Source organism: Actinoplanes sandaracinus (genome assembly GCF_030009775.1).
In the GTDB taxonomy this organism is placed as follows: domain Bacteria; phylum Actinomycetota; class Actinomycetes; order Mycobacteriales; family Micromonosporaceae; genus Actinoplanes; species Actinoplanes sandaracinus.
The window spans coordinates 1-198,245 of sequence record NZ_JASCTH010000021.1 but is presented as its reverse complement, the minus strand read 5'-3'; the positions used below and the strand labels follow the sequence as shown (position 1 = coordinate 198,245).

At 70.7% G+C, this 198,245-nt stretch carries 189 protein-coding genes, 8 pseudogenes and 2 riboswitches; of the genes and pseudogenes, 110 read left to right on the top strand and 87 right to left on the bottom strand.

The window, feature by feature from the left end; translation table 11 throughout:
- The 4 genes from QLQ12_RS29730 to QLQ12_RS29715 form a co-directional block, all read left to right on the top strand.
- Nucleotides 1–217, top strand: a 217-nt coding sequence (locus QLQ12_RS29730; protein ID WP_282763888.1) for a hypothetical protein, incomplete at its 5' end; no start/stop codon positions are given.
- A gap of 404 nt (nucleotides 218–621) precedes the next feature.
- Nucleotides 622–1,683 carry a M14 family zinc carboxypeptidase gene (locus QLQ12_RS29725; RefSeq protein WP_282763887.1) on the top strand — a complete coding sequence of 354 codons (1,062 nt, stop codon included), beginning with the start codon at nucleotides 622–624 and terminating at the stop codon, nucleotides 1,681–1,683.
- Between the two features lie 473 nt (nucleotides 1,684–2,156).
- A complete protein-coding gene (locus tag QLQ12_RS29720) occupies nucleotides 2,157–2,873 on the top strand; it encodes a TetR/AcrR family transcriptional regulator (RefSeq protein ID WP_282763886.1) in 717 nt (238 codons plus the stop codon).
- Between the two features lie 5 nt (nucleotides 2,874–2,878).
- Nucleotides 2,879–3,856, top strand: coding sequence for a VOC family protein (locus tag QLQ12_RS29715; protein ID WP_282763884.1), 978 nt, complete (start codon nucleotides 2,879–2,881; stop codon nucleotides 3,854–3,856).
- A gap of 389 nt (nucleotides 3,857–4,245) precedes the next feature.
- On the opposite strand, the gene QLQ12_RS29710 is transcribed toward QLQ12_RS29715, so the two are convergent.
- The 3 genes and pseudogenes from QLQ12_RS29710 to QLQ12_RS47160 all read right to left on the bottom strand — a co-directional run bounded on the left by QLQ12_RS29710 (nucleotide 4,246) and on the right by QLQ12_RS47160 (nucleotide 5,105).
- Nucleotides 4,246–4,416, bottom strand: coding sequence for a hypothetical protein (locus tag QLQ12_RS29710; RefSeq protein ID WP_282763895.1), 171 nt, complete (start codon nucleotides 4,414–4,416; stop codon nucleotides 4,246–4,248).
- Between the two features lie 159 nt (nucleotides 4,417–4,575).
- Nucleotides 4,576–4,743: pseudogene (locus tag QLQ12_RS47165) on the bottom strand (hypothetical protein); the annotation flags it as partial.
- On the bottom strand, nucleotides 4,704–5,105 hold the full coding sequence (locus tag QLQ12_RS47160; protein ID WP_407651620.1) for a DM9 repeat-containing protein: 402 nt from the start codon (nucleotides 5,103–5,105) through the stop codon (nucleotides 4,704–4,706). The pseudogene QLQ12_RS47165 and the gene QLQ12_RS47160, both read right to left, overlap by 40 nt.
- Between QLQ12_RS47160 and QLQ12_RS29705 the strand changes: the two genes are divergently transcribed.
- The 3 genes from QLQ12_RS29705 (at nucleotide 5,104) to QLQ12_RS29695 (ending at nucleotide 10,451) form a co-directional block, all read left to right on the top strand.
- Nucleotides 5,104–5,451, top strand: a complete 348-nt coding sequence (locus QLQ12_RS29705; RefSeq protein WP_282763883.1) for a hypothetical protein — start codon at nucleotides 5,104–5,106, stop codon at nucleotides 5,449–5,451. The genes QLQ12_RS47160 and QLQ12_RS29705 overlap by 2 nt on opposite strands.
- 241 nt (nucleotides 5,452–5,692) lie before the next feature.
- Nucleotides 5,693–8,737 (top strand): glycoside hydrolase family 9 protein, encoded by a 3,045-nt coding sequence (locus tag QLQ12_RS29700; protein ID WP_282763882.1) that lies wholly within the window; start codon nucleotides 5,693–5,695, stop codon nucleotides 8,735–8,737.
- A gap of 226 nt (nucleotides 8,738–8,963) precedes the next feature.
- Complete coding sequence (locus tag QLQ12_RS29695) at nucleotides 8,964–10,451, top strand: endo-1,4-beta-xylanase (protein ID WP_282763881.1); 1,488 nt, start codon at nucleotides 8,964–8,966, stop codon at nucleotides 10,449–10,451.
- 276 nt (nucleotides 10,452–10,727) lie between these two features.
- On the opposite strand, the gene QLQ12_RS29690 is transcribed toward QLQ12_RS29695, so the two are convergent.
- Nucleotides 10,728–11,990 carry a M20 metallopeptidase family protein gene (locus QLQ12_RS29690; protein ID WP_282763880.1) on the bottom strand — a complete coding sequence of 421 codons (1,263 nt, stop codon included), beginning with the start codon at nucleotides 11,988–11,990 and terminating at the stop codon, nucleotides 10,728–10,730.
- Nucleotides 11,991–12,268: 278 nt separating this feature from the next.
- On the opposite strand from QLQ12_RS29690, the gene QLQ12_RS29685 reads away from it, so the two are divergent.
- From QLQ12_RS29685 to QLQ12_RS29675, 3 genes are all read left to right on the top strand, one after another.
- Nucleotides 12,269–12,844, top strand: coding sequence for a TetR/AcrR family transcriptional regulator (locus QLQ12_RS29685; protein ID WP_282763879.1), 576 nt, complete (start codon nucleotides 12,269–12,271; stop codon nucleotides 12,842–12,844).
- The gene (locus QLQ12_RS29680) at nucleotides 12,828–14,363 is read left to right on the top strand and encodes a nitrilase-related carbon-nitrogen hydrolase (protein WP_282763878.1); all 1,536 of its coding nucleotides are present in this window, start codon (nucleotides 12,828–12,830) and stop codon (nucleotides 14,361–14,363) included. Before QLQ12_RS29685 ends, QLQ12_RS29680 begins: the two co-directional genes overlap by 17 nt.
- Nucleotides 14,364–14,538: 175 nt before the next feature.
- Nucleotides 14,539–15,486 (top strand): hypothetical protein, encoded by a 948-nt coding sequence (locus QLQ12_RS29675; protein ID WP_282763877.1) that lies wholly within the window; start codon nucleotides 14,539–14,541, stop codon nucleotides 15,484–15,486.
- 179 nt (nucleotides 15,487–15,665) lie between these two features.
- Here the strand turns inward: QLQ12_RS29675 and QLQ12_RS29670 are convergent, their stop codons facing one another.
- A complete protein-coding gene (locus tag QLQ12_RS29670) occupies nucleotides 15,666–16,571 on the bottom strand; it encodes a LysR family transcriptional regulator (protein ID WP_282763875.1) in 906 nt (301 codons plus the stop codon).
- A 77-nt stretch (nucleotides 16,572–16,648) separates the two neighbouring features.
- On the opposite strand from QLQ12_RS29670, the gene QLQ12_RS29665 reads away from it, so the two are divergent.
- From QLQ12_RS29665 to QLQ12_RS47155, 3 genes are all read left to right on the top strand, one after another.
- Nucleotides 16,649–17,521 (top strand): NAD-dependent epimerase/dehydratase family protein, encoded by an 873-nt coding sequence (locus QLQ12_RS29665; RefSeq protein ID WP_282763874.1) that lies wholly within the window; start codon nucleotides 16,649–16,651, stop codon nucleotides 17,519–17,521.
- Complete coding sequence (locus QLQ12_RS29660) at nucleotides 17,521–18,456, top strand: aldo/keto reductase (protein WP_282763873.1); 936 nt, start codon at nucleotides 17,521–17,523, stop codon at nucleotides 18,454–18,456. The genes QLQ12_RS29665 and QLQ12_RS29660 overlap by 1 nt, the downstream gene beginning before the upstream one ends.
- 71 nt (nucleotides 18,457–18,527) lie before the next feature.
- Nucleotides 18,528–18,953 carry a phosphotransferase-like protein gene (locus QLQ12_RS47155; RefSeq protein WP_407651619.1) on the top strand — a complete coding sequence of 142 codons (426 nt, stop codon included), beginning with the start codon at nucleotides 18,528–18,530 and terminating at the stop codon, nucleotides 18,951–18,953.
- Between the two features lie 202 nt (nucleotides 18,954–19,155).
- Here the strand turns inward: QLQ12_RS47155 and QLQ12_RS29650 are convergent, their stop codons facing one another.
- Complete coding sequence (locus QLQ12_RS29650) at nucleotides 19,156–20,139, bottom strand: alpha/beta hydrolase (protein ID WP_282763871.1); 984 nt, start codon at nucleotides 20,137–20,139, stop codon at nucleotides 19,156–19,158.
- A gap of 62 nt (nucleotides 20,140–20,201) precedes the next feature.
- Between QLQ12_RS29650 and QLQ12_RS29645 the strand changes: the two genes are divergently transcribed.
- The 4 genes from QLQ12_RS29645 to QLQ12_RS29630 all read left to right on the top strand — a co-directional run bounded on the left by QLQ12_RS29645 (nucleotide 20,202) and on the right by QLQ12_RS29630 (nucleotide 25,056).
- The gene (locus QLQ12_RS29645; RefSeq protein ID WP_282763870.1) at nucleotides 20,202–20,756 is read left to right on the top strand and encodes a TetR/AcrR family transcriptional regulator; all 555 of its coding nucleotides are present in this window, start codon (nucleotides 20,202–20,204) and stop codon (nucleotides 20,754–20,756) included.
- Between the two features lie 1,290 nt (nucleotides 20,757–22,046).
- Nucleotides 22,047–23,030 (top strand): methyltransferase, encoded by a 984-nt coding sequence (locus tag QLQ12_RS29640; RefSeq protein WP_282763869.1) that lies wholly within the window; start codon nucleotides 22,047–22,049, stop codon nucleotides 23,028–23,030.
- A gap of 38 nt (nucleotides 23,031–23,068) precedes the next feature.
- Nucleotides 23,069–23,557 carry a MarR family winged helix-turn-helix transcriptional regulator gene (locus QLQ12_RS29635; protein WP_282763868.1) on the top strand — a complete coding sequence of 163 codons (489 nt, stop codon included), beginning with the start codon at nucleotides 23,069–23,071 and terminating at the stop codon, nucleotides 23,555–23,557.
- Nucleotides 23,558–23,628: 71 nt separating this feature from the next.
- A complete protein-coding gene (locus QLQ12_RS29630; RefSeq protein WP_282763867.1) occupies nucleotides 23,629–25,056 on the top strand; it encodes an MFS transporter in 1,428 nt (475 codons plus the stop codon).
- Between the two features lie 60 nt (nucleotides 25,057–25,116).
- Here QLQ12_RS29630 and QLQ12_RS29625 read toward each other — a convergent pair whose 3' ends face one another.
- A complete protein-coding gene (locus QLQ12_RS29625) occupies nucleotides 25,117–25,650 on the bottom strand; it encodes a LysM peptidoglycan-binding domain-containing protein (protein ID WP_282763866.1) in 534 nt (177 codons plus the stop codon).
- 45 nt (nucleotides 25,651–25,695) lie between these two features.
- A riboswitch (cyclic di-AMP (ydaO/yuaA leader) is annotated at nucleotides 25,696–25,837 on the bottom strand.
- A gap of 223 nt (nucleotides 25,838–26,060) precedes the next feature.
- Nucleotides 26,061–26,996, bottom strand: a complete 936-nt coding sequence (locus tag QLQ12_RS29620) for a CPBP family intramembrane glutamic endopeptidase (protein ID WP_282763865.1) — start codon at nucleotides 26,994–26,996, stop codon at nucleotides 26,061–26,063.
- 108 nt (nucleotides 26,997–27,104) lie between these two features.
- On the opposite strand from QLQ12_RS29620, the gene QLQ12_RS29615 reads away from it, so the two are divergent.
- Nucleotides 27,105–27,608: a GNAT family N-acetyltransferase gene (locus tag QLQ12_RS29615; protein WP_282763864.1), complete on the top strand. Its 504-nt coding sequence runs from the start codon at nucleotides 27,105–27,107 to the stop codon at nucleotides 27,606–27,608.
- A gap of 12 nt (nucleotides 27,609–27,620) precedes the next feature.
- On the opposite strand, the gene QLQ12_RS29610 is transcribed toward QLQ12_RS29615, so the two are convergent.
- Nucleotides 27,621–27,854: a hypothetical protein gene (locus tag QLQ12_RS29610; protein WP_282763863.1), complete on the bottom strand. Its 234-nt coding sequence runs from the start codon at nucleotides 27,852–27,854 to the stop codon at nucleotides 27,621–27,623.
- A gap of 216 nt (nucleotides 27,855–28,070) precedes the next feature.
- Between QLQ12_RS29610 and QLQ12_RS29605 the strand changes: the two genes are divergently transcribed.
- Nucleotides 28,071–28,310, top strand: a complete 240-nt coding sequence (locus QLQ12_RS29605) for a hypothetical protein (RefSeq protein WP_282763861.1) — start codon at nucleotides 28,071–28,073, stop codon at nucleotides 28,308–28,310.
- A 28-nt stretch (nucleotides 28,311–28,338) separates the two neighbouring features.
- The gene (locus QLQ12_RS29600) at nucleotides 28,339–29,220 is read left to right on the top strand and encodes a helix-turn-helix domain-containing protein (RefSeq protein ID WP_282763860.1); all 882 of its coding nucleotides are present in this window, start codon (nucleotides 28,339–28,341) and stop codon (nucleotides 29,218–29,220) included.
- Nucleotides 29,221–29,282: 62 nt separating this feature from the next.
- Here the strand turns inward: QLQ12_RS29600 and QLQ12_RS29595 are convergent, their stop codons facing one another.
- The gene (locus QLQ12_RS29595) at nucleotides 29,283–30,191 is read right to left on the bottom strand and encodes an NADP-dependent oxidoreductase (RefSeq protein WP_282763859.1); all 909 of its coding nucleotides are present in this window, start codon (nucleotides 30,189–30,191) and stop codon (nucleotides 29,283–29,285) included.
- A gap of 130 nt (nucleotides 30,192–30,321) precedes the next feature.
- On the opposite strand from QLQ12_RS29595, the gene QLQ12_RS29590 reads away from it, so the two are divergent.
- From QLQ12_RS29590 to QLQ12_RS29575, 4 genes are all read left to right on the top strand, one after another.
- On the top strand, nucleotides 30,322–31,170 hold the full coding sequence (locus QLQ12_RS29590; RefSeq protein ID WP_282763858.1) for a helix-turn-helix transcriptional regulator: 849 nt from the start codon (nucleotides 30,322–30,324) through the stop codon (nucleotides 31,168–31,170).
- 313 nt (nucleotides 31,171–31,483) lie between these two features.
- A riboswitch (glycine riboswitch) is annotated at nucleotides 31,484–31,581 on the top strand.
- Nucleotides 31,582–31,605: 24 nt separating this feature from the next.
- Nucleotides 31,606–32,652: a glycine cleavage system aminomethyltransferase GcvT gene (gene gcvT, locus QLQ12_RS29585; protein WP_282763857.1), complete on the top strand. Its 1,047-nt coding sequence runs from the start codon at nucleotides 31,606–31,608 to the stop codon at nucleotides 32,650–32,652.
- Between the two features lie 3 nt (nucleotides 32,653–32,655).
- The gene (locus QLQ12_RS29580) at nucleotides 32,656–33,990 is read left to right on the top strand and encodes an L-serine ammonia-lyase (protein WP_282763856.1); all 1,335 of its coding nucleotides are present in this window, start codon (nucleotides 32,656–32,658) and stop codon (nucleotides 33,988–33,990) included.
- A 53-nt stretch (nucleotides 33,991–34,043) separates the two neighbouring features.
- A complete protein-coding gene (locus tag QLQ12_RS29575) occupies nucleotides 34,044–34,268 on the top strand; it encodes a hypothetical protein (RefSeq protein ID WP_282763855.1) in 225 nt (74 codons plus the stop codon).
- Between the two features lie 2 nt (nucleotides 34,269–34,270).
- Here QLQ12_RS29575 and QLQ12_RS29570 read toward each other — a convergent pair whose 3' ends face one another.
- The 3 genes from QLQ12_RS29570 to QLQ12_RS29560 are packed head-to-tail and all read right to left on the bottom strand — an operon-like array spanning nucleotide 34,271 to nucleotide 37,052.
- Entirely contained in the window at nucleotides 34,271–35,377 is a 1,107-nt protein-coding gene (locus QLQ12_RS29570; RefSeq protein ID WP_282763854.1) for a sensor histidine kinase, read from the bottom strand.
- Nucleotides 35,374–36,033, bottom strand: a complete 660-nt coding sequence (locus QLQ12_RS29565) for a response regulator (protein WP_282763894.1) — start codon at nucleotides 36,031–36,033, stop codon at nucleotides 35,374–35,376. Before QLQ12_RS29565 ends, QLQ12_RS29570 begins: the two co-directional genes overlap by 4 nt.
- 47 nt (nucleotides 36,034–36,080) lie before the next feature.
- Complete coding sequence (locus QLQ12_RS29560; protein ID WP_282763853.1) at nucleotides 36,081–37,052, bottom strand: LysR substrate-binding domain-containing protein; 972 nt, start codon at nucleotides 37,050–37,052, stop codon at nucleotides 36,081–36,083.
- A 78-nt stretch (nucleotides 37,053–37,130) separates the two neighbouring features.
- Here QLQ12_RS29560 and QLQ12_RS29555 point away from each other — a divergent pair, with 78 nt between their 5' ends.
- The 5 genes from QLQ12_RS29555 to QLQ12_RS29535 are packed head-to-tail and all read left to right on the top strand — an operon-like array spanning nucleotide 37,131 to nucleotide 40,635.
- Nucleotides 37,131–38,303 carry a thiolase family protein gene (locus QLQ12_RS29555; RefSeq protein WP_282763852.1) on the top strand — a complete coding sequence of 391 codons (1,173 nt, stop codon included), beginning with the start codon at nucleotides 37,131–37,133 and terminating at the stop codon, nucleotides 38,301–38,303.
- Complete coding sequence (locus tag QLQ12_RS29550; RefSeq protein WP_282763851.1) at nucleotides 38,300–38,962, top strand: 3-oxoacid CoA-transferase subunit A; 663 nt, start codon at nucleotides 38,300–38,302, stop codon at nucleotides 38,960–38,962. Before QLQ12_RS29555 ends, QLQ12_RS29550 begins: the two co-directional genes overlap by 4 nt.
- Entirely contained in the window at nucleotides 38,959–39,600 is a 642-nt protein-coding gene (locus QLQ12_RS29545; protein WP_282763850.1) for a 3-oxoacid CoA-transferase subunit B, read from the top strand. Before QLQ12_RS29550 ends, QLQ12_RS29545 begins: the two co-directional genes overlap by 4 nt.
- A 58-nt stretch (nucleotides 39,601–39,658) precedes the next feature.
- The gene (locus QLQ12_RS29540) at nucleotides 39,659–40,186 is read left to right on the top strand and encodes a GNAT family N-acetyltransferase (protein WP_282763848.1); all 528 of its coding nucleotides are present in this window, start codon (nucleotides 39,659–39,661) and stop codon (nucleotides 40,184–40,186) included.
- On the top strand, nucleotides 40,186–40,635 hold the full coding sequence (locus tag QLQ12_RS29535) for a hypothetical protein (protein WP_282763847.1): 450 nt from the start codon (nucleotides 40,186–40,188) through the stop codon (nucleotides 40,633–40,635). Before QLQ12_RS29540 ends, QLQ12_RS29535 begins: the two co-directional genes overlap by 1 nt.
- Here QLQ12_RS29535 and QLQ12_RS29530 read toward each other — a convergent pair.
- From QLQ12_RS29530 to QLQ12_RS29505, 6 genes are all read right to left on the bottom strand, one after another.
- Nucleotides 40,538–41,317, bottom strand: a complete 780-nt coding sequence (locus QLQ12_RS29530) for an ABC transporter ATP-binding protein (protein WP_282763845.1) — start codon at nucleotides 41,315–41,317, stop codon at nucleotides 40,538–40,540. The genes QLQ12_RS29535 and QLQ12_RS29530 overlap by 98 nt on opposite strands.
- Nucleotides 41,314–42,348, bottom strand: coding sequence for a FecCD family ABC transporter permease (locus QLQ12_RS29525; RefSeq protein WP_282763844.1), 1,035 nt, complete (start codon nucleotides 42,346–42,348; stop codon nucleotides 41,314–41,316). Before QLQ12_RS29525 ends, QLQ12_RS29530 begins: the two co-directional genes overlap by 4 nt.
- Nucleotides 42,349–42,350: 2 nt before the next feature.
- Nucleotides 42,351–43,379, bottom strand: a complete 1,029-nt coding sequence (locus QLQ12_RS29520; protein ID WP_282763842.1) for a FecCD family ABC transporter permease — start codon at nucleotides 43,377–43,379, stop codon at nucleotides 42,351–42,353.
- An 8-nt stretch (nucleotides 43,380–43,387) separates the two neighbouring features.
- A complete protein-coding gene (locus QLQ12_RS29515) occupies nucleotides 43,388–44,404 on the bottom strand; it encodes an ABC transporter substrate-binding protein (RefSeq protein WP_282763841.1) in 1,017 nt (338 codons plus the stop codon).
- A 122-nt stretch (nucleotides 44,405–44,526) separates the two neighbouring features.
- Entirely contained in the window at nucleotides 44,527–45,936 is a 1,410-nt protein-coding gene (locus tag QLQ12_RS29510; RefSeq protein WP_282763839.1) for a hypothetical protein, read from the bottom strand.
- A complete protein-coding gene (locus tag QLQ12_RS29505; protein ID WP_282763838.1) occupies nucleotides 45,933–46,283 on the bottom strand; it encodes a PadR family transcriptional regulator in 351 nt (116 codons plus the stop codon). Before QLQ12_RS29505 ends, QLQ12_RS29510 begins: the two co-directional genes overlap by 4 nt.
- Nucleotides 46,284–46,440: 157 nt before the next feature.
- On the opposite strand from QLQ12_RS29505, the gene QLQ12_RS29500 reads away from it, so the two are divergent.
- Nucleotides 46,441–47,523: a glycoside hydrolase family 5 protein gene (locus QLQ12_RS29500; RefSeq protein ID WP_282763837.1), complete on the top strand. Its 1,083-nt coding sequence runs from the start codon at nucleotides 46,441–46,443 to the stop codon at nucleotides 47,521–47,523.
- A 191-nt stretch (nucleotides 47,524–47,714) separates the two neighbouring features.
- On the opposite strand, the gene QLQ12_RS29495 is transcribed toward QLQ12_RS29500, so the two are convergent.
- Nucleotides 47,715–48,263 carry a hypothetical protein gene (locus tag QLQ12_RS29495; RefSeq protein WP_282763836.1) on the bottom strand — a complete coding sequence of 183 codons (549 nt, stop codon included), beginning with the start codon at nucleotides 48,261–48,263 and terminating at the stop codon, nucleotides 47,715–47,717.
- Nucleotides 48,264–48,414: 151 nt separating this feature from the next.
- On the opposite strand from QLQ12_RS29495, the gene QLQ12_RS29490 reads away from it, so the two are divergent.
- Nucleotides 48,415–49,110, top strand: coding sequence for an MBL fold metallo-hydrolase (locus tag QLQ12_RS29490; protein WP_282763835.1), 696 nt, complete (start codon nucleotides 48,415–48,417; stop codon nucleotides 49,108–49,110).
- Nucleotides 49,089–49,985: a MerR family transcriptional regulator gene (locus QLQ12_RS29485; RefSeq protein WP_282763833.1), complete on the top strand. Its 897-nt coding sequence runs from the start codon at nucleotides 49,089–49,091 to the stop codon at nucleotides 49,983–49,985. The genes QLQ12_RS29490 and QLQ12_RS29485 overlap by 22 nt, the downstream gene beginning before the upstream one ends.
- Here the strand turns inward: QLQ12_RS29485 and QLQ12_RS29480 are convergent.
- Nucleotides 49,978–50,280: a GNAT family N-acetyltransferase gene (locus QLQ12_RS29480; RefSeq protein ID WP_282763832.1), complete on the bottom strand. Its 303-nt coding sequence runs from the start codon at nucleotides 50,278–50,280 to the stop codon at nucleotides 49,978–49,980. The two genes, QLQ12_RS29485 and QLQ12_RS29480, sit on opposite strands and share 8 nt — an antisense overlap.
- A gap of 517 nt (nucleotides 50,281–50,797) precedes the next feature.
- On the opposite strand from QLQ12_RS29480, the gene QLQ12_RS29475 reads away from it, so the two are divergent.
- Nucleotides 50,798–51,097 (top strand): hypothetical protein, encoded by a 300-nt coding sequence (locus tag QLQ12_RS29475; RefSeq protein WP_282763831.1) that lies wholly within the window; start codon nucleotides 50,798–50,800, stop codon nucleotides 51,095–51,097.
- An 851-nt stretch (nucleotides 51,098–51,948) separates the two neighbouring features.
- Here the strand turns inward: QLQ12_RS29475 and QLQ12_RS29470 are convergent.
- From QLQ12_RS29470 to QLQ12_RS29440, 7 genes are all read right to left on the bottom strand, one after another.
- Entirely contained in the window at nucleotides 51,949–52,581 is a 633-nt protein-coding gene (locus tag QLQ12_RS29470; protein WP_282763830.1) for an SGNH/GDSL hydrolase family protein, read from the bottom strand.
- A gap of 368 nt (nucleotides 52,582–52,949) precedes the next feature.
- Nucleotides 52,950–53,462 (bottom strand): DUF3455 domain-containing protein, encoded by a 513-nt coding sequence (locus QLQ12_RS29465; protein WP_282763829.1) that lies wholly within the window; start codon nucleotides 53,460–53,462, stop codon nucleotides 52,950–52,952.
- A gap of 308 nt (nucleotides 53,463–53,770) precedes the next feature.
- Nucleotides 53,771–54,553, bottom strand: a complete 783-nt coding sequence (locus QLQ12_RS29460; RefSeq protein ID WP_282763828.1) for an ABC transporter permease — start codon at nucleotides 54,551–54,553, stop codon at nucleotides 53,771–53,773.
- The gene (locus QLQ12_RS29455; protein WP_282763827.1) at nucleotides 54,550–55,560 is read right to left on the bottom strand and encodes an ATP-binding cassette domain-containing protein; all 1,011 of its coding nucleotides are present in this window, start codon (nucleotides 55,558–55,560) and stop codon (nucleotides 54,550–54,552) included. Before QLQ12_RS29455 ends, QLQ12_RS29460 begins: the two co-directional genes overlap by 4 nt.
- A gap of 128 nt (nucleotides 55,561–55,688) precedes the next feature.
- Entirely contained in the window at nucleotides 55,689–55,835 is a 147-nt protein-coding gene (locus tag QLQ12_RS29450; protein ID WP_282763826.1) for a hypothetical protein, read from the bottom strand.
- A gap of 51 nt (nucleotides 55,836–55,886) precedes the next feature.
- A complete protein-coding gene (locus QLQ12_RS29445; RefSeq protein WP_282763825.1) occupies nucleotides 55,887–56,732 on the bottom strand; it encodes a DUF4097 family beta strand repeat-containing protein in 846 nt (281 codons plus the stop codon).
- Between the two features lie 23 nt (nucleotides 56,733–56,755).
- A complete protein-coding gene (locus QLQ12_RS29440) occupies nucleotides 56,756–57,253 on the bottom strand; it encodes a hypothetical protein (protein WP_282763824.1) in 498 nt (165 codons plus the stop codon).
- 79 nt (nucleotides 57,254–57,332) lie between these two features.
- Between QLQ12_RS29440 and QLQ12_RS29435 the strand changes: the two genes are divergently transcribed.
- A complete protein-coding gene (locus QLQ12_RS29435) occupies nucleotides 57,333–60,470 on the top strand; it encodes a BTAD domain-containing putative transcriptional regulator (RefSeq protein ID WP_282763823.1) in 3,138 nt (1,045 codons plus the stop codon).
- Here QLQ12_RS29435 and QLQ12_RS29430 read toward each other — a convergent pair.
- The 3 genes from QLQ12_RS29430 to QLQ12_RS29420 form a co-directional block, all read right to left on the bottom strand.
- Nucleotides 60,454–61,200, bottom strand: a complete 747-nt coding sequence (locus tag QLQ12_RS29430) for an ABC transporter permease (protein ID WP_282763821.1) — start codon at nucleotides 61,198–61,200, stop codon at nucleotides 60,454–60,456. The two genes, QLQ12_RS29435 and QLQ12_RS29430, sit on opposite strands and share 17 nt — an antisense overlap.
- On the bottom strand, nucleotides 61,197–62,132 hold the full coding sequence (locus tag QLQ12_RS29425) for an ATP-binding cassette domain-containing protein (protein WP_282763819.1): 936 nt from the start codon (nucleotides 62,130–62,132) through the stop codon (nucleotides 61,197–61,199). Before QLQ12_RS29425 ends, QLQ12_RS29430 begins: the two co-directional genes overlap by 4 nt.
- Before the next feature lie 89 nt (nucleotides 62,133–62,221).
- On the bottom strand, nucleotides 62,222–62,641 hold the full coding sequence (locus QLQ12_RS29420) for a MarR family winged helix-turn-helix transcriptional regulator (RefSeq protein ID WP_282763817.1): 420 nt from the start codon (nucleotides 62,639–62,641) through the stop codon (nucleotides 62,222–62,224).
- A 52-nt stretch (nucleotides 62,642–62,693) separates the two neighbouring features.
- Between QLQ12_RS29420 and QLQ12_RS29415 the strand changes: the two genes are divergently transcribed.
- Complete coding sequence (locus QLQ12_RS29415; RefSeq protein WP_282763815.1) at nucleotides 62,694–63,287, top strand: TIGR03086 family metal-binding protein; 594 nt, start codon at nucleotides 62,694–62,696, stop codon at nucleotides 63,285–63,287.
- 37 nt (nucleotides 63,288–63,324) lie between these two features.
- Here the strand turns inward: QLQ12_RS29415 and QLQ12_RS29410 are convergent, their stop codons facing one another.
- The gene (locus tag QLQ12_RS29410; RefSeq protein ID WP_282763813.1) at nucleotides 63,325–63,678 is read right to left on the bottom strand and encodes an STAS domain-containing protein; all 354 of its coding nucleotides are present in this window, start codon (nucleotides 63,676–63,678) and stop codon (nucleotides 63,325–63,327) included.
- 106 nt (nucleotides 63,679–63,784) lie between these two features.
- Here QLQ12_RS29410 and QLQ12_RS29405 point away from each other — a divergent pair, with 106 nt between their 5' ends.
- From QLQ12_RS29405 to QLQ12_RS29395, 3 genes are all read left to right on the top strand, one after another.
- Complete coding sequence (locus QLQ12_RS29405) at nucleotides 63,785–65,317, top strand: GGDEF domain-containing protein (RefSeq protein WP_282763811.1); 1,533 nt, start codon at nucleotides 63,785–63,787, stop codon at nucleotides 65,315–65,317.
- A gap of 99 nt (nucleotides 65,318–65,416) precedes the next feature.
- Complete coding sequence (locus QLQ12_RS29400) at nucleotides 65,417–66,379, top strand: diacylglycerol/lipid kinase family protein (RefSeq protein WP_407651621.1); 963 nt, start codon at nucleotides 65,417–65,419, stop codon at nucleotides 66,377–66,379.
- Nucleotides 66,380–66,519: 140 nt separating this feature from the next.
- Nucleotides 66,520–68,574, top strand: a complete 2,055-nt coding sequence (locus tag QLQ12_RS29395) for a cellulose binding domain-containing protein (RefSeq protein ID WP_407651616.1) — start codon at nucleotides 66,520–66,522, stop codon at nucleotides 68,572–68,574.
- 4 nt (nucleotides 68,575–68,578) lie between these two features.
- On the opposite strand, the gene QLQ12_RS29390 is transcribed toward QLQ12_RS29395, so the two are convergent.
- Nucleotides 68,579–69,544: a saccharopine dehydrogenase NADP-binding domain-containing protein gene (locus tag QLQ12_RS29390; protein WP_282763808.1), complete on the bottom strand. Its 966-nt coding sequence runs from the start codon at nucleotides 69,542–69,544 to the stop codon at nucleotides 68,579–68,581.
- A 41-nt stretch (nucleotides 69,545–69,585) separates the two neighbouring features.
- Here QLQ12_RS29390 and QLQ12_RS29385 point away from each other — a divergent pair, with 41 nt between their 5' ends.
- Nucleotides 69,586–70,200, top strand: a complete 615-nt coding sequence (locus QLQ12_RS29385) for a TetR family transcriptional regulator (protein WP_282763807.1) — start codon at nucleotides 69,586–69,588, stop codon at nucleotides 70,198–70,200.
- Between the two features lie 80 nt (nucleotides 70,201–70,280).
- Nucleotides 70,281–70,661, top strand: coding sequence for an HPF/RaiA family ribosome-associated protein (locus QLQ12_RS29380; RefSeq protein WP_282763806.1), 381 nt, complete (start codon nucleotides 70,281–70,283; stop codon nucleotides 70,659–70,661).
- Nucleotides 70,662–70,721: 60 nt separating this feature from the next.
- Here the strand turns inward: QLQ12_RS29380 and QLQ12_RS29375 are convergent, their stop codons facing one another.
- Nucleotides 70,722–71,360 (bottom strand): TetR/AcrR family transcriptional regulator, encoded by a 639-nt coding sequence (locus tag QLQ12_RS29375; protein WP_282763805.1) that lies wholly within the window; start codon nucleotides 71,358–71,360, stop codon nucleotides 70,722–70,724.
- Between the two features lie 109 nt (nucleotides 71,361–71,469).
- Between QLQ12_RS29375 and QLQ12_RS29370 the strand changes: the two genes are divergently transcribed.
- From QLQ12_RS29370 to QLQ12_RS29330, 9 genes are all read left to right on the top strand, one after another.
- The gene (locus tag QLQ12_RS29370; protein ID WP_282763804.1) at nucleotides 71,470–72,816 is read left to right on the top strand and encodes a cytochrome P450; all 1,347 of its coding nucleotides are present in this window, start codon (nucleotides 71,470–71,472) and stop codon (nucleotides 72,814–72,816) included.
- A gap of 74 nt (nucleotides 72,817–72,890) precedes the next feature.
- Complete coding sequence (locus QLQ12_RS29365) at nucleotides 72,891–73,703, top strand: SDR family NAD(P)-dependent oxidoreductase (RefSeq protein WP_282763892.1); 813 nt, start codon at nucleotides 72,891–72,893, stop codon at nucleotides 73,701–73,703.
- Nucleotides 73,700–75,190 carry a flavin-containing monooxygenase gene (locus QLQ12_RS29360; protein ID WP_282763803.1) on the top strand — a complete coding sequence of 497 codons (1,491 nt, stop codon included), beginning with the start codon at nucleotides 73,700–73,702 and terminating at the stop codon, nucleotides 75,188–75,190. The genes QLQ12_RS29365 and QLQ12_RS29360 overlap by 4 nt, the downstream gene beginning before the upstream one ends.
- Before the next feature lie 20 nt (nucleotides 75,191–75,210).
- The gene (locus QLQ12_RS29355) at nucleotides 75,211–75,813 is read left to right on the top strand and encodes a hypothetical protein (protein WP_282763802.1); all 603 of its coding nucleotides are present in this window, start codon (nucleotides 75,211–75,213) and stop codon (nucleotides 75,811–75,813) included.
- A gap of 227 nt (nucleotides 75,814–76,040) precedes the next feature.
- Nucleotides 76,041–76,388 (top strand): hypothetical protein, encoded by a 348-nt coding sequence (locus QLQ12_RS29350; RefSeq protein ID WP_282763801.1) that lies wholly within the window; start codon nucleotides 76,041–76,043, stop codon nucleotides 76,386–76,388.
- The gene (locus QLQ12_RS29345; protein WP_282763800.1) at nucleotides 76,385–76,816 is read left to right on the top strand and encodes a rhodanese-like domain-containing protein; all 432 of its coding nucleotides are present in this window, start codon (nucleotides 76,385–76,387) and stop codon (nucleotides 76,814–76,816) included. Before QLQ12_RS29350 ends, QLQ12_RS29345 begins: the two co-directional genes overlap by 4 nt.
- Nucleotides 76,816–77,256: a MerR family transcriptional regulator gene (locus QLQ12_RS29340; RefSeq protein ID WP_282763799.1), complete on the top strand. Its 441-nt coding sequence runs from the start codon at nucleotides 76,816–76,818 to the stop codon at nucleotides 77,254–77,256. The genes QLQ12_RS29345 and QLQ12_RS29340 overlap by 1 nt, the downstream gene beginning before the upstream one ends.
- The gene (locus tag QLQ12_RS29335; protein WP_282763798.1) at nucleotides 77,253–77,582 is read left to right on the top strand and encodes a hypothetical protein; all 330 of its coding nucleotides are present in this window, start codon (nucleotides 77,253–77,255) and stop codon (nucleotides 77,580–77,582) included. The genes QLQ12_RS29340 and QLQ12_RS29335 overlap by 4 nt, the downstream gene beginning before the upstream one ends.
- A 357-nt stretch (nucleotides 77,583–77,939) precedes the next feature.
- Complete coding sequence (locus QLQ12_RS29330) at nucleotides 77,940–78,116, top strand: hypothetical protein (RefSeq protein ID WP_282763797.1); 177 nt, start codon at nucleotides 77,940–77,942, stop codon at nucleotides 78,114–78,116.
- A 33-nt stretch (nucleotides 78,117–78,149) separates the two neighbouring features.
- Here QLQ12_RS29330 and QLQ12_RS29325 read toward each other — a convergent pair whose 3' ends face one another.
- Nucleotides 78,150–78,431, bottom strand: a complete 282-nt coding sequence (locus QLQ12_RS29325; protein ID WP_282763796.1) for a hypothetical protein — start codon at nucleotides 78,429–78,431, stop codon at nucleotides 78,150–78,152.
- A gap of 326 nt (nucleotides 78,432–78,757) precedes the next feature.
- Here QLQ12_RS29325 and QLQ12_RS29320 point away from each other — a divergent pair, with 326 nt between their 5' ends.
- The 5 genes and pseudogenes from QLQ12_RS29320 (at nucleotide 78,758) to QLQ12_RS29305 (ending at nucleotide 82,277) form a co-directional block, all read left to right on the top strand.
- Nucleotides 78,758–79,567, top strand: coding sequence for a hypothetical protein (locus tag QLQ12_RS29320; protein WP_282763795.1), 810 nt, complete (start codon nucleotides 78,758–78,760; stop codon nucleotides 79,565–79,567).
- 5 nt (nucleotides 79,568–79,572) lie between these two features.
- Nucleotides 79,573–79,944: a GntR family transcriptional regulator gene (locus tag QLQ12_RS29315; RefSeq protein WP_282763794.1), complete on the top strand. Its 372-nt coding sequence runs from the start codon at nucleotides 79,573–79,575 to the stop codon at nucleotides 79,942–79,944.
- 23 nt (nucleotides 79,945–79,967) lie between these two features.
- Nucleotides 79,968–80,147 (top strand): annotated as a pseudogene (locus tag QLQ12_RS47410) (hypothetical protein); the annotation flags it as partial.
- A gap of 541 nt (nucleotides 80,148–80,688) precedes the next feature.
- Nucleotides 80,689–81,117 (top strand): hypothetical protein, encoded by a 429-nt coding sequence (locus QLQ12_RS29310; RefSeq protein WP_282763793.1) that lies wholly within the window; start codon nucleotides 80,689–80,691, stop codon nucleotides 81,115–81,117.
- 596 nt (nucleotides 81,118–81,713) lie between these two features.
- Nucleotides 81,714–82,277, top strand: coding sequence for a GNAT family N-acetyltransferase (locus QLQ12_RS29305; RefSeq protein WP_282763792.1), 564 nt, complete (start codon nucleotides 81,714–81,716; stop codon nucleotides 82,275–82,277).
- Nucleotides 82,278–82,357: 80 nt separating this feature from the next.
- On the opposite strand, the gene QLQ12_RS47150 is transcribed toward QLQ12_RS29305, so the two are convergent.
- Nucleotides 82,358–82,525 carry an SAM-dependent methyltransferase gene (locus QLQ12_RS47150; RefSeq protein ID WP_407651614.1) on the bottom strand — a complete coding sequence of 56 codons (168 nt, stop codon included), beginning with the start codon at nucleotides 82,523–82,525 and terminating at the stop codon, nucleotides 82,358–82,360.
- Between the two features lie 618 nt (nucleotides 82,526–83,143).
- On the opposite strand from QLQ12_RS47150, the gene QLQ12_RS29300 reads away from it, so the two are divergent.
- The 4 genes from QLQ12_RS29300 (at nucleotide 83,144) to QLQ12_RS29285 (ending at nucleotide 85,700) form a co-directional block, all read left to right on the top strand.
- Nucleotides 83,144–83,659: an SRPBCC family protein gene (locus QLQ12_RS29300; protein WP_282763791.1), complete on the top strand. Its 516-nt coding sequence runs from the start codon at nucleotides 83,144–83,146 to the stop codon at nucleotides 83,657–83,659.
- Nucleotides 83,660–84,041: 382 nt separating this feature from the next.
- On the top strand, nucleotides 84,042–84,236 hold the full coding sequence (locus tag QLQ12_RS29295) for a hypothetical protein (protein ID WP_282763790.1): 195 nt from the start codon (nucleotides 84,042–84,044) through the stop codon (nucleotides 84,234–84,236).
- Between the two features lie 414 nt (nucleotides 84,237–84,650).
- Nucleotides 84,651–85,175, top strand: coding sequence for a glyoxalase superfamily protein (locus tag QLQ12_RS29290; protein WP_282763789.1), 525 nt, complete (start codon nucleotides 84,651–84,653; stop codon nucleotides 85,173–85,175).
- Between the two features lie 9 nt (nucleotides 85,176–85,184).
- Nucleotides 85,185–85,700, top strand: a complete 516-nt coding sequence (locus QLQ12_RS29285; protein WP_282763788.1) for a GNAT family N-acetyltransferase — start codon at nucleotides 85,185–85,187, stop codon at nucleotides 85,698–85,700.
- On the opposite strand, the gene QLQ12_RS29280 is transcribed toward QLQ12_RS29285, so the two are convergent.
- Complete coding sequence (locus tag QLQ12_RS29280) at nucleotides 85,684–86,142, bottom strand: EVE domain-containing protein (RefSeq protein ID WP_282763787.1); 459 nt, start codon at nucleotides 86,140–86,142, stop codon at nucleotides 85,684–85,686. The genes QLQ12_RS29285 and QLQ12_RS29280 overlap by 17 nt on opposite strands.
- Nucleotides 86,139–86,330 (bottom strand): hypothetical protein, encoded by a 192-nt coding sequence (locus QLQ12_RS29275; protein ID WP_282763786.1) that lies wholly within the window; start codon nucleotides 86,328–86,330, stop codon nucleotides 86,139–86,141. The genes QLQ12_RS29280 and QLQ12_RS29275 overlap by 4 nt, the downstream gene beginning before the upstream one ends.
- A gap of 135 nt (nucleotides 86,331–86,465) precedes the next feature.
- Between QLQ12_RS29275 and QLQ12_RS29270 the strand changes: the two genes are divergently transcribed.
- Nucleotides 86,466–87,350, top strand: coding sequence for a serine hydrolase (locus tag QLQ12_RS29270; protein WP_282763785.1), 885 nt, complete (start codon nucleotides 86,466–86,468; stop codon nucleotides 87,348–87,350).
- 71 nt (nucleotides 87,351–87,421) lie between these two features.
- On the opposite strand, the gene QLQ12_RS29265 is transcribed toward QLQ12_RS29270, so the two are convergent.
- Together QLQ12_RS29265 and QLQ12_RS29260 are read right to left on the bottom strand one after the other, a co-directional pair.
- A complete protein-coding gene (locus tag QLQ12_RS29265; RefSeq protein ID WP_282763784.1) occupies nucleotides 87,422–88,090 on the bottom strand; it encodes an alpha/beta fold hydrolase in 669 nt (222 codons plus the stop codon).
- Nucleotides 88,091–88,196: 106 nt separating this feature from the next.
- Nucleotides 88,197–88,967, bottom strand: a complete 771-nt coding sequence (locus tag QLQ12_RS29260; protein ID WP_282763783.1) for a class I SAM-dependent methyltransferase — start codon at nucleotides 88,965–88,967, stop codon at nucleotides 88,197–88,199.
- 124 nt (nucleotides 88,968–89,091) lie between these two features.
- Between QLQ12_RS29260 and QLQ12_RS29255 the strand changes: the two genes are divergently transcribed.
- Both QLQ12_RS29255 and QLQ12_RS29250 read left to right on the top strand, forming a co-directional pair.
- Nucleotides 89,092–89,730, top strand: coding sequence for a DNA alkylation repair protein (locus QLQ12_RS29255; RefSeq protein WP_328518320.1), 639 nt, complete (start codon nucleotides 89,092–89,094; stop codon nucleotides 89,728–89,730).
- Between the two features lie 30 nt (nucleotides 89,731–89,760).
- Nucleotides 89,761–90,291 (top strand): RICIN domain-containing protein, encoded by a 531-nt coding sequence (locus QLQ12_RS29250; protein WP_282763891.1) that lies wholly within the window; start codon nucleotides 89,761–89,763, stop codon nucleotides 90,289–90,291.
- Between the two features lie 281 nt (nucleotides 90,292–90,572).
- Here the strand turns inward: QLQ12_RS29250 and QLQ12_RS29245 are convergent, their stop codons facing one another.
- From QLQ12_RS29245 to fdh, 4 genes are read right to left on the bottom strand one after another with little or no spacing between them, the layout of a single operon-like run.
- The gene (locus QLQ12_RS29245) at nucleotides 90,573–91,103 is read right to left on the bottom strand and encodes a hypothetical protein (protein WP_282763781.1); all 531 of its coding nucleotides are present in this window, start codon (nucleotides 91,101–91,103) and stop codon (nucleotides 90,573–90,575) included.
- Nucleotides 91,104–91,133: 30 nt separating this feature from the next.
- A complete protein-coding gene (gene nrfD, locus QLQ12_RS29240; RefSeq protein ID WP_407651613.1) occupies nucleotides 91,134–92,084 on the bottom strand; it encodes an NrfD/PsrC family molybdoenzyme membrane anchor subunit in 951 nt (316 codons plus the stop codon).
- A gap of 53 nt (nucleotides 92,085–92,137) precedes the next feature.
- Complete coding sequence (locus tag QLQ12_RS29235) at nucleotides 92,138–93,052, bottom strand: 4Fe-4S dicluster domain-containing protein (RefSeq protein WP_282763779.1); 915 nt, start codon at nucleotides 93,050–93,052, stop codon at nucleotides 92,138–92,140.
- Nucleotides 93,042–96,230: a formate dehydrogenase gene (gene fdh / locus QLQ12_RS29230; protein WP_282763778.1), complete on the bottom strand. Its 3,189-nt coding sequence runs from the start codon at nucleotides 96,228–96,230 to the stop codon at nucleotides 93,042–93,044. The genes QLQ12_RS29235 and fdh overlap by 11 nt, the downstream gene beginning before the upstream one ends.
- 149 nt (nucleotides 96,231–96,379) lie before the next feature.
- Here fdh and QLQ12_RS29225 point away from each other — a divergent pair, with 149 nt between their 5' ends.
- The 3 genes from QLQ12_RS29225 (at nucleotide 96,380) to QLQ12_RS29215 (ending at nucleotide 97,815) form a co-directional block, all read left to right on the top strand.
- Nucleotides 96,380–96,808, top strand: a complete 429-nt coding sequence (locus QLQ12_RS29225; RefSeq protein ID WP_282763777.1) for a phage holin family protein — start codon at nucleotides 96,380–96,382, stop codon at nucleotides 96,806–96,808.
- Nucleotides 96,805–97,284 (top strand): DUF3618 domain-containing protein, encoded by a 480-nt coding sequence (locus QLQ12_RS29220; RefSeq protein WP_282763776.1) that lies wholly within the window; start codon nucleotides 96,805–96,807, stop codon nucleotides 97,282–97,284. Before QLQ12_RS29225 ends, QLQ12_RS29220 begins: the two co-directional genes overlap by 4 nt.
- Before the next feature lie 201 nt (nucleotides 97,285–97,485).
- Nucleotides 97,486–97,815 (top strand): DUF6401 family natural product biosynthesis protein, encoded by a 330-nt coding sequence (locus tag QLQ12_RS29215; RefSeq protein ID WP_282763775.1) that lies wholly within the window; start codon nucleotides 97,486–97,488, stop codon nucleotides 97,813–97,815.
- A gap of 69 nt (nucleotides 97,816–97,884) precedes the next feature.
- On the opposite strand, the gene QLQ12_RS29210 is transcribed toward QLQ12_RS29215, so the two are convergent.
- Complete coding sequence (locus QLQ12_RS29210) at nucleotides 97,885–98,697, bottom strand: PRC and DUF2382 domain-containing protein (protein WP_282763774.1); 813 nt, start codon at nucleotides 98,695–98,697, stop codon at nucleotides 97,885–97,887.
- A gap of 291 nt (nucleotides 98,698–98,988) precedes the next feature.
- Between QLQ12_RS29210 and QLQ12_RS29205 the strand changes: the two genes are divergently transcribed.
- Nucleotides 98,989–102,687 carry an ATP-binding protein gene (locus tag QLQ12_RS29205; protein WP_282763773.1) on the top strand — a complete coding sequence of 1,233 codons (3,699 nt, stop codon included), beginning with the start codon at nucleotides 98,989–98,991 and terminating at the stop codon, nucleotides 102,685–102,687.
- Nucleotides 102,688–102,702: 15 nt separating this feature from the next.
- On the opposite strand, the gene QLQ12_RS29200 is transcribed toward QLQ12_RS29205, so the two are convergent.
- A complete protein-coding gene (locus QLQ12_RS29200) occupies nucleotides 102,703–104,547 on the bottom strand; it encodes a S8 family serine peptidase (protein WP_282763772.1) in 1,845 nt (614 codons plus the stop codon).
- A 268-nt stretch (nucleotides 104,548–104,815) separates the two neighbouring features.
- Between QLQ12_RS29200 and QLQ12_RS47145 the strand changes: the two are divergent.
- The 3 genes and pseudogenes from QLQ12_RS47145 to QLQ12_RS29180 all read left to right on the top strand — a co-directional run bounded on the left by QLQ12_RS47145 (nucleotide 104,816) and on the right by QLQ12_RS29180 (nucleotide 110,337).
- Nucleotides 104,816–105,459: pseudogene (locus tag QLQ12_RS47145) on the top strand (ThuA domain-containing protein).
- Between the two features lie 187 nt (nucleotides 105,460–105,646).
- Entirely contained in the window at nucleotides 105,647–107,113 is a 1,467-nt protein-coding gene (locus QLQ12_RS29185) for a cellulase family glycosylhydrolase (protein ID WP_282763770.1), read from the top strand.
- Nucleotides 107,114–107,235: 122 nt separating this feature from the next.
- Entirely contained in the window at nucleotides 107,236–110,337 is a 3,102-nt protein-coding gene (locus QLQ12_RS29180) for an ATP-binding protein (RefSeq protein ID WP_282763769.1), read from the top strand.
- A 449-nt stretch (nucleotides 110,338–110,786) separates the two neighbouring features.
- On the opposite strand, the gene QLQ12_RS29175 is transcribed toward QLQ12_RS29180, so the two are convergent.
- Nucleotides 110,787–111,032 (bottom strand): hypothetical protein, encoded by a 246-nt coding sequence (locus QLQ12_RS29175; RefSeq protein ID WP_282763768.1) that lies wholly within the window; start codon nucleotides 111,030–111,032, stop codon nucleotides 110,787–110,789.
- A 179-nt stretch (nucleotides 111,033–111,211) separates the two neighbouring features.
- Nucleotides 111,212–111,589, bottom strand: a pseudogene (locus tag QLQ12_RS47140) (MFS transporter); the annotation flags it as partial.
- A 348-nt stretch (nucleotides 111,590–111,937) separates the two neighbouring features.
- Here QLQ12_RS47140 and QLQ12_RS29170 point away from each other — a divergent pair.
- Together QLQ12_RS29170 and QLQ12_RS29165 are read left to right on the top strand one after the other, a co-directional pair.
- Nucleotides 111,938–114,331, top strand: a complete 2,394-nt coding sequence (locus QLQ12_RS29170) for an ATP-binding protein (protein ID WP_328518317.1) — start codon at nucleotides 111,938–111,940, stop codon at nucleotides 114,329–114,331.
- A gap of 218 nt (nucleotides 114,332–114,549) precedes the next feature.
- The gene (locus QLQ12_RS29165) at nucleotides 114,550–116,919 is read left to right on the top strand and encodes an ATP-binding protein (RefSeq protein ID WP_282763766.1); all 2,370 of its coding nucleotides are present in this window, start codon (nucleotides 114,550–114,552) and stop codon (nucleotides 116,917–116,919) included.
- 35 nt (nucleotides 116,920–116,954) lie between these two features.
- On the opposite strand, the gene QLQ12_RS29160 is transcribed toward QLQ12_RS29165, so the two are convergent.
- Genes QLQ12_RS29160 through QLQ12_RS29145 form a run of 4 tightly spaced genes read right to left on the bottom strand, consistent with a single transcriptional unit; the run spans nucleotide 116,955 to nucleotide 121,766 of the window.
- Complete coding sequence (locus QLQ12_RS29160) at nucleotides 116,955–118,703, bottom strand: ABC transporter permease subunit (protein ID WP_282763765.1); 1,749 nt, start codon at nucleotides 118,701–118,703, stop codon at nucleotides 116,955–116,957.
- Nucleotides 118,700–120,169 (bottom strand): ABC transporter substrate-binding protein, encoded by a 1,470-nt coding sequence (locus QLQ12_RS29155; RefSeq protein ID WP_282763764.1) that lies wholly within the window; start codon nucleotides 120,167–120,169, stop codon nucleotides 118,700–118,702. The genes QLQ12_RS29160 and QLQ12_RS29155 overlap by 4 nt, the downstream gene beginning before the upstream one ends.
- Before the next feature lie 56 nt (nucleotides 120,170–120,225).
- Nucleotides 120,226–121,020, bottom strand: a complete 795-nt coding sequence (locus QLQ12_RS29150) for an ABC transporter ATP-binding protein (RefSeq protein ID WP_282763763.1) — start codon at nucleotides 121,018–121,020, stop codon at nucleotides 120,226–120,228.
- Nucleotides 121,017–121,766: an ATP-binding cassette domain-containing protein gene (locus tag QLQ12_RS29145; RefSeq protein WP_282763762.1), complete on the bottom strand. Its 750-nt coding sequence runs from the start codon at nucleotides 121,764–121,766 to the stop codon at nucleotides 121,017–121,019. The genes QLQ12_RS29150 and QLQ12_RS29145 overlap by 4 nt, the downstream gene beginning before the upstream one ends.
- Nucleotides 121,767–122,232: 466 nt before the next feature.
- On the opposite strand from QLQ12_RS29145, the gene QLQ12_RS29140 reads away from it, so the two are divergent.
- Nucleotides 122,233–122,817 carry an STAS domain-containing protein gene (locus tag QLQ12_RS29140; RefSeq protein WP_282763761.1) on the top strand — a complete coding sequence of 195 codons (585 nt, stop codon included), beginning with the start codon at nucleotides 122,233–122,235 and terminating at the stop codon, nucleotides 122,815–122,817.
- 55 nt (nucleotides 122,818–122,872) lie between these two features.
- On the opposite strand, the gene QLQ12_RS29135 is transcribed toward QLQ12_RS29140, so the two are convergent.
- Nucleotides 122,873–123,502, bottom strand: coding sequence for a class I SAM-dependent methyltransferase (locus tag QLQ12_RS29135; protein ID WP_282763760.1), 630 nt, complete (start codon nucleotides 123,500–123,502; stop codon nucleotides 122,873–122,875).
- Nucleotides 123,503–123,706: 204 nt separating this feature from the next.
- On the opposite strand from QLQ12_RS29135, the gene QLQ12_RS29130 reads away from it, so the two are divergent.
- The gene (locus QLQ12_RS29130) at nucleotides 123,707–123,943 is read left to right on the top strand and encodes a hypothetical protein (RefSeq protein ID WP_282763759.1); all 237 of its coding nucleotides are present in this window, start codon (nucleotides 123,707–123,709) and stop codon (nucleotides 123,941–123,943) included.
- Between the two features lie 42 nt (nucleotides 123,944–123,985).
- On the opposite strand, the gene QLQ12_RS29125 is transcribed toward QLQ12_RS29130, so the two are convergent.
- Together QLQ12_RS29125 and QLQ12_RS29120 are read right to left on the bottom strand one after the other, a co-directional pair.
- Nucleotides 123,986–124,645 carry a response regulator gene (locus QLQ12_RS29125; protein ID WP_282763758.1) on the bottom strand — a complete coding sequence of 220 codons (660 nt, stop codon included), beginning with the start codon at nucleotides 124,643–124,645 and terminating at the stop codon, nucleotides 123,986–123,988.
- Nucleotides 124,642–125,778 carry a sensor histidine kinase gene (locus QLQ12_RS29120; RefSeq protein ID WP_282763757.1) on the bottom strand — a complete coding sequence of 379 codons (1,137 nt, stop codon included), beginning with the start codon at nucleotides 125,776–125,778 and terminating at the stop codon, nucleotides 124,642–124,644. Before QLQ12_RS29120 ends, QLQ12_RS29125 begins: the two co-directional genes overlap by 4 nt.
- Nucleotides 125,779–125,911: 133 nt before the next feature.
- Here QLQ12_RS29120 and QLQ12_RS29115 point away from each other — a divergent pair, with 133 nt between their 5' ends.
- Complete coding sequence (locus tag QLQ12_RS29115; RefSeq protein WP_282763756.1) at nucleotides 125,912–126,628, top strand: DUF2306 domain-containing protein; 717 nt, start codon at nucleotides 125,912–125,914, stop codon at nucleotides 126,626–126,628.
- Nucleotides 126,629–127,285: 657 nt separating this feature from the next.
- Here QLQ12_RS29115 and QLQ12_RS29110 read toward each other — a convergent pair.
- Complete coding sequence (locus QLQ12_RS29110; protein WP_282763755.1) at nucleotides 127,286–127,648, bottom strand: STAS domain-containing protein; 363 nt, start codon at nucleotides 127,646–127,648, stop codon at nucleotides 127,286–127,288.
- Complete coding sequence (locus tag QLQ12_RS29105; RefSeq protein WP_282763754.1) at nucleotides 127,648–128,892, bottom strand: PP2C family protein-serine/threonine phosphatase; 1,245 nt, start codon at nucleotides 128,890–128,892, stop codon at nucleotides 127,648–127,650. The genes QLQ12_RS29110 and QLQ12_RS29105 overlap by 1 nt, the downstream gene beginning before the upstream one ends.
- Nucleotides 128,893–129,062: 170 nt before the next feature.
- Between QLQ12_RS29105 and QLQ12_RS29100 the strand changes: the two genes are divergently transcribed.
- The 3 genes and pseudogenes from QLQ12_RS29100 (at nucleotide 129,063) to QLQ12_RS29095 (ending at nucleotide 130,849) form a co-directional block, all read left to right on the top strand.
- A complete protein-coding gene (locus QLQ12_RS29100; RefSeq protein WP_282763753.1) occupies nucleotides 129,063–130,127 on the top strand; it encodes a hypothetical protein in 1,065 nt (354 codons plus the stop codon).
- A gap of 28 nt (nucleotides 130,128–130,155) precedes the next feature.
- A pseudogene (locus QLQ12_RS47135) lies at nucleotides 130,156–130,656 on the top strand (hypothetical protein); the annotation flags it as partial.
- 43 nt (nucleotides 130,657–130,699) lie between these two features.
- Nucleotides 130,700–130,849: a hypothetical protein gene (locus tag QLQ12_RS29095; RefSeq protein ID WP_282763752.1), complete on the top strand. Its 150-nt coding sequence runs from the start codon at nucleotides 130,700–130,702 to the stop codon at nucleotides 130,847–130,849.
- A 23-nt stretch (nucleotides 130,850–130,872) separates the two neighbouring features.
- Here QLQ12_RS29095 and QLQ12_RS29090 read toward each other — a convergent pair whose 3' ends face one another.
- Complete coding sequence (locus QLQ12_RS29090; RefSeq protein WP_282763751.1) at nucleotides 130,873–131,196, bottom strand: ribbon-helix-helix domain-containing protein; 324 nt, start codon at nucleotides 131,194–131,196, stop codon at nucleotides 130,873–130,875.
- Nucleotides 131,193–131,462: a hypothetical protein gene (locus QLQ12_RS29085; RefSeq protein WP_282763750.1), complete on the bottom strand. Its 270-nt coding sequence runs from the start codon at nucleotides 131,460–131,462 to the stop codon at nucleotides 131,193–131,195. The genes QLQ12_RS29090 and QLQ12_RS29085 overlap by 4 nt, the downstream gene beginning before the upstream one ends.
- A 72-nt stretch (nucleotides 131,463–131,534) precedes the next feature.
- Here QLQ12_RS29085 and QLQ12_RS29080 point away from each other — a divergent pair, with 72 nt between their 5' ends.
- Genes QLQ12_RS29080 through QLQ12_RS29065 form a run of 4 tightly spaced genes read left to right on the top strand, consistent with a single transcriptional unit; the run spans nucleotide 131,535 to nucleotide 135,532 of the window.
- Nucleotides 131,535–132,347, top strand: coding sequence for a GNAT family N-acetyltransferase (locus tag QLQ12_RS29080; protein WP_282763749.1), 813 nt, complete (start codon nucleotides 131,535–131,537; stop codon nucleotides 132,345–132,347).
- Nucleotides 132,348–132,359: 12 nt separating this feature from the next.
- Entirely contained in the window at nucleotides 132,360–133,091 is a 732-nt protein-coding gene (locus QLQ12_RS29075; protein WP_282763748.1) for an RlpA-like double-psi beta-barrel domain-containing protein, read from the top strand.
- Nucleotides 133,092–133,101: 10 nt separating this feature from the next.
- Complete coding sequence (locus QLQ12_RS29070) at nucleotides 133,102–133,764, top strand: DUF402 domain-containing protein (protein WP_282763747.1); 663 nt, start codon at nucleotides 133,102–133,104, stop codon at nucleotides 133,762–133,764.
- Entirely contained in the window at nucleotides 133,757–135,532 is a 1,776-nt protein-coding gene (locus tag QLQ12_RS29065; protein WP_282763746.1) for a DUF6461 domain-containing protein, read from the top strand. Before QLQ12_RS29070 ends, QLQ12_RS29065 begins: the two co-directional genes overlap by 8 nt.
- Nucleotides 135,533–135,536: 4 nt before the next feature.
- Here the strand turns inward: QLQ12_RS29065 and QLQ12_RS29060 are convergent, their stop codons facing one another.
- On the bottom strand, nucleotides 135,537–136,427 hold the full coding sequence (locus QLQ12_RS29060) for a hypothetical protein (RefSeq protein WP_282763745.1): 891 nt from the start codon (nucleotides 136,425–136,427) through the stop codon (nucleotides 135,537–135,539).
- 152 nt (nucleotides 136,428–136,579) lie between these two features.
- Here QLQ12_RS29060 and QLQ12_RS29055 point away from each other — a divergent pair, with 152 nt between their 5' ends.
- The 3 genes from QLQ12_RS29055 (at nucleotide 136,580) to QLQ12_RS29045 (ending at nucleotide 140,210) form a co-directional block, all read left to right on the top strand.
- On the top strand, nucleotides 136,580–138,076 hold the full coding sequence (locus tag QLQ12_RS29055; protein ID WP_282763744.1) for an MFS transporter: 1,497 nt from the start codon (nucleotides 136,580–136,582) through the stop codon (nucleotides 138,074–138,076).
- Nucleotides 138,077–138,339: 263 nt separating this feature from the next.
- Nucleotides 138,340–138,891 (top strand): hypothetical protein, encoded by a 552-nt coding sequence (locus tag QLQ12_RS29050; RefSeq protein ID WP_282763743.1) that lies wholly within the window; start codon nucleotides 138,340–138,342, stop codon nucleotides 138,889–138,891.
- 323 nt (nucleotides 138,892–139,214) lie between these two features.
- Nucleotides 139,215–140,210: a rhamnogalacturonan acetylesterase gene (locus QLQ12_RS29045; protein WP_282763742.1), complete on the top strand. Its 996-nt coding sequence runs from the start codon at nucleotides 139,215–139,217 to the stop codon at nucleotides 140,208–140,210.
- Here QLQ12_RS29045 and QLQ12_RS29040 read toward each other — a convergent pair.
- The 5 genes from QLQ12_RS29040 to QLQ12_RS29020 are packed head-to-tail and all read right to left on the bottom strand — an operon-like array spanning nucleotide 140,124 to nucleotide 145,410.
- Nucleotides 140,124–142,664, bottom strand: coding sequence for a tetratricopeptide repeat protein (locus QLQ12_RS29040; protein WP_282763741.1), 2,541 nt, complete (start codon nucleotides 142,662–142,664; stop codon nucleotides 140,124–140,126). The two genes, QLQ12_RS29045 and QLQ12_RS29040, sit on opposite strands and share 87 nt — an antisense overlap.
- Nucleotides 142,661–143,134: a hypothetical protein gene (locus tag QLQ12_RS29035; RefSeq protein WP_282763739.1), complete on the bottom strand. Its 474-nt coding sequence runs from the start codon at nucleotides 143,132–143,134 to the stop codon at nucleotides 142,661–142,663. The genes QLQ12_RS29040 and QLQ12_RS29035 overlap by 4 nt, the downstream gene beginning before the upstream one ends.
- A 2-nt stretch (nucleotides 143,135–143,136) precedes the next feature.
- Nucleotides 143,137–143,601, bottom strand: a complete 465-nt coding sequence (locus QLQ12_RS29030) for a MaoC family dehydratase (protein ID WP_282763738.1) — start codon at nucleotides 143,599–143,601, stop codon at nucleotides 143,137–143,139.
- Nucleotides 143,601–144,434, bottom strand: coding sequence for a patatin-like phospholipase family protein (locus tag QLQ12_RS29025; protein WP_282763737.1), 834 nt, complete (start codon nucleotides 144,432–144,434; stop codon nucleotides 143,601–143,603). The genes QLQ12_RS29030 and QLQ12_RS29025 overlap by 1 nt, the downstream gene beginning before the upstream one ends.
- Before the next feature lie 13 nt (nucleotides 144,435–144,447).
- A complete protein-coding gene (locus QLQ12_RS29020) occupies nucleotides 144,448–145,410 on the bottom strand; it encodes a helix-turn-helix domain-containing protein (RefSeq protein WP_282763736.1) in 963 nt (320 codons plus the stop codon).
- Between the two features lie 70 nt (nucleotides 145,411–145,480).
- Between QLQ12_RS29020 and QLQ12_RS29015 the strand changes: the two genes are divergently transcribed.
- Nucleotides 145,481–146,473 carry a saccharopine dehydrogenase family protein gene (locus QLQ12_RS29015; protein WP_282763735.1) on the top strand — a complete coding sequence of 331 codons (993 nt, stop codon included), beginning with the start codon at nucleotides 145,481–145,483 and terminating at the stop codon, nucleotides 146,471–146,473.
- Nucleotides 146,474–146,569: 96 nt separating this feature from the next.
- Here QLQ12_RS29015 and QLQ12_RS29010 read toward each other — a convergent pair whose 3' ends face one another.
- Nucleotides 146,570–147,619, bottom strand: a complete 1,050-nt coding sequence (locus QLQ12_RS29010) for a LacI family DNA-binding transcriptional regulator (RefSeq protein WP_282763734.1) — start codon at nucleotides 147,617–147,619, stop codon at nucleotides 146,570–146,572.
- 148 nt (nucleotides 147,620–147,767) lie between these two features.
- On the opposite strand from QLQ12_RS29010, the gene QLQ12_RS29005 reads away from it, so the two are divergent.
- The 13 genes from QLQ12_RS29005 to QLQ12_RS28945 all read left to right on the top strand — a co-directional run bounded on the left by QLQ12_RS29005 (nucleotide 147,768) and on the right by QLQ12_RS28945 (nucleotide 166,262).
- The gene (locus QLQ12_RS29005) at nucleotides 147,768–150,032 is read left to right on the top strand and encodes a putative bifunctional diguanylate cyclase/phosphodiesterase (RefSeq protein ID WP_282763733.1); all 2,265 of its coding nucleotides are present in this window, start codon (nucleotides 147,768–147,770) and stop codon (nucleotides 150,030–150,032) included.
- 136 nt (nucleotides 150,033–150,168) lie between these two features.
- Nucleotides 150,169–151,926: an aa3-type cytochrome oxidase subunit I gene (gene ctaD, locus QLQ12_RS29000; protein ID WP_282763732.1), complete on the top strand. Its 1,758-nt coding sequence runs from the start codon at nucleotides 150,169–150,171 to the stop codon at nucleotides 151,924–151,926.
- A 179-nt stretch (nucleotides 151,927–152,105) separates the two neighbouring features.
- Nucleotides 152,106–153,011 carry an alpha/beta hydrolase family protein gene (locus tag QLQ12_RS28995; protein WP_282763731.1) on the top strand — a complete coding sequence of 302 codons (906 nt, stop codon included), beginning with the start codon at nucleotides 152,106–152,108 and terminating at the stop codon, nucleotides 153,009–153,011.
- Between the two features lie 16 nt (nucleotides 153,012–153,027).
- On the top strand, nucleotides 153,028–153,936 hold the full coding sequence (locus QLQ12_RS28990; protein ID WP_282763730.1) for a trypsin-like serine peptidase: 909 nt from the start codon (nucleotides 153,028–153,030) through the stop codon (nucleotides 153,934–153,936).
- Nucleotides 153,921–154,187: a carboxypeptidase-like regulatory domain-containing protein gene (locus tag QLQ12_RS28985; RefSeq protein ID WP_282763729.1), complete on the top strand. Its 267-nt coding sequence runs from the start codon at nucleotides 153,921–153,923 to the stop codon at nucleotides 154,185–154,187. The genes QLQ12_RS28990 and QLQ12_RS28985 overlap by 16 nt, the downstream gene beginning before the upstream one ends.
- Before the next feature lie 5 nt (nucleotides 154,188–154,192).
- Complete coding sequence (locus QLQ12_RS28980; RefSeq protein WP_282763728.1) at nucleotides 154,193–155,290, top strand: trypsin-like peptidase domain-containing protein; 1,098 nt, start codon at nucleotides 154,193–154,195, stop codon at nucleotides 155,288–155,290.
- A 3-nt stretch (nucleotides 155,291–155,293) separates the two neighbouring features.
- The gene (locus QLQ12_RS28975; RefSeq protein ID WP_282763727.1) at nucleotides 155,294–156,364 is read left to right on the top strand and encodes a hypothetical protein; all 1,071 of its coding nucleotides are present in this window, start codon (nucleotides 155,294–155,296) and stop codon (nucleotides 156,362–156,364) included.
- Entirely contained in the window at nucleotides 156,342–159,053 is a 2,712-nt protein-coding gene (locus QLQ12_RS28970) for a P-loop NTPase family protein (RefSeq protein WP_282763726.1), read from the top strand. Before QLQ12_RS28975 ends, QLQ12_RS28970 begins: the two co-directional genes overlap by 23 nt.
- Before the next feature lie 122 nt (nucleotides 159,054–159,175).
- The gene (locus tag QLQ12_RS28965; RefSeq protein WP_282763725.1) at nucleotides 159,176–160,330 is read left to right on the top strand and encodes an alpha/beta hydrolase family protein; all 1,155 of its coding nucleotides are present in this window, start codon (nucleotides 159,176–159,178) and stop codon (nucleotides 160,328–160,330) included.
- 217 nt (nucleotides 160,331–160,547) lie between these two features.
- On the top strand, nucleotides 160,548–161,819 hold the full coding sequence (locus QLQ12_RS28960) for an ABC transporter substrate-binding protein (protein ID WP_282763724.1): 1,272 nt from the start codon (nucleotides 160,548–160,550) through the stop codon (nucleotides 161,817–161,819).
- Entirely contained in the window at nucleotides 161,816–162,709 is an 894-nt protein-coding gene (locus tag QLQ12_RS28955; RefSeq protein WP_282763723.1) for a carbohydrate ABC transporter permease, read from the top strand. The genes QLQ12_RS28960 and QLQ12_RS28955 overlap by 4 nt, the downstream gene beginning before the upstream one ends.
- Nucleotides 162,706–163,542, top strand: coding sequence for a carbohydrate ABC transporter permease (locus tag QLQ12_RS28950; RefSeq protein ID WP_282763722.1), 837 nt, complete (start codon nucleotides 162,706–162,708; stop codon nucleotides 163,540–163,542). Before QLQ12_RS28955 ends, QLQ12_RS28950 begins: the two co-directional genes overlap by 4 nt.
- A gap of 5 nt (nucleotides 163,543–163,547) precedes the next feature.
- Nucleotides 163,548–166,262, top strand: coding sequence for an exo-rhamnogalacturonan lyase family protein (locus tag QLQ12_RS28945; protein ID WP_282763721.1), 2,715 nt, complete (start codon nucleotides 163,548–163,550; stop codon nucleotides 166,260–166,262).
- 204 nt (nucleotides 166,263–166,466) lie between these two features.
- Here the strand turns inward: QLQ12_RS28945 and QLQ12_RS28940 are convergent, their stop codons facing one another.
- Nucleotides 166,467–167,339 carry a hypothetical protein gene (locus QLQ12_RS28940; protein ID WP_282763720.1) on the bottom strand — a complete coding sequence of 291 codons (873 nt, stop codon included), beginning with the start codon at nucleotides 167,337–167,339 and terminating at the stop codon, nucleotides 166,467–166,469.
- A complete protein-coding gene (locus tag QLQ12_RS28935; RefSeq protein WP_282763719.1) occupies nucleotides 167,336–167,659 on the bottom strand; it encodes a PadR family transcriptional regulator in 324 nt (107 codons plus the stop codon). Before QLQ12_RS28935 ends, QLQ12_RS28940 begins: the two co-directional genes overlap by 4 nt.
- A gap of 55 nt (nucleotides 167,660–167,714) precedes the next feature.
- Between QLQ12_RS28935 and QLQ12_RS28930 the strand changes: the two genes are divergently transcribed.
- From QLQ12_RS28930 to QLQ12_RS28915, 4 genes and pseudogenes are all read left to right on the top strand, one after another.
- Nucleotides 167,715–168,443 (top strand): IS110 family transposase, encoded by a 729-nt coding sequence (locus QLQ12_RS28930; protein WP_328518319.1) that lies wholly within the window; start codon nucleotides 167,715–167,717, stop codon nucleotides 168,441–168,443.
- 523 nt (nucleotides 168,444–168,966) lie between these two features.
- Nucleotides 168,967–169,179, top strand: a complete 213-nt coding sequence (locus tag QLQ12_RS28925; RefSeq protein WP_282763718.1) for a hypothetical protein — start codon at nucleotides 168,967–168,969, stop codon at nucleotides 169,177–169,179.
- A 203-nt stretch (nucleotides 169,180–169,382) separates the two neighbouring features.
- Nucleotides 169,383–169,541 carry a hypothetical protein gene (locus QLQ12_RS28920; RefSeq protein WP_282763717.1) on the top strand — a complete coding sequence of 53 codons (159 nt, stop codon included), beginning with the start codon at nucleotides 169,383–169,385 and terminating at the stop codon, nucleotides 169,539–169,541.
- 439 nt (nucleotides 169,542–169,980) lie between these two features.
- A pseudogene (locus QLQ12_RS28915) lies at nucleotides 169,981–170,769 on the top strand (IS3 family transposase); the annotation flags it as partial.
- Between the two features lie 41 nt (nucleotides 170,770–170,810).
- Here the strand turns inward: QLQ12_RS28915 and QLQ12_RS28910 are convergent.
- The 7 genes from QLQ12_RS28910 to QLQ12_RS28880 all read right to left on the bottom strand — a co-directional run bounded on the left by QLQ12_RS28910 (nucleotide 170,811) and on the right by QLQ12_RS28880 (nucleotide 177,106).
- Nucleotides 170,811–171,422: a phosphatase PAP2 family protein gene (locus QLQ12_RS28910; protein WP_282763716.1), complete on the bottom strand. Its 612-nt coding sequence runs from the start codon at nucleotides 171,420–171,422 to the stop codon at nucleotides 170,811–170,813.
- A 2-nt stretch (nucleotides 171,423–171,424) separates the two neighbouring features.
- Complete coding sequence (locus QLQ12_RS28905) at nucleotides 171,425–172,651, bottom strand: MAB_1171c family putative transporter (RefSeq protein ID WP_282763715.1); 1,227 nt, start codon at nucleotides 172,649–172,651, stop codon at nucleotides 171,425–171,427.
- Nucleotides 172,644–173,180: a M48 family metalloprotease gene (locus QLQ12_RS28900; protein WP_328518316.1), complete on the bottom strand. Its 537-nt coding sequence runs from the start codon at nucleotides 173,178–173,180 to the stop codon at nucleotides 172,644–172,646. The genes QLQ12_RS28905 and QLQ12_RS28900 overlap by 8 nt, the downstream gene beginning before the upstream one ends.
- Nucleotides 173,181–173,233: 53 nt before the next feature.
- Nucleotides 173,234–173,767, bottom strand: coding sequence for a hypothetical protein (locus tag QLQ12_RS28895; protein ID WP_282763714.1), 534 nt, complete (start codon nucleotides 173,765–173,767; stop codon nucleotides 173,234–173,236).
- Between the two features lie 530 nt (nucleotides 173,768–174,297).
- Entirely contained in the window at nucleotides 174,298–174,750 is a 453-nt protein-coding gene (locus QLQ12_RS28890) for a hypothetical protein (protein WP_282763713.1), read from the bottom strand.
- Between the two features lie 925 nt (nucleotides 174,751–175,675).
- On the bottom strand, nucleotides 175,676–176,467 hold the full coding sequence (locus QLQ12_RS28885; RefSeq protein WP_282763712.1) for a class I SAM-dependent methyltransferase: 792 nt from the start codon (nucleotides 176,465–176,467) through the stop codon (nucleotides 175,676–175,678).
- A gap of 177 nt (nucleotides 176,468–176,644) precedes the next feature.
- A complete protein-coding gene (locus QLQ12_RS28880; protein WP_282763711.1) occupies nucleotides 176,645–177,106 on the bottom strand; it encodes a hypothetical protein in 462 nt (153 codons plus the stop codon).
- A 226-nt stretch (nucleotides 177,107–177,332) separates the two neighbouring features.
- Here QLQ12_RS28880 and QLQ12_RS28875 point away from each other — a divergent pair.
- The 7 genes and pseudogenes from QLQ12_RS28875 to QLQ12_RS28845 form a co-directional block, all read left to right on the top strand.
- Nucleotides 177,333–177,581, top strand: a pseudogene (locus QLQ12_RS28875) (transposase); the annotation flags it as partial.
- A gap of 167 nt (nucleotides 177,582–177,748) precedes the next feature.
- Nucleotides 177,749–178,825 (top strand): annotated as a pseudogene (locus QLQ12_RS28870) (IS110 family RNA-guided transposase); the annotation flags it as partial.
- Between the two features lie 187 nt (nucleotides 178,826–179,012).
- Nucleotides 179,013–179,234 (top strand): hypothetical protein, encoded by a 222-nt coding sequence (locus tag QLQ12_RS28865; protein WP_282763710.1) that lies wholly within the window; start codon nucleotides 179,013–179,015, stop codon nucleotides 179,232–179,234.
- A 91-nt stretch (nucleotides 179,235–179,325) separates the two neighbouring features.
- Nucleotides 179,326–179,940, top strand: a complete 615-nt coding sequence (locus QLQ12_RS28860; protein ID WP_282763709.1) for a TetR/AcrR family transcriptional regulator — start codon at nucleotides 179,326–179,328, stop codon at nucleotides 179,938–179,940.
- 15 nt (nucleotides 179,941–179,955) lie between these two features.
- Nucleotides 179,956–182,394, top strand: coding sequence for an MMPL family transporter (locus QLQ12_RS28855; protein ID WP_282763708.1), 2,439 nt, complete (start codon nucleotides 179,956–179,958; stop codon nucleotides 182,392–182,394).
- Between the two features lie 148 nt (nucleotides 182,395–182,542).
- Nucleotides 182,543–183,013: a DUF2306 domain-containing protein gene (locus QLQ12_RS28850; RefSeq protein ID WP_282763707.1), complete on the top strand. Its 471-nt coding sequence runs from the start codon at nucleotides 182,543–182,545 to the stop codon at nucleotides 183,011–183,013.
- A 54-nt stretch (nucleotides 183,014–183,067) separates the two neighbouring features.
- Entirely contained in the window at nucleotides 183,068–183,208 is a 141-nt protein-coding gene (locus QLQ12_RS28845; protein ID WP_282763706.1) for a hypothetical protein, read from the top strand.
- 343 nt (nucleotides 183,209–183,551) lie between these two features.
- Here QLQ12_RS28845 and QLQ12_RS28840 read toward each other — a convergent pair whose 3' ends face one another.
- From QLQ12_RS28840 to QLQ12_RS28780, 12 genes are all read right to left on the bottom strand, one after another.
- The gene (locus tag QLQ12_RS28840) at nucleotides 183,552–183,863 is read right to left on the bottom strand and encodes a hypothetical protein (RefSeq protein WP_282763705.1); all 312 of its coding nucleotides are present in this window, start codon (nucleotides 183,861–183,863) and stop codon (nucleotides 183,552–183,554) included.
- Between the two features lie 452 nt (nucleotides 183,864–184,315).
- Complete coding sequence (locus tag QLQ12_RS28830; protein ID WP_282763704.1) at nucleotides 184,316–184,729, bottom strand: hypothetical protein; 414 nt, start codon at nucleotides 184,727–184,729, stop codon at nucleotides 184,316–184,318.
- 288 nt (nucleotides 184,730–185,017) lie between these two features.
- Nucleotides 185,018–185,164, bottom strand: a complete 147-nt coding sequence (locus QLQ12_RS28825; RefSeq protein WP_282763703.1) for a hypothetical protein — start codon at nucleotides 185,162–185,164, stop codon at nucleotides 185,018–185,020.
- 535 nt (nucleotides 185,165–185,699) lie between these two features.
- Nucleotides 185,700–186,179 (bottom strand): hypothetical protein, encoded by a 480-nt coding sequence (locus QLQ12_RS28820; RefSeq protein ID WP_282763702.1) that lies wholly within the window; start codon nucleotides 186,177–186,179, stop codon nucleotides 185,700–185,702.
- Nucleotides 186,180–186,368: 189 nt separating this feature from the next.
- Nucleotides 186,369–187,127, bottom strand: a complete 759-nt coding sequence (locus QLQ12_RS28815; RefSeq protein WP_282763701.1) for an SDR family oxidoreductase — start codon at nucleotides 187,125–187,127, stop codon at nucleotides 186,369–186,371.
- Complete coding sequence (gene iolB / locus QLQ12_RS28810; protein WP_282763700.1) at nucleotides 187,127–187,951, bottom strand: 5-deoxy-glucuronate isomerase; 825 nt, start codon at nucleotides 187,949–187,951, stop codon at nucleotides 187,127–187,129. The genes QLQ12_RS28815 and iolB overlap by 1 nt, the downstream gene beginning before the upstream one ends.
- 11 nt (nucleotides 187,952–187,962) lie before the next feature.
- Nucleotides 187,963–189,105 (bottom strand): glycoside hydrolase family 88 protein, encoded by a 1,143-nt coding sequence (locus QLQ12_RS28805; protein ID WP_282763699.1) that lies wholly within the window; start codon nucleotides 189,103–189,105, stop codon nucleotides 187,963–187,965.
- Nucleotides 189,102–189,749, bottom strand: a complete 648-nt coding sequence (locus tag QLQ12_RS28800) for a hypothetical protein (RefSeq protein WP_282763698.1) — start codon at nucleotides 189,747–189,749, stop codon at nucleotides 189,102–189,104. The genes QLQ12_RS28805 and QLQ12_RS28800 overlap by 4 nt, the downstream gene beginning before the upstream one ends.
- Nucleotides 189,746–190,633, bottom strand: a complete 888-nt coding sequence (locus tag QLQ12_RS28795) for a carbohydrate ABC transporter permease (RefSeq protein ID WP_282763697.1) — start codon at nucleotides 190,631–190,633, stop codon at nucleotides 189,746–189,748. The genes QLQ12_RS28800 and QLQ12_RS28795 overlap by 4 nt, the downstream gene beginning before the upstream one ends.
- Complete coding sequence (locus QLQ12_RS28790) at nucleotides 190,633–191,523, bottom strand: carbohydrate ABC transporter permease (RefSeq protein WP_282763696.1); 891 nt, start codon at nucleotides 191,521–191,523, stop codon at nucleotides 190,633–190,635. Before QLQ12_RS28790 ends, QLQ12_RS28795 begins: the two co-directional genes overlap by 1 nt.
- A gap of 55 nt (nucleotides 191,524–191,578) precedes the next feature.
- On the bottom strand, nucleotides 191,579–192,865 hold the full coding sequence (locus tag QLQ12_RS28785) for an ABC transporter substrate-binding protein (protein ID WP_282763695.1): 1,287 nt from the start codon (nucleotides 192,863–192,865) through the stop codon (nucleotides 191,579–191,581).
- Nucleotides 192,866–192,867: 2 nt separating this feature from the next.
- Nucleotides 192,868–194,709 carry a DUF2264 domain-containing protein gene (locus QLQ12_RS28780; RefSeq protein ID WP_282763694.1) on the bottom strand — a complete coding sequence of 614 codons (1,842 nt, stop codon included), beginning with the start codon at nucleotides 194,707–194,709 and terminating at the stop codon, nucleotides 192,868–192,870.
- Nucleotides 194,710–194,948: 239 nt separating this feature from the next.
- Here QLQ12_RS28780 and QLQ12_RS28775 point away from each other — a divergent pair, with 239 nt between their 5' ends.
- Both QLQ12_RS28775 and QLQ12_RS28770 read left to right on the top strand, forming a co-directional pair.
- Nucleotides 194,949–196,694, top strand: a complete 1,746-nt coding sequence (locus QLQ12_RS28775) for a heparinase II/III domain-containing protein (protein ID WP_282763693.1) — start codon at nucleotides 194,949–194,951, stop codon at nucleotides 196,692–196,694.
- On the top strand, nucleotides 196,691–197,782 hold the full coding sequence (locus tag QLQ12_RS28770; RefSeq protein ID WP_282763692.1) for a substrate-binding domain-containing protein: 1,092 nt from the start codon (nucleotides 196,691–196,693) through the stop codon (nucleotides 197,780–197,782). The genes QLQ12_RS28775 and QLQ12_RS28770 overlap by 4 nt, the downstream gene beginning before the upstream one ends.
- The last annotated feature ends 463 nt before the right edge of the window (nucleotides 197,783–198,245 follow it).

Sequence of the window (198,245 nt, the reverse complement as noted above, 5' to 3'; positions counted from 1 at the left end):
GATCCCCGCGGATCCCGACCGCCTCCTGCTTCTGGTCGGCGCGCCGGGAGCACCACCGGCGGTGGAGGTGTGGCCGGCGGTGCGGCACCTGCTCGACGTGCTGCCCGCGGACCAGCTGGACCGGATCCAGCTGGTACTGCCCGCCGGCACGGCGCAGCCGCCCGGATTCCCGCCCGCCTGGAGCCTGTCCCCGGACGCGGACGTGCGGGCCCACTGACGCCAGGCAGCAGTGTTCCGGCGCTGCGGGCAAGGTCGACAACAGCCAGATCGGGCACATTCCCGCCCTACGCCTCACCACGCGGCCGGACGTTGTTCGACCCAGAGTCGCACCTGCCGATCGGCTTCGCCAGCCTCTGCATGGCCGGCGCCGGCACGGTGCTGCTGGCCACCGACCGTCGCTTCGCCCGGCCGCCGCGGTCTAGGCCGTACCCCCGCTGGTGGCACTCGCCGCCCTCACCACCACCATCTGACCGGGGCGTCGCCCCGGGCCCGGCGAGGCATGTCGCCGGCCGCGGCGGTGACGCCACCCAAGGGGAATGGGAGCCGGGGCGGTCCGGCCGGGGCGCCGAACGGCGCGGTACGGTGTCACAGACATCGATGTTCGACGATACGGGAGCCGCCGTGAGATCCACGCTCGCCGCCCTGGTCACCACCGCTCTGCTCGGCGCCGGCCTGCTCGCCCCGCCCGCCGCAGCGGCCACCCCACCGGCCGCCGCACCGCCTGTGACCCCCGAACAACTGGTCACGCTCGTGCCGTCGCGGCTCGTCCCGTCGCAGCCCAGCCCGGGCGACGTGCGTCGGGCACTGGCCCGCGTCGCCCGCGACAGCGCCGGCCGGGTGCGCCTCGGCGTCATCGGCCGCAGCAACGAGGGCCGGGCCCTACGCCTCGCCACCGTCGGCCACGGCCCCACCCGGCTGCTCTACGTGACCCAGCAGCACGGCGACGAGCCGCTCGGCACCCCGGCCGCGATCCGGGCGCTGTGGGCCCTCGGCGTGCCGGACAGTGCCTGGCACCGGGCGCTACGGAGCCGGGTCACGATCGACGTCGTGGTGCAGGCAAACCCCGACGGCGCCGTCCGTGACCAACGCTGGAACCACGACCCGAGCGCCTCCGGCGAGTACGCCGAACCGGGCGTCGGCTACGACATCAACCGCTACCACAATCCGCTGACGCCGACCGGGGACAATCCGGTGCCGGAGGCCCGAGCGGTCCTGCGGTGGTGGCACCGGACCGAACCGCGGATCGTGGTCGACTACCACATGCAGGGGCGTTACCAGCAGCCCGACGGCCGGGAGACCACCGCGTCGGTGCTGTGGCCGACCAGTGCGCTGGTCACGCCGGCCGCGGTGACCACAGGACGGCAGCTGGCGGTGCGCACCGACGAGGCGACGACCCGATTCCCGGGCGCGTACGTGACCCGGTACCCGGGGGGTGACTACGAGGGCATCGCCCGGAACGGGTACGGGATCCTGGGCAGCGCCTCCCTGTTGGTGGAGCTCTCCGCGCTGCCGCACGACCGGGTGGAGTTCCAGATCCGCACCGCGTTCGCCTCGATGATCGCCACCGCGCAGGGCGCCGCCGACGGTTCGTTGTGGCGCACCGACCCCGCGCGCGCCGACCGGATACCGGCTCGCGGGCCGGCCCTGCCCGGCCTCGCCGCGACGCTGCACGACGCGGCCTGACCGCCAGGTCGTGGCCGGAGACAACGGCTTGCTGTTACTCGAGCAGCGCTGACGTTTCCATCGGACGTGATCCGGCGGCGCCCTGTTCTACGTTGAGGACGTGAACCTCCTGGGCGAGTTCACGCTGCTGGCTGGTCGACGGGGCGCTGACCTTCATCGCCGGCGGGGACCGCGGTCCGCGGACGCCCGGTGCGGTTGCGCGAACCGGATGACGGTGTCACCCATTTGTTCGAGGAACCGGCCCCGCTGGGTGGCCTCGCGGGTGACCCAGCCGCCGCCGCGATTCCTGCTGATCGCTTCCGTCGCGGGCGGCGAACGCACTCAACTCGGTACGAACGCTCACCGGCTCGGGCACATGGCCGGGACGCTCCGTGACCCACGGCTGCGGCCGATGGAGGGGCGTTGGCCGGCGCCCCTCTATGGCGCGCGCCGTGACCAGAACACTATTCTGGTCATCAGTCAAAGGAGATGCGATGAGCGAGCCGCAACCCGGTCAGATCGACCGCGCTGACCGCATCCTCGACGCGGCGAAGGACTTGCTGCTGCGCTGGGGATATCGGCGGGTGGCCATCGACGAGATCGCCCGGCACGCGGGTGTCGGCAAGGGCACCGTCTATCTGCACTGGCGCAGCCGTGAGCAGTTGTTCTTCGCCGTGGGCGCACGTGAGGCGGTCTCGATGCTCAGCACGGTGGTGACCGGCATGCGGGGAGACCCGAAGGAGATCGCGCTCCACCGGTACATGCGCCGATTCTTCCTGGAGGCGATGTCGCGCCCGGTTCTGCGCGCGATCTTCACGCGCGACACCGACGTGCTGGGCCGGTTCCTGTCCAGCCCCGCCCGGCGGCCACTGCAGAGCGCCAAGCTGCTGGCCTCCCGCGAATACCTCGCCGTCCTGGCCGAGAACGGTCTGCTCCGAGCGGACCTGCGGCCGGAGGATCTGGATTACACCCTCCCCGCGGTCGTGTTCGGCTTCTTCGGCATCGACCCGCTCCTCTCCCCCGAGACGCACCTCGGCCTGCCGGACAAGGCCGACCAACTGGCCGGCACCCTGCGCCACGCGTTCGGACCAGCGAAGCCGCCGCCATCGGCACAGATCGCCGCCGCCGCGCCGCGGGTCATCGCCATCTTCGACCGGCACACCGAGGACTACCGCCGCGCCGCCTACGAGGCATCGACCGACGAGAGGTGACAAGCATGGGCAAGGACATCGGCGGCCTGCACCACGTAGGCCTCGTCGTGGCGGACATGACCGCCGCCATCGGCGCCTATCGACGGCTCGGGTTCACCCTGCCACCGCCTGCCTATCCAACGCTGCCGACCGCCCCGGGAGAGCCCGCCGGTCCGGTCGGCGCGGCGAATACCCACATTCACCTGCGCCGCAACTTCGTTGAGATCGTGGCCGTCGTCCAGGACGGCCAGCCGATCCCGGACGATGCCCACCTGATTCCCATCAAGGTTCCCGACGACGAACTGCCTGGGCTCCTGACCGCCGTTCGCGGCGCCGCCGCGAACCTCGCCGCCTGCCTGGGCCGGTTCCAAGGCATGCACATCCTCATCCTCGACTCGCCGGACATCGACCGCGCCGCGGCCCGGCTCGACACCGCAATGGTCGGCCATGGCGGCGTGCACGCGATACAGCGCCCGATCCAAACCTCCGGTGGCACCCGGATGGTTCCCGCCCGCTACATGGAGATCAACAGCGACGACCCGGGTACACCACCCGGCCGGCTGCCCGAGGGCAGGCTCGGCATCGCCGGGAACACCGCCGTCGACGAGCAGCAGCAGCGGCCTGAGCACGCCAACGGCGCCATCGAACTGATCGGATGCACGCTGTGCGTACCTGACGGCGCTCTGCCCGAGGTCGTGCGCCGATACGAGGCGTACCTCGGCGGCACCGCCCACCGCAACGGCCCCACCGCGACCTTCCACCTCGATGACGCGACCGTCACCCTGGTTGCCGCCTCCGCGCTGCCCGATCTCCTGCCCGACGAGCGTCCACCGGCCCTGCCCGCCTTCATCGGATACACGATCGCCGTACACGACATCGCCCGAACCGAGCATTACCTGCGGGCAGCCGCGGTGCCTCACACCAAGCCCCGCCCGAGAGAGATTCTCGTGCCGGCCAGCGAGGCTTTCGGCGCCGCGATCACCTTCCGCCCCTCCCCCGGCTGAGCTTGTCGTCAACCCGGTTCGGCGGGGCTCGGTGTCCTTCTTGTAATGGACCGGTCGCTGGTGGGTCGGGCCGGTAACCAGGATGATTCCCCCGCCGTAGCGGGTGGCGGTGGCGGGAGCCTGGCGGGCGGCCGAGGCCGGGCCGGCTCGGTTTAGACGTACGCCGGAATCAACCACCATCGTGATCTGCCACTCGGAGAAGGAATCAGCGACCCGCACCTGGAAGAAGACGTTCGGATACCACCCGCTGCTGTGCTTCCTGGACAACACCGGTGCAGCCCTCGCCGGCATCGCATTCATCGAACAGCGGCTATCGACTGAGGCTCGAGTGGAAGACCGAGGTTACCGACCACGCAAACCGAAGACCTCCCGGAGACCGGGTCAGGCGGTCAGATCAGGGCCGCGGTCACCACGGCGGCGGCGGCGACAGCGACGAGCATCAGCGTCGCGGCGCCGGCGCCGGCGACGAGGCGCCCGGCGACGGTCCAGAGGTCGAAGGGGGCCGAGAGTGCCGGGGTGTCCTGGACAGCGACAGCGTCCGAGTCGTCGAAGAAGATCACGCTGCGTAGGTTACGACATCGGAGCCCTGACGGAAAAACGCAGTTCAGGTGATGCCTAGCACTCCAAAGCGGGCCGTCACCGAGCATGCGCATAACGTACCGTGACCATTGTGGAATCGTCGGTCGCGACCCGGAGTCGTTCTGCGCCGGACGGCCGCGGTGACCGATGGGGCCCTCACCGGACCGCTGACGGGTTCCTAGGACTCCGCCGTCACCGAAGGCCACGGTGCCGTTGTCGCCTCGACCGTCACGCCAGCTCAACCTGGTGGCCGGACGACCGGGCAGACCTACCACGAGGAGCAGGTCCCCGCCGCGGTGCCACCCGCCGCGCCAGCCCTCCCGGTGACCTCGCCGGCCGTTCCAGCGCGAGGTCGCCGGCGGCTGAGTACCGCTCGACGGCGAGGATCGTCACGTTCCCGGTGCGCGACGGTTCGGCGCCGAGATCGGCGTAGGTGGGTTCCATCGGCACGCCGGACGGGCCGCGGTGCGGGAGACGACGGATGCAGCAGCACCTCGTACGAGAGAACGGGGTGCTCCTCATTGCCGTATCCGATGTTGGCGGTGCCGAAGGCAGGGCGGACCTTGGCCGGGTGCACTCCGCCGTGCATCCACACGCGGCACACGCAGAGCGGCTCGCCGTCGGCCTCGTACTCGAACGGCCCGGGGCCTGACGGCGTACACCTCGGCATGGCAGAGAACGTGTCCGCACCCCCGCATCTCCGCGCCCTGCCGGTGGTGGCTCCGGCGCTGCTGATCGTCTACCTGATGGCGGTCGCCGCGCTGGGCGTCGTCGTCGCTGTCGGCCGCGTCGAGCTGGAACTGATCACCGTGGCATACCTGCCGCTACCGGCGATCGCCTTCGCGGTTCCGGTCTGGACCGACCATCGTCGGCGGCGCGCCACCGATGCGAAGGTCCGCCACGAGCTTCTCCGGCGGGTCCTCGCCGAGCTCGTGATCAGCCTGGTCCTGCTGGGTAGTTCCCTCTACCAGGTCGCCACGGCGCCTCAGGCCTACTTCACCATCCTGTACGCATAGAGCCGCTGGAGACTGCCCTCGCCCCGCGGGCCGTGGAACCCGGGCGGCCGGCTGGACCGCCCGCTCGACATGGCCCTCCGATGACGGGTGGCCGGACCGGACGGTCCCGGTAACGGGCAGATCAGCCGGACCGCGGAGATCCGACGACCTCACGGCAATTGACAGTGATAAATAGCACCGCGAAAATCGGGATTCATGGGAGCGCTCCCGAACGGTCTGCTCCACCATCGGAAGGACCCCCGTGAATCCACGTCCACCTCGGCGGACCACCGCGCCGCTCGCGTCTCTGACCACCGTCGTCCTCGCGTCGACCCTTCTGGCGGCCGCCCCGGCCGCCGCCGAGCCGGTCCAGCACATCCCCAACGGATCCTTCACCACGGGCGCCACCGGCTGGTGGTCCACCGACAACGCACCCATGGCGGTCACCGACGGCCGACTGTGCGCCGAGATTCCCGGCGGGACGGCAAACGTCTGGGACGTCAGCCTCGGCCACAATGACGTGCCGCTGATCGACGGCGCCGGGTACGCCCTCAGCTTCCGCGCGTCGGCCAGCGAGGCGGTCAGCGTCCGAGCCAACGTCCAGCTCAACGAGGCGCCGTACACCACGGCGCTGTCACGTGCCGTCCCGCTCACCGACACGGCACAGACCTTCGAGTACGAGTTCACTGCCGACCTCGACTCGCCCAACGGCACGCTGACCTTCCAGCTCGGCGGCGGAGCCGAGGCCTTCACGTTCTGCCTCGACGACGTGAGCCTCACCAGCGACTCGGCCGCGCCGCCGGGGGGCCCGGAACAGATCGAGAACGGGGACTTCGCCGAGGGGACCTCGGGCTGGTACTCGTACGGCACCACGTCCACCGGGGCGGACGACGGGCGGCTGTGCTCGACGGTGCCGGGTGGGCTGGCCAACCCCTGGGATGCCGGGATCGGGCAGAACGGGGTCGCACTGGTGGCGGGCTCGACGTACACGTTCGCGTTCGACGCCTCCGCCACGCCGGGAGCAACCGTCCGCGCGAACGTGCAGTTGGGCGTGGAGCCGTACACCTCCTTCCTGTCCCGTGACGTGGCACTCACCACGAGCCCGCAGCGGTTCGAGTACACCTTCACCGCCTCCGCCGAGACGGCGGAGGGCCAGGTCGCCTTCCAACTGGGCGGCGGCGCGGCGGCGTACACGATTTGCCTGGACAACGTCTCCCTGGTCGGTGGCAAGGAGGAGCCGCCCTACGTGCCGGAGACCGGACCGCGGGTCCGCGTCAACCAGGTCGGCTATCTGCCCGCCGGACCGAAGAACGCGACGGTCGTCACCGCCGCCACCGAGGCGCTGGCCTGGCAGCTCAAGAATGCCGGCGGGGACGTGGTCGCCGACGGCACCAGCACGCCGCGCGGCGTGGACGCGGCGTCCGGGCAGAACGTGCACAGCATCGACTTCGGTTCGTTCCGCACCGCCGGCGCCGGTTACACACTGGTCGCCGACGGGCAGACCAGCCACCCGTTCGACATCTCCGGCACCGTCTACCAGCAGCTGCGCTCTGATGCCCTGCAGTTCTTCTACATCCAGCGCAGCGGCATAGAGATCGACGGTGACCTGGTCGGCGAACAGTACGCCCGCCCCGCCGGGCATCTCGGCGTCGCACCGAACCGCGGCGACACCGACGTGCCGTGCCGTGCCGGCTCCTGCGCCTACCGGTTGGACGTCCGCGGTGGCTGGTACGACGCGGGCGACCACGGCAAGTACGTGGTCAACGGCGGCATAGCCGTGCAGCAGCTGATGAGCACCTTCGAGCGCACGAAGACCGCGGCCACGGCCGGGCACGGCGCCACGCTGGCCGACAGCACACTGCGGGTGCCCGAGCGCGGCAACCGGGTGCCGGACATCCTCGACGAGGCCCGCTGGGAGCTGGAGTTCCTGATGCGGATGCAGGTGCTGGCCGGTAAGCAGTTCGCCGGGATGGCGCACCACAAGATGCACGACGCCAACTGGACCGGTATCCCGATGCAGCCCGAGGACGACCCGGAGCAGCGTGAACTGCACCCGGTGTCGACGGCGGCCACGCTCAACCTGGCGGCGACCGCGGCACAGTGCGCGCGGCTGTTCGCGCCGTACGACGCGGCGTTCGCCGGGCGCTGCCTGAACGCGGCGCGGACGGCGTACAGCGCGGCGAAGGCGAACCCGGCCAAGGTCGCCCAGGACCTCGGCGGCGGTGGCGGCGGGTACGGCGACAACGACGTCAGCGACGAGTTCTATTGGGCCGCGGCCGAGCTGTACCTGAGCACCGCCGAGCAGGCGTTCCTGAACGACTTCACGGCCAGCCCGCACCACACGGGCGACGTCTTCGCCGCCACCGGCTTCGGCTGGGGCAGCACCGCCGCTCTCGGCCGGCTCGACCTGGCCACGGTACCCAACCGGTTTCCCGCCGCCGATCGGCAGCGCGTCCGGCAGTCGGTCGCGGACGCCGCCGACCGCTACCTCGCGACCCTGAAGGCGCAGGCGTACGGACTGCCCATGCCGGGCAACGCGGGCGGCTACTTCTGGGGCGCCAACAGCAACATCCTCAACAACGTCCAGGTACTGGCCACCGCGTTCGACCTGACCGGCGACGTCAAGTACCGGGACGGGGCGCTGCAGGGCGTCGACTACGTCTTCGGACGCAACGCGCTGAACCAGTCGTACGTCACCGGCTGGGGCGAGAAGTCCTCGCAGAACCAGCACAGCCGGATCTTCGCCCACCAGGCGGACGCGAGCACGCCGCATCCCCCGGCGGGTTCACTGGCCGGCGGCGCCAACGCGAACCTCGACGACCCGTTCGCCAAGAATCTGCTGGAGGGCTGCGAGCCGATGTTCTGCTACGTCGACCACATCGAGTCGTACGCGACGAACGAGGTGGCGATCAACTGGAACTCGGCGCTCGCCTGGGTGGCCTCGTTCCTCGCGGATCAGGGCACGGGGCAACCGTCCGGCGGGGTGACCTGCGACGCGACTTACACCGACTACGGCCCGTGGCAGGGCAACGGCGGCTTCACCGCCCAGGTTACCGTGACCAACACCGGCACCGCGGCGATCGACGGATGGACCGCACGGTTCGCCTTCCTCGGCGGCCAGAAGGTTCGTGAGGCGTGGTCGGTGGCGGCGACGCAGGAGGGCGCGACGGTGGCCGCCACGAACCTCACCCCCAATCGGCGCATCCAGCCGGGGCAGACAGTGTATTTCGGATTCAACGCCACCACCCCGGGTGGTCCCAGCCCGGCGCCGGAGCTGATCACTCTCAACGGATCCGCCTGCCGCTGACAGTCGGCATCGCCGGGCCGGGCTTATCCCGGCCCGGCATGCCGTCGGCATAGCGCCGCCGAAAGTTTCGGAATCTGGCCGAGATTTCCAGTGCTTCGCATGTTAACGTCTCGGTCACAGACTCATGACAATCGATGTCGCCGAGGGCTCGGCGCGCCGCCGCGGAGAGCACCAGGCTCCAGGGACCGCGCTGTGCCGGCCTTCGCGGCCGGGGAAGGAGATCCTCGTGAACATCCCTTCTGGCCGCGCCAGGTATCGGCCGGTGATCGCGGCGCTGGCCGCCGCGGTACTGGCCGGTGCCGGCGCGGTGGCCGTGGGCAAGGCTCCCGCCCTGGCTGCCGAGACCACTCTGCGCGCCGCGGCGGCGAAGGCCGGGCTCTTCTTCGGTGTCGCCGCCTCGCCGGGGCGGCTCAGCTCCATCGTCAGCCAGGAGTTCGGCCAGCTCACCCCCGAGAACGACATGAAACCGGACACGATCGCCACCTCCAGTGGAGGGCTGCGCAACACCGGGAACGCCGACACTCTGGTCAACTACGCCCAGACCAACAACATGCTGGTACGGGGCCACACGCTGGTCTGGCATTCGCAGGCGGGCCAGTTGCAGGGTGCGAGCCAGGCGACGCTCAACACGTTCATCGGTAACGCGCTCACCAGATGGGGCAGCCGGATCGCCTACTGGGACGTCGTCAACGAGGCGCTCGACGACAACAACAACGGCAGGCGCCGTACCCAGTGGCCGCACAGTCTGAGCCGGGACGCCAACGGGGACGGTGACTACTTCGACGCCGGTGACACCGACGTGATCCGCGATTCCTTCCGGCGGGCCAAAGAGGTCGTGCGGCAGAACAATCTGAACACGAAACTCTGCATCAACGACTACGACGTCGAGGGCCTGACGGTCAGCGGCGGCGCCCGCAACAACAAGGCCCAGGCTCTGTACGACATCGTCCGGGCGTACACGCAGGGCACGGAGCGTCTGATCGACTGCGTCGGTTTCCAGGCGCATTTCAACGACAATCCGAACAGTGTCATCACCGCTGACCTCCAGGCCAACATCCAGCGTTTCGCCGACCTGGGCGTCGAGGTGCACATCACCGAGCTGGACATCGACGACGACCTCAGCAACAACGACATCGGGCAGGGACAGGCGAACAACTACCGCAAGGTCGTACGCGCCTGCCTGAACGTCGCCCGGTGCACCGGCATCACCGTGTGGGGCATCGCCGACAGCGAGTCGTGGCGCTCCTCCGAGCGTGGCCTGCTCTTCACCGGCGGCAGCGGCAACTACCAGAAGAAGGCCGCCTACAGCGCCGTGCTCGACGAGCTCAACCAGGGCCGCTCCGGCGGGAACCCGAGTTCCCCGCCGGTGTCGGCGTCGGTGTCACCGTCCGCCTCCTCCTCCCCCAGCACGCCCACGGATCCGTCCCCGTGCTCCGCGACCGTGTCGCTCAACTCCTGGAGCGGCGGGTTCGTCGCGACCGTGCGGGTCACCGCCGGATCCTCGGCGATCAACGGGTGGCGGGTCACCGCGGGCCTGCCCACCGGCGCCGCCGTCACCAACCACTGGAGCGCCGAGCGCACCGGGACGAGCGGAACCGCGCAGTTCGCCAACGTCGGCTACAACGGCCGGATCGCCGTCGGACAGTCCACCGAGTTCGGCTTCCAGGGCACCGGCGCCGCCACCGGCACGACCCTCACCTGCACCGCCACGTGAGGTGAGCACGCGCTTCATCACGACGCGGTGCGCCTGGCATGCCTGCGCCGCCAGGATCGCCTTGCAGCACACCTCCGCCGTTCCTGCGACATAACACCGCCGAGCGACTGGGGGTGCAGGCCCGGGTACCACCCGCTTCGCCGGCGAGGCGGGCAGTACCCGGGCCAGGTGCGTCTCCGGTGGCCACAGCAGACAGGCCGCTGGGTCGACAAACGAACGGCCCCGGCCCAGAAGCGGTGGTCGGCAACAGCGCCGGGAAGCCAGCCGGGTGATCTGTCAGGCGAGGGTGCGGGTGAGTAGCCAGCCGGACATGGCCCGGACGCCGTGGCCGATGGCGCTCTCGTCCGGCTGGAAGGTGGCGAGGTGGGGATAGCTGGTCTCGATGCCGGTGTTCGGGGCCCGGACGCCGAGGAACGTGTAGGTGCCGGGGATCCGGTCCAGGAAGTGCGCGTAGTCCTCCCCGCTGAACGGGATCGCGGCGTGCAGCGGCACCACCCGCTCGGTGCCCAGCGTGCGCCGCAGATGCCGCTGCAGGAGCTGGCCCTCACGCCGTGGCGCGTGCATCGCCGGGAACGGGTCGGCCGGGAAGTCCACGGTGGCCGGGCCCACCGCCCGGGCGCGGCGCCGGATCTCGGCCCGCACCTGCGTGTAGCGGGGCTCCGGCCAGCACCGGGACGACACCCGCACGGTCGCGCCGATGGCCTGGGCCTGCACGAAGACGAAGCGGGCCAGGGTTCCACCGGGGGTCTGCAGGTCGGCCAGCAACAGCTCCAGGTCGACGGGACCGGCCGGGCGCTTCACCGTACTCATGCCGTTGATGCTCTTGGCCAACCGCTGAGCGCGCGCCGGGGCGTCGGCGCCGGTGAGGATGATCTGTCCCTTGTCCTGGCCGGGCAGGCCGATGCCGGCGATCGTCGCGAACCGGCCAACCGGGAACGGACCGCAGTGAAGCGCGTGGATCTCGCTTGGCCGCGTGGCCGTGAGGACGCCGTCGGCGATCATCGCGGCGGCGCCGGTCAGGCTCTCCTCGGCCGGCTGGAACAGGAACACCACCCGGCCGGACAGCCGCTCCCGCAGCCGGGTCAGCACCTCGGCGATCCCCACCCCGATCGTGGTGTGGATGTCGTGACCGCACAGGTGGGACGGGCCGGTGGCGCCGCCGGCCCCGTCGTCCGGGCCGACCGCGTCCATGTCCGCCCGGTACGCCACCGTCCGGCCCGGACGGGCTCCGGTCAGGACACCGACAACACCGTGCCCGCCGACACCGGTCGTGACGTCCAGCCCCGCCGCCCGCAGGCGCGCCGCCACCACCCCGGCGGTCCGCCGCTCCTGACCGGAGAGCTCCGGATGGGCGTGCAGGTCGCGTCGCAGCGCGATGAGCGCGCCGTCCAGCCGGGCGGCCTCCCGCTCCACGGCCAGGGCCCCCCGGTCGGTCGCCGAGGCCGCCTCGGTCGACGTGAGCCACGCCCCCGCTGTCGCCGCGACCGCTCCACCGAGAATGGCGCGCCGGCTGATCACTTGACCCTCTGAGATTCGCACTGTTCCTCCCCCGCCTTGTTCGACGTGGTTCAGCCTTTCGCGATTCGCACCCGGGCACCATGGAACAGACTCCCGGCCGATGGTGGTGCCAGCCCCACCCAGCCGGCCCACCCCGGGAACGCCCGCCGCCGGCCGCGCCGGAAGCAGTTCGATGCCCCCATGGCGGGGCACGGTAGACACGGTCGAGGGCCTGGTGCTCGCCGGTCAGGCCCAGCACGACGTGTGTCATCAGAACCGGCGGGTCTACACCGTAGACATCGGCCGTCTACAGTGTAGACATGAGCGACACGGCGACGCGGTTGGCGGCGATAGCGCGCCACATCTTGGTCACTGAGGGTGCGGGCGCGGTGTCCATGCGACGGGTGGCCGCGGCAGCCGGACTGACCCCCATGTCGATCTACCGGCACTTCGAGAACCGAGACGCACTGTTGAAGCACGTAGCGGACGAATGCTTCGCCGAGATCGGGCGCCGCTGGGCACAGCGTCCGCGCTCCGGCGAATTGGAGCAGGGGATAGCGGAGCTGTTGGACGACCACCTCGACTTTGCCTTCGGTCAACCGCGTTTGTACGACTTCGTCTTCACGGAGCCACGCGACGGGGCCCGTCGATGGCCCGACGAGTTCCGCGACGGTGGTTCACCGTCGCTCAGCCTCGCGGCCGATGTCCTTCGCGGCGGCATCACCCGCGGCGAACTACGGGACGACGACGAATGGGAGTTGGCGTTGATGTTCGCCGCCATGCTTCACGGCCTGATCCAGATGTACCGCGGCGGACGAATCGGTCTGCCCGAAGATGATCTCCGATCGCTGTGCCACCGGCTGGTGGAGAGGATGCTCAATGGCTTTCGTGTCTGAGACAGCGGCGCCCTCGACGTTGTCGGAGGACGCCCCTCGCCGCAATGGCCCACTCCGCTGGGTGCTGGCCTGCGTGATCGCATCGGCGGTCCTGCTGTGGCTCGGCACCGGGCTGGCGCCCGTACCGTGGTTGACCTGGCTCGCGCCGCTGCCGGTGGTGGCCATGTCCAGCCACGTTCGCGCTCGTACCGCCGCGTCCGCGGCCTTCGTCGCGTGGCTTGCCGGGTCACTCAACATGTGGACGTACTTCCACAGTGACCTCCAGATGCCGGCCACCGTCGTGGCCGCGTTCCTTGTCACCCAGGCCCTCGTCTTCGTCGGCGTGGTGACGCTGTTCCGGGCGCTCGTCGTACGCGGACGGATCCTCACGGCGGTGTTGTGCGCGCCGGCGGCCTGGTCCGGCACGGAGTACCTCTTGTCGCTGGTGTCGCCGGGCGGCACGTTCGCCAGCCTCGCGTACACGCAGGCTGAGGTGCTGCCCGTGGTCCAGCTGACGGCGGTGACCGGCATCTGGGGAATCAGCTTCCTGCTGATGGCCGCCCCGATCCTGATGGCCGCACTGCTCGCGCCCGGAACCGCCCGCCAGGGCGGCCCACGGCTGCGCGTGGCCGCGGTGGCGGTGAGCCTGGCGGCGCTCACGCTCGGATACGGCACGTGGCACCTGTGGACCCCCGACGCCGGGCAGCCGCTGACGATCGGCCTGATCGACGTACGGCAGTCCGAAGATTCCTTGCCGGTGGCCTCGCCCGAGGCTCGCCGGGTGCTCGACATCTACCTGCGCGAACTGCCAGCCCTGGCGGCGGCCGGCGCCCAGATCGCTGTCCTGCCGGAGAAGGTACTGAAAGCGTCGCCGGCCGACCTGGTCGAGCTGGAGCGTCAGCTCACCCGGGCCGCCGCTGACAACCAGATGACCATCGTGGTCGGTGTCACCGTCAAGGACACCGCCAGCGTACGGAATGCGGCGTTGGCCTACGCCGCCGGCTCCGTCGTCCGGTACGAGAAGCAGCACCTCGTCTCCGGCTGGGAGGACCACATGACCCCGGGAGCGACGTTGACCCTCTTGCCCGCCACCACGGCGGGACTCGCGATCTGCAAGGACATGGACCATCCTCAGCTCGTGCGCAGCTACCACGGCCACGGCGCGGACCTCCTGCTCGTACCCGCGCTCGACGTCGACCGCGACGGTTGGCTGCACAGCCGGATCGCCGTCGTCCGCGGGATCGAGAACGGCGTGGTCGTGGCGCGCGCCGCGGGCCACGGCCGGCTCACCGCGTCCGACGCCTCGGGTCGGATCCTCACCGACATCGCGACCGGCGGGACCGATGTCACCGCCGCGACGGTGACAGTTCGACCGGATCGGGGCGCGACGCTGTACAGCCAGCTCGGCGACTGGTTCGCCTGGCTCTGCCTCGCGCTGACGGCCGTGGCGGTCTCGCTGCGATTCGGCACGAGGAGAAAGAACCGGCCGGCCGCACACCCGGAATCGGGTACGAACCTGTCGCAGTCTGCCGTCGGCTGACATCCCACCGTTCACGGTTGACCTGGAGCTGCATAGCGTCGATGATGCCGACCTGTCCAGCCCCGAACTCGCAGGGAATCGAGCTGGGTAGAATGACCGTCATGGCATACGGGAAGGGCTGTTCCAGCCCCATGCGGTGAAAGCGTCGATGGCGCCGGCGGCAGGTGTGGGTGCCGTGACGGCGGCACAGGCGGAGCAGGACGGCGCTGCACTCGCGCGGCGGCTTGCACTACTACGACTACCTGTCCTGCCGCTGCAGCAGGCAGGCGTGCTGCGTGCCACGGCCCCTGGTGATTGGTCACCTGATCCGGACGCGGTCGGCGTCGGGCCTGACGGTGATCTCTTGGCAGTCTGGAGCGCGTACGGCGAGCGGCGCCGATACGGCCGCCGGCTCGTTGCCACCGATAGCGGTGCACGGCAGACCGTGCTCGAAGCCGCGGTCCGGCCGACGCATGTGCAGCCGTTGCCCGGCGGGCGGATCCTGCTGGTCAACAGCCGGATGCGGGGCCGCTGGCCGAACGCGCAGATCTGGACCGCCAGCGGCGTGTTGGAGCGTAGCGGCCGCCTCGGCGACGCGATCCAGCATGTGCTGACGACGCCGGCGGGCCGGATCTGGGTCGGATACTTCGACGAGGCCCTGTTCGGGCCAGGCGAGCTGTCCCAGCACATGCTCGTCTGCTACGACGACCAGCTCGAAGCCACGTGGCGGTATCCGCGCACCGGAGAACTGCCGCTGATCTACGACTGCTACGCACTCAATGTGGACGGCGAAGACGCCGTCGTGTGCTTCCTCGGCACGGACATGGGCATCTTTCACCTGGTGTCAGTCCGTGCGGGTATCACGACCGACCATGGGACGTCTCCGGTCTCCGGAGTTCACGGTCTGCTGGTCAACGGCGTCAACGCGCTGCTCGTCGGTGGATACCCACCGGACTTCGACGTGCTCACCCCGGTCATGCTCGGAACGGGTGCGTCCGCGAGCGGCGGCGAGCTTCGCCGTCTCACCCGACCCGACGGCCGCGAAGTCTGGCATGCACGACGCTTCTGCCGCGGGCGCGTGCTGTACGTGTTCGAGCACACGACCTGCGCCATCACGACCATGGACACCCCGCCCACGCTGTGAGCCGCCTTCTGTCGCGAATATTCGCGGGCACAGTCCGTTGCTACCGGCAACATGCTCATCGGCCGGCACCCGCCGTAGTCGCCCTAAGCGGAATGAAGGGTTCGGTTCGACAGTGGACCCCACGGCTCCGGAGTTGCCGTGTCCGGCCGACGGCGCGCGTGGCGATCTCCGACGCCGCCTCACCGGGCTCGTCCGGGACCACGCTCGGTCAGCAACCTCAAGAGCAGGACGAGATGCGGTGCGGCGGCGGCACGACGGGTGGTGACCGCCGCGACATGCCGGACCAGACGGTGCGGGCCCAGCTCCACGACCGCCAGGTCCGCCGACTCGTCCAAGGCGACCCGTGGAATCAGCGACACCCCGACCCCGGCCCGTACCAGGGCCTGGGCGAAGAAGTAGTCGGTGGTGGCGGCGGCCACGTCCAGTTCCATACCGACGCGTGCGGCGTACCGTCGCAGGTGGTCCTCGGTCTTGAGACAACCCAGCACCCAGCGCTCATCGACGAGTTCGGACAGGTCCAGCCGATTCCGGCCGGACAGCGGGTGCGTGCGTGGCAGGACCGCGTACATCGGGTCCTCCTCCAGCGGAGCCCAGATCAGCCGCCGCTGATCCGCCGAGGTCAGTGGCTGCGGCTCGCCGAGGGTGTAGGTCAGCGCCACGTCGACCGAACCGTCGCGGACCAGCGGCAGGCTGTGTTCCGGTTCACGTTCCAGCACGGTGAGCTCCAGCTCCGGGTGCACGGCGACCAATCGGGTCAGCGCGGCCGGGAGCAACGCCCGTCCACCGCTGCCGAACGTGGCGATCCGCAACGGCGTGCGCCCGTGGGTGAGCCGGTCGATGCGCTGCCGGGTGGCGGTCAGCTCGGCGGCGACCACCTCGGCGGCTTCGACCAGCAGCCGGCCGGCCTGGGTCAGGGTCACTCCCCGCGCGGTACGGGTCACCACCACCGTGCCGATGCTGCGCTCCAGGGCGGCGATCTGTTGTGAGACGGCCGAGGGGGTGAGGCGCAGAGTGGCCGCGGCCCGGCTGAAACTCCCCTCCAGGGAGACCTGATGCAGGATCCGCAACCGGCCGGTGTCAATCATGAGCGTTAAGCCCTCCTTAAACCGTCACCAGTAGATCATTACTTCTGCTACAGGGCCCACGGCGGCATGCTCGGGTCGTGGAAGTTCTGATCATCGGGGGAAGCCGGTACTTCGGACGCCGGCTCGTTCAGTTGCTGCACACGGCCGGGGACCAGGTCACCGTCCTGAATCGGGGGTCGCACACTCCCCCGGCCGGGATCGGTCACCTGGTCGCCGACCGCGACGACGAGGCGGCCATGCGGGCCGCGCTCGCCGGGCGGGAGTTCGACGTGGTGCTCGACCAGGTCTGCTACACACCACGGCAGGCCGAGATCAGCCGCCGGGTCGTCTCCGGGCGGGTCGGCCGGTACGTGATGACCTCGACCGTCGAGGTCTACTTCCCGCTCCAGGGTGCCGAGCCCGCACTCGTGGAGACCCTGGCCGAGCCGTCCGCCCGACCGGTCGAACCGGATGCCACCGCCGGGGACTACGGGGAAGGCAAACGTCAGGCCGAGGCGGTGTTCAGCCGGGATCCCGACTTCGACTACGTGCCGGTACGTCTCGCCCACGTCCTCGGCGGCGGCCCGGCCGACTTCACCGGCCGCCTGGCGCACTATGTGTCACGCATCCGCGGTGCCGAGCCGGTGGCCGTACACCGGCAACCCACGCCGGCCTCCTTCATCCGTGACGTGGAGGCGGCCGAGGTACTGGCCTGGGCCGCCGGCGCCACGGTGACCGGCCCGCTCAACGCGGCCTCCGACGGAGCCTATGACGTGCTGACTCTGTGCGAGGCGATCGGTGCCCGCGTCGGCCGGGAGCCGCGTTTCCACACCGTCGCGGACGACGAGACAGCCTCGCCGTTCTCCTTCCCGGCGTCCCGGCCGATGGATACCACCCGGGCCGTGCGGCACGGGTTCACGTTCAGCGCGGTACGACAGTGGCTGCCCGACGTGATCGACGAGGTGAGCTGATGCGGCTGCGACAGGTGGGCCGCCGGTGGGTGAGCGCGGTAGGGCTGGGCGCGATGCCGCTGTCGATCGAGGGACGGCCCGACGAGGCACGCGCCATGGCGACGGTGCGGGCCGCCGTCGACGCCGGAGTGACCCTGATCGACACCGCTGACTCCTACCACTGGCACGCCGGCGAGGCCGGGCACAACGAACAGCTGGTCGCGAAAGCACTGACCGGCGTGACCGGCGTGCTGGTCGCCACCAAGGGCGGGCGGGGCCGGCCGGGCGACGGCTCGTGGACCGTAAACGGGCGACCCGACCATCTGATCCGCGCCTGTGAGGCATCCCTGCGCCGGCTCGGCACCGACCGTATCGGCCTCTACCAATTGCACAAACCGGACCCGGCGGTGCCGTGGGTCGACTCGGTCGGCGCGCTGCGTACCCTGCTCGACGCCGGAAAGGTCGAGGCGGTGGGCCTGTCGAACGTGACGTGCGCGCAGGTGGAAGAGGCGCGCGAAATCCTGGGCGCGGACCTCGTCTCGGTGCAGAACCGGTTCTCTCCCGCGGCCCGTGAGCATGCTCCGGTACTGGCCCTATGCACCCGGCTCGGGCTCGCGTTCCTGCCGTGGAGCCCGCTCGGCGGGCTGTCTCGGAGTTCCTTGGACGGCCACTCACCGCTGGACGAGGCGCACCCCCGGTTCGCCGCCGTGGCAGGGGCGCGTGGAGTGAGCCCGCAGCGGGTCGGCCTCGCCTGGCTGCTGGCCTTGTCGCCGGTGGTGGTGCCCATTCCGGGAGCGAGTCGCCCGGAGAGCATCCGGGATTCGGCCGCCGCGGCGGACCTGACACTTGACGTCTCCGAGCTGGAGTTTCTCTCGTACGGCAGGGACACTCCCGTCGGCGGCAGCGACGAGGGCGGGGCGGAGCCCCGGCTGGCTTCTTGTGGTAGGCCTCGGTAACGACGTGTCGGCTGCTAAGCCAGGGCCGGCTCGTCGCGGACGGTGAGGGTGACCTTCTGCCCGGTCACCGCATGCTCCCGCCCCGGAGCGACGACGGCGGCCCGTTCGACTGGTGGCATCAGGTACGTCCCCGCTTCTTCGCCGGCTTCCATCGGTGTCTGCCCGCTTTCGCGGTGACGGGCAATGACCTGATCGTTGAGCACGTTATCGAGTTCCGTAGCTGGCGAACCGATCTGGCCGTCCTGCTGGCAGACCTGGACGTGTTCCTGGTCGGGGTGCACTGCGCTTCCGACGAACTGGATCGCCGCGAACGCATCCGGGGTGACCGTCGTACCGGCGAGGGACGCGCGCACGTCGAGCTCAACGGTATCCATACCTTCGGCCCGTACGACTTCGAGATCGACACCACCGCCGGGGTCAACACCCAGGCGATCAACTCGTTCCTATCGGCGTGGCGGCGCCGAGCACATGTTGGTGTACTTGGGCGATCTACCTAAAGTCAGTGACAGACCAGGCGGATCACGGCAAATGAGGACGCCCCGTCAGCCCTGCGGCGAGCCATAGGCTGACCTCGTGGAACAGCCCGGCCCAAATTCGTCGCCGCCTTCATGCGTAGTGTCGCCGTGCTTGCCCTGGATCCCGACGCGCAGATTGCTTGGCTCGGGGAGAAGGGCTCCCCGCTGGTGGACGAGCTGGCGCTCAATGCTCTGCCGGCAGTGCCGAGCGCGTTTCGGAACCCAGGTGGCGGCGCATGAAGGTAAGGATCTCACGGCGTGCGGGGCGGGCGGCCGGGATCAGGCCGGGCAGACTGAGGAACGCGTGGATGGCTCTGGGGTAGCAGGTCAGATGCGCATCGGCGCCGTCCATGCGGAGCCGTTCGACATATCGCCGTCCATGATCTTCCAGGGGATCCAGGGCGCCCGCGACGACCAGTGTGGGCGGCAGATCCGTCAAGCTAGAGAACTTCAGCGGGGACACGGTTTCCGGGTGGAGGTGGGGTGGCATGCTCAGCCTGCGTCCTGCGCGTAACTGGGACAAGGAAAGCCCGGGGTTGCCGGCGTTCCTGGCGACCGAAGGATGGTCGGTCATGGTCTCGCTCCAGTCCGTGCACGGACAGGTCAGTACCTGGGCGCGAAGCGGCGGGCCCTCCTTGCGGGCGCGCAGCGCGACGAGTGTGGCGAGCGTGCCGCCCGCGCTCTCACCGAGGACCGCCACGGCCGCGGGATCGATGCCCCAGCCGAAAGGGTCGCCGACAAGTCGCAGGAGCGTGTCGTAGCCGTCCGCCACCGAATCGAGCAACGAGTGCTCCGGAGCAAGGCGGTACTCGACCGACACCACCACGGCCGGGCAGCGAGCCGCGAGGTGGCTGTTGAGCCAGTCATTCTGTGCAGCGGTGCCCACGATGAAGCTTCCGCCGTGGAACGACAGGATCAACGGCAGATTCGAGCTGGCGATCTTGGGGCGGTGCACCCGCAGCTTCAGGCGGCGCCCCGGGAGGTCGATCGGGTATTCCTCCAGGTCGGCACGCCCGTCGGGCAGGCCTGTGACGATCCGTGCGGCGCGAGACGATCGTATGCGATTGGCCCTCTCCCGCGCGGTGACCACCTGGTCGGCCGTGAGCGCTTCCCAGTCGAGGGTGTCCGTGAGCATGATGCGGGCGCGCAGCGAGGCTTGGGCTTTCATGGGGTCCTCCCGGGATGATTACGCTACTACTGGTAGCGTAATGGGTACGATAGCTTGTTCAGGTGCAGGCCTCCACCCCAACCACCGCCGGGCGTCCCCGCTCGGACGTGAATGTGACTGTCTTCGCGGCTACATTGCGCACAATTCACGAGTTGGGCTATACGGGCGCAACGATGGATCGGATCGCGGCGGCGGCGGGGGTCGCGAAAACGACGCTCTACCGGCGATGGCCGTCGAAGGGTGCGCTGATCACCGACTGTCTTCTTGACGCGTTCGGCCCGGTGCCGCTAAGCGGCTCTAACCGGAACGACGTCATATCGTCGGCCATCCGCTGGATCGCGGACAAGATCAGTGAACCCGGGGCAGGCGCGGCCTTCGCCGGCGTGTTCAGCGACGCCATCAACGATCCGGCCCTGCGTGGAATCCTGGCTACACGGTTCCAGGAGCCATACCGGCTGGCACTCCGGGACGCGCTGGGCGAGCCGGACGATCGAGTCCTGCTCCTCATCGATGTCGTCACCGGAACACTGCTCCATCGGATGGGCATGACCGGCGAGCCAATGGCCGAGGCGGACATCGCCACGCTGACCGACATGATCCTCAATGCGTTGCGCTGACTGCGCCGGCTGGGCCTGCATCTCCGCTCAAATCCATGAAGCCGCGGAACGCACTGCTTTCGACTGGTTTTGTCGGTGACAGCTGTCCTTTGCCATCGAACTATGCCCATGTCAATCACGGACGTTCGACGCGAGATTCTTGCCATTCAACTTTGTCCGCGTCAGTTCGATCTCGTTCGGATCGTCCTCTTCAGGTACGCTCCGAAGGGGGCTCTGCTTGGCGCTCGCACTCTGCGCGCCGCTCGGGCGTCATGCGTCGCTGGCCTTGCTGGGCTGTGATGGCGCCTTCCCCCAAGGCTTAGCCTTGACCGACCCAGCTGATCCACGGGGGCGCCGGGACGGGAAGTGGCCGAGCTGCGGCAGCGGACGATCGAGCACGACGCCACCGTCGAGCCGACGAGGTCGCGATGGCGCGGGCCGGCCGTCGGGCTGGTCCTCGTCGTGATCGTCCTGGCCACCGGCGTGCGAACGGTGGTCGTGGGAGCGGTGTGGCCACGGACGGCGATCACCTCCCGCAACGTCTCGGCCTGCCCGGCACTGGAGGCCCCGGGACCTGGAGCGCTACTGGCCGGAGAATACCCGCCAGCTGAGCAAGGACCAGGATTTCGGCTACGGCTCCTGGGAGCACGCTGGATGCATGTGGGTGCGGAAGGTCGTCCTCGACAAAGTGGGGCCATTCGAAACGATCGGACTGACCGCCAGGCGTTATGAACCGGACTCGGAGCAGAGCGCCGTCACCGCGGCGACCCATGAGATCGACGAGGAAGAGCAGCACTCGGACTACCCGTACGTTTTGGTGTCGGGAATCGGAGACGAGGCGTACTTCGTCTCCGCCCCCTCCCGTGTTCTCCTGGCGGCCCGCAAGGCCAACGTCATCATCTTCGTCCCGGTGCGGCCCAGCAAGCTGGACGGGCGCTCACGGCCGCGGCGGTCCCGCCGGTCACCGCGAGCGCCAGCCCGAGGGCGGCGGCTACGGCCCGGCGTTTGCGTTTGGCGATCACTCGAACTCCAAGGGGAACGGGCAGGATGAGGAACGGGACGCTGGGAGCGCTCCCATCGATAGTATTTAATCTTTCGGAAACGAGAACAACCCTTTGGCGGGCGCCGTCTTTTCACTCACCGCGCCACGGCGCTTCGCGGACTTCCGGGGTACGCGAGGACGGCACCCGCCGCCGGCGGGTCGAACGAGAGTGCCGCCTTACGGATTTCGCACGGTCTGACGCCGGGCTGACCGGCGGGCCCCACGGCGCTAGGTTGCCGGGTATGACAGCGAGTCCATATGAGACGGTCATGGGGTTCATCGTGGGGCCGTGGCTGGCCCAGGCCGTTCGCGCGGCCGTCGATCTGTCGCTGGCCGAGCACCTGGCGAACGGGCCACGGACGGCTTCCGAGATCGCCGAGGCCGAGGGCGCGGACCCGGAGGCGACGGCACGCTTTCTGCGTGCCTGCGCCTCGATGGGGCTGGTCGCGTACGCGGAGAAGGGATTCACCGGCACCGAGCTGCTGGCCGTGCTGCACCGCGACGCGCCGATGTCGCTGCGGGACCTGGCCGCGTCCCAGTCCAGCGCGTGCCTGTGGCTGACGTGGGCGCGCATCCCCGAGGCGGTCCGCAGCGGCGAGGCGCAGAGCACGCAGGCTCTCGGCATGCCGTTCTTCGACTACCTGGCCGCGCACCCCGATGAGGGCGCGCTCTTCGGCGCCGCGATGACCAGCATGTCCGCGCCGGTCATCCGGGACGCGGTCGAGGTGATCGACATCGGTGACGCCACCACGGTGGTCGACGTCGGCGGCGCGCACGGCTCCTTCGCCCTGGCCATGCTGGCGAAACATCCCGGCATCGAGGCGATCGTGCTCGATCTGCCGCACGCGCTGCCCGGCGCGCGGGCGGCTGCCGTGGAGCGCGGCCTCGACGACCGCTTCACCGCGGTGGCCGGCGACTTCTTCAAGGAGGTTCCGCAGGGCGACATCATGCTTCTGAAATTCATCCTGCACGACTGGTCCGACGACGACGGCGTGCGCATCCTGTCGAACTGCCGCGACGCCCTGCGCCCGGGCGGCCGCATCGTGATCACCGAGATCGTCATCGACGATCACGCCCCGGGCATCGCGCCGCTGATGGACATCTCCATGCTCGCCTGCACCGGCAGCCGCGAACGCACCCTGGCCGAATTCGACGACCTGCTGACCCGGGCCGGCCTGCGCCGCACCGCGAGCACTCCGGTGGAGCCGCCCTACGTCGTGATCGAGGCGACCGCCGCAGCGGTCGGAAAGTAGCGGATTATCCGGAGTGAAACGAAAGCTACGCTGGACCCATGACTGCGATGGCGCCCACCCGAACCGAGACGGACCTGTCGTTCCTGCTGGATCACACCAGCCACGTGCTGCGCACGCGAATGGCGGCGGCGCTGGCCGAGATCGGCCTGACGGCGCGGATGCACTGCGTCCTGGTGCACGCGCTGGAGGAGGAGCGGACGCAGATTCAGCTCGCCGAACTGGGTGACATGGACAAGACGACCATGGTGGTCACGGTCGACGCCCTGGAGAAGGCGGGCTACGCACAGCGGCGCCCGTCCAGCACGGACCGCCGGGCGCGGATCATCGCGGTGACCGCGGAGGGCGCCGAGGTGGCGAGACGCAGTCAGGCGATCGTCGACGGCGTGCACCGGGACGCGCTGGCGGCGATGCCCGCCGACGAGCGTGAGGTGCTGGTGAGAGCCCTGAACCGGCTCGCCACGGGGCACCTGGCGAAGCCCTTGGAGGGCGCGCAGCCGGCGCGGCGGCCCCGCGAGCGAGCAAAGTAGGTCGAACAAAGAACGTCTGCAACGGGACTATCTGCTAGGGTCCTTCCTATCGGCTTCGATGGGGAGGAACCATGCTGTACTCACGCTGGACCGCGCTCGGCGTACTGTCGGCTGCCGGGCTGATGACCATCCTGGACGGCAGCATCGTCACTGTGGCGATGCCGGCGATCCAGCAGGACGTCGGCTTCTCGCCGGCCGGGCTGAGCTGGATGGTGAACGCCTATCTGATCCCGTTCGGTGGCCTGCTGCTGCTCGCCGGGCGGCTCGGCGACCTCGTCGGCCGCCGCGCCATGTTCCTCGCCGGGACCGTCGTCTTCACCGGCGCGTCCCTGCTCGCCGGGTTGGCCACCGGCCCGGGCACCCTGATCGCCGCCCGGTTCCTCCAGGGGATCGGCAGCGCGATGGCGTCCGCCGTGGTGCTGGGCATCCTGGTGACGCTCTTCACCGACCCGGGCGAGCGTGGCCGGGCGATCGCGATCTTCAGCTTCACCGGGGCCGCCGGAGCGTCCATCGGGCAGGTGCTCGGCGGGGTGCTCACCGACGCCCTGAGCTGGCCCTGGATCTTCTTCATCAACGTGCCGATCGGGATCGCCACGGTCGCGCTGGCACTCCGGGCACTCCCCCGCGATCGCGGGGCGGGGCTGTCCGCCGGCGCGGACGTCATCGGGGCCGCTCTGGTCACCTCGGGGCTGATGCTGGGCATCTACACGGTCGTCAAAGTCGAGGAGCACGGGTGGACGGCGGCGCACACTCTCGGCCTGGGCGCGGTGTCGCTGGCCCTGCTCGCGGGATTCGTGACGCGGCAGGCGACCGCCGCCGCTCCGCTGATGCCGCTGCGGATCCTGCGGTCGCGCACCGTGGCCGGCGCCAACCTGGCGCAGATGCTGGCGCTGTCGGGGATGTTCGCCTTCCAGGTGCTGGTCGCGCTCTACATGCAGAAGGTGCTGGGGTACGGCGCACTCGAGACCGGGCTGGCGATGCTTCCGGCGGCGGTGGGCATCGGCGCGGTCTCGCTGTTCGTGTCGGCGCGGCTCAGCGCCCGGTTCGGCGCCCGGACCGTGCTGCTCGCCGGGCTGGCGATGCTGATCGCGGCGATGGGGCTGCTCAGCCGGATCCCGGTGCGGGCCGGCTACGTCATCGACCTCCTGCCGGTGATGTTGCTGATCTCCGGTGGCGGGCTGGTGCTGCCGGCGTTGGCCACACTCGCCATGTCGGGCGCGAAGGAGAGTGACGCCGGGCTCGCCTCCGGGCTGTTCAACACGACACAGCAGGTCGGGATGGCGATCGGGGTGGCGGTGCTCTCCACCTTGGCGGCGTCCCGCACCGGGGAGTCGCTCGCGGCGGGGCTGGCGGAAGCCGAGGCGCTGACCGGCGGGTACCGGCTGGCGTTCATGACCTCGGGCGGGTTGCTGGTCGCCGGGTTCCTGGTGGCGCTGTCGGTGCTCCGGCAGCCCGCCGCCGCGGACCGGGCCGCAGCGGCGGAGACCACCTCAGCGTGACCGGAATGGAGGGACCGCGTCCGGACGCGGTCCCTCCGTTCCACAGCAGAGGGGTACGGGTCAGAGCCGGATCCGCTGCCCCGTGAAGATCATGCTGGGGCTCTTCACCGTCTTCTTGTTGAGCGCGAAGAGCGTACGCCAACCGCCCTTGACGTGGTGTTTCTTGGCGATCGAAGCGAGCGTGTCGCCGGGGCGGACCACGTAGGTCTTACCGCTCGCCTTCTTGGCCACCGCCGACTTCTTAGCCGTCGCCTTCTTGGCCGCCTTCTTCGCCGTCGTCGCCTTGTAGACGCCGGCCTTCTTTCCGCAAGTCGGCCAGGGGCTCAGGCCGCGCTTGCTGTAGAGCTTGTTGGCGATCGCGATCTGCTCGGCCTTGCTGGCCTTGTCCGCGGTGGGGGCGTACTTCCCGCCGCCGTTCGCCTTCCACGTGCTGCGGCTGAACTGCAGGCCGCCGTGGTACCCGTTACCGGTGTTGATGTGCCAGCGGCCGCCGGATTCACACTTGGCGACCACATCCCAGTTGACCTGCTTGGCGGCCTGCGCCGGGCTCGCGGGGCCGAGCAGAACGCCGGCTCCGGTCACACCGGCGGTCACCAGACAGAGGGCAAGGCGCGTTCGTCTACCGATCCGAGACATGGATGATCCTCCACGCCTACGAGGTGAGCTGTCGGGTTCGGGCAGAGTGGCCCGGCCGTTTCATGCACGGCTTCACCCCGAGGCGCGCCGTCCGGCGCGCCGAAAAATTGGGTCCCCCGCTCCTGCCATGGATTCGTGTCCGAGAGCGGCGGCAGGACTCGGCGGTCCACCCTCGGTGCCCGCTTTGGCGGGACGGCCCGACGGTAACCACGTCGATGGGCCGAGGACCAAGCTCAGAGCCCCAGATAGTGACGTTCTTCTCAGTATTTGCCCTATTTGATCTTTATAACGTCAGGGAATTCCCGACTCTACGGTTATTACCCCTTTTAGACGATGATCGTCCCGACCGGACGCCCAAATCGGGTGTCTCATCGTGCGCCGGCCACGAGGTCGTAGGAGGCGATCGGCGTGGCGGACGGAAGGGCGCGGCGGCGCGCCAACCACACGATCACCAGACCGAAACCGATCAGTACGGGGGCGTCCGCCACGGCGAGCTGCCAGGGCATGTCCGCGGCCGTCTCCTCCACGGTCAACTGACCGTAGGCCGCGGCCACCACCATCGTCACCAGGTTGTTCACCACGTGCAGCGCGATCGCCGCCTCCAGCCCGCCGGTGCGCACCGTCACCCAGCCCGCGACCACACCGAACAACAGCAGGTCGGCGAACCCGAACGGGGTCCCCCAGCCGTGCAGCGCCGCGAACACCGCCGCCTGCGCCACGATCGGCAGCCACGGACCGCGGAACCAGACACCGAGACCCTGCAACAGCCAGCCCCGGCACAGGTACTCCTCGGCGGCGGCCTGGAACGGCACCACCAGGACCAGCACCGCGGCCGATGTCAGGAACGGGCCCCAGCCTGCCAGCGGATCGCCGAGACCCGCGTCCACCCCGGTCGCCTCGGACAGCAGCAGTCCGCCGCTGAGGAACAGCAGGATCGCCACCAGCGCGACCGGCAGACAGATCAGCAGCCAGCGCCACCGCAGCGCGCCGGTGACCGAGGAGATCGTTCCGACCGGGCGCCGCTGAATCCAGATGACCGCCACCAGGATCAGCGGCAGCACCAGGGCGATCGCCACGAAACCGAGCGCCGTGTCGGTCAGCGCGCCGAAGGTGGGAATACCGTCCGGGCCGTCGGGGCGGCCCGCCATCCAGGCGGCCCCGCTGCTCACACCCACCAGGCCGATCATCATGACGAGGGCCGCCACGACGAGGAACAGCGTGCCGAGGACGGGGCGCCACCAGCGGTGAACGGGGGTGCGGGCGAGACGGTGGTAAGGACTGCCGGGGGGCGGCGACATCAGCATGCCCTGAAGTCTGCTCGTCGACGGCCACCCGCGGATCTGGCCGCAGCCGGATCCGCATCCCTAACCTGCGATATAGACGGTCCGTCCTCCTCCTGCAGAATGGTGATCATGGAACCGCCCGAGATGATCAATGCCGGCGAGCTCGTGCTGAAGCGCTGGGAACCGGAGTGGGCCGGGGAACTCAGCGCCGCCGTCCACGAGTCGCTGGCCGAGTTGCAGCCGTGGATGCCGTGGGCCACCGACGACTACGGGCCGGCCGAGGCCCGTGCGTACGCCGAACAATCGGTGGAGAACTGGGCGCGGGGCACCGAGTTCAACTACGCCGTGTTCACCACCGTCGGCGAACTCATCGGAGCGATCGGCCTGATGACACGGATGGGACCGGGCATCCTGGAGATCGGCTACTGGACGCGTACGCCCTACGCGGGCCGGGGCCACATGACGGCCGCGGTGAAGGCGCTGACCCGCGTCGCGGTGACCCTGCCGGGTATCGACCGGATCACGATCCGGCACAAGCCCGCCAACGGCGCTTCCGCCGCGGTCGCCGCCAAGGCCGGCTTCACCGAAACCGCCCGCGACGGCGACCACGTCATCCGCGACTTCCGGCCCTGAGAGGCACCGGCCTCACTTCACGCCGACATAGTGGGCGATCGTCAGGGACAGTCCGACAGCCCCGGCGAACGCGGCGCCGCCGGTGAGAATGGCGTCGGGAATGTTGTTGCCGGCCGCGTGGGACAGCAATCCGGCGACGACGCTGATGACGCCGGCGGCAACCAGCGCTAGCAGGATCGCCATCCGATGGCGCGAGGAGGGAGGGACCGGCGTTCCCGGTCTCTCACCCAGGTCTTTTTCGATCATGGAAGCCACCACCAAAGGGCATCGGGAAGACTACCCACAGTGTCTATTCACGGCCGGTGAATTGCGACGTCTATTCACTTGGCGAGAAAGGATCTCATATCGATGACTGGCGGCTAGGTCGCAGTTAGGTAAGATGCAAGCTGCCAGGTAGCTGGCGGAGGCCTGCAATCCGGCGTTTCGACTTTACAAGCGGGAAGGCGTGAATATGCTCCCCCCATGAATCAATCTGAGGAGCAAGCCGAGCGGTCGCGGTTGACGCCACTACGCGTAGTAGCAAACCAGTGCACGTCGGGCGTCTGCCCCACGGTGTACGTGACTGGTTCGGGCACCGTGCTGGTGCAAGGCTTCACCGTTCCGGCAGAACGCGCCGGCGTGACCGTTGGTGACGGTGAGACCCTGGTGGAGGTTCCTATCGAGCTACTCGCCGAGGCGGTCCAGAACCTCTCCCCAGCCTGACCCCGCAGAGACGTCGAAGGGGGCCGACGTGGCACACACACCCGGCCCTCCCGACGACGAAGAGGAAGCGGTCGGCGCGACTCTGGCGCGGATGCGGCACGCCAGCGGACTCACCGGAGCGGAACTCGCCGAGCGGGTGGGTATGAGCCAGCCCAAGATCTCACGTATCGAACGCGGACTGGGCCGGCCTGATCCGAAAGACATCGGCATCATCGCCCGGGCGCTCGGCGCGGGCGCGGAGTTGGCGCTGCAACTGTCCGAACGCGCGGAACAAATGCAGGACCGCATGACCGACTGGCGGCCTCCCGTGACCGGTTTCGCCGGTCAGCAGCGGTCGCTGACCCATTGGGAATCCACCGCGACAATCTTGCGGGTCTTCGAGCCCGCCTTGGTGCCCGGACTACTGCAGACGAGCGGATACGCGAAAAGCGTCTTCCGGGAATTCCGGGGTCTCATCGATCCCACCACCGACGACCTCACGGAACAGGAGTTGCTGGCCGCGGTGTCAGCACGGGTCAAACGACAGGTAGCTCTCGCGGACCGAAGTAAATCTTTCCGGTTCGTCGTCGGCGAGTCCGTGCTCAGGCCCCGGAAGTATCCCTTGGTGGAGATGCTGACCCAGATCAGCCACCTTCGTGACGTCCTCGCTCGTCATGCCAATGTGAGCATCGCCCTGCTCCGCGACGACGCGCCGGTCATCCCGCCGTTGCACGGGTTCGAGTTGCTGGACGACCGGCTCGTCGTCGTCGATCTCTACAACACCGGGCTCATCTCTCGCAGCCGCAAGGACGTCGACACCTATCGACGATTGTTCGACACCTACGCGGCTCACGCCGTCGACATCGCGCCCGTCCTGGACGAGTATCAGAACGTCTACATCGACATGCTGCGGACTTCGCCCGCCTCATGAAGCGGCGAACTCAGACAGGTGATGTCCACTCACGGCTGATTCCTCGTGTTCCCGCCCTGCCGTCAGGGACGTAGGAGGAGTTTGCCGCGGGTGTGGCCGGAGGCGCTCCGGGAGTGGGCGTGCGCGGCGTCGGCCAAGGGGAACGTCTGGGCCACCTCGAGGCGCAGCATGCCGGCCGTGGCCAGGCGCGCGTGTTCGGCCAGCCCGTCCGGGGTGCGGTCGCCGTTGGCGGAGAAGTGGATGCCCAGCTCCTGGGCGGCCACCGCGTCGGCGATCGTGATGATGCGGTCGGTGGCGCCGCCGAGCAGCTCGACGGACGGCGGCAGCGCGCCCTGCCCGGCGGCGTCGAAGACCGCGTCGACGCCCTGCGGGGCTGCCGCCCGGACCCGGTCGGCGAGGCCTTCACCGTACGCGACCGGGACGACGCCCAGGGACCGCAGGTAGTCGTGGTTGGCGGGTGACGCCGTACCGATGACGGTCGCGCCGCGGGCGGTCGCGAGCTGGACGGCGACGCCGCCGACCGCCCCCGCCGCGGCGTGCACCAGGACGGTCTCGCCGTCCTTGACCCCGAGCAGGTCCAGGACACGCTGGGCGGTCTCGCCGGCCACCGGGAGTGAGGCCGCCTCCTCCCAGCTCAGCGCGGCGGGCTTGCGAGCGACGACGGTGGCCAGCGCAAACTCGGCGTAGGCGCCGGTGTCGGTGAACCCGAACACCTCGTCGCCGGGGGCCAGGGCGGTGACGTTCGCGCCGACCGCGTCGACGACTCCGGCGGCCTCCAGGCCGGGGATCGCGGGAAACGTGGTCGGGAACACTCGCTCCAGCCAGCCGTTGCGGATCTTGTAGTCGAGCGGGTTGACGCCGGCCGCCACCACCCGCAGCCGGATCTGATCGGGCCCGGGAGCCGGCGCCTCCACCTCGGTGTGCCGCAGCACCTCGGGACCGCCGAACCGTTCGAAGACGATCGCCTTCATGGTCGCCACCTTTCTCGTGGATCGTTCGGCGTCCAGACTGCGGCGGGCGGACGCGGTTGTGGAGCGGACCGGCCTGCCTAGGATCGGCGGTCCTTGGCTCTGCTCCGGCGAGTGCGCGACCATGGCGGTCATGGATCGACGGGAACTCGCCGACTTCGTGCGCCGGTGCCGGGAACGACTGCGGCCCAAGGACGTCGGGCTCACGGCGGGACCGCGGCGGCGGACCCCCGGGTTGCGCCGTGAGGAGGTGGCGCTGCTCGCCGGGATGTCCGCGGATTACCTGATGCGCCTGGAACAGGCGCGCAGCCCGCAGCCGTCCACACAGATCCTGCGCGCCCTGGGGCAGGCGCTGCGGCTCAGCGACGACGAACGCGACCATCTGTACCTGCTGGCCGGGCACCGCCCGCCGGCCGGGCGGCCGGCGGGCGGTCACGTGCGGCCCGGGTTGCTCTACCTCCTCGATCAGCTGACCGGGGTCCCGGCGCAGGTGATCAGCGACCTCGGGGATCTGCTGGCGCAGAACGCGCTGGCCGAGACGCTGTTCGGCGACGTCTGCCCGACGGTGCGGCACGACCACGAGCAGGACCACAACATCGTGTGGCGCTGGTTCAACGATCCACGGATCCGGGCCGCCTATCCGCTCGAGGAGCACGATTACTGCAGCCGGCTGCATGTGGCGGACCTGCGGGCGGCGGTCGCGCGGCGGGGCCCGGATCCGGTGGCGTCCCGGCTGGTCGAGCGGCTGCGGTCGGGGAGCGCGGAGTTCGCGACACTGTGGGACCGGCACGAGGTGGCGGTGCGCCGGCACAGCCGGCTGCGGGTGCAGCACCCGACCGTGGGGCTGCTCGAACTCGACTGCGAGACGCTGCTCACGCCGGCGGAGGACCAGCGGCTCGTGCTGCTCACCGCCCCGCCCGGCACCCCGACCGCGGGACACCTGGACCTGCTGCGGGTCGTCGGCCAGGAGTCCTTCGCCTGACCGGTCCGCTTCTCCCCCGCGCGGGCTGCCCGGTCAGGCGACCATCGGCTGGGTCTCGGACTCGGTGAGGTGAACGGTGCACAGGCCGCCCCGCTGGGCGGTGATCCCGGTGACCTCGAGAAGGCCTGGAGAGCCGCCGGCAGGAGACCGTCGGAGAAGGTGGGAATGCGGACCCCGACCAGGTAGGGTCCCAGCCACAAGTGAACATTTTCGCCGCGACAGCCGCCGCGGGAGAGTCCTCGCCGCCCGCGGCGAGGACGCCGAAGGAGCAACTTCTCCCTCAGAATCTCTCAGGCCCCCGTACCGCGATCGGTGAGGCGACTCTGGAAAGTCAGGACCACGCGTCCTGCGCCCAAGGTGCAAGCCGCCCCGGCGGTGAACCTCTCAGGCATCGATGACAGAGCGGGGGAGGCCCGACGACGAAGGAGCCTCCCTGTGCGAAACACCGCCCTGCACGACGTCCATGAGCGCCTCGGCGCCACCATGACCGGGTTCGCCGGGTGGTCGATGCCGCTGCGGTACGGCAGCGACATCGGCGAGCACCACGCCGTCCGCCGGTCCGCCGGCCTGTTCGATCTCGGTCACATGGGCCAGCTGGAGGTGACCGGCGGCGAGGCGGCCGCGTTCCTCGACCACGCGCTGGTGGGCCGGCTCTCCGCGGTGGCCGTGGGCCGGGCGAAATACACGATGCTCTGCCACAGCACCGGCGGCGTCCTCGACGACCTGGTCGTCTACCGTCTCGCCGAGCAGAGGTTCCTGGTGGTGGCGAACGCCGCGAACACGCCGATCGTGCGGGCGATGCTCGGTGAGCACTCCGGCGGCTACGCGGTCTCGATCGATGACGCGAACCGGGCGCTGATCGCGGTGCAGGGCCCGCACGCGGTCAAGATCGTCGGTGAGCATCCCGACCTGCGCTACTACGCCATCAAGCCGGAGCGGCTGGCCGGCTGTGACGTGCTGCTGGCCCGTACCGGCTACACGGGTGAGGACGGCTTCGAGATCTACTGCGCGAACACCGACGCGGAGACGGTCTGGGAGTGGGCGATCGCGGCCGGCGCGCTGCCCGCCGGCCTGGCCTGCCGCGACACGCTCCGGCTGGAGGCGGGCATGCCCCTGTACGGCCACGAGCTCACCGTGCACACCACCCCGTTCGACGCGGGGCTGGGCCGGGTCGTGGCCCTGGACAAGCGCGACTTCGTGGGCGCCGCCGCCCTGCGCGCCGCGCGGCCGGAGAAGGTGCTGGTGGGGATCGTGGCGAAGAGCCGGCGATCGCCGCGCGCCGGACACGCGGTGCTGGACCCGGCAACCGGCGAGCGGATCGGTGAGATCACCAGCGGAGCGCCGTCGCCGACGCTGGGCCACCCGATCGCCATGGCCTACGTCGCGAAGCAGCACAGCGAGGTGGGTACCGGCGTCGCCGTCGACATCCGCGGCAGACGCGAGGAAGCCGACATCGTCGCCCTCCCGTTCTACCGGCGGTAGACCATGGCCGTCTCCGTCTTCGACCTGTTCTCCATCGGTATCGGCCCGTCCAGCTCGCACACGGTCGGCCCGATGCGCGCCGCCCGGTTGTTCAGCGCCGCCCTCGCCGGCGCGCGGGTCGCCTCCGTCCGGGCCGAGTTGTTCGGCTCGCTCGGCGCGACCGGCCACGGCCACGGCACTCCCAAGGCGGTGCTGCTCGGGCTGGAGGGTGCGCAGCCGGAGACCGTCGACACCGCCACCGCCGACGAGCGGGCCGCCCGGATCAACGACGCCGGCCGGCTCACCCTGCCCGGCGGCCACCCCGCCGGGGTCGAGGTGGTGCTGCACCGGCGGCGCACCCTGCCCGGACATCCCAACGGCATGACCTTCACCGCGTTCGCCGCCGATGGCGCCGAACTGCTCCGTAAATCCTATTTCTCGGTCGGCGGCGGCTTCGTCGTGCCCGACGGCGATGTGGGGGTACGACCGGATCCGGCCCCCGTCGCACACCCCTTCTCGTCAGGCGCCGAACTGTTGTCGCTGACCGCGGCCACCGGCCTGCCGATCGCCCGCCTGATGCTCGCCAACGAGGCCGTGCGGCGGCCGGAGGCCGAGGTCCGTGCCGGGCTGCTGAACATCTGGCGGGTGATGCGTGACTGCATCGACGACGGCCTGGCCGCCGAGGGCCTGCTGCCGGGCGGGCTGAAGGTGCGCCGGCGGGCCGCTGCCACGGCCCGTCAGCTGCGTGCCGCCGGTGATCCGCTCGCGCACGCGATGGAGTGGCTGACCGTCTACGCGATGGCGGTGAACGAACAGAACGCCGCCGGCGGCCGGGTCGTCACCGCGCCGACGAACGGCGCGGCCGGGATCATTCCGGCCGTGCTGCGCTACTACCAGGACTTCGTGCCCGGCGCCGACGACGACGGGGTGGTCCGGTTCCTGCTCACGGCGGGCGCGATCGGGTGGCTGTTCAAGGAGAACGCCAGCATCTCCGGCGCCGAGGTGGGGTGTCAGGGCGAGGTGGGGTCGGCGTGCGCGATGGCGGCGGCCGGTCTGGCCGAGGTGCTGGGCGGCACGCCGGAGCAGGTGGAGAACGCCGCCGAGATCGGCATGGAGCACAACCTGGGCCTGACCTGTGATCCGGTCGGCGGGCTGGTGCAGATCCCGTGCATCGAGCGCAACGGCATGGGCGCGGTCAAGGCGGTCACCGCTGCCCGGATGGCGCTGCGCGGCGATGGCCGTCATCACGTCTCTCTCGACAAGGTCATCAAGACCATGAAGGAGACCGGCGCGGACATGAAGGACAAGTACAAGGAGACCTCTCGCGGTGGCCTCGCCGTCAACGTCATCGAATGCTGACCGAACGGCCGGGAGTCCTCAACTCCGTGAGCAGGCGGCCGACGGTCACGGACATGGCCCGATTCAAGCTTCTCAGCTTCCCGGCGGTCGCGCCCGGTGACCGGATCGCGGCGACGTCGCTGTCCCGCACCCGGGTGCTCCCGGCGGCCCCTGCCGAGGCGGACACCGCGGGCGGCTGCCCGGCCGAACCGCAAAGCCAGGCCGACTCGCACAGCCAGGCCGACTCGCACAGCCAGGCCGGCCCGCACAGCGTCTCGGACAGCGAGGGAACCGGCTGAGGTCAGCCGGTGTGGGCGGGAAGGCTCATCCGGAGGCGGTAACCGCCGTCGGCGGTGGGGCCCGTCTCCAGGCTGCCGTGCAGCAGTTCGGCGCGTTCGTGCAGCCCGATCAGGCCCTGATGGGCGCCGGGCAGCGGCAGGGACGGCCGGGCCGGGGGCGTGTTGGTGACGGTGACCCCGATGTGCGAGCCGTCGTGCCAGAGTTCGACGGTCGCGGCGGCGCCGGGAGCGTGCTTGCGCACGTTGGTGAGCGCCTCCTGGACCGTACGGTAGAGGGCTCGCTGTGTCGGTGTGCCGACCGCGACGGTGAGGTCGCCGGTGAGCCGGGCCTCGAGTCCGCTGCCGGCGACCAGCGTGCGCAGGTCGGCGAGGGTCGGTTGCGGGGTGAGCTGGGTGGTGTCGTCGCCGGAGCCGCGCAGCAGGGTGACCATGGTCCGCAGTTCGTCGAGGGTGCCGACGCTCAGCGAGCGGATGGTCCGGACGGCCTCGCGGATGTCCGGGTCTCCGACGGCGACCTGGAGCGCGCCGGCCTGCACGGCGATCAGGCTGACCTGGTGCGAGACGACGTCGTGCATCTCGCGGGCGAGCTGGGCCCGCTCCTGGGCGAGGATGGCCTGGGCGTGCAGGACCCGCTCATGCTCCTTGACCTCCTCGATCTCCTCCAGCCGCTGCGACAGGTCGGTGCGGGTCTGGACGAGCTGGCCGAGCAGGACCGGCAGAACCACCGCGGCCAGGGCGTAGGCCAGGTGGATCAGGCTGTCGCCGATCTTGACCGGTCCCTCCGCCAGCGGTGACGGCGCGGCGCCGGCGATCGCGGCCAGCACCACGCAGACGGCCAGCAGCCGGCGGTCACGCGATCGGGCGGCCAGCGTGTAGAGGGCGACGCACGGTGCGACGAGCGCGGCCTCCAGGAGCGCCCCGGGCAGCGTGAGCAACACGACGGCCAGCGGAAACCAGCGCCGCAGCACGAGGGCCGCGCAGGCGGCGACCCCGGACGCCACACTGAGCGGGTGGTCGCTCCACAGGTCGACCCAGATGTCGAGAGCGGCCGCGACGATCAGTGCGACGTCCACCACAGGTTTGGGGACACGCAGCAGAACGTCCTTCATCGGCTGTCCTCCAGCAGGCCGGCTCGTTGGGCGAGCAGGGCGGCCTGCACCCGGCCGGACACGCGCAGCTTGGTGAGCACGGCGCTGACGTGGTCCTTCACGGTGCCGGTGCCCAGGTGCAGGCGCACGCCGATCTCGGCGTTCGACAGGCCTTCGGCCAGCAGCACGAGGACATCACGTTCCCGGCCGGTCAGCCGCTCCAGGCGGGCGGTCACCTCCCGGTCGACGGCGAAGTCGTCGGTACGCGGCAGGCTGCGCAGCAGAGTCCGGGACGCCTTCGCCGACATCACCACCCCACCGGCGGCCAGCGTGCGTACGAGCTGCGCCAGGTGTTCGGGCTCGGTGTCCTTGAGCAGGAAACCGGCCGCGCCCGCATGCAGGGCGGTCAGGACGTACTCGTCGGCGTCGAACGTGGTCAGCATCGCCACGACCGGCGGCTCCGGCAGCGCACGCACCTGGCCGAGGACGGTGAGCCCGTCGACGTCCGGCATCCGGATGTCGAGCAGCACCACGTCCGGCCGGTTCTCACGGACGGCGTCGAGCGCGTCCGCGCCGTTCGTGGCCGCCACGACCTCGATGTCCGGCGCCGCGTTCAGAATCATCTTGAAGCCCGAACGCACCAGTGCCTCGTCGTCGACGACCACCACCCGGATCACGTGCACCCCGTCACCTGCTCTTGAGCACTACCAGTTGCGCCATCTTTCTAGCGGGGCGAGCGCCGAATGATCACCCCCCGACCGGCGGAAGCTTCCCCGCCGGTCAGCCGCTCCTGTGGCGGGCCGGATGTCAGGGGCGAGGCGGCCACCTGGAACAGCACTCGTGTCGCCTGCTCGATCACCGGGGACTCGTCGTCGGCGCGAACGGCGACGGCCAGGTCGATCCGGGCGCCGGCGCCGGCCAGCGGGCGGTAGATCGTGCCGGGCACGCCGAGCTGTGCCACCGGCTCGGGCACGATCGCCAGGCCCAGGCCCGCGGCGACGAACGTGACCAGGGTGGAGGTCTCCATGACCTCGTGACGGACGCGCGGCTCGAACCCCGCGCGGCCGCACAGGCGCCGGACCACGCCGTACATCGCGGAGTCCCGGGCGGCGTGCGCCACGAAGTCCTCGTCGCGCAGGTCGGTGACGCTCAGCCGCTTGCGCGCGGTGAGCCGGTGCCCGTCCGGGAGGGCGACGATCAGGGCGTCGCTGCGCAGCGTGCGCACCCGGATGCCCGGGTCGCCGACCGGCGGGCGCAGCAGGGCCAGGTCGATGTCGCGGCTCTGCAGCGCGGCCACCTGCTGGGCGCCGAGCATCTCGCCGCGGAAGGCGACCTCGACCCCGGGCAGTTCCTCGCGCAGGCGCCGGGCCATGGCGGGCAGGAGGCTATAGGTGGCCGAGCCCACGCAGCCGACCGAGAGCCGGCCCTGCAGACCGGCCGCCACCCGGCGGGCGACCTCGCCGGCGTCGTCGACGGCGGCCAGGACGGCACGCACCCGCTCCAGGTATGCCGCACCGGCCTCGGTCAGCTCGACCCGGCGGGTGCTGCGGGTCAGCAGGACCACGCCGAGCTCGGTCTCCAGGTGACGGATCTGCTGGGACAGCGGGGGCTGGGCCATGTGCAGGCGGGCGGCGGCACGGCCGAAGTGGCGCTCCTCGGCCACGGCCAGGAAGTAGCGCAGGTGACGCAGCTCCATGCGATTGATACTTGCAGAGTCCTGGTCGAGTCAGAAAGAGTATTTCTGAATATCAGAGCTGGTCACTAGCGTGGGGGCATGGCTCCGTCATATCTGTACGCCGCTGTCCGTACGCCGTTCGGCCGGTACTCGGGCGCGCTCGCCGAGATGCGCCCGGACGATCTGGCCGCCGCCGCGCTGTCCGGTCTGCTGGCCAAGGCCCCCGACCTGGATCCCGGCCGGATCGACGACGTGTACTGGGGCAACGCCAACGGCGCCGGTGAGGACAACCGCAACGTCGGCCGGATGGCGGTGCTGCTGGCCGGGCTGCCGACGTCGGTGCCCGCGGCGACGGTGAACCGGCTCTGCGGGTCGAGCCTGGACGCGGCGATCATCGGTTCCCGGGCGATCGCGGCCGGCGACGCCGACGTGGTCGTGGCCGGCGGGGTGGAGTCGATGACCCGGGCCCCGTGGGTGCTGCCGAAACCGTCACGCGCCTTTCCCGCTCAGAACATGGAGGCGGTGTCCACCACGCTCGGCTGGCGGCTGGTCAACCCGAAGATGCCCGCCGAGTGGACCGCTTCGCTCGGCGAGTGCAACGAGCAGCTTGGCGACAAGCACGGCATCTCCCGTGAGCGACAGGACGCGTTCGCCGCCCGCTCCCACCAGTTGGCCGCCCGAGCATGGGATGACGGCTTCTATCGCGACTTGACCATCGCCGTCGGCGATCTCGACCGTGACGAGAGCATCCGCGCCGACAGCACCGTCGACAAGCTCGCCACGCTGAAGCCGTCGTTCCGCAAGGACGGCACGATCACGGCCGGTAACGCCTCCCCGCTCAACGACGGCGCCGCCGCGGTGCTGCTCGGATCAGCCCACGCCGGGCGACGGATCGGACTCGACCCCCTCGCCCGCATCGCCGGGCGGGCCGCGCACGCGGTGGACCCGCAGGAGTTCGGGTTCGCTCCGGTCGAGGCCGCGCACAAGGCGCTGCGCCAGGCGGGCATCGGCTGGTCCGACGTCGACGCGGTCGAGCTGAACGAGGCCTTCGCCGTGCAGTCCCTCGCGTGCGTCGACGCGTGGGGGGTGGATCCGGAGATCGTCAACACCCGGGGTGGGGCGATCGCGATCGGTCACCCGCTCGGCGCCTCTGGCGCCCGCATCCTGGGCACTCTGGCTCACGTGCTGCGCGAACGCGGCCAGCGCTGGGGTGTCGCCGCGATCTGCATCGGTGTCGGCCAGGCCCTCGCCGTGGTCCTGGAGAACGCGTGAGGACCCGGGTGACCGACGCCCTGACCGCCGTGACGGAGGTCAGGGACGGCGACACCGTCCTGGTCGGCGGGTTCGGCATGGCCGGGATGCCCGTCGAGTTGATCGACGCCCTGATCGAGCACGGCGCCGGCGATCTGACGATCGTCAGCAACAACGCCGGCAACGGTGACACCGGCCTCGCCGCGCTGCTGGCGGCCGGGCGGGTCCGCAAGATGGTGTGCTCGTTCCCCCGGCAGGCCGACTCGTGGGTGTTCGACGGCCTCTACCGGGCCGGGAAGATCGAACTGGAGCTGGTCCCACAGGGCGATCTGGCCGAGCGGATGCGCGCCGCCGGCGCCGGAATCGGCGCGTTCTACTGCCCGACCGGAGTCGGCACCCCGATCGCCGAGGGCCGCGAGACCAGGGTCATCGACGGCCGGGAGTACGTGCTGGCGTACCCGATCCGCGGTGATGTCGCCCTGATCCGCGCGCACCGGGCCGACCGGCTCGGCAATCTCGTCTACCGCAAGACGGCCCGCAACTTCGGCCCGGTCATGGCCACCGCCGCGACCCTGACGATCGCCCAGGTGTCGGAGATCGTGGAGATCGGTGAGCTCGACCCGGAGAACATCGTGACACCCTCGATCTATGTGGACCGGCTCGTGGAGGCGCCCCGATGAACCAGCCACTGGGCAAGGACGACCTCGCGCGACTGATCGCCGCCGACATACCCGACGGCGCCTACGTCAACCTGGGCATCGGTCAGCCCACCTCGATCGCCCACTACCTGAACCCGGACAGCGGGGTCATCCTGCACACCGAGAACGGCATGCTCGGCATGGGCGAGATCGTCGCCGCCGACCAGGCCGACGGGGACCTCACCAACGCCGGCAAGCAGCCGGTCACCGAACTGCCCGGGGCGGCCTACTTCCACCACGCCGACAGCTTCGCGATGATGCGCGGCGGGCACCTCGACGTGTGTGTGATGGGCGCCTTCCAGGTCTCGGCGGACGGCGACCTGGCGAACTGGCACACCGGCGCCGCCGACGCGATCCCGGCGGTCGGCGGGGCGATGGATCTCGCGGTGGGCGCCAAGCAGGTGTGGGTGATGATGACCCTGTTCACCAAGGGCGGCGAGCCCAAGCTGGTGCCGTCCTGCAGCTATCCGCTCACCGGCAAGGCCTGTGTGACCAGGGTGTACACCGAAGTGGCGACATTCCACATCACACCCGGCGGGGTTCGGGTCGCCGACACGTACGGCATCACGTTCGAAGAATTGGCCGAACGGCTGGACGTTTCGCTCATCCGTACGCAATAGATGTGAACGAGCACGGAGGTCGGCGGGCCGACGGTGATCCGGGTTTACTCTTGCGGGCGTGCCGAGATCATCGTTGACCGCCGAAGTCCGTGAAGCCGTCGAGACAGACGTGGCCGCCATCGCCCGGATCTGCTCCACGTCCTATCGCGACGCCTACCGGGACCTGCTGCCCGAGGGCTACATCGAGCGCAGCGTCGTCGCGTTCTACAGCGAACCGAGGATCGCCCGCGACGTGGCGCCGTCGCCGCCCGAGTGGTTCGGTTACCAGGTCGTCGAAGAGGACGGGCGGCTGCTCGGCGCGGCCGGTGGCGGGATGAGCGGCCCGGCGTCCGGTGAGCTGTCGCTGATCTACCTGGACTCGGCCGAGCGCGGGCGTGGTCTGGGCACGCTCCTGCTGGAGCGGGTGACCGGGCAGATCCGGGCGGCGGGCGGCACCGAGATGTGGGTGTCGGTGTTCCTCGGCGACCGGGCGGGCATCGGCTTCTACCGGGCTCGGGGCTTCGAGCCGATCGAGACGGTACGGGCCACCCTGTCACGCACCGACGACCACATCAGCGCCCTGCGCATGCGGCGTTTCCTGCCCTGATGGACCGGGTCGAGATCACCGACGAGGGCGTCGTCGTGACACGCGCGTCCGAGGCGGAGTTCTCGGTGTTCGGCACGCAGACGCGCCCGGCCTCCACCCATGTGAGCAGCCTGCCGTGGGAGGAGATCTTCCGCGTCACGTTCCAGGTGAGCGAGATCCGCGGCCACTGGCGGTGGGTCAGCCTGGTGATCGATGTCGTCTGGGGCGAGTACTTCGAGGTGCACGACGACGCGGACGGGTTCGCCGAGACGGTGCGGGAGTTCTGCCGGTTGTCCGGCCTTCCCGTCCCCGACCCGGCGACCACACCGCCCGGCATCGTGACCATCTGGCCCGGACCGGACGACGACGGCGTCAGTCCTCCGCCGGCACCACCATCGGTGTTCCGGCGACCGGGTCCGGGACGACGACGCAAGTCAGGCCGAAGACCTTCTCGACCAAGGTGGCGGTGACCACCTCGGTGGGCGGGCCCTCGGCCACGATCGCGCCGTCCGCCATCGCGATGATGTGGTCGCAGAACCGGCAGGCCAGGTTGAGGTCGTGCAGCACCACCACGATCGTCTTGCCGGCATCGGCGTTCAGTTTCCGCAGCAGCCGCAGCAGATCGACCTGATGGGCGATGTCCAGGAAGGTCGTCGGCTCGTCGAGCAGAAGCAGATCGGTGTCCTGGGCGAGGGCCATCGCCACCCACACGCGCTGCCGCTGCCCGCCGGAGAGCTGCCGCAACGGGCGGTCCATCAGGTCGGCGGTGCCGGTGGCCTCGAGCGCACGGGCGACGGCGTCGTGGTCGCTCTCGGTCCAGCGGCGGAACCAGCCCTGGTGCGGGTAACGACCGCGGGAGACCAGGTCGGCGACGGTGATGCCGTCGGGGGCGACCGGGCTCTGCGGGAGCAGGCCGAGCACTTTGGCGACGTCGAGCGTACTCAGGTCGGAGACCGATTTCCCGTCCAGCAGGACGGTGCCGGCCCGGGGCGCCAGCAACCGGGCCAGGCCGCGCAGCAGGGTGGACTTGCCGCAGGCGTTGGCGCCGACGATCGCGGTCACCTTGCCGTCGAGCACGCTGACGTCGAGGTCTCGCACGATCGGTCGATCGTCGTAACCGAGGGTCAGCCCCTCGGCGCGCAGTCGGGTCATCCGCCCGCTCCTTGCCGGTTGGTGGTGGCCAGCAGCCACAGCAGATAGGGGGCGCCGACCGCGCCGGTCACCACTCCGGTGGGCAGGGGTGTCGGCATCAGGTGGACGGCGACGAGGTCGGCGGTGAGCATCAGGACGGCGCCGGCCAGCGCGGCGGCCGGGATGCCGCCGCCGGCGGGTCCGAGCAGCCGGTTGGCGATCGGCCCGGCCACCAGCGCGACGAAGACGATCGGGCCGGCCGCCGCGACGGCCAGGGCCACCAGCGTCACCGCCACGGCGAGCAGAGCGGCACGGCTGGCTTCGGTACGCGTGCCCAGCGCCCGGGCGGCGTCGTCGCCGAGCTCCAGCGCCCGCAACTGGCGTTGCAGCAGCATCGCCAGAGGCAGCAGCACGATCAGGGCGAGCACCAGCAGGCGCAGTTCGTCGCCGTTGGCCTGGCCGACCGAGCCGGTCATCCAGTGCATCGCCTGCCGCGCCTCGAACAGGTGGGCGCGGGTCAGCATGTATCCGATGAGACCCTCGAAGAACACGGCGACGCCGATGCCGATGAGGATGAACCGGTAACCGCTGACGCCGTCACGCCAGGCGAGCAGGTACATCAGGATGGCGGCGAGCAGCGCGCCACCGAGGGCGAGCCCGCTCACGGCGAGCCCGCCCACCTGCAGCACGACGATGCCGGTGACCGCGGCGAGGCTCGCGCCCCAGGTGATGCCGACGAAGTCCGGTGAGGCCAGCGGGTTGCGCAGCAACTGCTGGAAGATCGTGCCGGAGGCGCCCAGGGCGAGGCCGACGGCGCACGCGGTGGCCGCGGTCGGAAGCCGCAGCCCGCGGACGACGAAGTCGACGCTCGGATCGTCGCGCAGGTAGAGCACCGAGCCGATGACCTCGCCCGCGGTGAGCCGCATGCTGCCGGCCATCATGGTGAACACGAACAGGGCGAACGCCGCGGCGGCCAGGGCGGCGGTCACCGTGACCGAGCGCAGGGACCGGCTGCGGCGGGTGGCCCGGAGGGCGACGGCGGTGGTCGTCATGATCAGGCCTCCGACATCCGGCCGAAGCGGACGATGCCGACGAACACCGGCGCGCCGAGCAGCCCCAGGACGACGCCGACCTGCAGTTCGTCCGGCGTGACCACGAGCCGGCCGACCACGTCGGCGACCAGCAGGACGATCGGCGCGAGCAGCATCGAGTACGGCAGGATCCACCGGTAGTCGGGGCCGCACAGGAACCGTGCGACGTGCGGCACGACCAGGCCGACGAAGACGATCGGCCCGCACGCGGCGGTGGACGCGCCGGCCAGGACCGCGACCACACCGAACGCGGCGGCGCGGGTCAGGCCGACGCGCTGGCCCAGGCCCCGGGCCACGTCCTCGCCCAGGGCCAGGCCGTTGAGGGAGCGGCCGAACGCGAGCGAGGCGACCAGGCCCGCGATCAGGAACGGGGCGACTCCGGTGAGGATCGGCGCGTACCGGCCGGCGAGCGAGCCGACCTGCCAGAACCGCAGCTCGTTGAGGGCGTCCACGTTGGTCATCACGATGCCGGTGGTCATCGAGCCGAGCCCGGCGGTGACGGCGGCGCCGGCCAGGGCGAGCTTGATCGGGGTGGCGCCCTCCCGGCCGAGGGAGGCGACCGCGTAGACCAGCACCAGGGCGGCGATCGCCCCGGCGAAGGCGAACCACACGTACACCCCGGCGCCGCGGACGCCGAGCACGGTGATGGCGAAGACCACGAAGACGGCCGCGCCGGAGTTGACGCCCATGATGCCGGCGTCGGCGAGCGGGTTGCGGGTGACGCCCTGCAACACGGCGCCGGCTACGCCGAGCGCGGCTCCGACCAGGATGCCGAGGAGGGTACGGGGAACGCGCAGCTCCAGCGTCACCGTGCTGTTGGTGGAGCCGTCGTCGCCGAGGCCACCCAGGGCCCGCAGCACCTCGGACAGCCCGATGTCGCGCGAGCCCTGGGTGACGCTGAGGAAGGCGACCACGGCCAGGACCGCGCCCAGCACGGCGAGCCCCGGCACGAGGGCGGCGGCTCGCCGTGGGGCGATCGTCGTAACGGTCATCGGTGTGGCTAGGAGCCGATGTTCTCGTTCGCCGACTTCACGGCGGTGGTCAGCTTGTCGAGTTCGGTGGCGAAGTCACCGTAGGTGTGCATCCAGTACGCCGGCCAGGCCACGACCGCGTTCTCCTTGGCCGCCTTGATCTTGAACCAGGTGGGCTGCTTCTTGCCCCACTCGGCGTTGGAGTCCGGCTTGAAGGCGCGGCCGTCCCAGAGGATCAGGTCGGGCTGGTACTTGTCGGAGTTCTCCCAGCTCAGGTTCTCCCAGTACGGGAAGGCCTTGTCGGGGCTGTCCGGGTTCATCACCTTGAGGCCGAAGCTCTGCAGGTCGAGCAGCTCCGGCGCGTACTCCGGGTTGGCGACGTAGATCTTATCGTCGGCCGGGGACATCGCCAGCACGGTCAGGCCCGGCTTGGCGGCGACAGCCTGCTTGAACGTGGCGACCGACGCGTCGAACCGCGTCTTGTTCGCGGCGAACTTCGGGTCGTCCACCTTGGCGCCGAGGCTCTTCGCGAGGGTCTCGTAGCCGTTGGCCAGTTCCAGGATCGACTTGCCCTGGGTGGCGCCGGCCACCGGGGCCAGCTCGGCGAGCTTCTTGCTCTTCTCGTCGACGCCCTCCTCAAGGCCGCTGTGCGCCTTCTCGGCGGGCCACCAGTCGGCGACGATGAGGTCCGGCCGCAGCGACGCCGCCTTCTCCACGTCGATCTTGCCCCACTCCTCGCCGAGGATCTCGATGCCGGTGAGGTCGAGGTTCTTGAGGTTCGGGTCGGTCTTGACGGACTCGTCCGCGTAGATGCCGACCGGCTTGATGCCGAACGACATCAGCGCCGCCGCCTCGCCGGCGTGGGCGATGATCCGGGTGGGGGTCTTGTCGGCCTTGACCACCTGGCCGGAACCGTCGGTGAAGGTCCACGGCCCGGCCGGGGCGGCACTCTGTCCGGACGAGGTGCCGGGGGTGTCCCCGGAACCACAGCCGGCGAGCGCGACGCTCAGAACCGAGACGGCGACAGCCGTACGCCATGCACGCATATGTAGGTATTCCGATCCGTGACGAACCTGTGAAGTTAGGTAAGGCTAACCATAACCACAGGTGTTTGGCTATCGGGGGTCCGAAGGCCTCCCACCGGATCGGCGCTGAGACGGCCCGCGCCTCAGCGGTACTCCCGGCCGTGCCGGACCGCGACCACCCCGGGCATCGGCGCCACCTCGTCGACCAGCGCCGGGAACACCCCGGGACTGCTCATGCCGATCTCCCAGAAGTAGGGCATCCGCATGCCGGAGTCGCCGGCGAGCCGCCCGCCGTCGCAGTAGGCGTGCCGGTACTCCTCGTCGGTCGGGTCGTAGTGGAACGAGAAGGACGTGGCGCCCCAGACGCGGCCGATCGCCGCCTCGGCGTAGTTGCGCTGCTCGTCGGTGGTGTTCTGGGCGATGTAGACCCGGGCCACCCGGCTGTGGGCGACGTCGGCGGGCGGCGGGTCGGCGGGCGGGCCGGACGGCGTGCACGTGGCGAACGCCGCGGATTGCCATCCGGTCGCGGCGACCACCGCGACCAGCGCCACCACCGCGACGGGAAGCACCACGCGCAACCGGGCCGCCGCAAGCGCCGCCACGCCCAGGACCAGGATCATCACACCCATGCCATCGGAGAGCACCCGCAGACCCAGCCAGTACACCTCGTCACCGGGCCGGTCCGGCTGCCCCGACCACGTCCCGCCGACCAGGGCGGAGAGCGGCGTCACCAGGGCGACCGCCCACCCCAGGAAGGCCGCGACCGTGGTTCGCAACGGGTGGCCCTCGCTGCGGCGGCTCGCCCATCCGAAGAGCAGCCACCCGGCGACGGCGCCGAGGACTCCCCCGGCGACGGCCACCCCCGGCAGCCAGGACGGCGCGGACCGGGTGAGCATGAAACTGGCGGCGCCGTCCGAGTCGTACGAGGCCCGGTTTCCCCAGTGGACACCGGTGTAGGTGAGCACGAGCCCATCGTGGGTCGCCCAGAATCCGGCGGTGCTGATCGGCGTGTCGCTGGCCACCTCCGTCTCGTAGGTGACCTCGCCGCGCACGTCCCAGCCGGCGGCGGCCAGCCGGTCACGGGCGCCCTTGGCATAGGTGTGGACGTCGCGGCTCGTGTCGCTGTGTTTCACCCAGTAGTCGGCGAACCCGTAGATCGTCCGGTCGCCGTCCGCGCTCGGCACGAACGGCTCCGCGTCGCCGCCACCCCACACCCGCTGCCCGGGGAAGACGGTCGCCCCGAGCTCCTGCGACTGCGCGCCGGCCGGCAGCGACGGCGCGTACACCCAGCCGATGCGGGCGGCGGCGGCCGCACCGAGCAGCCCGGTGGCGAGCGTGACCAAGGTGGCCAGGACGACGACGGCGTTGCTCGCCGGGCGGCCGAGGCGGGCGCGGAGCCCGTACCCGACGAGGTTGACGATCTCCCTGGCGGTGGGCCGGACGCGTTCGGCCGGGGCGCATTCGAGGAGGGTGGCGAGCATCTCGGCCCGGCGCGGGCCGGGCGGGTAGAAGCGCAGCCAGCGTGCGTAGCGGCGGGCGAGGCGATCGCTCACGGGGCCACCGGTCCCAGGCCGAAGCGACGGCGGGCGGCCAACTGAGCGGTGGCCGCCTCCACACCGGCCCGCAGCCGCTCGGTCTCGGCATCGAGCGCGGCGGCGCCGTCGGTGGTGAGCCGGTAGTAGCGGCGGGGCCGCCCGTCGACGGTCTCCTCCCGGTCCGGTTCGACCTGCCCGGTGGCGACGAGCCGGTCCAGGGCGGCGTAGAGGGTGCCGGCCTGCAGAGTGACGCGGCCACCGGAGAGGCGGGTGACCTGCTGGATCACCCCGTACCCGTGGCGGGGCTCGGGGGCGAGCGCGGTGAGGATCCAGAAGGTGGGTTCACGCATCGGGGCGGGGGCCATGACCGCCAATATAAAGATGATCTGACTATGGAGTCAACGAATCCGATGTTCGCCTATGGCTGTTTCTGAACGAGTCAGCCCGAAGGATCGCGTGGCCGACCACCGTTGGCTACCAAGGTGGTGCGCCCGCAATCCCCCCGCGAGGAAGGACGAGGCATTGAGAACCCCAGCATCGGTGGAAGCCACCGGCCCCCGGCACGGCAAGGCGCCGGCCTCCCGGTGGCGATCGCTGCGTCGCGTCCTGCTCGGCGCCCTGAGCACGGTGACGCTGATTCCCGGCGTCGCCGTCGGCGGCGCGTCACCGGCCCACGCGGCCACCAACCAGTTCAGAGGCATGAACTGGGCGGTGCTCGGCGACAACTTCAGCACCGGTCCGCTCGTCGTGCAGGGCCTGAGCCAGTCCGACAGCAACGCGACCGTCCGGGCCAAGGCCAACGCCCTCTACGACGACATGGCAGCCATGGGGATCAACACCGTCCGGCTGCCGATCAACACCCACACCGTCGGTACGACCTGGTGGAACAACTACCGGGGCGCCATCGACGCCGCCACCGCCCGCGGTTTCAAGGTCATCCTCGCCTACTGGGAGGACGGTGCCGCCTCAGGCGGCCGGATCACCAACCTCGCCGCGTGGAACACGATGTGGTCCCGCGTGACCAACACCTACGGCGCCAACACCAACGTCTACTTCGAACCGATGAACGAGCCGCACGGCTACAGCTCGGCCGAGTGGCGCAACATCGCCGCGAACTGGATGAGCTACCACTACTCGGCGGTGCCCGGCCGGACCCTCATCGGTGGCACCGGCTACAGCCAGGACCTGCGCGACGTCTGCAACGACAGCCGCTTCAGCGCGACGCTGCTGTCCTTCCACCACTACGCATTCTTCTACAGCGCGATGACCTACGACGCCTTCCGCGGCCACATCCAGACCCGCCTCGGCAACTGCGCCTCCCGCGCCGTCGTGACCGAGTACGGCGCGCCGATGTCCACCGGCCTCAACTACGGCAACGCGAGCAGCACCGACAACTTCGTACGTCACATCCGCGCTGTCACTCAGGTCATGCGGGACAACCAGATGGGCGGCACCTACTGGCCCGCCGTCGGCGGCAAGCCCACCGGAACCTCCGGCTTCGACCACTACTCGATGTTCGCCCTCAGCGGCAGCGGCACCGATCTCAACCTCACCGTCCGCAACACCTCCGGCCGCGACCGCGTCCGGTACGGCTGGGGACTGTAGACCGGCGCCGGACCGCTGACCTGCCGATGACGACGACGAATGTGGAGCGCCGGGTCGGTGACCTGACCCGGCGGTCGGTTACACCCACGACGCCGGCCCGGAGACCGGAGCGCGGCGACCCACCTACCCTGACCCGACTCGACACCGAACGGTCGGCGCAGCGGGCGTTCGGGACGCGGAGCACGTACCCCTCAAGCGGGTCGCAGGATCTTGAGGGTCTCGTTGAGGGCAGTGGCCAGCGCGGGAGCATGGACGTTGGCGTCGGCGTCGGTCCTGACCGGGGTCAGGCCGTAGAGCTGGGCGTAGGCGATCGTGTTGCGCGAGACCGTCTCCGCGTGGACGGTGGTGTTCGGCTGGAGCTTGCCCGCCGGGTCGACGATGATCATCGCGCGGTCGCCGGTGCCGCTCAGCGGCAGCACCAGCATGCCGGCCTTGCGGGCGGCCTGGTCGCTGAGTTCGTGGTCGGCGGCGCTGTCCGTGGCGGTGCGATCGATCATGACGCTGATCACCAGGGTGACCTTGTCCGGGGTGCCGTAATGGCACGACAACCCGTACTTCTCGGCGGTGTCGACGGTCTTGGTGTCGGCTTTGGGGCCCTCGGTGATGCGCTGGTGACCGCCGACGGTGGGACAGCCGGGAATCGCGTGCCAGGGCGGGTCCGGTGACAGGCCCATGCCGGTCGAGCCGCAACCGCTGGTGAGGGCGAGAGCCGCCACCGTGAGAATCGCTCGCTGACGCATCCGCTCCCCCGTCTCTCCGGACCCGCCGCCGATCCTCCCATGGATGATCAAAAGGCGGTCGCGGCGATCCCCGAAGGCGGTGGACACCGACCGGCATGCCGGGCTCTTCGCCGCGCCACCGCACATGGCCGCCTGCCGGTAGCGTGCCGGCATGCGTATCAGGTTCGGCCGCCCCGGCCTCGGCGCCCACGCCGGCCGCTTCGACGTGCCGGCCGCGGAGAGCCCGTTCGCCGTCACCTTCCTCGGCGTCTCCGGCCTGCTGATCTCCGACGGCACGGACGCGGTGATGACCGACGGCTTCTTCTCCCGGCCGTCGCTGCTGCGCGTCGGCCTCGGTCGGATCGCCCCCGACGAGGCGCGCATCGACGCCGCGCTCACCCGGCTCGGTCTGGGCCACGGGAAGGGCGGGCCTCGCCTGCACGCGGTCGCGGCCGTGCACACCCACTTCGATCATGTGATGGACTCGTCGTCAGTGGCGTCGCGCACCGGCGCCGCCCTCGTCGGCGGCGCGTCGGCCGCGAACGTGGGGCGGGGCGCCGGGCTTCCGGAAGACCGCATCCACCTGGTCACACCTGACAACCCGATGCGGTACGGGCCATTCACGCTCACCTTCGTGGCGTCGCGACACTGCCCGCCGGACCGTTTCCCGGGTGAGATCACCGCCCCGGTGGCGCCGCCGGTCAGGGCCGCTGCCTACCGATGCGGTGAGGCCTGGTCCGGCGCTCGCCGGCCGCGACGGCGTCACGCTGCACCTGCCGACCCTGTGGCGCCGCGAGGACCCCTGGGCTTGACCTTCCAGCGGCTGGAACGTCCAGGATCTACGTCATGGACGAACACCTCCTCCTGACCATCGGCCAGCTCGCCCGCCGCACCGGCCTGCCCGCGCGCACCCTGCGTTTCTGGTCCGACGAGGGAGCCGTCCCGCCGGTGTCCCGTTCGGCCGCCGGCTACCGGCTCTACGACGCCACCTCCGTGGCGCGCGTCGAGCTGGTCCGCACCCTGCGCGACCTGGGTTTCGGGCTGGACGAGGTGTGCCGGGTCGCCGACGGCCGGGCGCCGGTCGCCGAGGTCGCCGGCGTGCACGTGGCCGCCCTCGACGCGCAGATCCGTGCGCTCAAGGTGCGGCGGGCCGTGTTGTCCACCGTTGCGAAACGTGACTCGACCGTGGAGGAGACCACTCTGATGAACCGGCTGGCACGGCTTTCCGCCGCCGAGCGCATGCAGATCATCGACGATTTCAAGGCCGACGTGTTCGGCGGGCTCGACCTGGAGCCGCGCCACCGCGACCGCTTGAACGAGTTGCGCATCGATCTGCCCGACGATCCCACCCCCGACCAGGTGGACGCCTGGATCGAACTGGCCGAGCTGGTGCAGGATCCCGGTTTCCGGGCCCGGATGCGAGCCTTCCTGGAACTGAGCACCCCGGCTCCGGGGCAGAGCGCGCCACCGGGGGCCGGCATCTGGTGGGCCAGGCAGGTGGTGAACATCGTCGCGGAGGCGAGAGCACACGGCATCGAACCCGGGAGCCCCGCCGCGGCCCGGGTGGTGTCCGAACTGTTCGGTGACGACGATCCGGCTGCCGTGCTGGCGTGCCTGGAAGCCGGGATCGCGGCGGAGTCCGACCGCTATCGCCGGCTCGTCGCGAGGGTGCGCGGGCAGCGTCACTCCCCCAACGCCACGGCGGAGCTGGCCTGGCTGGCGCGAACCCTCCGCGCTATTTGACCTTGCGGGTGGAGCGGGCCACCAGCTTCTCGTACTCGGGGTGCTTGTCCACCCAGCCACTCACGAACGGGCAGAGCGGCACCACCGTCCGGTTCTTACCGCGGGCGTCGTCCATCGCCGCGCGGGCGAGAGCCGAGCCGACACCCTGACCCTCGAAACCGGGATCGACCTTGGTGTGGGTGTAGGCGATGATGCCGCCGGTCAGCTGATAGGTAAGCACCCCGGCGAGCTCGCCCGCCTCGTCGCGCGCCTCGAATCGCTCCCGCTCGGGCACCTCGGTCACCGTGATCGTCACTCCACCATCCAATCATGTCGCGCTCCGATACGGCCGGACCGGGATGCCGCCCCAGGAGCGCACGTTGTCGCGGCGGCGGCGCGCCGCCGCGACAGATCCGACGCGGAAGACCCGCAGACACGTCCAAGCCGGGAGACCCGCAGACGCGTTCCCTGCAGAAGACCTTCAGACGCATTCCCGTCTTCAGACGCGCTCCCGGCAAGAGACCTTCAGCCGCATTTCTGCCTTCAGCCGCATTCCTATATGACTACGCGATGCCCCCAGACCAGGCAGCAGACCAGCGGGCGGGAGCCAGCAGAAGGAATGCCGGCGGCAGGAGTGCCGGCAGGCGGGAGACTGGCAGGCGGAGCGCCGACGGGCGAAGTGTCGACGGGCGAAGTGTCGACGGGCGAAGTGTCGACGGGCGGAGCGCTCGAATGGGCGGAGCGCTCGAATGGGCGACAAGTCGCGTAAAGGGCCTTTCCTCACGGGTAGGTCAGGTTCATCAGTAATAGACCAGCGACGTCGGGAGAGATCCATGACCACCGCATCCCCCACCCGTCCGGGAACAGCCGCCATCACCCGCCACCACGCACACGGCGAGGAGACGAAGCCGTCGTTCAAGACCACCGAACTGATCGTGTACGTGTTGTCCGTCATCGGCGTCCTCATCGCCTCCCAGGTGGTCGGCGACGGCGCACGCGAGAACGGCGCCGACTACTTCGCTGCGGACAAGGCGTGGTGGTACATCACGCTGCTCACCGTCGGCTACATGATCAGTCGCGGCCTGGCGAAGGCCGGCAGCCGCAGCACCGACAACGACCCGCGCACTCACTGAACACACGCGCCAACCCCGGCGCGACCGGCATCCAACAATCCGGTTTCGCCGGGCCCGCGCAGCGTCTACGGGCCTCCGCAGTGTCTACGGGCCCGCGCAGTGTCCAGAGGCACGAACTGCCTTCGCTAGTGGTTGATCTGCTGGCCGTGCGATCCGCGGTCGACCCGGACGTGAAACAGCGCTTACGCACGGCCAGCAGATCAACTCACCGAAAACCAACGGGGCGCGATGTGCTGACGCGTTCACACCGTTGCCGAGACGCTCCCGCCGGACGGTCAGCAGTCGACAACTGATGCTTGGCGGTCACGGCGATGCACCAGCCTGTCATCGCGACGGCACGGATGAGCTGAAGGCGACGGCACGGATGAGCTGAAGGCACAGGCGTTCAAGAAGTCGACACCCGTTGCGGGTGTGGGCTACACCCGCAACGGGTGTCGACTTTTTCGAGATGTGGTGTTCCGGCGGATCCAAGGTGCGGACGCTCGAAAGTAAGCACCGTTCGACCTGTCATTGCCAATCACGGCCACGCGGAGCATGGGGCCAAGCGCCGTCACCACGGTTCGCGAGCCGACTGCCGTCACGACGGCGCGTGGCGGAAGGCTTTAGGCGGAGCGCAGATCAAGGGTTTTCCCGAACGGGGCGTGGACGGAACACCTTCAGAGCGGCGCCCAGCCGAAACGCCTGCGGGACAAAACGTCGGCCAGGCGCCTGCAGGACAGAGCGTGAGCCAAGCCGCTTCAGGGCCGGAGGCGCGGGGACGGTGCAAGGTCACGCGGACGCGCGGACGCGCGGACGCGCGGACACGGTGGCAGGAGGGCGGAGGGCGGAGGGCGGAGGTGGAACTTGCGCCTTCAGACGGATTGCTGGCCGGAGGAGACGCGGTGTTCGTGGGCGGTCCGTGCCACGGCGCGGACGGTGGGGGCGAGAGCCGCGGCGATCACGGCGTAACCCGCGCTGGAGGGGTGAAACCGGTCAGCGCTGAACAAGCCCGGATCGTGAGCGAATCCGGCGGACGACGTCATGCCGATGTCGGCGACATGCCCTCCGGCTGCCAGGACAGCCCGGCTCTGCGCGTCATGCAACAACCGGCTGCCGGCCCGGACGGTGGCACGCATCTGCACCGGCACCCAGGGGACGACGCTCAGATCCGGCGCGGGCGCGACGACGACCTCGGCCGAGCCGGCACGCAGCGCCCGGACCGTGTCGCCGAGTTGGGCGGCGGCCTGCTGCGGGGGCACCAACCGGGTCAGGTCGTTGGCGCCGATGATGATCAGGGCAAGCGATGGCCGCCAGGCCAGTGCCCGGTCAGCCTGCGCGGCCAGGTTGCTAGTGCGGGAGCCGGGGACGGCGAACATGCGGACCTGGTTCGCCAGGCCATGGCGGGTCAGGTCTTCCGACAGCCGCGCGGCCACCGTGTCGGCCTGCGCGGAGGCGCCCTGACCGTAGGCGATGGAGTCACCGAGGATCGCGAACTTGAGTGTCACCCCGAATACAACAACACGCCCCTGTGCCTCGTTTCCCAACCCGGCGTGAGATGCGCCGCAGGAGCCCCGAGCGGCCAAGCCGGCAGCCCAGCGCGGACCCGACAGCCCAGCGCGGACCTGGCGGCCCGGCAAGCCGGCCAGGTGAGCCGGCCAGGTGAGCCGGCCAGGTGAGCCGGCCAGGTGAGCAGCCAAGCGAAGCGAGCTGGCCAAGCAGGGTGAGCCGAGCGGGCAGGCCGGGCGAGCGGGCCGGGCCGGCGGGCCGGGCGAGCACACCGGGGCGAGGTGCGGAAACGGGGCGATAGGACTGCGGCGGGTCACTTGGCCCCGGCACCAGACTTTGTTGCGGGCCGGGGCAGGCTGCGGGACGGTCAGGCCGTTGGCGTGGGCGCGTCCCAGAAGACGTAGATCGACTGGTAGGGCACGGCGACCGTCTGGCCGGCTGTGCAGGCTCCGGCAGGGGCCAGTCCTCCAGACGTGCGCAGTCGGTTGATGTAGTCGGCTCGGCTCAGGATTCCCTTGCCGGAGTGGGAGGTGACCTTCAGCAGCAGTTCCGGGATGGTTCCGGGGCGCGGTGAGGACGCCTCTCGGGCCGCGGTGACCAGGGAGCCGTCCCGGACGGACTGCCAACTGGGGCCGGCGAAGTGGTGGATTCGGCCGCCGGTGCCGGCGAGTTGGGCCTCCGGCACTGAAGGTCCGATGTAGGCCCCGGTCGTCGCACCGGCCGGGACCACACAGGTGTAGGTCTGGGTGCCGCTGGTGACGAGGTAGGCGCCGGCCAGCCGGGAGCCGGCCGGCGGCTTGATGGCATCCGGGATGAGCGGAACGGCGACCGGGCGGCTGTCGGCGGCGGCGACCTCGGCAGCCGAGGCGTCGAGGGTCACGGTGGCGATCGCCGTGGCGGGGGGGGGGGGGGCGCGCCCCCCCCCCCCCCCCCCGCGGCGTGGGGGCCCAGGGGGGCGCCCGCCGGGGCGGCCGCGGCGATACCGATCGCCGCGACCGCGCGGATGCGGGAACGGGTCGTGGTGAGCATGTCTCCCCCTGCGTCGTCGGGTGGGCGGGTTGCCCACCGTCGCGTGAGGACACGCGAACTCTCCGGTGGCGGATCGAGATCGTTGGTGTCACTGACCGTTCAGAGGTCGTCGCTGTGCGATCGTCTACCACGCAGGGGTGATCGGCCCGTCGGTTCCGGCTATCGGGCCGCGCGCTTGTTGTAGTTGCGCTTGGCCCACAGGTAGGACAGCAGCGTGATGCCGGCGCACCAGGCGAGCGCGACGATCGCGCTGTTGCCGATCCCGGTGCCGAGCAGCAGGCCGCGCAGAGTCTCGATGACCGGCGTGAACGGCTGGTTCTCGGCGAAGACGCGCAGTCCGGTGGGCATCGTCTCGGTGGGGACGAATCCGCTGCCCAGAAACGGCAGCAGGCTCAGGAACATGGGGGTGTTGCTGGCCGTCTCGACGCTGTCGGCCGCCATGCCGAGCGCCACGGCCAGCCAGGTCAGGGCGAACGAGATCGCGGCCAGCATCCCGGCCACGGCGAGCCATTCGAGGGCGGTGGCGTTGGGGCGGAAGCCGATGGCCAGGGCGACGCCGAGGACGGCGAGCACGGCCAGGAAACTCTGCACCATGCTGCCGAGCACGTGGCCGGTCAGCAGCGCGCCCCGGGCGATGGCCATGCTGCGGAACCGGTCGACGATGCCCTCGGTCATGTCCATCGCCACCGCGATGGCTGGGCCCGCGGCGGCGCCGGCCACAGTGAACAGCAGGATTCCAGGGGTCAGGTAGTCGAGGTAGGCGGACCGGTCGCCGCCGAGGCCGGCGCCGAGCGTGCCGCCGAAGACGTACACGAACAGCAGCAGGAAGATCACCGGCAGACCGATCAGCATTCCGGTCAGCGACGGGTAGCGGCGCAGGTGCAGCAGCTGCCGGCGCAGCATGGTTCCGGAGTCGGTGAGGGAGTGAGCCAGGGTCGTCATCGGATCTCCTTGGAGGCCGGCACGGAGGCGAGGGCGGAGGCCGCGGCCGGGGCGGAGTCGGAAGCGATGGCCGGGCCGCCGGTGAAGGCGAAGAACACGTCGTCCAGGTCGGGAGTGTGGATCGTCAGGTCAGCGGGCTGTACGCGTACCCCGTCGAGGGTTTCCAGCACGGCGCGCAGCGAGGCGACGTCGCCGTCGCTGGGCACCTGCAGGGTCAGCGCCTCGTCGTCGCGGTGTGCCGAGCCCAGCACGGAGGCCGCCGTCCGCAGCGAGTGCGGGTCGGTGAAGCGCAGCCGCAGGTGCCCCCCGGGGATCCGGCGTTTGAGCTCGTCGGGGGTGCCCTCCGCGACGATGCGTCCGTGGTCGAGCACGGCGATCCGGGCGGCGAGCTCATCGGCCTCGTCGAGGTACTGGGTGGTGAGGAAGACCGTGACGCCCTCGGCGACCAACTCCCGCACGATCCGCCACATTTCGTGCCGGCTGCGCGGGTCGAGGCCTGTGGTGGGCTCGTCCAGGAAGATGAGCCGGGGGTCGCCGACCAGGGTCATCGCCAGGTCGAGGCGGCGCTGCTGACCGCCGGAGAGCTGTGACACCGGCTTGCGGGCCGACTCGCCGAGGTCGAACCGTTCGATCAGCCGGGCCACCCGGCGGCCGCCCTCGCCGCGGCCGAGACGGTGCAGATCGGCCATCAGGCGCAGGTTCTCCTGCACGGTGAGCAGCCGGTCGACGGCCGAGAACTGGCCGGTGAGCCCGATCGCCGCGCGTACCCCGTCGGGGTCGCCGATCAGGTCGTGCCCAGCGACGCGGATCGAGCCGCCGTCCGGCGGCAGCAGGGTGGCGAGGATCCGGACCATGGTCGTCTTGCCGGCGCCGTTCGGGCCGAGCAGCGCGAAGACGGTGCCTTCGGTGACGGTCAGGTCGATGTCGTCGAGGACCACCTTCGTGCCGAAGGCCTTGCGCAGGCCGGCTGCCGAGATGGCGGGCCGGGTGGTGACTGTCGTTGTCATCAACGCCTCCTGGCGGATTTTCGGGCAGGGTCCATCGCCGGCCGGGCACGGTCGCCACGGCCGGGTACGGCGGGTGGTCTTCCCGGGGCGGCGCGCGGGGCCGCCGACGGGAGCGAAAGGTGGCTACGTCAGGCGCCACACGGCACCGCGAACGCCAAGGGGAACGCGAACGGGAACGGGAACGAACTCGCGAAGGCGAACGGGCTCGCGAAGGCGAACGGGAACGCGAGCGGGAAGGGGAACGCGACCACGAACCGGAATGCGAACCGGAACACGAAGGGGAACGGGAGCGAAAGGAGGCCGTCCCCGGGCGGGACGGCGGCGGATCAGGAGCGGCGGATCAGGATGTCGCCGAACGCGGTACGGGCGCGGACCTCGGCCCGCTCCTCGGTCTCCGCCGGAGCGTCGGTGGCCGTCATCTCGTTGCGGACCTTCCCGTAGTGGGTGTGCACGTCGAGGCGGGCCGCGGTGCCCTGCCGGATGCCGATCTCGATGCGCCCGGCGGCGGTACGCAGCGTGGTCTCGCCCCGCACCACCTCACGGACGCGGATGTCGCCGTTGGCGGTGTTGGCGGTGATCGAGGCGGCGGCGTGGTCGGCGATGATGTCGCCGTTGGCGGAGTTGATGCGCAGTTCGCTGCCGGCATGCCCGACCCAGACCTCGCCGTTGCCGTTCTTCAGCACGGCCGGCCCGGCGACCGAGTGCACCTGCAGTTTGCCCGAGCCGGTGGTCAGCTTGGCGTCGCCGGTGACGTTCTCCGCGGCGGCCAAGCCCATCCCGGTCGTCAGGGACAGGCTCTCGGCCCGCTCGACCTGGAGGTCGCCGGCGCCGCTGCGCAGCCGGCAGCCGCCCAGCACACCGGTGCTCCGGACGCCGCCGACGCCCAGTTTGGCCTCGAGGTCGGAGCCGGCCGGCATTTCGACGAGCACGTCGACGGCGCCGACCTTGCCGAACACGCCGAATCCGGGGTGGCGGGGGCCGCGCACGGTGAGGGTGCTGGACGCGAACTCGACGCGGGTCTGCTCGGCGGCGCGGACGTCGCGGCCCTCACTCTCGTCGCCGGGGCGCACGTGCACGACGGTGTCCGGCCGGTCGCTCGCGACGACGCGCAGCTCACCGGCGCTGAACTCGACGGATGCGGTGATGGGACCGGGGGTGTCGAAGGTGGGCATGGGGGTCTCCGTTCTCGTTGAGGTCAGCGGACCCAGCCGGTGTAGTGCTGGCCGCCGCTGGATGCGCCGTCGATCGCGGGACGCCCGGCGCCGGTGTCGGCTGCCGCGGCGGCGGCTCTGATCAGCCAGGTGTTGATGGAGACGCCGGCGCGGGCGGCGGCCTGCTCGACCCGGCCTTTCAGATGCTCGGGCAGGCGCAGACTGATCCGGACGGTCGCCTCGTCCTCACCGGGGGCCGGCGCGGGGGCCGGAGCCGGGTGGGGCGCGGGCGTGTCGGGAAAGGCCGGCGTCACGACGAAGCTGGGCTCACGGTTGCGCAGCCGCAGGTCGACCGAGCCGGGCGCGAGATCGCGGGTGATCTCGGCGGCCGCCTCGGACAGTGCGTCGAGCAGGGCGAGTCTGGCAGCGGACTCGAGCGGCGCGGTGAGCCGCTCGGCCAGTTCGCGGGCGTCATCGCCGCCGGCAGCGGCGGCGAGCGCGAGCTCGTGCCGCAGCGCGTCGATGTAGGGGCGCAGTTCCATGACGTCAATATGGCATCACTGTGATGCCAAGTGCAACCCCGATGGCATCAACTTGGTGTCCCGTGGCAAAATCTGCCGCGTGCAGATCGGGATGCTTGGATCGTTCGAGGTTCGCACGGACGACGGGACACCCGTCGACGTGCCGGGGGCGCGCCTGCGAGCCCTGTTGATCGCCCTCGCGCTCGACCCGGGCCGGGTGGCCGGCAAAGCGACGCTCGTCGACTGGATCTGGGGTGAGCAGCCGCCCGCCGACGCGACGAACGCCCTGCACCGCCTGATGTCCCGGCTGCGGAAAGCGCTGCCGGAGGGGTCGATCGAGGGACACCCCGACGGCTACCGGCTGAGGGTGGGGCCCGACGCCGTCGACGCCGTCCGGTTCGAACGCCTGGTCACCGCGGCTCAGGTCCGCACCGACGACCCCGCCCGGCGGGTCCGGCTGCTGCGCGACGCCCTCGCGTTGTGGCGAGGCGCCGCGATGCAGGACGTCGTCCTGCCGGACAGCGCGGCGTTCGGCGCGGCGGTCACCCGGCTGGAGGCGCTGCGCCTGACCGCGTCTGAGGACCGGTTCGAGGCGGAGGCCGGTCTGGGTGACGGCGCCGGGCTGGTCACCGAGCTGACCGGCCTGGTGGCCGCGCACCCGCTGCGCGAACGGCTGGTCGGAGCCCTGATGCGGGCCCTCGCGGCGGCCGGCCGCGGCAACGAGGCGCTGACGCTGTACCAGCGCACACGCGAGGCCCTGGCCGAGGAGCTGGGCGCCGACCCCTCCCCCGAGCTGTCCGCCCTGCACGTGGCGCTGCTGCGCGGCGACGGGGCACGGCGTGAGGAGCGCAGGACCAATCTGCGCGCCGAGTTGAGCAGCTATATCGGCAAGGAGTCCGACGTGGCCGCGGTCCGTGATCTCGTCGCCGGGCACCGGCTCACCACCCTCATCGGGCCGGGCGGGTCGGGCAAGACCCGGTTGGCCACGGAGACCGCGCGGACGCTGCTCGGCGACCTGCCCGACGGCGTCTGGCTGGTGGAGCTGGCGGCGATCGGCGCCGACGGTGACGTGGCGCAGGCGGCGCTGACCGGCCTGAGCCTTCGCGACTCCCTGCTCGGTGAGGCGCCGAGCGCGGACCTGACCGAACGCCTGATCACCGCGATCCGCGACCGGGAACTGATGCTGATCCTGGACAACTGCGAGCACGTCATCGAGGCGGCGGCGACGCTCGCCCACCGGTTGCTCGGCGAGTGCCGCCGGCTGCGGATCCTCGCGACGAGCCGGGAGCCGCTCGGCATCACCGGTGAGGCGCTGTGGCCGGTCGAGCCGCTGGGTCTGCCCGCGACCGACGCCGGCCCGGACGACGCCGCCGCCTCCCCCGCCGTCCGGCTGCTGCGGGAGCGGGCGGGCGCGGTCCGCAAGGACCTCACGATCAACACCGACACCCTGATGACGATGGTACGGGTGTGCCGCGCGCTCGACGGCATGCCGCTGGCGATCGAGCTGGCCGCCGCCCGGCTGCGCACGATGACTCTCGACCAGCTCGCGCACCGGCTCGACGACCGGTTCCGCCTGCTGACCGGCGGCAGCCGGACGGCGTTGCCCCGGCACCGGACGCTGCGCGCGATGGTCGACTGGAGCTGGGAGCTGCTCACCGACGCCGAGCGGGCGGTCCTGCGCCGGCTCGCGGTGTTCGCGGGCGGGGCGAGCCTGGAGGCGGCCGAGGGGGTCTGCGCCGGCGACGGGGTCGGCCGGGAGGACGTGCTGGAGCTGCTCACCTCGCTGGCGGAGAAGTCTCTGCTGGTCACCGCGGGCGGCGACGCGCCGCGGTACCGGATGCTCGGCACGATCAAGGAGTACGCCGCACAGCGGCTCACCGAGGCCGGGGAGGCCGGTCCGGCCCGTCAGGCGCATCTGGCCTGGTTCACCGAGCTCGCCGAGACCGCGGACCCGCATCTGCGCCGCGGCGAGCAGATGCGGTGGCTGGCCACGCTGGAGGCCGAGCACGACAACATCGGCTCGGCGATGCGGGGTGCGCTCGCGGCCGGGGACGCGCCCGGGGCGATGCGCCTGGCCGGGGCCGCCGGCTGGTACTGGTGGCTCAGCGGGCGCAAGGCCGAGGGCTTCGAGCTGATCCTCGCGGCCACCGGGACGCCCGGCGAGGTCGACGACGAGGTCCGGGCGCTGGCGTACGCGCTGGTCGTGCTGTTCGCGGGCTCGGGCCGGGCCGACGCGAACCAGGCGGCGGAGTGGATCCACAAGACGTACGAATTGCGTCAGCGCAGTGGTTCCCGCAATCCCGTTCTGGGTCTGATCGTGCCGCTGGAGCGGATGCTGCGGGAGCCGGACGCGTTCCTGCCGGCGTGGGAGCCGATGCTGGAGAACCCGGACCCGTGGGTACGCGCGCTGGCCCGGCTGCACCTGGGCAAGATGCGGATCATGCTCGGCCACGGCGGGCGGGAGGCCGACGCCTATCTGGAGACGGCCCTCGCCGAGTTCCGGGCGCTGGGTGAGAGGTTCGGCGTCTACTTCGCCCTGACCGAGCTGGCGGACCGCATCGCCACACGCGGCGAGTTCGCCCGAGCGTGCGAGTACTACGAGGAGGCGATCGTCGCGGTGACCGAGGTCGGTTCCATCGAGGACGTCATCCAGATGCGGGCGCGGCAGGTGCAGCTCTACCGGATGCTCGGCGACGAGAAGGCCGCCGCGTCCGCCCTCGCCGAGGCGGAGCGATGCGCGGAGCGGGTCACCTGGCCCGACGCGCTGGCGGAGCTGGCACTCGCGAAGGCGGAGATCGCCCGCCTGGACGGCGACGCCGGGGAGGCACGCCGGCAGCTCGCCGAGGCGGAGGCCCTGCTGGGCGAGCGGGCGGGGGCGAGCGTTCTCGGGTACACCCACGATCTGCGGGGCTACCTCGCCGAGGACCTGGCGGAGGCTCGGGCGCACCGGGTGGCGGCGTACCGGGCGGCCGTCGAGGCGGGGCACGCTCCCCTGCTCGCGCTGGTCCTCGTCGGGTTCGCGGACCTGGCCCTGCGCCAGGACGACCCCGGGCAGGCCGCGCGGCTGCTCGCGGCGGCCATCGCGATCCGCGGTCTGCGGGACCGGTCCAACCCGCAGGTGGCCCGGATCGAGCAGGCGGCGCGAAGCCGCCTCGGCGACACGGAGTTCGCCGAGGCGGTGCGGGAGGGAACGGTGGCCGACTGGCGTCAGCTGATCGAGGTCACGCTCGCTTCGTGAAGGTGGACGACGCCCACAGGTACCCGACCAGGGCGATCCCGGCGCACCAGGCGACGGCGGCGATCAGGTCGCCGGTCGCCGGGGCGCCGTTGAGGAACCCGCGCAGCGTCTCGATGATCGGTGTGAAGGGCTGGTATTCCGCGAACTGCCGGACACCCGGCCCCATCAGGTCCGCCGGAACGATCGCGCTGCTGAAGAACGGCAACATGACCAGCGGTACGGCGGCCATGCCGGCGGTCTCCGGGGACTTCGCCGCCAGGCCGAGGGCGACGGTGAACCAGGCGGCCGCGACACTGAGCAGCAGGACCATGCCGGCCAGGCCGAGCCAGTCGGTGAAGCTCGCCGCCGGGTCGAAGCCCAGCAGGAACGCCACCCCGGTGAGCGCCGCGATGGCGATCACGTTGGTCAGCACGCTGGCGACGACGTGCCCGGTCAGGACCGCGCCACGGGAGACGTCCATGACCTTGAACCGGTTGATGATGCCCTTGGTCATGTCGGAGTTCACCGACGTCGCGACGGCTCCGAGTCCGTAGCAGACGGCCAGCAGCATCAGCCCGGGCGTCGCGTAGTCGATGTAGTCGACGCCGACGTTGAAGGCGTCGCCGAACACGTACACGAACATCAGCATCATCACGATCGGCATCAGGACCGCGTTGAACACCGAGACCGGGTTGCGGGCGATGTGTTTGAGGTTGCGGCGCAACATCACCACCGCGTGGGACTTGGTCATTTCGCGTCCACCTCCGTGGCGTGGCCGGTCAGGGCCAGGAAGACGTCGTCGAGGTCGGGGGTGTGCACGGAGAACTCCTCGGCGCGCAGCGCGTTCTCGTCCAGCCGGTCCAGCAGGGCGCGCAGCGTCGTCGTCCCGCCGTCGCCGGGCACCCGCAGGGTGAGGCCGTCGTCGTCGCGGGTCGAGTCGGCGAAGACCCGGGCGGCCGCGTCGAGGTCGGTGGCGGAGGCGAACCGGAGCCGGACGTGGGTGCCCGGGATCTGGCGCTTGAGTTCGCCGGGCGTGCCCTGGGCGACCAGGCGGCCCTGGTCGAGGACCGCGATCCGGTCGGCGAGCTGGTCGGCCTCCTCGAGGTACTGGGTGGTGAGGAAGATGGTCACGCCGCCGGACACCAGCTCGCGGATGATGTCCCACATGGTGCGGCGGCTGCGCGGGTCCAGGCCGGTGGTCGGCTCGTCGAGGAAGATGATGCGCGGGTCGCCGATGAGCGTCATGGCCAGGTCCAGTTTCCGGCGCATGCCCCCCGAATAGGTCGACACCGACTTCTGCGCCGCCCCGGTCAGGTCGAACCGCTCCAGCAGTTCGGCGACGGTCCGCCGGCCGGAGCCCGCCCGGTTGAGGTCCATCATGAGCTGGAGGTTCTCCCGGCCGGTCAGGAGTTCGTCGACCGCGGCGAACTGACCGGTGACCCCGATCCGCGCACGCACCGCCTTGGCCTGGGCCGTGACGTCGTGCCCGGCGACGCGCGCCGTTCCGCCGTCGGCCCTCATCAACGTGGTCAGCACGTTCACCGTGGTGGTCTTGCCCGCCCCGTTCGGGCCGAGCAGGGAGAAGATCGTGCCGGCCGGAACATCCAGATCGATGCCATCGAGCACGATCTTGTCGCCGAAGGCCTTTCGCAGGCCGGCGACTTCAATCGCTGAACTTGTCATGCGTTCAGATTCAGCGGCCGGTCTGACACCGCCCTGTCACGGCGCTGACACCGCCTCCGCCATGGGGTGCACGCTTTCGGCGTACGCCGTCAGAGGTCTTGACTGAGTTTGCGCAAGGCGCTGAGGAACGTCTCGCGTTCCGCCGGCGTCAGTCGCCGCAGCAGTTCCTCCTCGGCGGAACGGATCTCGGCCTGCGCCGCGTCGCGCAGCCGCCGCCCCTCGTCGGTGATCGACACCAGGCGGATGCGGCGGTCGGACGGGTCGGGCCGGCGCTCGATCAGGCCGCGGGCGGTCAGGTCGTCGAGGACGCCGATGATCCGGGTCTTGTCCGCGCCGATGGCGTCGGCCAGCGCCGCCTGGGTGCGGACGGGCTGCTCGCCGAGGTGGAGCAGCACCGCATAGGCCCACATGGCGAGCCCGCGCGCCTGCAGGATCGGCATCTCCAGGGCGATGAGCGTGCGCCCGAGTGGCCCGATCATCGCCGCGAGGTCGGGGCGTTCGCGGGTCACGCGACGACGATACCGGCTTGCCAGATCGTAGGCATGCATAGATGATAAGCGCATGCCTACGAAATTCCTGGAGCTGGTGGCCGTGGACCGCCGGGCCGTCGAGCACAGCATCGAGCTGCTGACGCCGGTGACCTCGCGTGATCTATCGCGCCGCACGCCGTGCGAGGGATGGTCGCTGGCGGACCTGATCGCCCACATGACCGCACAGCACCGCGGGTTCGCCGCGGCGGCGGCCGGCCGGGGCGCCGATCCCCGGCCATGGCGGGTCCGGCCCCTCGGCGACGACCCCGTCGCCGGTTACCGGGAGGCCGCGGCCGAGGCGCTGGCCGCCTTCCCCGAAGCCGAGGCCGCGGCCTTCACCATGCCGGAGATCGCGCCGCAGACCTTCCCGGGGAGCATGGCGGTCGGCTTCCACCTGGTCGATTATCTGGTGCACTCCTGGGATGTGGCGGCCGCGCTCGGCGTGCCGGTGCGGGCCGATCCCGAGGTCGTCGCGGCCGCGCTGCCGATCGCCCTCGCGGTGCCCGACGACGGTCAGCGCCTCTCCCCCGGCGCTCCGTTCCGTCCGGCGGTGGCCGTCACCGGCGCGGTGGACCCACTCGATCGTGTCCTCGCCGCGCTGGGCCGCGATCCGTCCTGGCGCTGACCCGCGGCCCGGGGCCGGATCGCGCCCAGGACGACCGTCAGCCGTGGGCCGGCGGAGGGTCGAACAGATAGTCGAGGCCGACGACGGTGAGCACCCGTTTGACGACGCCGTCGGCGCTGGCCAGCCGGAAGGCGATGCCCGCCCGGTCGGCGGCCAGGTGGCCCTCGATGAGGGCCCCGATCGCCTCGGAGTCGATGAAGGTGACCTGGTGGAGGTCGACGACGATGCGGGCGGCGGCGTCCGCCTCGACGATGCCGAGCAGCCGGCCGGCGAGCTCGTCGCGGCTGTCGATGTCGAATTCCCCCGCGAGCTGGACTCGGGAGGTCACCACGCCGTCGGCGTCGGCGCCGGCCGGATGCGATGCGATCGTGAAGTAGTCGTGCGCCACCATGTTTGTCTACCAGCAAACATCGCGGTTCTCACGTCGAGCGGCCCCGCAAAGCGCCGACCTTTGCCGACTGATGCGGAATCGCCGCCGGACAGCCGATCAAGAGTGGGTGACCGCCTTGCTCGCGCTCGCGGTGATCTTCGCGGTTGCTGTGGTGATCTCCCTGACGGTGGCCGTGGCAGCCTGGCGGCGCCGTGGCGAGGCCGTCGGCTTCGGCGCCATCACGGTGCTGGCCTCCGGCGCCGGCTGGTGGTCGGCGATGGCGCTGGCCGGGCTGTTCGTCCGGGACCCGGCTCTCGCGCTGTGGTTCGTCGCGCTGGCCTACCCGGGCGTCTTCACGCTGGTCGCCGGGTGGTGGGCGACCGCACGCGCGCTCACCGACCGATCGTGGCGCCTGCGCCGGCGCACCGCCGCGATCCTGGCCGTCGAACCCGTGCTGTGCACCGTGGCCCTTGCCACGAATCCGTGGCACCACCTGTTCCTGGACCACCTCCGGACCACCGGCGTCGACGGGGTCCTCGCCGCGGCCTTCGGGCCGCTGTTCTGGCTCCACGCGGCTTACAGCTATCTGCTGGTGACGCTGTCGACAGTCATGATCATCCAGACGTACGCCCGGGACACCCGCCGCTACCGGGGTTACCTGCTGGCCGTCCTGGCGTCCGTGCCGTCGCTCGCGATCAACGTGGCCACCAGGCTCTCCGGTGGGCGCCTGGTGGACCTGACGGCGATCGGGTTCGCGATCGGCGCGCCGATGATGTACCGGGTGGTCCGCGCCGGATCGGGCCCGGCGTCGGCTCCGGTCACCTACCGCGACCTGATCCGGACCATGACCGACCTCGTCATCGTCGTGGACGAGCGGAATCGGGTCATCGACCACAACCCGGCGGCGGCCGAACTGGTGGCCCACCTCGACGCCGGGGTGTGCGACGGGCTCCCGGCCGCCGGGGAAGCCGAGCTCACCGTCGCCGGCATCGACCTGAGCGTCCGGGTCAGCGCGCTGGCCGAGTCACGCAACGGAACCGCCGCGCGGCTGCTGATGGCCCGGGACATCACCGCGCAGAACCGGCAACGCGCCGCCCTGGAGGAGGCGAACAGCCGGTTGCGAGCACAACTGGTCACCATCGAGAAGCTCCGCAACGATCTCGCCGAGCAGGCCGTCCGAGACCATCTGACCGGGCTGCACAATCGGCGTCACCTCATGACCCGTCTCGGCGAGATGCTGGACGCGGGCCGTACCCCCTGCTTCGCCCTGATCGACATCGACCATTTCAAGCAGGTCAACGACCGGTACGGCCACAGCATCGGCGACGTGGTGCTCCAGCGGGTGGCCGGTGTCCTCGCCGCGGCCGCCCGCGACGGCGACGTGGTGGCCCGTTACGGCGGCGAGGAGTTCGCCATCGTCTTCGGCGACGCCGGCATCACCGAGGCGGCCGCCCGCGTCGAGGCGTTGCGCCGGCAGGTGCGGGCCACGCCCGTGCGATGCGGGGACGTCACGGTGCCGGTGACGTTCAGTGCCGGCCTCGCCACCGCCGACGACGCGGCCGGGGTCACCGGCCTCATCGATGCCGCCGACATGGCGCTCTACGCGGCCAAGACCAGTGGGCGCGACCGGGTGAGCGTCAGCGCTCCGGCCCCCGTTTGAGGATCACCGCCGGCGGACATCTATAGGCCGACGCACTGACGACCGCCACCGTCCCGGGATTCCGGGGCCGGCGGCGGTCGTCTCTGCCCGACCGTGAGGATCCCTGTGGACGCACTGACATCACCCCGCCCCCCGCGGTCGGCCGTCGTCGTGAACCCGGTGAAGGTGCCCGACCTCGATGAGCTGCGCCGGACCGTCACCGACGCGCTGACGGCGCGGGGCTGGCCGGAACCGATGTGGCTGGAGACCACCGTGGAGGACCCCGGCGCGGGCCAGGCCGCCCAGGCGGTCCGCGACGGCGCCGAACTCGTCTTCGCCTGCGGCGGCGACGGCACCGTGATGGCCTGTGTCACCGCCCTGGCCGGAACCGACGTCGCCCTGGCCGTGCTGCCCGCCGGCACCGGCAACCTCCTGGCCGCCAACCTCGGGCTCGGCAGCGACCTCGCCACCGGCCTCGGGGTCGTGCTCCAGGGCGGCCGCCGCCGCATCGACGTCGGCGTCGTCGGTGACCGGAGTTTCGCCGTCATGGCCGGCATGGGCTTCGACGCCCATATGCTCGACGCCACCAACGACACCGCGAAGAAGCACATCGGATGGCTCGCCTACGTCGCCGGGGCCCTGCGGCACCTGCGGGACCGCCCGATGCGTGTGCGCATCGCCCTCGACGGCCGGCCGGCATTCACCCGCCGGCCGCGCACCGTCATCGTCGGCAACGTCGGACGGCTCCAGGGCGGGATCCGGCTGCTCGACGAGGCTCAGCCCGACGACGGGCTACTCGACGTCGCCGTCCTCAGCCCGCGAACCCTGCGTGACTGGCTCGCCCTCGGCTGGGGCGTCCTGCGCCGCAAGAACACCGTCGCCCGCATGGAGACCTACACCGCGACGCGTGTCGAGATCACCAGTAAACGGGCGCAGCCACGCCAGCTCGACGGCGACCTCATCGAGCCGGGCAGAAACCTGCTGATCACCGTACGGCCGCGGGCGCTGCTGTTGTGCGTGCCGCAACCGGCGACGGACCCCGACCTCGCGCACGACGCGGCCCGGGCGGCCGACGCCCTCTGACACCCGCGGCGAGACCGCGGAAACGTGCGGGCGGACCGCCGGCCAGTTCTGCCGCCGCCGCGTGGCGCTCATTGACAGACTTCTTTCCACGAGCGGACTATGGGAGCGCTCCCACATCCCCCTCGTCAGTGGAGACCCCCGTGCAGATCACTCAGCTGCGGAACCGGTTGGCGGGCGCCGTCCTGCTCGCCGCCGTCACCGCCGTCCTTCCGCTGCCAGCCGGCGCCCACGCCACCACCTCGGTCACCTCATCCGCCGCCGGCACGCGCGTCGACGTCGACGTCCGGGCCGGTCTCGCCACCGTCGGCGCCGACGCCGTCGGCGTCAACCACGCCATCTGGGACTCCCAGCTCGGCACCCCCGCCGTCGCCGACCTGCTGAGCGACGCCGGCGTGCGGATGCTGCGCTACCCCGGGGGCTCGTACGCCGACATCTACCACTGGCGCGACCACACCGCGCCCGGCGGCTACGTCGCTCCGAACACCGACTTCGACACGTTCATGGCCGGCGCCCAGCGCACCGGCGCGGAACCGATGATCATCGCCAACTACGGCACCGGCACCGCTCAGGAAGCCGCCGACTGGGTCCGCTACGCCAACATCACCAAGGGGTACGGCGCCACCTACTGGACGATCGGGAACGAGAACTACGGCAACGGCCACTACGGCTCGGCCTGGGAGGCCGACGAGCACGCCGACAAGAGCCCCAAGGAGTACGCGGCGACCGTCGTCGCGTACGCGAACGCGATGAAGGCCGTCGACCCCAGCATCAAGATCGGCGCCGTGCTGACCATGCCCGGCAACTGGCCCGACGCCATCGTCGGCGCCGGCGACCAGGGAAGCTGGAACCAGGAGGTGCTGACCCGCGCCGGGTCGGTCATCGACTTCGTGGACGTGCACTGGTACCCCGGCGGCAACACCCCCGCCGAGACACTCACCAAACCCGCCCAGATCCAGGACGCCGTCCACCTGCTGCGGCAGCAGATAGACCGGCACGCGGGCGGCGACCCCGGCCGGATCGGCATCAGCATGACCGAGACCAACGTCGAGATCGGCCGCAACACCCAGCCGGGCGCGCTGTTCCTGGCCGACGTCTACAGCGGGCTGCTCGCCCAGGGCGTCTTCACCGTGCACTGGTGGAACGTGCACAACGGACTCGGCGACGTCACCACGGTCGCCGGGCACACCGACTACGACGACTACGGGCTGCTCTCCAGCGGCAACTGCAACGCCGACGGCTCCGTCTGCCAGCCGCCGCTAAACACGCCGTTCGCGCCGTACCACGCTCTCGACCTGGTCGGCGACTTCGCCCGGCCCGGCGACCGGTTCGTCGGCAGCGGCAGCGACAACCCGCTGGTCAGCTCGCACGCCGTGCGCCGGGCCAACGGTGACGTCGCGGTGCTGCTGGTCAACAAGGACGAGACCGCGGCACACACCGTGTCGCTCGGCTACCACGGGTTCACCCCGGCGGCCGGCACGCCCACCGTGGCCACGTTCACCAACGGCGCCGACGGGATCGCCACCGCCCCGGCCGGCACCGCGGCTTCGCAGACGCTTGCGCCGTACTCCATCACGCTCTTGACCTTGAAGCCCGCCCGGACCGAGACGGCCGCGCCGCAGGCGCCGGGCCGGCCCGCCGCGACCGTGACCGACCGCACCGCGACGATCTCCTGGCCCGCTCTCGGCGGCGGCGTCAAGTACGAGGTGTACCGGCAGAACGGCGGCGTCAGCGACCTGCTCGGCGAGACCACCGGCACCTCGCTGACCGCCGGCAATCTGGAACCGGGCCGCCGCTACACGATCAACGTGCTGGCCCGCGACGGGGCCGGCCGGCTCTCCCCCGCCTCGCCGCCGCTGACCTTCACCACCGGCACGCCCGCGAACGCCGCCTGCACGGTGAGGTTCCGCGACGTCAACAACTGGGGCAACGGGTATGTGGGACAGGTGGACATCACGAACAACGGGCCCGCGATCAACGGCTGGACCCTGGCGTTCACCTGGCCGACCGCGTGGCAGAGCGTGAACAGTGGATGGAACGCCACCTGGAACCAGAGCGAGCGCACGGTACGCGTGACCAGCGACGGCAGCCTGGCGCCCGGAGCCTCCACCTCCGCCGGGTTCGTCGGCTCCTACAGCGGGCCCAACGTGCCGCCGGCCGTGTTCACGCTGAACGGCGCCGTCTGCACCAGCGGATAACCTCTCACCGCTTCGAGGGCACGCCGCCGAGGTCGAGCTGAAAACCCTCGGCGGCGAGTCCGGTGAGGAACTCGGCCGGGTCGACCCGGTCCTCGATGTGGGCGACGCCGGGGCGCATGCCGGGCAGGCGGCGGATCACGTGGGCGGCGAAGAGGCCGGTGGCGCGACTCTGCCGGTGGCCGGTGAACGAGACCCGCAGATCGCCGGCCTCCACGGTCACCGCGAAACCCTCACCGCCCAGGTGCAGACCGCCGAACACGGCGTCGGTGAGGCCGCGCAGAGCCGGGCGGCGCAGCAGGTTCGCGACGGCCGGGCGGTTCGCGGCACCCAGCATCGCGGTCGCCGGGCGCGAGTCCAGCGCCAGGCCCGTCCGGACGTCCGGCAGGTCGAGGGTGTGCTGGTCGGAGAAGGGAAAGCGGTGCACGGTGCGCCGCCCGTACGGCGCGGGGAAGCCGGCCGTCCAGGTGCCGCGCTCCTGGCCGAGGCCGTCGACGGTCCAGCCGACGGCGGCGGCGCCGTGGCGTTCGCCGGAGCCGAGCAGCACCCCGATCCGCACCGGCCGGCCGGGAGCGCGCCCGGCCGCGTAGCGGGCCAGCAGGTTCGTCACGCCGGGGGCGATGCCGACGCTGAGGACCGCGGTGGCGCCGCCGGAGTCGAGCTTCTCCAGTTGCGCGAGCACCGACGGCGTGGCGGAGATGTCCACGTAGTCGATGCCGCGGTCGAGGCAGGCGCGGGCCATTCGGGCGTTGCCCGTCTCGGTGCACATGAGCACGGCGCCGACCCCGTCGAGGGCCTCGTCGAGCCGGCCGGCATCGGTCACGTCCAGCCGCACCGCGGTCGCGCCGGGGACCGTCCGGGCCCGCTCCGGACGGCGGCCGGCGACCAGGACGGCCGTATCGGCGACCAGGGCGGCGGCGGCTTCGCGGCCGACCGCGCCGTAGCCACCGACGATCAGGGTTTTTGTAGTCATGCTCTAAGAATGTTTCTGTAGTGACGCTATAGTCAAGTCTTGTGACCGGAAAAACCGACGGACGCGCGGCGCGGGCCCGCGCCACCCGCGCCCGCATCACCGCCGCGGCCACCGAGACCTTCACCACGGCCGGATATGCCACGACCAGCATCACCGCGATCGCGGCCGCCGCCGGAGTCAGCGAGCAGACCGTCTATTACTCGTTCGGCAACAAGCGGGCCGTGCTGGTCGCCGCCCTCGACCAGGCGATCGCCGGCGACGACGAGCCGATCCCCACCCTCGAACGCCCCTGGGTGCGCGCCGCCCTCGCCGAACCCGGCCCGCACCGCCAGATCGAACGACAGGTCGAAGGCGTCGGCGAAGTCCTGCGCCGGGCCGCCCGGCTGCTCGACATCATCCGCAACGCCGCGGCCGACCCCGAGCTCGCGGAGGTCTGCGCCACCAGCATCAACCACCACCGCGAGGTCCAGCGCGCCTTCGCCGCCGCCCTCGCCGCCAAGACACCTCTGCGTACGGACGTCGCCGCCGCCGCGGACACCGCCGTCGCCCTGCTGGCCCCCGAGACGTACCTGCTGCTCGTCGACCACCTGGGCTGGAGCCACGAGCGCTGGCGCGACTGGGCGGCCGACTGCCTCGCCCGCACCCTGATCCGTTGATCATGAACGGGTGGGCGGATTTGTTTTGACCAGGTTGGGTACGAGGTCTATGACCGTTTCCGCCGGACAGAGGAGATCACATGAGTGCCGTCGCCAACCCGGCCACCATTGCGGAGTGCCTGCGTGTCGGGGCCGGATTCTCGCAGGGCGACCTGAACTGGCTCACCGAGCAGTTCAACGTCCTGGACCCCCGGCTCGCCTCCTTCCACGCCGACTCCTCGGAACTGGAGATCTCCGTCAAGGACCGGGCCGCACGCGGCCAGAAGGTCACCCTCGAGGCATGGCTCAGCGGCGGCGAGAAGTTCGTCGCGACGTCGTCCGAGGAAGACCTGCACGCGGCCGTCATGGACGTCCGCGATGACCTGCGGCGCCAGCTCAGCGACGCCAAGACCAAGCACGAGCCGCGGCACAACCGGCACCTGCGTGAGGTCCCCCAGCCCGTCGTCGACCTGGACCAGTGACCCGAGGGTGTGCCCCGGCGGCGCCGGGGCACACCGCGGGACCGCCCTGGACGCCGGCGGTCAGCGGCCCGGGATCCGGGGGGTGGGGCTGAGCAGGGCGGTGCAGGCATGGACGGCGAGTTCGGTGTTGTCGCTGATGCGCCCACCGTCCTCGACGGTGGAGGCGGTCAGCTCGCGGAGTCCGCCGAGCAGCATGATCGCGAGTTGTCGCGGCACCGGGCCGGCCCCGACCGTGCGCCATTCGGCGGTGCCGCAGAGGGTCTGGATCATGGTGACGAAGGCTTCCATCGTGTCGCGTTGAAGCCGGCGGGCCGCGGTGCCGAGCGACGGCACGTCGCGGATCCAGCTGAGGGTGATCGCGGGCCGGGACTCCGCGGAGGCGATCCAGGCCTCGACGGCTTGGCGCACCTGACTGGGCCACGGCGCGTTCTCGTCGACGGCGGCCGAGATCTGGCGGATCATCTCGGCGTTGGTGTCGGTCAGGAGCGCGACGAAGCAGGCTTCCTTGTCGGAGAAATGCTCGTAGAAAGTACGCCGTGAGGTACGCGCGCGCCGCACGATGCCGGCGACCGTGGTGTTCCGGTAACCGTCCTCCGTGATCGAGGTGACCAGGCCGTCCAGCAGCCGTCGGCGGAATCGGCCGGTGTCGTCGTTCGCGGTCGCGGTCGGCTCGCCGGCGTGTAGGTGCGGCACGGTCATCACTGTGGCCACGGTATACCTCGTATCCGGCCGGCTCCCTTGTCCCAATTGGTACGCGAGCGTACCGTTCCGGTGGTACGTCCGCGTACCGCTTGGAGGTGGTGCTCCGATGACGACCGTCACGCTTCCGCCGGGTCCCTCGAAACCACGTGCCGTACAGGGTGTGTACGCGCTGACCGTCCCGCACCGCGGGATGCGCCGGATGCGAGACCGCTACGGAGACGCCTTCACCGTGAACGTGCCGACGTTCGGCCGGGCCGTGGTCATCAGCGATCCCGCCGAGGTCAGGCAGGTGTTCATGACCGGTCCGGAGCTCGCGGACAAATCCGACCGCAATCTCGGCCGGGTGCTCGGTCCCGGCTCGTTGTTCGCCCTCGACGGCGACGAGCACCGCAGGCAGCGCAGGTTGCTCGTCCCGCCGTTCCACGGCCGCCGGCTGGCGGTCTACCAGAAGATCGTCGAAGAGGAGACGGTACGGGAGCTGGCGTCGTGGCCGCAGGGCCCCGCTTTCGCGACGCTGCCGTCGATGATGCGGATCACTCTGAACATCATCTTGCGCGCGGTGTTCGGCTCCGCGGGTGCCGAGTTCGCTGATCTGCGCGAGCTGTTGCCGCGGATGATCAAGCTCGGCTCGCGGCTGGCCGTGCTGCCCGTGCCCAGGATCGACCTCGGGCGGTGGAGCCCGTGGGGACGGTTCTGGGCGATGCGCCGGGAGTACGACGCGATCGTGGCGCGGCTGGTGGCCGACGGGCGGCAGGACGCGAAGCTCGACGAGCGCGACGACATCCTCGCGCTGATGCTGCAGAGCCGCTACGACGACGGCTCGCGGATGAGCGACAGCGAGATCGCCGATCAGCTGCTCACGCTCCTCGCCGCCGGGCACGAGACGACCGCGACGACGCTCGCCTGGGCGGTCGAGCGGCTTCGCCGCCATCCGGCGGTCCTGAGCGAGCTCGTCGACGAAGTGGACACCGGCGGCGACGCGCTGCGCGAGGCGGCGATCATCGAGGTGCAGCGCGCCCGTCCGGTGATCGACTTCGTCGGACGGCAGGTTCTCGCGGACCGCTTGCAGGTCGGCCGGTGGACCGTGCCGAAGGGGTACGCGGTGCTGGTCAGCATCACGCTGATGCACGACAACGAGTCGTTGTTCCCCAACGCCCAGACGTTCGATCCGCACCGCTTCCTCGGCACCCGGCCCGACCTGTACCAGTGGATCCCGTACGGCGGCGGCGGCCGCCGGTGCCTCGGTGCCGCTTTTGCGAACATGGAGATGAGCGTCGTCCTGGGCACGATGCTGCGCGACCTCACGTTGGTGCCGACCGACGAGCCCGGCGAGCATTGGCACTCGCGCGGCGTCGCCAACGCCCCGTCCCAGGGCGGCCGCGCCGTCGTCCGTCGCCGCGACGCCGCGCCGCTACCGTCCACCGCGGCCGGCGACGCCGGAGCCGGATCGTGACCGGGCGCGGCGGGTCCGTGCCGGCGAGAGCGCCGAGGGCTCGACGATCTCGCCGGATCGCCGGCCGTCCCGTGATGATCACCGGCGCCGCCTCCGGCATCGGGCGCAGCCTGGCCCGGCGGCTGTCCGGGCTGGGGTCGCCCGTCGCCATCGCCGATGTGGACGAGGCGGGGCTGAAGGCGACCGCGGCGGCGCTGCCCGGTCCGGTGCTCAGCCGCGTCATGGACGTCCGCGACGCGGCCGATCAGCTGCGGTTCGCCGACGAGGTGCGCGACTGGCTCCCGGCGCCGCTGGCGGCGGTGTTCAACAACGCCGGCGTCGCCGTGACATCGACCGTCGCGGGCGCCGTGCCGGAGGACGACGACTGGCTGTTCCAGATCAATTTCTGGGGTGTCGTGCACGGGACCCGGGCGTTCCTGCCGATCCTCGTCGAGCAGGACGACGGCGTCATCGTGAACACCTCAAGCGTGTTCGGACTGCTCGGCATGCCTTACCAGAGCGCCTACTGTGCCGCCAAGTTCGCCATCCGCGGGTTCACCGACGCCCTGCGTCAGGAACTGCGGGGCACCGGAGTGCGGGCGGTCACGGTGCACCCGGGCGGCATCACCACGAACATCGCCCGCAACGCACGCGTCCGTACCGACCCCGAGGGCCTCGGACGGACGAAGGAGCAGATGGCGGCACAGTTCGAGGCCGTGACCCTCACCTCGCCCGACAAGGCGGCGGCGATCATCCAGCACGGCGTCGAACGGGGCAGGGCACGGATTCTGGTCGGACCGGACGCCTACCTGTTCGACGCGCTCGCCCGGATCGCCCCCACCCATTACTACGCCGTGATCTCGCGCCTGCGGGCCGGGCTGCGTGCCCGGCGGAAGGAGTCCGCGTGACGGCGACGACCGAGCATCTCGATGTGCTGATCATCGGTGCCGGCCTGTCCGGCGTCGGGGCGGCACACCACCTCCAATCCGCCTTTCCCGGCCGGACCTACGCCATCCTCGAGGCCCGCGAAGCGATCGGCGGAACGTGGGACCTGTTCCGATACCCCGGCGTGCGGTCCGACTCCGACATGCACACCCTCGGCTACCGGTTCCGGCCGTGGACCCAGGCCAAGGCCATCGCCGACGGGCCGGCCATCCTGCGCTACATCCGCGACACCGCCGCCGAGGCGGGCATCGACCGGCGCGTCCGCTTCGGGCATCGGGTGGTACGTGCGGACTGGTCCACGCCGGACGCCCGCTGGACGGTCGAGGCTGTCCATGACGGCGAGACGGTCCGGCTGACCACCAATTTTCTGTACGTCTGCAGCGGCTACTACCGCTACGACGGCGGCTACGCGCCGGACCTGCCCGGTATCGAGCGGTTCGGCGGCACCGTCATCCACCCGCAGCACTGGCCGGAGAACCTCGACTACACCGGCAAGAAGGTCGTCGTGATCGGTAGCGGCGCGACCGCCGTGACGCTCGTGCCGGCCATGGCCGATCGGGCCGCACACGTGACGATGCTGCAGCGCTCGCCCACCTACATCCTGTCGTTGCCCGCCGAGGACCCGATCGCGAACCGGCTGCGGCGGGTGCTCGGCGCAGGCCGCGCCTATGCGATCGTGCGATGGAAGAACGTCGCGATGTCCACGCTGATCTACCAGCTGAGCCGGCGCCGTCCACACGTCATGAGGTCGTTGCTGCGGAAGGCGGCGATCCGTCAGCTCCCGCCCGGCTACCAGGTCGACACGCACTTCAAGCCCCGCTACCAACCGTGGGACCAGCGGCTGTGCTTCGTGCCCGACGGTGACCTGTTCGCCGCGATCACGCGAGGACGGGCATCCGTGGTGACCGACCGCATCGCCGAGTTCACCGAGGCGGGACTGCGCCTGGAGTCCGGCGCCGAACTCGAGGCGGACGTCGTCGTCACCGCCACCGGGCTGCGGTTGCTGGCCCTCGGTGGCCTCCGGCTCGCCGTCGACGGCCGCGCGGTCACGCTTCCGGAGACCATGGCCTACCGGGGCATGATGCTCAGCGGCGTACCGAACTTCGCCTTCACCGTCGGTTACACGAACGCGTCCTGGACCCTGAAGGCCGACCTCGTCAGCGAGTACGTCGTCCGGCTGCTGCGGTATCTCGACGCGCACGGCTACGACCAGTGCGTGCCGATCAACGACGATCCGGCCGTCACCGAGCGGCCACTGCTCGACTTCCAGGCCGGCTACGTGCTGCGCTCCATCGACGAGTTCCCCAAGTCCGGCTCGCGGGCCCCGTGGCATATGGGCATGAGCTACGCGCACGACCTGCTGAAGCTCCGGCACGGCCGGATCGAGGACGGCGCCATGCGGTTCTCCCGCCGGCCGGCGAGCCAGGAGGCCGCCCGGCAGCCGGCGTAACCAACCGACGCTGCGGGAAGGTGTCCTCATGCGACCGTACGTGGGGACCGATCGGTGCGAACTTCCTGGCCGCCGGCATCGTCGGCGTGACGCTGCCCGTCTTCGGCAACTGGCAGTCGCAGGTCATCATCATGGGCACCATCAGGCTGGTGCTCCGCATCGTGATCATATTCTTCATCGCGGACCTGTCGCCCGCGTTGCGGGCGCGCGTCATCACCTCGGAGTCGGACAACGGCCGGGCGAGCCTCGCTCAGTTGATCGGGGTCAACGCACTGCTCGGCGTCGCGAGCGCGGCCACATATGCGCCCTGGATGGCGCTCTTCTCCGAGGACATGGAGGATCTGCGGCCGGATCTTCAGGCCACGGCGTGGGGAGCGTTCGGTCTCTCCGTCCGGCTCATGATCGTGGTGGTGCTGGTCGTGTCGCCGGTCGTCGCGGCCGGTGGCACGGGATGGAGCCGGTGGCTGCTCATCGCGACGCTCTGCAACGTGCTCTTCCTCCCCGTGCTGTTCCTGTTCGGCGGTGGCTGGCGGCGCGTTCCGCCGGCCGTCGCCAAGCCGGCGGCCCGGACCGCCCGCGGCGGGGGCGACGGTGGAGAGCCGCGCGGCTGCCCTGAACCCTGACGCGCTGATGTCGTCAGTCGTCGCCGGCCTCGGCGACACGCCGCCCCGGTTCTGCCTCGACCAGGTCCCCCGGCCGTCTACGAAAGCCCGGGTCCGGGACCTTCGTTGCGCCCGGCGCTGGACTTGATGTGCTGAGATCGGAGGTTGCATCCGGTACCCAGGTACAGGCTTACCGTCGAGGGGACGGCGCCGGTGCGGCGCTGGAACCGCTGAACGAGGAGCCCGGGATGTCGATCGTTGTCCCCGATGCGTGCACGTTGCCCACGGCGGAGAGGCCGTTGCGGCTGGCCGAGTTCGATGACCTGTTCGCCACGGCGGTCCGCCGGGTCGAGCCGATCACCGCTACCCACGTCCGGCTATGGCTGACCGGCCCGGCCGGGCTGGAGGCCACGGTCCGTGACCTGACCGCGCGGGAAACCGCGTGCTGCTCGTTCCTCACCTTCGCCGTGACCGGTGAGCCCGCCGACGACGGTACGGCACTGACCCTTGACGTCGAGGTTCCCGGCAAATACGCCGACGTGCTCGCGTCCCTCAGCGAGCGGGCCGGCACGGTGTCGGCCCGGGGGACATCATGACCACCGCATTGCTGGATCTGGCAGAACTCGCAGCCCGCGCCGACGTGCCCGCCGAGCGGCTACGGCACTACGCCGAGACCGCCGTGCGGCAGATCGACCGTGACGACCTGGGCGCACTGCTCGACGCCGGCGCCGTCACCCTCGTAGAGGCGTCGCCGGTGCCGCACCACGACGCCGAGCACCTCCCGGGAGCGGCGAACCTGCCGGGCGAATTGTCGGCCGACCGCGCCGCTCGGCTCGCCCCGGAGCGGGCCGGGACCGTGGTCACCTGCTGTGCCGGCCCGTCATGCGGCCGGTCCACGGTCGCCGCCGCCGGGTTCATCCGGCTGGGCTGTGCCGACGTGCGCCTCCACAACGGCGGCAAGACCGACTGGTCCGAGGCAGGACTCCTGTCTGCGGGTGCCCGCGCGACGCCGACGGTGGCGTGATGATCTCCCCGGACCGGGGCGGGCTGCGCACCGGTGAGGTCGCCGAACAGGCCGGCGTCAACGTCCAAACCCTGCGTTACTACGAACGCCGGGGCCTGCTGACCGAGCCGGCCCGCAGCAACGGCGGACACCGGCTCTATCCACCTGACACTGTCGCGCTGCTGAACGTCATCAAGGCCGCGCAACGGCTCGGGTTCACCCTCGATGAGGTCGCCGAACTCCTCGACACCGGCCGCCGCCGCCACCCGGCACCGGATCTGCGGCAGCGTGCGGTCGAGAAGATCGCCGAAATCGATCAGCGGATCGCCGACCTCACCACCATCCGCGGTGCGCTCACCGAGGTTGTCGACGCCCGCTGCGACAGCCTCACCAACTGCACCTGCGCTGATTGTCCCATCCCGTTCCTCACCATCGGCCGCCCCGACGGAGAACCCACATGAGCATGCCCGGTCAGCCGCCCCTCACGCGCGCCCCGCACCAGCACACACCGCCGACGGTCGACAACACCCCACCGACCCGCAGCAAGGTCACCGGTGGCCTCGCCGCCCTGGCCTGCGCCGCGTGCTGCGCGATTCCGCTGCTCATCGCCGCAGGTGTGCTCACCGGCGCGGGCGCGGCGGTCCTGGAGCAGACGCTGCTCGCGGTCGCCACCGGTCTGACCGTGCTCGCGTTGGGCATGTGGTGGCTGCACCGCCGCCGTAACACCCGGCGTGCCGCCGCGGCCGGAGGCGCCACCTGCGGCTGCGGCGGAGGTGGCGGCTGCTGAACCACACGGTGGTGCGGCGGCCCCGGGGCGTTATCTCCTGATCTTCGACATTCGAACCGGGGATCTTGGTGATCCTGATAGGTCAGGAGCCACGCTCCGTCGCCGGGCCCGTGACCTGGAGGACGAACGCGACACCCTGCGGAAAGCGGCCCGGTGTTTCGCCGGGAGACGCGCTGGTGAACCGTTTCGGAGTTCGTCGCCGACCACCAGCAGCGCCACGGCGTGCAGCGATCTTCGGCATTCATAGTTTCGGGGCCGAGCGAGCACCGTTCGCCGACTGTTCAGCTGCGCGGCCCAGACATGTCCCGCGCCCCGGCGGAAAGTGGGCTCAACAGCATCCGTTTGAGTAGGTTTCCCATGATCCTTCTGGTGATGGCAGCCATGGCCTTGCTCGGCGGCACAGCCTGGATCGGGCTGCAGCAGCCGATGGCCCGCGACCCTGCGCTCAACCGTCGCCTGACCGCCGTAGGCATCAGGTTGTGCCTGCTCATGGCCGCTCTCGTCCTGGCGGCAGTGGCCGTGTCCTTGCCATGACCAAGTGAGCTTTGCGCGGCCCTCTCGACCTGGTCACGACACGGCCTTAACCTGACCGGGGTACGCGGGCACGTCGTCGAGCGCGCGCAGGCCGGCCCGATCGAGCCCGGCCAGCATCCCGGACAAGCCGGGGTTGGCGGCGATCGCGGCGGTCACCGGCTTACCCACCATCGCGGCCAGGAGCTGCGGGGCGCACGCGTCAGCGGGCGTGGACCCCGACGGCAGTGGCTGTCCCGTCACGACTCCGCCCTGTCCGGAGAACGTGCAGCTGGACAGCAGGGCGGTCAGGGCCACCACGAGCAGGGCACGCTTCATCGACTCATCATCGCCGCTCACGCAACGAGGAGCGGAGGTCGGCGCGAGCGCGCGTACGCAGCGCCGGGTATTGCCGGGCCGAGACCGGCCTTTCGTTCAGCCACTGACGCACCCGCGGCCAGCTGCGTGCGGCGATGCCCGTGCCGCCCGCCGGCCAGCCGGTCGCCGCGGCCGCGGGCCGGGCCGGCTCCGGGACGCCGAGCCGCGTTCCATCGCACGGTTGGCGTTCCGGCGGGCGAGCACTTCGCCCGGGACCACCATTGACTTGTCGCAAGTCTTGTCGCAGTCTGTTGAGACAAGACTTGCGACAAGCTGGGGAGGCCGCCATGCCGAGGAAGGTGCGTCCGACGGAGCTCGAGATAGCCCGTCTGTGGTTGGCCGCGCGCGGCCTGGCCGACGTCACACCGACACCGATGCTGGCGGCGCGCCTGACGGTCCGGCGACGTGCACGGGTGGCCGCCGCCGTCCTGCCGGCCGCGTTCCTCTGCGCAACTGCCCTGGTCTACGTCTCCGCCTTGCCGATCCGTCCCGCGGATGACGGGTTCGGGACGCACCGGCTCTGGGCACTGGTGGTGCTGACGGCGCTGGTGGCCGGGTTGGTGTCGGGCCTGTCGCTGCTGGACCGGTGGGTGCGGCGGGTCGATCAGCAGGCCGGCGCGGAGTTGCCGCGACGGGCGACCCACTCCGTCCGGCCCGGCTGGCGAACCGTGCTGGGCGTGCCGCGGGCCGCGTTGCTGGCGGTCACCTACGCGGGCGCGGCAGTGCTGGCGATCGCGGCCCTGACCATGCGCGACGGCACCGCGAGGTACGCGGCGGTCATCCTGCTCATCGGGCTGTGCGGGGTCGCGGTCGGCACGGCCGTCCAACTACGCCATGTGCTCACCCACCCGGTGGTGGCCGACGACGAGGGTTCGCTGAAGGCCGATTTCCTCATGCGCGTCGAGGACGCCCGCGAGGTGGGCCTACCGACCGTGGTGTGGTCGCTGCCGGTCGTGTCGGTATTCGACGCCGGGCTCGATCCGTGGAACACGGGCTGGCTCGCCTTCATGATCCTGAGTGTCATCGCACTCCTCCTGATCACAGCCTGGGACGGGCGGAGCGCCCTGGCGGCCCAGCACGGCTCCAGCGCCCGGTGAGCCGCATGATCGTCATTGACTCGGCCTCGCCCGTCCCACCCTTCGAGCAGCTCCGCGCCCAGCTCGCCGGGCAGATCCAGGAGCGCACGCTGGCCGTGGGCACCCGGCTGCCGACCATCCGCCGCCTGGCCGCGGACCTCGGCTTGGCGGTCAACACGGTCGGCCGGGCCTACCGGGAACTCGAGGAGGCGGGGCTGATCGAGACCCGCGGCCCGGCCGGCTCGTTCGTGTCCGCAGCCGGCGAGCAGGGCCGCGAACGGGCCCGCCGCGCCGCCGCCGAGTACGCCGCCGTCATCGCCGGCCTCGGCATCGACCCCGCCGAGGCCCTCCACATCGTCCAAGCGGCGCTGACCCGGGGCGTTCCGAAGGTCAGCTGAACGGCGGGAAGACCTCCGTCCCCCGCCGCTATGACGCCTGGTATACCCACATCATCCTGGCCATGGCCGCTGCCGCGTTCCTGGTGGTGACCCGCGCCGCCGAGGCCCACAAAGGGGGGTGCTTCCTGACCGTAGCGGAGCCGGATCCGCCCATGACATGCCCCGACTCTGGCTCACTCTTGGTGGACCATCACGCAGCGTGAGGCCGAGTAAGAGCAATTGACCGGCGCTACCGCGCTTCGTAGTCGCTCACACCCTGCTACCCCGCGACGGCCAAGGGCCTCGGGTTACGGGCGAAGATCTCTCCCCAGTCACGAGTCCATCAAAGTGAGCCAGAGCCGGTTGATGCCAATGGTAAGTGACCGGCGCCCCTCGGGCCTGGCCTCTAGTACATGAAGCGAACGGTTCTGACGCTTTTGCGACAGCGGTACATCGTTTATCCAGCGGATTTCACCTCGGAGAGGTAATACGGTCCGGTAACAATCCAGCCAACTAGAGGAGAATGTCCGGGTTCTGGCCGCCTGCGACCTTCCTGTTTTCTGGCGCGAAAAGCGCGATGAGCTGGAATTACGGTGCGATAAGACATCACCATCATAAGTATAGAAATGGCCTGATGAGCAGGTGCGGCGACTGATGCACGCGTTTCCGGAATCTGACATAGTCGGCTGCGGCGCCGCAGAAATGGCAAGCAGAGAACCATTTCTCGTGTCGCCGTCCTGCCCGCAGACTGGAAGGATATTTCACGTGAAGCGTTTCCTCGCTTTCGCCGCGACCGTCGGAACCATGGGCCTGGCCCTCGGCTTCACCGCCACGCAGGCTGCCGCCGCCCCCGGCAGCGCCCCGGCGGCATCGACGCAGGCCAGCAAGCCCAGCGGCAAGAACTACACCTGTTCCAACCAGGGCGGCGGACCGAACCACAAGGTCACCTGCATCGGCACCGTCAACGGTAACAACGTGACGGTCAACGTGGGTGACGTCAACGTGCTCAGCAACAACAACCTCACTCTGCTGCAAAACGTCCTCAACGACGTCACCGTGCAGGTCGCCAATCTCGACGTCGACACCCAGATCAAGCAGATCGAGGCCTCGGTCCTCACCTTCTACGTGTCCAAGCTGCTCATCCCGATCACCGTCGACAAGATCCAGGTGTGCGTCGCCGTGAAGTGCGGCTGACACCGGTCGACACAGCTCACTAAGAACCGACCGAATCCGGGAAATGGTCGGGCGCGCCCGCGCTTGACCATTTCTCGGATTCAGTCAGAGTTCCTGCGCTTCACCAATTTCGGACGGGCCCGAAATGAACTGGGGCCCAAAGTCGCAGAGCTCATGCCCGGCGATCGGGTCTGCCCGGCCGCACCTGGGTCCAGCCGGCGCCGATGGGGGTCCCGGTCCGCTCGGTCTGCCGGATGAGCACGGTGGCGCTCCGCCGCGACGGCATGCTGGCTGGCTTCGCCGAGTGTTGCGCGGCTAGATGGGCTCTGGCTCACTTCGGTGGACCATGACGCAAGGTGAGAACGAGCAGGAGTACTTGACCGGCGCTACCGCGCTTCGGAGTCGCTCTCACCCTGCTGACCGGCGACGCCCGAGGCCCTGCGGCCGCCACCCCGATGGGCCTCGCTGCGCCTCAGCTGGCCAGTGCCCCGTTCACGCACGGTGACGGGCGTCGGCGGAGATGTGTGACCGCATCCGACGAACTCGGATGCGCCGGGCGGCGCTCAGGACCGGAAAAGCGTTGGTCTTCTCCTGCCTGCATGGATCAGGATGCGCTCGTGAGTTCCTACCTGGACACCGAGCGCCTGACCTTGCGCCACTTCACCGCCGACGACGCGGAGCTGTTGATCGAACTGGACAGCGACCCGGCGGTCATGCGTTACCTGACCGGCGGCGAGCCAACCCCACCGGAGCACTACCGCGAGCGCGGCCTGCGAAACATCCTCGCCGGCTACGAGATGTGGGGCGGCAACCTCGGGCTGTTCGCGGCGCACGACAAGGACCGCGGTGCCTTCATCGGCTGGTTCCTCCTGCGCCCCGAGGAAGAAGGCCCGCTGGACGAGGTCGAGCTCGGCTACCGGCTGCGCCAGGCAGAGTGGGGCAAGGGGTACGCCACCGAGGGCTCAAAGGCCCTGCTGGCCAAAGGGTTCACGGAGCTTGGCGTACGCCTGGTCTGGGCCGACACGATGTCGGTGAACGAGGGTTCCCGCAAAGTGATGGAAAAGGTCGGGATGACGAGGACGGGCACCCTCGACACTCCTCCCGATATGCAGATGGTGGAGGGTTCCGAGTTCGGCGGTGTGCGGTACGAGATCACCAAGGAGCAGTGGGAACAGCACTGATCCCCTCGGAACACCCCGGCCCGGCGGAAAGCCGCGCACGCCCGCGGAAACTCAGTAGATTCGCGCCACGACGGCGTAGCTCAGCGGGTTCGGATGACCGCCCTCCAAGGCCGGGTGGAGCTGGAGATCCGGCCCCACCGGGACGTGCTGACCCAGCCGGGCTCGATCACATCGAGGCCGGCTACGTACTCGGCAATCTCCTGGCGCGACCGCAGCCGGATCGTCATACGACACCCCTTCCGGACCACCGGCGACGAGCTCCGGTCCGGACCCGCAGCCCTCGATCGCCGTCGAACTGCACACTCGCCGCCCGACCCACCAGGAACACATCGCCAGGACACGGCCACTCCGGAGGTCACCGCTACCCGCCAGCGGTCCCGGCGAACCGACCCGACGCGCACCGAGCAACTCGGGACATGTCGCACCCGGCACACGAACCGGCAACCGCAGCGTCCGCGAGAAGACCACTACTGCGTTCTCGTGCCGCCGACACGGCCCGGGACAATCACAGGCGCAACCATCTAATACTCCAGCAGGAGATCCGTTCCAGGCTCAATGCGGGCCGCACCCTGCCTGCTGGAGGTCGCCGCCTGCGAGACGCGCCGCGGCGGGGGCCGCGTTCGCTCCACCAGCCCGACCGTAGTGGCCAGGTCATCGCGAGCAGGAACGCGGTCAGTTACCCCCGGGCGTCGTCGAGGACCGCCCCCTGCCTCCAGCTTCTCGCCGGAGGGCGGAGGTCAAGGCCATAACTGCAGCACCTATGTCATGACACGAAGTCCAGGTTGACCTGGGAATGGGTAATGTCATAAGTGGAGGCGATCACTCGCAGCGGTGTTGGGCCCGACGCTGCGTTATGTTCCCACGGCATGACCTTCAGCCGTTTCAAGGAGCGACGACCGATGGCCTCTGTTGCACATGGCGACCAGGATCAGAGCCGCCTTCAGCGTCAGGTGTCTGTGGAGCGGTTGATTCCGGCGGCGGCCGCACGCATCTTCGACCTACTCGCCGACCCCGCCGCCCACTCGCTTTTCGACGGCTCAGGCACAGTGATTGCCGGCCATCCGCGTAACCCCCAGCGCCTTACCATGGGCGCGCGGTTCACCATGGACATGCGCCACAGGGTCGCGTACCGGATGTGGAACACAGTTGTCGAGTTCGAGGAAGACCGCCGGATCGCCTGGCGACACGCCATCGGCCACCATGTTTGGCGGTACGAGCTAGAGCCGGTGACCGCGACCACGACCCTAGTACGCGAGACGTTTGACTGGACAACTTGCCGTACGAAGTGGCTGATCCGAGTCCTTAATTGGGAGACGCGTAACGAGCAATCGATGCGCGTGACGCTGGAGCGGTTGTCCACCCTGCTGGAGCCGGTGGGATAGGTGATGTGCGGCGGTCCGTTGAGAGTCACGCTGAGCAAGATCTCGGCGTGGGCGGGCATGGGTGGTACTCCAGCAAGAGACCCGTTCTGAGCTGCGGTGACGGTGTGGTTTTGTCCGTGGACAGCAAGCAGCCACCGCTGAGTCTCGATGGTTGTGTGGACCCCGAAAACGGCGGTGGCTGTCGCCTGCAGAGTAGACGCTCAGCGATGGTCTGAGCTGTTCGACGGTCTGAGCTGTTCGACGAGTTGATGAACCCGATCGAGGCACGGTTCGCCCGGCCGGAACCGCGGCGCCGAGTCCGGGGCTTCGTGCAGGGCTGCTCGCCCCGTTACCCGCGAAGAACTGCTGGACGATCGCGGAGCACGACGACGGTCCGGGCGGGATGCAGGACCTGATCGGCCGGGCCGGCTGGAACGACGCCCTCGTGCGTGCCGACGTCCATGACTTCGTCGCCCGCCGGCTCGGACATCCGGACGCGATCCTGGTCATCGATGAGACGGACAAGCGGGCCCTCCGTGACAAGGTCTGGTTTTATAAGCTCGATCCCGGCTCCTTGGGTATTCCGACAGCACGATAATTGTCGCTCCGGTTCATAGCCTTCAGGTCGTAGAGGACGAGATCCCCGAGACTGAACACGTTTCAGTGTTGACCTCATCGTCACTCCCGACGAAGTGATTCGTGTTCCGGACGACGTCGGCCGAGTGGCCTTATCTGGACTGATCTGACACCTGAGATCATCAAGGCGATTCCTGCGGTAGGGATCCACGCCGAGAGGCGACGAGCTACCTGACATACGTCAACGGCCGTCGGGGCTGACATCTGGGACGGCGCGTCCGATAGGATCGAGGCCGGCTCGGTGCAGCCGGCCGCTCGCGCCCTCCGGGGTTCGGTGAATGCACCGGCAGCGCACGCCCGCCATCGGCTTTCCGACCGCGGCACGAGCCGGCAACGCGAGCATCGGTCACAGCACGCCGTGGGAAAGGCCGACGCGATGACCACCCCCGTGGAACACCCGAAAAAGCAGGCCAAGCGCCTGCGCGCCGACCTGGCCACGGCCGGGTTCGACATCCCGCACAGCCTGGCGCTGGAGTTGATCGCCCACCAGTCGGGCGCCAAGGACTGGAACACGCTCGCCGCGGCGACGAATCGGCGGATCGGTCCCGGCGTACCGGTGCTGCGGGTGATGTCTGTTGATGTGGCTCTGCCGTTCTATGTGGGCTATCTCGGCTTCCGGCTGGACTGGGCGCACCGGTTCGAGCCCGGCTCTCCGCGTTACGCACAGGTGTCCCGCTCCGGGGCGACGCTGCACCTGTCCGAACACCACGGTGACGGCAGCCCGAACGGTGTGGTCTGGTTCCCCGTCGCCGACGTGGGCGGCCTGCAGCGGGAACTGCACGCCCGCCCGGACCCGCCGATGCGTCCCGGCGTCGACACGGACGCGCCGGGCGGTCCGACGCTCGAGGTCATCGACCCGTACGGCAACGTGCTCCGATTCGCGCAGACCCCACCCGGATAACGTGGCCGGATGCCCGAACTGGTTCTGCCGACCACCCGCCTGCACGCGGCCTTCCTGGAGTGCCGCGACGACTGGGGCCCCGGCCCGCACGAGGACGGTTTCGGCTTGACGCCCGGCGACGACGTGGACTCCCCCGGCGGCTTCGTCTCCTGGGTGGACGGGCTGGTCAGCCGGACGCATCCGGCCGGAACGCCCTGCCCGCCGGGCCGGCACGGCTCCCCACGGTGGATCGTGCAGGACGGCCGGATCCTCGGCGGGATCGCCCTGCGGCACCACTACGACGACGGGGCCGGACACATCGGTTACGGCATCCGCCCGTCCGCCCGTGGCCGGGGGCTGGCGACCTGGGCGCTGGGCGCGATCCTGCGGGAGGCACGGGCCGCCCTGACCGTCGACCGCGTCCTCGTCGTCTGCCTCGCCGGCAATCTCGCCTCGGCCCGCACCATCGAACGCAACGGCGGCGTCGCAGAGGACATGCCCGCCGGGGCGCCGACGAGGCGTTACTGGATCACCCTCGGGGAATAGGGAGACGGCGGTGGAGGACCTCCCACTGCCGGACGGTCACGAAGGACGGGTTGGCGGCCTGCGGCTGCCGCAGCACCTCCAGGTCGGCCAGTTCGGGGTCGGCCCGCAACTCGTCGCGCCGGATCCACGCGGACGGGTCCGCGATCGTCAGGTCCAGCGGCACCCACCAGCCGGCGCCACCGGGTTCCGGGCGGGCCGGGCCGCGCAGCCGTCCCCAGCCCCAGATGCCGTAGGCGACGGCACGGTCCCGGCAGCCGCTGCCCCAGAACAGCACCGGCTGGCCCGCGTCCATCAGATCGAGCCGATAGCTGCGCTGCACGCACCACCGCTCCACCCGCGGGTCCCGGGCGAAGCGGTCGAGCAGGCCGGCCCGGTCGGCGTTGCCCTTGAGCAGCCAGGCGCCGAGGTTGTCCCGGTTGATCCGCCGGCTGTCGGCGCTCACCGCCCGGCGTCTTCAGCGTTCGCGGCGTTGAGGCCGGCGTTGCTGCTGCCGTGCGGCGGCGTGTCGGCGGTGGGCTCCTCGTCGACCGGGCTGCTCGCCGTCTCCGGATGACCGGTGACGTGCTGGTCGGTGCTGCTGCCCGCGTTCGTGGAGGCGTCGTGTCCGCTGTCGCCGGGATTGCTGTCCACCGCGGTCTCCTCTTCGTCGTGCCGGCCGTCGCCCCTGGATACCCCGCCGGCGGCCGGAGAACCACCAGGCCCGGATGTCCGCGGCCGGCGACGGGGTCGCCGTGACGATCGGAAACCGGGCGGTAACCTGCACCCATGCCATGGCCGCTGACCGTAGAGACGGAGATCGCCCGGCTGGCCGCACGGGTGCACGCCCACGCGCGCGACATCGACACCGGCGCCGTCACCGGGCTCGGGGCCGATGACGTGGTGCCGATCGCGTCGACGTTCAAGGTGCTCGTCCTGCTGGAGCTGTTCCTGCGGGCGGAGACCGGCGACATCGACCTCACCGAGCGGATCACCGTCACGGCCGAGGACCGTACGCCCGGCCCCACCGGACTGTCGGTCTTCCGCGACCCGGTGGAGTTGTCGCTGCGTGACGCCGCCCTGCTGATGATGTCGGTCAGCGACAACACCGCCTCCGACATGCTCGTACGACGTCTCGGTCTGGACCGGATCAATGCGACGGCGGCCCGCCTCGGGCTGACCAGAACCCGAGTGCCCATCGAGATCCGCGAACTCTTCACCCGCCACGCCCACCAGCTCGGATACGAGTCGCTGACGGAGTTCTTCGCGGCCGAACGGGCGCCCCTGGAGGTTGAGGAGAAGACCGACATGGTGACCGGCAACGACTCGATCCGGGGTACGGCGGCCGAGCTCACCGCCCTGCTGGGGCTGATCTGGCGCGACGAGGCCGGCCCGCCGGCCGTGTGCGCCGAGACGCGCCGGATGCTGCGCTATCAGGTCAACGGGAGCCGGTTGGCGTCCGGTTTCGGCGACGCCGCGGTCACGGTCGTGGGCAAGACCGGGACGGTGCCGTACGCCCGTGGTGAATGCGGTGTCGTCGAGTATCCCGACGGGGGCCGGTACGCGGTCGCTGTGCTGCTGCGGCACCGGGGGCCGGGCCCGCGGCTGCCCGACCACGACCGGCTCATCGGTTCGATCGCCGCCGCCCTCATCGGCGAGCTGCGCTCCCGCTGAGAAGCAGAAACAGGCGTGCCGCGCTCACCCGGAGAAGCGGCGTGCCGCGGTCGCGATGAGGACGGCCGTCCTCATCGGCCGACGGCCGTCTCGGTGAGATAGGACTCGAGTCGGTCGGCCAGCTCGCGGGGGCGGCTCAGCGCGGGGGTGTGCCCGCCGCCGATCTCGTCAGGCGTGACGCCGAGCCGCTCCTGGGCGACCCGGCGGACGAAGCCGATGGGGAACAGCCGGTCGTCGCGGCAGCTCACCACCCTGGTGGGAACGGCGGGCCAGGCTTTCATCGGCGTGGGCTCACTCATCCGGGCCTCGGACTCCTCGGGCGCCCGGCGCAGCGCCTCGGCGGCCAGTTCCGGCGGGACGTCCTGGTAGAACAGGGCGATGGGGTCGTCGTAGCTCTCCCGTACCTCATCGCTGTATCCGGTGTTCGCCCAGTAGTCGGCGGGCGCCTCGCCCGGCGCGGGGATCATGGGCGCGACCAGCACCAGCAGGCTCACCGCCACCCGGTCGCAGACGAGTGGCGCCGTGAAACCGCCGAACGACTGCCCGACGACGACCACCTCGGTCCGGTCACCGATCGCGGCGGCGACGGTGTCCGCGTACTCGGTCAGGCCGGCCGAGTCGTCGGCGCACGGCAGATCCGGCGCGACGGTGTCATGGCCCCGGGCCCGCAGCTGCGCCTCGACGAGATGCCAGTACCAGCCGACATCGCCGGCGCCGTGGATCAGAACGAAGGTCGCCATTGCGTCTTCATACCCCCCGTCCGGCTCGGGCCCCACGCCGGTGACCGCCTTCTCGCTGTCGCCGTCGGCGATGATCAGGCCGAACTCGCCGGTTTCCGCGATGCGGTCAGCCGGCCCCGACCCGGCCGGTCGCGGCCCACGCCGAGGCGGTGACCTCGAAAGCGCCCTCGCGGGGCAGAAGCGATGCGCATCGGTCGCGCAACGCGGCCCGCTGCCGGGCGTCGAGCCCTCGAACGTGGTTGCCGGCGGGCCCCACCCCGAGAGTGAACGGCTCCCACCACTCGTCGAAACCCGCGAACCGGGTCGAGACGGTCAGCATGGTGGACTCGATCTGGTCCAAGCCGGCCGCGCCGAACAGCTCGGCGAGATGGCCCTCCCGCGCGCCGGCCAAGTGCGACTCGTCGCGGGCTTGGGGGTCGAGGCCGAGGGCGGCGCGCCAGAACGCGGTCAGCGGCCCGCGCCCGCCGGCGTGATCCCACACGCAGGCGGCCACCACCCCGCCGGGGCGGGTGACCCGCGCCATCTCCCGGAGCCCGGCCACCGGGTCGCTCATGAAGTGCACGACCAACTGCGCCAGGGCGGCGTCGAAGTGGCCGCCGGGGAACGGCAACCGCTCGGCCGGCGCGTCCTGGACCTCGATGTCCGGGAAACGTGCGCGGAAGGCCGCGACGAAGGCCCGCGACGGGTCGGTCGCCGACACGGCCCCGGCGCCCAGCGATCGGACGAGCTCGGCCGTCAGCGCTCCGGTCCCGCAGCCGACATCCAGCGCCCGCCCGTCCGGCCTGAGGCCGGCGAGCGCCGCGAACGGCACGGCCAACTGCTCGGAGTACCGGCCCATGAAGCGGCCGTACGCGTCCGCGGAAACCTCGAAACTCATGTCCCGCAGGCTATCGCCGGACGGGCGGCCGCGCCCGTCCCCGGAGCCGGCGTGGATTCTCCTAAGCTGGTGCCCGGATGACGGGAAGGAGGCCGGGGTGACGGACACGGCGGTGGCCGAGGTGATGGCCGAGCTGGCCGCGCGCGAGGACCCCAGGGCCCGGGCGGTCAACGAGAAGCACGGCGACGACCACGGGGTCAACCTCGGCGCGCTGCGGGCGATCGCGAAACGGCTGAAGACGCAGCAGGAACTCGCGGTCGAGCTCTGGCGGAGCGGTGACACCGCGGCGCGGCTGGTGGCGCTTCTCATCTGCCGGCCGAAGGCGTTCGGGCGGGAGGAACTGGACGCCATGGTGCGCGAGGCGCGTACCCCGAAGGTTCATGACTGGCTCGTCAACTATGTGGTGAAGAAGAGCCCGCACGCCGAAGAGCTGCGGATCTCCTGGTCCGACGACCCGGATCCGATCGTCGCCAGCGCCGGCTGGGCACTGACCGTGGACCGGGTGGCGAAGAAGCCCGACGGCCTCGACCTGGCCGGGCTGCTCGACGTCATCGAGGCGGAGATGAGCGAGGCACCGCAGCGGCTGCAGTGGGCGATGAACCACTGCCTCGCTCAGATCGGCATCGAGCATCCCGCGCACCGCGCCCGCGCGCTCGACATCGGTGAGCGGTTGCAGGTGCTCAAGGACTATCCGACGCCACCGGGCTGCACGTCGCCGTTCGCGCCGGCCTGGATCACCGAGATGGTTCGGCGACAGGGCTGAACGCCGGGCGCGCTCCAGGATGCGCCCGTGATGGGCGTGCCGTTGTCCGGCGGCTATCACGTCTTCTCGATGGACTGGTACCCCGATCATGTCTCCAACTGGGTCGACGGCCGCATGTACTCGATCGTCTACGGCAATCTCGCTCAGGAGTGGACGGTGCGGACCGACGGCACCATTCGGGTGCAGGGCCGATGTCTGGACGTCCGGGAATCCGGCACATGGGTGAACGCGCTCGTGCAGATCCACACCTGTGTCGCGGGGGCGCCGAGCCAGCACTGGCGGATCGAGTCCAACGGCGCCATCGTCAACCGGCGGGCCGACCTGTGTCTGACCAGCGCCGGCGACGAGCAGCGGCTGACTCTGCAGACGTGCACGGCGCGGACCACGAAACCGGCGCCGGACAAGACCTCCGGCCCGGACGAGGCTTGCCAGTTGTGGGCCGTGCCGACGGCACCGGCGGTCACCGGGCCCTGGCCGTCGGCCGCGGCCGGTGGGAGGGCCGGCCCGGCGACTTCTTCCCCGGCACCGTCGCCGACGTCAGGACCTATAACCACGCCTTGACCGCGGCCGAGGCGCACGCCCTGTTCCAGCGGGGACGACACGCCGGCTAGTCCCCGGGGCCTGTGGGCCCTGCCCGCGGTGGTCCTTCGTCGTGTCCCGCCGCAGCGGCGCAGGTCACATCCTGCAACCGGCGGCTCGTCGAGATCCGTCCAGGAGTCGACCGGTTCGGTCGGCGCCGTCTCCGGTGTGCCCCCTCGTCAACGTCGGGGACGGTGTGATTGAGCGGCCCGGCCCGTGGGCTTCCCCGCCAGGAAGCGCACGGGCCGGCCGTCTGATCCGCGCTAAGGCCAGTACGGCTGCGCCTTCTCCGCCGCACGGGCGATGGCGGTCCCGTCGACGGTGACAGCGGTCATGTCGATGCCCATGCTCTGCCACTCGACGACGAACTCGAAGGGGCCGGGCGGCGGCAGCGGCCAGAGCCACATCTGCCGGTCACACCCGTAGGAATCCGCACTGCTGCCGGACTCGCTGGCGACATCGACGAGCATCGGCGGTTCCGGCCGGTCGGTGGGGCGCGCCCAGCCGGGGAAGGCGTTGTCGACGGGAGTCGCCCTCGACCCGTCCGGGAAGCGCACACCGAACCGGAGATCGGGATCCATCTCGCCATGAGGCCCGTAGAGCCGCCCCCACACGGTCTCGGGGAGTGAACCCCGCCGGGCGGTGATGCGCAGCGTGATCCCGCAGCCCTCGGGATAGGCGATGAACTGCTGCAACGCGACGACGGCATGCTCGGACCGGGCGACGAACTGCGCGATGGGGGCGGGGTGGCCCAGGATGTCGCGGGGCGGCCCGTGCCAAGCGGGAAAGTCCATGCCACCACCGTCCCACGAGGAGCCGCTCGGTCATGTCGCCCGCGGGTCCCGCACCGGCTGACCGTCCTCGGCGCGCCGCGCCAGCCGCTCCCGCTGGGGGATGACCGTGTACTTCGGATCCGCGGCGGAGGCCACTCCCCCGTCGAAGACGCCGAAGCGGGTGGCCAGCGAGGCGGCCAGCAGCGACGCCCCGGACAGCGCGGACACGACGCGGCTGCGGCGGCCGAGGACGGCGCCGGCCACGCCGAGAACGGTCAGGGCCCGCCCGGCGCGCAGCCACCGGCCGGCCCGCCCCCGCGTGTAGGGCTCGCTGAGGATGCCCTTGGTGGTCTCGACGCGGTGGGCGCCGTACAACTCGAAGGCCGCGCCGAGGACGGCCATCCGGCGGGCCGGGCCCGCCTCCGACGGGGGCGCGGCGATCAGGCCGACGCCGGCGCCGCTGGCCAGGGCGCTGCCACCGAAGATCAACGGCAGTTCGGGGTACGCCGCATGCCAGCTCGGCGTCGCGGTGTCGGCCAGCAACACGGCGGTGTACGTGGCCAGCGCGGGCGCCAGAACGGCGGCGCCGTACTGTCCGGCCGTGCCCAGCGGAGGCAGCAGCCGGCGCAACGGGCCGGGCAGCAGCGGGGCGGCCTCGGCGACCGCGGACACACCTGCCGCCGCGCCGAACGCGCTGAGGATCCAGGTGCCCATCGACATCGGCGAGGTGGGTTTGGCCACCCGCAGCATGTGGTGGAACCGGGCCGGCCGCCCCAAATCGTTGATCAGGAAGTAGGTGCTGGCCACGAGCGCCCCGAGCGCGGTGACCCGCCCGGCCCGGCGCAGCGCGGGCCGCCCGGTCGCGTCGCCACCGGCGGCGAGCAGCGCGGACCCGGCCGCCAGACCACCGGTGAACAGGTAGGCGGCGATGTCGTGATGCCACACCGGCGGCCGCACGATCGGCCGCCCGTAGTAGGACCGGAACTCGGCCGGCGGCACCATCGGCCGGTCGCCGCCGCGCCCGCGCCCCCGTCCGCCCCGAGGGGAGCCGCGGCTCATGGGCGGCCGCCCAGGAAGGAGACGACCACGGCGGCGGCCATCGCGAGCCCGGCCAGGCCGGCGCGTCTCCACATGGCCGGCAGGTCGCGGGTCGGCACGATCGGGTCGGGCGGCAGCCCGTACACCTCGGGTTCGTCGAGGAGGAGGAAGAAGGCGCCGTCTCCGCCGACGCCGTCGGACGGGTCGTGGCCGTACAGCCGGGCCTCGCCGACGCCCTGGCCGTGCAGGTGGGCGACCCGGTCGGCGGCACGTTCGCGCAGTTGCGACAGTTCGCCGTACTGGATCGACTGGGTCGGGCAGGCGGTCGCGCAGGCGGGTGACAGGCCGTCGCCGATCCGGTCGTAGCAGAGCGTGCACTTCCACGCCCGCCCGTCGTCCCCGCGCTGGTCGATGACGCCGTAGGGGCAGGCCGGAATGCAGTACCCGCAGCCGTTGCAGATGTCCTCCTGCACCACGACGGTGCCGAACTCGGTGCGGAACAGCGAGCCGGTCGGGCACACGTCGAGGCAGCCGGCGTGCGTGCAGTGTTTGCACACGTTCGACATCATCAGCCAGCGGAAATCGGTGCGGGGCGCGTCCGGGTCCCGGCCCGGCAGGTCCCGGCCCGGCATCCCGAGGAACTGTGGCCCGGCCGCGGCCCCCAGCACATCACCGTGGGGTGCGCCCCGCTGTTCGATGAAGGCGACGTGCCGCCACGAGTTCGCCGACAGGCCACCGGTGTTGTCGTAGGAGGTGCCGAGCAGGTCGAACCCGTCGTCCGGCACCAGGTTCCACTCCTTGCAGGCGACCTCGCACGCCTTGCAGCCGATGCAGACGCTGGTGTCGGTGAAGAAACCCATGCGCGGTGGCGCGTCGGTCCACCCCGCGTCGGGCGCCGGATCGAGAGGACCGTAGAGGCTGTTACCCGTCATTGTTCTCCGCCCGTCTGCGGTACTGCTCGACGTACGCCAGAAGGTCTCCGCCCGTCGGGCGCCTCCCGGGCCGGATGTCGCACGTGCCGGCCTTGCTCTCCTGGATGAGCACGTTGGGGTCGAGGGCGATGCCGATCAGGTCGTTGGCCGAGTCGCCGGTGACCAGGCCCTGGCCGCCCCAGTGGTAGGGCAGCCAGATCTGGTGCACGACCCGCCCGTCGACGCGCAGCGGCCGGAGCCGGTCGGTGACCATCACCCGGGCCTCGATCGCGGCTCGGGTGGTGACGATGTGCGCCCAGCCGCGGTGCTCCAGACCGCGTTCGGTGGCGAGTTCCGGTGACACCTCGACGAACATCTCCGGCTGCAGTTCGGAGAGGTACGCCAGTTGCCGGCTCATGCCGCCCGCGGTGTGGTGCTCGGTGAGCCGGCTGGTGGTGAAGACGTACGGGTACACCGCCGACCGCGGGTTGATCGGGCTGTCGGCCCGGTCGTACACCTTGTGGGTGGGGTTGGCCTGTCGCCCGTAGAGCGGGTTGCGGACGGTCGACTCGGCCGGCTCGTAGTGGGCCGGCAGTGGCCCGTCGATGAGGCCGCTCGGCGCGTACAGCCAGCCCTTCCCGTCGCCCTGCATGATGAACGCGTCGTCGCCGGAGATCGCCTCGACCCCGGTCGCGCCGTCCGGCGGCCGGTAGCCGGGTGGCTTGTTCTTCTCGAAGTCGGGAACGTCGTACCCGGTCCACTCGCCGGCGTCCGGGTCCCACCAGACGTACTTCTTCCGCTCCGACCAGGGCCGGCCCTCGGGGTCGGCGGAGGCCCGGTTGTAGAGGGTGCGCCGGTCCGACGGCCACGCCCAGCCCCACTCGCGGGCCACCCAGTCCTGCTCGCTGCCCGGCTTGCGGCGGGCGGCCTGGTTGACGCCGTCCTGGAAGACGCCGGAGTAGATCCAGCAGCCGCAGGCGGTCGACCCGTCGGCCTTGAGGGCGGTGAAATTCGGCACCGGCTCGCCGGTCACCACGTCGAACCCGTTGATCTCGCGCAGGACGTCCTCGCCGCTGGGCTCCTCGTCGGGCCAGGTCAGGTTGAGGATGCCCTGGTCGCGGGGCCGGGTGGAGCCGGCCAGCCGCTCCCGGACGAGGCGGCCGAGGTGGTGGAAGAACCACAGTTCGGAACGGCAGTCGCCCGGCGGGTCCAGGGCCTTCTCACGCCACTGCAGCAGCCGCTGGGTCTGGGTGAAGGTGCCCTCCTTCTCGGCATGCGAGGCGGCCGGCATCAGGAAGACCTCGGTGCGGCACCGTTCGGGCACGATCTCGCCGGTGGCGACCTCGGGGCCGTCCTTCCAGAACGTGGCGCTCTCGATCTCGAACAGGTCGCGGACGACGAGCCAGTCCAGGTTGGCCATGCCGAGCCGCTGAGCCTTGCCGTGCGCGGAGCCGACCGCCGGGTTCTGGCCGAGCAGGAAGTAGCCCTTGATCCTGCCGTCGATCATGTCCAGCACCTGCTGGTAGGTGCCGTGGTCGCCGGTCAGCCGGGGCAGCCAGCCGTAGCCCCAGTCGTTCTCCGGCCTGGCCGCGTCACCCCAGTAGGCCTTGAGCAGGCTCACCGCGTACGCCTCGGCGTTCGCCCAGAAGCCCTGCTGCTCGGGGTGCCGGATCGCGTCCACCCACTGCCGGAACGTCTCGTGCTGCCGGTGGTGCGGCATCGGCAGATAGCCGGGCAGCAGATTGAACAGCGTCGGGATGTCGGTCGACCCCTGGATGCTGGCGTGCCCGCGCAGCGCCATCACCCCGCCGCCGGGCCGCCCCATGTTGCCGAGCAGCAACTGGATGATCGCGCCGGCGCGGATGTACTGCACGCCCACGCTGTGCTGGGTCCAGCCCACCGAGTACACCAGGGCGGTGGTCCGCTCCCGGCCGGAGTTCGCGGTCCAGGCCGCACACACTTCCAGGAACTGATCCCGGGGTACGCCGCAGACGCGCTCGACGACCTCGGGCGTGTACCGGGCGTAGTGCCGTCTCAGGATCTGGTAGACGCATCGCGGATGCTGGAGCGTCGGATCCCGGGGCACGTCGGCGGGCACCGGCGGGCCGTGTGACTCCTGTTCCAGGCCGGACGCGGTCTCCCGGTCGGCGTGCGCCGCGCCCTCCGGCTGGCCGACGTCGCCCTGGCCGGCGTACTGCCAGGTGCTCTGGTCGTACACCCGCAGGTCGGGGTCGAAGCCGGAGAAGAGCCCGTCCAGGTCCTCGGTGTCCTGGAAGTCCTCACCGACGATCATGGACGCGTTGGTGTACGCGACCACGTACTCCCGGAAGTCCTTCTCGTTCGCGAGGATGTAGTTGATCACGCCGCCCAGGAAGGCGATGTCGGCTCCGGCCCGCATCGGCACGTAGGTGTGCGCGAGCGCGCTCGTCCGGGTGAACCGCGGATCCACATGGATCACGCGCGCGCCGCGGTTCTTCGCCTCCACGACGTACTGGAAGCCCACCGGATGGGCCTCCGCCATGTTGGAGCCCTGAATGATGATGCAGTCGGCGTTCGCCAGATCCTGGAGGAATCCGGTGGCCCCGCCACGGCCGAAGCTGGTCCCCAGACCGGGAACGGTGGCGGAGTGTCAAATGCGCGCCTGGTTCTCGATCTGGATCGCGCCGAGCGCGGTGAACAGCTTCTTGATCAGGTAGTTCTCCTCGTTGTCCAGGGTCGCGCCGCCCAGACTGGCGATCCCCAGCGTCCGGTTCAGCGGCCGGCCGCCGGAATCCCGGTCCTCCCAGGTCGCGTCGCGTGCCTGGAGCACCCGGTCAGCGATCATGTCCATCGCCGTGTCGAGGTCGAGGTCTTCCCAGCCGGTGCCGAACGGCCGCCGGTAACGCACCCTCGTCTGCCGCCGGTCGCTGGTGACCAGGCTCTTGCTGGCCGAACCCTTCGGGCAGAGCCGGCCCCGGGAGATCGGACTGTCCGGGTCGCCCTCGATCTGGACGACCTTGCCGTCGGTCACGAAGATGCGCTGCCCGCAGCCGACCGCACAATAGGGACACACGGACCGGGCCATCGAGTCGACTGTCCCGGTGCGCGCGCTCAGGCCCTTGGACCGCGCCGACTGCGCGGCCGCGCCCCGACCCAGCGGGTCGGTGCCGGTGAGCTGCCGGTAGACCGGCCAGCCCTCGATCCAGGTGCGCACACCCATGACGAAAACCGTAACTCCACCCGCGTGCCCCCGCACCCGGTGCGGGCGGCACACATCGGCACCGCCGGGCCAGTCATCGACCCAGATCACCTGTTTGTGCTGCCCAGGACACGGGCATGTGCACTGCAACACTGAGGAGGTGAGCGCCAGTGACCACAAGTGAGTCCGCCCGCCCGGGCACGACTGGAGCATCCACAGGAGACCTGGTAAGTCAGGCCGCAGCTCAGATCTCGACGCTGGTTCGTGACGAGCTGGCGTTGGCGAAGCTGGAACTGGCCGAGAAGGGCAAGCGCGCCGGTGTCGGCGGAGGCCTGCTCGGTGGCGCGGCCACCCTCGCCCTGTACGGGCTGGGCCTGCTGCTGACCCTCGTCGTCGTCGCCCTCGACCTGGTGTGGCCGCTCTGGCTGGCCGTGCTGGTCGTCATGGTGGTGGTGTTCGCCGCCGCCGGCGTGGCCGCCCTACTGGGCAAGAAGAAGCTCCAGACGGCGACGCCGCCGGTGCCGAGCGACGCGATCGCCGGCGTCGAGGCCGACGTGCAGACCATCAAGACCGCAGCCCAGCGAGGACGCCACGCATGAGCACACCGACCCCGCCCACGGACAAGTCTCAGCTCGAATCCGAGATCGAGCAGACCCGCGCCGATCTCGGCCAGACGGTGGAGGCCCTGGCGGCCAAGACCGACGTCAAAGCTCGCGCCCAGGAGAAGATCGCCACCACCAAGGCCGACGTCAAGGCCCGCGCCCAGGAGAAACTGGCCGACGCCAAGGTCGGCGCCAAGGAGAAGTTGTCCGCGGCGAAGGCCGGCGCCGAGGAGAAGCTGGCCGCGGCCAAGGACCAGACTCTGCAGACCACCGAGACGGTGAAGCAGCGGGTCACCAGCGCGTCGTCCGGTTCGGCGGCCGTCACCACGCGCCGGCGCTTGAGCAGCCTGCCGCAGCGGGTGGCCGAGACCAGCCGGCGTCCCGCGGTGCGCCGGGCGATGCCGCCCGCCGCCGTGACGATCGCTCTCATCGCGGTGACGGCCGTCATCGTCAGCCGGCGGCGCAGCCGCTGACACCGTCACACACACCGGCCGGCACGGGCACTGACGCCGTGCCGGCCGGCGCCGCTGTCGCCGAAGCCGGGGCAGCGGCTCCGCTGACCGGCCGGGATTAGTCCTGACGGGCCGGCGGCCGTGACCAAACGGTTGAATGTCCGTTACGTGTGCGTTATAGGTCTTGTGGGCCGCACGTCGGAGTTCGTACGGTCGCTGGTCATGGAGATGGGTCAGCACACCACCCCGCCCGTGACCGAGGCGGCCCGGTTCGCCCTGGCGCAGTGGTCGGATCGGCTCGGCGTCACCGGCATCGAGGCGATGCGCCTTCTGCCCGGCCTGGCGGCGGCCGTGGACCAGCACGTCGCCCGGATCCGGGACACGCTCGGCGAGCCTCGGGTGGAGACCCTGGCGGCGTATGCGGACGGCGTCGCCGACACCGTGACGGCCCGGGGATGGTCGGCCGACGAGGTGAGCACGGGATGGCACCGGGCATCATGGCCGGCACTGCACCTGCTCGCCGTCTGCGTGCTGGCGGAGAACGCCGCCTGACGGCGATCGCCCCGCTGCGGGCGGTTCGGCCGCAGCGGGGCGATCGGTGTCAGCCCGATCGATCTCGACTCACTGGAACGTGCGGCGGCCGTCCTCGTCGGGCAGGTCGGCCTCGATCTGCTCCTTGCGCACTTCGCCGGTGACGGTCTCCTCGTCGCGCACGGACTCCTTGCCGAGGCGCACCCGCTCCACCGGCACGGTCTCGGTGCCGACGACCGGCCGGTCGGCGTGCAGGGTCACCTCGTGCTCGGACTCGGTGAGGTCGGGACCGGAGTAGGCGGGCCCCCGGTTGGCCTCGGTGATCGGCTCCCGTTCCAGGCGCACCTGCTCACGCTCGACCGGAACGGTGACCTGCTGCTGTTCGGTCACCACGTACTTACGCAGGCGTGCTCGGCCGACCTCCTCACGTTCGGTGCCGGCGTCGAGGCGCTCCTCCGAGCGGGTCATCGCATCCCCGCCGAGGTCACCCCGGTCACCGCGGTAGCCGGTGTCCCGGACGTCCGTGTCGCCGCGGTAGTGGGCGCCGCCCGCCGCCGCGCCGGCCTGGTAGGCACGGTAGCTGTCCTGCCAGCTCAGCCCGTAGTACTCGTACAGCCGTTCGACGTCTTTCTGGGTGAGTGGCTCGTCGTGGTCGGCGTCGACGTTCGGCGCGCCCTTGACCGTGGACTTGTCGAACGGCACCACCAGACGGTCGCCCTGGAGGTCGGCCGTCTCCAGTGGCACCAGGGACTCGTTGAGGCCGAACAGTCCGGTCCTGACACTCGCCCAGGTCGGCTGGCCGACACCGTCGCTCCACACCTGGCCGACACTGCCGATCTTGTCGCCGTCGGAGTCGTAGACGTCGCGTCCGCTCAGGGTGTGAACCTGCTCCACACTGATCATCAGGGGGTCCTCCTCTTCGTTCGGTACGCGACTGGCTACCCGCCGTTCCCATGGCCATGCGCGACTTCTCCGCGATTCAGCCTGAGTGAGCTGTCATTCACCCGCTGCATGACGCCATCCGAGAATTCGCGGCCGGAGAGGTGAGATGTCCGGCGGGATGGGTAACGCGGACGGCCCGTCGTCACCATCGGGATCCGTGGGAGCCCGGCTCCACCGGTACGGAATCAGGGAAACCGGGTACGGTTGCGCCGGTCAGGAAACACGGCGAACAGATGTGAGTGGTGATCGGGTGTGACGGAACCACCCGATGACCTCTTCGACGGCGGTGGCGAGACCGGGCGGCTGATGGCCGGCCTGGACTGGCCGGCCACCCCTCTCGGCCCGGTCGGCGGCTGGCCGCAGAGCCTGAAGGCGGCCGTCCGCATCGTGCTCTCCTCCCGGTACCCGATGCTGCTCCTCTGGGGACCGAACCTGACGCAGCTCTACAACGACGCGTACTCGGCCCTGATCGGCGACAAACACCCGGCGGCCCTCGGCCTGGACGTCCGGATCACCCTGGCCGAGGGCTGGGACGTGCTGGGCCCGCTGATCGGGGAGGCGATGGCGACCGGCGTCGCGAGCTGGGTGCCGGCCCTGCGCCTGCTGCTGGAGCGGGCCGGCTACCGGGAGGAGGCGTATTTCAGCGTCTCCCACGCCCCGGCCCGCGACGACTCCGGCGTCACGGTCGGCGTGCTGACGGTGTGCAGCGAGGTCACCGAACAGGTGGTCGGCGAGCGGCGGCTCCGGCTGCTGCGTGATCTCGCCCTGCCCGCCGGGACCGGACCGGCCGGCGTCGGTGACACCGCCGCCCGGCTGTGCGAGGTCATCGGCGGGCATCCGCTCGACGTGCCGTTCGCCGCCGTCTACCTGCGTGACGGCGGCCTGCTGCGCAGATCCGCCCTGACCGGCGCCCCTCCGGACAGCCTGCCGGACGTGATCACGCTGGACGGGCCCGGCGAGACACCGGACGGATCCGGACGAGCGCGGGACGCGCCGGGCCGAACGCCGGCCGGGCCCGGCGCCGACCCGTGGCGGCTGCGGGCCGCGGCCGGCGGCGAGATCGCCGAGATGCACGACGTGGGTGAGCGCCTCGCCCTGCCGGGCGGTCCGTGGAACGATGCTGTCCACACGGCGGTGGCCCGGCCACTGCACGCGGCGGGCCGGCCGCAGCCGCTCGGCGTCCTGCTCACCGGGCTCAGCCCGAGCCGGGCCCTGGACGAGACGTACCGGTCGTTCCTGCAACTGCTGGCCCAGCAGGTCGCCACGGCGGCCGGCAACGCGCAGGCCTATCAGGACGAGCGTGACCGGGCAGCCGCCCTGGCCGAGTTGGACCGGGTGAAGACCGACTTCTTCACCAACGTCAGCCACGAGTTCCGTACCCCGCTGACGTTGATGTTGGGCCCGCTGGCCGACGCCCTCGCCGACCGCGGGGAGCCGTTGGGCGAGGCGCAGCGAGCCCGGGTCGACACCGCCCGGCGCAACGCCTCCCGCCTGCTCACGCTGGTCAACGAACTGCTGACCTTCACCAGCATCGGTACGGGCGAGGCCCGCACCGCTCCCCGGACGCTGGACCTGGCTCTGTTCACCGCCGAGCTGGCCGGCGTGTTCCGTGCCGCGGTCGAGCGGACCGGCCTGCGGCTGGTCGTGCGGTGCCCGCCGCTGCCGCGCCCGGTGGCCGTGGATCCGGGCCACTGGGAGAAGATCGTCACGAACCTGATCTCCAACGCCCTCAAGTTCACGTTCGTCGGCGAGATCCGGGTGATCTTGGAGTCCGACGCGTCGGCGATCCGGTTACGCGTCGAGGACACCGGTATCGGCATCGACGCCGATGAGATCCCCCGGCTCTTCGACCGGTTCCACCGGGTCCGCGGCGTGCGCTCGCGCAGCCACGAAGGCACCGGGATCGGCCTGGCCCTGGTCCGCGAACTGGCCCGGCTGGCCGGGGGCGACGTCGAGGCCGCCGGCGCGCCCGGTGAGGGCGCCACCTTCACCGTGGTACTGCCGTGGGCCGCCGTCGAGCCGTCCGGCACTCCGGAACCGGAGACCGCCCCGGACCGCCTGGCCGACGCCCGGGCCGCGGCGACCGGGGCCGACGGCTGGACCGGCGACCCCGCCACCGGCCCGGCGCCGTCCGGTCCGGACGCGACACGCATCCTGGTCGCCGACGACAACAGCGACATGCGGGCCTATCTGACCCGGCTGCTGACCGGCGAGGGCTGGCGGGTGGAGACCGCCGCCGACGGTGAGGCCGCCCTGACGGCGATCCGCCGCGGCCGCCCGGACCTGCTGATCACCGACGTGATGATGCCGCGGCTGGACGGTTTCGCCCTGGTCCGCACGCTGCGCGCCGACCCGGCCACCCGCAGCCTGCCGGTGGTGATGCTGTCCGCGCGGGCCGGCCAGGAGTCCGGTGTCGAGGGTTTCGCCGCCGGGGCCGACGACTACATCGTCAAGCCGTTCAGCGCCCGCGAGTTGCTCGCCCGGGTCCGCAACACCCTGGAGCTGGCGAGCGTGCGCGCCGCACCCGCCGGGCAACCGGCCGGCCACATCGGCGCGGCCGCCGTGATCGTCTCGGCCCGTGCCCTGGAGCAGGCGTTCCAGGCCGCCACGGAGACGGCGCGCGCCCTGCTCGACGGCGTCGCCGCCGTCACGGTCCTGGACCGGCCGCCGCTGCGGTTCGACAGTGTCGCGGCGCCCGCCGAGGCCGGTGGCGCGATCGTCCGGTCCGGCATCGGAGGGTTCGGCGGCGCCCGGACCGGCGAGATCACCGTCCGCCTACGGCCCGGTCGGCGGGCGGACGGCCCGGCGAGCAGCGTGCTGAACGCGACGGCCGGCCTGCTGGCCGCGCTGGCCCAGGGCGACTGGCGGCCCGGCCACGAACGGCAGGCGACGCTCGCCCTCCAGCAGAGTGTGTCGCCGGACGCCGTACCCGCGCCGGACGGGTGGGACCTGCACCCCGGGTACCGGCCGGGATCCGGGCCGGCCGGTGGGACCTGGCACGACGTGGCCGGCACTCCCGGCGGAGACCTGCTGGTCAGTGTGGGTGTCGTCGCCGGGAGTGGGCCTGTCGCGGCCGTCATCGCGGGACAGTTGCGAGCCGCGGTCCGCGCCCACGCCGCCGAGAGCCCGTCCGGGATCGTCGACCGGGTGGCCGCCGCCGGAGTCGACGCGACCCTGCTGGTGGTCGTCATCGACCCGCGGACCGGCCGGTTCGTGTGGTGCAGCGCCGGCCACCCCGCCCCGATCCTGTCCGCCGCCGGTGGGCCGACCCGGCACCTGACCGGCTGGCCCGGGCCGCCGCCGGGCCCGGCAGTCGGCTCCTACCGGCAGAACGACGGCACGCTCGGGCCCGGCGATCAGCTGCTGCTCCACACGGCCGGCGCGGCCGAGGACTCCTCCGAACGGCTCCGGCGGCGCTGTCACGCCGAGTTCGCCGCGGGCGCGACGGTCAGCGCCCTCACCGAGGCGGTCCTGAGCGTCACCTCCCGGCCCCAGCATGACGACATCGCGGTCGTCACGGTCCGGCGCCGGCCGGCTGTAGTCGCCACGCCGGTGAGCCGGCTGCCGGACCTCGACGTGACTTGGACCTACCCGCTGGAGCCGGCCGCCGCCGGTGCCGCCCGCCGCGCTCTGCAGAGGGCGCTCCCCGCCGGCGCGGTCGACCCCGATCTGCTGTACGACCTGCAGGTCGCCGCCACCGAGGCGATCAACAACGCGGTCGAGCACGCCCAGCGGCCGACCCGTCCCGAGGTGCGGGTGCGACTGCGCGCGAGCGACGGGCTGGTCCGCGTCGAGGTGCAGGACTTCGGCGGCTGGCGGGCCCGGCCACCGGCCCGTGACCGGGGCCGTGGCGCGATCCTGATGAACGCCTACGGCGACGTGCGCGTCACCGCGACCGGAACCGGCACCCTGGTCACGATCGAACGCCGGTGGACCGCTCCCCCGGCTTGACCGGCCGGGCGTCCGTCAGAGCCCGGTGCAGGCGGCCACGCCGGACCAGTTCTCGACGGTGGCGTACGCCCACAGGGTGCCGTCCGGCGGAAGGGTGACCGTGCGGTCGGCGACGTCCGCGCAGCCCCGGTCCTGTTCGACGCGGTCCCAGCTGCCGAGCGTGAGTTTGTAGTGGACCGTGGTCTCGGGGGTGAGCCCGGTCAGCTGCACCCGCCAGGCCGGGGTCTGGGCGCCGTCGGAGGAGGTTCGGACGTGCCGCATGGCCCGGACGGCGCCCGGATCCCAGTCGGGGTGGCCGGCGCCGAGGACGGAGAGGTCACCGGCGACGTACACCGCGCCCGGGGTGTCCCGGGGAACGTCGACGTCCACGACCACCGCGGAACCGCCGCAGACGCCGCACTCGCCGCCGGGGTCGCCGGTGACGTCGTGGACGGTGCGGGCCACGTCGACGAGACCGCCGCCGATCGGGTGCGGGCTGTTGTACCAGCCGGCGCCGAGCGGCAGGGGGCGGGCGTTGCGCCGCAGATGCTCGCTGACCTGGGCGGGCGTCAGGCCGGGCCGGCGCGACAGCATGAGGGCGACGGCGCCGGAGACGTGCGCGGCGGCCTGGCTGGTGCCGCGCATGACACCGTACGAGTCGCCGGCCGGCTCGCGGGCGCCGGCGTCGACGGTGGACAGCACCCGGTGTGCCGGGTCGTTGTCACGCCAGTAGCCCCAGCCGCCGGGCGCGGCGACGTCGACCGTGTCGCCGTGGTTCGAGTAGGAGGCCAGGTAGCCGTCGTCGCCGGTCGCGCCGACGGTGATCACGCCGTCGCAGTTGGCCGGGTGGTGGTCGGCGGCCGGCGACGCGGAGTTGCCGGCCGAGACGACGACGCTGATGCCCCGGGAGACGGCCTTGTCGATGGCCGTCTGCACGGTCGGCCCACATGGCCCGTACCCGCCGAGGCTCATGTTGATGATCTTCGCCGGGGTGGGGTTGGCGGGGACGCCGGGCACCGGGGCGCCGGCGGCCCACACGATCGCGTCGGCGATGTCGGAGTCCCGGCCGCCGCAGGTGCCGAGGACCCGGACCGGCTGGACCGTGGCGTGCGGCGCGACCCCGGAGACGCCGGCGCCGTTGTCGCGGACCGCGGCGACGAGACCGGCGATGTGTGTGCCGTGCCAGCTGCTGGGTGAGAACGCGGTGGAGCCGCAGTCGCCCTCGTCGTTCCAGTCGCCGGGGTCGCGGGCGTCGCCGTCACGGCCGTCGCCGTCGGCCGTGTTCGCCGGGTCGGCGATGAAGTCGTAACCGGGCGTCAGGTTCGGCGCCAGGTCGGCGTGCGGCCGGATGCCGGTGTCGAGGACCGCCACGGTCACGCCCGTGCCGTCGGCGCCGGTGTCCCACGCCTCGTCGGCGCGGAACGCGCTGTCGGTCTGGCCGTAGACCTGCCACAACGGCCACTGTTCGCCGTAACGGGGGTCGCCGGGCGTGGACGTCCGGGTGACGGTCAGGTCCGGTTCCACGGCCGCGACTCCGGGTATCGCCGCGAGCCCGCGCATCAGCTCCCGGGCGCCGTCGGCGTCCCGGGGCTCGTCCACCCGGAGCAGTTCGCCGCCGGTGGCGAGGGTGCGCACGGTGTCGATGCCGGCCCTCGCCGCCCGTGCCAGGGCGGTGGCCCGGGCCTCGCCCGAGACGGCGGGCCGCAACGTGACGATGAAGGAATCGTAGGTCTGTCCCGCGCGCAGGCCGTCCCCGGCGGTCTCGGCCGGGGCCGCGGCGGTCTCGGCCGGGGCCGCGGCGGCCGGGGTCGCCGCCGACACCGGCACGCATCCCAGGGTCGCCGCCGCGACCAGCGTGACGATGCGTCGACGCCGTCTCATCCCTACCTCCAGTGATCGGAAATCCTTGCTTCAGCCGCAAGAACTTGCCCGAAGCAGACTCACGCTCCGCCATGCCGCCGTCAATGGGGAAGAACACGATCAATGGCTCAGAGAACGCTTTCACGCCTCCGGTAAACGGCTGCCAACTGCTGATACTCGGCTGAAGAAATTCATCAAGGAGGGATTTCACCATGCGGTAAAGCCAGCACTACATAGCCGGACGCCTATGCAATTTCTTGCCAGGCGAGGGAGCCTCTAGGCTGGTGGCATGCGTGCCCTGGTCGTCCGAGGCGGGTGGGCCGGCCATGAGCCGGTGGCCTGCACCGAGTTGTTCATCCCGCGACTGCGCGCGCACGGCTTCGCCGTGGAGATCGCCGAAACCCTCGAGGTGTACGACGACCCGGCCATTCTCGCCGCCGCCGGCCTGATCGTGCAGTGCTGGACCGGCGGCACCCTCACCGAGCGGCAGGAACAGAACCTGGTCGAGCGGGTCCGCGCCGGAGCCGGGTTCGCCGCTGGCACGGCGGCGTCGTCGCCACCGCCGACGCGGCCCGCCACTACCAGTTCATGGTGGGCGGCCGGTTCCTGTGCCACCCGGGCGGCTTCGTCGACCACGACATCGACATCGTCGCCGACCACCCCGTCGTCCACGGCGTCGAGAGCTTCCGGGTGCACACCGAGCAGTACTTCTGCCACACCGACCCGACCCTCGACGTGCTGGCCACCACCACCTTCACCGGCGACCACGGCGCCCCCGAGACGGCCGGCGCCGTGATGCCGGTGGTGTGGCTGCGCCGCTTCGGCCTCGGCCGGGTGTTCGTGTCGACGCTCGGGCACTCCCCCGCCGACCTGTCGCTGCCCCCGGTCGCGACGATCACCGAGCGCGGCCTGCTCTGGGCGGCCGGGCGCTGATCGGCCCTCCTTGACCGTTCGTCAGCTCATGGGCGGATTCCGGCGCTCCTAGGCCGGGCGTCCCGAACCGGCGGGCCGGCATCCAAGCTGCACCGTGACTGCCATCGACGGGCTCTGCTGCGGGCCCGGACCGCGCCGATGGTGGGGCATCGTCCAGTTGCGATTTCCGCAGGAGGCCCACCCCGTCATGAGCAGTCTTCGTGTGCTCTCGACCGTCCTGGCTTCCTCGCTGCTCGCGGCGGCCATGGCGCTGCCCGCCCCGTCCGCCGCCGCCACCACGACCACCGCGCCGACCCTGGCGTCCCGGATGACCGAGGTCCGGACCGCGAAGAGCATCAACTACTACCCGTCCAACGCCGCCTGGTCGGCGATGTGGTCCGGGTTCGACGCCAAGAAGATCGACGCCGATCTGGCCAAGGCCGCCGCGCTGGGCGCGGACAACGTCCGGGTCATCGTCTTCCCGCAGACCTTCGGCTTCCCCAAGCCCACAGCGGTGTACGCCGAGCGCCTCAAGAAGTTCGTCAGCCTGGCCGGCGCGCACAAGATGACGGTCAAGCTGACCCTGTTCGACTGGTGGGACGGCTACACCGACATCGCGGACAGCATCGCCTGGGCCCGGGCCGTCCTGGCGCCGTACGCCAACGACCGGCGGGTCATCGCCGTCGAGTTGAAGAACGAGTTCCAGCCGGACGACACGGCGGCCGTCGCCTGGGTCCGCAAACTGATCCCGGCGATCCGCTCCGCCGTGCCCGGCATGCCGCTGACCCTGTCGGTCGACGGCCAGACCGGCGCCGCCGGCATGAAGAAGATCAAGAAGTCGCTGACCGGCACCCCGCTGGACTACTACGACTTCCACTTCTACGGCAACTCGGAGCTGGCGCTCACCGAGATCAAGCGGGCACAGGCCGCGGTCGCCCCCACCCCGATCGTGATCGGCGAGACCGGTCTGAGCACCGTCGACAGCAGCGCCGGCGAACAGGCCGCCTTCCTGGCGCGGGTGTTCCGGGCCGCCCGGGACGCGGGTGTCCGATCGGTCGGGCCGTGGACCCTCACCGACTTCGCGGCCGGCGCCATCCCGCGTAACTCGTCGGTGTCGACCAAGCCCGCCCAGTACGGTTTCGGCCTGCACCGCGCCGACGGCACCCCGAAGGCCGCCGCGGCCGTGGTCCGTGCCGCCTGGACCAGCGGGGCCACCCCGAACACCGTCCTGAACCTGGGATTCGAGACCTCGGTGTCCAACTCGCCGTGGCAGCGGAACCTCCCCAAGGGCGGGGGCGCCACGATCGTCACCGGCACGGCCCGCACCGGCAAGCAGTCGGCCAAGTTCACCCGCACCACCCGTACCGCCGCCGGCCTTCCGTCGCTGCAGACCTCGCCGATCACCCCGGTGCGGGGCGGGCACCGGTGGCGGGCCGAGGCGTACGCCCGCGGCAGCAACGCCACCGGGACCACCGAGATCGCGCTGAGCTGGTTCGACGCCAACGGCAAATGGATCAGGCAGGACGCCTCACGCCGGCTGCCGAACGGCACCACGACCTGGACGAAGCTCGTCGTGGAGACCACCGCCCCCGCCAACGCCGCCGGTGTCCAGCTGCACCTGAAGTCCGGCGACAACAAGGGCAGCGTCTGGTTCGACGACGTCGCGATCTCCTGAGACCGCACGATCTTCGCCCGGGCTCATTCCTCGCCCCGGACAGCCGAAGAGAGGAACAGTGACGAGACGTCGTCGCTGACCCGGGGTGCGGGGGAACAGCCTTGAACTTTGGCTCGCCGTTGGTGCGGACACTCGGCTTCACGACGTTGTACACGGTCGCCACCTACGCCGGCCGTCTCACCGTCATGGACGACACCAACCTGAGCCTGGTCTGGCCCGCGGCCGGCGTGTCAGCGGTGTGGTTCCTGATCCAGTACTCGTCGCCGTGGCGCCTGGTGGACGTGCTGGCGCTCGCCGCCGTCGGCATGGCCGTCAACACCGCCACCGGCGCCCCGGCGTCGCTGGCGGCCTGGTTCGTGATGGCGAACGTGGTCCAGGCGTGCCTGTTCGCGTACCTGTTCCGTCGCTGGCTGCCGCACCTGTGGGGCGGCGGTGGAGACCTGCCGCTGGCCCGCCTGAACGAGCTGTGGCCGCTCGCGACGTCGGCGTTCCTGAGTACCGCCTGCGGCGCGGTGATCGGCCCGACCGGGGTGTGGGTCACCAGTGGCGCCTACTCCTGGCCGGCCACCGCGGTGTGGCTCACCCGCAACACCGTCAGCATCCTGCTGATCGGCGTCGCCGGCATCCGCCTCGGCCATCTGATCCGGGTACGCCTGGCCCGGCGCCCGGGCGCGGAGATCCGCGCCTGCTGGTCGGCCACCCGCCCGGCCCGCCGGTTCGAGTACGTCGCGGTGGTGGTCGCCTCCGCCGCCGCGTACCTCGCCGTCTTCGGGTTGAACGAACGGTTGCCGCTGGCCTTCATGGTGATCGCCATGACGGTCTGGGCCGGCTCACGTCTGCACACCGCCTTCGTGGTCGTGCACGACCTGGTCTTCGGCACGATCGCGGTGCTGTTCACGCTCAACGGGTACGGCGTGTTCGCCCAGATCGAGTCGCACCTCGCCCGGGCCCTGGTCGCGCAGGTGTTCATCGGCATGATCGCCATCATCGGGCTGGCCCTGGCGCTCGGCCGCGACGAACGTGCCGCACTCGTCGACGATCTGCGCGCCGCCCAGCGCGACGCGACCGGCCAGGCGAAACTCATGAACGCCATCGTCGACTCGATGAACGAGGGCCTCACCGTGGTCGACGAGCAGGGCCGCCTGCTGCTGCGCAACCCGGCGGCCAGCAACCTGATCGGCAGCGTCACCAGCGGGTCGGGGCGGATGGCGCAGCCCGACTTCTACGGCCTGTTCCACCCCGACGGGTCGCCGCTGGAACCCGACGAGATGCCGTACCGGCGGGCCCTCGCCGGACGCGACGTGCACGGCATGGACATGCTCGTACGCAACCCCGGCGTCCCGGAGGGCCGCATCGTCAGCGTCAGCTCCCGGGCCCTGCCCGGCGACCTCAACGGCGCGCGGTGCGCGGTCACCGTCTTCCACGACGTGACCGTCGAACGCCGCCACCGCGGGGAACTCGCCTCCTTCGCCGGCGTCGTCGCCCACGACCTGCTCAACCCCCTCAGCACCGTCGAAGGCTGGACCGAGGCGCTGTCCGACACGTTCGCCGACTCCGGGCACCCGGACGCCGTCGAGGCACGCGACGGGCTGGGCCGCATCGCCCGCGCCGCCACCCGGATGCGCAACCTCATCACGGACCTGCTCGCCTACACCACCGCCCGCGACGCCGCCGTCAACCCGATCATGATCGATCTGCGGGAGGTCGCGGAGGACATCGCGATCGCCCGGATCGACCAGGCACAGAGCAGCGGAAAGCCCGTTCCGGTCTTCCATATCGGCGAGATGCACCCGGTGTACGCCGACCCCGTCCTGCTGCGTCAACTGCTGGACAACCTGATCAGCAACGCCATCAAGTACACCGCCGCGGGCGTGACTCCCGAGCTGCGGTTCGGCAGCACCCGCGACGGCGGCTCGGTCACGGTGACCATCGACGACAACGGCATCGGCATCCCGACCGGCCAGCACAGCAGCATCTTCGACAACTTCCACCGCGCCCACCCCGGCGCCGGGTACACCGGCACCGGCCTCGGACTGGGCATCTGCAAACGCATCGTGGAACGCCATGGCGGCACCATCAGCGCCTCCGCGAACCCGGCCGGCCAGGGTTCCCGCTTCGCGTTCAGCATGCCCGCCGACGCCGCCAGCGCACCCGCCCCGGAGCCTGCCGCAACGTCCTCGGCTCCGTCGTCCGCCGCTGCCGCTTCCTCTGCCGAGTCCTCCGGTCCCGCCCCCACCGGCCGGCCGGCCGGTGCCTCGTCGGCCGCCGGCCCGAGGTCGCCCGCCGGGATCTTCGAGCACACCGCCCAGATGGTCCTCAACTACCTGCACGAACACATCCCGCTGACGTTCTGGTCGGTCACCCGGGTGGAGAACGGCCGGCAGACCTTCCTCTACCTCGACAACGACAACGGGTACGGCCTCCGCCAGGGCCACGGCCTCGCCTGGGAGGACAGCTTCTGCATCCACATGACCGCCGGCCGGGCCCCCACCGTCGCCCCCGACGCCCAGTCGGTGCCCCTCTACGCCGGCGCCCGAGTCAACCGGGTCCTCGACATCGGCGCCTACGCCGGCTCCCCCATCACCGAGCCGGACGGCTCCGTCTTCGGCGCCATCTGCGGCCTCGACCCGCAGCCGCACACCGGCGACCCACGCCTGACCCGCGTCGAACCGGTCCTCGACCTGCTCGGACGGCTACTCACCACCGCACTGGCCGCCGATCGCGCGCGTATCAGCTCACACACCGCGCAGCTCCGCGAACAGCTCACCGCCGACGACCTCACCGGCCTGCCCGACCGGCGCGCCTGGGATCAGGCGATCACCGACGCACAGGCCCGCCACCAGCGCCTGGCCGACCCGACCGTGATCGCCTACATCGGCCTCGACCAGGCCCGATCCGTCTACGACACGCTCGGGCCACCCGCCGGAGACGCCTACCTCCAAGCTGCGGCCCGCGCGGCCCAGGACGTGATCCGCGACTGCGACGTCATCGCCCGCGTCGCCGACGACGAGTTCGGTCTCCTGCTGACCGACTGCGACCACGCCGACGCCGACGCCGTCATCGCCCGCCTCCACCTCGAACTCGCCGCCGTCGGCGTCACCGCCTCCATCGGCTGGGCCTCCGTCCATCCGGAACACGGCTTCCGGGCGGCCCTCAGCGAGGCCGCCGCCGCTTTGCGGGCCGCCCGCCCGCACCACCACGAGACCCCAGCCCACACCCTCTAGCCACCACGGCCTGACCGGCGGCCCGACCGGGGCTGTGCGTGTAGTTGGGGGACCTTGCTCTCGGGACCGGCCGCCTCTGGCCCGCTGAGCTGCGAAATATGCCGGCATCGGCGGCCCCGCCGGACACCGGCATCGGCGGCCCCGCCGGACAGGGGTCGCGGGCGCGGCGCCGCAAACCGCATCACCCCTGTCAGGTCGTTCGAACCTGACCCCCGTTGCGGGTGTACCCGACACCCGCAACGGGTGTGGGCCGCGAGTATCAGTTATGGCTTCGCCGGTGAGGTAGCAGCAGAACGGCCTATTCGCGCGATCACGCGACATCGCACAGCCGCGCGCCTTCCCACGGTCACGCGCCTTCTCACGGTCACGCGCCTTCCCACGGTCACGCGCCTACATGCGGTCACGGGACTTCACGCGGTCACGCTTCGTCTCGACGGCGACGTCCGCGATCAGGGCGCGGTGCTCTGTGGTGTGCCTTTCTGCGGTGGGCTCGGTGCCATGACCTCGGGTGGAGGCACGCGGCGTAGCGCGGAGACCGCCACCGTCATCGCCACGCAGGCCATGACGACCAGGTACCAGGCGGGGGCCAGCCGGTTACCGGTCCGGTCGATGAGGAAGGCGGACACGTACGGCGCGGTGGTGCCGAACAGCGTGACCGTGACGTTGTGGGCGAAAGCAGCCGCGGTGTACCGCATTTCGACCGGGAACCGCGTCTTGGGGCAGGACGTATCCGCCGAGCCCGACCATGGTGAACCAGCCGCCGTAGACCACTATGCCGCGCCAGCCGCGCCGCAGCGCCGTGCCGAGCGGGAACCGCACCCGTGTGGCTGCGGCCGCCCGGAACTCGGGGCTGTCCGGAATCCGAGAACCCCTGCAGCAGGCGGCACGCCAGCAGAAGCGCCGGCGCCCACAGCCCGATGCTGGCGTAGGACGGCAGCAGACCGATGCCGAGCGTGCCCACCGCCATCACCAGGATCGAGGCGACCAGTGCGGGACGCCGCCCGATCCGGTCACCGATATGACCGAAGACAATGCCACCCAGAGGGCGCATCGCAAATCCGACCGCGAAGATCAAGAACGTATTGATGAGAGCGGTTGCGGGGTTCCCGGGCGGGAAGAACACGACGGCGAATACGGTAGCGAAGTAACCGTACAGAAGGTTGTCATAACCCGAAATGAAAGTGCCGATGCTGACCGCGAGAGTCGCCCGGCGGAAATCGCGTCGCGCATCGATCACTTTCAGTCTGGCCATCACTTCAGCGTGGCATCCGGATCGGTTCATGTCGACACCCGAACGATTGACGCCAGACGACACCGTGAGCGATCCTGTCCCGGCTGGACGGCAGGGGCTGTGAGCATCGGCCGCCCCGGCGGGAAGCACGAAGAGACGCGGCCGGGCGCTGTCCGGTCGCCCACTTCTCCGGGGCGCCGACCCACGATTCGGCGGCCGGAACAAGGCAGGGTGAATAGTGAACAAGGCGGGATGAATAGTGGCTGGTTCCGCTGTTGCCGCGACGAGAGCCGAGTCGGGCGACCGGCCCGTAGACGGCATCGGCGGTGACACCGGATCAGGTGACCATCGCGGATGTCTTGTTGACACATGCGATCCCCAGGGGTCGAATCGCTGAAGACTTTCAACGCGACGGCAGGAAGGTACATGCCCCGCAGCAGTCAGGAAGGGATCGGTAATCTCCCTGCGGAGCTGACGAGCTTCGTCGGACGCCGCAGTGAAACGAGTGTGGTCAAGCGTCACTTGACGCGATCCCGGCTGGTGACCCTGACGGGAATGGGCGGAGTCGGTAAGACCCGGCTGGCTCTGCACGTCGCCGCCGGGCTCCGGCAGCAGTACCGGCACGGCATCTGGCTCGTCAGGCTGGACGAGGTACGCGACGAGACTCTGATGCCACAAACCGTCGCGGCCGCCCTGGGCCTGTGGGACCTCCGCGGGCGGTCGCCCGTGCCCGTGCTCACCGAGCATCTCGCCGAGCGCCGGACGCTGCTGGTGCTGGACAACTGCGAACATCTCATCGACGCCGCCGCCAAGCTGGCCGAGACGCTGTTGGCGGCCGCGCCCGATCTGCGCATCGTGGCCACCAGCCGGGAGGCGCTCGACATCGCGGGCGAGACGGTGCTGGTGGTGCCGCCGCTGCCGACACCGGATCCTGATCGTCCGGGCGCGTACCACGAGTTGGCGCGATATCCGGCGATCACGCTTTTCGTGCAACGCGCGGCGGCGACGGCGCCGAGCTTCTCGCTCCGCGAGGCCGACCAGGCGCCGGTGGTGGAGATCTGCCATCGGCTCGATGGGCTGCCCTTGGCGATCGAGCTGGCGGCGGCGTGGCTGCCGGTCCTGTCTCCCGGCCAGATCCGCGACCGCCTCCGGGACCGGCTGCGACTGCTCAGCCGGGGCAGACGCGGGGCGCCCGATCGTCAACAGACGCTGCGCGCGTGCCTGGCATGGAGTTTCGACCTGTGCACAAGGCTGGAGCAGCGGCTGTGGGCGCGGCTGTCGGTCTTCGTCGGCGGATTCACGCTGGAGACCGTCGAGAGCGTCTGCGCCTTCGGTGACCTGGCGGCCGGGGACATGCTCGGCTTGGTGAGCTCGCTTCTGGACAAGTCGGTCCTGGTCCGGGAGCCGTTCCCGGACGCGGTGCAGTACCGGATGCTGGAGAGCGTCCGCGCGTTCGGCCTGGACCGCTTGCGAGAGACGGGCGAGTTCGCCACGCTGCGGCGCCGGCATCGGGACTGGTACGAGCAGATGACGACACGCGGGCAGCAGGACTGGGACAGTCCCCGGCACCAGAGCTGGCTGGACCGGCTGGACCGGGAACTGCCGGATCTCCGCGCGGCGCTGGAATTCAGTGTCATGGACGCGGCCGAGGCCTCCGCCGCTCTGCGGATCGGCGCCTGCCTGCACTCCTATTGGGTGGCACGGGGCATGAACGAGGAGGGGCGACACTGGCTCGGCAGGGCGCTGGCCCAGCCGACGGGGCCGTCCCCGGAACGGGTCAGAGCCGCGTACACCGCCGACATACTGGCGGCGATGCAGGGCGACATCGACGCCGCGCGAGACTGGATGCGGCATGCCCGCCAGACCGCGGCACAGTTGGATGATCCGCTGAGCCACGGCATCGCCCTGCTCGCCGGGGGCGCTCCCGAACTGCACAGCGGCAACGCCGCCGCGGCGGTGCCGCATGTCGAGCGGGCGCTGGCGGTGTTGCAGGACCACGACGACTTCTGGACGCTCATGGCGCTGGCCGGGCTGGCGATGCTCAAGGCGATCCTGGGCGATACGGCGGGAGCGCTCCTCATTCACCGGCGGATCCTGGCCATGACCGAACCCCGGGGAGAGGTGCGCCTGCGCAGTCAGTCAGTGTGGGCGGTGGGGGTGGGCCTGTGGATGCAGGGCGAACCCGGTCGGGCCGCCGAGTCGGTGACCCAGAGCCTGGAGCTTCGGAACAAACACCGGCTGAGCGACACGTACGGCGCCGCCCTGTGCCTGGACGTGCTGGCCTGGGTCTCGGCGCACGACGGCCGGGCCGAACGTGCCGCCACGTTGCTGGGCGCGGTCGCGGCGCTGTCGCGGACCATGGGCGCTCCAACAGGAACCTATCCCGGCCTGCTGCATCACCATCAGGAGTGCGAGCGGCAGGCGCGCGAGGCACTTGACGAGGCGCGGTTCCAGGCCGCCTTCGCCCGCGGCGGGCGAATGACGATCGAGGAGGCCACCGCGTTCGTCATCGCCGGCACGGCCCCCGGCGAGGAGGGAGGCGGCGGCGCACCGGACGACGCGGAGGGGCCGGCCCTGACCCGCCGCGAGCGGCAGATCTGCGAACTGATCACCGAAGGGTTGTCGAACCGGCAGATCGCCGATCGGCTCGTCATCTCGCAACGGACCGCGGAGTCACACGTGCAGAACTCGCTCATGAAGCTGGGCTTCACCAATCGCTCGCAGGTCGCCGCCTGGATGGCGACCCGGCAGCGCCGGCCTTGACGCGGCCGTCGCCGGTGGCGCCGAAGGCCTCGTGTGCCGTGGACTCCACCGGGGTAGTGCGATGAGACCGGAATCGTGCGATGAAATCGGGATCGTGCAGATGAAGCCGGGGTGGTGCGATAAATCGGGATCGTGCGCTGGCAACCCGGATAGTGCGACGAGAGGAGTGCGGTGACGCCGAAGGTGCTGGGGGGTGCGTCATGCCGTCGCCGGGTCGAGTGCCGATCGGTAACCTGCCGGTGGAGCTGAACAGCTTCGTCGGCCGTCGCCAGGAGTTGGGCGAGGTTCGGCGGTTGCTGGCCGATTCCCGGCTGGTGACGTTGACCGGTGTCGGGGGGACGGGCAAGACCAGGCTGGCGCTGCGGGTGGCCGAGCACGTACGCCGGGCGTTCTCGGACGGGGTGTGGTTCGTCGACCTCACCGAGCTGCGCAATCCGGGGTTGCCCTCCTGGGAGGTGTCGGACCCGGAGGTGTTGGCGTATCTGGTGGCGGTCGTGCTGGAGGTCCACAAGCCGGGCGGCCGGCCACCGATGCGGCAGCTGACGGACTGCCTCGCCCCACGGCAGACCCTGCTGGTGCTGGACAACTGTGAGCACCTGCTGCCCGCGTGCACGCTGCTGGCTGACGCGCTGCTGCGGGTGTGCCCCCGGCTGCGGATCCTGGCCACCAGCCGCCAGTCGCTGGGCGCCGAAGGCGAGGTGATCTTCGCGGTGCCGCCGCTGCCGGTCCCGCGGACGGATGATCAGCCGGGCCTCGCCGACCTCGAACGGTGTGAATCGGTGGCGCTGTTCGCCGCCCGGGCGCAGTGCGTCGAGCCCGGTTTCACCCTCAACGCCGGCAACCTGGCCGCGGTGGCCGGCCTCTGTCAGCGCCTGGACGGGCTGCCGCTCGCGATCGAACTGGCCGCCTCGCGCGTTCGGGTGCTGGCGCCGCGGCAGATCCTCGACCGGCTCACCGGCCGGTTCGCCGTGCTCGGCCAGGGCGCTCGCGGTGCTCCGGCGCGGCAGCAGACCTTGCAGGCCTGCATGGACTGGTCGTACGACCTGTGCGACAAGCCGGAGCGCCTGTTGTGGGCCCGGCTGACGGTGTTCGTCGGCGGATTCGAGATCGACGCGGTCGAGGGCGTCTGCGGCGACGACGAGCTTCCCACCGATGAACTGCTGAACCTGCTGGCCGGCCTGATGGAGAAGTCGATCGTGGTCCGCGACGACCCTCCGGACAGCACGGCGGCGACGGCGCGGTACCGGATGCTGGAGACCATCCGCGACTACGGCCAGGACAAGCTCCGCGAGGTGGGGCAGGAGGCGGTGATGCGCCGCCGGCACCGCGACTGGTACGAGCAGCTCCTGGCCCAGGCCCGTGCCGAGTGGGCCGGCGACCGGCAGCCGTACTGGATGGCGCGGTTACGCCTGGAACACGCCAATCTGCGTGCGGCCATCGAATCCTGCCTGGCCGAGCCCGGTCACGCGGAGACCGCCATGCGTCTCGCGGTGACCCTGCCGGGCCTCTACTGGCGCAGCCGGTGCCTGTTCGGCGAGGGCCGGCGCTGGCTGGATCGCGCGCTGGAGAAGGCGCCGGCGCCGACGGCCTTGCGTGCCCGGGCGCTGCTGGTCAACAGCCATCTCGCGTTCGCGCAGGGCGATGCCGCCGCCGGGAGGCGGCTGCTGGCGGAGGGTGAGGACCTGACCCGGCGCCTGGGCTGTGTCGTCGAGCTCGCCTATGCCGACTACATCCGCGGGGTGGGCGCGCTGTACGCCGCCGATCTGCCCGGCGCGGCCGAAGCCCTCGACAGGGCACGTGCGGCCTTGTCGGGGGTGCCCGACCGGGACACACACCTGTACCTGATGGTGCTGAGCTCGTTCTGCATGGCCGCCGGGCTGGCCGGGGACCACGAGCGGGCCGTCGCCGCCCAGCGGGAGATGCTGACGATCGTCGAGTCCCGGAGCGCGGGTTTCCACCGGTCCATCGCGCTGTGGGTGGGCGGGCTCATCTCCTGGCGGCGGGGAGACCTTCAGCAGGCCGCCACGCAGGTGGTGCAGGCGCTGCGACTCAAGCGGCCCCGGGCATCGCACGACCGTTACACCACCGCCCAGTGCCTGGAGGTGCTGGCTTGGATCACGGCGGACGAGGGGCGCCACCGGCGCGCCGCGGCCCTGCTGGGCGCCGGTGGCGCGCTCTGGACCGAGATCGGCACGCCCATCACCTCCTACCTGCATCTGGTCGGCCATCACGACGACTGCGAAGGGCGGCTCCGGGCCGCTCTCGGCGACGCCGCCTTCGCCGACGCCGTCCACTACGGGCGGACGCTGTCGTACGACGACATCCTCGCCTTCGCTCTCGAAGAGCCGCGGCAGTCCGCGCCGGCGCCGCGGGAGGGTGCGCCGATCCGGCTGACCCGCCGCGAACAACAGGTCGCCGCCCTCGTCACCGAGGGCCTGTCCAACCGGCAGATCGCCGACAAGCTGGTCATCTCCCAGCGCACCGCCGAAAGCCACGTCGAGAACATCTTCGCCAAACTCGGGGTCACCAGCCGGAGCCGAGTAGCGGCCTGGATCAGGGCGCAACATTCCGACGGCCAGCGGCCGTGACCAGCCGCCCCGGCGCCGGTCGGGGGTCCCGGCTCTCAGTCCGCCGGCCGCTGGCCGAGTTCCGCCGGGGCGAATCCGGCCAGGACGCCGAGGAGGATGAGGCCGAGAACCGGTGCGGCCGCCAAGGTGGGCGCGCGTTCCAGGTAGTCGAGGGCCACGGAGAGTTCCGCGCCCCACTCCGGTGTGTCGTGGCCCGCGCCGATGCCGAGGAACCCCAGCGCGGCGATGGCCAGAGCGGTCGAGGGGACCCGGGTCACCGCGTACGCCAGGACCGGTCCGATCACCGCGGGAAGCAGGTGGCGACGAAGGATCCAGCCGGCGCCGGCGCCGGCGAGGACCGCCGCCTGGTGGTAGCCACTGGCCCGGACCTCCGCGGCGAGGCTGCGGGTGTGGACGACGATGGGTACGCAGGCCACCAGCGCTGCTGAGATCGCGGCGCTGACCAGTCCCGGTCCGAGAACGGCCGCGATGGTCAGGCCGATCAGGACGAAGGGCAGCGCGTTGAGGATGTCCACGACGCCGACCCGGGCGGCTGATCCCCGCAGGCCGACGACCAGGCCGACGAGCAGGCCCGCGGCGGTCACGGCCGCCGCCAGGCCGATGGTGAGCACGGCGCCGTGGCCGAAGCGGGCGAGGACGTCGCGCCCGACGGGGTCGGTGCCCAGCGGATATGCCCAGGACGGCACGCTCAGCCGCTGTTCCAGCCGGACCCCGTGCGGATCGCGGAGCAGTCCGGCCAGGATCGGGGCGGTCAGCACGGCGGCCATCACCAGCGGTGTCCGCCTGCGCGGCCGAAGGGAACGTGCCGGTGCCGCGGGCACCAGCGTCGCGGCGGCGCCCGCCGCCCCGAGCATCACGCGCTGCGCCACGATGCCCGACGCCCCGGCCGCCGTGCCGGCCAGCACCAGCGTCAGCACGCAGCCCTGGACGACGGGAAGGTCCTGGGCGAGCGCCGCCTGTAGCGAGAGCCGCCCGAGACCCGGAACGGCGAACATCTGCTCGACGACGACCGCTCCGCCGAGCAGCCCGGCGAACAGGACCGCCACCTGGGGGACGGCGACGGTCACCGCCCGGCGGACGATTCCGGCAGTGAGGGTGATCCGACCACAGCCGACCGCCCGCCAGGTCCGCACCCAGGGCTCTTCGGCGGTGACATCGGCGGCTATCACGACCAGCCGGGCGAACAACCCTCCGGTGGGCACGCCGAGGGCCAGGGCCGGCAGCAGCATGTAGGAGGGGCCGAACCAGCCGGCCACCGGGACGAGCCGCCAGCGCACCCCGACGAGTATGAGCAGGGCAGCGGCCAAGGCGACCTCCGACAACGCGGCGACGACCGCCCCGGCGACGCGCACCCCACGTGCGCAGCGGCCCGGCGATCGGCGCTCGCCGGACAGAGCCCAGGCGACCGGAGCGACCAGGGCCACCCCGACCACCACCGCCACCACTGAGGCGGCGGCGGCCAGGCTGGCGGACGCGCCGGCGGCGGGGAGCAGCAGGTCACGTACCGGCACGCCCGCCACCCAGGAGGTGCCGAAGTCACCCCGGGCGGCGGCGATCAGCCAGTCCGCGGCTCCCTGGAGCGGGTTGCCGGCGAGGTGGAGTTCGGACCGGACGGCCGCGAGCGCGGCCGGGTCGATCTCACGGTCCTCCAGCCGCGCGCGGAGCACCGACCGGGCCGGGTCGTCACCCCGCAGCCAGGGCAGCGCGGCGACGACCACGGTCAGAGCGCCGACCGCGCAGGCGAGCGCCCCGACTCTCCCGAGCCGGTGAGGCCGGCCGGTCATCGCAAGGAGGTGCGGACGGTGACCAGCGTTCGCTCATACGGGTCCGTGGCCAGGCCGGTGACGCCGGCGGCGGCGGCCAGCCTGGCCCGGTCATGCACCAGCGGCACGACCACCGCGCGGTTGACCAGCTCTGCCTCGAGCGCCAGCGCGGCCGTGTGGCGGGAGGGCAGGTCGGTGCGGCCGTCCGCCACGGCGAGGCGGGAATCGAAGCCGGGATCGCAGAACCGTGCCAGGTTGTAGCTGCCCGCGCAGCTGTAGTCCGAGGCGAGGAAGGCGATGGGGTCGTTGACGTCGAGCAGGTAGGAGCGGGAGAGGATGACCGCGTCGAAGCGGCCGGCCAGCACTTCCGGCTCGATCGTGAGGTAGTCGCGCACGACCGTCTCCACCACGAAACCCCGGGCGGTCAGCGTGGCGGCCAGCACCGAAGCGGCCTCCGGCAACTCGGGCTTGTCGGGGTAGGTGGCCAGGGTGATCTTCCGGCCGGAGGGGTCCCCCGGCGTGGCCGGCGGCGGTGCCGTGGCCCGCGCGGCGGCGCGGTCGCCGGCCGCCCACACCGACGCCGGCCCGAAGAGCCCGACGGCCGGATCGGCGCGCCCCTCGAACACGCCCTTCGCGATCATCGTCTGGTCGGCCGCCGCGCGGACGGCCGCGCGCAGCCCCGGATCGGCGAACGTCCGGCCCCCGGCCGTGACCAGATACAGGCTGATCGTGCGGGGAAGCGGCACCTCGATCAGGCGCAGGTCGCCGAGTTGGGGCAGTTGCGCGATCGGTACCTGGTTGACCACGTCGACCTCACCGGAACGCAGCGCGCCGACGCGGGCCGAACCCTCCGGCAGGAAACGCACGTCCACACCGGCGAGCGCCGGCCGGCCACCCCAGTAATCGTCGTTGCGCTCCAGCGTCGCGGCCGAGGTGCCCTGCAGGGAGGTAAACCGGTACGGCCCCGTCCCGGCGCCGACGGGGTCGGGGGAGCCCGGGTCGCGCGCGTACGCCTTCGGGGCGAGAATGACCAGCTGCGGCGAAGCGAGCCGGTGCAGCAGCACCGGGTCCGGTCTCGCGGTGCGTAGCTCCAGCGTGTCGCCGCCCACCGCGGTGGCCGTCAACGCGACCCCCACGAGCGCTCTGAGCACGGGTTTCGCCGCGATGGCACGAGCGAGGGAGTGCGCGGCGTGCGCCGGGGTCAGCGCAGTGCCGTCGTGGAAGCTGACGCCACCGCGCAGTTTCAGCCGGACGGTGGTCGCATCGACGTGTGACCAGCTCTCGGCCAGACCCGGGGTGACGTCGCCGGCCTGGTCGATGTTGACGAGTGTCTCCGACGCGCCGAGTTGGGCGCCCCGCCACGCGTCCTGGGAGAACGGTGACAACTGCCGGTGGGGCGGACCCGCGAGGCCCACGCGTAACCGGCGGTCGCCGTGGTGATCGGGCCCCGGTTCCGAGGTGAAGCAGGCGGCCGAGGTACTGATCATCAATACGGTGACGGCCGCCGCCAGTACTCGTCCGGCGGCTCGCCGGCAGGACGACCTCATCGGGTGACCCCGCTGGGCAACCTCGGTATGGCCTCGATCAGATTCCGGGCGGCTGCCGACCGGGGCGTCCGGAACACCTGGTCCACCGGGCCGGACTCGACGACTCGCCCCTGGTCGAGCACCACCACCCGGGTGCAGGCGCGCCGCACCGCCGCGAGATCGTGGGCCACCAGGACCAGCGCGCTGCCCGTGGCGACGGTGACCTCGCGGAGCAGGTCCAGCACCGCCACCCGGACCGGAGCGTCGAGCGCGCTGATCGGCTCGTCCGCGACCAGCACGGCCGGCCGGGGCGCGAGCGCGCGGGCGAGCGCGAGTCGCTGGCGTTGCCCGCCGGAGAGGGTCGAGGGCAGACGCGAGGCCAGCGCCGGGTCGAGCTGCACCGCGCGGAGCGACTCGTCGATCCGGCGCGGATGGTCTCCCGGAACGCGCAGGCAGCGCAGCGGCTCGCTGACGACGTCGCGGACGGTCATTCGCGGGCTGAACGCCGCGTACGGGTCCTGCGCCACGAACTGCACCTCGCGGCGGAACCATCGCAGCCGTCCCGGCGCGGCGGGGCGCAGGAGCCGTCCCCGGAACCGCACCTCGCCGGCGTCCGGGGCCTCGACCGCGAGCAGCAGTCGCAGCAGCGTCGACTTGCCGGCGCCGGAACCGCCCACGATGCCGAGCCGCTCCCCCGCCGACACCGCCAGGTCCACCGCGTCCAGCACGGTACGGACCGGCCGCCGCCCGAGCGGGTGCCGCCGGGCCGCCGGATACCGTTTGGTCACTCCGGCAGCGGTCAGCAGGGTCACGGTGCGCCCGTCCCGCCGCTCAGCGCCTGAGCCGCCGCCACCAGCTCACGGGTGTACGCGTGGGTGGGCCTGGCCAGCACCCGGGTGGTGTTCCCCTGTTCCACCACCCGGCCCTGTCGCACGACCACCAGCCGTGCGCACACCTGACTCACCACCGCGATGTCATGGCTGATCAACAGCAGGGAGGTGTGGTGCCGTGTGCGCAGCAGCTCCAGAACACCGGCCTGCGTCGTCGTGTCGAGCGCGCTGGTGGGCTCGTCGACGATCAGCAGCGCCGGCCGGCACGCCATCGCGAACACGATCGCCACCCGTTGCCGCTGGCCACCCGACAGCTGCGCCGGGTACGCCCGCAGGACGCGCACGGGCAGATCCACCCGTTCCAGCAACGCGACCGCCGCCATGGTCAGCGCCCGGCCGGACAGACCGAGGTGCCGCCGCAACGGAATCGACACCTGCCGGCCGACCGTCATCAACGGGTGCAGCGCGGTGAGCGCGTCCTGGCCGACGAACGACACCTGGCGCCCGCGCAGCCGCCGAAGATCACGATCGTCCGCGCCGACCACCTCCACGCCCGCCACGGTGATGCTTCCGGTGACCCGGGCACCGGCCGGCAGCAGTCCGAGCACGGCGAGCGCGATCGTCGTCTTGCCGGATCCGGAACCGCCGATCAACCCGACCGCCTCGCCGGGGCCGACAGCGAGGTCGATTCCGTCGACGGCCACCCGGGCGCCGAAGCGCACCGTCACATCGGCGATCCTCAGCCCGGCGGGCGTCACGGCGATGTCCTGTCGATCCCGCGGCCCGGTCGCGCTGATGCGGCGGCGCCCATGGCGATCACCTGTTCCTGTTCGGTCAGACTCCGCGGTGCCGGTGCAGGGCCGTGGAGACGCCAACGGCCTCGCGACAGCCGTGGACATGGGGGTACCCGGGTGCGATCCGTTGCGACGATCGGCTCGTCACGGTGGGCCCTCGCCGGCGTCCGGCTGTGGGACCGCTGCGGCGGGGGGCACCGGCTACCGCGCCGCGTCTCCATCCCACTCGGCCCGCTCCACGCCGTCAACACATCCACTCGTAAGGGTCAGTACGAGCCTGGCGTGAAAGTTCCGTACAGACCTCCGTATTTCTACCGTGGTGTGGAGCCGGGATCGGTGGGGAGAGTAGGTCCGTTGGTGCCGAAAGGACCTTGGGACTGCGTTGGAGAGGAGCCCCGCTGTGTTCGGCGATCGCACCGTAAGGCTGCCGAGTGATTACTCGTCCGACGGGAGATGGGGACGGGCCGCCGCCGGGTTGTCGTCCATGACGAACTCGGGGCCGCAGGAGTTCCACCGCCCATTTCCCGTCGGCCATGACGCCGGCGAGGGCGTTCGTAGCGTGGCCGAGGGCAGCCACCCACAGCGCCGGGCCGACGAGGACGTCGCCACGGAGACACCAGGCGTGAACTTGGACGGCGTGTGGGTCTCCGATGCGGCGGCTTGGTCGGGCGGCGCCGCCTCCCTGACGGTGCGGGAGGACCGGAACCGCGTCACGATCGGTCTGACGGGGGAGATTCACGCCGCCAACGCGCGGTCTCTCCAGACCCGGCTCCGCGATCTGATCAATGCCCATGCGGCGCAGCATGTCGTGATCGATCTCGCCCGGGTCGAGTTCTGCGATCTCGCCGGCCTCCGCGTTCTGCTCGGCACACAGCAGTATGCGATCGGCCATGCGGTCAGTTGCGAATTCGTCCGCCCCGCACCCTCGGTCGTCTATCTGACCCGGCTGCTCTACGGGGAGACCTCTCCGCTGGGCGTCGACTAGGGAGCCGCCGGTCGGCGGCTCGGAGAGACCGTCCGCAGCGCCGTCACCCGCCAGGTCAGCCGGCGGGCTTGCGGGCGTGGATCCGCTGGACGATCCCGGCCTTGAGCCGCTCCTGTTCGACGACGTCGAACCCGGCGGCCCGCACCATCGGCAGGGTGCGCCGGGTCAGGTGCTCGCCCTGCAAGGGCAGGGTGACACGCTCGGCGAGCCACTGCACCGCCCGGACGGCCGCCCGGGTGCCCGCGACATGGTCGAGCAGCAGGAGCCGGCCACCGGGGCGCAGCACCCGGCGCATCTCGGCCAGCGCGACGCCGGCGTCGGTGATGGCACACAGCGACAGGACGCAGACCACGGTGTCGAACGACGCGTCCCGGTACGGCAGAGCCTGCGCATCACCCTCGTGCAGCGCGATGGGACGGCCGAGTCCGGCGGCGCGCCGGCGTGCGACGGCGAGCATCGCCGGCGACAGCTCGAGACCGGTCAGCCGCACGTCACCGGGGTAGAAGTCGAGGTTACGGCCGGTGCCGACGGCCACTTCGAGAACATCGCCGGCGGCCCTCGAACAGACCCACTCGCGGCCTCCGGTGAACAGTTTCGCCTCGAGGAACCGGATGTCCCGGTCGTAGCGGCCGGCCAGTCTGTCCCAGACCTCGCGTGACCTCACGCTCGCGTCGTGCGGTTGCATGTCCGCGCCCCCTTCACGCCGCACCCGACGGTAGCGGCGCCGGTCCACTATCCCAGGAGCGGCGTCGGCGGTGGGCGGCATGACGAGGACGGCTGACCGGACAACGACCACATCGACGCATTGACACCCACCGTCACTCCCGGAAGGCTGGATCCGGCTCGGAAAGCTCCCGGAAGGCTGGATCCGGCTCTGAAGGAGGCGTGGGTGGGCGGGTTCATCCTCGGCGCGATCATCGCGCTCTTCATCGGGATGCGGCTGGCTCGTCTGATCGACGGCAGCAAAGGCGCGCGGGCCGGCTGGAAGAAGGCGAACACCGACCTGCCCGGGGCCCGCAAGAAGGCGTTCAGCGCCACGTTCGCGCTGATCCGCTTCGGCGCGGTGCTCGGGCTGATCGTGGTCGCCGTCGCCTACGGCTGGATCCGCGCCAACTCCGGCAGCTGATCCCCGGCCTCGGCCGCTTCTCGCAGAAGACGGACGCCAGCGTCAGGGAAAACGGACACGGTTCGTCTCGTACGCCCACATCGCGATCTCGACCCGGTTGCGGGCCCCGAGTTTGGCCATCAGGCTCGCGATGTGCGTCTTCACCGTACTCAGGCTGATGTGTAGATCGGCGGCGATCTCGGTGTTCGTGCGGCCCCGGGCCACCGCGACCAGCACCTGCTCCTCCCGGCCGGTCAGCGGGTCGATCGGCTGACGGCCCGGTGCGGAGGGGCCCGCGTCGGCGAACGCCTTCAGCAGCCGGGTGGTCACGCTCGGGGCGATCAGCGCGTCACCGCCGGCGGCGGCCCGCATGGCCTGGCCGAGCAGGGCTGATCCGGCGTCCTTGAGCAGGAACCCGCGGGCCCCGGCACGCAGAGCCGCGTACACGTACTCGTCGAGGTCGAACGTGGTGATCACGACGACCGCGAGGGGGTCGGCGACCGTGGGCCCGGCGAGCCGGCGGGTCGCCTCGATGCCGTCCACGCCCGGCATCCTGATGTCGAACAGGCACACGTCCGGCCGCAGCCGCCCGGCCAGCGCCACCGCCTCCAGCCCGTCGGCGGCCTGGCCCACGACTTCGAGGTCCGGCTCGGCGTTGAGGATCATCGTCAGCCCGGTCCGGACGATCTCCTGGTCGTCGGCGACCAGCACCCGGATCGTCATGCGGCGGCACGCGGCAGAGCAGCGGTGACGGTCCAGCCGCGCCCCGGGTTCGGGCCGGCCTCGCAGGTGCCACCGAGCAGGCCCGCGCGTTCCCGCATGCCGGCGATCCCGAAGCCTCCGGACCGCCCGGAGCCGTCGGACCACCTGGTGCCGCCGTCGCCGTCGTCGCTCACCCGGAGCCGGACCATGGTCGCGTCGGCGGCGACGGTGACCGAGATACGGGTGGCGTGCCGGGCGTGCCGCTGCGCGTTCGTGACCGACTCCTGAGCGAGCCGGTAGATCGCGGTGCCGACCGTCGGCGGGATGCCGTCGAGGTCGCCGGCCAGTTCGACGTCGACGTGCGGCCCGTCCGGCGAGTGGCCGGCCAGCCGGGCGACGTCGGGGATGGCGGGGTTCGGCGCCAGCTCGGCGGGCTCGCTGCCGCGCAGGGCACGAACCATGGTGCGCATCTCGCTGAGCGCGCGCACCGCCTCGGCCTCGATCACGCGCAGCGCGTCGACCGCGCCGTCCGGCTGGGTCCGGGCGACCGCGATCCCGGCCTGGGCGCGGATCGCCATCGCCGACACGTGATGGGCGACCGTGTCGTGCAGATCGCGGGCGAGCCGCTCGCGCTCCAGCAGGGCCACCTGATCGAGCTCGCGGGCCCGGAGGCGGGCGCGGTACCGCACGGCGGCGGCCAGGGCGAACACCGCGACCATCACCACGAAGCCGGCGACCGCGTCGGTGAGGCTCAGCGAACCGGCCGCCGACAGTCCGATCTTGACTCCGATCAGCGCCGCGCCGGCGGCGATCTCCCGGCCGGAACCCCAGCGGACCAGCGCGAACGGCAGAAGCAGGAGGAACGCGCTGCTGACCAGCTCGTTCTGGTGACCGGTGAACAGCGGGACCAGCGCGGTGACGGTGAAGGCGATCGCGACCATGAGCAGCGGCCGGGTGCGGCGCCACAGCAGCGCCGGGATCAGCGCCAGCAGCATGGCCACCGTGACGGCGCGGGCCGGCACGTCGGGCCGCAGCAGGCCTTCGGCCAGCACGCCCGGCGTCAGCACGGCGACCAGCGCCCAGTCCCGCCGGACCCGCTTCGGCGGGCCGGGTGGACGGGGTTCGGCCCACAGCGACCGGAGCGGTTCATGCACGACCCGATCGTACGCAGCACGCACCGCCCACCGGATTGGCCTGAAGTACGGCCGCTCTCCCCCACTTTCGGCCGGTACGACAGCGGCCCCTGCTCCGATGAGTCCGGGCTCGCCGACCGCGAGCATCGACGTCATGAAGTTCTCCTCGAACTGGCTGATCCCGGCCGGGCTGCTGGTGCTCACCCTCGTCCCGTCGGCGGCCGGCACGCTGCGCCTGACCGAGATGGCCGGCGCCGCCGCGGTGCTGCCGGACGGCGACCGGGTCGTCCAGTCGCCGGTGGCGCTGGCGGTACACATCGTCAGCGTGATCGTCTTCGGTGTGGTCGGCGCCTTCCAGTTCGCGCCGTCCTTCCGCCGTCGCCACCGCCGCTGGCATCGCGTCGCCGGGCGGATCCTGGTCCCGTGCGGGCTGGTCGCGGCGGTGACCGGCCTGTGGCTGACCCTGTTCCTGCCGCCCGCCGAGGTCGACAGTGTCGTGCTGTCCGGCGTCCGGGTGGTCGTGGTGGCGTACATGGTGGTGTCGCTGATCCTCGGTTTCACCGCGATCCGGCGCCGTGACTTCCCCGCGCACCGGGCGTGGATGATCCGTGGCTATGCGATCGGCATGGGCGCGGGCACGCAGTTCTTCACCTCGGCCGTCTGGATGGCCGCGGCCGGTTCGTTCACCCCGGCCAGCCGGACCGCCACCATGGCCGCCGCCTGGCTGATCAACGCCGTGGCCGCGGAGTGGATCATCCGCCGGAAGACGCGCCGGAAGACCCCTCGGGCGGCCCGGCCCGTCGCCCGCCAGGCGGCCCGACCGGGGGTCGCGGCCGGTAGCGCCATCGACACAGTCCGAAACCTCGGGTGACCTACCAGAAAATCTATGCCCGACGTACTAGACATTTTGTTTTGGTCTGGCTAGTGTTCTTGTTGTCGCCAGCGGAAATCCAAGCTAACGGAGATCCACGAAAGACGCACGACCGACGCCGAGCGTCAAGCAGGGCCCGGAAAGATGTCGTGGCTCGCTCGGCCTCACGGCTGGCGCAGAGAAGTGAAGCAGGCAGGGCCAATGTTGTTCTCGGGGCCGTGCCTGACAGGCAAGTCCGCCGCACGTGCGCGGGGCCATGGAATCGGATGGGGGCTCCGGCACCGGCAGTCAGCACAGCAAGCAGAGGAAAGGGAGGGCAGGACACCGTTGGATCGCCCGCTGCCAGGGCACTGTTCACACTCTGGCGCGGACACCGCAGTTTCCATCGAACGAGAGGTGGTCACCGGTCAAGAATTCGCGATCCTCGCGCCCTGAGCCGTCAAAGACGGCGGGCGCGGACAAGGCAAGCCGACGAACCTGTCGGTAAATGGTGTTATCGACCCACAACCCGGGCCCCGGTGTTTCACGCCGGGGCCCTCGTCCATGTCCAGGCGTCGCTCAGACGTGCTACCGACGGCCGATGACCTGTCGGGCTACGGCTGAGGGGTCAGCGGCAGGACTCTCCCGTGCGAGGAGACCAATCGGAGCGGCGGACGTTCAACCGGCATGCCGGGACGCCTCCACCGCCTCGTCCACGGTCGGATACAGCAGCAGCAGCCGGTCGAGGTTGGTGGCCCGGACGACCGTGGCGACCATCTCCCGCAGGCCCGCCAGCCGCAACTCCCCGCCGAGGGCGGTGATCCTCCGGTGGAGTTCCACGAACAGGCTCAGCCCGCCGGAGTCGCAGAACGTCACCCCCGTCAGGTCGATCACGAGCCGGTGCTGACCGGCCGCGATCGCCGCGTCGGCGGCCTCGCCGAGGATCTTCCGGCTGTCCCCGTCGATCTCGCCGGTGGCCGACAGCACCGTGGCACGCTCCCCCACGATGGTGGTGGTGACCGTGAGGAATGGGTCCATCATCAGCCGTCCTGGTCCTCTCGCGTCGTCGTCCCCGCGCCGGGGACTGTGTTCAATGCCGCAGGCGTGGACCACTGCACCAGCATCAGGGTGGCGTCGTCGGCCGGCGGTCCCACCTGATGATCCAGTACGGCGTGCGCGAGGCGGCGAAGGGTCTCCGGCGCCGGCAGTCCGGCGGCCTCGTGCTGCCGGACCAGGTCGACGAGACGGGATAGGCCGAACCGGTCGCCGTCACGGGCGCGGGCCTCGGTCACCCCGTCGGTGTAGAACAGCAGCCGGTCCTCCGGTTCCAGGGTCTCCTCAGCGATCTCGACGGCGGCATCGTCGAGGCCCAGAGGCATCCGCCGGCCGGCCGACAGCTCCCGCACCAGCCGGCCACCGCGCAGCAGCAGCGGCGCCGGATGCCCGGCGTTGATGTATCGCAGCCGGCCGGAGCCCAGATCCAGCTCGGCGAGCACCGCGGTGGCGAATCGGCTGTCCGGGAACTGCTCCAGCAGAGCCGCGTCGGCGGCGCGGGCCTGTTCGTACAGCCCACCGCCGGCGAGCCGGGCGGCCCGGACCGCCGCCAGCGTGACGGCACACGCCAGCCCGGCCCGCAGCCCGTGTCCCACCGCGTCCAGGATGAGCAGGCTCGCTGTCGTGTCGTCGATGCTGTAGTCGAAGCCGTCTCCGCCGACCTCGTAGCTCGGCTCCAGGACGGCGCTCGTGACGACACGGTCGGTGCTGGCGGTCAGCGGCGGCAACAGGCGCCACAACAACTCCGAGGCCGGGGACATCGGGCGGGACCTGCGCGCCGTTTCCAGAGCGTCGCCGCGCTGGGTGATGGTGGCGATCAGGTGCCCGATGAGCCCGGTGATCATCTCGCAGTTCCGCACGAGCCGCTCGTCGCCGTCGGCGTCGGCGGGCGTCGCGAACTCGATCACGCCGAGACGGTCGGTGCCGTCCACCATCGGCACCCACCACCGGCGGCGCCCGTCCTCGCCGGCCGGCACCGAGACCACCCGGGAGAAGGCGCGCCCGGCCAGGGAGCCGTCAATCGGCACCGGTTCCGGGGTCTCCCGGCCGGGTTCGGGCAGAGCGCGCAACAGCACCTGCTCGTAGTCGATCAGCCAGATCCGCACGCGCATGCCCAACCCGGCGAGGGCGGCGTTGACCGATCGTGTGACGTCGTCCGGGGTCCACAGATGCGAGCGGTCCAGGATCGCGCGCAGCGGCTCGAACCATCGCCCCTGATCCGGTTCGCTCATGCTGGACAGCGTAGGCATCCGAGGTGGGCGCCCGGGAACCACCTCTGGTCCGACGGGGTCCGCGGCCGTCACCTCGGCGCTCCCGCCAGACGCAGCCGGTGACGACGGACCGGGGTGTCACCGGCCTCCACCGGCCCCGGCGGCTGCCGGTGACGCTCTACAGTGCACGGATGACCGGGTTCGTGCGGCAGTTCGTCAGCTACTCGCAGTACCAGATCTGCTCGGCCGCCGAGGGTGAATGGCTGGAGATCTACACGGTCGGCGACGACCTGCTGCACGTCGGCGGGCCGGCCGGGTGCACCGGCTTCACCGGGGTGCACACCGGGGACATCGAGATTCAGATCCGGGCGTACGGGTCGGAGCCGCCCCTGGACGACGATGACGCCTGGGACGCGGCCGCCGAGACGACGCTGTGGTGCCCCGCCGGCCGGCTCACCGTGATCGGGTTGCTGGGCGGCCACCGCGACGGGCTCACCGGCGTCCCGGTGCCGGGTGACGGCCTGATCCGGTTGCGGGCGTACGCCCGCAACCGGATCCACGAGAGCGTCCGGGAGGACGACGACCCGCCGGAGCAGCACGAACTGCACGTGTGGCCGGTGACCGAGGAGACCGGCCGGCTTTCGCTGTGGACCGACGGCTCCCGGGGCGACTGGCGCCAGGAACCCGGCAAGGCGGCCGAATGGGCGATGCGGCGCCTGCTGGAACAGTGCCGCGATCGGGAGCAGCGCCGCGACGACGCCCCCGGCGCCCGGGTGACGGTGGTCCGTTCCCGGACGCTCCCGGCGGCGGTCGCGCGGGTCCTGCCGGAGTGCCTGGCCGGTGTGATCCCGGCCGGTGATCTGGAGATCCGGCTACGGCCGGCCGACAGTCCCCCCACCGGTGCGGAACCGGCCGCGCTCACCTGGGAGTGGGCCACGGCGGCACAGCCGATCTCCCCCTATCCGGTGACGACGCTGCCGGACGAGGCGACGAGCCCGGTCCGGTTTCTGGTCGGGCCCGGTGACGGCGGCGCCGAGGTGACCGTGCGCCACGAGGGAGTGCCGTGCCGGCAGGCGGTCCTGCTCGGCCTGATCTGGGATCACCTGCTCGACGGCGTGACCGGCCCGCGGCGGCCGGCCCCGGAAGCGTGGGCCTGGGAGGTGACGTTGCGGGCGCGAGCGGCCGAGGCCACCCGGCTCGCCGAGCGACGCCGGCGCCTCGAGGAGGACGCCGGGGCCTGGGGCGGGGCGGGCTGAGGCGGTGAACACCGGCGGGGTGGCGGGGATGCCCGAGGCGATCCGCGGCGAGTTGGGAACGCCGGTCCTCATCCGGCGGCTGGACAGCAGCCCGCGTTCCGACGTGAGCCTGGTGGAGTTCGACGGGACGCCCGCCATCGTGAAGCGGATCGTCGGCGGGCCGGACGCCGACGAGAGATACCGGACCGAGGTGGCCGCGCTGCGCCTCGCCGAACGGGTCACGCCGCGGCCGGCCGCCGGGTTGCTGGCGACCGATCCGGCGCAACGTGTGCTGGTCCTGGAATATCTCCGCGCCGGCCGGACGACCGCGCGGTCGTGGCCGGTGGAGTTCGCGACCGCTCTGGCCCGGCTGCACAGCGTTCCCGTTCCCGCCGCCGCCGGGATACCGGCGTTCCAGGGCCCCGGCTCCGGCGATGCGGCGGCGTTCCTCCGGCTGGCGGGGCGGCTCGGGGTCGCTGTTCCGGCGTCCGCGGAGGCCGGGTTGGGCGCGGTCGTCGACCGGCTCGCGGCCGGGCCCGCTGATTGCCTGCTGCACGGTGACCCGTGTCCGGACAATGCCGTGGTCACCCCCGGTGGCATCCGCTTCGTCGACCTGCGCCCGCCACGACCGTCTGGCCGGGGTCGCCGCGCTGACCGGCGCCATGCGCTCGGCGGTCCAGCGGCGCTGGCCGCGCCTGGCCGCGGTCCCGGTGGCCGCATCGAACCCGGTGGCCGACCCCTGACCCGGCCGCCGGCCCGGTCGCCGTCAGACGGCGTGACCGGTCTGGGCGGCGTGGGCTATGGCTCGGCGCAGCACCGCCACCGACACCGTCAGGTCACCGGCCATGTCGGTGAGGCCCAGCTCGATCCACTCACGGATCAGTTGCGAGTACGGAATGCCGGCCTGCTCGGCGGCGGCCCGGACCCGCTGGGCCAGCGCCGGGGGCACCCGGATCCCGAGGGGCACCATCGGCTCCGTCTCGGGCGCCGGCGGCAACTGCACCCGGACACCCTCGTGATAGGTGACGTCGCCCGCGGCGAACGCCGCAGCGGCCGCCGAAACTTGATCGTCGGTGTACTGGCTGCTCATGACGCCTCCCATGCCTTGAACCGGACCAGTTCCTCAGGGGTCATCTCGCGGGCGCCGATGATCTGCTGCCGGTGCCCGCCGAGCAGCCGGACCGCGACGACGAGTGGCCGCCCCGCCGCGGTGCGCCCGCTGATCGTCAGGAAATGCACCCCGGCGCTCTCCGCGGCCAGCGGCAGGCGCCGCTCGGCCGAGAGCACTTGGGTGACCTCCGGCGATTCGATCTCACGCAGTCGCGCCAACGCCTCGGTCAGCCATTCGTACCCCACGAGCCCAGCGTATGACGTTTGTCAGACATCGTCGAGTCGCGCTCGGCGCCCCCCGTACGCCAGGATGTGGTCATGGTCGATATCGCGGGCCTCCTGGCCGTCTACGACGAGCAGATGCGCATGCCGGCCGCCATCCCTCCGGCCGGCGTCACCTTCGAGCGGGACGGGCCGGTCGTGCGCATCGTCGGCAACCCTGTGGGCCGGATCCGGGGACCGCGTGACGTTGGCCTGACCGGCGCCGAACTGGACCGTCTGATCGCCCGCCAGCGTGACTATTTCGCCGCCCGTGGGCAGGGCGTCGAGTGGAAGGTCCGCAGCCACGACCTGCCGGCCGACCTCTCCGATCGCCTGGTAGCGGCCGGCTTCGAACCCGAGCAGCCGACCACGGTGTTCGTCGGGTTCGCCGAGGAGATCGCCGCGGAGCCGGTCCTGCCCGACGGTGTGACTCTGCGGCGGACCACCGAACCCGCGGACATGCGCCGCATCGCCGCCCAGCAGACCGAGGTCTGGGGTTTCGACTGCTCCTGGCTCGCGGAGGAGCTCATCGGCCGGCTGACCGCCGACCCCGATCACATCATGGTGCTGGTCGCCGAGGCCGGCGACGAGCTGGCCTGCACCGCCTGGACGATCTTTCACGCCGGGACCGAGTTCGCCGGGCTCCTCGGCGGGACGACGCTGCCGGCGTGGCGGGGCCGCGGCATCTATCGCGCCATGATCGCCGCCCGGGCGCGGGAGGCGCACTCCCGTGGGGTGCGGCTGCTGCAGGTCGACGCCTCCTCCTACAGCGCGCCCATCCTGCTCCGGTCCGGTTTCCACCCGATCAGCACCTGCCGGCTCTACGTGTGCCCGCCGCCGGAACAGCCGGACTCGCGCCCTCGGCCTTGACATGCTCAGCACGTGCGTACCGGGCTGGTTCTCGCCATCGTGATCGCCGCCGCGGCGGGCTGCGGCACGGAGCCGCCCGCCCCGGCCCCCTCGGCGCCGCCGCCGTCCCCGACGGCATCGCCCTCGCCCTCGCCGGTGCTGTCGCCGTCCGCGCCGCGGTCACCGTCTCCGGCGGCCGGGGCCCTCACCACCACCACGGGTGTACGGACCAGCGACGGCTGGGAGATAACGGTGTACTACACGGCCGTCGAGCGGTTCCACGACGGCGAACCGGTCCAGGTGACCGGCTGCCCCCGCCTCGACTGCACGAACGGCGACCACGATCTGGGCAGCTACCCGTCCGGCTTCGTCGACGCGGTTCGTGAGGAGGGCACCGGCCTGACCATCTCCGGCAAGTACCTGAACTGGTCGTACGACGTCGGCTACTGGCTCGACACGGCCCCGCGGACCAGCGACGGGGGTTCACTCGTGCCGTACGTCTCCGCCGCCACCGATCCGGACGTGCTGCCCCGCGGCACCCGCTTCACCATCGTGAGCTGCGGCCGCCAGGACGACGGGTCCGCGCCACCGGCCGCGGTGTGCGCCGCGCTGCGCGACGCCGACTGGGAGATCACCGACGAGTTCACGCCGGGTCTGGGCGGCCCCCGGCATCTGGACGCCTACATCGGCCCGGAGACCGGCCCCGGCTTCACCGAGTCGCCCTGGTACCTCACCCTCTCCGGCGCCCGCCTGGCACTTGGATAGATTCACTGCCATGACGAGCGGGGATGTCGTGTTCGTGCCCACCGAGACGGTTCACCTGCGCCACTGGCAGCGCCGGCGGATCGGGATGGTGTTTCCGTTGCAGGTCGTGCGGGACACCGGCGACGCCGTGGTGCTGTGGGCGCCCGCCGGCACCCAGGGCTGGCATTTCGACATGCCGGACGGCCGCCGGATGACGGAGACCCCGCTGCCGGAGTGGTCGGCGTCGGAGCGGGTGCCGGTCCCGCACACCATCGACCACGGCGTGCTCAGCTGGCACCCGCGCGGCCGGGACTACTCGATCCGCTGGTTCTTCCGCCCCGACGGCCGCTTCTACCGGTGGTACGCGAACCTGGAGGCCCCGTCGGTGTCGTGGCGCGGCGACGGCATGGCCGGCCTGGACACCTCGGACTGGGATCTCGACGTGGTGATCGAGCCGGACCGTTCCTGGGCGTGGAAGGACGAGGACGAGTTCGTGGCCCGGCTGGCGATGCCGGAGTCGTACTGGGTCGATGAAGAGGACCGGGTCCGCCGAGCCGGCAAGGAGGTCATCGAGCTCGTCGAGGCCGCCGCGTTCCCGTTCGACGGCACCTGGTGCGACTTCCGGCCGGACCCGGACTGGCCGGCGATCTCCCGCGACCTGCCCGCCGGCTGGGACCGGAGCATTGATGTCTGACCTGTCCGACCTGGCGGATTTCGTCACGGCGGCCGTGCCGGTGTTGTCGCGGCGGATCCCGGCCGCGCCGGCACGGTTGCTGGGCAGGCTGGCCGTCCCGGAGGAGACGGCGGCCGGCCGGGCCAGGCCGCCGGTCGACGGCGAGCCGGACTTCTTCACCGCGCTGCGCGCGCTGGGCCCGCTTCCGGTGGAGCGCCTGCTCGGCGCGCTGGAGCTGACCATCGACCGGTACGACTGGAGCGGCGCCCCGGATCTGGTGTCGGGTCTGCCCCAGCCGTCGCCCGCCCGGTTCGCGATGGTGACCGCCGGCGGTCACGACAGTGCGGCGACGTCCGAGGCCGCGTTGCTGCACCGGCTGCGCCCCGGACTGGCCGATCGCACCGGCGCCCTGGTGCGCGAACTCGTGACGCACCCCGGGATCGTGCCGCTGCTGAGGGTCGAGACGGCGGCGACCGACGAGCCGTCGATCGCCGCCGCACACGGCACCGCCCATCTCGCGCTGGCTGTGGCGATCGCCGGCGCGGTGGTCCACCAGGCCGGGCCGCCGGTCATCGTGGACCGGGCCGCGGCGACCGTGGGCCTGGGCGTCGGTCTCGCGGCGCGGCTGCTGCTGGAGGCGCCGTTGCCCGCGGCGTACAGCGCGGCGCTGCTCGCCAAGGTCCGCGCGGAGTACCTTCTGCCGCGCCATTCGCACAGTTCGGTGCCGGTGGCGGGGCACCGGTTCGGGCTGGCCGAGCACGAGTTGCCCGGCCTGGCCGACTTCTCCGGCAACGGGCTGGTCGCCGTGGCCGACGGTGACGGGCGGGCCGCCGCGGCCGACGGTGACGGGCCGGCCGCCGCGCCCGGTGGCGGGGTCGTCGTGCGTACCGGGGCCGCGACCGGCTCGGTCCGGGTCGAGCTGGTGATTCTGGAGGAGGCGCCGGCCGAGGCGGAATCCGGCTGGGAGGAGATCGTCGAGGTCAGCTGGCGGGCCACCGAGGGCCGGGCGTCGGTGATGTCGCCGGCCGGCACGAGCGGCCACGGGCTCCGCCGGGAGACTCCGCCGTGGCCCGGCGACTACCGGGTGCGGGTGCACGCCCGCGGTCGCGACGACGACGACCCCGCTTTGGAGAGCTACAAGTTGGTGGTGTGGGCGGCGCCGCCCGCGCCGGAGACGGTGTTCCGGCGCTCCGACCAGCTCGGGCACCGGCTGCGCGGCGAGCCGGAACCGGCCCGGCCACCCGAGCACGCCTACCGGTGGATCCGCCGCGGGCCGCTTCAGGTGGCCGCGACGGTCACCGTCGTCACCGGCGCGACCGTCCGGGAGGTGCTGGTCGCCTTCGGCGCCGACCCGGAGCGCCCGGAGGCGATCGGTGACATTCAGCGCTACCTCTCCCTGCGGCGCTCCCACGGTCAGTGGATCACCGTGCTCGACGCCGGCACGGCGGTGCTGGTGGTCGAGGACAACGGCTATCGGGGTACGGACCAGGCGGTTCTGGAGGCGGCCTCGGTCCACGGGCGGGCGGCGAGCATGTTCTGGAACGTCAACGCCGTGACCCGGCTCAGTTTCGCCGAGGCCGGCCGTCTCCTGGCCATGCACGAGCCGTGGGGCCACGAGCAGTGGGCGCCGGAGCTGGCGGAGGTGCTGACCGGCCTCGATTTCGCCGAGGTCGGCGACCGCAACGAGAAGGGTCTGCTGGCGGTGGAGCGGTTCACCGGCCGCGGCCTGACCCCTGCCGACCTGGCCGCGATCGAGAGGGCCGGCACCGGCTACCGCATCATGGAGTAGGACGTCATTCCTGGATCTTCTTGGCGTCGCCGACGGCTTTGCGCCAGCCGGCGCGAACGGCGAAGAGGCGGTCGCGGTTCTTCTTCCGCCACGGTTCGATGCGGTCGGCGAGCAGGGTCATGGCCGCTTCGTACGCCGGCCGGCGGCATTCGGCGTCGGCGGTGAACACCTTGTCGATCGCGGCGACGCCCTTGGTCCACGCCGGTTTCGCCGGCTGGCCGGGAAGCGGCGCGTCCTTCGCGGCGATCCGGGGCTTGAAGAGGAAGTCGCTGCGGTCGTCGACCTTGAACCCGTACCGCTTCTTCATGCAGGCCGCATAGCCGCCCATCGCGGTGACCACGGCCGGGTCCTGGTGGATCGGCTCCAGCAGATCCTCCAGCCCGGACAGTTCGCGGACGCCGGCCGGCGGGTCGAAGTCGTGGTATCCGCGGGACTCGAACCGGGCCGCGCATCCGTTGAGGACCTCGACGTCCGTCTCGATGACCTTGCGGTCCACCGCACCGGCCCGCTTCAGGCGGGCGGAGGCGAGTTCGTTGAGGACGATCCGGCGACCTTTCGTGGTCATCGAATCGACCACGGTGGCTCGGCCGTTCCCATAGCCGAGATCGGCGTCCGTGAAACCCTCATAGAAGCTCACATAGGGTACGGGCACGTACTTGCGCCCGGCCTCCCGCATGCATTCCCCGATCCCACCCTCGACCCGGTGGTAGTTGAGCAGTTCCGCGGCCCGCAACTCCTCGACCTTGCCGGTGATCTGGATCTGGAGCTCGTCCAGTCGCGCCGCCGTCGTCGCCACGTCCGTGGACGCCTTAGCCGTAGTGGTGCCGCACGCCACCTGCGACGCCGACAACAGCACGGCAGCCAGCAGTCCCGCGGCCATTCCGATCCGATTCACCCTCGGTCAACGACGCGTCGCGGCCGCCGGTGACGGTGTGCCGCCCGGGTCCCAGGGGTGCGACGCCCGATGTGATGTAAGCAACCGTTTACTTCAACTCTTCGAGGCCGATAATAAGTCAGCAATCGTTTACTACTAGCGTCGAGGACTCCATGACCCCCACCATCGAAGCGACCGGGTCCACGCCGGCCCAGGGCCGGAGCACGGGCGGCGGTCTCCTCGTCCTCTACCTGGCGCTGGGCGGCCTGGCCTTCGCCTGTCTGCAGTCGCTGGTCTCGCCCGCGCTGTCCACCATCGGTCACGAGCTGAACGTCTCGACTAGCGACGTCAGCTGGATCGTCACGGCGTACCTGCTGTCGGCGTCGGTCCTCACGCCGATCCTCGGGCGCCTCGGCGACATGGTCGGCAAGCGCAAGATCCTGATCGTCGTCCTGGCCCTCCTGGCCGTCGGCGCGGTCGTCTCCGCGCTCGCCACCAACCTGACCGTCCTGATCCTCGGCCGGATCCTGCAGGGCGCCGGCGGCGCGATGATGCCCCTGTCGATCGGCATCGTCCGCGACGAGTTGCCCCGCGAGAAGGTCGCCACCACGGTCGGCATGATCTCGGCGATCTTCGGTGTCGGCGCCGGCATCGGCATCGTGGCCGCCGGCCCGATCGTCGAGCACCTCTCCTGGCACTGGCTGTTCTGGCTGCCGCTGGGCCTGGTCGTCATCGCGCTGCTCGGCGCGATCTTCGGCATGAGGGAGTCGCCCGTGCGCACCCCCGGCAGGCTGGACGTGCTCGGCGCCACCATCCTGTCGCTGTCGCTGGTGGCGCTGCTGATGGCGATCAGCAAGGGTCAGGCGTGGGGCTGGGGCGAATTCAAGACCGTCGGCCTGCTCGCCACGGGCCTGGCCGGCCTGGTCGTCTTCGTCCTGGTCGAACTGCGGGTCAAGGAGCCGCTGATCGACATGAGGCTGATGCGCATCCGTGGCGTCTGGGCCACCGACCTGGTCGCCCTCATCCTCGGCTTCGCGATGTTCGGCACGTTCCTGCTGGTCCCGACCCTGCTGCAGTTGCCCGCGGCGACCGGCTACGGGTTCGGCAAGACGGTCACCGAGGCGGGCCTGTTCCTGCTGCCCACGGTCGTCATGATGGTGCTGTTCGGCCCGGTCGCCGGCGCCCTCAACCGCAAGTACGGCCCGAAACCGCCGATGATCCTCGGCACGGTCCTGGTCGTCGCCGCGTTCGCGCTGCCCGCGATCGGCCACGGCGCGATCTGGCAGGTTCTCGCCTCCGGCCTGCTCACCGGCGCCGGCATCGGCTTCGCCTTCGCCGCGATGTCCAACGCCATCATCGAGAGCGTCCCGCCATCCCAGACCGGTGAGGCGACCAGCGTCAACTCGATCGCCCGCACGATCGGCAGCAGCATCGGCACCGCGGTGGTCGCGGCCGTGATCACCTCCAACACCACCGCGCGGGGCCTGCCCACCGACGCCGCGTTCACCGACGGCTTCTGGGTCTGCGCGGGCGTGGGCGTGCTCGCCGTGGGCGCCGCGCTCCTGCTGCCGTCCGCACACAAGCGCCACGAGCAGGCGGTCGCGGCGGGCGTGAGCGACGTCCCGCCGCAGCCCGCGAAGATCCACACGCCGCACCGCGCCAACGCCTGACCGCACCAACCTCCGACCGCACCAACGTCCGACCATGCCAACGTCCGACCATGCCAACGTCCGACCATGCCAACGTCCGACCATGCCAACGTCCGACCATGCCAACGTCCGACCATGCCATCGGCGAAGGCCGTGCCACCGGAATCGGAGGAACGGCCTTCGCCGTACCCGTCGCTCGGGGGACTCTCGCGCTTGCGTCGACGCGGCATGATCGGTCTCGTGCTGCTGACGGCGATCGGCGATCCCGGAATGTGGAGGCGGCCATGACCACCGAGGACGAGACCTGGCGGCTCGGGCACCGGATCGAGGAGCCGTGGGGGCAGGCGCAGGCGTGGTGGGAGTGGCATCCGGTGGCGATCGAGCGGCCCACCGAGGGCGAGACGACCACCCGGCTGCTCTGCGCGACGTGCGATGAGCCGGTCGGCGTCGTCGTCCCGAGCACCGCGGCCCTCACAAGGCTGCTGAGGTCACGGCGGTCACGGGCCCGCATCGTGAGCTTCGCCGGGGCGGCCGGGTTGGTGGTGATGGCGGGCAGCGTGCTGGGCGCGCTCATGGGCGCCTACATCACGGCCGTGGCCGGCGAGTGGGGGACGGTGACTCTCGCGGTCCTGCTGGCGGCTGTCTACGGCTGGCTCTCCCTCGTCGCGCTTCGGCATGCCCGCTACCAGGAGCCGACCCTGCGCGGCGACGAGGACGTCCGGCTGGCCGCGCCGTCGCGGGTGCACGAACTCAGACCACCAAGCCCCGGCCCGGAGCTCCAGCCACCGAGCCCCAGGCCCGAACTGCAGCCACCCAGCCCCAAACCGGAACCCTAGCCACCGCGCCCAGGCCCGAGCCCCAGCCACCGCGCCCAGGCCCGAGCCCCAGCCACCGAGCCCCAGGCCCGAGCCCCAGCCACCGCGCCCAGGCGGGAACTGCAGCCACCCAGCCCCGGGCCGGAACCCTAGCCACCGAGCCCGGGCCGGAGCCCCAGCCACCGGGCCCCGGGCCGGCGCTGTGGCCACCGAAGCGGCGGCAGGAGATCCCGAGTCCCCATCAGCGCGGCGGGCTGGAGCAGACGCGCCCTTGACGCGCGCATCACCGACCTGTTTCATTGGCTTCCGTCAATGTAAACGTTTCAATCGTCAAGGGGTAACCCGTGAAGCGTCCGCTCATCACCGTCGCCGTGACCGCCGCCCTGGTAGCGGCTCCCGTCCCGGCCGCCGCCCACGGCCCCCTCGAGGCGGACTGCACGGCCGTCTGCCATTTCGACGTGCCGCCCGGCGTCTACGACGTCGCCGTGGTCCTGGGCGACCCGGCCGCCGCCGGGGTCACCGCTGTCCGCGCCGAGGCCCGCCGGATGATGCTCGCCGCGATCGCCACCGAGCCGGGCCGATTCACCCGGCGGCAGTTCAGCGTCGACGTGCGCGACCCCGAGGGCGAGCCGACCAAGACGGCTTCCGGCTCTCCCGGCCTGACGCTCACCTTCACCGGCGCCGCTCCGCGCGTCCGGCACGTCACGGTCCGTCCCGCCAGGCGGCCGCCGATGCTCTTCCTCGCCGGCGACTCGACGGTCTGCGACCAGGACACCGCCCCCTACACCGGCTGGGGCCAGGCACTCCCCCAGCACCTGCGCCTTGGCGTGACGGTGGCCAACTACGCCGACTCGGGCGAGAGCACCGCGTCCTTCCTGGCCGACCCGCGGCTGTGGGCGGCCATGCTCGCCCGTGCCGGCCGCGGTGACGTGGTCCTGATCCAGTTCGGCCACAACGACAAGACCACGACAGCCGCCGACTACCGCGCCAACCTGACCCGCATGGTCACCGAGGTCCGCGGGCGGCACGCCCGCCCGGTGCTGGTCAGCCCGCCGGTGCGCCGCCGCTTCGACGCGACCGGCCGCCTCGACGAGGTGGCCCGCCACGTCAACGGCCTGGGCGTGAACCTGCCCGCCGAGATGGCCGCGGTCGCCGCCGAGCAGACCGTCCCGTACATCGATCTGACCGCCGACAGCGCCGCCCTGGTGGAAGGCCTCGGCATCGAACCGTCCAAGGCTCTCTACCTCCCCGACCTACGCGACTACACCCATTTCTCCGAGGCCGGTGCCGACCAGATCGCCCGCCTCGTCCTGGCCCGCCTCAGCGACCTCGGGCGGTAACCCGTCGAGATGGCGGCGGATCAGGACCGCGCTGCGGTCGTCACGGGCCTCGGTGAAGGCCTCCAGCGCCCGATGCCAGCTGGCCCGGCCCTCGTCGATCGCACCTGTCCGCACCTGTGCGTCGCCCAGGCCGGCCCAGGCCCCGGCCTGGCCGTGCCGGTCACCGGCACGCGAGAAGATCTCCAGGCACTGCCCGAAGGCCGTGATCGCCTGGTCGAATCGGCCAGCTTCACTCGAAACGCTGCCCAGATTGTGCAACGCCGAGCCCACGCCGTGCTGGTCACCGACGCTCCGGTACAGCTCCATGGACCGTTCGTGAGCCGTGATCGCCTCTTCGAGCCGGCCCACCTCGGCCAGAGCGATGCCGAGATTGTTCGAGGCCCCGGCCTCCTCGTGCCGGTCCCCGGTCGCGCGGAAGACGTCTCCGGCCTGGACATGTGCGCGGATCGCCTCGTCGGGCAGGCCCGCGGCGGTCAACGCGACGCCGAGATTGTTCAAGGCCGTGCCCTCGCCGTGCAGGTCACCGATCTCGTGGAAGATCTCCCGGGCCTGGATGTGCGCGGCGATCGCCTCGTCGACCCGGTCGACTTCCTTCAACGCCCAGCCGAGGCAGTTCCACGCCCTCGCCTCGGCCCGCCGGTAACCCGTTTCGTGGGCGATGTCCCGAGCCTCGGCATGAGCGGCGATCGCCTCCTCGAACCGGCGCACCTCGGTCAGCGCCAGACCCAGATTGTTGAGCGTCCGGCTCTCGCCATACCGGTCGCTGGTCTCCCGATAGATGGCCCGGGCAGTGGTGTGGGCGGTGATCGCCTTGTCGAACCGGCGCACCTGCCGCAGCGCCAGCCCGACGTTGTTCCACACCCGACCCTGGCCGTGCAGGTCGCGGGTCTCCCGGAAGATCTCGTAGGCCCGGGTGTGAGCCTCGACCGCTTCCTTGAATCGGCGCATCTCCCGCAGGGCGACGCCGAGGTTGTTCCACGCGCGGCCTTCGCCCCGCCGGTCGCCCTCCTGGTGGAGGAGTCCGCGGACCTTGGCGGTGACGGTGATCCAGTCCGTCAAGTGCCGGCGAAACTCCAGGAAGCCCCCGAGGGTGAACCCGAGTTCGGTCGTGATCCGGGTGAGGGGGTGGTCGGCGACGACGACGGCGACCAGATTGGCGTGTTCACCGTCGAGCCAGGACAGTGCCTGGTCCGTGCCGGTGAACACGCGGGTGTCGTCCGGTTCGGCCGGGTCGAGGTAGGTGACCGCGGCGCGAGCGGTGTCCTGGAAGAAGCCGAAGAGGCGCCGACGAGCCCGATCGGTCTCGGTCTCCTCACCCCGTTCCGCCGCATAGACACGGAGCAGGTCGTGCATCACCCAGCGTTCCGGCGCCGACTCGGCGATCAAATGGGCGCGGTGCAGGTCGGCGAGCAGGGCCGCGGCGCGTGGCTCCGGCAGGCCGGCGAGGTGGGCGACGGAGCGGGTCGCGATGTCCGGACCGGGATTCACCGGCAGCAGCCGGAACAGACGGGCCTGGTCGCTGGAGAGGTTCCGGTGGGAGAGGTCGAACGCCGCACGCACGGCGACCTGCTGACGGGTCAGTCCGTCGAGCCGGTCCTGTCCGTCGCGCAGTCGCGTGGCCAGGGCCGAAGCCTCCAGCTGAGGTCGGTCGGCCAGGAGCGCGGCGACGATTCGCAGGGCGAGGGGCAGGCCGGCGCACCGTTCGGCCAGGTCTGCCAGGCCGGCGCGGGTGTCGCCGCGCAGGCGCGGGTCGTCAGCACCGCGGCGGGCCGCGACCACCTCGGAGATCAGCGTGACCGCTGATTCCGGGTCGAGGACGTCGAGGTCGTACGTGGGCGCGTCGAGGTCGAGGGTATGCCGGGAGGTGACCAGCACCGGTATCCCGCCGCTGCCGGGCAGCAACGGACGGACCTGGTCCTCGCTGGAGGCGTTGTCGATGATCAGCAACAGTCGCCGGCCCTGGGCGTGGCAGGTGTCCAGGACGCTGCGCCAGAGGCGGGAACGGTCCTGTTCCCCCGCCGGTATGCGCTCTCCCGGGATTCCGGTCGCCGCGAGCCACCCGGCCAGCGCGTCACTCGCCGAGAGCCGCCGCCCGGGGTCGTAGCCGAACATGTCGACGAACAGCGCCCCGCCGGGGAACCATCCGTCGGCCAGGGCCCCGTGCGCGGTGTGGAGCACCAGTTCGGTCTTCCCGATCCCGGCCATCCCCGCCACGGCCGAGACCAGGTGGACCCCGCCGGGGCTGCCGGGCCGCAGGGCCTCGCGAAGGGCGCCCACCATGTCGGCCCGGCCGGTGAAAACCCGTGATGCCGGCGGGAGCCCGGCCAGGGACGGCCGGCTCTCGGCGGGCAACTCGACGTGGATGTCCCGGCCCTGGATGACCGGCCCGAAGAAGGCCCCGGCGGTGATCGAGTTCGCCACGGAGCCGTCGCCCGCCTGGGGAGCCGTGGTCATCGCCCGTCGCCGTCGCGCACATCGCCCGGGGGCGGCGACGGCGGTAGCACGACATCAGTCAGATCGCGCCCCATGATCAGCATGCCGTAGAAGGTGCCGCCCTCCACCCGGTTCTCCACCTCGCCCGGCTCCGCCGCCCGGGCGGACTCGGGTGACGGCGGGATCGGCGTACCGGTCAGGCTCGTCCGCCGCACGTCCCGCACCAGCAGCGCCGGCCCGGTGACCGCCCCCTCGGCAATGGTGTTGCGCACCGGCCCGGCGCCGGCCGGCTGCGGCCGACGCGCCAGGATGATGCCGTACCCGGCCGCCAGGAGCCCGGCGAGGGCGACGAACACGCTGATCACACTGGCCCACTGATCGGCTCTCTCGATGCCCTGGCCGGCCAGGAACAGGCCCAGCCCGAAAGCCGTCGCCCCGCCCACCAGCGACCCGGCGACGGTCCACCCCCGCATGCGTCCGCGTGCCGTCATCCCTACGGCGTGGACGGCTGGGCGTAGAGGGCGAGCACCTGGTCGGCGACGCAGGCCGGCCGGGTCGCGCCCTCGATCTCGGCCCGGGTCCGCACGACGACGCGCGCGCCGGAGGCGATGCGCCGGACCTCCCGCAGCGTGACGAGGCCGCGCAACCGTGAGCCGGCGGGCACCGGCGCCTGGAACCGGACCTTGTCGAAGCCGCCGTTGACCACCATCGTCACCCCGTCCACCTGCACGACCTCGGTCAGGAAGGTCATGCACAGCGACAGGGTGAGCGCGCCGTGCGCGACGGTGCCGCCGAACGGGCTCTCCTCGCGGGCCCGCCGCGGATCGGTGTGGATCCACTGCCGGTCCCCGGTGACCTCGGCGAACCGGTCGATCCGTGACTGGTCGACCAGGTGCCAGGCGCTGACGCCGAGCGCCTCACGGCCGAGCAGGTCCTCCAGGCCCGCGAACCGCGTCATCAGAGCCAGACCGCGCGTACGTCCTCGGCGAGCGCCTGGCCCTGACGGATCCCGGCGCGGACCGAGGCCGCCCGGTGGGCGGGGTCCATCATGTTCTGGCCCATCTCCTGGAGCGCGGCCGTGTCGGGCTCGATGAGCAGGCTCCGGCCCGCACCGGAGGCGGCGATCTCCGCGGTGATCCGCGCCCGGGTCAGTGCCGCCATCGGCGCGATGACCACCAGATGGTCGGCGCCGGCCGCGAGGTCGGCGGCGGCGCCGACGCGGATGCCGCCGTCCATGTAGCGGCGGCCGTCGATGGTGACCGGCGGGAAGATGCCCGGTACGGCACAGCTCGCGGCGACGGCCGACCACAGCGGGACACCGGAGGCCGCGTCGAAGACGAGATCCCGCCCGTCGGCGGTGTCCACCGCCGTCACCCGCAGGTCGCGGTCGGGCCAGTCCTGAACCGGCAGTCCGGCGCCGATCATCGCGACATAGGTCTGCTCGTCACGGGTGGGCGCGGCCAGCGCCATGGCCCCCACCCGCGCCCGGGCCTCCTGAGGCGGGATGGACGGGTCTGCCAGCACCGCGAGCGCGGCGAGCACCTGGCTGTTCCCCGGCCCGCCGGACGAGGAGGAGCGGCCGGCGGGCACGTCCTTCTCCTGTTGCGCCGCCGCCATCTCCAGGTCGCCGCCGGACGCCAGCAGCGTGCCGACGACCGAGCCGGCGGATGTGCCGATGATGGTGTCGGCCTCCCCGAGTCGCACGCCGGCCCGGTGCAGACCGCAGAGGACGCCGATCTCCCAGGCGATGCCGGTGACGCCGCCGCCACCCAGAACCAGAGCTCTAGTCACGCGGCCGAAGATATCAACTTGTGGCGATGCCCGCGCCCGGCGCGCTGCGGAAGGTGCGGCGATAGGTGTCCGGTGGCACACCGACGGTGCGCTGGAAGTGCCGGCGCAGCGTGGTGGCGGTCCCCAGCCCGGCCGCGCCGGCGATGGCGTCGATGCTGTCGCCGGTGTTCTCCAGCAGCTCCTGGGCCCGGCGGATCCGCTGGGTCGACAGCCACTGCAGCGGGGTGGCGCCGGTGACCGCCTTGAAGTGCCTGGCCAGGTTGCGGGAGCTCATGTTCGCCCGGCGGGCCAGGTCTTCGACGGTCAGCGGCTGGTCCAGCCGTCGCATCGCCCAGGGCAGCACGTCGCCGAGCGGATGATCGTCGCGTTCGGGCACCGGCGTGGTCACGAACTGGGCCTGCCCGCCGGCCCGGTGCGGCGGCATGACGAGGCGGCGGGCGACGGCGTTGGCGACGGTCGAGCCGTGGTCGCGGCGGATCAGATGCAGGCACAGGTCGATCGCGGCGGCCTTGCCGGCGGAGGCGAGCACGCGGCCGTTGTCGACATAGAGCACGTCCGGGTCGACGGTGACCCGCGGATAGCGCGCGGCCAGCACCTCGGTGTGAGCCCAGTGAGTGGTGGCGCGCAGCCCGTCGAGCACCCCGGCGGCGGCCAGCACGAACGCGCCGGTGCACAGCGAGACGATCCGGGCGCCGGACTCGTGGGCCGCGCGGACGGCGTCGAGCAGCTCGCGTGGCGGCTCGGCGTCGACGTCCGCCATGGCCGGGACGATCACGGTGCCGGCGCGGGCGAGCCGGTCCCATCCGTCGTCGGGCTCCACCCCGAACCGGCCGACCCGGACCGGACCGGAGCCGCAGACCACCAGGTCGTACCACGGATCGGCCAGCCCGGTCGGGTCGCGGGTGAACACCTCGCAGGCCATCGCGAACTCGAAGTGCAGCATTCCGTCGGTGGCGGCGAGCGCGAGCGTACCCATGTCCGAAATTGTATGGGTGTTGTCATTGCAGACACTCCCCCGGCTCGCCCGCCGCTGAAAGGATCAATACATGAACACAGACCAGACAGTTGCGGTCGTCGGCGCGTACGGGCACACCGGTCGTTTCGTGGTGTCGGAGTTGCGCGCCCGCGGGTTCGTCCCGCTCGCTCTCGGCCGTGACGAGGAGCGGCTCCGGGCGCTGGGCGCCGAATACCGTGTGGCGTCCGCCGGCGACGTGACGCTGGACGGGGCCGCCGCCGTGATCAACTGTGCGGGCCCGTTCGCGTCGACCGCGGCGCCGGTGATCGAGGCCGCCCTCCGCGCCGGCATCCCCTATGTGGACGTGGCGGCCGAGATCGAGGCCAACCTCGACACGTTCGCGCACTTCACCGAGCGGGCCAAGGCCGCGGGCATCGCGGTGGTCCCGGCGATGGCCTTCTTCGGCGGCCTCGGCGACCTGCTGGTCACCACGGCGATGGGCGACTGGACGGCGGCCGACGAGGCACACATCGCGTACGGCCTGAGCAGCTGGCACCCCACCGCCGGCACCCTCGCCGCCGGCGCCGTCTCCCGGGACCGCCGCGACGGCCGCCGGATCCGTTACACCGGCGGCCGGCTGGAACATCACACCGACGATCTGCCCACCGTGGAGTGGGACTTCCCCGCCCCGCTGGGCCGCCGCCCGGTCCTCGCCGAGTTCACGATGGCCGACGTCGTCACGGTCCCCAGCCACCTGGCCATCCCCGAGGTGCGCGACTACATGACCACGGTCGCGGCACGGGACCTGGCGACCCCCGGCACGCCGTCGCCGACCGCGGCCGACGAGCAGGGCCGGTCCGAGCAGACCTTCACCGTCGACGTGATCGTGCGCTCCGGCGACGCCCGGCGGCGTGTCACCGCGACCGGCCGCGACATCTACGCGATCAGCGCGCCGCTGGCGGTCGAGGCGGTGCAGCGCATCCTCGACGGCCGCACCCGCACGACCGGCGTCGCCTCGGCCGGCGACATCTTCGACGCCGCCGACTTCCTGCGCGCCCTCTCCCCGCACCTCACCGTCAGCTGAGCCGACCACGATCCCGATCTTCGGCGTACGCCGGAAGCGCCCGCGGGGTGCTGCCACCCGTCGCCGGCCGATCCGGGCGACCGCGCGGGTGAGGCGTCACGTGTTCGTTACCGAATGAGGTCGGGGCGCGGCCGTGGACTCGCGCACGACCAGGTGCGGAACCTCCGGCTCGACCACGGCCTCCCCCGCCAGCCGGGCCACACAGGCCCGGCCCAGTCCCTGGAAGTCCATCCGCACCGTGGTCAGGGCGGGCGTCCAGAGCGCCGCGCCCGGCACGTCGTCGAACCCGACGACGCTCACCTCGCCCGGCACGTCGCGGCCCGCCTCGTACAGCGCGCGGCGCACCGCCAGGGCGATGTCGTCGTTGCCGCACAGGATCGCGGTCACCGCCGGGTCCTTCGCCAGCTCGCGCCCGGCCCGATAGCCGGAGCGGACGTCCCAGCCGGCCGGCACCACCTCCGGCGCCCCCCGGCCGGCCTCGGACAGCGCGTCGCGCCAGCCGCCCTGCCGGGCGCTGGAGCGTGCCTCCGACGGGATCGCCACGTGATGCACCGTGCGGTGGCCCAGCGCGAGCAGGTGGCGGGTGGCCTCCGCGGCCGCGTGCCGCTCGTCCAGCCAGAGCATCGGCCGGGTCGCGTCGGGGATGCCGCCGGCCTCGGTCGCCGCCACCATCGGCACGTCGGCCGGCAGCGCCCGCGCCACGGCCGCGCCCGCCGGGTCGAAGGCGACCACCACGACACTGCCCGCGCTCGGGTCGCTCACGTACTCGGCGGCCTGCCGCACGTCGGCCGCCACGTCCGACTCCACGACCCGCACCCCGACCGCCAGCCCGAGCAGCCGGCCGGCCTGCTCGACACCCTGCAGGACGCCGGCGTAGCCGTACAGCGTGGTGTTGGCGGTGACCACGGTGACCGCGTTGGCACGCCCCGACCCGAGCGTCTGCGCGGCCCGGTTCGGCCGGTACCGCAGCTGCTCCATGGCGTCGAGGACGATCTGCCGGGTCTCCGGCCGCACCCTCGGCGAGTTGTTCAGCACCCGTGACACGGTCTGGTAGGAGACCCCGGCCGCGGCCGCCACGTCCCGGATCTGGGGCCCGGTCTCCCGGCCCTGCCGGCTCCGGCGCTCCGGCCGCTCATCGTTGTCCACGCCGTTACTTCTATCGGAAGCCGACACCCCGGCGGAGTGCCGCCCCGGGCGCCTTCGTCACCCGTACCCCGCCGCGGCCCGTTCTCTCAGGTCTGAGGTCGGCGCGCCGATCACCCGGATGGTGGAATGGACGGTGAGGGGAGGCGGTGTGCATCCGTTGGCCTCCCGGTTGCGGGCGCCGCGCTGGCGTCCCTGGTTCGCGCCGGTCGCTCTCCTGATGGCGCTGGCCGAGGTCGCCCTGATCGTGGCCGGCACGCACGTCGCCTTCCACCGGTTGCTGGTGTGGGCGCCCGCCGTCTGCGGCCTGTCCATCGCGGTCGCCGCGTTCGCCGGCACCTCCGGCACGGCCGACGGCACGCTGCGGATGTTCTGGCGGCGGGTGGCCGTGGCCATGGCGTTCGTGCTCGCCGCGGGCATCAGCCAGACGATCGACGTCGCCACGGTCCCCTACGACGGGATGCCGCCGCTCGGCTCGCGCACCCTGCTCCTGTACGTCGTCGGCACACTGCTGGCGATCGCCTCGCTGCTGCGGCTGCCCGGCGGCGGCCGCAGCTGGCGGCAAATGACCACGGCGGTGCTGGACCTGGCGGTGGTGACGGTGACCGCCGGCGTCGCCACCTCCGAGTACCTGGGCTGGGCCGTCGACCGGTTCGGCGGCCGCGCCTCGGCGTGGTGGCTGAATCTGGCGATGGTCGCGATCGGGGTCGCCGGCGTGGTGGTCGTCGTCAAGATCATGGCGGCGAGCCGGAGCCCGGTGCCGAGGGCCGCGCTGTGGTGGCTGTCGCCGATCGGGATCGCCGGGCCGCTGTCGGCGGTCCTGATGACGGTGCTGCTGCCGTGGCCGCACCTCAACGGCAGCGCCGCGGTGCTGCCGTTCGTCGGCCTGTTCGGGGCGCTCGCCGCGCACGCGCAGCAGCGGGCCCGCGCCGGTCCCGGGGCGCCGTCACGGGTGGCGCACCCGGCGGTGTACCGGCGGGGCGCCGCGATCCCGCTGGTCGCCACCGGGATGACCGGCCTGCTCGTGGGGACGGTCTATCTGCGGACCGGACATCTCACCACGGTTCAGGTGGCCGGGACGCTGCTGTTGCTGCTGCTCGTGGTGGCCCGGCAGGCGGTGGCCCTGGCCGAGAACGCCACCCTGCTGGACACCGTCGCGCACCAGGCGATGCACGACGAACTCACCGGTCTGCGCAGTCGCCGGTACTTCACCGCGGCCGTCGACGGCCTGGAGAGCCCGCACACGGCCGTGCTGATCGACCTGCGGGACTTCCGGTCGATCAACGACAGCCTGGGGCCGGCCGGCGGGGACGCGCTGCTCACCGCGTACGCCGACCGGCTCACCCGGCTCGCCGGGGAACGCGCGGTGGTCGCCCGCCTCGGCGGCGACGAGTTCGGGCTGCTGCTGCCCGGCGACCACCGGGAGACCGCGCCGACGGTGGACCGGCTCAGGGCGGCCTGCGGTGAGCCGCTGTCCGCGGCCGGCCACGAGGTGATCGTGGAGGTGTCGATGGGGATCGCCGACGACGCCGATCTGCACCGGCGGGCCGAGATCGCGTTGCGGGAGGCGACCGCGCACGCGGACGGCCGGGTGGTCCGTTACGACGCCTCGCTGGAACGGCAACTCACCCAGCGGGCGACGATCGCCGCCGACCTGCGCCGGGCGCTGGCCAACGGCGAGTTCTACATGCTCTACCAGCCGGTCGTCGAGCTGCCGCACGGCCGGATGACCGGCGTCGAGTCGCTGATCCGCTGGGCCCGGGCCGACGGCCGGGTCGTCTCGCCCACGGACTTCGTTCCGGTCGCCGAGGAGACCGGGCTCATCATCGAGCTCGGGGCGTGGATCATCGACACCGTCTGCGCGCAGGCGGCCGCCTGGCGGCGGGTGCACGGCCCGGACGCGCTCGGGTCGGTGGCGGTCAACGTGTCGGCCCGGCAGCTGCTCGACCCGGCGTGTGCGGAGCTCGTCGCGGCCGCGCTCACCCGGCACGACCTGCCGCCGAGCCGGCTCACCGTCGAGATCACCGAGACGGCCGTGTTCGGCGGCGGGCGCGCGCTGGCGACCGTGCAGGCCCTGTCCGAGCTGGGGGTGAAGATCGCCCTGGACGACTTCGGGACCGGGCACTCCTCGCTCGGACTGCTGCGCACCTGCCCGGTGGACGCGATCAAGGTCGACAAGTCGTTCGTCGACGGGCTCAACGGCACCCCGCAGCAGGAGGCGATCGCCGCGGCGCTGGCCGACATCGCCGCGAAGATGGAACTGGACACCGTCGCCGAAGGGGTGGAGACCGCCGAGCAGGCTCGCCGGCTGTTCGAGCTGGGTTACCGGCGGGCGCAGGGCTTCCTGTTCGCCCGGCCGCTGCCCGCGGCGGCCATCGACGAGATGCTGGACGGGACGGCCGGCATGGCGGCCTGATCCCGCCTGCGGGCCCCTATACCCGATGCGGCGGGCAGAATGCTGCTCTTACGCCGATCTGGAGCGGATTGCTGCGGTAGACGCCTATAACGGGTATAGGCCACAGTTGTCCGCATCCGCTGGTGAGGAGCTTCCCTTGACTACCGTCGCCCCGAGGCCGGTGCCCGTCCGGCCTCATCCGATTCGCCGGCAGGTGAAAGGGTCGGCGCTGGCGCGGATCCTGCGCACCACCGATGCGAAGCAGATCGGGATCATGTACATGATCACGTCGATCGTGTTCTACATGGTCGGCGGCATCATGGCTCTGCTGATGCGGGCCGAACTGGCCAAGCCCGGAATGCAGATGCTGTCGCCGGAGCAGTTCAACCAACTCTTCACCATGCACGGCACGGCCATGCTGCTGTTCTTCGCGACGCCGATCGTGTTCGCGTTCGCCAACTACGTCGTGCCGATCCAGATCGGCGCGCCGGATGTGGCGTTCCCACGGCTCAACGCGTTCGCCTACTGGCTCTACCTGTTCGGGACGCTGACGGCGATGAGCGGCTTCGTCACCCCGGGCGGGGCGGCGGACTTCGGCTGGTTCGCCTACACGCCGCTGAGCAACTCGCTGCACTCGCCGGGCATCGGCGGCAACGCGTGGGTGGTCGGCCTGGCGATCGGTGGCCTCGGGTCGATCCTCGGCGCGGTCAACCTGATCACCACGATCCTGTGTCTGCGCGCGCCCGGCATGACCATGTTCCGGATGCCGATCCTCACCTGGAACATGCTGGTCACCAGCCTCCTGGTGATCCTGGTGTTCCCGTTCCTGGCGGCCTCGCTGTTCGCACTCGCCGCCGACCGCGTCCTCGGGGCCCACGTCTTCGACGTGCAGACCGGCGGGCCGATGCTGTGGCAGCACCTCTTCTGGTTCTTCGGCCACCCTGAGGTCTACATCATCGCGCTGCCGTTCTTCGGCATCATCACCGAGGTCATCCCGGTCTTCAGCCGCAAGCCCGTCTTCGGCTACAAGGGCCTGGTCGCGGCGACCCTGCTGATCGGCGCGCTGTCGATGAGCGTCTGGGCGCACCACATGTACGCCACCGGCCAGGTGCTGCTGCCGTTCTTCAGCTTCCTCAGCTTCATGATCGCGGTCCCCACCGGCATGAAGTTCTTCGTCTGGATCGGCACCATGTGGCGCGGCCAGATCAGCTTCGAGTCGCCGATGCTGTGGGCGGTCGGCTTCATGGTGACGTTCCTGTTCGGTGGCCTCTCCGGCGTGCTGCTCGCCGCCCCGCCGATCGACTTCCACGTCTCCGACTCGTACTTCGTGATCGCCCACTTCCACTACGTGCTCTTCGGCACGATCGTCTTCGCCGTCTTCGCCGGCATCTACTTCTGGTTCCCGAAGATGTACGGCCGGATGCTCGACGAACGCCTCGCGAAGATCCACTTCTGGCTCACGATGATCGGCTTCCACGGCACGTTCCTGGTGCAGCACTGGCTCGGCACCAAGGGCATGCCCCGCCGCTACGCCGACTATCTGCCGGCCGACGGGTTCACCTTCCTGAACACGTTCTCCACGATCGGCTCGTTCATCCTGGGCATCGCCACGCTCCCGTTCGTCTACAACGTGTGGAAGTCCTACAAGATGGGCCGAGTCGTCACGGCCGACGACCCGTGGGGCCACGGCAACTCGCTGGAGTGGGCCACGACCAGCCCGCCGCCGCTGCGCAACTTCGACCGGATGCCCCGGATCCGCTCCGAGCGGCCCGCCTTCGACATCAAGTTCCCGCACCTGGCGGCCGGCGAGCAGTCCCTGGCCGGCCCACCGGAGGGCGGCGCCCGGCCACTGCGCAAGGAGTCCGACGGCGGCGCCACCTATCACGAGGACATCAGCACCGACCGCGACCGTTGATCGCCGACAAACCGGGGCCGGTATTCCACCCGGCCCCGGTCATGTCGGGAAGACGACACCGTGCAGAAGGAGCGCAAAGCGATGGGCTCCGATAAGCCCTAAGTCGTGGATACTCAGGTCCTCTCCCGAGCGCAGGAATAGCGCCCGAGATCGATTCCGATTCGGGCAGGAGACCTCGAATGGCAACAATCGTCTACATACACGGAAGCGGCAACAAGATTGCCTCCGACGCGCTGAGAAGACAATGGGATCGCGCGTTGTTCGGCCGGGACATGGGCGACGCCTCCCGGATGGCCTACTGGGCGCCGGTCATTCATGCGCGCCCCCTGCCCGACCACGACGAGGACGAGGCCACCCGGCTTCCGGTGTCCCCGCTCGAGTCGGCGGCGCCGCCGGAGGCACAGCCTCCGGACGTGTTCGCCGCCGAGGTGATGCGGCAGGCCGAGACCGAGGCCACCGACGGCGGCACGGCCGGCGCCAAGCATCTCGACTCCTGGCTGCGTGACCTCGTCTACACCGGCGACGCCATCGTCGACGGGGAGAACGCCGCACCGCCGGTGACCTCGCCGTTCGAGGCGCTGCCGCTGCCCGGGCCGTTGCGCCGGGCCGCGTTCCGGGAACTGGTGAAGCGGACCTTCAAGGACGTGTACGCCTACTTCTTCGGCGGCCACGGCGAGGCGATGCGCCGGGTCGTCCGGGACACCCTGACCGGGCTGCCCGGGCCGGTCGTCGTCGTGGGGCACAGCCTCGGCTCGATCCTCGCCTACGACGTGCTGCGCGAGCCGGCTCTCGCCGGGCTGAACGTCCCCCTTCTCGTCACGGTCGGCTCACCCCTGGGTGTGACCGAGGTCCAGGATCTCGTGGCACGCCCACTCCAGGTTCCGGCACCGGTGGCCCAATGGCGTAACGCCTCCGATTTCCGCGATCTGGTGGCGCTCGACCACACGATCCGCCCGGAATTCGACCCGCAGAGCCGGTGCACGGATCTCTCCGTCGCCAATGACAGCTGGAATCATCACGGCATCGGTGAATATCTGAGCGCCGTGGCGGTGCGTCAGCCGATTCTTCAGATCTTCCGACAATGATCCGCCGGAGCCGATGATGGAATTGAAGTCCGTCACCAGACCGAAGTCACCGTTCGAGGGCCTGGAGTCGGCACCGGTGCGGCCGGCGTCGACGCCCGGTTTCGCGGGGTCCGCGCCCGACGAGGCCTCCCGCTCGGTGCGATTCCTGGCGGTCAAGGGCCGCAGCGGCCCGATCCATCCGCCGTTCGAGTCGGTGATCGGCCGCGACGAGCGGGTCCGGATCGTCGACACCGAGTTGTCGCCGTGGCGGATGATCTGCTCGCTGGAGATGCGCGGCCCCACCGGGGCGAGCGCGATCGGCACCGGCTGGCTCGTCGGACCGCGCACCGTGCTGACCGCCGGCCACTGTGTGTTCAGCAACTTCTTCTTCGGCGGCTGGGCCGCGTCGATCGACGTCATTCCGGGCCGTAACGGGTTCGGGCCGCCCGCCGAGTCCGAACCGTTCGGCCGGGTGACCAGCACGAACTTCTCGTCCGTCGACCGCTGGCAGAGCGACGAGGACCCCGACTTCGACATCGGCTGCATCCATCTGGAGGAGCCTCTCGGCGAGACGGTCGGATGGTTCCCGGTCGGGGTGCGTACGGCCGGGCAGTTCGACGGGCTCCTGGTCAACGTCTCGGGCTATCCGTCCGACCGGGGCGACGGCACCGCCCAGTACCACGGGCACAACCGGGTGCTGCGGGTCAGTGACCGCCGGCTGTTCTACGAGGTCGACACGTTCGGCGGCCAGAGCGGGGGGCCGGTGTGGATCTACGAGGACGGCGACACCACGCGCCCGGTGGCGGTGGGGGTGCACGCGTACGGGACCGGCGGCACCCCGGCCGACCTCAGGATCACCGCCAACTCCGCGCCCCGGTTCACTCCGGAGGTGCTGGCGCTGGTCACCGACTGGGTCGGCGAGGACGGCGGATGGCCCAGCCCCTGACGCCCGCGGAACGGGCCGGGCGGGTGGTCGACGCGGCCGGCCGTCCCGTCCCGTACGCCACCGTCGTGATCGTCGCCGGGACCACCCCGATGCCGGAGATCGCGTTGCGGGGCGACGCCGAGGGCCGTTTCGGCCTGCGTCTGCCGACGGGAGAGTTCACCCTCCGGGCGTACGGCCCGGCCGGGACGGGCGACGCCCGGGTGGAGGGCGGTGCCGCGACGGACGAGATCGTGATCACGATCGGAGAGTAGGGGCGATGACGGACCACTGGCAGCCGTCCGGCCCGTGGATGAGCCGGTTCCGCGAGGCTCTGGCGCAGGCCTTCAACGCGCAGTCGATCGAGCTGCTCACGGTCGACCACTTCGCGCCGAACACGTTCGAGAACATCGCCCCCGCCGGTCCCGGCCGCACGTTCGCCTATCGTCTCCAGGAGCTGATCAACCAGGCCCGGATGGAGGACTGGCTGCTCGACCTGGTGGCGGCCGCCCGGGAGCGGCGGCCGGCCAATCCGGTTCTCGCCGCCATCGCGGACGAGCGGGGCCTGACCGCGAGCGGCGCACGGCTGGACAACCCCACCGGGCAGCCGCTGCAACAGTTGATCCAGGCGAACGCCCAGTTCATCACCCCGGCCGTGTTCTCCGCGCGGCTGCCCGTCCTGGAGGGACAGATCTGCTGGATCGACATCCCGGGCGGCGGGGGCACCGGGTTCCTGGTCGGCCCCGATCTGGTGCTCACCAACGAGCACGTGATCAGATCCATCCGCGACGGTCAGCCGTCGTGGCAGCGGGTGCGCTGCTGGTTCGACCACCAGGTGCCGCTCGGCCGCGCGGACCTGCCGCGGAAGAAGCGCACCGAGGTGGCGCTGGCCGAACAGTGGCTGGTCGACAGCCGCCCTCCCAGCCGATTCGACTGGACGCCGACGCTGGGCGACGCCGGCCCGGAGGAGACCGACAGCGCCCTGATCCGGCTGGCCGAGGCGGTCGGCGAGATGCCGCTCGGCGGCTCGTCGTCCGATCCGGACGCCCCGCCCCGGGAGTGGATCCGCTACGACCCCGCCGCGCGGCTCGCCGTGGGCCGGCAGGTGTTCCTGCTCCAGCATCCGGAGGGTGAGCCGCTGCAACTGACCATCGGCACGGTGACCGCGTTCAACGCCGCCGGCACCCGGGTCCGGTACGACGCGAACAGCAAGAACGGCTCCTCCGGCTCGCCGTGCTTCGACGCCGACCTGCGCCTGGTCGCCCTGCACCACGCGCACGACCCGCACTACCCGCCCTCCTGGAACCAGGCCGTCCCGATCGAGATGGTTCACCAGGTGTGGGGCAAACACGGTGTCACCGCCGGATGGGAGGACTGAGCCGTGCCCCTGAACGGCGCTCAGGTCGCGCATCTGGCCCAGGTGATCGACGAGCAGTGGAACCTCGCCACGCTCGAGTTGTTCGCCCGGGACCGCCTGGACGTCGACCTGGCCAACCTGAAGCCGGACGGCAGTGTCAAGGAGCGCGCGCTGGCCCTGATCAACTTCGTGAACTCGGAGGAATTCCCGCCCCGGGACGAGGAACTGCTGCGGGCTCTGATCAGCGTGCCGAACGCCCGCCTGAGGGCCGTCGCCACCGAGTTCCTGAGGCCGTCCTTCCTCTCCCTCAACGGCAGTCCACTGGGTGCGATCGTGGTGGGCCGGGCCGCGTTCGTCGACCGCGGGGACCTGCGGCAGGTCCTGGACGAGTTCGTCAATCCGAACCCGAACACCACCCACGTTCTGATCATCCGGGGCGCCGAGCCGGGCGGAAAGTCGTACACCTACACGTTCCTGCGGCATCTCGCGGTGTCCGCGGTGGGCGCGCATCCGAAACGGCTACGGCTCAGCGGCACGGCGTACACCCCGCGGATGTTCTTCGAGCAGGTTTTCCGGCTGCTCGACCTCGACCTGGACCGGCTGCCGCGGCTGGCCGACGACCCCCAGGCGGCCCGGATCGACGCGCTGGTGGCCGCGTTCGACGGGCAGGTGACCACCGGGCTGCGGCAGCGGTACTGGCTGGTCATCGACGACCTCAACGACGCGACGGTCACGCCGGAGGTCCGGGAGGCCGCCTATGCTCTCGCCTTCCAGGTGGAGGAGTCGCGGCCGGAGAACCTGTGGGTGGCGCTGCTCGGCTACAACGCCGAGATCACCGATCCCGAGCTGTTGTACGTGGCGCAGGAGGACGCCCGGTTCCCGACCGAGGATCAACTCGCCGAGCATTTCCGCTGCATGTCCTCCTGGGGCCCGAACCCGCTGACGCCCGTGGAAGCCAGGAAGTACGCCAGGACGCTGCTGTCGGAGTTCCCGCACATCTCCAAGGAGGCCATGACCAGGCTCTCCCCGCGGATCGATGTGCTGGGCGAGAAGTTGAGACGAGGTGAGCGCATTGAGCCGCGGGACCGACAGTGAGGACGTCTTCGCACTCGACGACCTAGAGGACTTCCTGGGACTGGACGGCGACGACGGCGACCTCGAGCCCTACCTGGACGCTGCCGCCGTTCTGGCCGCCTTCGACCCGTTCACGCTGCGGCCGGCCGGCCCGCTGGTAAATGCGGCCGCGGTGTCCCTGATCGACAGGCTGCTACCCCGGTGTGAGCCGATCACCCAGGGCGAGGGCCGCGGCCTGTGGACCCTGGCGTTGCCGGACCGGCGGGCACATCTGCGCAAGCTCGGCACCAAGGCGAACATGCGCCAGGCGCTGCTCGCCAACCCGGACGGCCCCGACCTGCCGGTGCAGCGGATGTTCCAGCAGGTGTTGCGGGAACGGCCGATGCGCGCGGCCCAGATGTCACGCCCGGAGCTGGCGGCCCTGCTCACCGTGCACGACTGGCTGGACGGGATCGTCGACGTGCCGCCACCGAGGACGGAGATCCGGCGGGCCCTCGCCCGTGCCGATGTGACGGCCCCGATGCGACGGCTGGCCGGCGAGGTCTTCGTCGACCGGGCCAAGGAGCGCGAACAGCTGCGACGGCACGTCACCGGCCCTCCGGCGGCGCCCCTGTTCGTCCACGGACCCGGCGGGGTCGGCAAGTCGGCGCTGCTGGCCCGTCTGCTCCTCGACGAGGCCGGGGCGGGCAAGCCGATCGCCTACCTCGACATCGACCGGCCCACGATCCGGCCCGACCGGCCCGGCACGTTGCTGTTCGCCATGACGACCCAGCTCGCGAGCCAGATCGACGTGCCACCAGAGCGGATGGATCCGCTGATCACCGAGATCGCCCACCTGCTCAGCAGCGAGGACGCCGACCGGGCCTACGAGGGGCACTTTCGGTCCGTCAGCAGTGTCATCCGCCTGTTCCCACCGGTCCTGGGCGACCATCGGCTGCTCGTCGTGGTCGACACCTTCGAGGAGGCGCAGTACCTCGGCGATGAGGTGGTGTCGTTGCTCCTGCTGTTCCTGGAAGAGCTCACGTCGGCGCTGCCCGGCCTGCGGATCGTGATCGGCGGCCGCACCCTTCCGGAGCACTATCCGTCGGCGTCCGCGCCCGATCCGATCAATCTGGGCGTGCTCGCCCCGGAGCCGGCGCGGGCGCTGCTCGCGGAGTCCTTGGCGAGCGAGGGCCTCCCCGCGCTGTCCAGCACCGAGCTCGACGACGTGATCGCGGTGGTCAGCCGCAACCCGATGTGCCTCAAGCTGGCCGCCCGCCTGCTGCGCGACGAGGGCGTCGACCGGCTGCGCGACGCCCGCAGCGACTTCCTGACCCATCTGCGGGCCGAGAAGATCCAGGCGCTCCTGTACGGCCGCATCCTGCGCCACCTGCACTCCGACGCCGCCCGGGCGGTCGCCTTCCCCGGCCTGGTGGTACGCCGGATCACCCCCGCGGTCATCCGGGAGGTCCTGGCCGGCCCGTGCCGGCTCGACCTCGACCGGGGCGGCGCGGAACGCCTGTTCGGCGAACTGGCCGCCGAGGTGGCGCTCGTCGAGCGCGACGACGACGGCAGCCTGCGGCACCGGCCGGACGTGCGGCGGTCGATGTTGGAGGATCTGACCGATCAGGTGCCGGCCGACGTGGTGGAGGCGATCGACCGCGGCGCCGTGGGCTTCTACGCCGGTCACGACGACCCGGTCAGCCGCGCTGAGGAGATCTATCACCGGCTGCGCCTGCGGGAGTCCCCCGACATCCTCGATTCCCGGTGGTCGCCGGCCGCCGGCGCCCGTCTCCGGGGCGCCGCCGAGGAACTGCCGGCGAAGCAGCGGCTGTGGCTGGCCCGGCGGCTCGGCATCACGCTGGACGACGCGGTGCGGCGGGCCGCGGGCCACCAGGAGTGGGAGGACCAGGTGGCCCGCCGAGCCGGGCGATACCTGCAGGCCGGTCACGCCGGGGACGCCCTCTACCTGGTGCGGGAGCGCCCGGACCGGCTGCCGCGGAGCCCGCTATACGCGCTGGAGGCCGAGGCGCTCCGGTTCCTGCGGCGGCCCGACGAGGCGTTGCGGGTGGCGCGGGCCGGTGTCGAGGCCGCGATCCTGGCCGGCGCCGTCGACATGGCCCTCGACCTGCTGCTGAAGATGGTGGTCATCGAGGAGGGCCGTGGCGCGCTGGAACCGGCGGCGCGACTGGCCGAGGAGGCCGAACAGGTGGCCCGGCACAGCTCCGGTGACGCCCTCCGGCTGCGCAGCACGGTCACCGGTCTGCGGTTGCTGCGCCGACGCGGTGAGGACCGGCGGGTTGAGGCGCTGCGTCACCGGCTGCTCGGCGACATGACCGGCGAGCTGCGGCGCGCGCTCCGAACCCGGCCGGTGCTGCTGCGGGAGGCGGCGGCCGAGTTGGGGGCGGACGATCCGGCGCTCGCCGCGGCGACCGTCGAGGTGCTCGGTTTCGACGTCACCACCGACACCCAGGCCCGCGCGCTGGGCCCGGCGGTGATCGCGCTGACCGAGGTCGCTCCCGACGTGGACACGGTGTTCCTGACCGCCGCCCGGGTGTTCCTGATGGGCGAGGCCGACGCCGAGTTCGTCCGCATGTGGGTCGCGAACTCGATCACCGGCAAGGAGGTCCGCCAGGCCGGAGCGGTGCTGGCTCGGACGGCGCCGGGGCTGCGGCCACTGCCGGAGTTCCGGGACTACTTCCGGGCCGGTGTGGACAGCGCTCTGGGGTGACGTACCTCCCGGGGCGTATTTCGCCGGTCGGACGGGGTCGTGACATGTCGGCCCGTGGGCCGACGATCGGCGGCCCCCGCCGTTCCTAGCATCGGTCGACACCGATGGAAGGGAACACGCGCATGGAGAAGTCCAGACGCCGGTGGGCCGCCCTCACCGTGGCCGCCGTCGCCGCCGGCCTGCTGTCACCGGTCGCCGGGACCGCGGCGAACGCGGGCGCCCCGCTGCGATTGTCGCCACCGACCGGACGGCACCCGGTCGGCGCCACCGAACTCCACCTGACCGACACCTCCCGGCCCGACCCGTGGGTCCCCGAGCGAACCGCCCGGGAACTCATGGTCACCCTCTGGTACCCGACCGACGCCCGGCGCGGCGCCACCACCGAGTATCTGTCGGCGGAGGAGTCCCGCCTGCTCATCGAGGGCAAGCGCCTCACCGGCGTTCCGCTGGACATCTTCAGCACGGTGAAGACCTACGCCCGGGTGGACGCGCCGGCCGCCGGGGCCCCCGGCAGTCTCGGGCTGATCGTGCTGTCACCGGGCTGGACGCAGCCGATCGCCACCCTGACCGGTCTGGCCGAGGATCTGGCCAGTCACGGGTACGTGGTGGCCGGTATCGACCACACCTACGAGACCTATGCCATCACCTTCCCGGACGGGCGGATCGCCGGGTGCGCGGCGTGCGCCCTGGACGACGACCGCTCGTTCTTCGGCAAGCTCTACCAGAGCCGGGCGGCCGACGTCTCCTTCGTGATCGACCGGCTGACCGGGCCGAAGCCGGCGTGGCGGGGCAGCCGGCTGATCGACGCCGCACGCATCGGCATGTCCGGGCACTCGGCGGGAAGCGCGAGCACGATCGCGGCGATGGTCGCCGACCCGCGCATCGATGCCGGGATCAACGTGGACGGCGCCACCGACACCGGCGGCGCGAGCATGATCCCGGCGTCCGGTTTCACCCGCCCGTTCCTGTGGCTGGGCAATCCGGAGCACGTGCCGGGCGGACGCGACAAGTCGTGGGACGCCGACTGGGCGCGGATGACCGGCTGGAAGCGCTGGCTGACCGTGGCCGGCACGGATCATGCGTCCTTCACCGACCTGGGGATCTTCGCCGACCAGCTCGGCATCGACATCGGAGCCACCACGCCGGGCATCCGGGCCACCGAGATCACCCGCCGGTACCACCGGGCGATGTTCGACCGGCATCTGCGCCATCGGCATCAGCCGCTCCTGGACGGGGCCTCGCGGCGGTATCCGGAGGTCACGGTCGCGGCCCGATGACGGGCGGGACGGGCCGGTCACGCCGACCGGCCCGTCCTCCGATGTTAGCGATCACTTGGAACCTGTCAAGACCGCGCCGCAAACGTTTCCGTCGATGCGATCACGGCGTTGACGTGCTCCTGACCCGCATGCAAAGCTGCCGTCACCCCATCGAAGCATCTCAATTACAGGCCGCTTTCCTTGCAGTTCGGTGAAACGTTACATCCGGAGGTCTCTCATGACGGTCAGCAGACGCAACCTCCTGCGAGTGGGTCTCGCCGTGGCCGGAGCCGGGCTCACCACCACGGCCTGCGGCGGCTCCTCCGGTTCCGGGAAGACCACCCTGCGCTTCGCCTGGTGGGGCAGCGAGGAGCGGGCCAAGCTCACCCAGAAGGTCGTCGACCTCTTCGTCAGCAAGAACCCGGCCATCGAGGTGAAGACCACCTACGCCGCCTACGACCCGTACTTCCAGAAGCTCGCCACCGAGATGAGCGGCGGCAACGCCCCGGACGTGCTCCAGATGGGCGACCGCTACCTGCGCGAGTACGCCGAACGCAACACCCTGCTCGACCTCACCGAACACCTCGGCGGCAAGGTCCGGACCGCCGACCTGGAGAAGAAGCTCTTCCCGGCCGGCAACATCGGCGACAAGACCTACGGCCTGCCGATGGGCCAGACCACACACGTGCTCCAGTACGACGCCAAGCGCTGGCAGGAGGCCGGCGCCACCCTGCCGGCCGACGGCTGGACCTGGGACGACCTCCGCGAGGCCGCGGCCAAGGTGTCCGCGAAGTTCGGGCCGAAGGTCAGCGGACTCAGCGACCCGTTCGGCATCGAGGACTGGTTCGGTGACTGGCTGCGCCAGCAGGGCAAGGACCTCTACACCGCGGACGGCAAGCTCGGCTACACCGACCAGGACATCGTGCGCTGGTGGCAGCTGGGCCTGACGTTCCGTGAGGCGAACGCGATCACGCCGCCCGCGGTCACCAGCAACACCACGCTGACGCCGTTCCCGCGCAAGGAGTCGACCGCCGAGTTCAGCCCGGACAGCACCGTCGGCATGACCAGCTTCGAGACGTACGGCGGCGAATTCGCCCTCTCCGCCTTCCCGACCGCCGGCACCGGCATCGGCCAGGTCACCCAGCCACCGATGATGCTCAGCGTCGCCCAGCGAACCAAGAACCGCGACGCCGCCCTCTCCTTCGCCGACTTCTTCGTCAACGACCCGGAGGCCGGCGCCATCCTCGGCATGAGCCGCGGCCTGCCCGCCAACCTCAAGATCCGCGAGGCCCTCGCCGCGACGCTGACCGACGAGTGGAAGATGGTCGCCGACTACGAGGCCAAGGTGACGCCGAAACTGCTGCCGGCCCCGCCGCCCCCGCCGAAGGGTGCCGGCGTGGTGAAGACCCAGTTCCAGCGCATCTACGACGACGTGATGAACGCCAAGGCCACCCCTGAGCAGGCCGCGCCGCGCCTGATGAGCGAGATCCAGCAGGCGCTCGGGCTATGACCACCGTGCTGGAGCGGCCACGCGCCACGAGCGCCGCCTCACCTCCGAAGAGGAGGTACGGGGAACGGCCGTCGATCGCCTACCTCTTCCTCTCCCCCTGGGCCGCCGGCGCGGTCCTGCTCACCCTCGGCCCGATGCTGTGGCTGCTCTACCTGTCGTTCACCGAGTACGACCTGTTCACCGCCCCGCGCTGGGTGGGGCTGGACAATTACGTACGCATGCTGACCGTCGATCCGCACTTCTGGAACGCGGTCCGGGCCACCGCCAAGTTCGTGCTCATCTCCGTACCGGTGCAGCTCGTCGCCGCCCTCGGGGTGGCGATCCTGATCAACCGCCACAGCCGCATGCAGGGCTTCTACCGGTCGGCGTTCTACGCCCCGTCGCTGCTCGGCGCGAGTGTCAGCGTCGCCCTGGTGTGGCGGGTCATCTTCCACGACTGGATCGGCCACCCGGACCGGGCGCTGCTCGCCCTGGTGCTGCTGGCGGTGTGGCAGTTCGGCGCCCCGATGGTGATCTTCCTGGCCGGGTTGCAGCAGATCCCGCAGGAGTACTACGACGCCGCCGCGGTCGACGGCGCGGGACCGTGGCGGGCCTTCCTGAAGATCACCGTCCCGATGCTGTCGCCGGTGATCTTCTTCAACCTGGTGCTCGACACGATCCGCGCGTTCCAGGTCTTCACCGGCGCCTACGTGGTCAGCAACGGCACCGGCGGCCCCAGCGACTCGACCCTCTTCTACACGCTCTACCTGTACGAGAAGGGATTCGTGGAGTTCAAGATGGGCTACGCCTCGGCCATGTCCTGGTTCCTGCTCCTGGTGATCGCGCTCATCACGGGGCTGCTGTTCCGTACCGCGAAGGGGTGGGTGTTCTACAGCGGGGACGAGTCGTGACCGGCCGGCTGCGTCTCGCCGGATGGCATCTGGCCGTGGCGCTGCTGCTGATCCCGCTGCTCTACCCGATCGCCTGGCTGGCCTTCGCCTCGTTCAAGTCCGGGTCGGAGATCGTGCAGAGCCTGGCCTTGCTCCCCCAGGAATACATCCTGGACAACTACCGGGCGCTGAGCGACGACCTGGCCGGGGTGCCGGTCTGGCAGTTCTTCGTCAACTCGACCGTCGTCGCCACCGGTTGCGCGATCGCGAACATCGCCAGTTGCTCACTGGCCGCCTACGCGTTCGCCCGGCTCCGGTTCCGGCTTCGCGGTGTGCTGTTCGCCTTCACCCTGGCCACGATCATGCTGCCGGTGCACATCATCACGATCCCGCAGTACTCGCTGTTTCAGAAACTCGGCATGGTGGACACCTTCTGGCCGCTGATCCTGCCGAAACTGCTGGCCACCGACGCCTTCTTCATCTTCCTGATGGTCCAGTTCATGCGCACCATCCCCCGCGAGCTCGACGAGGCGGCCCGGCTCGACGGCTGCGGCTCGATCCGGATCTTCCGTTCGGTGGTGCTGCCGCTGGTCCGGCCCGCCCTGGTGACCACCGCGATCTTCACGTTCATCTGGACCTGGAACGACTTCTTCACCCAGCTGATCTATCTGTCCTCGCCGGAGAACCTGACGCTGCCCCTGGCTCTGCGGCTGTTCATCGACACCACCGACCACAACGCGTTCGGCCCGATGCTCGCGCTCTCCGCCCTGGCGATCGTGCCGATCCTGCTGTTCTTCGCCGCCTTCCAGCGGCTGCTGGTCGAAGGTTTCGCCACCTCCGGACTCAAAGGCTGACTCACATGCCCGACATCTCCCGCCGCACGTTCGTCCGCGGCCTGGCCGCCGCCCCGCTCGTGACCGTCGCGCCCACGTTCTCGCCGGCCCCGCTGCGTGTCTCCGCACCGGCACCCGCTCCGGAAGCCGTGACCCTCGGCTGGCTGGAGGGTCGGCCCAGCGTCAACGTCGGCAGCACCTGGGGCGTGCCGTGGCCGCAGGGCGCGGTCCCGGCGAATTCGCCGTTCGCCCTGCACAGCGCCGACGGCACGGCCGTTCCGGTGCAGAGCTGGCCGATCGGCTACTGGCCGGACGGGACCCTCAAGTGGAGCGCGCACGCCCTGCCGGCCGACGCGCCGCTGTCCGCCGGGTTCACCCTGACCAGGGCGGCCGGGACGACCGGAACCACGGTGGCCGTGACCGAGCAGAAGGACACGATCACCGTCGACACCGGCGTGATCCGGGTCGTCGTCGGCCGGCGCGGCTCGTCGCTGATCCGGTCGATCACCCGGGGCGGCACCGAGATCGCCCGGAAACTGGAACTCGTCAGCCTGCGGCAGACCAGCGCCGGCGACGATGACGAGCGCCGCACCTCTCGCGAGCGGCTGACCAGCTCGATTTCCTCGGTCAGAGTCGAACAGCGTGGCCCGGTCCGGGCGGTCGTCAAGATCGAGGGCGACCATCGGCGGCGCGGGAAGTCGTGGCTGCCGTTCATCGTCCGGCTCTACTTCTACGCCGGGGCCGAGCACGTGCGGGTGGTGCACACGTTCCTGTTCGACAGCGAAGGACAGAAGGAGTTCATCGCCGGGCTCGGTGTACGGGTGGCGGTGCCGATGCGCGACGAGGCCTACAACCGGCACATCCGGCTCTCCGGCGACGGCGACGGGCTGCTGCGGGAGGCGGTCAAGGGCATCACCGGCCTGCGCCGGGACCCCGGAGCGGTGGTACGGACGGCGCAGGTCAACGGCGAGAAGCTGCCCGACCCGGCGACCTGGGACCAGCGGGTCACCACCCGGCTACCGCTGATCCCCACCTGGGGCGACTACACGCTGAGCCAGCTCAGCTCGGAGGGCTACACGATCCGCAAGCGCACCAAGGCCGGGCACGGGTGGATCGACGTGGACGCCGGGCAGCGGTCCAGCGGCTTCGGGTACGTCGGCGGGGTCAGCGGCGGGCTCGGCTTCGGCATGCGCGACTTCTGGCAGAAGCACCCGGCGCAACTCGACATCCGCGGCGCGGACACCGCCGAGGCGCAGGCCACGCTGTGGCTGTGGTCGCCGGAGGCGGGGCCGATGGACACCCGGTTCTACCACGACGGTCTGGGCCAGGACACCTACCCTGAGCAGCTCGAAGGGCTCAACATCACCTACGAGGACCACGAGCCCGGATTCGGTACGCCGTACGGCATCGCCCGGACCACCGAACTCTCGTTCTTCGCCCTGGCCGCGACTCCTCCCGCCGACCGTCTGGCGGCTCTGGCCCGTACCGTCGTCGCTCCCCCGCAGATCGTCGCGCCACCGGCACACCTCGCCGCGGCCGGAGCGTTCGGCGGCCTGTTCAGCCCCGCCGACCGGTCCACCCCGGCGCGGGCGAAGATCGAGGACCGGCTCGACTTCCTCTTCGACTACTACCGTGACCAGGTCGAACAACGGCACTGGTACGGATTCTGGAACTACGGCGACGTGATGCACACGCCCGACGTGGACCGGTACGCGTGGCGTTACGACGTCGGCGGCTACGCCTGGGACAACTCCGAGTTGTCCCCCGACCTGTGGCTGTGGTTCGCCTACCTGCGCTCCGGGCGGGCCGACATCTTCCGGTTCGCCGAGGCGATGACCCGGCACACCGGCGAGGTCGACGTCTACCACCTCGGCAAGTGGGCCGGGCTGGGCACGCGGCACGGGGTGCAGCACTGGGCCGACAGCGCCAAGCAGCAGCGCATCAGCACCGCCGTCTACCGGCGCATCTTCTACTTCCTCACCGCCGACGAGCGGGTCGGGGACCTGATGCACGAGCTGGTCGACTCGGACCGGACCTTCCTGGCGCTCGATCCACTGCGGAAGATCCGCACCGAGCCGTACACGCCGGATCCGCACGCCCTCTCCATCGGCCTCGGCACCGACTGGAGCGGGCTGGCCGCCGCCTGGCTCACCGAGTGGGAACGCCGCGGCCCGAAGGCCGCGATCGCCGAGAAGAAGCTGCTCGCCACGATGCGCACCATCGGCCGGATGCCGAACGGGTTCGTCACCGGCAACGGCCTCTACGACATCGACACCGGCGAGTTCGCGGTCGCGCAGAAAACGGTCAGCGTGTCGCATCTGAGCGCCATGTTCGGTCAGGTGGAGATCTGCGCCGAACTGATCGCCCTGGTCGACCTGCCGGAGTTCGAGAAGGCGTGGCTGCAGTACTGCCGGCTGTTCAACGCGACCCGCGAGGAGCAGGCCGCCGAGACCGGCGCCCACTTCGGCAATCTGATCCTCAAACAGGGTCACTCCCGGCTGACCGCGTACGCCGCCGCCCGCCTCGGCGACACCGCCCTGGCCGCCCGGGCCTGGCGCGAGTTCACCTCGACCGACGGATACACCGACGCGTCACCGTGGCGCACCACCGCCCGGTCCGGGCCGGTCGTCCTGAACCCGGTCGACGAGGCGTCCTGGGTCGACACCAACACCACCGCCCTGTACGGCCTGGCCGCCATCCAGAACCTCGCCCTCGTCGCCGCCCATCTCCCAGCGTCCTGACCCGGCCGTCGCTCACGCACGCCACGGCCGCTCCACAGCGGGCATCAGCTACAGCTGGCCGGCTCGGCGTACGCCCAGCCGTAGCTGGGACACGCGACCGCCACTCCACAGCGGGCGCCGGCTACGGCTGGGGCGGGATTGCGGGTCGGGATCGGCGGTGGCGAGGCTGTCGCCGGTGGCGGCGGGTCCCGTACCCCGCGGGTCTCAGATCGGTGATCGGCGGCGGCGGTAGGCGGCCGCCGCGACCAGGGCCAGGACCGGCACCGTGGCGATCGCCACCTGGAGCGCGACCATGCTTGCGGGCACGGCGCCGTAGTCGAGCAAGGTGGCACTGAGACCGGTCAGGGCGTTGCTGAGGCCCAGTGCGGCCATCGCCAGTGGCACACGCGGGTCCAGCGAGGACCAGATCAGGGCCGCGCCGGTGAGGACGAGAAGGGCCTGCTGGTCGATGAACAAGGCGGGATCCAGAACGGTACCGGAGCCGGTGGGCAGGAGGACGACCGCGGGGATCACGGCCAGCAGCCACCACAGTGGGGACGAGCGCTCCCGATGGGCGGCGAACGCCAGGGCCGTGACCAGCAGTGCGGCCAGCGGGGCCGACCAGAAGCCGTCGTGGAACCACGCTAAGCCGAACCGCATCTGACCGACGACCGAGGCGAACAGCCCGAGGCCGGTCGTGGCTGCCGCCAGGCGGTGGGCGCCGCGGGTCAGGCTGACGATGGCGGTGAGATGCAGGATCAGCGCGAGCAGGCCCGCCGTGGCGTACTGGAGGATGCCGCCTGCGGTGGCGGCGATGGCCGGGACATCGAGGGGCAGCGCGGTGAGGAGGTCGACCGCGGCCGCGTGGACGAGCAGCGCGAGGGCGGCGAGCCTGGTCGCGGACCAGGCGAACCCGGCCGGGGTGCGCGGCACGTCGGCGCCGGTGCGGGCCCGGAGCGCGCCGGTGAGCAGGGCGATCGCCTCCCGGAACGAGAACGTGCCGTTGCCCTGCAGGACGGTGTCGAGGATCTCCTCGCGTGGACAGCGGGCCGGGTAGAGACGGACGAGCCGGGCGTAGCGACGTTCGGTCCTGGTCACGCCGGCCTCACCACCGGGCGGGTCGCGCGGCGCTCGGTGACGACGCGGGCGGCGGACGCCAGCAGGTCGGCGTGCTCCCGCAAAGCCGCGCCGCCGGACGGGGTGAGCTCATAGGTGCGCCGCGCCCGGCCGTTGACGACCTGCTCGTCGGCGACGCGGATGTGCCCGGCGCCGGTGAGCCGCTCGAGCGCGGTGTAGAGGGTGCCGGTGGCGAGTTTGATCCGCCCGCGCGACAGGGCCGAGGCCCGCTGGATGATCGCGTAACCGTGCAGTGGCCCGTCCTGCAGAGTCGCGAGAATGAAGAACGTGGTCTCACGCATGCACCGACGATACGTAGTCAGACTACATATGTCGAGTGGCTAGCAGCGTGCTGATATTGGACCCATCGGCGAACCAATCTGGCGGCATTGGCTCTGTCGCCCCGCGGCCGGGACTCCCAGGATCGGGGTACGCATCCCGACACCCGAGTCGTCCACATCCGCGTACCGGTTCCGGACAGCACGCCGCTGGCCGTGCCGCTCTAGCAGACGTCGTCGTTCGCGTTCGACGATCCGATCCGCTCGCCGACGGGCTGAACCGGCGCTCGCCAGGAAGCTGGCACCCGCGCTGCTCGAGATCCCTGGCTGCGCGGCACTGACCGCCGCGAAGATCGTGGGCGAGACCGCCGCCATCGGCCGGTTCAAGTCCGCGGCGGCCTACGCCCGTCACAACGGCACCGCACCCCTGCCTGCCTGGTCGTCCAAGCGTGCCCGGCACCGGCTCAGCCGCACCGGAAACCGGCAACTCAACGCCGCGCTGCACCGCATCGCGATCACCCAGGCCCGCTGCCACCCACCAGCCCAGCAGCTCATCGCCCACCGCAAAGCCGGCGGCGACGGAGGCATGGAAGCCAGGCGCATCCTCAAACGACGCCTCTCGGACGTCATCTACCAAGCCCTACACGCCAACACGCAGCAGCAGACAACCGCTGCCTCACCAACAAGCATGGTGAAAGGGGAGCAGCTGCAAGACTTACCGGACGCGCTCGGAGCCGGACCCGTATCGGTGCAGAATCCAGCGTCGTACAGCTTCGGGCAGCAGGTCCCGCAAGCCGAAGACCGCTAGGAACAGTGCACCGGCCAGTAGACCGAACGCGCCTCCCGTCGGCCGCCGACCGAGCGTTTGATCCGCTCCCGCGTCTACGCCGGCAAACCAGATCCAGCCGGCCGCCACGGCGCCGAGGCCGACACCAGCCGCCACGAACCAGCGGGCCGACACCCACCGGGAGGGGGTCAACGGCTTCCGTGCCGATGCCCACCTGATGCGCTGCTGTACCGATGGATGGGCGCCTCGGGCGAACGCCGACTGTCCACCGTCCGCGTCCTGGCCTATTCGATCTTGATCCACGCGGACCATGGTGACAGGTGCCGACCAGCGCTCAAACGACGTCCCCCGACGCGTCATCTACCAGACACCCCCTACGCGACAGTATCCAGCAGCAGACACGTGCCCCTTGACAGAGGAGCAAATGGAAGGGGAACGCCTCTCCGAGTGCCGGCCCTCAAGAGGGCGGGTTAGCGACCTCGCGACGCCCCGAGAACGATGAATATTCGGATCTTGGGGTAAGGGGACGTTCGAGGAGGACTGCATGGAACAGCAGAGGCAACACACGCAGTGGAATCTTGACAGCGGCGAACGTATCGCCCTGTGTATAGCGTTCGGGGCGGTGTTCGGCATGATCTTCGACAACGTAGCGATGGGCATCGCTATCGGCATAGCCGCGGGTGCGGGCTGGTGGGGCGCCACCGAGCGAAGCAAGGACAAGGCTCCCCATGAGTCCCGCGAGCAGCAACGGGATTGAGTCGAAGCCGAGCGACGGTAGAACCTGTTCCACTTCCGCTGAGTGGATCGTCCCGCCGCTAAGGAACTGGAACGACACCCAACGACGGCGCCCGAGTCACGCACACATGGGGAGGGGGGAGTCGAGGGCGCCGTTTCCGCCTAGATCGGCGGCCTGACCTGCGACGATGCAGGTTCGAGGAGTGGCGGCGGAAGGAGCGGGTCATGACCATGCAGGAGCGGGTTTCGGACGAGGATGACGACGGCCAGCGAGTGGGCGAGTCGGCGGAGCCGCAGGCCGCTGGAGAGTGGGGCAGCATCCTCGACGAGGATCTTCCGCCGGTCGTGCCGGACGAGGAGGTCGAGGTGCCTAAGACGCGATGACCCGCCCGGCCAGCCGGGGGTCTCGACACGTGTGGGCTACCGCGTGCTGCGGTTCAAGGTCAAGGGAGACTGCGAGCACGCCGTCGCGCTACGCACCACAGACATCCCGGTTGGGCTTCCTGCCGAACGCCGCCGAACCGGACCGGGTGGTGGGCCTCCTCAGGTTATCCGGGGAGGGCTGCTGGTTTGCCCCCTGGGCCCCCGCCCCGGCGGGGACCGGGCTACTTTGCTTCGGTCTTGGACCTAGTCGCCGGCTTCCCGCCTGAGCCCTGCGCGTGGAAAGACAGCGCTGCGGTCATCCAGTACGTGAAGTCGTTCTCCTCGGCGAGGGCCGTCTTGTCGACCGTGATCCACCCCTCCCCCATCGAACGGCCCTTGCCCATCTCGGCGCGCGCGGCACCCGACTTCTCCAGGTGCTGGGCGTCGCTGTCAGGGGAGACGGTGGCTTTCCCGCCCGGTCACCGACGCCGACCTGGCCGAGGCGTACCGGGCGAACGCGTTGTTCGACGCCCATCGTGACGACCCAGAGTTCGGCTACCGGTTCCTGACCGACGAGGCCCGTGCTGCCGTCAGCCGATGGTCGAGCGAACGGCCTGGAAGATCTGTTCCGGCATGGGCTGGTGGAGCACGTTCAGCCGCAAGAGATGCCGGGGCAAGAGCAGCAGGCCGGGACCGCCGGTGCACGACGACCTCGTCAGACGTGACTTCACCGCCGGCGCTCCGAACCGGTTGTGGCTGGCCGACATCACCGAACACCGCACCGATGAGGGCAAGCTCTACCTCTGCGCGATCAAGGACGTGTGGTCCAACCGGATCGTTGGTTACTCCATCGACTCCCGCATGAAGTCGAGGCTGGCCGTCAACGCCCTGCACAACGCCGCGGCCCGGCGCGGGAACATCGTCGGCTGCGTGTTGCACACCGATCGCGGGTCGCAAGCAGTTTCGCAGCCGTGAGTTCGTCCACGCGCTGAACCAGCACCACATGATCGGGTCGATGAGCAGAGTCGGCGCCGCCGGCGACAACGCCGCCATGGAGTCCTTCTTCGGCCTGCTGCAGAACCACGTCCTCGACCGCCGGAGCTGGTCGAGCCGGCAGCAGTTGAGGACGGCGATCGTCACCTGGGTCGAGCGGACCTACCACCGCCGCAGACGCCAACGATCACTGTCCCGGTTGACGCCGGTCGAGTACGAAACCATCATGACCCCATCGGCCAGTCAGGCCGCGTGACTTGACCTGTCACCTACCGGTGCAGCAGACCCGGCAATGAGTCAGAGCGCTAGGTGAAGGCCGGCATTGACAGCGGCGCCAAGGATGGCGCCGATGACGACTTGGCTGCGAGTGTGCGCGCGTAGATGCAGCCGCGACCAGCCGGTGAGTAGCACGGCAGGCGTCGCGATCAGGGCCGGCGGCCCGAAAACGAAGACCAGCATGGTGATGGTCGCGGCTGTCGTCGATGTGTGCGCGGAGATCTTCCAGCTCAGCGTGATGGCGGTCAGCATCGCGAGTCCGGCCACGTTCATGACCATGACGTTGACCAGGTAGGCCGGCGCGCCGATCAGGGCAAGGACAAGCGCGCCGACGGTCAGGGAGGCCAGGCCGACGCACATCGGGATGAGTCTGCGCTGGCGAACCGGGATGTGGTGGCTGACCAGGTCGCCGAAATGCGTGCCGTAGAACACGTAGGCCATGGGGATGATGCTGGCGAACGTGACCGCGAGCGCTCCGTAGCTCAGCGCACTGGACGCATCGGACGCACTATGCCAAGCGGCTAACGCCACCTGTACGGCGACGAGCACGCCGACGGAGGTGACATCTGTCGTGATCTTCGCAAATGTGGTGATCTTGCTGTGTGGCCGTGGTGCGGTGGACGTGTCGACCATCGTTATGCCACGGGCTCCTGCGTGGTTTTCGGCATGGCTTCGAGGTCGCTGACCGCGGCGGTGACGATAGACGAGCGGGTGAACGCGCGAGCGACCCGCACGAGCGTGGCGGTCTCACTGGACAAATCTTGTCCGCCGTCCGGTGTCGTCAGATACGGCCGCTCGGCAGGGGTATCGCTCTGCGCGGCGCGGATGCCGGCGGCCAGCACCGCCGCCTCAACGACGGCTTCGGTCTCTTCCGGGCCCAGGTGCTTTTCGGTGGCGCGCCGACGGGCCGTTTCCGCGGTGTCTGCGCTGAGGTAGGGGCGCAGGGTCAGCCGAGCATCGCGGATCTCGATGACTCGCCGCAGCAGGCGGTAGTCGATGTCGTCGATGCTAAGTTCGTCGCGGCGCCGGTCGGGTGCTTCCAACGCGATTTCCGGCCGAGCGGCGTAAAGGGCGCTCCACAGCGGATTGAGCGAGCGATAGGCCCGGTAGCGACGAGCAGTAGGGCCAATCTGGGCCAGACGCGGTCCCCACACCGGGATCGTCATGCCGATGACAAGGGTGAACGCGGCACTGCCTCCCACCACGGGACCCATGGATTCCTGGACCACATCCGGCACCAGAGTCACATCGAAGTTGCGGGCGAGGACGTACGCGCCCTTCTCGAACGCGTAGACGAAGCCCATGGCGGAGCCGATCGACGCCAGGCGGAGCCCGAGCCGAAGGAACGACTCGCCGGCGAGTTTGGAGTAGCGCCACGACAGGCGGGCCATGTCGATGAGCGCCGCGCCGAAGTAGGTCACGTAGACGGTCATGTAGTACGCCACGTAGGGCGCGTCACCGTAGCGGGTGCTGAAATCGAGGGTTTCCTCGTCGACCGGGGCTAGCACGAACAGGGCGGTCATGGTGGCGACGACAACGAGGAACAGCGCGCCCCTGCGCAGAAGACTGCGGCGGAGGTTTTCCGGCGACGCCCAGTACAGCAGCCATCCCTGCACCGACAGGCTCAGCGCCATGACGCTGACGTGAGTGCACAACCGTGCCAGGTTCGGCACATTGACGAAAGCGTCGAAGCCGAGGTACACCCACGGCGTGGCGAACGTCATCGCGGACGCCAGCGTCAGAAAGGTGGCCGTCATGGAGCGCAGTGGTGGGCTCGAGGGGTCATGCCGCAGCGCGGCGGCCTTGAAGCCGAAGGCGAGCCATGCGATGCCGGCGAACAGTGGGTAGAGAACGTCATCCATGAGGACTCCGGCGGTGGTGTGCGAGGGAGTGCTGGAGCCGGTTCATGATGTCGGTCAGCTCGGGTGGTGTATCTGCCGGGGCGGGGGCAGTGCTGAGATCGGCTTGCTTGACGAGCAGAGATCCGATCATTTCGGCTTCGCGTTCCTCGTCGCGTGAATAGTTGCTGCGGCCGAGGAATCGGCGTACCAGCGCTGGGTCGAGGTCGGGCAGCAGCAGGCGGGACGCCTGCGCGTCCAGCACCTCCGAGGCCTGATGTCCGCCGATGAGGTGCCCCAGCTCGTGACCGATGATCTGCAGCTGGTGCAGCACGCTGGTTTCGGCTTCGTAAAACACCGCATCGAAAGCGGTGGTGCGTACCCACATCCCGCATGGGCTGTTGACTGGCAGCTTCATCGGCAATAAGTGGATGGGGCGGCCGTTTCGCTCACTCAGCACCTGGCACAGCTTGTGGATGTCGATGGGCTGCGGCACGTCAAGATCGGCGATGGCTTGCTCGCACCGCCGACGTAGTTGCCGGTTTACCACCACCTGACCTCCCCATGGGTCATCCACATACTCCCACTGAGCTAATACCAGCACCGCTAGCCGGCCGCGCCTGACGGAGGGTCCACCTGAGGACGGTCGCTGGCGCGTCCTTCTTCCACTGTCCGAAGCTGCTCAATCATTTGCTCCACCAGCAAGGCGCTAGTGACAGACAGGCCAGTATCGGCAAGGAGGTGGCGCAGGGCAACCTGCTTAACGTCCATCCGCCGCAGTTCAATCAGCGTCTCGATCTGTTCCTGGATGCGGCGCGCCGCCTTGTCGTCGACAAAAAACGCCGGGTCGACGTCGAACGCACGTGCGAGCGCGCGCACGTGTGAGGTTCGCGGGTCCGTGGCGATGCCGCGGCGGAGTTCGCCGATGTAGGCGGCGCTGATGGTGACGCTGGACTCCGCAGAGACGGCATTGATCTTGTCTGCGATCTCCTTGTTGGTGTACCGGCGGTTGGGCTCATCTGAGCCCGACACTTCGTCTGGCGTCGGCCGGATCGTGTCGAACAGGTAGTTCAACCTGGCGCTGAGGGTGCCGAGTGGGGGCAACGGTTCCTCACCGCGTGCTGCGTCGACGTCGACCATGGACCGAACTCCTTGTATGCATCTTGACGGCGCAAGAGACGTGTTCGCGCACGTCAGCACCCCGCCCCATCTGCCATCAAATAACGGCCTTGCGTGAGCGTAAGCCCCCACCCCGCTCACGCAACGGCCGTTGAGCCCATCCCGGGACCACTCAACGTCCGTTTGGCTAGACCGACATGATCATAAGGTGTCCCTAGCCAGTTCGTCACAAGGGAGCCCTCAGGCCGGGAAGGATAGGGCCCCTCTTCCACCGGCGCGGGTTCACCGTGCCTTCCGGAGCTGGCGCGCTGCCCCGTCGGCCACCCCAGCGCGCAGATGTGCGCAACATCACCTCCTTGGGCACTGCCCTTACAATCTGTAACCGAACAACCCCGCAATCCCACGTCGTCCAACTCCCAGAGGTTGCTGAGCGTCAATAAACGTGCGTGAAGCTTGACGGCGCAAGAATAAACACAGGTTGACAGCCTGGTGGATCATGGCCCTATGCTGACCACCCTGTCCGCGTAACGCCCGTTAAGTGCATCGGGGGATCACTTCACGGGTGTTACGCGAACCGAGGGCGTCGAAGGGGTATGGGTTGGGCCGGGCCGCGGTGCGCGAGCTCCGGCGACCGCGCAGGAGCTGGCCGGGTTCGAGACCGATGTGCTGGCCGGGTTCGTGCTGGCCCGGGCGTCGGCGGGGCTGATGGACAGCACGACCTGACCGGCCGCGTAGCCGAGTGCCCGCTCGACGAGATGAACCGGCCGCGGGCCTCGGTCGAACCACAACTGCGGATCCCGCCGGCCGAGGCCGAGATCGAGCAGTTGTTCGCCGGGTGGCGTGCGGAGCTGGCCACCTGCCGCAAGTTCGCTCCGGCCGCCCGCAACTACGCGGTCGCCCGGCTGGCCGCGGATGTCGGCCTCCGGATCAACGAAGCGCGGATGCTCGACCTCGACGACGTGCGGTGGGAGCTGGGACGGTACGGCAAACTCAACGTCCGGCACCGCAAGGGCTCACGCCGGCGTGGCCCGAAACCTCGGCTGGTGCCGCTGATCAATGGCACGGTGGCGGAGCGTTTGTGCGGGTCCATGCCGATGACCACACGCTGCCATGGCTCATATGCCCTCCATTGCTCGATCCGACGGTTCGGTGAGCTGGGCGGACAACGCTACTTTGAGCTGCGCACACCTCTCTCGAGCCTCTCCCTGCCCTGTAGCGGCGCCCGGGACTGCGCAGGCCAAATGAGAGCCACACCAAGGTGGGCAGCCGATGTGAGAGCGACAGCCCGGACGTCTAGACACCTTTTGCGGTCAGGGTCTGGTCGGGGACGGTGGAGATAGACCTGTTCCGGTGAGGTAGCCGTCGACCAGACCGGGCCGATATTGCATTCGTTTGAGTCTGTTCTTTACGGCGGCGAGCAACTCGGTGGCGGTGCGGACGGCGAGGTTCGCGAGGCTGCCCTTCATCGTCGACCAGACTTTCTCGACCGGGTTCAGCTCGGGCGCGGGAGTGAACCGCCTCGGCTGCGAACCGTCGAGCGACCGAATCTGGGTCCATGAGAACCGTGGTGGCCCAGCGTAGGGTCGCCTCGTCGTCCGGCATGTTCGTCACCGAGAACCTCGACTGAGACCAATCGCAAGAAGCGGGATCCCGGCCCAGTAGCGCGCGACGTCGGAAGCGCCGCTGGGTTGCACAGCAGACCCCGCCGGGCGTTCGCCGCCGGCGCTCCACGTGCTGCCGCACTCCAGCGCACACGCACTCGTTGAATAGTGATCACGGTTCGCCCTGACGCGGCACGCCACCGGACCGCCAGCCGTTATCCGGACCTGGCCGCTGATCGTGCACACCGGCCAGCGACGGCTCGTCACGCTGGGTGGTCGCCAGCGTGACACAGTCGACGTGCTGAACTGCCGAGATCAGTGCGGAGGGCTATTGAAGCTCCGCGATCAGGATCATCCGATTGTGTTGGGTATTCAAGGGCTCCCCGTCTTCGCCGTACCCTGCCACGGTGGTGAACCCCGCAGCTGTGCACCAGTCGCGCAGTTCAGGAAAGCCGAACAATCGCTTGAGGAAGGTCAGTTTACGGGCTCGACCGTCGCGAACCACCGTGCGTTGAACCTCAAACCGCCCGGTCAGCGGGTCGAAGTCGTTGCGGTCGACAAGAATGTCACCGTTGTCCCGGGCAGCCGTGATCCGCGATGGCGTATATGACGCCAAAAACCTCGACAGGTTGTCCAAATCCATGGCCATCCGCCCGCCGGGCCGCATGACCCGCGCCATCTCATCCAGAACTTTGCGGTTGGTGAGGTCGTCGAAGTATCCGAAGGCTGTCGTCCAGTTGATCAGACGGTCGAACCGGTCGGTCCAGGCCGGAAGTTGTCGCATGTCGCCCGAGACGTACTCGACGTCCACCGTCATCGCCGCGGCGTCAGTGCGAGCCCGGTCGAGGAAGACCGCCGACGAGTCGAGACCCGTGACTTTACAGCCGCGGGCCGCCAGGCTGTTGGCCAGCGCACCGTGGCCACAGGCCAGATCAAGCACGCTCATCCCGGGTTGCAGATCCAGCAGCCGCCAGACGATGTCAGTGGCGCCAGACGTGGCGGCGTACGCCGTTCCCACCACTGGACCGTGCGTGGGCCCATTGTCGCCCTCCGGCGAGGCGAAGAAATGCAGATAGTCGTCGTCGTACATCGCTGCCGCGTCGAACAGGTCCGCCGTCACGATGCCAACCGTAATGACGGGTGGGGCGCCCAACAACTGCATTGGCGGGCAGGCCACTACCTTCACTGATCTGCCGCCGACAGCGCCCTCCGCCCCGCGGAATTCCGGGGCGCCGAGCCGGTACGGTCCGGCGATACTGCGGCGGGTCGGAAGAACGATGTGTCCCGTGGCGTTCTCTCAGGGGATGGACGCCACAGTCCCGGCCGCTTCATCGGTGACCAGAAGCTGCCGGTCCGGCCGCAGTCGGACGCTATTGCTATCGAAGACGGCTCGAAGCCTCGCCACGCCATCTCGCCACCACGATCGAGGCCGGACACCTAGGAATTCGGCATCGAGAGCCCACCGCACCGCAATATCGAGGTCGTTCCAGACCAGTTCGCTACCGACGGTTTCGGCTGTCTCTGGCGGTGTGCCGTTGCGGAGTACGACCACCGTCATGGAGGAGCTGAGCTGGCGCCACCACATTCGCTCGCGGATCAAGTCTTCCACTGGCCACGGCTTGGCGCTCACAGGCCAGCTCAGCCGACCTCCGGTGACCGCGGCCGAGACGTCACCATCTCGATGCAGTGTCACCATTACACGAGGCTCGGGCGTGGCCACGTACTCCAGAAGATCGACGGCCGTCCAGGCCGCGATCACCAGGGGCCAATCCTCGGCCGGAGAGTCCCCGAAATACATCGCCGGCCGACACGCAACGGCTTCGCGAAGGGTTAGAGGCCTCACCCGCCAGAGTGGAGTCCCTGATAGTGGTGTAACGCGGTTGGCGTGATCGTCTTCGTCGGACATCCCGTCCGGCATAGAGCGCGGCCATCGCGTGATCTTTCGAGCGAACGTCTCACGGAACTCTCGAAAGGCATCTATCGCGATGACCGCACCTCACATCATCGACCCTGCCGGCCTGCTCGGCCAAGCGCTGACCGACGCGTCACCGGATCTGATGCGTCACCTGCTGTCGACCGTCATCAACTCCCTGCTGTCGGCTGAGGCCGACGCGATCTGCGGCGCCGAGTACGGCGCGGTCAGCCCGGATCGGGTCAACTCCCGTAACGGCTACCGCCACCGCGAGCTCGACACCCGCATCGGCACCATCGACGTGGCCGTGCCGAAACTCCGGCGTATCTGTTGTGTGAGCCGGGACCGGTGAGTCCTCGACAAGTAGCAGAGCTCTGTGGAAGTCCGAGGTCAGGAACCGCCAGTGGGATGGTGGACCAGGAGTCCTTTCATTAGGGCGCGGTGTGACCTCAGCAGGCGGTCGACGCCGACGATGGAAGGGAGTGGCCGATGGTGGTGTTCTGCGGGATCGACTGGTCCGAGCAGCACCATGACGTGGCAATAGTGGATGTGGACGGCAGGTTGGTGGCCCGGCGGCGTGTCAGTGACGACCTCACGGGCTTCGGAGAACTGGTCCAACTGCTCGCCGAAGCCGGAGACAGCGCACGGGCGCCGATTCCTGTGGCGATCGAGACGTCACGTGGTTTGCTGGTCGCCTGCCTGAGAGCCAGCGGCCGTGCCGTGTTCGCGATCAATCCGATGGCGGTGGCTCGTTACCGCGATCGGCACGTGGTCTCCGGCAAGAAGTCAGACCACGCCGACGCGATGGTGCTGGCCAATATCCTACGAACTGACCTGGACATGCACCGGCCGTTGCCTGCAGATTCGGACCTGGCACGGACGGTCGCCGTACTGGCCCGCGCTCAGCAGGACGCCGTCTGGGATCGCACCCAAGCGCATAACAAGCTGCGTTCACTGCTGCGCGAGTACTACCCGGGGTTTCTTGCTGCGTTCCGCGAGGTACGCGGCGGAATCATGCGCCCCGAGGCCAGGGCGGTCTTGGCCGCCGCGCCGACACCGGCGCGGGCCGCTGATCTCGACCTTGACGAGCTGGCGGATCTGCTTCGCAGCGCCGGCCGGCAGCGTGGTGTCAAAGCCGAAGCGCAACGGCTGCGCGTATTCTTCGCCGCCCAGTACATGCGTCAGCCCGCCCTGGTCGAACAAGCGCTGGGTCGTCAGGCGTTGGCACTGCTACGCGCCCTGGACGCCGCATGCGTGAGCGCTGAGGACCTCGCCACCGCGGCAGAGCAGGCTTTTGATCAGCACCCGGACGCCGAGATCATCACCAGCTTCGCAGGCCTCGGTCGACTCATCGGCGCCCGGGTCCTTGGCGAGATCGGTGATGACCGATCCCGCTTCACTGACGCGAAAGCAATCAAATCCTATGCCGGTTCAGCGCCGGTCACCCGGGCCTCCGGCAAGAGCGTGAGCGTCATGCACCGCCGGATCAAAAACCAGCGGCTCGCTACTGCCGGCCATCACTGGGCATTCTCTGCACTGACGGCCTCACCTGGCGCTCACGCACACCCCGACGACCTGATCGCCGACCTCGACCAGGCCCTCACCGCCCGGTGAGGGCCCACCGGCCATCGTGCTGACGCCGTCGCCCGCAGCGTTCACGAGGTAATCACATCGGTGACGGTTGTTTCCGGACCGCGTGAGCGGGCAGAGGTAGGGATGCAAGGCAGTCACTACCGGACGAGGAGGCCCCCCGATGGCCGGGAACGAGCACGAGGTCAACCGCAGCGCCAAGAGCGGGCGATTCGTCAAGGAGAGCACCGCGGAGCGGAACCCGCGCACCACGACCACCGAGCAGGTGGGCGGTGACTCCAAGCACGGCGACCGCGAGGTCAACCGCAGCGCGAGCACCGGCAAGTTCGTCAAGGAGACCACCGCTGAGCTGCACCCTTCGACGACCGAGACCCAGCGCCTCTGACTCTTCGCCGAGAAGCCGCCCTTCGCCGTTCATCCGGCGGAGGGCGGATTTGCGTTGCACGCAGTGCAACGATGCACTTAGTGTAGGAACTGTGACGACCGATGCGGTGCCCCCCGACCGGCGGGCCGCCCTGAAAGCACGCCACCGGCGCGCCATCCTCGACGCCGCGAACGCGCTGATCACCGAGGGCGTCCGGTTCAGCGTCGACCAGTTGGCCGAGCGGGCCGACGTCTCCCGGCGCACGATCTTCAACCACTTCTCCTCGATCGACGACGTGGTCACCACCGTCTGCACCGAGATGCTCGGCGACGCGATCGCCGGCTTCCGCACGACCGTGACCTCCGGTCAGCGGGCGTCCATGTTCGAGGACGTGGCCGGGGCACTGCGCGCGACCGACGTACCGGGCATCATCGCCTTCCTCTGGCGTGCTCTCGGCGGCTTCGCGGCCGGCGACCCGCAGGCCACCAACATCTTCCTCGCGACCTTCCAGCGGACCTCCGAGGAGATGGCCCGCGAACTGGCCCGCCGCTATCCCGACGCCGATCCCCTCGACGCCGCGATCCTGGTCAGCTCGCTGATGAACGGCACGGTGGTGGTCGCCACCCACTGGATCACCGTGACCTCCGCGGCCACCGACACCGGGTCTCGCGACCTGTGGCACCAGCTGCTCGACCGCATGATCACCAACGTCCGCACCGGCTATTAGAAGGAACGAGACACATTGGCCGAGTTTCTCTACCGTCTGGGCCGGCTCTGTGCCCGGCGGGCCGGGGCCGTCCTGGCGTCCTGGCTCGTCATCCTGGGCTTGGCCGTCACCGGCTACTTCGTCGCCCGGGGCGAGTTGTCCCCGGTCGTCGACATTCCCGGCACCGAGACCGCGAAGGTCAGTGACCGCCTCGCCGAACGGCTGCCCGTCGCGGCCGGCGGCAACGGCAAACTCGTCTTCCACACCGCTGACGAGTCGCCGCTCACCGACGATCAGCGTTCGGCGATCACCGCCCTGCTCAGGTCGACCGCCGACCTGGAGGGCGTCGGCTCGACCACCGACCCGTTCACGATCGAGAAACGGATCGCCGACCAGAAGGCGCAGGTCGCCGACGGCCTGAAGCAGATCGCTGACGGCCGCGCGCAGATCGCCGACGGCCAGCAGCAGATCAACAAGGCCAAGAGCTTCGGCGACGACCTGGACGCCGCCACCCGGGCACAGGTCGACGCCCAGCAGGCCCTCCTCATCCAGAAGAGCAGGGAGCTGGAGGAGCAGGCCGCGAAACTGGCCCGCGGCCAGCAGTTGCTCACCATGTCGGCGCCGATCCGCACGGTGTCGGCGGACGGCGCCACCGCGGTGGCGCAGGTCCAGTTCACCGTGCCGCAACTCGACGTCACCCCGGAGACCAAGGAGCGCGTCGTCCAGCACATCGACGCGGGCCTGCCGGCCGGGGTCGAGGTGGAGTACTCCAACGAGATCACCCAGGGCCTGCCGGAGATCATCGGCGTCGGTGAGATCGTCGGCCTGATCATCGCCGCGATCACGCTGCTGGTCATGCTGCGCACGCTGATCGGCGCCGCCCTGCCCATCCTGAGCGCCCTGACCGGTGTCGGCATCGGCGTCACCGCCTCGCTCGCGCTGTCCGGCACGGTGGAGATGCTGTCGATCACCCCGGTGCTGGGCGTCATGCTGGGCCTGGCCGTCGGTATCGACTACTCGCTGTTCATCCTCAACCGGCATCGGCGCCAGCTGCTCGACGGCGTCGACTTCCACGAGTCGATCGGGCTGGCCAACGGCACGTCCGGCAACGCGGTCGTGTTCGCCGGCTCCACAGTGCTGGTCGCCTTGCTCGCCCTGAACGTGACCGGCATCCCGTTCCTCGGCCTGATGGGCACCGTCGCCGCGATCTGCGTCGCCGTGGCCGTGCTCCTCGCGGTGACCCTGACCCCGGCCCTGCTCGCCCTCATCGGCACCCGGGTCCTCAACCGCAAGGCCCGCTCGCAGAGCAACGTCACGGTCAAGCCGATGCGCACCGGCCGGGCGGTGGTCACCGTCCTGGCCCTGTTGGTCGCCCTCATCACGGTGGCGATCCCGGCGCTGTCGATGCGGCTCGGCCTGCCCGACGGCTCGTCCGAGGCGCAGGACTCCACCCAGTACCAGGCGTTCAAGATGATCGAGGAGCAGTTCGGCGCCGGCGTCAACGGCTCGCTGGTCGTCGTCGCCGATCTGCCGGCCCCGCTCACCGGTGACGCTCAGCAGGCCGAACAGGTCCGCATCGGCAACCTGCTGCTGGCGCAGAACAACGTGACCGCGATCGCCCCGATCGGCGCGTCCGCCGACAACCGCACCCTCGCCTTCCAGATCATTCCGCAGGAGGGCCCGACCAGCGGCGAGACCGAACAGCTCGTCCACGATCTGCGCGGCCTCTCACCGGTGGCCGGCTCCCAGGGAAGCGGCGACATCATTCTGGGCGTCGCCGGCAGCGCCAGCGGCAACATCGACATCTCGGAGAAACTGGCCGACGCCCTGCCCGGCTATCTCGGGCTGGTCATCGGCATCTCGCTGATCATCATGATCCTGGTGTTCCGGTCCATCCTGGTCCCGGTGACCGCGACGCTCGGTTTCATCCTGTCGCTGTTCGCCACGTTCGGCGGCGTCACCGCGATCTTCCAGTGGGGCTGGCTCGGCGCGGTCTTCGGCATCCACGACCCGGGCCCGGTGCTGAGCTTCCTGCCGACGATCCTGATCGGCATCCTGTTCGGCCTGGCCATGGACTACCAGCTGTTTCTGGTGTCCGGCATGCGGGAGGCGTACGCGCACGGCGCCCCGGCGCGCCTCGCCGTCCAGCAGGGCGTCCACGCCGGCCGCACGGTCGTCACCGCCGCCGCGATCATCATGATCAGTGTCTTCGGCGGGTTCATCTTCTCCAACACCGCGATGATCCGGTCCCTCGGCTTCGGCCTGGCCTTCGGTGTCCTCGTCGACGCCTTCCTGGTCCGGATGCTGCTCATCCCGGCGGTCATGCACCTGCTGGGCCGCTCGGCCTGGTGGATCCCCCGCTGGCTGGACCGCATCCTGCCGAACGTCGACGTCGAGGGCGCGGCCCTCGAACGGGCCCATCCGGCCCCACACGTCACCGCCCCCACGGAGCCGGCGGAGCCCGCGCTCCGCTGACCCCCCTCACTGCCTCGCTGCCGGCTCGTCACACCCGGCAGCGAGGCATTTTTCTGGGTACGCCGCGCGGGCGCGAGCCGGCGTCAATCCCGTTGACGTGCGGCACACACGGGGCTATAACAGCGTTATGGCGAATAACGTCGTTATCGTGTTGCACGCGAGTGGCGCCACCATCGCTCTGGTTCTCGGGGCCTACAACCTGCTCCGGCGAACCCGCGGGGACCGGGCGCACCGATGGACGGGCCGGGTCTGGGTCGCCGCTATGTACTGGACGATCCTCAGCTCCTTCGCCATCCGGGAGATCAGGCCCGGCCGGTTCAGCTGGATCCACGGCCTGTCGATCGTCACGTTCGTCACCCTGTCCATCGCGCTGTGGGCCGCCATGACCCACCGGATCGAGGTGCACCGGCGGTTCATGACCGGCTCCTACCTCGGGCTGCTCGGCGCACTGGCCGGAGCCGTGGCCGTGCCGCAACGCGACATCCCCCAGTGGTTCCTGCACGAGCCGCTGGGCCTGGCCACCGGCGCGATCATCTCCTTCGGACTGGCCGGCGCGGTGATCCGGGCGGCCCGGCCCCGGGCCGGGCAAGCGCCCGCCGAAGCCGGGACCCAGGCCTGAACCGGAATCGTCGCCTACCGCGCCGGACACCAGCCGCGCGTCATCTACCGCACCATGGTCCACCGAGGACGTAAGGGTGAGCCGAAACGCTTCGGCGAAACCCACTTCGCTGAGCTGCTCGACGCCGCCTACCAGCACCTCGGCGCACCGAGCGTCCCACTCTGGGACGGCCTGCCCGCGCCCAAGTCAGCCTAGATGCGCGCCCTCATCACCGCGCGGCCCTGGCTGCGCGTCTACCGGATCCCCGGCTACGCCCCCCGAACTCAACCCCGTCGAGAACATGCAGTCCATACTCAAACGCGGCATGGCCAACCTCGCGCCCGGCGGCATCGACGACGTCCTTCAGGCCGAAGAACCGACTCAAGCGGATGCAGTACCGGCCCACCCTCGCCTTCCTCTTCCTCGCCACCAGCGGATTGGCGCCACCCTGACCCCAAAAGCTCAGTAACCCTGACACCCGGATCAGCTCGCCGAGGCTTGCGGCTGATCCACAAGGGTGGAGCGATAGAATTCGCTCGGCGTCCGCTTACGGTAGGCGCTACAGCGTCTCGCCTGCATCCTTTACCTCATTCTCGGCAGTGCTGGGAAGCCGTGGAACAGGCAGCCTGCCGGAGACCCGCCGGTCGTAGCGTTCGATCTCCAGCTCTGCTTTCCTCACCTCCAGCGCGGTTTGCCGGTTCTGCTCCTCCGCCAGCTTCGCTTGCGCCTGCGCCAACCTTGTTTTCTCCTTGGCCATGTTCAACTTGAACTTGTGCCGGCGCGACTGAAGGTGCTGGACGAACCCGCCAAGACTTCCGCCGAAGAACAACAGGAGCAGGAAGACGTACCAGAACACTTGGTCGAACTCCACAGCTACCCTCCCGCCGATTGGTCCCTGCCCAGCGCGCGACTCGACCGAGTCGCGATGCGCCAGAGTCACAGTAGATAGACCTGTCTATGGCTTCGCGATGAACCTACGCATCCACATCCGGTGACTATCGATACTCGTTGTCGCCGTCATGACGGACGGGCAAGAGCTATCGATGTGCTGGCGGGATTCCGCGAGCAGTTCTACCGGTGCCTGAACGCGCGGGCGGAGGCGTTGTTCGAGGCGGCGGAGGCGGTGTTGTGCACCGACGGGCCAGTCAAGACCCTGGTCGGCTGTCGCTGGCACCGGAGCACCGCCGCGGGCATGGCGCGCTGTACGACGCGCTCAACCACGGTCACATCGAGATGGGGTCGCTACGCCGGCAGCTGGCTGGGCGCACTCAACCCGCGATCCACCCTGCGCATCCGGTCCCGTTCAGCACCGGGTGGACAGGTTCAGCCAAGGTTCTCGACGTCCTTGTGTGCCAGTTCCGAACCGTGGTAGGCGACCAGCCGCACCTTGATCTGGTATCCGTCGTTGGCCGAGATGACCCGGTCGGTGGTCTCCACCACGGTGGTGCCCCCGCACGAGGGCTCGCTGGTGAGACGCCTCCAGCCGAAGCCCGGCTCGTTCCACTCGATCCAGGCACAGTCGTCCTGAGCGCCGGTGGCCCGGACCGTCAGGATCTTCAAGGCGTTCGGTGCCCCGACGGGCTTGTAGATGACCGATCCGGTGTTGAGGTGGTTACCGGCACCGGCCTCCAGCTTGATCTTGGAGTGCTCTGCGGTGGCAGCCCTCGCGGGAGCCGCGGCTCCCGCGATCGTCGCAGCGATGACCGTGACGGCGGCGGACAGGGCGGATTTACGCATCTTCCATCTCCCACGTAGATCGATTGAGGTGATCCGACCATAACCGGGCGACTTCGAGGATTCGATGGGAGACATCATTTCTGGCCGCGGGCGAACATCACCCGAATCATTCCCTTACACCTTTCTTACATTGGCGTCCGGAAGCGACCACAGCTATTAACATTCGCCACAAAAGCAAATTGAAATCTTGATCCGGGAACCGCGGGGCCGCCGGCCGGAGGCGTTGTCCGTAACTCCGAGCGCCGTCGTGGACATGTAATTTATGTATCGCCGCAGGTCAGATTCGGTTCACCGGCTCCGGCGGTCGGTAAAGACCTCCAGCGCCCGGTCGCCGATCATGAACTGAATGCGGTTGCGCTGCTGGACCAACGCCCGGACCTCGACCACGATCGCGTCGTAACGATCCCTCGTCACACTGCCGATCTTCTCCGACATCTGCGTCACCACCAGCCGCCCACGGGGGCGGTAGCTGATCCACCGCCAGAAACCACAGTCGATGTCTTCCAGGCTGAAACGCAGGCCAGCAAGGTCACAGTCCCTCGACAGGGGTCAACCGTTCGACCGGCCGGAAACGGGCGACCGCGCCCGCCGCGCCCGCGTTCGACAGGCCGGCGTACAGAACACTGCGGACTCTCTGCGCTCAAACCCGCAACCCACTCGACTCCGCACTGCGGACACACCACCCGACGGCCCTGCCTCACCACAGCGATCCGGGCCCGGTTCCGCCGAACTGTGCGGCAATGCCGCGCCCGGCACGCAGGCGAGCAGAACACCATCGACCTCCGGGCGGCCACCGGCAACCTCTCACCACAGAGCGGACACCGCCGCACCGGATTCGGTGCCGAGTCCCGGCCCGCACCGGTCGGCTGCGGGACCAGCGACAGCCAGCCCTGGGCACCCCGCTTTGCACCGCTCATGCCGCGAGCGCAGAACCGGCCCTAATCTGATCTTGAAGTAGCGAGACAGGCACTCACTCCCCCGGCTTCCCGTCATCGTCATCGTCATCGTCCAGCAGCTCCAGGAAATACTCCGCCGGGGCGACCGACACGCCCTCGACGACACTCGCGTCATCGGCGGCCTGAGGATCGAGATCGCGTGCGCTCTGCGAGCCCATCGAGAAGATCGAGAAGCCGGGCCGGAAGGAGAACCCGATGTCGCTCGGCACTGCCCGGTGGCCTCGCGCTTCCAGATCGGCGACGACGTCACTCATGATCCGATACGTCAACTGGACGCCGTCGAAGAACACCTCCTCGCCGCCATCGCCGCTGTAGCCCATCTCGACGAGCTCGACCTCGTCCTCGAAATAGGAGATCACCAGCATCGGACTGGTCGCGTAGACCGCCCTGTCCTGCCGGCCCGGATGGACCGGTGGGCCGACCCGGCTCTCCACCACGTCACGGCTCTCGCCCACTCTCGCCAACGCCACGCCCTCACCCGGCAGGATCTCCATGCCGGGCATGATGCCAGGACCCACCGACATTTTCGGCACGCCGGCGGCCCGAAGACCCGACGGACGGTCCGGCCGGGAGCGGGCAGCAGCCCGGCGGTCGCGCCGCGGGCCGGGCCCCGGTCCACGTCGCGCGGTGGCCACGGGAGATGTGGTTGCGGCCGGGGACGGCCCACGGCGTACCGGTGAATGTCAGCGAGCCAGCCAGCCTCCGTCGACCGGGAGGACCGCGCCGTGGACGTACCGGGCGGCGTCGGAGGCGAGGAAGACGACCGCGCCCTTGAGGTCGTCGGCCTCGCCCCAGCGCGCGGCCGGGATCCGGTCCAGGATGGCCGTGTTGCGGGCCGGGTCGGCGCGCAGGGCCGCGGTGTTGTCGGTGGCCATGTACCCGGGGGCGATCGCGTTGACGTTGACCCCGCGCGAGGCCCACTCGTTGGCGAGCGCCCTGGTCAGGCCCAGGATCGCGTGTTTGCTGGCGGTGTAGGCGGGAACCCGGACGCCGCCCTGGAAGGAGAGCATCGACGCGATGTTGATGATCTTTCCGTGGCCCTGGGCGAGCATCCGGCGGCCGGCTGCCTGGCAGAGGTGGAAGGCGGCGTCGAGGTTGACGGTGAGCACGTCGTGCCAGTCGCCGGCGGTCACCTCGGCGGCGGCGGCGCGCCGGATGATCCCGGCGTTGTTGACGAGGATGTCGATCTGATCCAACCCGGACACGTAGGCGTGCAGGTCGGCGATGGCCAGGTCGAGTTCCTTGCTGCCGGTGGCGATGACCGACGCGCCGGCCTCGGCCAGGGCGTTCGCGCACGCCCGACCCAGGCCGCGGTTGCCGCCGGTGACCAGCGCGACCTTGCCGTCCAGCCGGAAGCTGTCCAGGATCGCCGGGGACCCGGCCGGGCGGGGACCGTCCAGGACCGCCGGGGACCCGTCCGGCGGGTGACCGTCCAGGATCATCAGAGGCCCAGGTCGCGCAGCGTGGGCACGGTCTGGCCGACCCAGCTGAGGGCGGTGTCCTCGTGTGCGCCCTGGGTGCGCTGTGTCCCGGCGAGGAACCACAGGTAATAGGTGGTGTAGCCGGGCGCGCTGACCACCGTGTGGTACCCCTCGGGCATCATGTGGACGCCGTGGTCGCGGACGGTGAAGTTCTCCTCGTAGCCCTCATCGGTGTAGAGGCGGCAGATCCCGAAGCCGCCCGCCGGGGCGACGCGGAAGTAGTACATCTCCTCGTGCGCGGCCTCCAGAGGGAGGTTGTCGTTCTTGTGCCGGTGGGGTGGGTAGGTGCTCCAGTTGCCCGACGGCGTGAACGTCTCTCCCACGATGAGCCGCCGCGCCGGCAGGGAAGGCTGGGCGATCTCGGTCAGGATCTGGTGGTAGCCGCGCCCGAAGTTGGCCGCGCCCCATCGCCCCTCGGCGACCTGGTCGGGCGCGATCACGTAGGGCGCGGTCACCAGATCGCTCGGTGCGCTGGGCAGCGCGATCTCCACCGCGCCGACCGCCTCGATCGAGAAGTCCGTGTTGATCGGGATGTAGACCGAGTGCGGTTTGCCGGAGAACACGTCGGCACGTCCGCCGACGCCGGCGAACTTCTCCCCTCCGACGGAGAAGTTCGCGACCCCGCCGAGGACCACGGCCAGGATCTCCCGATCCCCCGACGATCCCGACCAGGTCTGCCCGGCCTCCAGCACGAGAAGCTGGAAGTCGAGCAGCGAGCACGGGTTGAACGGCAGCGCGTTGAGGCCTTCCGCGGCGGGAATGTAGCAGTGGTACCGGTAATCCATGGGGAGTCTCCTTACCAGGGGTGGGTCCAGCCGGGACGGGTCACGCGGGCGAGGGCCTCCAGATAGAAGTAGTCCCCCCAGAGCGTTCCCTCGTCGACCCCGACGCCTTTGGGTTTGTCGTAGACGCCGTGCAGCAACAGAGCGTTGGAGTCCGGCTTTCCGCCGGTCGCGTAACCGTCCTGAAGCGACTGCAGGATCCGGTAGGCGGCCGACCGGTAGGCGTCCTCCCGGGCCGGCGCGGCGGCGGCCAGCTCGAGCAGCCCGTTGACCGCGATCGCCGCCGCCGAGCTGTCCCGCTCCTCAGCGCTTCCCGGTGACCGGGCGAAGATCAGATCCCAGTGCGCGATCTGGTCCTCGGGAAGGTGGGCGAGGAAGTAGTCGGCGCATCGCACCGCCGCGTCCAGCAGGGTCGGATCCCCGGTGTACCGGTGGTTGAGGGTGAATCCGTAGATGCCCCACGCCTGCCCGCGCGCCCAGCACGAGTCGTCCGCGCTGCCCTGCTCGGTCTCTCCGCGCAGCGGCTCGCCGGTCACCGGATCCCAGTAGAACGTGTGATAGGTGGTGTCGTCCGGCCGCAGGATGTGGTCGCGCAGCTGAGCGGTGTGCCGGCGGGCGGCCGCCGCGTACCGCGGATCCCCGGTGGTCCGGCTCGCCCAGAACAGCAGCGGCGTGTTCATCAAACTGTCCACGATGGTGCGGCCGCGCTGCCGCGGATCGGCGAGCGCACCCCAGGCCTGGATGATCCCGGCCGACGGCAGTACCCGGGTGAGCAGGTGGTCGGCGGCGGCCAGCGCGGCCCGTTTCGCCTCCGGGTCGCCCTCGCGCCGCCACGCGTTCACACACGACAGCGTGTAGAGGAACCCGAGGTCGTGGGTGTCGAGATCAATGCCCTCGTCCATCCGGTGGACGAACGAGCGCACATGCGCGACGGCCGCCTCCCGGTAGATCTCCTCCCCCGTCAGGTCGTGCGCGAGCCACAACATCCCCGGCCAGAAACTGGTGGTCCAGCCGACGTTTCCACCGGGACGGGGCCGGTACCGGCCGTTCTCGGTGGTGTCGTCGGGATAGCTGTCGCCGAACTCGGCGATGTTGGCGTCGATGGTGCGCAGGGCGGCGGCAACGGCAGTTCCGGTCTGATCGGCGATCGCCGTCATGTCGTCCTTTCGATCGTTGGTTCGTTGAGGGCGGCGTTCAGCGTGAAGCGGCTGTTGGCCCAGACGATGTAGAGCAGCGGGCTGGCGGCGACCCCGATCGCGATGGCCGGCCGGGCGGCCAGCAGCGCCTCGAAGAACACCAACACGAGCAGGGAGAACAGGCTCAGGTACCAGCGGCGCACGGCCAGGTAGACGCCGGCGCGGGCGGCGTCGCGCAGCCGCGCCCCGGGCCGCTCGGCGAGCGTCACCAGCACCAGCAGCGTGGTGATCGTGATCAGCGTCATCGCCACGGCGATCACCGGCAGAGCGACCGCGCCTCCGGGCGTTCCCCACGCCCAGGCGGCGTCGACCCCGAGGACCAGGAGAACAGCGGCGGCGAGCGCGGTCGCGGTCAGGGCGCGGCGCGCCGACGCACGCCAGGCCCGCCAGAAGACCTGGACAGCATCATCGGGGTACGACCTGAGCACCGTGAACGCCGCGACGAGGGCCGGCCCGCCGAGCGGCGACAGCAGCACGAGCAGTGGCCACGTCCGCCCGGTGTCGGTGGTGAGCACGACGGCCAGCAGCGGCGAGCAGGCGACCGCCAGCATGAGGTTGGTGACGAGCGCGACGTACACGCCCTCGAAGATCCGCCCGTAGTTCATCCTTTGAGCCCCGTGGTGGCGACGCCCTCGACGAAGTAGCGCTGCCCGGCCAGGAAGATCACCACGATCGGCAGCACCGACAGCACCGAGCCCGTCATGATCAGCGCGTACTCGGCGTTGTACTGGCTGATGAACGACTTGAGGCCGAGCTGGACGGTCCACAGGTCGGGGCTGCGCAGGTAGAGCAGCGGCCCCATGTAGTCGTTCCACGTCGTGACGAGCGTGATCAGAGTCAGGCTGGCCAGGGCGGGCTTCGACAGCGGCAGCATGACGCGCCGGTAGATGCCGAACTCGCTCATCCCGTCGATGCGGGCCGCGTCGATGAGCTCGTCGGGAATGGTCTCGTAGAACTGCTTCATCATGAACACCCCGAGCGCGCCGAACGCCTGGAGCGCCACGATCGACCAGAGGGTGTCGGTGAGCTGCAGCTTCGTCATCATCACGAACTGCGGGACCATGTAGGACTGCCACGGCACGGCGAGGGTGCCGATGTAGGCCAGGAACAGCACGTCGCGCCCGGGGAAGCGGACCTTCGAGAAGCCGTACGCCGCGAAACTGCCGGTGAAGACCTGGAGCAGGGTGACGACGGCGGAGAGGAAGACGGTGTTGCCGAGCCAGGTGGTCATCTCGGATTTGCGCCAGATGTCGGCGTAGTTGCTCCACACCGGGTCGGTGGTGATCCACCGGACCGGGATGGCGAAGACCTCGTTGTTCGTCTTCAGCGAGGACATGACCATCCAGTAGAACGGCAGCAGCACCGCGACCGCGGCCACGCCGAGAGTCAGGTACCCGAGGATGCGCCAGAGTTTCGGCAGCCGCCGGGCCGGCCGGGCGGTGTCCTGTTCCAGCACGGGCGCCGCGGGCGGCTGGAGGAGGGTGGTCATCATTCGCTCCTGCGTTTGTTGACGACGAACTGGATGACCGTCACCAGGAAGCAGATGGCGAACAGCACGATCGAGACCGCCGACGCGTAACCGAACTCGTTCTCCTGGAAGCCCTTCTTGTAGATGTACTGCGAGAGCACCAGGGTCGACTGGCCGGGCCCGCCGTCGGTCATCACCAGGATCAGGTCGAACACCTTGAAGCTGCCGATGGTGAGCAGCACGGTGATGAAGAAGGTGGTGGGCCGCAGGCCGGGCAGGGTGACCGCCCGGAACCGCTGCCACGCGTTGGCACCGTCGACACGGGCCGCCTCGTGGAGCTGGGCCGGGATGGTCTGCAGGGCGGCGAGGAACAGCAGCATGTAGTAGCCCATCTCGCGCCAGGTGCCGACCACGATGACGGCCGGCATCGACCAGTCCGCCGAGGTGGTCCAGCCGGGCGGGCTGTCCACGCCGATCCACCGCAGCACCTCGTTGACCGGCCCGAAGCCGGGGCTGAACAGCATGTTCCAGATCTGCGCGATCGCGACGATCGAGGTGATGTACGGGAAGAAGGCGACCGTCCGGAAGAAGCCCACCCCGCGCAGCTTGCGGTTGAGCAGCAGCGCCAGCCCGAGCGAGACGGCCAGCGTCAGCGGAATGTGGAAGGCCGAGTAGTAGAGGGTGTTGCGCAGCGCTGTCCAGAAGCTGGAGTCACCCGCCATGCGCCGGAAGTTGTCCAGGCCGTTGAAGGTGGCGCCGCCGAACATGTTCCACTCGGTGAAGGCGTAGTAGAACAACAGGACCACCGGCACCAGCGTGAGGATCACGAAACCGGCGAAGTTCGGCAGCAGGAAACCCAGCCCCACCGCGGTGTTACGCCACCGCCGGCGGTTAGCGGGCATCGTCGTCATTACGGACTCCTGTCGTACCGCGGGCCCGGCGGACGGCGCCGGGCCCGCGCGGATGTCACTTGCTCAGAACCTCGTTCTTGGCCCGATCCTGAGCCTCGGTGATCGCCACGTCGATCGGCTTGCTGCCGGACAGGACCGCGGTGTGCAGGTCCTTGAGGATGTTCTGCAGCGGGGCGGTGCTCTTGGCGACCGGGTTCTCCGGCTTGGTGTCGTGGGTGGCGAAGGTGAACTTCGACAGCTCGTCGGTGGGGGCGCCCTTGAGCGCGAAGATGGTGTCGGCCACCGCGCTGCTGTCGGCCGGGGTCACGCCGATCCCGGCGAGCGCCTTCGCGGCGTCCAGGCCGGCCGCGTACGCCAGGAAGTCCTTGGCCGCCGCGGTCTTCCGCTCGCTGATCTTCGGATTGACGCCGAGCCCGGTCGGGTCGGCGAAGGTGACCGGGGTCGCCGACGTGCCGGTGGTGGCCTTCGTCAGCTGCGGCGCCGGGGCGATGCCCCACTCGAAGGCGTCCGCGTCGCCCTTGGCCTGCTGGCTGAGCAGGGTGGCGATGTACCAGGTGCCCATCATCATCATCGCGGCCTGCTGCTTACCGAACTGTGCCTGGTAGGTGAGGCTGTTCGTGGTGGCGTCGCCGAAGCTGACCTGGGCCCCCGCGGCCTGCAGGTCCAGGGACCTCTCGTAGTACGGCTTGAGGAACCCGAAGTCGCCGCTGGACAGGTCGGCGCCGGCGGTCTGGGCCAGCGCGAAGCCCTGGCTGGTGGACTGCCAGACGTGCTGGTAGGTACCGAGGGCCTTCGACCCGGCCGCCTTCAGTTTCGGGGTCAGGTCCTTGGCCGCGGCGGCGTAGTCGTCCCAGGTCCAGGAGCCGTCGGGGTGTTTGACGCCGGCCTGGTCGAACAGCTTCTTGTTGTAGAACAGCACCCACGAGTCCTGCCGGTACGGGATCGCGTACGTCTTCCCGTCGACCTGGTAGGCGCTCAGGCCGCCGACGCCCTTGCCCAGCTTGCCGGCCACGTCGGAGACGTCGAGCAGCTGCTTGCCGTTCTGGTAGGTGTAGAAGTTCTTCAGGTTCTTCTGCACGTAGATGTCCGGGGCCTTGCCGGCGGCCAGGTCGGCGACCATCTGGGTGTCGTAGTTGGTGGCGTCGTACTCCTTGAGTTCGACGGTGACGTCGGGGTGCGCGGCGCGGAACCCGTCGGCGAGTTTCTGGAACTCCGGCGTGGTGGCCAGGCTCCAGCCGGCCAGGGTGAGGGTGACGGGGCCGGACTCCTCGGAGTCACCGCCACTGCTGCAGCCGGCGACGGCGAGCAGGACCGCCGTGACAGCGGCGAGGGAGCGCTTCATCTCTACTCCTCTATTTCTTCCATGCGGGTGTGTGTGAGAACGGCGTCCGGCCAGACGATCCGGACGCGGCCTTGGTGGATCTCGGCGCGGCATCGTGCCCGCGCCTGCTGGGTGGTGAGTTCGACGAGCACGGCGATCCAGCCGTCCGGCACCGCGAAGTCGATCCACGGCACCTCGACCGGTCCGGCGAACGGGGAGGCGTCCTCGTGCCGGCTGGTGCCCGCCTCTCCCTCGCCGATGATCGGTGTCAGCCGGGAGACGAGCTCCCCGCCGGTGACGGGCCATCCGCCGACACGCAGCCGGACGGCTTCCGGGCCGACCGGCCGGACGCGGACGAGGCGGATCTCCCAAGGGCCGCGGACCAGGGAGAGAACGGTGATCCGCCCGGCCGGGCGGAGCTTTCCGGACCGGCCTTCGCCGTGGTCGCGGCCCGGCGGGTCCGGGTCCAGCCAGTGCGCCTCGGCGACGGACCCGGCAACCCCCAGACCCTCTTCGACGCGTACGGCCAGCGTGCGCATGCCGGTGCGGTGCGAGTGCCGCCCGGCCACGTCGACCAGGACGACGGACTGGTCGGCCGGGTCGGTCCAGCCGCTCTCGTCGAGCACCGGGGCGGTGGCCGTCGAGTAGCCGAGGCGGGCGTAGAGCGGTGAGTCGCCACCGGGCACGCCCTCCTCCCCGTGGTCGGTGCCGTGGTTGACGACACGGACGATGCCGTCGGCGCGGGTGCCGGCGATCAGCCAGCCCGGGGCGCGGACGGCGCGCAGCACGTCACCGGTCTCGACCGGCAACGGCTCCGCGGGCGCGGCCCACACCGGATGGTCCGCCGGGAGGGCCACGCCGAGCAGGCCTTTGCTCGCCCAGTAGGGCGAGGCGGGGCCGGAGTAGGACTGGGCCAGCCGCGGCCACGGGCCGTGCCAGCCGAGGGTCAGCAGATCCTGCTGCGCGGCGGTGCGTGCGGCGAAGTGCCCGGCCACACTGGCCGCGGCGTGCCGGAGTTGCCCCGGCGAGTGGGACGGGACGTCGGCGAGGACGCCGGCCCAGAACGGGGCGGCCGCGGCGAACCGGTAGATCAGGCTGCGGCCCTGGAGCAGCGGGGAGCCGTCGCCGCCGACCAGGGCGAGCGCGTCGTCGAGGAACCGGTCGAGGCCGGCGACGTCCTGTTTCCGTGGGCCGGGCGCGCCGGTCATGCGGGACCAGAGGATCGGGTAGAGGTGCAGGGCCCAGCCGGTGTAGTGGTCGAACGCCCGGGACGAGCCGTCGGACAGCCAGCCGTCGGCACGCCGGAACGTGTCGTGGGTGGCCAGGTCCTCCTCCATCTCGGCGGTGGAGAACGGGCCGCCGACCGAGCGCAGGAACGTCTGGACGACCAGGCGGAACCAGACCCAGTTGATCCGTGGGTAGGTGGGGTCGCCGACGGCCGGCGACAGGTAGTCGACGATCCGCTCCTGGACGGCGCCGTCGAGGCGGTCCCAGATCCAGGGGCGGGTCATGTCGAGGATCAGGGCGATGGAGGCGGCCTCCACCTTGGCCTGGGCGTGTTCGCCGAGGCGTACCCATCGCTCGGGTGAGGTGGGGTCGGTGCCGGCCGCGAGGCCGGCGGCATAGCGCTCGGCCAATTCGTCGAGGCCCTGGCCGCGCTCGCCGGCCAGGCGGAACCCGGCCAGCAGGAAGGTGCGGGCGAAGCCCTCCAGGCCGTCGACCCGCCACCCGTAGCCGCCCTCGGCGCCGGGCGGCGTGATGAGCGCGTGCCCCGGCGAGGCGTGCCGGTGCGCGGCGGCGAGGAGACGGTCGGCGAACCCGGTCCAGTCGGCACGGGTGGCGAGGGCGGCGTTCAAGGGGGGCACGTCACGCTCCGGAATCGATCGGGCGGGTACCTGTGATCGGTTTCCGGGAAGTAAAACGCTCACAATCGAGCATGTCAATGAGTTCTTCGCTCAGAGAGCGCCAAAAGTACTCACCCAACGCCCTGAACTGGGTTTGCGCGGAGAAAATGGACCTGTCAAGCGGTCCGATAGGCGGCGATCGCTCGCCAAAGGATCTCCAAAGTGATCTGATACGATCGCGATCGATCACAGGGGGAGACATGCGTGTGCCACCCGCCGGAGACCGCCGGACCTGGGAGTCAGTGGACCGGCCGACCCTCCGCCACCTGGAGGAACGGGCCCGTGCCGAGTTGGGCACGCCCTGGCCCACTCCCCTGGCCCACGACTTCGCCCGCTACTTCCGCGACGGCGACCGCGACACCTACGAGCAGGCCGTCTGGGCCCGGCAGGAACGCCTGGCCCGCGCGGTGGTGCTGGCCGCGGCCACCCTCGATCCGGTGTGGCTGGACGAGGTGACCGACGGGGTGATCCTGTTCTGCGAGCAGAGCACCTGGTGCTGGCCCGGTCACGACCACACGTTCGAGCGGCACGGCGCGGTGCTGCCGACCGTGACCGATCCCTGTGTCGATCTCGGCGCCGGGGAGTACGCCGCCGATCTCGCATGGACCGACCACGTGCTCGGCGAGCAGCTCGACGCGCACGTCCCGGGGCTGCGGGCCCGGATCCGGCACGAGGTGGAACATCGGGTGTTCGTCCCGTTCACCGAGCGGCGCGACTGGCACTGGCTGGGCCTCGACGGCCGCGTGCACAACTGGAACCCGTGGATCCACAGCAACCTGCTGGTCGCCGTGCGATTCCTGGCCGGCGACCCGGCCCGCCGCGAGCGGCTGCTCGACCTGATCACGGAAGGCCTCGACCGCTACGGCGCGGCCATGCCCGCCGACGGCGCCATCGACGAGGGCTACCACTACTGGTGGTACGGCGCCTGCCGCTATCTGGAGGCCCAGGTCCTCCTCGGCCGGGATCCCGACCCTCGCCTCCTCGCCTTCCCACACCGCGTCCACCTCGGCGGATCGTGGTACCTGAATCACGCCGACGGCCCCGCGCGGGCGTCACCACATCAGCCGTGGCACGTCCTGCACCGGCTGGCGCGCCTGGCCGGCGACCGCGACGCCGAGGCGCACGCGGCCGCCCACCGCCGCCCGGGCGAACCGGTCGCCCACGAGAGCCAGGGGCTGGGCTACCTGCTGCAGGCGCTCACCGACCCCGACTGGGTGACCGCCCGGCCCGGGACGTCACCGTTGCCCCGTGACGTGTGGTTCCCGTCCACCCAGGTGCTGGTGGCCCGGCCCGCCGAGGGCAGCACGGCCGGGCTGACCCTGGTCGTCAAGGGTGGCCACAACGACGAGAACCACAACCACAACGACGTCGGCAGCTTCATCGTCGCCCGGGACGGAGTGCCGGTGCTGGTCGATCCGGGCCGCCCCACCTACACCGCGCAGACGTTCGGCCCGCGTCGTTACGAGCTCTGGACCATGCAGTCCGGCTGGCACAACACCCCGACCATCCGGGGCACGCCGCAGGCGCCGGGCCGTGCGTTCACGGCGCGCGACGTGGTCGCCGGCGACTCCGCGATCACCATGGACCTGGCCGCCGCCTATCCGCGCGACGACATCCGCCACTGGGTCCGCACCGCCCGGCTGGACCGGGCCACCGGCACGGTGACCATCCGAGACTCGTGGGACCTGCTGCCCGGTTCCTCCGAGCCGACGACGATCCACCTGATCGTCGCGGGCGACGTGGAGCAATCGGAACACGGTTTCTCGGCCGGCGGGGCCGTGGTCTCCTGGCCCGGGCGGTTGCCCTGCTCGGTCGTGGTGCGGGAACTCGACGACCCGATGCTGTCCGACGTGTGGGGCAGCCGGCTGACCCGTATCGACATCGACGTCACCCCGATGGGTCCCGTCGGTACCCTCGAACTGACCGTGAAGGAGCACCAGCGGTGAGCACACCAGACAAGCGGGGGCCACTCCAGGTGACCCGGCGGGCGCGACTGCTGGAGCAGTTGCAGCGCGACGGCGTGCTGCGGGTCTCCGACCTCACCGACGCGCTCGGCGCCTCCACCGTGACGATCCGTCGCGACATCGCCCAGCTCGCCTCCGAGGGGCTGGTCCGGCGGGTGCACGGCGGCGTCGCCCTGCCCACCGTCGACGAGCTGCGCGACCCCGAGGCGGACGGCCCGTTCAGCGGCGCGGTCGGCATGCTGGTGCCGTCACTGGACTACTACTGGCCGCACGTGGCGCGGGGCGCCGAGGAGGCCGCTCGCGAGGTCGACCTGCGCCTCGTGCTGCGCGGCTCGTCGTACGAGACCGAGGATGACCGCCCCCAACTGCACCGCCTGGTCGATCAGGGCGTCGACGCCCTGATCGTGGCGCCGCGGATGGACGTGCCGACCGCCCAGCACACCATCGAGTGGCTGGCCGGCACCGGCCTGCCGGTCGTCCTGCTGGAGCGCACCGCCACCGCCGGCCCGCACCACGCCCACCTGGAGTCGGTCGTCACCGACCACGCGCAGGGCGCGAACATGGCCGTCCGGCACCTGATCGGCCTCGGCCACCACAAGGTCGGCGTGGTTCTCGCCACGCCCAGCCCGACCCGCCCGCACGTGCGCCGCGGCTGGCTGGAGGCGGCCGCCGAGTGCGGCATCGACGTGACCGACACGGTCGACGCCCTGGTGCCCGACGCGAAATCCCCGGACTGCCGGACCGCTCTGGACGAGGCCCTCGACCGCGCGCTGGCGACCGGGACGACGGCCCTGCTGGTGCACGCCGACGCCGAAGCGATAGCGCTGGTCCAGCGCTGCGAGGAACGCCGCCTGTCAGTGCCCGGCGACCTGTCGATCATCGCCTACGACGACGAGGTGGCCGGGTTGTTCAGCCCCGCGCTAACCGCGGTCCGGCCGCCCCGCCGGTCGATCGGCCGGGCCGCGGTGCGCCTGGCCGCCGACCGCATCGCCGATCCGCAGCGCCCCACCCACCGCATCATGATCAGCCCGTCCCTGCGGATCCGCGACTCCGTCCTCCGTCCCCGCTGAGTGACTGTCTCCCCCTGTTTCCACAGCTAGCGCGAGCGTTGGTGTGCCGCGTTCCGTCTGCCGAGCACCCGCGACCGCATGCGCGGATCTGCTGATCGGCCGCTGATCAGGCGGCGATGAGGGTCGACGAACAAATGCCGCTTCCGCCCATTGATCAGCTTCGCGCGCGGCTATGACAGAGCAGCCTCCTCCGAGGGGTTGAACTCATCGCCGGCATCCACCCGGGGACGGACCCGGATCGCGCACTCGGCTACAAGGCGTAACGGACCCCGGTGCCCTACCGGATAAGCGCTCGCCAAGCGCCGAGCATTATCTGCCGGCGGGCAGTGCCAGCTGGATCCGGTCCAGCTGGTCCGCGGGCAGCACGCCGAGCAGGTGCCGCACCGCCGGCCACACCTCCACCGCCGGTGGTGCTCCCGGCGCGCCGACCAGAAGCAGGAGGCGGTCGGGATCCGCGGGGATC

Excerpts from the sequence above, each read along its gene's own strand:
- QLQ12_RS29720 (WP_282763886.1), top strand. The coding sequence starts at position 2,157 with ATGAGCGAGCCGCAACCCGGTCAGATCGACCGCGCTGACCGCATCCTC.
- QLQ12_RS29715 (WP_282763884.1), top strand. The coding sequence starts at position 2,879 with ATGGGCAAGGACATCGGCGGCCTGCACCACGTAGGCCTCGTCGTGGCG.
- QLQ12_RS29705 (WP_282763883.1), top strand. The coding sequence starts at position 5,104 with ATGGCAGAGAACGTGTCCGCACCCCCGCATCTCCGCGCCCTGCCGGTG.
- QLQ12_RS47160 (WP_407651620.1), bottom strand. The coding sequence starts at position 5,105 with ATGCCGAGGTGTACGCCGTCAGGCCCCGGGCCGTTCGAGTACGAGGCC.
- QLQ12_RS29685 (WP_282763879.1), top strand. The coding sequence starts at position 12,269 with ATGAGCGACACGGCGACGCGGTTGGCGGCGATAGCGCGCCACATCTTG.
- QLQ12_RS29680 (WP_282763878.1), top strand. The coding sequence starts at position 12,828 with ATGGCTTTCGTGTCTGAGACAGCGGCGCCCTCGACGTTGTCGGAGGAC.
- QLQ12_RS29670 (WP_282763875.1), bottom strand. The coding sequence starts at position 16,571 with ATGATTGACACCGGCCGGTTGCGGATCCTGCATCAGGTCTCCCTGGAG.
- QLQ12_RS29660 (WP_282763873.1), top strand. The coding sequence starts at position 17,521 with ATGCGGCTGCGACAGGTGGGCCGCCGGTGGGTGAGCGCGGTAGGGCTG.
- QLQ12_RS47155 (WP_407651619.1), top strand. The coding sequence starts at position 18,528 with ATGCTCCCGCCCCGGAGCGACGACGGCGGCCCGTTCGACTGGTGGCAT.
- QLQ12_RS29650 (WP_282763871.1), bottom strand. The coding sequence starts at position 20,139 with ATGAAAGCCCAAGCCTCGCTGCGCGCCCGCATCATGCTCACGGACACC.
- QLQ12_RS29640 (WP_282763869.1), top strand. The coding sequence starts at position 22,047 with ATGGGGTTCATCGTGGGGCCGTGGCTGGCCCAGGCCGTTCGCGCGGCC.
- QLQ12_RS29635 (WP_282763868.1), top strand. The coding sequence starts at position 23,069 with ATGACTGCGATGGCGCCCACCCGAACCGAGACGGACCTGTCGTTCCTG.
- QLQ12_RS29630 (WP_282763867.1), top strand. The coding sequence starts at position 23,629 with ATGCTGTACTCACGCTGGACCGCGCTCGGCGTACTGTCGGCTGCCGGG.
- QLQ12_RS29620 (WP_282763865.1), bottom strand. The coding sequence starts at position 26,996 with ATGCTGATGTCGCCGCCCCCCGGCAGTCCTTACCACCGTCTCGCCCGC.
- QLQ12_RS29615 (WP_282763864.1), top strand. The coding sequence starts at position 27,105 with ATGGAACCGCCCGAGATGATCAATGCCGGCGAGCTCGTGCTGAAGCGC.
- QLQ12_RS29610 (WP_282763863.1), bottom strand. The coding sequence starts at position 27,854 with ATGATCGAAAAAGACCTGGGTGAGAGACCGGGAACGCCGGTCCCTCCC.
- QLQ12_RS29605 (WP_282763861.1), top strand. The coding sequence starts at position 28,071 with ATGAATCAATCTGAGGAGCAAGCCGAGCGGTCGCGGTTGACGCCACTA.
- QLQ12_RS29595 (WP_282763859.1), bottom strand. The coding sequence starts at position 30,191 with ATGAAGGCGATCGTCTTCGAACGGTTCGGCGGTCCCGAGGTGCTGCGG.
- QLQ12_RS29590 (WP_282763858.1), top strand. The coding sequence starts at position 30,322 with ATGGATCGACGGGAACTCGCCGACTTCGTGCGCCGGTGCCGGGAACGA.
- QLQ12_RS29580 (WP_282763856.1), top strand. The coding sequence starts at position 32,656 with ATGGCCGTCTCCGTCTTCGACCTGTTCTCCATCGGTATCGGCCCGTCC.
- QLQ12_RS29575 (WP_282763855.1), top strand. The coding sequence starts at position 34,044 with ATGGCCCGATTCAAGCTTCTCAGCTTCCCGGCGGTCGCGCCCGGTGAC.
- QLQ12_RS29570 (WP_282763854.1), bottom strand. The coding sequence starts at position 35,377 with ATGAAGGACGTTCTGCTGCGTGTCCCCAAACCTGTGGTGGACGTCGCA.
- QLQ12_RS29560 (WP_282763853.1), bottom strand. The coding sequence starts at position 37,052 with ATGGAGCTGCGTCACCTGCGCTACTTCCTGGCCGTGGCCGAGGAGCGC.
- QLQ12_RS29555 (WP_282763852.1), top strand. The coding sequence starts at position 37,131 with ATGGCTCCGTCATATCTGTACGCCGCTGTCCGTACGCCGTTCGGCCGG.
- QLQ12_RS29545 (WP_282763850.1), top strand. The coding sequence starts at position 38,959 with ATGAACCAGCCACTGGGCAAGGACGACCTCGCGCGACTGATCGCCGCC.
- QLQ12_RS29535 (WP_282763847.1), top strand. The coding sequence starts at position 40,186 with ATGGACCGGGTCGAGATCACCGACGAGGGCGTCGTCGTGACACGCGCG.
- QLQ12_RS29530 (WP_282763845.1), bottom strand. The coding sequence starts at position 41,317 with ATGACCCGACTGCGCGCCGAGGGGCTGACCCTCGGTTACGACGATCGA.
- QLQ12_RS29525 (WP_282763844.1), bottom strand. The coding sequence starts at position 42,348 with ATGACGACCACCGCCGTCGCCCTCCGGGCCACCCGCCGCAGCCGGTCC.
- QLQ12_RS29520 (WP_282763842.1), bottom strand. The coding sequence starts at position 43,379 with ATGACCGTTACGACGATCGCCCCACGGCGAGCCGCCGCCCTCGTGCCG.
- QLQ12_RS29515 (WP_282763841.1), bottom strand. The coding sequence starts at position 44,404 with ATGCGTGCATGGCGTACGGCTGTCGCCGTCTCGGTTCTGAGCGTCGCG.
- QLQ12_RS29505 (WP_282763838.1), bottom strand. The coding sequence starts at position 46,283 with ATGGCCCCCGCCCCGATGCGTGAACCCACCTTCTGGATCCTCACCGCG.
- QLQ12_RS29495 (WP_282763836.1), bottom strand. The coding sequence starts at position 48,263 with ATGCGTCAGCGAGCGATTCTCACGGTGGCGGCTCTCGCCCTCACCAGC.
- QLQ12_RS29490 (WP_282763835.1), top strand. The coding sequence starts at position 48,415 with ATGCGTATCAGGTTCGGCCGCCCCGGCCTCGGCGCCCACGCCGGCCGC.
- QLQ12_RS29485 (WP_282763833.1), top strand. The coding sequence starts at position 49,089 with ATGGACGAACACCTCCTCCTGACCATCGGCCAGCTCGCCCGCCGCACC.
- QLQ12_RS29475 (WP_282763831.1), top strand. The coding sequence starts at position 50,798 with ATGACCACCGCATCCCCCACCCGTCCGGGAACAGCCGCCATCACCCGC.
- QLQ12_RS29460 (WP_282763828.1), bottom strand. The coding sequence starts at position 54,553 with ATGACGACCCTGGCTCACTCCCTCACCGACTCCGGAACCATGCTGCGC.
- QLQ12_RS29455 (WP_282763827.1), bottom strand. The coding sequence starts at position 55,560 with ATGACAACGACAGTCACCACCCGGCCCGCCATCTCGGCAGCCGGCCTG.
- QLQ12_RS29445 (WP_282763825.1), bottom strand. The coding sequence starts at position 56,732 with ATGCCCACCTTCGACACCCCCGGTCCCATCACCGCATCCGTCGAGTTC.
- QLQ12_RS29440 (WP_282763824.1), bottom strand. The coding sequence starts at position 57,253 with ATGGAACTGCGCCCCTACATCGACGCGCTGCGGCACGAGCTCGCGCTC.
- QLQ12_RS29430 (WP_282763821.1), bottom strand. The coding sequence starts at position 61,200 with ATGACCAAGTCCCACGCGGTGGTGATGTTGCGCCGCAACCTCAAACAC.
- QLQ12_RS29425 (WP_282763819.1), bottom strand. The coding sequence starts at position 62,132 with ATGACAAGTTCAGCGATTGAAGTCGCCGGCCTGCGAAAGGCCTTCGGC.
- QLQ12_RS29415 (WP_282763815.1), top strand. The coding sequence starts at position 62,694 with ATGCCTACGAAATTCCTGGAGCTGGTGGCCGTGGACCGCCGGGCCGTC.
- QLQ12_RS29410 (WP_282763813.1), bottom strand. The coding sequence starts at position 63,678 with ATGGTGGCGCACGACTACTTCACGATCGCATCGCATCCGGCCGGCGCC.
- QLQ12_RS29390 (WP_282763808.1), bottom strand. The coding sequence starts at position 69,544 with ATGACTACAAAAACCCTGATCGTCGGTGGCTACGGCGCGGTCGGCCGC.
- QLQ12_RS29380 (WP_282763806.1), top strand. The coding sequence starts at position 70,281 with ATGAGTGCCGTCGCCAACCCGGCCACCATTGCGGAGTGCCTGCGTGTC.
- QLQ12_RS29375 (WP_282763805.1), bottom strand. The coding sequence starts at position 71,360 with ATGACCGTGCCGCACCTACACGCCGGCGAGCCGACCGCGACCGCGAAC.
- QLQ12_RS29370 (WP_282763804.1), top strand. The coding sequence starts at position 71,470 with ATGACGACCGTCACGCTTCCGCCGGGTCCCTCGAAACCACGTGCCGTA.
- QLQ12_RS29365 (WP_282763892.1), top strand. The coding sequence starts at position 72,891 with ATGATCACCGGCGCCGCCTCCGGCATCGGGCGCAGCCTGGCCCGGCGG.
- QLQ12_RS29350 (WP_282763801.1), top strand. The coding sequence starts at position 76,041 with ATGTCGATCGTTGTCCCCGATGCGTGCACGTTGCCCACGGCGGAGAGG.
- QLQ12_RS29345 (WP_282763800.1), top strand. The coding sequence starts at position 76,385 with ATGACCACCGCATTGCTGGATCTGGCAGAACTCGCAGCCCGCGCCGAC.
- QLQ12_RS29340 (WP_282763799.1), top strand. The coding sequence starts at position 76,816 with ATGATCTCCCCGGACCGGGGCGGGCTGCGCACCGGTGAGGTCGCCGAA.
- QLQ12_RS29335 (WP_282763798.1), top strand. The coding sequence starts at position 77,253 with ATGAGCATGCCCGGTCAGCCGCCCCTCACGCGCGCCCCGCACCAGCAC.
- QLQ12_RS29330 (WP_282763797.1), top strand. The coding sequence starts at position 77,940 with ATGATCCTTCTGGTGATGGCAGCCATGGCCTTGCTCGGCGGCACAGCC.
- QLQ12_RS29325 (WP_282763796.1), bottom strand. The coding sequence starts at position 78,431 with ATGAAGCGTGCCCTGCTCGTGGTGGCCCTGACCGCCCTGCTGTCCAGC.
- QLQ12_RS29320 (WP_282763795.1), top strand. The coding sequence starts at position 78,758 with ATGCCGAGGAAGGTGCGTCCGACGGAGCTCGAGATAGCCCGTCTGTGG.
- QLQ12_RS29315 (WP_282763794.1), top strand. The coding sequence starts at position 79,573 with ATGATCGTCATTGACTCGGCCTCGCCCGTCCCACCCTTCGAGCAGCTC.
- QLQ12_RS29300 (WP_282763791.1), top strand. The coding sequence starts at position 83,144 with ATGACCTTCAGCCGTTTCAAGGAGCGACGACCGATGGCCTCTGTTGCA.
- QLQ12_RS29295 (WP_282763790.1), top strand. The coding sequence starts at position 84,042 with ATGCAGGACCTGATCGGCCGGGCCGGCTGGAACGACGCCCTCGTGCGT.
- QLQ12_RS29290 (WP_282763789.1), top strand. The coding sequence starts at position 84,651 with ATGACCACCCCCGTGGAACACCCGAAAAAGCAGGCCAAGCGCCTGCGC.
- QLQ12_RS29285 (WP_282763788.1), top strand. The coding sequence starts at position 85,185 with ATGCCCGAACTGGTTCTGCCGACCACCCGCCTGCACGCGGCCTTCCTG.
- QLQ12_RS29270 (WP_282763785.1), top strand. The coding sequence starts at position 86,466 with ATGCCATGGCCGCTGACCGTAGAGACGGAGATCGCCCGGCTGGCCGCA.
- QLQ12_RS29265 (WP_282763784.1), bottom strand. The coding sequence starts at position 88,090 with ATGGCGACCTTCGTTCTGATCCACGGCGCCGGCGATGTCGGCTGGTAC.
- QLQ12_RS29260 (WP_282763783.1), bottom strand. The coding sequence starts at position 88,967 with ATGAGTTTCGAGGTTTCCGCGGACGCGTACGGCCGCTTCATGGGCCGG.
- QLQ12_RS29255 (WP_328518320.1), top strand. The coding sequence starts at position 89,092 with ATGGCCGAGCTGGCCGCGCGCGAGGACCCCAGGGCCCGGGCGGTCAAC.
- QLQ12_RS29250 (WP_282763891.1), top strand. The coding sequence starts at position 89,761 with ATGGGCGTGCCGTTGTCCGGCGGCTATCACGTCTTCTCGATGGACTGG.
- QLQ12_RS29245 (WP_282763781.1), bottom strand. The coding sequence starts at position 91,103 with ATGGACTTTCCCGCTTGGCACGGGCCGCCCCGCGACATCCTGGGCCAC.
- nrfD (WP_407651613.1), bottom strand. The coding sequence starts at position 92,084 with ATGGTGCCGCCGGCCGAGTTCCGGTCCTACTACGGGCGGCCGATCGTG.
- QLQ12_RS29235 (WP_282763779.1), bottom strand. The coding sequence starts at position 93,052 with ATGACGGGTAACAGCCTCTACGGTCCTCTCGATCCGGCGCCCGACGCG.
- QLQ12_RS29220 (WP_282763776.1), top strand. The coding sequence starts at position 96,805 with ATGAGCACACCGACCCCGCCCACGGACAAGTCTCAGCTCGAATCCGAG.
- QLQ12_RS29215 (WP_282763775.1), top strand. The coding sequence starts at position 97,486 with ATGGAGATGGGTCAGCACACCACCCCGCCCGTGACCGAGGCGGCCCGG.
- QLQ12_RS29210 (WP_282763774.1), bottom strand. The coding sequence starts at position 98,697 with ATGATCAGTGTGGAGCAGGTTCACACCCTGAGCGGACGCGACGTCTAC.
- QLQ12_RS29200 (WP_282763772.1), bottom strand. The coding sequence starts at position 104,547 with ATGAGACGGCGTCGACGCATCGTCACGCTGGTCGCGGCGGCGACCCTG.
- QLQ12_RS29185 (WP_282763770.1), top strand. The coding sequence starts at position 105,647 with ATGAGCAGTCTTCGTGTGCTCTCGACCGTCCTGGCTTCCTCGCTGCTC.
- QLQ12_RS29175 (WP_282763768.1), bottom strand. The coding sequence starts at position 111,032 with ATGCGGTACACCGCGGCTGCTTTCGCCCACAACGTCACGGTCACGCTG.
- QLQ12_RS29170 (WP_328518317.1), top strand. The coding sequence starts at position 111,938 with ATGCGATCCCCAGGGGTCGAATCGCTGAAGACTTTCAACGCGACGGCA.
- QLQ12_RS29160 (WP_282763765.1), bottom strand. The coding sequence starts at position 118,703 with ATGACCGGCCGGCCTCACCGGCTCGGGAGAGTCGGGGCGCTCGCCTGC.
- QLQ12_RS29155 (WP_282763764.1), bottom strand. The coding sequence starts at position 120,169 with ATGATCAGTACCTCGGCCGCCTGCTTCACCTCGGAACCGGGGCCCGAT.
- QLQ12_RS29135 (WP_282763760.1), bottom strand. The coding sequence starts at position 123,502 with ATGCAACCGCACGACGCGAGCGTGAGGTCACGCGAGGTCTGGGACAGA.
- QLQ12_RS29125 (WP_282763758.1), bottom strand. The coding sequence starts at position 124,645 with ATGACGATCCGGGTGCTGGTCGCCGACGACCAGGAGATCGTCCGGACC.
- QLQ12_RS29115 (WP_282763756.1), top strand. The coding sequence starts at position 125,912 with ATGAAGTTCTCCTCGAACTGGCTGATCCCGGCCGGGCTGCTGGTGCTC.
- QLQ12_RS29110 (WP_282763755.1), bottom strand. The coding sequence starts at position 127,648 with ATGATGGACCCATTCCTCACGGTCACCACCACCATCGTGGGGGAGCGT.
- QLQ12_RS29105 (WP_282763754.1), bottom strand. The coding sequence starts at position 128,892 with ATGAGCGAACCGGATCAGGGGCGATGGTTCGAGCCGCTGCGCGCGATC.
- QLQ12_RS29100 (WP_282763753.1), top strand. The coding sequence starts at position 129,063 with ATGACCGGGTTCGTGCGGCAGTTCGTCAGCTACTCGCAGTACCAGATC.
- QLQ12_RS29090 (WP_282763751.1), bottom strand. The coding sequence starts at position 131,196 with ATGAGCAGCCAGTACACCGACGATCAAGTTTCGGCGGCCGCTGCGGCG.
- QLQ12_RS29080 (WP_282763749.1), top strand. The coding sequence starts at position 131,535 with ATGGTCGATATCGCGGGCCTCCTGGCCGTCTACGACGAGCAGATGCGC.
- QLQ12_RS29070 (WP_282763747.1), top strand. The coding sequence starts at position 133,102 with ATGACGAGCGGGGATGTCGTGTTCGTGCCCACCGAGACGGTTCACCTG.
- QLQ12_RS29065 (WP_282763746.1), top strand. The coding sequence starts at position 133,757 with ATGTCTGACCTGTCCGACCTGGCGGATTTCGTCACGGCGGCCGTGCCG.
- QLQ12_RS29055 (WP_282763744.1), top strand. The coding sequence starts at position 136,580 with ATGACCCCCACCATCGAAGCGACCGGGTCCACGCCGGCCCAGGGCCGG.
- QLQ12_RS29050 (WP_282763743.1), top strand. The coding sequence starts at position 138,340 with ATGACCACCGAGGACGAGACCTGGCGGCTCGGGCACCGGATCGAGGAG.
- QLQ12_RS29040 (WP_282763741.1), bottom strand. The coding sequence starts at position 142,664 with ATGACCACGGCTCCCCAGGCGGGCGACGGCTCCGTGGCGAACTCGATC.
- QLQ12_RS29035 (WP_282763739.1), bottom strand. The coding sequence starts at position 143,134 with ATGACGGCACGCGGACGCATGCGGGGGTGGACCGTCGCCGGGTCGCTG.
- QLQ12_RS29030 (WP_282763738.1), bottom strand. The coding sequence starts at position 143,601 with ATGACGCGGTTCGCGGGCCTGGAGGACCTGCTCGGCCGTGAGGCGCTC.
- QLQ12_RS29020 (WP_282763736.1), bottom strand. The coding sequence starts at position 145,410 with ATGGGTACGCTCGCGCTCGCCGCCACCGACGGAATGCTGCACTTCGAG.
- QLQ12_RS29015 (WP_282763735.1), top strand. The coding sequence starts at position 145,481 with ATGAACACAGACCAGACAGTTGCGGTCGTCGGCGCGTACGGGCACACC.
- QLQ12_RS28995 (WP_282763731.1), top strand. The coding sequence starts at position 152,106 with ATGGCAACAATCGTCTACATACACGGAAGCGGCAACAAGATTGCCTCC.
- QLQ12_RS28990 (WP_282763730.1), top strand. The coding sequence starts at position 153,028 with ATGGAATTGAAGTCCGTCACCAGACCGAAGTCACCGTTCGAGGGCCTG.
- QLQ12_RS28985 (WP_282763729.1), top strand. The coding sequence starts at position 153,921 with ATGGCCCAGCCCCTGACGCCCGCGGAACGGGCCGGGCGGGTGGTCGAC.
- QLQ12_RS28980 (WP_282763728.1), top strand. The coding sequence starts at position 154,193 with ATGACGGACCACTGGCAGCCGTCCGGCCCGTGGATGAGCCGGTTCCGC.
- QLQ12_RS28965 (WP_282763725.1), top strand. The coding sequence starts at position 159,176 with ATGGAGAAGTCCAGACGCCGGTGGGCCGCCCTCACCGTGGCCGCCGTC.
- QLQ12_RS28960 (WP_282763724.1), top strand. The coding sequence starts at position 160,548 with ATGACGGTCAGCAGACGCAACCTCCTGCGAGTGGGTCTCGCCGTGGCC.
- QLQ12_RS28955 (WP_282763723.1), top strand. The coding sequence starts at position 161,816 with ATGACCACCGTGCTGGAGCGGCCACGCGCCACGAGCGCCGCCTCACCT.
- QLQ12_RS28945 (WP_282763721.1), top strand. The coding sequence starts at position 163,548 with ATGCCCGACATCTCCCGCCGCACGTTCGTCCGCGGCCTGGCCGCCGCC.
- QLQ12_RS28935 (WP_282763719.1), bottom strand. The coding sequence starts at position 167,659 with ATGCGTGAGACCACGTTCTTCATTCTCGCGACTCTGCAGGACGGGCCA.
- QLQ12_RS28925 (WP_282763718.1), top strand. The coding sequence starts at position 168,967 with ATGGAACAGCAGAGGCAACACACGCAGTGGAATCTTGACAGCGGCGAA.
- QLQ12_RS28920 (WP_282763717.1), top strand. The coding sequence starts at position 169,383 with ATGACCATGCAGGAGCGGGTTTCGGACGAGGATGACGACGGCCAGCGA.
- QLQ12_RS28910 (WP_282763716.1), bottom strand. The coding sequence starts at position 171,422 with ATGGTCGACACGTCCACCGCACCACGGCCACACAGCAAGATCACCACA.
- QLQ12_RS28905 (WP_282763715.1), bottom strand. The coding sequence starts at position 172,651 with ATGGATGACGTTCTCTACCCACTGTTCGCCGGCATCGCATGGCTCGCC.
- QLQ12_RS28895 (WP_282763714.1), bottom strand. The coding sequence starts at position 173,767 with ATGGTCGACGTCGACGCAGCACGCGGTGAGGAACCGTTGCCCCCACTC.
- QLQ12_RS28865 (WP_282763710.1), top strand. The coding sequence starts at position 179,013 with ATGGCCGGGAACGAGCACGAGGTCAACCGCAGCGCCAAGAGCGGGCGA.
- QLQ12_RS28845 (WP_282763706.1), top strand. The coding sequence starts at position 183,068 with ATGGTCCACCGAGGACGTAAGGGTGAGCCGAAACGCTTCGGCGAAACC.
- QLQ12_RS28830 (WP_282763704.1), bottom strand. The coding sequence starts at position 184,729 with ATGCGTAAATCCGCCCTGTCCGCCGCCGTCACGGTCATCGCTGCGACG.
- QLQ12_RS28825 (WP_282763703.1), bottom strand. The coding sequence starts at position 185,164 with ATGTCGGAGAAGATCGGCAGTGTGACGAGGGATCGTTACGACGCGATC.
- QLQ12_RS28820 (WP_282763702.1), bottom strand. The coding sequence starts at position 186,179 with ATGGAGATCCTGCCGGGTGAGGGCGTGGCGTTGGCGAGAGTGGGCGAG.
- QLQ12_RS28815 (WP_282763701.1), bottom strand. The coding sequence starts at position 187,127 with ATGATCCTGGACGGTCACCCGCCGGACGGGTCCCCGGCGGTCCTGGAC.
- iolB (WP_282763700.1), bottom strand. The coding sequence starts at position 187,951 with ATGGATTACCGGTACCACTGCTACATTCCCGCCGCGGAAGGCCTCAAC.
- QLQ12_RS28805 (WP_282763699.1), bottom strand. The coding sequence starts at position 189,105 with ATGACGGCGATCGCCGATCAGACCGGAACTGCCGTTGCCGCCGCCCTG.
- QLQ12_RS28800 (WP_282763698.1), bottom strand. The coding sequence starts at position 189,749 with ATGAACTACGGGCGGATCTTCGAGGGCGTGTACGTCGCGCTCGTCACC.
- QLQ12_RS28795 (WP_282763697.1), bottom strand. The coding sequence starts at position 190,633 with ATGACCACCCTCCTCCAGCCGCCCGCGGCGCCCGTGCTGGAACAGGAC.
- QLQ12_RS28790 (WP_282763696.1), bottom strand. The coding sequence starts at position 191,523 with ATGACGACGATGCCCGCTAACCGCCGGCGGTGGCGTAACACCGCGGTG.
- QLQ12_RS28785 (WP_282763695.1), bottom strand. The coding sequence starts at position 192,865 with ATGAAGCGCTCCCTCGCCGCTGTCACGGCGGTCCTGCTCGCCGTCGCC.
- QLQ12_RS28775 (WP_282763693.1), top strand. The coding sequence starts at position 194,949 with ATGCGTGTGCCACCCGCCGGAGACCGCCGGACCTGGGAGTCAGTGGAC.